This is a genomic window from Nonomuraea guangzhouensis (assembly GCF_019396345.1).
Taxonomy (GTDB): domain Bacteria; phylum Actinomycetota; class Actinomycetes; order Streptosporangiales; family Streptosporangiaceae; genus Nonomuraea; species Nonomuraea guangzhouensis.
In genome coordinates this window covers 1-228380 of record NZ_JAHKRM010000009.1, presented here as the reverse complement: position 1 = coordinate 228380, position 228380 = coordinate 1, and the positions used below count along the sequence as shown (strand labels likewise).

Sequence of the window (228380 nt, the reverse complement as noted above, 5' to 3'; positions counted from 1 at the left end):
AACGCCAACGCCCAGCGGCTCGGCGCACTGCTGTTCGGCCAGTTCCCCATGCCGCTCTAGCCGCATCACGCCCGATCCGTACCAGCGCACCGGAAGGAAGAACTGTCATGACAAGCACGCCCACGGGGGGCCGGGCGCTGGTGGTGGGCCTCGGGATCGCGGGCATCGCCACCGCGCTGCGGCTCCGCCAGATCGGGTGGGAGCCGGTGCTGGTGGAACGGGCTCCCGCCCGCCGCACCGGCGGGTACTTCATCATGCTGTTCGGCACCGGCGTCGCCTCCGCCCGGCGGCTGGGCGTCCTGGACGCCATCGGCGATCGCGGCGGCCCCGAAGCCGTCACCTACAACGTGAGCCGGGCGGGACGCCGGCGTCCCGGCATCAGCCCGGCAGGCATCGGTGGCCCCGTCGGCCCCCGCGCGCTGCTGCGCGGCGACGTGGAGCAGGGACTGTTCTCGGCGCTGCCGGACGACGTGGAGATCCGCTACTCCACCGTCCCCACCCGCATCACGCAGAACGATTCCGGCGTGGAGGTGACCCTGAACGACAAGGTCACCGAGCGCTTCGACCTGGTCGTCGGTGCCGACGGCATGCGCTCCACCGTGCGCGGGCTGGCCTTCGGCCCAGGGCCGTACCTGCACCCGCTGAAGTACATGATCGGGGCCACCGTCCTGGACCGGCCCATCGACGGCTTCGGCCCCGCCGAGGGGCTGACCCTGGCCGAACCCGGCCGTTCCGCGTGGGCCTTCCCCTTCACCGACCACGCCCCCAGCCTGCTGTTCTCCTACCGCACCAACGACGTCGACGCCGAATTCGCCCGCCCGCCGGTCGACTCCATCCGCGCCGCCTTCGGCCCTCGGCCCGCGGGCGCCATCCTGGAGAACCTGTTCACCCGCTACGAGCAGGCCACTGACGCGCTGTTCGACTCGGTCCAGCAGGTCAAGATGCCGTCCTGGCACCAGGGGCGGGTGGTCCTGATCGGCGATGCCGCCTGGTGTCTGACCCTGTATTCCGGCATGGGCGCCTCCACCGGCATCGCCGGTGCCGAGCTGCTGGGCACCATGCTGCAGCGGTACGACGTGCCCGGCGCCCTGCGTGCCTGGGAGGAGCAGATGCGTCCCTTCATCGAAGGCCAACAGGCCGCCGCCCTGACCGAACGGCTCATCTTCACCCCGCACAACCGCAAGGAGCAGCTCCTGCGCGCCGGGATGATGCGCCTGATGAGCTCACCGATCATCCGCAAGGCCATGGGCAAGGTCATGGGCGGGGCGCCGATCGGCGGCAAAGGCATGCAGGCCAAGAACGTCGACATCGCGCTGATCAACGATGCCGTACTCCCCATTACCAGAAAGAACAGCCCGTGACGATCAAAGTCGTGCTGGCCGACGACCAGGCGCTGGTCCGCGCCGGTTTCCGGGTGCTGCTTGACGCCGCGCCTGACCTGGAGGTGGTCGGCGAGGCCGCCGACGGTCACGATGCCGTACGGCTGGCGCGGGAGACCATGGCCGACGTGGTGCTGATGGACATCCGCATGCCCGGCATGGACGGACTCGCCGCGACACGTGAGATCACCTCCGACGAGGCCATGGCCGGCGTCCGGGTGCTGGTCCTGACCACGTTCGAGATCGACGAGTACGTCTTCGCCGCGCTGCGGGCGGGCGCCAGCGGGTTCCTCGGCAAGAGCGTGGAGGCCGGGGAACTGCAGGAGGCGATCAGGGTGGTGGCCAGGGGCGAGGCGCTGCTGTCACCGTCGGCGACCAGAGGACTGATCACCCGCTTCCTGGCCGGCCACGGCGCCTCGGTCGAAGACATGCCCGCGGACCTGGCCGTGCTCACCGAACGCGAAAGGGAGGTGATGATCCTGGTGGCCTGCGGGCGTACCAACGACGAGATCGCCGACCTGCTGGGCATCAGCCGGATGACCGCCAAGACGCACGTCAACCGGGCCATGACCAAGCTGAAGGCGCACGACCGCGCCCAACTGGTGATCATCGCCTACGAGACCGGCCTGATCCGCCCCAGGCCCACCGACCGGCCGGACACCGCGCACACAGGAGACCCCGCCCACGCCTACCACGATCGCCGCGGCTCAGAACCCTCCTTGTGATGGACGTCAGCCCGGGAGAAGTTCCTGTACATCTTCGTGGTCCCGCCCGTGGCAGCCATCGTCTTCGTCGTCAAGCACCGCGGCCGACGCCGGAAGAAAGAAACCGCGACCATCTCTGAGAGGACGTCCGATGCCTGGTGACATCAATGGCAAACCCATTCCGCGTAGCATTCTCATTTTCGGCGCCACCGGTCACATCGGCGGGCCGCTGGCAGGCTTTCTCCACCGTGAGGCGCCACAGATCCAGCTGCGCCTGGCCAGCAGCAAGCCGGAAGGCGTCGAGGACCTCCGCCGCGATTTCCCCTACGCCGAAGCGGTCCACGCGGACTACTTCGATCTGCCCTCCCTCGAGTCCGCCGTGCGGGGAATGGAGGGGGTCTTCGTCATCACCACCAACGGAACGGACGAGCGTCCCGCCATGACGAACCTGGTGGCCGCCCTCAAGGAGGCGGACACCGCCCTCCATGTCCTGCGCCTCGTCGGCCTGCAGCCGGAGGCCAACCAGCGGCGCATCCCGCAGTCCATCCGCGACGTGGGTTTCCTGCTCCCCACTCAGCATCCCATCGCGAAACAGATCCTCGACGAGAGCGACCTGCCGGTGACCTATCTCAACATCGGCGCCACATTCATGGACAATTTCTTCCTGATGAAGGAAGGCCTGCGCCGCGAGCGGAAGCTCATCTGGCACAACCGCCTCATTCCCTTCATCGACCCGAGGGACATATCCGAAGTCGCGGGACGCTTGTTCCTCTCGGACAATCATCGGCATATCGGCCAGTTCCACACGTTGAACAACGGCCAAGACCTCATGCGCTTCAGTGAGGTCGCCGAGCTCATGAGCGAGGTCTTCGATGAGAAGATCACTCACGACGGGAGCAGGGAGGGCTTCTTCCAGGCGTATGCCCAGATCGGCCCGCTCCGCTCGGCCCTCTGGGAGTTCTTCGAATACGAGAAGGAGAACGAAGTCGTCTGGGCCAGAAACGATTTCGTCGAACGCATGCTCGGGCGTAAACCACTTACCGTGCGGGAGTGGTTGCAGGAACACCAGCACCTGCTGCTGACGTAAGCAGTCACCGACACCGAGACGCCTTTCTGGACACCTTTGCGACCACTCGATGGCAGACTTACGGCCCATGCCCGCACAAAGTCCGCGCATCCACCTGCAGCAGGCCGGCCGGTCGCTCGCCGAATGCGAGTTCCTGCTTCGGCAGTTCAGCGGCGAAGGGGCGGTCCCTGACCTGATCGCCCAGGCTCGCCACCACTGCGACCAGGCCGAGCAGGAACCGCACGAAGACACCGAGACCGCCGCCACCCTCGCGATCCTGCGTGCGATGGCCTCGACCTTCGCCCTTCGGCACGTGGTGCTGTCCGACGTGTGCTGCGATTTCGACGATAGCGACGGAACGCTGCTCAACGGGCTGGGAAAGTATGACAGCAAGGGCGTGAGCCGTCCGCTCGCCGAGGAAGCCGTCCTTACCGCGGAGGCGGCCCTTGTCGCAGACCCCCACGACGCCCTCATACCGCTCTACCTGGGCCATGCCCTCACCTGGACGGGCGACCAGGACGGCGCGATCGCCGCCTACCAGGAAGCCCTACGCCGCGCGCCCGACGACCATTGCGCCCGTTCCGCCCTCTCCTACCTGCATGCTCGGCCCGCCAAAAGGCCTCAGAGCGAGACGAGCCACCCCCGCCACGCCTTCGCGCTGCTGCGCTGCGCCTACTGGATCAACAACAACGAATGGGAGGACGCCCTCGTCCTGTTCACCTCTGTCGCCGATGTTCGCACGCACCTGGCCGCCGTCCTCGGCCCCCGCCCCGACAGCGGCTCCCGATCCAACTACCTGATCGGTGAAGACCTGGACGATGAGGGGGCAGAGCTGGCCTTGCACATCCACCACCCCGGCCGCCCCATTACCAGGTACGACCTGAACGCCCGCCTCCGCGAGGACATCGACTGGACCGGCGTCCCAGTGGACGAGCCGCTGGAACCGCCTCTTCCACCCGGCCGTCCCCTTCGCCTCTACTCCAGAGTCTGCTTCCCTCACGACTGAACCAGAGCCGCCGGGAGGCGAAGGACGCCGCGCTCCCGGGGTGCCACGAGCGGCACCCCGGGAGCGCTCCGTCAGACGAGCTTGTGGTAGATCCGCGACGGGACCGCCTGGGCCGCGCCCTCCCGGCCGAACTCCTGGTAGACCCGCGACGTGATCTCCATGGCCTTGGGGGAGTAGGCGGGGTAGAAGGCCTTACCGCACTCCAGGTCCTTCAGCGCCGCCTTGATCTCCTTGTCCAGGTACGGCCTGGCCTCGGCGGGCTTCAGGTTCGGCAGGAAGATGGCGGTCTCGATGTTGCCCTTGGGCAGTTCGCCCTTCCACGCCTTCTTGGCGACGTCCGAAGCCTGCCGCACGATCTTCGTGTGGCTCAGCCCGTCCAGCGCGGTCGGCTCGGTCCGGCTGACGCCCAGGCACGCGGCGAACTGCTTGCCCAGCTGGACGAGCTGCTTGTCCTGGTCGAGGACGCTCAACGACTTCCGCACCGCCGCTTGGAGCTGGTCGTGGTAGTCCTCCTGGGAGGTGACGGTCTTGCCCAGCACCTGCTTGACCGCCTGGGAGAAGCAGGCCTCGTCGGCGGTGCGCCACTTCTTCAGCCGGTCGGCCGACAGCGACATCAGCATCTTGTTGTTCGGGCTCTCGTGCTGGACGGGGTTGACGACCTTGTCCTTCGGAAAGACGTTCGGGGACCAGACGCCGAAGCCGTACTTGGCCCGGTAGGCCCGCAGCGCCTCCAGGTCACCCGCGAGCCGCTCCTTCTCCCCGGGCTGCCAGGTGTAGTGAGGATCCGGCGAGGCCACGTACTCCAGGCCCCGCTCCATCATGCAGGCGACGCGCTTGGCCTCCAGTTGCGTCTGCTTCTCGTACGCGGCGGCGTCCCCCGACGGCGGCGAGGTGAGGCCGCCGAACGAGCCGGCGAGCAGGGTGGCCGCGACCGCCTTGGCGATGAACATGGATGTGCTCCTTCTTCCTTGAGGGCATGCCGGATCGATCTGAGGGCATGCGAAACAGAACTCACGGCCGGAAAGGCCGGATCAGGGGGAAAGTCTCAGCAGGGGATCTTCATGCGGGACGCCTTGGGCGACACCTCGGGCAAGCCGCGGGCCAGATCGACGGCGAGCACGGCGGTGCCGGTCACCGTGCCCTTCTTCTCGGTGTACTCGTTGCCGGGGGACGCTTTCACCTTGCGGTCCCTGGTGTTCACCGTGCGCTCGCCCAGGTAGCGGTAGGTCGTCCGATCGAAGATCAGCTCGGACCGGGTGCCGTTGCCCTCGTCCATGGCGACGGCCAGGCCGGGGCGGCCGCCGGCGTCCACGGCGTCGTGGACGAGCACGATGCCCTCCAGCCCAGCGGCGACCTGGTACAGCGCGGCGCTCAGGCTGGGCCGTATGACGGACTCGCGGACCAGGTTCTGCAGGGAGCGCCAGATGCGCAGCGGCTTCTCGCCCGCCTCGGCCACGATCTTCGCGCGTACCTGGGCGGGATCCGTCGGCCAGGCGCCCAGCCGCGCGTACGCCGGCTGGCCGGGACAGGCTCCCGGCTCGGACACGATGTCCACGACGCCGCGGTCCCAGTACGCGCGGGGCGCCGGTCCCGTGGCCGACAGGTTCTGGCTGCGGCTCAGCCAGGGCTTGCCCACATCGGCGGCCTCCCAGCGCTCCTCGCTGACCAGCACCTTGGTGTACTGCATCGCGCCCGACTTGTCCTTGGTGTACAGGCTGTGCTGGGCCAGCATCTTGGTGTGGACGTACTGGCCGAGGGACGGCACTGTGCCGGGCCGGCCGGTGGCGGCCCGCGCGGCGAGAGTGAGCAGCGCCTGGGCGTCGGCCGGCGGGGCCGCGATCAGAGAGCCGGGGGTACGCGGGTCGGAGCCACCCAGGCCCACCTGGGTGGCGATGATGGCGCCCGTGAGCATCACCGCCATGGCGCCGACCAGGGCGACGCGCCGGACCGGCGGCACGGACGGCCACCTGCGGCGCGGACGGCGAAACCGTGATGCCCGTGCGGTGCGCAGGAGGCGCTCACGCCCCTTCGCCGCCGCCTCCGGCGTGGGCTCGGGCTCCGCGAACACGGCCTCGATCAGCTTCAGCTCGTCCATCACCATTCCCCGATCGGGTTGACGTCGCCCAGTGTCTTGCGCAGCTTCTTGCGTGCCCTGTTGATCCGGGACCCGACGGTCCCCACCGGTATATCCAGGGCGGTGGCGATCTCCTCGTAACCCAGCCCGCCGAACACCAGCAGGAACACCACGTCGCGATCGCCCTTCGCCAGGCCCTTCAGCCCCCGTACGAGCTCCGGCCGGCTGGCCCGCGCCGCGAGCTGCGAGGTCACCCGGTCCTCGTGCCCGTCGGCCATGTCCTCGGCCGCGATCTTGCTGAGCGCGTTCAGGCGGCGGCCCTCCCTGCGGCGGTGCCGGGCCACCACATTCGTGGCGATGCCGAATAACCACGACCGCACGGTGCCCAGCTGCGGGTCGAAGCCGTGCCTGCCGTTGAACGCGAGCAGGAAGGCGTCCGCGACCAGGTCCTCGACCTGCTCGCTGCCGAGCCGGGCGGCCAGATAGCGGTAGACCTCCTTGAAGTACCGGTCGTACAGGAGGGCGAAGAGCTCGGGGTCGTCCAACGACTGCTCGACCACGGTGACGTCTTCCATCACATCGCCGGCGTCAGGTGGTGCAGTCATGGCGTCCTTCCGAAGGCAACTGTCGCTCAGTGTTCGCCGCTCGGCAGGTTTTCTTCACGCTGATTTCCAGACAGAATTCTCTACTATTTAGGTAGGTTATACTGGCTTTGACATCGACTCCGAAGGCTGACCAGTGACAGAACCACAGCTCGACCACCTCGTTTACGCGGTGCCCGACCTCGCCGCGGGAGTCGCCGAGTTCGCCGAGCGGACCGGAGTCCGCCCGGTGCCCGGCGGCCGCCATCCTGGCGGCACCGCCAATCACCTCGTCCGCTTCGGTCCCTTCTCCTACCTGGAGATCATCGGGCCCGATCCTGAGGCGTCCGTACGGCCGCGGGCCTTCGGCCTGGAAACCCTCACCGAGCCGCGGCTCGCCGCCTGGGCTGTACATCCGGGCGACCTCGACAAGGCGGTGCGGCAGGCCCGCGAGCAGGGCTACGACCCCGGCGACATTCAACCCCTGTCCAGGCACACCCCGGCAGGCGAGCTGCTGGAATGGCGGCTCACCCGGCGCGCGGACCCGGCGGCGGTCAGGCCGGTGCCGTTCCTCATCGACTGGGGCACCACCCGCCACCCCGCGGACTCCGACCTGCCCCTGGTGAGCCTGACCTCCTTCTCCGCCGTGCACCCGGCCCCGGACGCGCTGCGGCGCGACCTGGCCGCCCTCGGCGTCCGGCTCGACATCTCCCAAGGACCCGAAGCGGCGCTGCGCGCCGTGATCGACACCCCACTCGGCCCCGTGACCCTGCGCTGACCAGGAAGAGAAGACCATGAGCACCCTACGCGAGTACCTGTCGCACAAGCGCACGGCCCTGCTGGCCCGCCGGGAGGCGCCCGCCGCCGGGCCGGTCCCGCTGCACGCCCACGTCACCGCCGAGGGCCGTAGCGGAATCCGGCGCGTCAGGATCCGGGACTTCCAGATCATCAGCGACAGCGGCCCCGACTTCGCCGGCTACGACCTCGGCCCCACCTCGCCCGAGCTCCAGACCGGTGTGCTCGGCAGCTGCGTCACCCACATCTTCCTCATCAAGGCGGCCGAACTGGCGGTGCCGATCGACGCGCTCGAGGTGGACGTACACGCCGACTACGATCCTCGAGCCCAGCAGCCGGGCGACAGCGGCATTCCGGTCTACCCGCACAACTTCCGCTACGAGGTGCTGATCGACTCGCCTGCCACGGATGAGGAGCTGGCCAGGCTGCATGCCGAGGTGGAGCGGGTGTGCCCGATACTCAACCTGATCCGCAACCCACAGCCGGTCAGCGGAACGGTGGTCCGCACCCGGCGAGACTCGGCAGCCGTCGGCTGACGTCCTCGCGGTCAGCTCCGGCGCAACCGTGGCACGCTCGCTGTCCTTCACCAGGGAGCTAATTTCATGTATATCCAGTAGGTAATAAAGATTATGTGGTAGCTTCATGATCGATCCGGGGCCGGGCCCCGGTGCGCGCTCTTTCCGGCGTCCGACGGCCGGAGTGGCGGCGGGAAGCGACATATGCGGGGAGGACGCGCATGAGCGCGGTCGTGGTGGTCGGCGCGGGGCCGACCGGAACGTGCCTGATGGAGCGGATCTGCGCCAACGCCGCGCGAATCGGCCGGGGAGGCGGGCTGGACCTGCACATCGTGGATCCGTACCCGCCGGGTGCGGGCCGGTTCTGGCGGATCGGGCAGCCCGACGCGCTGAAAGCCGACTCGGCGACCGAGGAGCTCACCGTCTTCCCCGTTGGCGCGGGCCCCTCGCTGGCGGACCGGCTCGGCGGCGGGTTCGGGCGCTCTGCCTCGCGGTCGCAGGTGGGCGAGTATCTGGCGGCCGCGTTCGAGCGCACGGTACGCCTCGCGCCCGGCGGCGTCCGGGTACGCGTGCACAAGGCCAGGGCGGTCGGTCTCACCGAGTCGGCGGGCAGGCAACAGGTGGCGCTGTCCACCGGCGGGTCGCTGGAGGCCGACGCGGTGGTGCTGGCGCACGGGCAGCCCGAGGCGCCGCACACGACGGCGGACGCGGCGGAGATCGCCTTCGCGGCCAGGCACGGGCTGGCCTACCTGCCCGCCGGGCACGCCGCCGACCTCGATCTGGACGTCGTCCCGGCCGGTCAGCGGGTGCTGGCGCGCGGCACGGGACGGGCGTTCGCCGACCTGGTGGCGCTGCTCACCGTCGGACGCGGCGGACGGTTCACCGAGGGAGAGCGGGGCGAGCCGGTCTACCTGCCGAGCGGGGCGGAGCCGCTGCTGTACGTGGGTTCGCGACGCGGCGTGCCGCACCACGCGCGGCCCGCCTACCGCCTCGCGGGCCCGCCTCCTGGCGTGGACCGGTTCGCGACCAGTAGCGGGCAGGACGCGGCCGGCGGTGGGCGGGACGCGGCCAAGAGGCTGGCGTACGCGTACTATCACGAGCTGTTCACCCGGCATCCAGACCGTACCCGGACGACGTGGACCGCGTTCGAGAGCAGTTTCGAGGCGGCCGAGTGGGGTGGCAAGGAGATGCGCGCCCTGGTCACCAGGTCCGTGCCGCGCTTCGCCGACCGCCTGCGCCTCGACCGGCTGGAACGCCCGCTGCACGGCATGCGCTTCGGCGACCTCGCCGGTCTGCAGCGGTGGATGCACGGCTATCTCGCGGCCGACCTGGAGCGGAGCGCCGACCCGGCCTTCAGCGCCGACCTGGCGGTGATCCACTGGCTGCTGTCCGCGCGAACCACCCTGGCGGACGACCCCTGGCTCCAGGGGCTGGTCGGCCTGCTCGCCGATGGCCCGTCGCTCGCCCGCCAGGCCGAACTACGCGCGCTCGCCCGCGCGGGCGTCGTCACGTTCCTGGGCGCCGACCTGCGCATCCACCAGGATGAAGAGTCCGGAACGTGGCGCGCGACCAGCTCGACCGTTCCAGGCTTCACGGCGGCGCGAACCCTCGTCGAGGCCCGGCGGCCCGTGGCCGGCGTGCGCCGCGGCTCCGACCCCCTGATCGCCGGGCTGTACGCCACGGGCGAGTGCCGGGAGACGGGCGGCCTGCTGGACGTGCGCCTCCCGGACCGCAGGCTGGTGACCCGGACCGGCGCCGCGCACGACCGCCGGTTCGCCCTCGGCTCCTGGACCGTCGGCGGCGCCCCCGGTTTCGACCGCCCCGGCGGTCCGGGGGAACTGCTGCGGCAGGCCGACGCGCTGGCCCGCACCGTGCTGGCCCAGGTCGCCGGATCCTGGCTGCACGCCGCGGCATGAGCAACCTCTGCTGCTGGGGGTGTGCGCGATGATCGTCTCGCTCCTCGGGACTCGGGGAAGGTGACACCCGCCTTCTAGGGCCGGGGCCGCCAGCCCAGCTCAGGGCCGAGGCGGGTGGCGATGTCGGTGAGGATCTGCACGTAGTCCTCATGCTCGAACGTGAACGGCAGCGCGAACGCCACCTCGTCGACCTCCTGGAAGGCGGCATGGGCGTAGAGCCGTTCGGCGATCTCGGCGGAGTCGCCGACGAGATCGGGCGCGAACATCATCCGCGCCGGCCCCTGGGGCGCGGCGGTCCTGGGCGTGCGCTTCTCGGCGTACTCCTTGTACCTGGCACGCTGCTCGGACGAGGCGGAGTCGGTGGGGATGACCACGAGTCCCTGGGAGACACGGGCGCGCTCGCCGTCGGGGTGGTGCGCGCGGAACTCCCGTACGTGGGAGAGCTGGATCTCGGCGAACTGCTCAGACGTCTCCGCCTTCACCACGCTGCTGGTCAGGAAGTTCATGGCGTGCTCGCCCGCCCACCGGGCCGAGCGCAGGCTGCCGCCGCCGTACCACATCCGGCTGCCGAGGCCGGGGGAGTGGGGTTGGACCCGATGGGAGAAGACCTCGAAGCCCTCGACCCCGCTGAAGTCGGTGGCCGGCTCGCCGCGTACGAAGCTCAGCAGCCGTCGCACGCGTTCGTAGCCGAAGTCCTCGAGGTCGCCGGTGCTGGGATAGAGCGCGTCCTTGACCTGGTCGTAGTGCATCGGCGGGCCGACGCTGACGCCCGGATTGAGCCGGCCTGCGGACAGGACGTCCACCGTCGCCAGGTCCTCGGCCAGCCGCAGTGGATTCTCCCAGCCCACGGGGATGACCGCGGTGCCCAGCTCGATGCGGCTGGTCCGCTGCGAGGCCGCCGCCAGAACGGCGACCGGGGAGGAGATGCCGTACTGCAGATGGCGGTGCCGCACCCACGCGCTGTCGAACCCCAGCCGCTCACCCAGCTCGATGACACCGAGCGTCGACTCGTGGCCGCGGCCGGGATCGGCCTCGTCGAACAGCCCGATCGTCAGGAAACCCAGCTTGCGCAACGGTTGCGAGGGCAGCGGCATCTGCATTACTCCTTCGGCTACGTTCCAGGACACCACATGAAAACCTACTAAACAAGTAGGCCTTGACGGTTTTAGGGCGGGCGTGTCGGCCGCGTCCTCGGCCGAGCCGATCAGCCAGGTGGCACCCGCGCCTCGTCCAGCAAAATCCCTATCAAATTAATAGGAAAGGCATGAAATCGGATACGGGATGTGCCATAGTCCCGGCCATGAGCTTGGACGAGATCCGCCCGAAGAGCGCGCGGGCCGCCTCTCCGCTGACCGCCGCCGTCTCGACGGCGCGCTGGATCAGATCCGCCGGGATCGATGGCGAGCACGGCCGCCACTGGGTGGCCAACCCCGACCCGCACGGCAGATCGGCGGTCGGATCGCAGCCTCGGTCCCTGTACTCGGGTGCGGCCGGAGTCGTGCTGTTCTTCCTGGAGCTGGCCGGCGCCACCGGGCAGGAGGCGTACCTGGAGGACGCGCGGGGCGGGGCCGAGTGGCTCGCGGCCACCTGGCGGCGCGACGACGATCTGTCGCTGTACCACGGGCTGACCGGCACGATGATCGCGCTGATGGAGGCCGGGTGGGTGCTCGGCGACGACCGGCTCACCGCGGAGGCGGCGGCCATCGCCGAGTTGATCGTCAGCAGAGGACGCACCGGCGCGGACGGCTTCGGCTGGACGCACGACCCGACGCAGCGCGGCGACGGCGGCATCATCCTGGGCCTGCTGAGAGCCGCCACCCAGCTGGGGATGCCCGCCTACGAGGCGGCGGCGGTGGAGGCGGGCCTGCGCATCGCCCGATTGCCCGTGCCCGGCCGCCGGCTCGGCGACGTCGACGGCGCGCCGCCGGACGCGATCACGCCCGGATTCCTGGCCGGCACCGCCGGTACGGTGTTCCTCCTCGCCCGCTTGTACGGAGTGACCGGCGACGAGCGCTTCCTGGGTGCCGCGCGCAGCGGGGCCGGCTTCGTCCGCGAGGTCAGCGTGGTCGGCGACCGATGGGCGATGGTCCCGCATCACGTGCCGCAGGCGCGCGAACTGCACTACGCCGGCTTCTGCTCGGGCGCGGCCGGGGTGGCCAGGATGTTCTACGAGCTGTACCGGGTGACAGGCGACCCCGGCGACCTGGACTGGCTGGAGCGGCTGGCGCACGGCGTGGTCGACAGCGCCGCCCCGCCGCGAAGGACGAACGGCTACTGGAACGTGGCCTGCCAGTGTTGCGGCACGGCCGGACTGGTGGAGCTGTTCGTCGGGCTGTGGGCGGTCACCGGGAGGGCCTCCTGCCTGGAGTTCGCCCGTACCCTCGCCGCGGACCTGGTCGCCCGCGCCACCGACCACGAGGGACGCGGCTACCGCTGGTACCAGGCGTACCGGCGGTTGCGGCCCGGCGAGGTGAGCGCGGACACCGGCTACATGGTGGGCGCGGCGGGCATCGGCGCGGCCCTGCTCCACCTGGACGCGGCCGGGCAGCCGGACCGGCCGCGCCGGGTCCTGCTCCTGCCCGACAACCCCTTCCCCGCGATCCCCGTACCGCCGACCGCGCTGCTCCAGACCCCGTAACCCGAGTCGGTCCGTGCGGCTGGTGGGCTAAAGGAGCACCTGGGTGCGCCGGGACACGCCGGGATAGACGATGACGAGGAACGCCTGCCGGGCGTCTCCGTCCTCGGCCAGGGCCGCTTTCGCCCCCCGCATGTGCACCCGTACCCGGTAGCGACCGGCGCCGTGGATGGCGAGATCGGGTAGTTCCTCCACCACTTCGCCCTCGTCGTCGGTGAACACCATTTCTCCGGTGGTGCTCTGGTATCCGACCTCGACGACCTTCTCCCAGCCTTCGACCTCCACCGGCGGGCGCTTGTTGTACGCCTCGACGGCGACGCAGATGTGTTTGTCGGTGTCGGCGGTGAGAATGGTGAGATCACCGGGTGTGGCCCCGACCACCTTGTTGGCGGTCGCCCGGTCCAGAGCGGACGGATGGACGGTGGCCGGTTCGTCCTCCTAGAGATTGAGCATGCCCGTGTACGCCACCCACAACGTGGCCCTGGCCCGCAGCGAGGGGCGCACGCGCGGCTGGTGCTCGGGAACAGCGGCGCACCGCCGCTCGGCCGTCGCGATGACGTCGTGCTCCCGCTTCCGCTGCGCCTCCTCCTCAGCGGACCGGCGTCGGTTGAGCGCCGGACACAGATAGCCGAGCGCCGTGGTGTTCGCCTCCGTGTCGACCACGAAACCGCGGGTCTCCATGACGGTGTGCATCTCCCGTGTGCCCTTGCGCAAGGACACCGCGCACAGACTCCGGCCGAACTTGAGCAGGTGCGCATCGGGGATGTGGGCGAAGCGGCCGTTGAAGGTCCTTGGCGGTAGCGACGAGGAGGAGCACCGCGACCGCGACCACTGTCACCGCGCGGACCGCACGGTACACCCGGGCCCCGGCGGCCGGGGCGGGAGCCGGCAGTGATGATCGAGGTGATGTGGACACGGGTGATTCCGATCGGGGGAGGAGGAAGGCTGTTCCTCCCTATCTGATCTTGCACCCGATGTCCAGGCAAACGCTTGCTTCACAGGCGTCGCCTGGATCACGATGGGCCTTCGGTGGGGAGCTGGACGCGGCGGAAGATCCGCCACAGGGTCAGGTCGTAGAGGCTCTTGGCGGTCCCGGCGATCAGGAACGGCCAGGCCAGACCGAGGGGCAGCAGCAGCCCGGCCAGCGCGGGACCGGCCGGGCGCGTCAGGTAGCGGGCGGTGTTGGTGACGGCGGCCGTGGTGGTGCGTTCGGTGGGCGGGACCATGGCCATGACGTACGCCTGGCGGGTGGGCACGTCCATCGAGGACAGGCAGGCGCGGGCCAGCAGCAGCCCCGCCGCCACGGGGAACCCCGGGGCGAAGGCGACGCCGACGAGCAGCAGGTTGCTCGGCAGGTGGGTGAAGACCATCGTGTTCAGCAGCCCGATCCTGGCCGCGATGACCGGCGCGAGCAGGAAGGAGGCGGTCTGCAGGACGGCACAGCCCGCGAACAGCAGCCCGATGCTCGCCGTGTCGGCCCGGTAGCTGACGCCCAGCCAGTAGGCCAGGTAGGCCTGCACGACGAAACCCCCGGCCAGGCTGTCCACGGCGAACAGCGCCGCCAGCCGGACCACGACCGGGCGGGGCCGGACCGGCGCGGAGACCTGCACCGAGGCCACCTCGAGCGAGGCGGGCAGCCGCAGGGCCAGCAGCGCACCAGCCACACCCACGGCCAGCAACACCCCGCCGAGCAGCGACCGCGAGGGCGGGAGCGCGCCCAGCAGCGCACCGGCGGCCCCGGCGATGGCGGCGACGGCGTTGTAGAGGCCGAAGCCGCGCACGGCCACGCCGCTGCCGTCCAGCATGACCTGTTCCACGGTGGTGAACGGCCCGGACTCGACCACCTCGACCGACAGCGCACCGGACAGGGCGGCCAGGCTCAGCAGCCACACCGGAGCCCCGACCGCGATCAGCGACCCGCACAGGGCCAGGGCCAGGTACAACACGGCGTAGGAGCGGCGACGGCCGAACCGGTCGCCCCAGCGGGCCAGGGCGATGCTGGCCAGCGCGCCCCCGGCCATCACGGCGGCCAGCACGAGACCGACCCCGGCGGCCCGCAGCCCCTCGGCCCGCAGCAGCGTGGCGAACTGGACGGCGGCCAGTCCGTACGCCAGACCGCGCAGGGCCTGCGCTGCGAAGATCAACGGTGCGGCGCTCATGAGGGCTCCCCTTCCAAGGTCGCCACCATGGCAAGGGGAAACCGGTCGACCTCAAGACAGAGCGCGACGTCATCGGGATGGACTCCTTGACGCACCTCCTCCGCCAGTTCGGCGGCGGCACGCGACTCGGCCGCAACGGTCCGCCCGCCAAGGTCGATGGACCGCAGCAGGCCCGGCGAGTTGACGGTGTCGAACCCGGGCGCGGGCGGACCGTCTTTGGAGGAGGTAGCCATGATCAGAGTGGGTCGTTCCCGCCTGCGTCGCGGACGAGCAGCGCGATCTGCACCCGGTTGGCCAGGCCCAGCTTGGCCAGCGAACGGCTGACGTGCGCCTTGACCGTGGTCTCGGTCATGTCCAGCTCGCGGGCGATCTCGGTATTGGACAGCCCTCGAGCCACGACTCGCGCGACTTGGCGCTCGCGCTCGGTGAGCCTGGACAGACGCTTCCTGGCGGCGGCCGAGTCCGGGGTCTCCCACCTGGCGAAGGCATCGAGCATGCGCTTGGTAACCGTCGGTGAGAGCATGGCGTTGCCCTGAGCCACCGCGCGCACGGCGGCGATCAGGTCGCGGGGCGCGGTGTCCTTCAGCAGGAAGCCCGCCGCCCTGGCCCGCAGGGCGCTGTAGACGTACTCGTCGCGGTCGAAGGTGGTGAGCATGACCACCTTGGGCGGCTGGAGGGAGCGGTTGATCTCCCTGAGCGCTGTCACGCCGTCCATGACGGGCATCCGCACATCCATGAGGACGACGTGCGGCCGGTAGCGGGCGGCCTCGGTCACCGCCTCGGACCCGTTCTGGGCCTCGGCGATCACCTCGATGTCGTCGGCGGCCTCCAAGATCGCGCGCAGGCCCGCGCGTACCAGCGCCTCGTCGTCCGCGATGAGTACTTTGATCATGTCGGTAGCCTGACGCTGACCAGGAATCCGCCGTCGGGTTCCGCCCCGGCCGCGAACTCTCCCCCCAGCAGTTCCACGCGCTCGCGCAGCCCCAGCAGCCCGGACCCGCCGCCGGGTAGGTCCAGGGCCGGATGCGGCGGGGCGGCGTTGCGTACCTCGATCTGCAGCCCGGCGGGCCGGTGCCGCAGGACGACCTGGGTCGCGGCCCGGCCCGCGTGTTTGTGGATGTTCGTCAGAGCCTCCTGGACGACGCGGTACGCGGTGTGCTGGACCATGACGGGCAGCGCGCCAGGATCGCCCTCCTCATGCCGTTCCACCGGCACGCCGGCCGAGCGGGACTGCTCCAGAAGCCAGTCGAGATCGGCCAGTGTCGGCCGCGGGTGGTAATCTCCGCCCTCCTCGTCAAGGACCCCCAGCACCGCTCTGAGCTCGGTGAGCGCGTCCTTGCCCGTTGCGCGAATCAGCTCCGCCTCCGCCGCGGTCTTTTCGTCAGTGGCGTTGATCTCCAGCGCTCCCGCCCGCAGGACCATGAGCGAGACCCGGTGCGTCACCACGTCGTGCATCTCGCGCGCGATCCGGGTGCGCTCCTGTGCACGTGCCTGCTCGGTTCGCGCCGACTGCTCGCGCTCCAGCCGCTGGGCGCGCTCGCGCAGCCCCGCGACCACCTGCCGGCGGGCGTCGGCCCACAGTCCGAGCGCCAGTGGGAGCCAGACGAACAGGGGCGCGCCGCCGAGCGCGGAGACCAGTCCGGCGCCGGGCTGCGGGATGACCGCGACCAGACTGGCCGGCACCGCGTACAGCGCGAGCGGGGCTGGACGCCGCAAGGTGGTCGCGGCGACGTACGAGGCCACGGCCAGCAGCAGCCCCGGCGTGCGAAGCACCGCGTCCACCAGCGCGAGCACCAGCAACAGCCACGGCCGGCCGAACGCCGTCCTGGCCGCCGCCGCGGCCAGGAGCCCCACTACGGCGGCAGGAACGTAGGCGGTCAGCCCACCGACGGCCGGTAGGTGCGCGGGCAGCCCAGCCAGCGTGGCCGCGTACCCGAACGCCTGCGCGCCGGAGAGCGCCGCCGGCACGAAGGCCCCGCAGAAGGCGGCCGCGGGCAGCACCCACGACAAGCCCCTGGCCCGCACACCCTTCACCCACCACAGCGTAGACACCGTCAAGGAGCGGCGTGTCACCAGCTGAGCACCCGCAATGAAGCCCTGTCCCCGGCAGGCTGAGCTTGCGTGCGCAGCTCCGGCATGGCATCGCGCAGCACCTTGATCCCGAGTGGTACGAGCACCAGGCACAGGGCGGCACCCGACAGGACCCCGTCGACCAGCTCACTTCTCTTCAGCACGCCGGTCCACAGCCATCCCGAGAACAGGAACAGCACCAGCCGCCCGGTGCCGAACGTGCCCGAGCGGAAGGCGGCCAGACCGAGGATCAGTGTCCCGATATAGAGACCGAAGGCCGCCGAAACCGGCACCCGCCAGGGCCCGTAGGAAATGTCCACGTACAGAGCCATCACGATCTCGGTCGTCCGCTCCAGCCCAAGTTTCCCGATGAGCTGCAGGGCCGTCTCGTCCACACCCGCCCAGTACAGGCGCGAGAACAACCCCACGACCACCATCGCGCCGCCCAGGCGGGCCGGCCAGGGTGAGCGCGTGGCAGCCACCCGGGCCAGGGCGACGATGGCCAGGCACAGCACGATGACTCCCGCCGTGTAACAGGCATGGCCGGCCGTGGCCAGCCCCGGGTTCACGGTGTAAGCGGCCAGTTGCTCGGGCACGGCGAACGGCTGCGCGGCGAAGTACGCCCGCTGCTCCGGTGTGAACTCCGCGGTGCTCGCCGCCAGGTGACGCAGCGTCAGCCCGGCGAACCACAGGAGCGGCCCGACCACCAGGGCGCCGCCTCCGAGGAAGCGCCCGGGAAACCAGGCGTTGTGGTGAACCGACGCGGGAGCGATGTTGGTCAGTAACATGCCATCACCCTGACGTGCGGGAGAAGGCCGCCACAGCTGCCGTTCGGCACGTACGGATGTCTCTTTAGTTGGTCACGGAGCTGTCGGGCCGGCGCTGCGGGACCTACGCCCGGATGAACCCGTGGCTCCGCTCCACTTTCGCCACATGCAGCGTGTAGCTCTGGTACCACTCGGCCTGCCCGCGCTTCTGCGCCGCGCGGTGCTCGGCGTTGCGCCGCCACTCCGTGAGGGCGTCGGCGTCGCGGAAGTACCCGACGGTGATGGCCAGCCCGCCAGGAGTCTGCGCCAGGTCCATCCCCAGGAACCCTGGGACGTCCTTCACCAGGTCTTCCATGCGTGCGGCGGTCTCGCTGTAGCCGCTCTGGTCCTGGGTTCGCACCGCCGTGAAGACAGCCATGTAGTAGGGGGGTTCAAAGGCCTCGACGGGCGTGACAGGCGCTTCGGGGTGATCGCTCATGGCGCCACTGTAAGGCAGGATGCGCGACTAGGTGAACCGTTTGGTTCAATATAGTCGGAACCCTCACCCCCCGAGAGGACAGCGATGTCGAACGAACACACGCCCGAGTTTGACCTGGTCGTCCGCCATGGACACATCCTGACCATGAACGCGGCCCGCGCCGCCTTCCCAGACGGTTTCCTGGGGATCAAGGATGGACGGATCACCGCCGTCGAGGATGACCGTGAGTGCCTCCGCTACCAGACCGCCCACGAGATCGATGCGACCGGCTGCGCGGTGCTTCCCGGGATGATCAACGCCCACACCCATCTGGCGATGACGCTGTTCCGCGGGATGGCCGATGATGTGGCGCTGGAGGAGTTCGTTTCCCGGCTCACCACCGAAGAGGCGAACGTCCTGACGCCGGACACCGTCCGCCGGGGCGCGGCGTCAGCGGCGGCCGAGTCCATGCTGGCGGGGACCGCCGCGGCCCTGGACATGTACTGGTTCAGCGAGGCGACGGTGGCCGCATCGGCGGATTACGGGCTTCGTGTCGTCAGCGGACCCACCTTCGCCAACTTCGCCAACCCGGATCCGCGGTCCTTCGCCGAGACGCTCCGGGACGCGGAGGAGCAGCTGGCCGGCTTCCCGGCTGGAGACCCTGCGGCGCCGGCGCTGATGCCGCACAGCACGTACGCCCTGACCAGGAAACAGCTGGAAGAGGTGGCCGGACTCGCACGACGCCATGGCTGCCGGGTGCACGTCCACGCCGGCGAGAGCAAGCGGGAAGTGGCGGAAGTCCGCCGGCTGCACGGCGCCACCCCCATCCAGGTCTTGGATCAAACGGGCCTTCTAGGGCCCAAGACCGTGATCGCGCACGCCGTCGAACTCGATGACGGCGACATCGAGACGCTGGCGGCCACGCGCACTTCGGTCGCGCACTGTCCGTGGTCCAATCTCAAACTCGCCTGCGGGGTCGCTCCCGTGGGCGAGCTCCTCGAGGCCGGCGTCACGGTGGCTCTTGGCACGGACGGCGCGGTGAGCAGCAACGGGCTGGACGTGTGGTCGGCGGTCAAACTCGTCGCCACCCTCCACAAGGGAGTCTCCGGCGACCCCGCTCTGATCACGGCGGAGCAGGCCATCGACATGGCCACCGTTCACGGCGCCCGAGCCCTGGGTCTGGCCGGGGAACTCGGGACGCTCGAGGTCGGCAAGCGCGCCACGCTGCAGGTGGTCGACCTGTCACGGCCGCATTTCGAGGGCTGCCGAGATGTCTGGTCCGCCTTGGCCTACTCCGCGCGGCCGTCCGACGTACGTGACGTCATCGTCGACGGTGTTCAACGTGTCTCCTCCGGCGCTCTTGTCGGAAAATGACTATGTACGTGTGCGCAAGGGCTCGGCCCGGTTGGCGATCGCCTCTGCCGCGATGTCGTGCACGGCGGTCACCTCTTCCATGTCCCCGGTGGTGAGCAGATCCAGTTGCAGCCCACGCCACAGCGCCACGATCTCTTTGGCCAGCCGTCTCGCCGGGCCGTCCGGCAGACCGTCCTTGATCAGGGCGTCGGTCGCGGTGTCCACCCAGTCGTGGCCGAAGTGCCGCAGCAGCCCCGGTATGCGTTCGGGCTGGTGTACGGCCAGCCCCACGGACTCGAAGAGCAGCCGCAGGTAGGGCAGATTCTCCTCGCGGCAGAGGGCGCGCCAGGTCTCGTCCAGCCGCGCCTTCAGCGGAATGTCCAAGCGCGCGATATGGCGATCGGCATCCTTCAACAGCGGATACCGCAGCAACGCTACGTCGAGGGCCTCACGGACCAGATCCTCCTTGGAGCCGAAGTAGTACAGCATCATGCGGTTGTTCGACCCCGCCGCCCGTGAGAGATCACGCAACGTCGCCGCCGCGGACCCTTGCTCCAGCATGTAGTTGACGACCGAGTTCAACAGCTCCATCTTGCGTCCGTCGTTCTTGTCCGGAGGTGCCTGGCGAGCCGGTGCACGCTCCGCCACGTCATCCACGTGGACCTCCCGCCCTTTCGCCGCGGCGGCACGCCAGAGCGCCTGGAACACGGCCGTCTGCCGGTCCGGGTCGAGCGGGGGGTTGTTCCACGCCGCGAGCACGCGCACCACCGGCTCCAGCTTCGACCAGCGCGACAGCCCGTTCCCGCGCAGCATCGCGGCGACCTTTTCATGGCTGATCGTGTCGAGGAAGTCGCCGTCCATGACCGCGCCGGCGATCCGCCGCACTCCTGGCATTCCAGCACCTTGGTAGAGCTCGTGCAGAGCCTCGACCAGGTCTCGTGCCGGACCGGAAGGCAACTGCTCAAGTCCAGGTAGCGCTATGCCGACCACAGTGTTCGCATCCCATCGCCGTCAAGGAACGTCAATAAACGTCAGAATACGCGGCCGCCCGGCGCTCCGCCTGCACTTTTACTCCGTCAACTAACGTCAAGTAGCGTCAATTGCGCCGGGAGGCGGGCTCGGGGCATCACGACATCGGCGCTTCCAGGGTCGGATGGCCCGTCTGATGTCGGCTTTCTTCCCTTTCGATGCCACATCTTCCGTTTCGGGGGACCGCTCGCTATGGTGAACCAAATGGTTCAGCCATGCCGGCGGCCTTCGCTCCGGAAGCGCGCGATGCGCCCTGTCCGGCTCACCTTTCTCGTTGGATCAGGAGGCGCACATGCGTCATGCATTGGCACGGCTTCTTCCGCTGCTCGCGGTGGCCGCGATGGTCACCGGGTGTGGCGCGGAACCGGCCCCGGTGGCCCGCGAGGGGCTGCGGGTGGGGCTCGCGTACGACATCGGCGGGCGTGGCGACCAGTCGTTCAACGACGCCGCCGCCAAGGGCCTGGACAGGGCGGCCAAGGAGCTGAAGATCGCCAAGGCGCAGGAGCTGGAGGCCACCGCAGGGGAGTCCGACCAGGCCAAGGAGCAGCGGCTGCGGCTGCTGGCCCAGCAGGACTTCGACCCGGTCATCGCCGTCGGCTTCGCCTACGCCAAGCCGCTGCAGAAGGTGGCCGGAGAGTTCCCCGGAACCCGCTTCGCCCTCATCGACAGCTCCGAGGCCACCGGCGCCAACATCGCCAACCTGGTCTTCGCCGAGAACGAAGGCTCCTACCTCGTCGGTGCCGCCGCCGCGCTGAAAAGCAGGAGCGACTCGGTCGGCTTCATCGGCGGCACCAACACCCCTCTCATCCAGAAGTTCCAGGCCGGCTACGAGGCCGGCGTGGCACGGATCGACCCGAACAAGAAGGTGCTGGTCCAGTATCTGAGCCAGGCGCCGGACTTCTCCGGCTTCAGCTCGCCCGACAAGGGCCAGGTCGCGGCCAAGGGCCTGTACCAGCGCGGCGCGGACGTCGTCTTCGTCGCCGCCGGAGCATCCAGCATCGGTGTCTTCCAGGCCGCGCACGACCTCGGCGAACGGGCCATCGGCGTCGACTCCGACCAGTACCTCCAACCGGCTCTGAGCGCGGTCAAGGACGTCATCCTCACCTCGATGATCAAGCGCGTGGACACGGCCGTCTTCGAGTTCATCCGTGACGCGGGGCGGAACGCGTTCAAGCCCGGCGAGCAGAGCTACGACCTCAAGCGCGACGGCGTCGCCTACGCCACCTCCGGCGGATTCGTCGACGACATCGGCCCCCGCCTGGCGGAGCTGCGCCGCGGCATCGCGAACAAGGAGATCACCGTGCCCACCACCCCGAAGGCAGGAACATGAGCGCGCCACCGGCCCTGCGGGTCCGGCACCTGCGCAAGCAGTTCCCCGGCGTCGTCGCGAACGAGGACGTCAGCCTCACGCTGCGAGCCGGCACCGTACACGCGGTCGTGGGCGAGAACGGCGCGGGCAAGTCCACGCTGATGAAGCTCCTCTACGGGATGCACCGGCCGGACTCCGGCGAGATCCACCTGGACGGCGAGCCGGTCCGCTTCACCTCGCCGCGCGACGCGATCGCCGCTGGCCTCGGCATGGTCCACCAGCACTTCATGCTGGCCGACAACCTGTCCGTGCTGGAGAACGTCGTCCTTGGCGCCGAACCTGGCCGGGCGGGCGTGCTCGACCTCCCGGCCGCGACACGCAGGGTCGAGGAGGTCTGCGCGGACCTCGGCGTGACGGTCGACCCGCACGCTGAGACCGGCGCCCTGAGCGTGGCCGACCGCCAGCGGGTCGAGATCGTCAAGTCGCTCTACCGGGGCGCGCGGATCCTCATCCTCGACGAGCCGACCGCCGTCCTGGTGCCCCAGGAGGTCGAGCGGCTGTTCGCGAGCCTCGACCGGCTCAGGACACGCGGGCTGTCGATCCTGTTCATCTCGCACAAGCTGGACGAGGTGCTGGCGGTGGCCGACGACGTGACCGTCATCCGGCGCGGGGTCACGGTGGCCGACTCGCTTCCCGCGAACGAGGTCTCCTCTCGCGAGCTGGCCCACCTCATGATCGGTGCCGAGCTGGTGAGGACAGAACGGCCCGCGCGCCCGGCTGGGCGGCTCGCGCTCCGCCTCGAGGAGGTGTCCCTGCGCCTGGCCGACGGCAGGCAGGCCCTCGACTCGGTCTCGCTCGACGTGCGAGAGGGCGAGGTCGTGGGTATCGCCGGGGTCGAGGGGAACGGGCAGACCGAGCTCATCGAATGCGCCGCCGGAGTACGCCGCCCCGACCGTGGCAGGCTGACGCTGTTCGGTCAGGACGTCACGGGCACCAACCTCAGGTGGCGGCGAGCCGCCGGCGTCGCGGTCGTCCCCGAGGACCGCCACCGCCAGGCCCTGCTCCTGGAGGCTCCGCTGTGGGAGAACCGGATGCTCGGCCGGCAGTCGGCGCCGCCGAACAGCAGGCGCGGGTGGCTCACCCGCAGGGCCGCCCGCCGCGACACCGAGCGCCTGATGCGCGACTACGACGTTCGGGTGCGCGACGCCGGGGTCGCCGCCGCGTCGCTGTCCGGCGGTAACCAGCAGAAGTTCGTCATCGGACGCGAGCTCGCCGGCGGGCCGAAGGTGCTGCTCGCCGCGCATCCGACGCGGGGCGTCGACATCGCGGCCCAGCAGCAGATCTGGCGGCGGATCGAGGACGCGGTCGCGGCAGGGGCGGGTGTGCTGCTCGTCTCGGCCGACCTCGACGAGCTGCTGACCAGGTCGGACCGGCTGCTGGTGATGCTGCGCGGCGGGCTCGTCGCGCGGGTCGATCCCCGGCGGACCAGCGCCGAGCAGCTCGGCATGGCCATGTCCGGAGCGAGAGAGGTCGCGGGATGAGCCGGTCGTCCAATCCGCGCGGCCTCTCCCTCGGGCTTTTGACCTCGTTGCGCGGCGTGGCCGCCGGCCTCCTGGCGCCGGCGGCGGCGCTCGTCCTCGCCGCCGGCGCGGCCTCCCTCATCCTCGCCGCGACCGGCGCCTCCCCGCTCGCCGCGGCCGAGGCCATGGTGACGAACGCGCTCGGCGGTTCGAGCGCCGCCATCATGCTGAACTCCGCCGCCGCCTACTACATCTCAGCGGTCGCCGTCGCCTTCACCTTCCGGCTCAACCTGTTCAACATCGGCGCCGAAGGCCAGTACCGGATCGCGGCCCTGTGCGCAGCGGCCGTCGGGGCCGAGCTGACGCTGCCGCCCATCGCCGGGCACGCGGTCGTGCTCCTGACGGCCATGGCCGCCGGGGCGATCTGGGCCGGCATCGCGGCGGCGCTCAAGGTGATCAAGGGCGTCAACGAGGTGATCTCCACGATCGCGCTGAACTTCATCGCGATCGGCCTCATCTCCTACCTGCTCGTGCCAGGCAGGCTGGGCGCTGGCGGCGGGGGCAGCAACAACCTCGGCACGGCCCCCCTGCCCCCGAGTCTGCGCGACCCCGGATTCACCACTGTCGCGCACGGCGCCACTCTCTACTGGTCGTCGCTGCTCGCGCTCGCCGCCGGGATCGCCTTCTACGTCCTCCTGGAGCGTACGGTCTTCGGCTTCGACCTGCGTGCCATCGGGCGCTCGCCGGACGCGGCCCGCTTCGGCGGGACCTCGACGGCGCGCGTCACCGTGATCACCATGCTGCTGTCCGGGGCGACGGCCGGGCTGGCCGGCATGCCCGCCCTGCTGGGCGATGCGGGCGGCTTCTCGCTCAGTTTCCCTTCCGGGCTCGGCTTCATCGGCATCGCGGTCGCCCTCATCGGGCGCAACCGCGCGGCGGGGATGGCCTTCGGCGCGCTGCTGTTCTCCTTCCTCGACAACTCCTCCAACGTGCTCCAGCTACTCGACATCAGTAACGAGGTCGTCCGCATCATGGAAGGTCTGATCGTCCTGGCGGTGGTCATCGCGTACGAGCTGAGCGCCCGCTGGCGCGCCCGCCGCGAACGGCAACAGACGCCCGGCCTGGCAGCGCCGCCGGCCGTCGCGCGGCCCGCCCGCGGAAAGGCGGCGACATGATCGTCATGGCGGGTTCCCCGCTTCCCCTGGGGCGGCTCTGGCCGCTGCTCGCCATGGCCGGCGGGTTGCTGGTCACGGTGCTGACCCTGCCCGAGGGCATCGGGCTGATATCCGGCGGCACCCTGTCGGCGGCCCTCGCGCTGACCTCGCCGGTGGCCCTGGCCGCCCTCGGCGGCGTCTGGGCCGAGCGCGCGGGCGTGGTCAACATCGGCCTCGAGGGCATGATGATCCTCGGCACCTGGGGCGCGGCCTACGGAGCTCTGCGGTGGGGACCCGCCGCCGGCCTCGTCCTCGGCGCCGCCTGCGGCGCGCTCGGCGGGGCCCTGCACGCGGTCACGACGGTCACCTTCGGGGTGGACCACATCGTCGCCGGCGTGGCCATCAACCTTCTCGCCCCGGGAGTGGCCAAGTACCTGTCCTCGATCACGTTCACGAGCATGCCGGGCGGCGGCGCCACCCAGTCGCCGCCCGCGCCCCGGCTGCCCGACGTGCCGCTGCCGTTCGGGCTCGGCGGGCTGTCATCGGGCGTCGTGCTCACGCTCGTCCTGGTCCCGCTGTCGTGGTGGCTGCTCTGGCGCACCTCGTACGGGCTGCGCCTGCGCTTCTGCGGCGAGAACCCGGCCGCGGCGGCGAGCATGGGTGTGCGGGTCACCGCGCTGCGCTACGGGGCCGTCGTCTCCTCCGGCGCGCTGGCCGGTCTCGGCGGCGCGATCCTCGTGCTGGTCGGCGCGGGGCTCTACCGGGACGGGCAGACCGGCGGCCGGGGCTACATGGGCCTGGCCGCGATGGTGTTCGGCAACTGGCGGCCCTCCGGTGCGCTCGCGGGGTCGTTCCTGTACGGGTACATGGACGCGCTGCAGCTTCGGGGAGGCAGCGCGGCCGTCCACGCGTTGCTGCTCGTCGCGGCCGTGGCCTGTGGGCTGATGCTGCTGCGGGCCCCGGCTGCGGCGGCGCGGACCCGGCGGCGTGGGATCGCCGTTCTCGCGCTCGCCGCCGCGGCACTCGGCACCGCCTTCGCCGTGACCGACACGCTGCCCGAGCAGGTGGCGTTCGTCGTGCCGTACGTGGCGGTGCTGGTCGCGCTCTTGGTGTCCGGCCGGCGGCTGAGACCGCCCGCGGCCGTCGGCAGGCGCTGATGCTTTTAGACACGAAAGAGGTGGATGGTCAATTGCGTGTCCTGGCAGACATGGATACCGGAATGGACGACGCGCTCGCCCTCATCTACCTGACGAGCCGGCCGGACGTCGAACTGTCGGCGGTGACCTGCGTGAACGGGTGCGTCGACGTGGACGCGGTCGCCCGCAACACGACCGGGGTGCTCGCCGCGCTGGACCGCCGCGACATCCTGGTGGGCAAGGGGAGCGATCGGCCCCTCACCTCCGGCGGCCCCGGGGCGCAGTGGGTCTTCGGCCCGACGGGCCTCGGCGACGTCAGGCTCCCCGAGGCAGCCGTCCCGGGGGACCTGCCTCCGGCGCTCGACGTCATGCGCCGTGTCCTCGCGCGGCCCGGCCCGCGCACCACGCTCGTGTGCACGGGACCGCTGACCAACGTGGCGCTGCTGCTGCGCGCCCATCCCGAGGCCGCCCGGCAGGTGGCGGCCGTCTACGTGATGGGCGGCTCGGCCGCGGCGGGCGGCAACGAGACGCCCGCCGCCGAGTTCAACATCCTGCAGGACCCGGAGGCGGCCGACATCGTGCTGCGCAGCGGATTGCCCGTCGTGATGTACGGCCTCGACGTCTTCACCCGCGTGACCGCGACCGACGCGGACATCGCCGCCCTCGACGCATCCGGCCGGCCGGGCGCGGTGCTGGCCGGCCGGATCCTGCGGGAACTGGCCGCCCGCTTCGCCACGCGTGGCGCCTTCCTCGGGGACGCCGGCGTCGCCGTGGTCGCCACCGAACGACGACTGGCCGAGCTGCGCAGGCTCAAGGTCGCCGTGGAACTGCGCGGCGGCTACACCCGCGGAGCGACCGTCGTGGACCGCCGCGTGACCAGGCCGCCACATGGTGACCATGCCGACGACTGGCCCTACGCGGAGATCGTATGGGACCTGGATGCCACGGGGGTCGCCGCGCAGTTCGTCCGATCTGTGATCACCAAGGAGTCATGAAATGAACAAACTCGGAGTGCACGCCGCCGTCTTCGCCGGTGGCTGGTCGCCCTCGGACTGCGACAGTACGGTCCGCAGGGCCCGGGCGTGCGGGTTCGACGTCGTCGAGATCCCGGTGTTCGAGCCGGACACGCTCTCGCCCGCCGCCACCAGGCAGGCGCTCGAACGGCACGGCATGGAGGCCACGTGCTCCGTCGGCCTGCCGTTCGACGCCGATCTGGCCAGCGACGACGGCGCCGTCTCGGCGGCGGGCGAACGCTACCTCCTCGCGGCGCTGGACTTCGCCGCGGCCGTCGGAAGCACCTATCTGGGTGGCGTCATCTATGGCGCGTTCGGCAAGCACAGCGGCCCGCCCACCGCCGCGGGCCGGGACAACGCCGCCGGCGCGCTGCGTCGGGTGGCCCGGCGCGCGCTCGACCACGGGATCACGCTCGGCCTGGAGACGGTCAACCGGTACGAGTCCAACCTCCTCAACACCGCGGCGCAGACGAGGGCGTTCATCGCCGAGATCGGGGCCGCGAACATCGCCGTGCACCTGGACACGTACCACATGAACATCGAGGAGGACGACCTGGCCCGCGCGGTCGCCGACAGCGCGGGCGTCCTCGGTTACGTCCACATCGGCGAGAGCCACCGCGGCGCTCTGGGCACCGGGACGGTCGACTTCGCCGCCGTCTTCGGCGCCCTGCGCGAGATCGGCTACGACGGTGTGATGACGTTCGAGAGCTTCTCTTCGCGGGTGGTCTCCCCTGGACTCTCCAGCACGCTGGCCGTCTGGCGCGACACCTGGGACGACCCGGATGCGACGGCGGCGTCGGCCCGGCGCTTCATCGCGTCGGCGCTCGCCGGGGGAGGAGCCTGACCAGGTCGTGGGCGACGCGCGTCAGCAGGGGCGTTCCAGGCGTCCCTCCGCGTCGTAGGTGTGCCGCACGCTGATCAGCGTGTCACGGTGTTCGCGCAGATGATCCTCGAACGACCAGGCTCGCGGGCCGTACGGGCCGCCGTGGATCTCCCACTGGATCACCTGGCCGCGGCTTCCGTTGGGTGCGGGCGCGAGGTCGACGCAGAGCAGGTTGCCACCGCTGTCTTCGGCGAACGGCAGCCAGCCAGGATGCCACCACACGCACCGCACACAGCCGTTGGCCGGGTCGAGTTCGTGGGGGACCCGGTCGTCGAAGATCCCCTGATCGTGCGTGTCCTTGAGGCTCTGCCACCGGCTCAGCATCCGCTCGACCGACATCCCCGCGTACTCGTAGTGGTCCAACCCGCCACAGCCGCCAAATAGCCGCAGGTACGCACGGAAGTCGCTGGGCAGCGGCTCCCCGATCGCGGCCTCGAGCCCGGCCACCGCCGCCGGGTCCGCGGCGCCGCGAGCCCTGACCAGCGACGTGTGGTCGGGACGCGCGTGCTCGGCGAGCCACGCGGAGATCTCCGACACCAGAAGGGTCAGCCGCGCGGCGCACAGGTCGACCGGGTCGGCCGCGCCCAGCTCGCGCAGCACGCGTACGGCATCGCCGTGCCCCCATCCTTCGGCGACGCTGACCGGCGTGACCTTCCCGTCGTCCTTGGACGCGAGCACGTCGGCCCCGGCCGCCACCAGAGCCTGGATCACCTCCACGTCCCCCTCGTAGGCGGCCAGCATCAGCGGCGTCCAGCCGTCCGGCCGGGACAGGTTCGGGTCGGCGCCCGCGCGCAGCAGCACCGACACGATCGCCAGCGGCTCCGCGAGCTCCAGGGCCAAGGTCAGCACCGTGCCCGACTCCGTCCCGCGCCCGATCCGGTTGACGTCCGCACCTGCGCTGATCAGGAACTCCACCAGCGGCAGGCGGCCGACGCCGACCGCGCACATGAGCGGCGTCCATCCCATCAACACGTCCTCGGTGTCGACCGACAGACCTGCGTCGAGGAACGGCCGCACCAGATCGACCTCGCCGGTGTCCGCCGCGTCATGGACCACGGGATGGCCGTCGCTGCTCACGGCGGGATCGACACCTTCTGCGAACAGTCTGACGAGAGCGGCTGAGTCACCCCTGGAGACGGCGTCGAGCACCGCACAGACCGCATCATTCATGATCGAATGATAGGCACTTGGTTCTCTCAGGTTGCCTGGACGGCTGCGACGCCGGCGGCGTACACCCGGTGCGCCTTGCCAGAACCGGGCGCTTCTCAGGCTCCGTGCGGTGAGTTCGATGAGCGTTGTTCTTCTTGCGGGGGAGCCTCCCAGGTGGCGGTGATGTCGCGGGCGACGTCACGTAGGAGGTCGATGAGCGTGTCTGCGAGTGGTGTGAGGCCGGCGTCGGTTTTGGTCACGGCGTAGAGCCGGCGGTAGGGCCTGGGGTGGGCCAGTTCGCGATGGGTGGTGCCAGGCGCATGGGTCAGGGCCAGGCGCGAGACCAGGGCCACTGCGATGCCTGTGCCGACGAGGGCCTGGGCGACGTCGTAGGACTCGGTCTCGAACCGTACCGTGGGAGTGAAGCCGGCCTCGCGGGCAGCGTCGTGGAACTGTCCGCGGGCGGCGTGGCCGGCCAGGATGGAGACCCACGATTCGTCGCGCAGTTGTTCCAGGTGAAGTTCGCTGTCCGCGGGCTGCCCGGTGGCCAGTGGATGGTCATCGGGGAGAACCACGACCATCGGGTCCAGCAGGAGCGAGTGGGCCCGTACGTGTGAGGGCGGCGCGAGCGGCCTGCCCCAGGACGCGACGATGGCCACGTCCAGGCGCCCCGCGCTGATCTCGTCCGCTCCACGTCCGGACACCACGTCTACGACGGAGACGTCGGCGTCCGGGTGGCGGTGGCGCAGCGCCGTCAGGGCCGGTGGCAGCAGGTGCAGGGCAGCCGCCTGGAACGTCCCGATCCGCAGACGGAGCGAGAGGTGACCGAGCAGTGCGGCCAGTTCCGCCTCGGCCCTGTCCGATGCCTCCTCCACAGTTCGGCCGTGGGAGGCCAGCAGCGCACCGGCCGTGGTGAGCGTTGCCCCGCGAGGACCACGGATGACCAGCGGCACCTGCCAGTCGCGCTCGGCCTTGACCACCTGCTGGGTGACCGCCGCGGGCGTGAGCCGGAGTGCGTGAGCCGCCGCCGTCAGGGAGCCGTGCCGCTCGATCAACGCGAGAAGCCGCAGCTGTCCCGGATCCACCACCATTCACTAATGCTAATGCTGCACCCTCCTGTTTTAACTTCTCTTAGGGGCGCGGGACGGGAAGGCTGGTGGGACACCCATCGGCCGCGATCCCCGGAAGGGGTTCTTTCCCATGCCCACGCATGTGCCCGTTTTCATCGCCACCACCTTGCTGCTGGCGATGCTGCCAGGCGCGAGTCAAGCCCTGATGATCCGGCAGGTTCTGGAAGGCGGCCAACGTACGCTCCAAGGCACGCTCGCGGGCAATGCCAGCGGCTTCCTGCTGTGGTCCACGGCCGCCGCGGCCGGGCTGTCCGCCGTCCTGCTGGCCAGCCCCACCGCGTACGCGGTGCTCCGGATCGCGGGCGGCATCGTACTGATGATCCTCGGGGTGAACACGCTGCGGACCGCGCTCACCACCGTCTCCACCCGCCCTTCCCGCGAGGGCGGGCGGCGCACCGGCTTCGCGGCCGGATATCTCACCGGCCTGAGCACCAACCTCGGCAACCCCAAGGCGGGCGTGTTCGCCGTTTCGGTGCTACCCCAGTTCGTGACCGCCGAAGGCCCGGTGTTCCTGTCGACCGTCGCCCTGGGAGCTCTGTGGGCGCTCGTCAGCGCCTCTTGGTACATGTTGCTCACCTGGGCCGTCGGCCGAGGGCGCGCCCTGGTATCGCAGCCGACCGTCCTGCGGGGACTCAGCGTGACCACCGGCGTCGTCCTGCTGGGGCTGGGCGCCGCGGTGGCAGCAGGCTTCTGATCTTCCAGCGCGCGCGACCGCCGAATGCGGCACGCTGAAGGTGCCCATCGACTGGGACACCCCCGGCGGCGCCACCGTCGACTTGGCGCTGGCCCGGCGCAAGGCCGCCGACCCGGCCGCCCGGGTCGGCTCCTTGGTCGACTTCGTGGTGCACGGCAGCAGCTTCTTCAGCGCCGAGCTTCGCGGCCGCTTCGACATCGTCGGGTTCGACCCGCGCGGGGTGGGACCTTCCAAGAGGGTCGGCCGGATGGTGGCCGGTGGGTTTCTGCGACCCCCCTGGGGGCGAAAAGGCCATCGCCTGGCTGATCCGCGAACCCCGCTGCGGACCAGCAGCCCCGACGGCGACATGGCCACCGGCAGCGTGCGACATCGTCGACCTGCCGGCTCTCTCCGTTGCGGGGCAGGCACGAGACGATCCGGGCTGCCGGACGGTGATCGTGTTGGCATCGACGTCGAGGCCGGCCGATAGGGTGATCCAGTGAAACTCACGCATTTCGGGCACGCCTGTGTGCGCGTCCAGGACGGCGATCAGGTGCTGGTGATCGATCCTGGCACCTTCTCCGACGCGGAGGCGGCACTGCGCGGAGCCTCCGCCGTACTCATCTCCCACGAACACCCCGACCACGTCGACGTCGAGGCACTCAAGGCCGCCCGGGCGGGCAACCCCGCGCTGACCGTCCACACCCATGCGGCGCTGGCCGCCGAACTCGGCGAGGGAGCGGTCGCGGTCGCCACGGACGAAACCTTCACCGCCGCCGGCTTCACCGTGAAGGCCGTGGGCGGCGTACACGCTGAGGTCATCGACGGACTGCCCGGCTGCCCGAACCTCGGATTCATCGTGGACGGCCTCTACCACCCGGGAGACTCCCTGTTCGTCCCCACCGACGAGGTCGACACCCTGCTGGTCCCGGCGGCCGGCCCCTGGGTGAAGATCGGCGAGGCCATCACCTTCGTCCGAAGCGTCCGGCCGGCCCGCGCGTTCCCGATCCACGACATCCAGCTCAGCGAGGTCGGTCTGGAGTACTTCGACGCGTGGCTTGAGGAGGAGACCGAATACGCCCGCATCCCGGTGGGCGATTCAGTCGATCTCTAGACCAACGCGGTCGCCGGGGTCGATCATGCGGCTTGGCGAACACGTCGAGGTCTCCGCGCTGGCCCTTCACCTGGTCCAGGCCGCGATCGTCTACCGGAACGCCAGGATGCAAGCCGACATCCCTGAGTGGGGAATGTCCGGTAAATGTCCGGCTTCAGCCCTCGACCGGGCTTCAGTTGTATTCGACACTTAACCCTGCGGTGCCGCCTGAATGCGCGGCGCCTCGTGTTCGGTCCGGCGGGAAGGGCACGATGAAGCATCTGAGAAGGCTGGCGGCGCTGGTCCTGCCAACGCTCGCCGAACAGCCCAACCCCCGAGGTACGGATACCACGGGTAGCCCCTGATCACCGATATCGGCATTGAGTGACCTGGCCCGCGAACTTCGGGAAGATCACAAAGTACTTGGAGGTGCAACGATGGACACATCCGCGTATTTGACGGCCGTTGTCGAGCAGACGAGCACGTTTGCCGATTGGGTGCACGGCAGGGATGCGGCGGCCCCGGTGCCGACATGTCCGAAGTGGACGCTGACCGATCTTGTCGACCATGTCGGCGGGACACAGCGTATGGTGGCGATGCTCGTGGGTGCGCAGATGACCGAGCCGAGCAGGGCGTACGCCGGCTACGTTCCGGGTCCGACCGATTCGGGCCAGTGGCGCGCCTGGCTGAGCGACGGCGCGGCCGAGGCGCGACAGGCGTTCGCATCGGTTGCGGATGACACGCCGGTGTGGGATCCGTCGGGCGGCGGCGCAGGCGTGCCGTTCTGGTCACGTCGGCTGTTCGGCGAGGTTTGCGTGCATCGCGCGGACGCGGCCGCGGCGCTCGGCATGCGGTACGAGCTGGCACCGGAGCTTGCCGTTGCGGCCCTCGAGGACTGGCTGGACACGATGACTTCCCGCGGCTATTGGGAGAACAAGCCGGGCTTCGCCGATGCGATGCGCGGGGACGGTCAGACTCTGCATTTCCACGCGACCGACGCGCCCGGGGAGTGGGTGGCCCGCCGGGAACCGGACATGGTCGTGCTGGAGCGCACGCACACCAAGGCGGACGTCGTGGTACGCGGCCCAGCGGTCGAGCTCCTGCTCGTGATCAGCAGGCGTCGCCCACTGGAGGCGGCTCCCACGCTGGAACTGCAGGGGGATCGGGCGCTGCTCGAGCACTGGATCGGACACATGGACTGGGTCACCGATGGCTGATCCGCGCTTGGATGCAACCTCGCGCCGGTGGTGTGGCCAGGGTGTGCGGGACGCACCTGCAACGCCGCTTCGTACGGCAAGCGCCTTCCCGCAGGCCAGGGCGGACACCTGACGGGGGCCCGCAGGGGCCGTCAGCGTACGTTCCCGTTCCAGCGCAGCTCGCCTGTGACCGCGAACTGCCTGCTGGCGACGAACGGCGTCCCAGAATCGGTCCCGAAAGACCCCTCTTGCCGGGCGATGGGCGATGGTGTCAGGCGGCCCGTTCCGAGACCTCAGCGTCTCTGTCTCAATGATCAACCTGCGCACGGAGCACGAGCCAGCGGCGACCGTCGAAAGATCAGGTGGAGGTTCGAGGTCCGGACCATCCAGCCGATCATTGTTGTAGGCGCCGACGTGGAGGGACTGCAGCGCTGGGCCGAGTGTGCCGCAAGGAATGATCCTCCCGTCCGCAGCCAGGTGCACGCATCCGCTGCTTGGCCGGTCAGCCCAGCAACGTGTGCAGCTGGTCCAGCGCCTGCGTGGCGCGGGTGTAGCCAATCCACCGATCCGCCCGAACCCGGCCAGCCGCTCGGCGGCCGGGAGCTGTGCCACCGGCCGGGCGCTTTTATGCAGATGCGACAGATCCGCTGCTGGCTCCGGCTCGCTGCTCACCACTGCTCGATCACCTCGAACGGCTGCACCGGCGTGTCATCCGCGCATTCCTCTGCCGGCGGCGGGGGCGTCGGTGCAGCTGATCGCGGGGCGGGGGTCGCCGAGCGGCGCTCGACCTCCCGGCGAGCCCGACGAGTCTTGGCCGCCGCGTTCTCGGTGATTTGCCGCATCTGCTCCACCATGGCGAACAGGGCGTTCTCATCGACCTGGGCGCGGCCGCTCTCGCGCAGCCGGGCGATCGCGGCGCGTTGCTCCCACACGCTGATCGGCGGGCGCGACAGCGTCCGGTACGGCACCGGCAGGTAGGCGTGCCCGTCGGGGTCCAGCACCCAGATCCGGGAGATGTTGCGCGGGTCGCGGCGGAGCACGAACTTCTCCAGCCGGTCCCGGCGGGCGATCCAGGGCTTGAGCATGTCGCTGTGGTACTGCACGTGGTCGACCGTGAAGCCGGTCCGCCTCAGTGTCCGGCGGATCACCGGCAACCCCGAACGGCCCGGCGGGAGCACCGGCACGGTCATCGACAAGAAGTGTGACCAGCTGTTCCCGCCGAACAAGCCCCAGTTCGCCATTCGCAACGTCGCGTGCCACCAGATGTACGGCTCAGGCTGACTCGGGAGCCCAGGTGGGGTCAGGGTCACTCGGCGGCCATCAGGCCGCCGGCCCGCGGCGGGCGACGCGAACGTCGCGCGGTGCTGACCACCTGGGCGCGCGGCCTCCTGGATGACCATGCCACGGCGGTGGTCTGGGCCCGGGTGCAGCCCTCGACACTACGGCCGCCGCCGGGCGAAGATCAGAAGAGTTCGGTTTGCCTTTCTATCGGGAGGAAGAAGTGAGCGAGTACCCCCAGGATCGCCTGTACGCCGGTGAGCTGCACATGTGGGGCAACGGGGAGTGGTTCAAGCGCAACAGGAAGCTGGACACGCCTGGCGACCGGGTGAGGATCGGCTTCACCACCTTCTTCATAGGTCAGATCCCCGACAGAGGGCTGCGGGTGCGGTTGCCAGAGGTAGGTAGCTACGTCGAGTTGGGTGACTACATCGGTCGGGTCAGCTGGAGTGAGGCGGGGGATGCTGATTCTGCCGAGGACTGGGAGGAGGGGAATGCTGATTCTTACGAGGAGGGGAGCGATTTCTGCGCGCCAGTCGACGCGAAAATCGTCGCCGTCAACACCGAGCTCGCCAACACTCCGGAGCTACTCATCAGGGACCCCTACGGCGAGGGCTGGCTGTTTGAGATGGAGATCCATGACCACAAACCGAAGTCCGATTTCAATTGGGACGCGGACGGTTACGCCGAGTTCATCGCCCAGGTCATCGACTAGATCGGCAATCTCCAGGGGTACCCCACGTATATGAGCCTCCAGGAGGGGGCTCCTGTCCCATGATCGCGTTCGCGCCCTCGCTGCGATACCGCGCCGTCGCCCCCAGCCTGCTTGACCGCGTCGGCTCGTCCACCAGCCAGCGCATCATCGCCATCACCTGGGGGAGGCTCGGGCTCGACTACTGCGAGGCCAGCCCCCTCTCCCACCCCGCCATGCTAACGGCTGTTGATCATCACAGGGCCTGGGACTTCCAGAGCCGACGTCCGCTCGGAAGAATTGTCGTCAGGCCCTGGGGGGGGCTTCGGTGACGTTCATGGGCGTGCGGCCCGCAACGGTGCTCAGCACGGTACGCCGATACTCGTCCCGCCGGAGGGTGCCAGATCCGCGGTTGAACCTGTTCTTCCGGGTGAGCCCGATGAAGGATCGGAAGCCGAGGACGTGGCGGCGGTGCGCGAGGTCCCTGGTGTGTGGCTGGACTTCCTCAACGTTGTCGGGACGACATCGCGTCGCAGTCCGCTCTCGGTGATCAGCTCGGTGCCGGTGAGCTTCTCACCCAGTACTCCCAAGGGTGGCCGCAACGATGATCGACGTGAGGGCCGAGACCGAGCGGGAAGCGATTCGCGAGGCGACGCTGGAAGGCTGGACGCCGCAGCCCGCAAGGGCAACCACGGCGGCCGTCCCGCTGTCATCACCGACGACATGATCCATACCGTCCTGCGGCGCCGCGCGGCCGGCGAACCCGTCGACAAGATCCGCAAGGATCTGATCATCCCTACGGGCAAGCGGCGGACTGGACCGAATCCAGTGAACCTCACCGGTTGTAGAGCCTGCGTGCCCACAGATAACTGACCAGGGCGATGCCCGCGCTCCACACAGCCGCCTCCAGAAAGCTGGACCCGGCCGGACGCCCGGCCAGCAGCGCGCGCAGCGTCTCGATGACAGGGGTGGCCGGTTGGTGCTCGGCGAACCACCGCAGACCAGCCGGCATCGACTCGGTCGGGACGAAGCCGCTGCCGAGGAACGGCAGCAGCATCAGCGGCATCGGCAGGTTGCTGGCCGTGGCCACGTTCTTGGTGACCATGGCGAGCGCGACCGACAGCCAGGTGATCGCGAAGGTGAACATGGCCAGCACACCGACCACGCCGAGCCAGTCCAGCACCGAGGCGGACGGGCGGAACCCGATCAGCAACGCCACCACGCTCACCATGGCGATCGCGAGGAACGTCTGCACCATCGCCCCGAGTACGTGCCCGGTGAGCACCGAGACGCGGGCGATGGCCATGGTCTTGAACCTGGCGATGATGCCCTCGGTCATGTCGGTCGCCACCGAGATCGCGGTCCCCTGCGCGGCCCCGACGATCGTCGTGATCATGATGCCGGGGGTGAGGTAACCGACGTAGGCGGCGCGGTCGGCGCCGATGCCCGCGCCCATGGTGCCGCCGAAGACGTAGACGAACAGCAGCAGGAACACCACGGGCACGGACGCGAACGTGAGGATCAGCGTGGGGTAGCGCCAGATGTGTTTGACCTGGCGCCGCAGCATCGTCGCCGAGTCGGTGATCGCTCTCATCGGGAGGGCTCCTTGGTCGATGGCTTCTTGGTCGAGGGCTCCTGGGTCAGGGTGAGGAAGACGTCGTCCAGGTCGGGGGTGTGCACCGACAGCTCGGCGACGTCGATGGCATGCGTGTCCAGCCATTCCAGGAGCTTCCTCAGCGTCCTGACTCCGCCGGAGTCGGGGATCTGGACGGTGAGCGCCGCGTCGTTGCTGGAGATGGCGCCGACGTGGCCGGCCGCCCTGCGGTACCCGTCGGGGTCGGCGAAGCGTACGACGATGTGGCCGCCGGGGACCATTCGCTTGAGCTCCTCAGGGGTGCCTTCGGCCACCAGCCGGCCCTGGCTGAGCAGCGCGATGCGGTCGGCGAGTTCGTCGGCCTCCTCCAGGTATTGGGTGGTCAGGAAGATGGTCACGCCGTCCTGCTGGACGAGGTCCCGGACGATCTGCCACATGGTGCGACGGCTGCGCGGGTCCAGGCCTGCGGTCGGTTCGTCGAGGAAGATGAGCTTGGGCGTACCGACCATGGTCATGGCGAGGTCGAGCCGGCGGCGCATGCCGCCCGAGTAGGTGACCGCGGGCTTGCGCGCGGCGTCGGTGAGGTCGAAGCGCTCCAGCAGTTCGCGGACGCGCCCGCGGCCTTTGGCGCGGCCGAGGTGGAGCAGGTCGGCCATGAGCCGCAGGTTCTCCTCGCCGGTGAGGAAGCTGTCGACCGCGGAGAACTGGCAGGTGACGCCGATCGCGGCACGCACGTTGTCGGGTTCCTTGGCCAGGTCGTACCCGGCGACCTGGATCTCGCCCGCGTCGGCCTTGATCAGGGTGGACAGGATCTGCACTGTGGTGGTCTTGCCCGCGCCGTTGGGGCCGAGCAGCGAGAAGACGGTGCCCTGCGGGATGGTGAGATCGATGCCGTCCAGGACGCGGTGGGCGCCGTAGGACTTACGCAGCCCCGTCACCGAGACGAAGGTTCGCATCGCGTTCAGCCCTGATCCCAGGTGACGGGCAGGCTGTGCACGCCGTACACCTGCGAGGGGTCGGTGCGCAGCGACAGCTCCTCAGCCGGTACGGCGAGCCGCAGCGTCGGGAAGCGGATGAGCAGCGCGGGAAACGCGACCCGCATCTCGATGCGGGCAAGCTGCTGACCGAGGCACTGATGGACGCCGTGGCCGAAGGCCAGATGCCCGGCGGCCGAGCGGCGCAGATCGAGCACGTCGGGGCCTGCGAACCTGGCCGGGTCCCTGTTGGCGGCGTTGATCGCGATGACGACCGTGTCGCCCGCCCTGAGCTGCCTGCCGCCGAGCTCCACGTCCTCCAGTACGCCGCGCATACCGGTGGCGGCGACGGACAGGTAACGCAGCAACTCCTCCACGGCTCCGACGGCCAGGTCGGGGTCGCCGCGCAGGGCGGTGAGCTGGGCCGGGTTGCGCAGCAGGGCGAAGGTGCCGAGCGCGAGCATGTTGGCGGTGGTGTCGAGCCCGGCGCCGAGCAGGAGCGCGGCCACGCCGCCGAGCTCCTCGTCGGTCAGGTCTCCGCCGGTGGCCAGGTCGCTGAGCAGGTCGTCGGTCGGCTTGGCCCGCTTGGCGAGCGCGAGCTCCCGCAGGTACGTGCCGAGCTCGACGAAGGCGGCGTACTGCGCCTCAGCGGTCCCGGCCTCCGGCAGGGCCCGGGTGGAGCTCTGGAACTGGTCGCGGTCCTCGTACGGTACGCCGAGCAGCTCACAGATCATCAGCGCTGGAACCGGCTGCGTGAAGACCTCGACGAGGTCGGCGGGCGGCCCCTGCCGCTCCATCGCGTCGAGCCGCTCACGGGTGATCTCGGTGACCCGCTCGGTGAGCAGGTTCATCCTGCGGACGGTGAACTTGCCTGCCAGCAGCTTGCGGAACCGGGTGTGCTGGGGTGCGTCCATGCCGGTCAGGTCGCCGGCGGGTGCGGGCGGCAGGTGCCCGCCCGCCAGGGGGTGGTAATGGGTTTCGTTGCGGGAGCTGAACCGCGGGTCGGCGAGGATCTGGCGGACCAGGTCGTATCCGGTGATCATCCAGACGCCGGGGGCGCCCTCGGGCGCGGCCAGGCGGGCGATTGGCTGCTCTGCGCGCGGGGCGGTGAGCGAAGGGGCGGGATCGAAGGGACAGGCGGGTGCGCGGTCGAGGGACGGAGTGACCGGCTCATCGCGATAGTACGTATTCATCACGATTGAAAGCTACGTTGCTTTCAGAAATTATGTCAATCAATCGATGCACATAGGTGCAGGTAAAAGTGGATAAATTGATGCGTTGGCGCTGAAGCTGAATGCAATGAAACGTTGCATTGTGTGGCGTCGAACGCAATCATGGTGTCATGTCAGAAGGAAGGTTGACCCAGCAGGACCGCCGGCGCATCGCGACCGGCCTCGCCGAAGGCCGCTCCTACGCCGAGATCGCCAGGCGGCTGGACCGGCCGACCTCGACGATCAGCCGCGAGGTCGGCCGCAACGGCGGCCCCAGCGACTACCGCCCCGAGCGGGCGCACCAGGCGGCAGCGCGGCGGGCGCGGCGCGGCACCCCGGCACGTTCGCCCGAGGCCGAACCCCAGGACCGCAAGGTCTTCGAGATAGAAGAGGGAGCCGTCGAGATGGCGGTCGGGATGGGCCTGCCGAAAATGATGGCGCGCGTGCTCATCGGGCTGTGGCTGAGCGAGGACGGCAGGCTCACCGCGGCCGAGCTGTCGCGCGGGCTGAAAGTCAGCCCCGCCTCGATCTCCACGGCGGTGGGCTACCTGACCCAGCAGGGGCTGATCAGGCGCGAACGCGATCCGCGGCGGCGGCGCGACATCTACGTGGTCGACGACGACGCCTGGTACCACTCGACGGTGATCAGCTCGCGGCAGACGCTCGCGGCGGCGGAGATCGCGAAGGCGGCGGGGCAGACGCTCGGGCTCGACACGCCTGTGGGACGCCGCCTGGCCAGGGGCGGTGCGTTCCTGGAGCGGATCAGCCTGGACGCTCTGGCGTCGGCCGAACGCTGGCGCGACCTCCCGCCATGATCAGACCGCCCGAATGCGGGCTGCAGCTTTGTCCAGGCCCGCAAGCTACGGCCGATCAGGTTCTGCGCGAGATGACCATGATGTATTCGCAGGGGGCGTTCGTTCGGTTGGCGAAGCCGTGGTCCGCGTCGGCCTGGAAGAACAGGGAGTCGCCTGTGTTCAGGGTCTCGCTGATCCCGCCGATCGCGACGGTGAGGGTGCCTCCGAGCACCACGAGTTGTTTCTCCGTACCCGGCGGATACGCGGGCAGCAGCCCGGTAGAGACCTGCGCGGGGAGGTAGTGGACGACCATCTCGGCTCTTCCCGCGCCCGGGGCCGCTGACACCATGTGCCGCTCGAAGCCGGTTTCCGGGTCGCGGAAAACGGGGCGATCGTTCTTGCGCATGGCAATGGCCACACCGGACGCGGCAGCAGCCGGCGCACCGATCAGGTCCGAGAGCGACGCGTCGAGGGCGTGGGCGATCCTGGATGCGACGCCGATCGTCGGGCTCTTCTCGCCGCGTTCGACCTTGGACAGCATCGCCCGGCTGACCGACGACTGTGTGGACAGCTGCTCCAGCGTCAGGCCCGCCTCCTCGCGGCGTCGCCGCACGTTACCGCCGAACGCGCCGGCCAGGTCGTCACCGTGCTCAGGTTCGGCCGCGTTTCCGTCTTGCTCGACCACCGTGCTCCTCGATCGATGGGTACCTTGCTGCCCACAGTGTAGGGTTTCTTCTAAAGAAGATAGAGTCTTCTATCGGAGACGCGCGATGTGCGCCCAACACGATGGAGGTTCCATGCGTTTGATCTCGAGTGGCCGGCACCATGCCACGTTCGAATTCGGCGATCTGCAGGTGATCTCGTTGCGAGACGGGTACATCGACATGCCGCCGACACGGCTCCGCGACGAGGATGGGCGCACGCTCGATGAGCTGCCGGCCGCCGTCCCGCTGGCCGGCGACAACCTGCGGCTGTCGGTCAACGCCTTCTTCGTCACCGACGGCACGCGGTCGGTTCTCATCGACACCGGCGCGTCCAACGCCTGGCACGACCCCACCATGGGATTGATCTACGACGCGCTCGACGAAGCGGGAGTCGACCGCGCGCATGTCACCGATGTGGCCATCACCCACAAGCACGAAGACCACGTGAGCGGCCTGATCGCGCCGGACGGTTCAGAGGCGTTCACCAAACTCGAGCGCGTGTGGATCGGCGCGGGCGACACCTCGGTGTTCACGGGGCGGCTCGAGCCGATCCGCGGCCGGGTCGTACCCGTGTCGGAGAAGGTCGCGATCAACGACTGGACCACCGCAATCCCGACACCGGGCCACACACCCGGTCACACCGTCTACGACGTCAGGAGCGGCACCGGCCACCTTCTCGTCTGGGGCGACACCGTTCACGTTCCCACGCTCCAGTTCGATCAGCCGAACGTGTCCTGGGAGCTCGACGGCAACCAGTCCCAGGCCCGCGCCGCGCGAGCGGCCCTCCTCGAACAACTGACCCAACCACACCACTTCGTAGCCGGCGCCCACCTCGACTCACCCGGCATCGCCCGCGTAACCCCCTCCGGCGAGGGTTATGCGCTGGAATACCTCGCACCACCGATCGGCTGATCGAGCCTGCCGGCTCCGGGCCGCGCTCGCGACGGTGGCCAAGGAGGGCAGGCTCGTCTGGCCCGGCTCCATCTCCTATCCGGCGCTGCTGTGATGAAGAGTCCCGTCCTCGCTGGTCAGACGTCGGCGGCAGGCAGTTGACGTGATTGGTCGATTGCCTGGCCTGATCGGGCAGCAAAGGAGAGCTGTGCTGATGCCGCGTGAGAATCTGACAGACCTGATGCGGGCAGCTGGGATCGTTCAGGAGGGTGATCCCATGTTGCTGGAAGCCGCTCGCCCGTTCGTGTTCCCGGCCGAGGTAGAGGAGGCATCCAGAGTCATCCGCGAGCTCACCGCGGCCGCCGACCGCGTAGCGGCCGTCCACGACTTCACGAAAGGCCTGGGCATCGCTGCTCCCCAGATCGGCGAGGGACGGGCCGCCGCCATCGTCCGGCCACCAGGGCGGGAGCCTCTGGTGCTCCTCAATCCCGTGGTGCTTGAGAAGTCGACGGAGACCGACGAGCAGTTCGAGGGGTGCCTCAGCTTCTTCGACGTCCGCGGGCTCGTGCCGCGTCCATTGGCCCTTCAGGTCGCGTACGACACCCTTGAGAGTGTCCGTTGTGTCTCCGTGTTCGAGCGGGGACTTGCCCGCCTGGTAGCGCACGAAGTCGATCACCTCGGGGGGACGCTGTATCGGGCCAGAATGCGCCCTGGTGTATATCCGATCTCGGTCATGGAGTATCGCGGTTCCGGGGCGGCCTGGAACTATGACACCTGATCGCCGCGAAGTCGGGGTTGATAGCAGCTCGCCTCTGATCTTGATGTCGAGTGCGGGGTAGGCGTCAGCGGCGTGCACCCGTTCTGGGATGTCACTGGATCCAGGAACAGGCCCTCAACGCGGCGGACACCGACGATACCGACGACGATGAGGACGACTTGGAGCCGCTGTACTGATCGGCAGTGGTAGGACCGAACGGTCACTGATCGCGGCCGCGGTCGACGACCATGCTGGTGCTGTCGGATATGGTGGCGCCATGGGTTGCTTCGCCGCTATGAACATCCGCGCCGCCGCTTAGCGGCGGTATCGCGGTTGTCGTGAACCGCGGCCTCATTGCCTGCCCCCGCTGGGGTCAGTGCCGGGGCGTACCGCCGGATCAGTGTCCCGCCGGCAGCCCGATCGCGTGTCTCGCTGTGCTGCCGGATCGTCCTGCGTGAACCGGGGAGCACATCCATGTCGCAGCAGTTCCATCAGACGCACCAAGATCCTTTCCCTCGTACGTCCGAGGCATTCCTCGCCGTCGCCGACGAGCTGGCCGCAGCCACCGCGAAGGCGAAGCCGAACCATGACGTGCAGACCGAACCCGCCAAACTTCTCCTGATGGTCGGGCTCCCCGGCGCTGGAAAGACCACCCGGGCCGAAGAACTCGCCGCGGCGCACCGCGCGCTGCGGCTGACCCCGGACGAGTGGATGATCTCCCTGTTCGACGGGTCGCAGCCCGACGGCAAGCGCGACATCCTGGAAGGACGGCTCATCGCACTAGCGCTGAAAGCGCTGCGACTGGGCACCAACGTCGTGCTCGACTTCGGGCTCTGGAGCCGCGACGAACGGTCGGCACTGCGCTGGCTGGCAACATCGGCCGGGGCAGCCTGCCACGTCATCTACCTGCCCATCGACAAGGACGTCCAACGCGCCCGGATCGCACACCGCCAGGCAACCGCACCGCACACGACATTTCCGATGAGCGAGGCGGACATCGACGAATGGTGGAAGCAGTTCCAGGCACCAGATGCCGCCGAACTCGGCGGCGGCGACATCCCCGGTCCGCCACCGGGGTGGCTGGGCTGGCCGGAGTGGGCCGCGGACCGATGGCCCTCGCTCGCGCACGGCAACGCCTCCGAGACACGGAGGTGACATCGACCGGCGGCCGAGTGACGGATCCGTCGGGTGTGTTCGCCGGCGAGATCGGGGGCATGCGCCCAGGATTTGGTCTCAAGAAAAAGCTGAGGCTAGAGACTCGCTATTTATTGGTCGAGGTCTGGATAGTGCCAGTTGAACTTCGTGTTTGTGTCTGGCACCACATCCCGGGCCGCTGCAGCAACTTGCTCCTCAAATTCGGAACGCCACAGATGAGCACGCGTGATACTCAGCGGCGAGCTGGTCTCTCCAGTGACCACTATCTCGTCGTCCAGCATGGCGCTTCCGAACCCCACGCCTTGATCGTGGATGAGTTCGTCGCGCATCACTTCAGCGATTGCTTCGACCACTAGGTTCGCTTGGTCAAAGTCGGTGAAACCGGTGATGATGAAATCAAACCCGAGATTAACTGACATGGCGTGCAGCTTACAATTGGCCACCGGCTCACCCGCCGCGCCGCCTGGATCGCCCACGACGGCGAGCTGCCAATCATCGAGGGAACGCTCATCCGGCTGACCGTCGAGTACCTGCCCGGCGACGCCCGCCCCAAGCCGACCCGGCTGACTTTCAGTAGTCAGCCATGTGCGATAAGTAGGATTGGCGCGTACTTGCCACACAGATATACAGGGTCTTCAGTCATGTCAGGTGCACTGCCTAGGTACTTCCGGCCTGAGTGGGTGGTGGTCTTCGATGAGGACCTCGGGTTGAATGTCGAGGCGTGCGCGTACCTGGCGGGGCTGCACGCGGCGGGCCGGGCGTTCAACACCGTGAAGACGTACGCGGGCCGGATCGCCTTGTAGATGGAGTACTACCTGGGGTACGGCGTGGACTGGTCGAGCCCGAATCTGGCGCAGTTGATGGCGATTGATGCGCTGGCTGGTGGACGAGCCGATGCGGACGCGCTCGCGCAGGCCGAGGGCGACCGCAGCGAGGGCATCGCGAACGCGATCATGGGGACGGTCGGAGAGTTCCTGTCGTGGTGCCGCCTGCAGGGGTGGGTGCCGCCGGCGCTGGTCAACGCATTGAGCCAGCCGAAGTATCTGCGCTACCTGCCCGGGGGATTCGACACGGGCGAGGACGGCCAGAACCGGACGGTGATGGTCCGCACGAGCAAGTTCCGGGTCGCGGTCCCGGGCTATGAGGGGCTGTCGGATGAGGGGATCGGTGTGCTGCTCGGCCTGGCACGCCCGTGACGTCTTCCTGATTCAACTGCTTGCGGAGACCGATACCTTCTCCGGGGGTTGCTACGCTCGCCGGAGATTTGATCCTCACGTTTGTGCAGCTCAGAGGCTGTTGGGGAAGACAGTAGCGACTGCGACACGTGTGGTGCGATGACCTTGCTGCGTGTCGGAAGCGAGGCGCGGGAGCAACGGCGATGGCGCAGGCATGGTGGTTACATTGAGGCGGTCTCGGTCGTGATGAAGTCGACGTAACCGACGGGAGGCGTCACCCCGCGCGACAGCATCCAATGGATGCGACCGGCTCCGGTCAGTGCGAGCGTCCCCCGGTAGCCCAGCTCAACGTCGCTGGCATCGAAGCAGCCGGCCAACCCGTCGAGGTAGTCGGCCATATGGCGCCCGAGCGTGGTCAGCGCCAGTGATGCGAGATCGGCGCCCACCGGGCCCACCCCGAACGTCGCCCAGTCCAGCACCACGGTGTCGCCACCGTCGTTGGCGGCGATGAGGTTGCCGCAGGAGAAGTCGCCGTGCACGAGCACTCGAGGGACCTGGTCCAGCCGCTTCAACAGTTCCCGGCGTCGCTGCCACAACGCCGGGAAGTGTGGATGCACGTCCATGCCGGTCCAGCTCAGCTCACTGACCGCGATCCGCTGGACGAGTTGGTGCCCTGACAGCCACGGCACGTCGGGCACGGTGGCGTAGGCCTGCCAGCGGCCGAGCCGGTGCGCAGCCACGTGTGGGGATTGCGGGGTGGTGCCGACGTCGGCGAGATAGACGATGTCGTCAATAACGCCATAGCAGCGTGCGGCGGCCAGACCTGGTCCCCTCGGTAGCAGTCCGCTGGCATAGGCGAGAGGTTCCCGCCGCCAGTAGGCCCAGTGCCGGGGGTCGACGGCACCGGCGGCGTGGCGTCCGGTGGTCACTGGTCGGCAGGCTTTGCGGATCATGGTGAAGGAGACCTGGTCATGATCGAGCTGTGCCAAGCCCGACAGTCTGGACACAGCGCCGGTGGCGGCCCCGGAACTGCCGATGATCGGTTCGCTTCGGCACCACACGAGCGAGCCTCCGGGGCGGCCCAGTACCGCATCCAGAACTGCTTGGGGAATGTGATCCTTCACTCACGGCACGGTAGGTCACCAACCCGCTCGCGAGCCTTGCATTTTCCGCATGGCAGGCGGCACCTGGTGCTGCACCCTGTCCGATGTTCCGACCATCAGAGTCGCCCTTCGTCCTCGAGGTCCTCAGTGCGCTGACTCACAGGCGACGTTCAGGAGTTCGCCCAACGACCGGGTGAATACAGCGATTGTCCTGTCACTGGCGTGCGTCCGATTGGTTGAGCTGGGCCATGAGTTCACGGTTGGTGGCGCGAGCGGCGACGAGGTCGTCGTCGCGTTCTTCGAGTTGGAGGCGCAGTTCTATGGCCTGCTGCTCCAGATGAGTGACCTGTTGGTTGAGGGCGTCGATGTCGGTGGGCGCGCCGAGCCCGGACTCGCGCCAGACATGCTCGCCGAGCAGCTCGGACAGGCGTTTCTCAAGCTGTTGGACGCGGACGTTGAGTCGGACGGCGCGTTCGTGGGCGGCAAGTAGGTCGACTTGCAGCGATGCTCGGGTGACGGCCGCCAAACACGGCTGGACCGCCCGAGATGAACCCCGCTGACCTGCGGCTCAGCGCTTATCGAGAAGTCTCGTTGGAATATGACCACGATCCCAACACTGGGCTGGCGCGCGAGGGTGATCTCGATATAGTGTTCGATCTAGTGGCAGCATAGATCCTCAAGTCCATAAATCTCGCGTCTATCTATGAAGATGTGTTCGATACTTATATCGACCACTCCGCCCAACGGGTCGCCATTCTGAGAAGGCGTGAACGATCAAGGATCTTGTCGCCTCCATCGAATCTGTCCGCTACGAAGATCACGAGAAAGGAATCCCTTTGGGTTTATCGACTTCGGCACGACGTCGCCTGGGAGGGCTGGTAGCCGTCGTGGCCCTGGCTCTCGGCCTCCTCGCTACGGGGGCGCAGGCCGCCGCGACGAACGCGGTAAGCAAGCTGGACATCGTCTTCGAGCGCACCACCGCGTCGAAGTGCCCGGTCACCTTCGACGTTCACGGCTACTTCGAGGGGCTGCCCGCGGGCGCGCAGACGATCGAGTACCGCCTCGTGGGCACCCAGGAGTGGAAGACACTCACCGTGCCCGCCGAACGCGGCCTCGTCTACCAGGCCGTACTGGAGACAGTCTCGTGGGAATGGACGCCGGACTCGCGGGACTACGCGGTCCAAATCGAGGTCAACCAGCCCGACGGCCTGCGGTCCAACGTCCTCTACTACTTCAAGTGCGGCACTCCGCCACCCGGTGAGACGTTCGGCGTCGCCGCCGAGGACATCACCCGCACGGCGAGCGGCGGCCCGCTGGCCGAACTGGCGGCCGATGCGCAGCTCGCGTCGGTGCGGGCCCGGTCCGGCGCGCAGGTCGCGCTCGTCAACAGGTACGACGTCAGGGCGGACCTGCCGGCCGGACCGATCGGCTTCGAGCAGCTGTCGAACGCGCAGCCCGCGGGGCTGGCCATCAACGTGCAGACAATGACCGGCGGCCAGCTCAAGAAGCTGCTGGCCACACCAAACCCGGCCGGTTGGGTGCTGACCCCGTCGGCCGGGCTGCGCTACACCCTCGGCAGCGGGAAAGTCCTGTCGATGACGCTCGACGGGGCTCCGGTGACCGACACACAGGAGATCAGGGTCGCGGGCGGCTGGAGCCTTATCGCCGGATTCGACGGCTGGCCGCGCTGGGAGGGGACGACCACGTACACGAGCGGTCCCGACGACACCGGGGCGCTCGCGACGTACCTGGTCGCCCACTCGCCGGTGTCGGCGCCGCCGGGCGACCGCGTCACCGTCCGCTAGCCAGGGCCCGGCCGGTGCGCCAGTGGGGCGCACCGGCCGGGCTGTGCGGCTGACCCAGGCTGGTCAACACCGAGACCGCCTGGAACACAACCAGCAGCCATCCCACCGCGGCCGCACTTACCCCACTGTCCTGGGAAACCTGGCCTTCACGTGTGTGCCGCGACTCCCGACGTCAAGGAGACGGCATGGTGATCGAGGAACAGCCGGGCGATCAGGTCGCCGCGTGAACCGGTGCCCGACTTGGCGAAGATCGACTTCAGGTGGTCCTGCACGGTGTACGACGACACGTGCAGCCGACCGGCGATCTGCTTGGTGGACAAGCCCTTGGCCACCAGCTCGGTGACCCGGCGCTCGCTGTCGGTGAAGCCGTAGGCATCGACCATCAGGGGCGCCATCTCGGCGGGGCGAGCGACTTCCAGCATCACCGCGACCTGCGGTTCCGGACCGTCACTCAGCAGCGAGCCTCGGACGATCAGCCACTGACCGGCCCGGGTGCGCGCTCGGGCCCTGGCCGGCCGGAGATCGGTCGGCGCAGGTGCCGTACTCGTTGCCGGGCCGCAGAGGGAACGGGCCTGGCGGGCGACAGCGGAGACCACCAGCGGCAGCCGAGCGCCCGCTCTGTCACCGGTGCCAAGCTCGTCCAGCCAACGATCCGCTGCCTTGTTGGACATGCGCACGCCGTCATCGGCGTCGAGAACCAGCAGACCGACGTCGTCGTCGGCGGCCTGTGCGTCACCGAGCAACAGGCCGCGCCGTAGTCCATCGGTGATCAGGGGGGCGATCGACGATACGAACTCCACCTCGGCCAAGGAGAAGTACGGGCGCTTCGCCTCCCGGAACACGGTCAGCTGCCCCCATGTCCCCGTGCTGCCGGCGAGCACCACCCGCAACTCGTCGGAGAATCCTCCGGGGCGACGGATCTCCCGCTGGCGCAGGCTACGGTCGAGGTCACCGGCGGTGGCTTCGCTCAGACTGCCGGCCGGGCGGTCGGCCTGGGCGAGCTGTACCCACGTGTTGAAGTCCGGCTCACGCACCTCGATCTCCACGAGCCGGAGCAGCTCTGCCGCGGGCAGGCCGTTCTCCACGAACTCGGCGGTCGGGAGCATGGTCGCCGGGTCGGTCGTCATCAGGCAGGTGCCTTCGGCGGGCACGGCCCGGCCCAAGGCGTCGCCGACGGCCCGCGAGAACTCCGGCACGGACAACCCTCGGTGAGCCAGCCTGACGATTTCTTCGCGGACGCGCGCATGCGCCGCCATCGCGTTGACCATGGTCGGGATTTTATGACGGTCGGCGGCATCATCCCAGAAATCTGGGATTCAACCCCGCTGGACAATCTCGCATGCTGGGCGCATATCAGTATTCGCCCGGGCAGGCCGGGCCGTACAAAGGGAGTCCAACGCCATGATCACCGTCGATAGCACCCTCACCGCCGGCACCTGGGTCGGCGATCCCGTTCATTCCGACATCTCGTTCAAGGTCCGCCACATGGGCGTCGGCAAGATCAGGGGGAAGTTCGCGCTCGCCTCGGCGGCGCTGACCGTCGGCGAGGGCGGCGGCCGGGTGACCGCCCTCATCGACCCCGCCTCGGTGCACACCGGGAACGAACAGCGCGACCAGCACATCCGGTCGGCTGATTTCCTGGACGTGGAGAAGTACCCGCAGATCGAGTTCACCTCGACCGAGGTCCGCGGCTTCGACGGCGAGACCTTCATCCTGGTGGGCGAGTTGACCCTGCACGGTGTCACCAGGACCGTCGAGATGGAGGCCGAGTTCCTCGGCGTCGTCGACGACCCGTCCGGCGCGGAGCGGACCGGGTTCTCGGCGACCACCACCATCAGCCGCGCCGCGTTCGGCGTCGACATTCAGCTCGCCTTCGGCGCCGGCAACGTCGTGGTCGCCGACACCATCGAGATCGCCATCGAGATCGAGTTCACGACCACCGAATCGGACCCGCGATGACTCCCGTGGCACCCCGTTGGACGTACTGAAAGGACCGGAAACGTGAGTAAGGCCGTGCTGTACATGTCGATGTCGGTGGACGGGTTCATCGCCGGGCCGAACGTGGCGCCGGGCAACGGGCTCGGTGACAAAGGGCATCGGTTGCATGAGTGGTTTCTGCCGGATGCCGACGCCGATCACAGGAGAGACCTCGACCAGCTGGCGGGCGTGAACCGTGAGGTCATGGACGAGGTCATGGCCACCGGGGCGGTCGTCGTCGGCCGGCGGACGTTCGAGCTCGCCGACGGCTGGGGCGGCGACCATCACGATGGCGTGCCGATCTTCGTTCTGAGCCGTCATCAGCCCGATCCCGAGCTGCGATGGCCCGGGGTCACCTATGTGAGCGATGTAACGGCCGCGATGAACATGGCCAAGGACGTGGCCGGCGACAAGGACGTACTGGTCCACGGAGCCCGCACCGCTCAACTGGCACTTGCCGCCGGCGTCCTCGACGAACTGCAGATTCACCTGGTCCCGGTCCTGATCGGACAGGGTGAACCGCTCTTCGAGGACATGCCGCCCGACCACATCGAGCTCGAACTGCTCCGTGCCGCGGACGGTCCGGGCGTGGCGCACCTGCGCTACCGCGTGAGGACGGGGGGCTGACGCGATGGCGCTCATCCGGCTGTACATGACCATGTCCCTGGACGGTTACGTCACCGGGCCGCAGGACAGCCCGGACGCCCCGATGGGAGTCGGCGGGTTCCGGCTCTTCAACTGGCTTGACCGGCGCAACGCCCCGGGACCCAGCGGACAGGTCTACACCGAGGTGCTGGCCACCCGCGCCGTCATCGCCGGCCGCCGCACCTACGAGCACGCCGACCGCTGGCAGGGCGACCATCACGACGGCGTCCCCGTCTTCGTCCTGACCCACGACGTCCCGGACGACCCGCCGCCGGGCAGCGTCCGCTACGTCACCGACGTCCACGAGTGCGCCGCACAGGCCCGCGCGGCGGCCGGGGACGGCGACGTGATGGTGCACGGTGCCGGGGCGGCGCAGGCGCTGCTGCGGGCAGGGCAGCTCGACGAGCTGGAACTACACGTTGTACCGGTCCTGCTCGGGCAGGGCCGGCGGCTGTTCGACGACCTGCCGGCCGAGCACATCGAACTCGACCCGGTCCGCGTGTTGACCACGCCGCAGGTCGAGGACCTCACGCAGCACGTCACGCACCTGCGCTACCGCATCCGCCGCCCGTGACCCGCGACCTCCCACTGACGCGGAGTCCCGGTCGAGATCAGGGGTTGTCGAGAAACGATCACATCAGGCGTACGGGCCGATGACACTCGCGACGAAGTATCGCAGCCATGACCAACAGCGCGCGGGACCATCGCGTCCCTCCACGAGCACTCGCCTCCTGCCTCGCGCGGGGAGGGCGATGACATGGACTCGGATTCCGTCCGTGGTGTCGAGCGGCGGCGGCTGCTCGGATGGAGCGGGCTGGCCGCCGCCGGTGTGGTGGCGGTCGGCACCCCGCTGTTAGGCGCCGGCACCGCCCCCGCCGCCGCGTCCGAGACGGCCGGGCAGGACCGGATCCCGCCGGACACCCTGCCCGGCGGGGCCTACGACCGGTTCGTGACGAAGCTTGCCGCACAGGACAAGTTCTCCGGCGTGGTGCTGCTGTCGTACCGGGGCCGGACGGTGCTGTCGCGCAGCTACGGCATGGCCGACAAGGAAAGAGGGATCCGCAACCACGAGAACGTCGCATTCCATCTTTCCTCGGCGGGCGGGCCGTTCCTGCCTGTGGCGGTCCTGCAGTTGGTGCAGCGCGGCGAGGTGAAGCTGTCGGACACGGTGGGCACCTACCTGGACGGCATCGCCACGGACATCGCCGAGAAGGTGACCATCCACCACCTGATCATCGGCACGTCCTGGATGGACGCGCCGGAGCTGGACGTGCATCGCGTCTTCAACAGCCGGGAAGAGGTGCACGAGTACAACCGGCAGTGGGCCCGGCAGGCGAGGCTGGTGGGGGTCCCCGGCGCGGGTTCCAGCGGCCACACCGCCGGCGGCGCCGTCGCCGGCGCCATCGCCGCGCAGATCGTGGAGGCCGTGACCGGCACGACGTACTGGGACTACATGCACGAGCACGTCTTCGGACGCGCCGGCATGCGCGGCTCGGCGTACTACACCAGGACGCAGTGGCTCACCGACGAGCACATCGCGCATCCGTACATGCGGCAGCCCGACGGCAGCCGGGTGGACGCCGTCCGCAACCTGGACAAGGACAGCCTTAGCCAGCAGGGACCGAACGAGAATCCGGGCCGCGGCTTCATCCACGATGTCTTCGCCACCGCTCCGGACCTGGCCCGGTTCGCGCACGCGCTGAGCTCCGGCACGGTGCTGGACCGGCCCTACGCCGACCTGTACACCGGGGCCAAGCTCCCCGGCCCCGGTGACCGACTCGGCGCCCCGGCGTTCAAGGCGTACGTGGGTCCGCTCCACATCGTCAACGGCCAGTGGGTGTTCAACCGCGGCGGCGGCAGCGGCGGTGTCAGCGCCAGCTGGACCATCTACCTGGACTCCGGTTGGGTCGGCGTCGTCCTCAGCAACTACGACGACCTCCAGGAGTTCGGGGCGATCCTCCAGCGGCAGGATCAGGCCATCACCGGCCGGCCGATCGACTCACCAGGCGGGGGCTGACGCGCGGCCACGATGCTCCCGCCGCCGTCACAACGGGCGCAGGTGCTCGATCGTGACGTGGTGCTGCTCGGTCAGCCGCTGGGCGATCAACGAGCGGTGGCAGGCCTCGGGGTCGCGCTCGACACAGAGCAGCGCCGCGGTCCCGCTGCTCGGCAGCTCCGACACGATCGGCGTGAGGTCGGCGCGGTCGAGGATCTCGGTGGTGTAGCGGCGGGCGAACTCGGCGGCGAGTTCGCGGCGCGTGCGCTTGCCGACCCCTTGGCGGTCATCCTCGGCGTACTGGAGCTGGCGTAGCTCGGTGGTCGGGGCGAGCTCGGGGTGGTGTTCGTAGGCGATCCGGGCATGGGCGAGGGCCGCCTGCAGCCGGCGTGAGTTCGCCCAGGCGTACTCGGGTCCGCGGACACCGCGGCGCTGGCGTACGTCGAGCAGCAGACGAACGTCCGCGTGCCGCAGTCGTCGCAGGAAGGACTCGTCGTCGAAGCCATAGACGCCGATTGTCACCACCCGGAGCACCGGAAATCACCTACCCGCCTACTGCTCGTGCCGCCTCCGGCAGGCCTGCCGGAGGCGGCGAGGTCACATCACGCGACGGCGGTTCCCTCGAGCTCCACCATCAGGTCGGGGATCGCCAGCCGGGTCACCCCGAGCATCGTGGTGGACGGTGTCACCCCGGCCGCGCCCAACCGCGACGCCAGCACCCCGTAGTGCTCGAAGAGCCGATCGACGTCGGTGGTGTAGACGTTGAGCCGGACGAGGTTCGCGAAGGACATGCCGGCCTCGCCGAGCACGGCCTCCAGGTTGTCAAGGCTCAGCGCCAACTGCGCCGCCATGTCGTCGGCATGCTGCGGCTTGCCGTCGCCACTCATCGCGGTCTGCCCGGAGCAGTACAGGGTCCGGGTGTTCCCGGAGACGATCTCACCCTGGTTGTACCCCATCTCCACCGACCATGCCCACGGGTTGACCGCGGTTCGCTCTATTGCCACATTCGCTCCATTCGGTTCGGTCGTGCAGCTGAGAGCCTCCCAACAAATCACGACATCCTGTGTCGTGTATTTCTGTAGGGTTTTCGTATGCGCGCCGACCGGTTGGTCTCACTGGTGCTGCTGCTGCGGCAGCACGGTCGGCTGTCCGCGGCCGCGCTGGCCCGCGAGCTGGAGGTGTCCACGCGCACCGTGCTGCGCGACATCGAGGCGCTGTCCGCGGCGGGCGTCCCGGTCTACGCCGAACGCGGCCGGCACGGCGGTTTCGCGCTGTTGCCCGGCTTCCGGACCGAGCTCACCGGACTGAACCCCGACGAGGCCCTCGCTCTGCTGGTCGCCGGATCGCGGCGCGGCGCGCAGGCATTCGGCCTCGGCTCGGCGCTCGCTTCGGCGATGCTCAAGGTGGTTGACGCGCTGCCCGAAAGCTATCGGGACACCGCGGCCGGGGCGGCCGAGCGATTGCTCATCGACCCGGAGACCGACCTTCTTTCGCGTCGGCTGGTCGATGAGGAGGTGCCTGACGCCATCGCGGCCGAGGTCCTGCGCGCGGTGTTCGCCGGGCACAAGCTGCAGATCCACTACGCGGCTGCGGACCAGACCCCGGAGTGGCGCACTGTGGACCCGATCGGCCTGGTCACCGTACGCGACCGGGGCTACTTGCTGGCCACGAGGGCCGGCGAGGACCGCACCTACCGGCTGTCCCGGGTCCTGGCCGCCAAGGAGCTCGCCGAACCCGCACAGCGACCAGACCGGGTCGATCTGGACCGGACCTGGCAGGAACGCAGCACGCGGTTTCGGGCCGGCGGCGACCAGGTCACCGTGCTCGTACGGATGAACCCGGCGCGGCGGGAGGACCTGGTGGGCACCGCGCTGGCCGTCCTCGCCGAAGAAGCCGACTCAGACGGCTGGCTGCGGCTGGAGGTGACCTTCCAAGATCCGAGACATGCCGAATGGGCGCTGTGGCAGCTCAGCACGAACGCCGAAGCCCTGGGCCCGCAGTGGTTGCGCGACTCCCTGCGCCGCCGCGCCGCCGCGGTCGCCACCCGCTACGGAGTGTCACCCTGAAGACCGCGGAACCCGTCAGAGGGCCCGGTAGCTGATGACAAGGCCGACGTTGAGCAGCGCGGCGGGGTCGCCGTCGGCCACCAGGGTCAGCGGGCCGGCCCGGAGCCCTGGGGTGCGCAGCGGTCTGCCGTCCTCCAGCGGCAGTCGCTGGTCGCCGCCGAGCAGCAAGCGGACCTCCTCGTCGCCGTCCAGCTCGTATGTCGCGTAGAGGCCGGCGATCTGGCTGCCGGTGATCCGCGGGAGCTTCTCCGCCGTGATCGGCAAGGTGAGCTCGCCCTCCTCTCCCGTGAGGAACGCCGCCCATGCGCCGGGGAACTCGGCGGCGACGTCGATGTACCGGGACGCCTGGTACGGCATCCGCATCCCCTTGACCGCGTTGGCGAACACCGCGCCACCCTGCTCGGCGACGTACTTGATGACGATCGTCACGTCGGCCAGGTCGTCGGCGGGCAGGTCGGTGGTCTCCAGCCGCCAGGTGGACACCGCGCCCGTGCCCTCGAACGGAAGGTACCGGTCGTCGTCGTAACGCAGCTCGAACAGGCCGCGGTTGTCGCGGCCCACCTCCAGGCCGGACAGGGCGATCTGCTGGCCGGCGCGCCAGTCGAACCGTACGGAGCCGGGCGGCTCGCCCTTGCCGTCCATCAGGTAGCGCACGGCCTTGAGGTCGGGGGAGAGGATCGTGAGTTCGGCGGGTACCAGGCTCAGCCGCAGTTTCTCGGCTTCAGGGACTTGGACCAGGCCGGGAGTGCGTCGGTGATCTGCGGACGGGTGATGGACCAGACTTCACGCCCTCGTCCCGGCACGAGTTCCTGGCCGCCCAGGAAGACGTAGGAGGTCTTGTCGAAGATGAAGGATTCGCGGGAGATGGCACCCCCGCCGCCCAGGTTGTCCACCCGGGTCACGGCGATGCCCGTTTTGCCGGTGGCGTCCTTGAGCTCTTCCGTCTCGATGCCCGGCAGGGTCGCGGCGATCTTGAAGATGGCCGCCTGCAGCTTGGGCGGCATCGGGCGGCCGAGGACGCCGGTGCCGGCGCGCCAGATCTGGGTCGCGGTGTCCTTTTTGAGGACCATCTTCCTACCGTATTCGGCCAGTTTGTGCCGGAGCTGCTCCTGGTCGGTCGGCCACCCACGCAGGTCGGCGTAGGTGGGGCCGCCGAAGCCGGAGCACCGGGTCTCGAGTTCCTTGTACGCGCCGCGGCCGGGAAGGGGGTTGGACTTCTCCGGCTTGCCCCAGCTGAGTCTTGGGCGGGAGCCGTCCACGGAATCCCAGAACTCGCCGTTGATGCGGCGCGTACCGGGGTCGGGAACCCCCTTCTCGGGGCGCGACTCCGCGATCTGCTCGTAGTGGAGGTACTGGTCGTCGCGGGGTTCCGGCCACGGGGTGGCGCTCGCGGCCTCGGCCGCCAGCCTCAGGACCTCGGCGGCGCTGGCGGGCGCGGCGGGCTTGAACGTCTGGACGGCGATCATTCCTGCGGTCATCGCCGCGACCAGGCCGCCTGCCAGTACCAAGCGCCGCAGGCCGACTGCCCGGGCCCGGGGCCGGCGCTTCGTGCGGGCTTCGGTCAGGAGGGCGGTACGGGCGGGGGAGAGGCGGTCCGCCGTGGGGCGCGCCTTGTCGGCGAACAGGTCGCGAAGTTCCGTCAGGTCGGTCAGTTCGTTCATGAGGTCTGCTCCGTCGTGGGGTCGGTGCTGCCGAGGGTGTCGCGGACGATGGCCCGCGCGCGGTTGAGGCGGGAGCGGACTGTTCCGATCGGGATGGACAGGGCGTTGGCGACCTCCTCGTAAGTGAGGTCGGCCCAGGCCACGAGTAAGAGGACGTCTCGGTCACGGGCCTTCAACGAGGCGAGCGCCTGGGTGAGAGGGCGGCGTACGGCATGCGCGCTCGCCCGCTCAAGAGCTTGTTCCGCGGCGTCGTCGGCGTCGGGAAGCACGCCCACTTTCGAGTACGCCTTGTAGCGGTGTATCTCGGCGCGCTGATGCCGCCGGATGAAGTTGGTCGCGAAGCCGTACAACCAGGGGAGGGCCTCCGGCCGGGCGGTGTCGTAGTCGCGACGCTGCCTGAACGCGGCGAGGAACGTCTCGGAGACGACGTCATCGGCCGTGTCGTCGCCGAGCCTGCGGGCCACATAACGGTGGATGTCTCCCGCGTGCCTGTCGAACAGCAAGGCGAAATCCTCGGGATCTCGCCACGACCGTTCGATCAGGTCGGCGTCACACAGGGTCGTACTGAGCGGCATGTGGTTGGGCCTTCCCAAGGAAGAAGTGTCGCCCGTCTTTCACCCGAGTCAGGAAACGAGTTCACGGGACGCTGCCGACCGCGCTGGAGACCGTCTAACTCGGCGTCGATCACCTCGACACGACGCAGTTCTAGGCCCGGCGCTTGGGTCGCCGTCCTCAGGGTCCCAGTAGCAACGGAGCAGAATCCAAGGAACCCGCGGCGTCGTACTACGCGTCCTGTCCAACTTCCACGACCTGGCAGCCGACGACGACGCTAACGCCCTGATCATCAACGTCATCACCGCCGTCGGCCAGTTCCAGCGCGACCTCCAGAACGAGCTCACCGCGGAAGGGATCGCCGCCGCCGAAGCCGAAGGCCGCTACCCCCGCTGGGCCGGGTCGAAATGATCGCGAGCCAGGCCAGGCGGCCTACCTCAGCTCGGCGATCGCGTCGTCATCTCCGGGGTTGCCGAACCAGGTGGAGAGTGCTTCGCGTAGCGAGGGTGCGGCGGTGTCGGCGGGTTCGTCGATGGTCGCGGCCCAGGCGATGTGGGCGTCCGGGCGGATCAGCAGGGCGTCGGCCGGTCGATCATCGGTTTTGGCGGTGTGGATGTCGACGCGATGCCGCCAGTCTTGGGCGGTTTCGCGGAGGTCCGGGCGGTCGGCGAGGACGAGGAGGATGGGCCGGGCGGGGTGCAGGAGGTCGGCGACGCTGGTCATGCCCTGGTCGGTGTGCAGGGTGAGGTCGGGGGCGAAGGTGCCGGCCAGCGGGTGATGGTCGGAGCCGGGCATCGGGTAGCGGATGTCGGAGCCGGCGACCAGCGCGCCCATGCGGCGCAGCGGCTGCTCATCGGTGAGCAGTTCGGAGAAGACTTCCCGCAGTGCTTCGGCGGCTGCGTCGTGCCCGCGCCGCAGGGCCACCTGGGCTCGGGTGTGCAGCATGGTACGGGCGCCGGCGAGGTGGCGTTCGTCATGGTAGGTGTCCAGCAGGCCGGCCGGGGCGTGGCCGAGGAGGTCGGCGGCCAGCTTCCAGGCCAGGTTGACCGCGTCCAGCATGCCGGCGTTGATGGCCACCCCGGTGGCCGGGAACAGATGCGCCGCATCACCGGCCAGCAGGATCCGCTCGTGCCGGTAGCGTTCGGCCTGGCGGGCCTTGAAGGTGAACCGCGACAGGCGGATCGCCTCGGCCACCGGCAGGTGCGCGCCGAGCACACGGCGGAGGCTGTCCTGGAGTTCGGCGACGGTCATCGGGGTGTCGTCGTCGTATTCGGTGGTTTCGTCTTCGATGGTGTAGAGGGAGACGACCGGGGAGGTGGGCGAGGCGCCGATGCCGAACAGGCCGTGGTCGGTCCGGGTGAAGCCCGCGTGGATCGTGCCGAAGCCGGGGACGTCAAGGCCGCCGTTGCCGAGCACGGTCACCGTGTCGGGCAGGGTGACCTGCGCCAGCCGGTTGACCTCCGGATAGACGGTGCCGGGAAAGCCGATGCCGGCCTGGTCGCGGATTCGGCTGCGGGCGCCGTCGCAGCCCACCAGGTAGCGGGCGCTCACCTGGTACGGCCCGTCCGGGCCCCGCACGTCCACGGTCACCGCGGCATCGTCCTGGCTCACCGCGGTCACCTCATGTCCGCGGCGGAGGTCGACATCCAGTTCGCCGGCGCGTTCATCCAGCAGCCGCTCCAGCAGCTGTTGCGGCAGCGGCAGGGCGTGCAGCGGCGGGTCGGCCAGCTGGGTGAAGTCCAGGTGCACGCCGCCGAACGGGAACCGGGGCGGCGGGATCGGGTCGGTGCAGGCCGCTTCGAAGCGTTCCCGCAAGCCCCGGTAGCGCAGCAGCTCCAAGATCTGCCCGCCCAGACCACCGGCCTTCGGGGTTTGCCGGCGTTGCGGCTGCCGCTCCAGCACCAGCGGCCGTACCCCGGCCAGCCGTAGTTCGGCGGCCAGCATGAGACCGGTCGGGCCGGCTCCCACAATGATCACGTCGGCGTTCGTCACTGGTCACTCTCCTCGTAGGTTTTCGTCGCGTCCTTGCGCGATCTGATCGTCAACAACATGTCCGACCGGTGACCGTGCGGCGCGACCGGACGTGTCGGCCACGGTGGAGGTCGGGGTGCTGAGGACGGCGTCGAACGCCTCCAGCACGGGAGTGCGCAGATAGGCGCTCTGGATCCGATAGCGGTCGGGGCCGGGGATCTCGCGAGGCGCCTGGCGGAGATCGGCGATGCTCAGCCCGAGCCCAGCGTCGGCGAAGGCGGCCTCGATACTGCCCGGCTCGGGCGGCTGCAGCGCGGTGTCGTCGATGGCGAAGCCGAAGCGCGCGGTCTCGTCGGGGCGCATGTCGGCGGTGTACCCGCCGACGCTGGACAGGGCGAGGGCGACGTAATCGTCGCCGAGGGCGTTGTGCAGGTGCTGTCCCATAGGGAGCCCGGTGAGGTGGCCGTTGAAGGAGACCGGTGTTTTCTGGATGTGGGCGTTGTGGGCCGCCAGGACGATGCGGGTTCCGGGTTCGAAGCGCTCCAGGTGCCACAAGACCGACCCGGCCATGTAGACGTCGCGGGCCGAGGTGTCGGCGGTCAGGCCGTTTCCGGCGTACAGACCGGCCATGGCGCGGAAGCCGTAGTCGGCGTGGCAGGCGGCTTCGAGGCGACGCAGGGCGATGTCATAGCTGTGCCGGTCGGCGCGGGAGACGTACAGCACCTCGACGGCACGGAACCGGATGAGCAGGCGCATCAGGATCGCCGTGAGAGCGTCCTGCTCGGCGGCGGCCAGGCGGGCCCAGGCCGGTGCGGCCGAGGCCGCGGAGGCGCCGGCGAACGATTCCGCGATCTGCATCGCCTGCTGGATCGCCGGCAGGACTTCGGGGTCGACCTGACGCAGGTAGTCGGCAACAGGAGCCAGGGCGGGAAGTAAGGACCCACCGGCCGCCGGGATGTCGATCCCGGCGAAACGCACCGGCTGGGCGGCTGTGGCGTTGTGCCGGCGCATCCAGCGCAGCGGCTCATCGACCCCCACCGGGATCGCCGCGGAGAGATGGGCCGACAGATCGTCGTCGGTGCCTTCCCCCTGGGCCCAGGTGTCCAGGGAGAAGCCTTCGCTGAAGCCGTACTCGAAGGCCAGGACGGTGAAACCACAGCGTTCGACCAGGAAGCGCAGGATACGTCGGCGCATGAGCGAGAACTCGGTGATGAAGTGGGAGCTCTCACCGATCGCGACGACGCGCGCCGCGCCGATGAGCTCGCGCAGCGGCTCCAGATCGTCGAGCGGCGCCTCAGGGTCGAGGTGGGTGAGCGGCGCGGCGTGGGCGCCAAGCCAGCCGGCGAACGGGCTGGGGTGGGACGAAACAGACATGCTGATGGCTCGATTCCGAAGCGCTGGAACGTTGAAACGGGAGTCAGGTCCGGCTCGAGTGGTCTCACACCGTGTAGACCAGCGTGAGCACTTGGAACTCGCGCTCCATCGCGCGACCGGCGATCCCGGCGAGTTCTCCCGTCCCGGAGTTCGGGACGATGCTTCCTTCGCTGCTCTGGTCGGCTCCATCGGCCAGCCCCCAGTGCTGGATGACGAAGGTGCCCTGGCGGCCGTCGAGCGTGCCTTCGATTCGCTCCGAGGCGACGTAGCCACCGCCGGCGCTGCCTTGGGCCGTGAGCACCTCGGCGACACCCGTTCCTTCGATCACGCCCTGGTAGCGCTTTCGGATCGTGACCCTGGTTAGCTTGGGCCCCTCGGCGTGCTCGTCATACACGCTCTCGTCGAACTCGACGATCTCGAACTTCACCTTGACGGTGCTCGGGCCACTCATGATGACTCGATTCCCACGTGCTGACGCATCGGAGCAGGCGCCGCGTTCTCCAGGTCGTCGATGCTTCCGGACATGATCGTGCGGACGTGGTCGGTGATGTCCTGGAGCGGCCAGTCCCACCAGGCCACAGCGAGAAGGCGGTCGATGTCGGCGTCGCTGTAGCGGCGGCGGATGAGCCGGGCGGGGTTGCCGCCGACGATGCCGTAGTCCGGGACGTCGTCCACGACGACCGAGCCGGAGGCGATGATCGCGCCGTGCCCGATGCGGACGCCGGGCATCACCATGGACCGGTATCCGAACCAGACGTCGTGGCCCACCACGGTGTCACCCCGTCCGGCCAGGCCGGTGATGAGGCCGAAGTGGTCGGCCCAGGACCCGCCCATGATCGGGAAGGGGAACGTCGAGGGGCCGTCCATGCGGTGGTTGGCGCCGTTCATGATGAACCGCACCCCCTCGCCCAGGGCGCAGAACTTCCCGATGACCAGCTTCTCCGGCCCGTAGTGGTACAGCACGTTGCGGGTCTCGAAGGCGGTCGGGTCGTCCGGATCGTCGTAGTAGGAGAACTCCCCGGCCTCGATCAGCGGCGACGTGATCAGCGGCTTCAACAGCACCAGACGCGGCTGCCCGGGCATCGGATGTACCACGGTCGGGTCGGCAGGAATGGGCATTACAAATCGCCTTCTTTCGGAGAAATGGGGTTAGAGAACGTCAGGTCTCGTCGCCTCGACATCGTGCACGTTGAGGCAGAACACGCCGCCCTTGGTGGGTGTCGCCCTCTCCATCACATCGGCACGGACCGTGCCGATGTGATGATGCCCAAACAGGCTTTCACTGTCAAGTACGGCACGTGCCGTACCGATAAGGTGTCGGCATGACCCACACGCCCCATCGTCGCGGCGCCGACCGGACCGAAGCCATCATGCGGACCACGCTGGAGCTGGGCCAGGAGATCGGCTACGCCAAACTGAGCATTGAAGCGGTCGCGGCCCGCGCCGGTGCCGGCAAGCACACCATCTACCGTCGATGGTCATCCAAAGGAGCCCTGCTGCTCGACTCGCTGCTGTCGCTGAACGAGCCTGGCCTGGACTATCCCAACAGCGGCGACATCGTCGCCGACCTGCGCGCGCAGATCTACACGGCCGTCGACCTGCTGGCCAGGCCACCCTTCGGTCCCTTGTTCCAGGCCCTGATAGGCGAGGCCCAGCACGATCCCCAGGTCGCCGCCGCGCTCAACGAGCGCTTCATCACCCCGCAGGCGGACAAGACCGTCGCCCGGCTGAAGGCGGCCCGCGACCAGGGCCAGCTGTCATCTGGCTTCGACCTCGACCTGGCGATGGCGATCCTGTCCGGCCCGCTGTACTTTCAGCTCCTGATCACTCAGGAACCACTGACCCATGAGTATGTCGACCGGATCCTCCACGCCCTCTTCGCCGGCATGGGACCTCAACCACAACCCTGAGATACGAGTGCTTGCCAGGGCCTGCCGAGTGGCTTGGCCGGCCACCGCAAGTCCCAGCCGTGCTTGGCCACGAGAGGGCCGAGCACGGCGCGCGGTCTGGCGTCGAGGTCACGTCCGTGCCGGCGCAGGCGAGGGCGCGCAGTCTCGGCGCCCAGGCCGGAGGAGGCCCCGGACAGCGACACAGCAAGCAGACGAAGAGACAAAGGACAAGGACGATGGCAACAGATACTCAGACCTCGCGGACTGTGGCCGAGAAGTTCGTGGAGCGCCTCGGCAGGCAGAACCCCGACGGCATCCAGGAACTGTTCGCCGAGGAGATCGACTGGCACGTCCCCGGCAGTGACGCGCTGCCCTGGACCGGGCGACGTACCCGCCGGGAGGAGGTCGCGCCGTACTTCACCACGATGTGGCCGTACTTCGCGCAGGGCAGGAGCAAGGTCGTGCTGGAGCGCTTCATCGTCGACGGTGCTGACGTGGTGCTGCTGGCGGTCTTCACGCACACCGTCGCGGCCAGCGGCAAGGAGTTCACCACACCGGTGGCCATGCACCTGGCGGTCGAGGGCGGCCGGATCGTTCGCATGCACCTGTACGAGGACACGCTGACCGTCGCCGAGGCGTTCAACGCCGGCTGAGCGGAGGATGCTCAGGGGCCCGCGACCACGGCGTCAGCCGTACCGCCGTCGCCGACCTCCTGCCCGAGTACACAGCCGCCGACCCGGACGCCCCGGCCCTGGAAGCGCCGGTCGCCCTCGACATGCCCGGCAAGGTCGCCGACTTCCTCCGCACCGCCGACCTGGGACCCGCCGAGCGCGCCACGCTCGACCAGGGCGTGACCGTACGGCGCGGCCAGGGCTACACCCTGCGCGTCACCGCCGACTCCTCGACCTCTGCCAGTCTCTCGACGGCACCCCCGGGGAACACGGCGGTCCCGGCACAGCGCAAGGCCCGCCGCGAGTACGCGCACCGCATCAGCACCCTCGATCAGTAACCGGGTTTCTGGCGTATCCGGGTCATGCCCCTTGCCCTTCGCTTGGTCGGTGATCAGAGGCTGGCGGGGAGGGCGGCGCCGGTCAGGCGCTCGGCCTCGGCCCACAATCGGGCGGCGACGACGCGGTCGAGGCCCTTCTTCGTGGGCCGCGCGATGGCCGGGGCACCGACCAGCCCCCAGCGAGGGCCGTAGTAGCCGCCCTGGGCCACGCCGGGCGCGGTCGCGGCGTACAGCATCGGGTCGGCGCCGGCCTCCGCGCTGTGCTGCGGGGTGATCTTCAACGCGATGCGGAACAGCAGGCTCGGCTCACCCCCGAGCCTTGGGCCGGAGGCGGCGATATTGGTGGCCGCGGCACCGGGATGCGCCCCGGCTGACAGCAGCGGCCAACCACGCTCGGCCGCGAGCCGGGCCAGGTGTTGGCTCAGCAGCAGGTCCGCCAGCTTTGAACGCCCGTACGCCCCGGTCGGGTCATAGCTCTTCTCCCAGTTCAGATCGTCGAAGTCGATCTTGCCGCGGGCGGCCATGCCGCTGCTCATGGTCACCACGCGCGGGGCGGGCGCTTTCAGCAGCAGCGGCAGCAGCCGCACGGTCAGGGCGAGCGGGCCGAGGAAGTTGCTGCCCAGCTGCAGCTCGAACCCGTCGACGGTCTCGTGCCGCACCGGGGGGAACATCACCCCGGCGTTGTTGAGAAGGATGTCGACCGGGCGCCCGTCGGCGATGAGGCCGTGGGCGAACTCCTTGACCGAGGCCAGGTCGGCCAAGTCGATCCGCCGCACCTCCACCTCTGCTGCCGGGTGGGCACTGAGGATCTCGGCCCGCGCCTGTTCGCCCTTGGCGACCGTGCGCACCGCCATGATCACCCGCGCGCCGGCCGCGGCCAGCTTGGTCGCGGCCGCCTTGCCGGTTCCGCTGTTCGCGCCGGTCACCACGGCGAGCTTTCCCTGCTGGCTCGGAACCTGGTACATGAGACACCTCTTAAGTACTGCCGGTATTTTGTCTCTTGCCACGCTAACGCACCACCGGTATCTTTGCAAAATACCAGCGGTATGTAAGATGGGCTCGTGAACTTCAAGCGCGCCCGCAACGAGGAGCAGCGGACCGAACGACGCCGGCAGATCTTGAAGACCGCGGCCGCGATGCTGGCCGAGATGCCGGTCGCGAAGCTGAGCCTGAACGAACTGAGTCGGCGCGTCGGCCTGGCCAAGGTCAATGTGCTGCGCTACTTCGACTCGCGCGAGGCGGTCCTGCTCCAACTACTGGACGCCGAGGTCCAGGACTGGATCGCTGAGCTGGAGCGGTCGTTTCAGCCCAGCGAGGGCGCGCCGCGAGAGCGCGGTGACCGGCTGGCCGAGATTCTGGCCGAGTCGATGGCGCGGCGGCCGGTGCTGTGCGACCTGATCAGCGCGCAGGCCGCAGTGCTGGAGCACAACATCTCCACCGAGGTCGCCATCCGGCACAAGTACGCCGCCAAGCACTCCATGCAGGCGCTGGTCCAGCTGGTCCTGCGGCACGTGCCCGAACTCGGCGCCCACGGCGCGCCCCGGGTGGTGGAAGCGACCCTGCTGATGGCCACCGCGGCCTGGCCCTGCGACCGGCCATCAGAGGCGATGCTGGCCGCCTACGCCTCCGAACCGGCACTGGCCGCCATGCGACTCGACTTCACCGAGGTGATGCGCAGGACGGTAGAGGTGACCATCTCCGGGCTCCTCGCCCGCCAAAAAGAGCCGACGAGCGCGAGCCCGCGTCCCTGAGCGCCGGCAGACGTCACGACGGGATGCGTCGGGCTGGACGCAGGCCGAAGATCAAGCTCCAGGGCCGAGAGGCTCCACCGCCGCCATCATCTTCGGGATCGACGTCGGCGCGGCCTCATCGCCGGGGCGCTCCCGCAGCACCACCGCCCAGGACGCCGCCATCCGCGCGGCCGCCGTCTTCAGGGAAACACCGCTGGTGTCGGCACGGTGCGCTGATCGTTCCGCGAGGATGTGCGCGGTGAGTTCGTCCGGAGCCGTTCCGCCAGGGCTGCGGCGGCCCCCTGTGAGATCGTCCCGGGTTATGGCGGTGCTGCGAGTTGTCGACCGTGCAGGCTGGTGTACGCCCTCGTCAGTCGCCCAGCACCGCCAGGGCGTCGACCTCCACGAGCAGTCCCGGCGGAAGCTGCATGTAGACGGTGGTGCGGGCGGGGAAGGGCTCACCGACCGCCGCCGCGTACGCCTCGTTCATCTCGGCCAGGTGGGCGGGATCGGTGAGATACACGCGGAGCATCACGACGTCCGCCAAGCCCGCCCCGCCCGCCTTGAATACGGCGGTGACGTTGCGCAGGGTCTGCGTGGTCTGCTCGGCGACCGTGGTGCCGACGACCTCGCCGGTGTCCGGATCGAGCGGGAGCTGCCCGGAGACCTGCAAGAGGGGACCCTTGCGGATGCCTTGGGACAGCGGGGCGGCCAGGGCGGGGGCGTTCTCGGTGGTGATGACGGTTCTGGTCATGGTGTGTCCTTCAAGGGTGAGCTCCACGCCTGTCGTTCCTGGCCGCGGGGGTCCTCGACCTGGGTCCATTCGGCGTCTATGCGCATCGTGGCCCGGCGCTCGTCGTCGTACGGGTCCCAGCCGGGGTCGCCGGTCCTGGCGAACCGGACCCAGGTCTCGTGCATGCGGGCGGCGAGATCGGCGGGCGGCTGGTCGGGGCCGAGCAGGGCGGCGGATCCGTGCAGCTGGGGGAGGTGCGCGAGGTCGAAGACGAAGGGCAGCTCGACCGCGTGGGTGGCGCCGAGCTCTCCGTCCAGGGCATGGGAGCGCCAGGCGAACTCATAGGCGTACGTGGCGGACTCGGGGTGGGCGGCATGCGCGCCGGCCAGCGCCCAGCTGCCCGCGCCGAACAGCGCGTCGCCCATGATGGCGGAGCGCAGCTCGCCGAAGGACGCTTCGGGGAGTGCCTTCCGGTACGTCTCGACGAGGTGCGCCGGCTTCGGATGCGAACGCGCCGCCGCGTCGTCGACGTCCCTGGCCGTCGAGGTGGCGTACTTGCCCACGGGGACCAGGTAGAGGTTCCCCTCTTCGGTGTTGGTCCCGATGAGCAGGTCGATGTCGGCGCTGAGGCCGGCGGCGACCGATTCGGCGGGCTGCGTGTCGAGGACGATGCTGAAGGGGCTGAGTCCGATCAGCGGGTCGCCGTGGGTCTCGGTCCGCAGGTCGATGCCCCCGAGCCGGGCGGCGGCCTCGACCAGGCGCTCGTCGGAGATGTCCGCGAAAGCGTCCACGTGGGGCTCGATGCCCAGGGCTTGGGCGGCCGCCTTGGTGACGCGGGTGGCCTGCTCGGTGGTGAACGCGCCCAGGCCGCTGCCGCGTCTCTACAGCCGCCGCAACCCGGCGCCCCCAACCCTGCGCCGTTGCTCGGCGAGAAGGGTCGGCGTCTGAACATGTCCATAGCGCAGCGTCCGGCCTCGCCTTTCATAGTGCGGTCCTCAAACGCGGGCGCTACCGCAGTTGGTCGCGGCGGCGGGTGAGGTAGGCGGTCTCGCCGGTGTTGCCTGCCAGCTCGATGGCCCGGTCGTAGGCCGCGCGTGACTGCTGACTGTGGCCCAGCCGGCGCAGCAGGTCGGCGCGGGTGGCGTGGTAGGCGTGATAGCCGGCCAACGCTTCGGCGAGACGGTCAACGATGGCCAGCGCCACCTCCGGGCCGTCGAGCTCGGCCACGGCGATGGCCCGGTTGAGGGCGATGATCGGCGAGGGGTCGAGGCGGACGAGCTGGTCGTAGAGGGCGAGGACCTGTGACCAGTCGGTGTCGCGGATGTCGCGGGCGGAGGTGTGCACGGCGTTGATCGCGGCGAGGATCTGGTAGCGGCCCGGGGCCACCCCGGCGGCGGCAGCGGCCAGGCGCTCGCGCACCAGCCGGTGACCTTCGGCGATCAGCGCCGCGTCCCAGGCCCCACGGTCCTGCTCGTCGAGAGCGACCAGCTCGCCGCCGGCCGAGACCCGGGCGGGGCGGCGGGCCTCGATGAGGAGCATCAGCGCCAGCAGGCCGGCCACTTCTCCGTCGTTCGGCAGGAGGACACGGATCAGGCGGGTGAGCCGGATCGCCTCGGTGGTCAGGTCGTGTCGTAGGGGATCGGTGTCGGGGCTGGTGGCCAGGTAGCCCTCGTTGAAGACGAGGTAGAGCACGGCGAGGACGCCGGAGACGCGTGCCGGCAGATCGTCGGCGGACGGCATCCGATAGGGGATGCGCGCCGCCTTGATCTTGGCCTTCGCGCGGGTGATGCGCTGCCCCATAGTGCTCTCGGCCACCAGGAAGGCGCGGGCGATCTCGGGCATGGTCAGGCCGGCGACCATGCGCAGCGTCAGCGCCACGCGCGCTTCCATCGCCAGTGCCGGGTGACAGCAGGTGAAGATCAGCCGGAGCCGGTCGTCGTCGATGGCGCTCAGTGGCTCGGGTGGGGTGGTGTCGTGCAGCATCTGAGCCTCCTTGTGCTTGTCGTCGCGTTTGTTCTCGCGCCGGATCCGGTCGATGGCCTTGCGGTTGGCGGTGGTGGTCAGCCACGCGCCCGGGTTGGGCGGCAGGCCGTCGGCCCGCCACCGCTCCACGGCGGTCGCGAACGCCTCGGCAGCCGCCTCCTCGGCGATGCCGAGGTCACCGAAACGCCTGGTCAGGGCGGCCACCACCCGCGCCCACTCGTCGTGGTGGGCTCGGGTGATCGCCTCTTCGACGTCGCTCACAGGAACGGCCGCACCTCGATCTTCCGATCGCAGACCTTCGACGCCTCGGCGGCGAGCTTGAGCGCCACGTCGAGGTCGGGGGCCTCCCACACCCAGACGCCGGCGAGGTACTCCTTCGACTCCACGAACGGCCCGTCGCTGAACACCGCCTGCTCGCCCCGGTTGTCGATGACCGTGGCCGTGTCGGTGTCCGCGAGTCCGCCGGCGAAAACCCAGTAGCCCTCGGCGATCAGTCGTTCGTTGAACGCGCTGATGGCAGGCCGCCTGTCCGTGCTGCCGGGATTGTTCTTGTCGTCGATCACGGAAACCAGATACCGCATCTGAAGATCATCTCCTGTGGTGTCAAGTCGGTGGTCAGGGACTTCAGGCCGTTGCATACCGCGGACGCCCGGCCGGCCGATAGGCCTGGATCGTCAGCTTCATGATCGCGGTTCCTCTGCCTCGGCGCCGCCCCCTTGCGGGCGGCCTCACCCCTGCTACGAACACCACCGCCCCGATCCGACACCTCTTCCCGGACTACTTTGCGGAATTTTCCGGGACGCCGCTCGTCAGCGATCCGACCGCGCTCCACCTCCTCACGCGCGCCCCAGGTAGGGGTCGAGTTGGAGGTCAGCGTGATTCTAGAGGGCGAGGGTATCCAGGTTTACGGCGTTGGCCATGGCTTGGGCGCCTTTGTCGTTGAGGTGCATGCCGTCGCCGCTGTCCAGGTCGGGGTGGATGTGGTCGGGGGCTTCGGGGTTCTCGACGGCTCGGGCCACGTCGAAGACGGCGTCGAACGTGTCGGTGGTACGGATCCAGTCGTTCACCTCGCGTCGGGCGGCGAGGCCCTCGGGGGTACTGATCCCGGGGTAGACGGCGCCCGCGAAGGGGCCGATGGTGGCGGCGAGGATCTTCAGGGCGGCCTCGTGGGCGCGGCGGGCCAGGGCCTCGAAGCCCTCGATGAGGGCGTCGGAGGTGGCGGGAGGCTCGCCGGACATGCCGGGGAGGCCGAGGTCGTTGATGCCGAAGTGCACCAGGACGTGGGTCAGGCCGGGAATCGAGAGAACGTCATGGTCGAAGCGCGCCAGCCCGTGCTCGCCGACCTCGTCCCGCAGGAGGCGGTTTCCGGCGATGCCCTGGTTGACGACCCATCCCCGCTTGAGGCGCCGGTTGAGGAAGTCCACGGAGCGGTTGTTCGCGCCGGTCGTGGAGCCGACCCCTTCGAACCAGGAGTCGCCGAACGCCACGGCGATCGCGGTGGCGTCCGGGGCGAGCACGTCGACGCCCGAGACGTAGAACCTGGCTTCTACCTGCTCAGCATCAGGGAGTGAGTGAGACGCGACGTGGTTACCGCCGACTATGTGCGCGGTCTCCATGGGCATGTGGGAATAGGTGGCCAAGCCTGTCTCCTCAGGGAGATAGAGGCTGAGGAACAGGTCGGCGCCCGGAGCGACGGGCAGATCGATCGGGTCACCGGCGGCCTCCTCTCCCGGCGGGATGACGAGCCGCTCGGCGCCGTCGAAGGTGAGGGCGGCCTGCCCGTGCTCGGTGGCGACCCTTGCGGCGGCGATGGTCAAGGGGGTGCGGCCGTAACGGTTCGTCAGGCGTACGCGGAGGCGTTCTCCGCCACCGGCCATGTGCAGCACCTGACGCACCGTCTGGTCGGCGAAGCCGCGCGGTTCGGTGAGCTGGATCTGCTCGTAGGGATTGATCACTGCGGTGCGGAACCCGGCTGTCCAGATCATGCTCGCTCCATTCGTTGCTTTGGGATTGGTCGGCGCCTCGTGGCTTGTGTGCGACGGCTGGCCTGCATCACTATGGGTCGGTAGCTCTCCAGCGGGAAGTACGCACCCAGAAGTGCGTAAGTCACCGCCCGGTAGGAAGGAATGGTCGATGCCGACGACGACGGCGGCCCAGAAGCGAGCAGAAGCGAAGGGCGACTACGACGCCTTCCTGGCGATGTGCCCAAGCCGCCAGTTGCTCGACCAGATCTCCGACAAGTGGGTCGCGCTGATCCTGGCCGCGCTCGGCGGCGACGGCCCGCACCAACCCGGAGGAGACCGCGCCGGCGAGTCACGGCCGATGCGCTACTCCGAGCTGTCCCGCAGGCTGGCCGGGGTCAGCCAGAAGATGCTCACCCAGACACTGCGCTCCCTTGAGCGCGACGGGCTGGTCACCCGCACCGTGACGCCGACGGTGCCGGTCACGGTGACGTACGAGCTGACCGACCTCGGTCACTCGCTCCAGCACATGATGCGCGGCATCAAGATGTGGGCCGAGACGCACATGGCCGAGGTGCTCGCCAATCGCGAGGAGTACGACACCCACATCGTCTGAACGCTCACCATCAGCGCGACTCGGGCGTCTTACGCGGACTGATGTGACCGCTCTGTGGTCCGCTCGCTGGTTGCGCAGCTTTCCTACGACAGTCAGCCGCTGCCCGCGCGTTGGGATCCAGCTCACCGGTGCGACTCATTTGGTCGCGGGCCATATCTCGATGGGGCTCATCCGCGCGGGATCGCGATCGTTGGCGTCAGGTTCCCTGGCCGTCGTCGGTGAGGAGTTTCCGGATGAGATCGACGGCCTTGCCGAAGAACAGGTGCTCGGGCGGACGGGTGAGGAAATCGGCGAGGGCGAACAGATCAAGGGCCTGGCTGATCTGGCGCCAGTTGTCCGACAGGTCACCTCCGGCCCTGACATATCCGGTGATGAAACCATCGGCGAACGCCGGTGGCAGCTCGGCGGGGAAGCGGAGCATGTTGCCGATGTCGAACAGCGGAGAGCTGCTGAAGGCGAACTCCCAGTCCAGGACGGCGGTGACGGTCCAGTTCCCGTTATGCCGCGCGGCGAGCAGGTTCTTGGGGTTGAAGTCGGCATGGATCAGTTGATGGGCGCCGCGCACGGTATGCAGAGCGGGTGCTGACGCGGCCGCGTGCCGGCATAGGGCGTCCTGCTCGGCAGGAGTGAGTGCATGATGGGCGTTGCCGGTTCGCAGGCAGCGGTCGACGAAGCTGGGCAGGTCGGCGGTGGGCTCCATGCCATCTGGCCCGGGGACCAGGTCGGGGCCGTCGAAGAAGCCCGGACGGGGGAAGGTGACGGTGCCGATCGCGGCAAGGACAGCGCCGACCGAGCGGCCGAGGGCTCCGGCCTGGCCCGGCTCAAGTTCGGGGAGGATCGTGCTGACCATGTCGCCTGGCATGAACCGGGACACCATGACCGGCTGGCCCGCCACCGAGCCGTCGGTGTCGGCGGCGATGACGTCGGCGACTGGCACGATGCCGGCGAGGCGTCCGACCAGGGCGGCTTCGACAGCGCAGGTGTTGTGGTCGAGGTAGCGGCGCAGGACGTACTGATGGCCGGTGTCGGTGATGAGCAGGGTGTTGGCATTGCTGTACCCGCCGGCAAGGGCCTTGGCGTGCTGGATCTTATGGCCGGGAAGGGCATCCCGGGACAGCCATCTGCGGATCGGCTCCTCGACGTGTTCACCACCGGTCATGCCCGGGTGGGTGTTCACGGCGTCCTCCATGATTGACAGTAATGATCAAGAATCATCGTCGACGGCGTCGATGTGGATGCCGAGACGAGACGTTCCTGATCAATGCTTCATCGTGCTCGTGTTCGGGGTTCCCTGGCCTGCCTTCTGTCGTTCGCGGTATGCGCGCATGGTCACCTGGCTGCTGCAACTGGGGCTGCAGTACAGGCCTGAGGAGTTGCGCGTCTTGTCGAAGAAGCCGACGTGGCAGGGGAGGTTGCGGCACATCTTCATGCGTGACCACATGTTCCGCTGGGCGATGTCAGCGATCGCAGCGAAGATCGTCCCGAACATCCCTGGTACGCCCTGCTGTGCGGAGACGAACTCGCATCCATCAGCGGTGATCACCGGCTGGAGAGGGTGCAGTGCGGCCGCCTGGCGAAGGCGCTGTTCCGCCTCGGACAGCGCCCCCCCGGATTCCCGCACGTCGACATGGGCGAGCAGGATGGTGACGAGCGCCTGTCGAAGGTCGCGTGCGGATGCCGCGTCCGCGTCGGAGAGCACCCAGTCACCCAGGTCGATGACGGCCTCTTCGGCCCAGGCTCGCAGGGCGTGGGCGTCACCCAGCCGCTCGGGATCCCCGTTGCCTGTCGCGCGCGTGTTGACGAACCCCAGCACCAGGCCGGCGGTGTTCGGCGCAGTCAAAGGGCCACGGGTTGCCGTTGTCTCCTGCACTGCCCATCCACCTCCTACTGCCGTAGCAGCTTACTTCGGCTCCGATCTGCCTGCGGTGAGTGAACAGAGATCACGCATAACGAATTCCCCCAGGCTCAGGAAATCGTTAGCAGCTAAGCACTAACGCCATCGGAGCAAACCGACTCCAAGGTTGTTGCTGCGGACAACTACCAGTCGGTCGCCACGTAAGTGGTTTCCAGATAGGCGTCGATGCCGTCGTAGCCGCCTTCTCGTCCCAGTCCGGACTCCTTCACGCCCCCGAAGGGTGCTGCCGCGTCGGACACGAGACCACGGTTGAGGCCGACCATGCCGGCTTCGAGACGTTCGGCGACGCGCAGTCCGCGGGCGAGTGAGCCGTAGACGTACGAGGTGAGGCCGAACTCCGTGGCGTTGGCGAGTTGGACGGCGTCCTCGTCGTCCTTGACGGGGATGATCGGTGCGACGGGGCCGAAGATCTCCTCGGTTGCCACGGCGGAGTCCCGGGGGACGTCGGTGAGGACCGTCGCCGGGTAGAAGAAGCCGCTGCGGTCGAGGCGTGCCGCACCGATGACGGCTCGGGCGCCCACGGCCACGGACCGGTCGACCTTGTCCGCGATCCCGTCCACGGCTCGCGCGTTGATCATCGGACCGAGTTCGGTGGCCGGGTCGGTGCCGGGCCCGATCCGCAGGGCGCCCATGCGCGCGGCAAGTCGCCGGGCGAACTCGTCGGCCACGGTCTGGTGTACGAGGAAGCGGTTCGCCGCGGTGCAGGCCTGGCCTCCGTTGCGGGTCTTGGCGAGCATCGCGCCCTCCACTGCGGCATCCAGGTCCGCGTCCTCCAGGACGATGAAGGGCCCGTTGCCGCCGAGCTCCATGGAGGTGTTCACGACATGGTCGGCGGCCTGCTTGAGCAGGGTCCGGCCGACCCCGGTGGAGCCCGTGAACGACAGTTTGCGCACGCGGCTGTCGCTCAGGGCTGTGGTGACGAATTCGCCGGCCTTGTCCGTCGTCAGGACGTTCACCACGCCGGGTGGGGCGCCGGCGTCCTGCAGCAGCTTGGCGATCAGCAGCGCCGTCAGCGGGGTGTCGGAGGCCGGCTTGAGTACCACCGCGCACCCGGCGGCGAGAGCTGGGGCGATCTTGCGGGTCGCCATGGCGGCGGGGAAGTTCCACGGCGTGAGGAGCAGGGCGACGCCGATCGGCTTGCGGAAGGTCAGGATGCGATTGGTGCCCGCCGGGGTCCGGCGCAGTTCGCCGCCGATGCGGACGGCTTCCTCGGAGAACCAGCGGAAGAACTCGGCGGCGTAGGCGGCCTCGCTGTGGGCGTCCTTGAGGGTCTTGCCCATCTCCAGGGCCATGACGAGGGCGAGTTCGTCCTGGTGTGCGACCGTCAGTTCGAAGGCGCGGCGCAGTACCTCGGCGCGCTCGCGGGGTGGGCGGGCGGCCCATTCGGCCTGGGCCCGCGCGGCCGCGTCAACAGCGCGGGCGACGTCATCGGGGGAGGCGCGCGGCACGTGGGTGATCGGTTCGCCGGTTGAGGGGTTGAGGACGGGGAAGGTGCCGGCGCCGCCGGTCCACTCTCCGTCCAGCAGCATCCGGGTCGGTGCGGCTTCGGGCAGGTTCATCGTTGGCTCCCAGGTGATGGTGGGGCTGACGTCCACCGCCGCGGCGCCGGACGCCCGTGCAGGTCACGTCGCTCTGGGTGGCGACGCGGTGGGTGCGCGGGGCGGCGTTGGGCGGTGTGCTGAGGGCCGGCCTCTGTGTGGTCGTCCGGCCCTCAGGCTTGGTCACAGGCCGGTGGTGAGGACCATCCGGAAGCGGGCGTCTCCGGCCAGCATCTTGCTGAAGGCCTGCGGGGCGTCATCCAGCGGTACGAGTTCGACCATCGCGCGGACGCCGGACTGTGCGGCGAAGCGCAAGGTCTCCTCGACTTCCCGGGAGGTGCCCGATGCGTGGCCCCGGAGCGTCTTTTGGCCTGAGATGAGCTGGTAGGGGCTGACTTCGAGCTTCTCCGGAGACGCGCCGACGACGACGAACTCGCCGCGTGCCCGCAGTCCGTCGATGGCCGGACTCATGGCCGAGGGCTCGGTGATGGTGGCCAGCACGACCTTCGCGCCGCCGAGGGCCTGCAGGGCCTCCGCGACGTTCTGCGCGGTGCTGTCGATGTAGTGGTCTGCGCCGAGTTCCCTGGCCAGGGACTCCTTGCCGGGGCCGCGGGCGATCGCGGCGGTGTTGAAGCCCATCTTGTGGGCGAACTGCACGGCCAGGTGCCCGAGGCCGCCGAGGCCGAGGATGGCGACCAGATCCCCGGGCCGGGCGGAGGTACGGCGCAAAGCGTTGAAGACCGTTACGCCCGCGCAGCCCATCGGCGCGGCGTCGACGGCGGACAGCCCGTCGGGGATGCGCGCCAGAGCGCTGACCGGGACGACCAGGGCTTCGGCGTAGCCGCCCTGGTAGGAGACGCCCGGGACCTGCCCGTTGACGCAGTTGATCTGGTCCCCCTCCCGGCAGGCGAGGCAGTCACCGCAGTTGCCGCCGAACCAACCCACGGCGACGCGGTCGCCGCGCTCCCAGCCGTCAACGCCCGTGCCGACGGCGTCGATGCGGCCCGCGATCTCGTGGCCGGGAGTCAGCGGGAACGGTCCATCGCCGAAGTCACCTCGGGCGATGTTGTGGTCGGTGTGGCAGATCCCGCAGGCCTCCACGGTGATCCGCACCTGACCAGCCCCAGGCTCAGGCCTGGTCAGGTCGGTGAGGCCGAGTGGGCCGTTGATCTCGGGAATCCGTACCGCGCGGATGGTGCTGGACATGGCTCTCCTCATGACGGACAGGCGCCGACGGCGCCGCGCTGCACGGAAACGCTGCAGCGATTTGCGTTATGACAATACCAGGTTAGCAACTAACATCCATGGTGCGCACCCGCATGGAAATCGCATGTAGCAGGGTACGCTTGCCGATGGATGTTATCTGTGTCTACGGTTAAGACATAACGCCGGGCTTCCGGATCTCAAGAAAGAGGATCACCATGACATCAGTCCTGTTGGTCGTGTCGGCCGCATCCAAGTGGACTCTCAAGGACGGCAGCGCCCACCCCACCGGGTTCTGGGCCGGCGAGTTCATCCACCCGCACCAGGTGTTCACCCAGGCCGGCTACGACATCACCATCGCGACGCCCGGAGGCGTGACCCCCACGGTCGACGAGGCCAGCCTGTCGCTGCCGATGAACAACAACGACGAGTCCGCGATCCAGAACCAGCGCGACTACCTCGCCGGCCTCGCCGACGCTCTCGCCTCACCCGCCCGACTGGAGGATGTGGACCCCGACCGCTTCGACGCGGTCTACGTCTCCGGCGGCCACGGCCCCATGGAGGACCTCGCCGACAACCCCACCATCGGCGCGATCTACGCTGCGCTGACCCCGAACCCGCACAAGGTCGTCGCTGCCGTCTGCCACGGCGTCGGCGCGCTCCTGCCGGCCAAGAAGGCCGACGGCAGCTGGATCTTCGCCGGCCGTAGGCTCACCGGCTTCACCGACGAGGAGGAGACGGCCCTCGGCTTCGGCGACAAGGCACCCTGGCTGCTGGAGAGCCGACTGCGCGAGGCCGGCGCGCTCTTCGACGGCGGACCTGCCTTCGCCCCCCAGGTCGTCGTCGACGGCAACCTCGTCACCGGCCAGAACCCGGCCTCGGCCCAGCCCTCGGCCGAAGCTGTCGTCCAGTTGCTGACGGCCCGGACGGCCTGACCACTCCTGACCGGCCGGGTACGCGCCCACCCCCGAGCGCGCACCCGGCCACGACTCGGCTGGAGCTCCTGCGCGGCTGCCGCGACCGAGGGTGTGTCAGTCGGCCAGCGCGAAGCCGGCCGCTGCCTCCGCGTGCAGCCGGGCGCTCGGCAGCACCGGGATGGCGGTGTCCTTCTCACTGATCAGGAGCTCGATCTCCGTGCAGCCGAGGATGACGCCTTCAGCGCCGTCGTCCGCGAGATCGGCGACTATCCGGGCGTACGCGTCCCTGGACGATTCCCGGATCACCCCGCGCACCAGCTCCTCGAAGATCACGCGATGAACCAGTTCCCGCTGCTCCCGCCGCGGGACGATCACGTCGAAGCCGTGGGCGGCCAGCCGATCCCGGTAGAAGGGCTGCTCCATGGTGAAGCGCGTGCCCAGCAGACCGACCTTGCGCATCCCCCTGGCGCGGACCTCCGTGCCCACGGCGTCGGCGATGTGCAGCACGGGCACGCTCGTGGCCCGCGCCACGTCGTCGCTCACCCGGCTGAAGGTGTTGCTGCCGATGAGCAGGATCTCGGCGCCGAGATCCTCCAGTTTCCGGCCCGCATCAGCCAGCAACGTACTCACCTCGTCCCAGCGGTCGGCGAAGATGAGGTCCTCGACGGTCGTGTAGTCGACCGACCAGATGAGACTGTTGGCGGAATGGCTGCCGCCGAGTCGCTCGCGTACGCGCTGGTTGATGATCTGGTAGTAGATCACCGTCGATTCCCAGCTCAGCCCGCCGATGATACCGATAGCGCGCGTCGAACTCCGTTTCGCCGGCCGGCGCCCCCAGGCCCCGCCGGGCGGGATGTCCGGCGGGATCCGGTCCACCAGCCGCCGCCGGTCGATATCACGTACGGAATCCGAGTCCATGATCACGGTCCTTTCCTGAGTGATGGGCTGTCGCGATCACCAGCGGCGATGCGCCAACGGTCAGGCGTCGGCCAGCGCACGGGCGCAGACACCGAGCCCGATCTCGCTGGAGGCCTTGACGAACACCACGTCTCCCGGTTCGACAAGGTCGGTGGCCAGCCTGAGGGCCCCGGCCACGTCCTCGACGGTATGGACGGTCACGCCCTGGTTCGAGGACGCCGCTGCCCACGCCATCGCGAGGGGATCCCCTGCTCCGACCGCGATCAGCACGTCGAAGCGGAGGTCGGCGACGAGCCGGCCCATCTCCGCGTGCCGGGCGCGGGAGGCGTCCGCCTGCTGCCCCATCGCGCCGAGCACGGCGACGGTACGACGGGTACCGGCCAGGGCCTTCACCGCCCGCAGCCCGGCCCGCATGGATTCGGGGCTGGCGTTGTAGGCGTCGTTGACGATGGTGATGCCGTCAGGTCGTTCGACGATCTCCAGCCGGCCCGCGGAGCGCCGCCGTGCGGCGTTCAGCCCATCGGCGATCTCGGCGACGCCCAGGCCGAGTACGGTGGCCACGGCGGCGGCGGCCAGGGCGTTGCTCACCTGGTGCTCACCTATGAGGTCGAGCTCGACCGGGGCGCGGCCGGCGGGCGTCACCAGCTCGAACGCGGTTCGCGCGCGGTCGCCCATCCGCACGTCTTCGGCCCGCACCTGCGCCTCCGCCGACCGGCCGTACAACAGGATCTGGGATTTGGCGCGGCCGGCCATGCCCATGACGTACGGGTCGTCGGCGTTGAGCAGGGCGAACCCCGCCGCCGGAAGTGCCTCGACCAGTTCGCCTTTGGCCTCGGCTATGTCGGCCGGCCCGCTTCCCATGCGCTCCACGTGCGCGGTGCCGACATTGAGCACCAGCCCGACCTGTGGCGGCGCGATTCCGGTCAGGTATGTCAGGTCGCCCTTCCGGCCCGCACCCATTTCCAGCACCAGGTATCGGGTGGTGGCATCGGCACGCAGCACGGTGAGCGGCAGCCCGAGCTCGTTGTTGAACGACTTGTCGGTGGCGACCGTCGCGGCGTGCCGTTCGAGCACCTGGGCCAGCAGGTCCTTGGTCGTGGTCTTGCCCACGGAGCCGGTCAGGCCGATCACGGTCGGGCTGATGCGTTCGAGCAGGTGCCTGGCCAGCAGGCCGATCGCGAGCTGGACGTCCTCGACCACGAGTGCGGGCACGCCGACGGGCCTCGAGCCCAGCACGGCGACAGCACCGGACGCGATGGCACCGGCCGCGTAGTCGTGACCGTCAACGCGGGCGCCGACCGTCGCGGCGAACAGGCCGCCAGGCACCACTTCGCGGGAGTCGACCGCCGAGGGCGCCGTCACCAGCGCCTGCGGGTCGCGTACGTCATACAGGCTTGCGCCGACGACCTGCGCGATCTCGTTCAGCGTCATGGGGATCATGAGCCGCTCCTGGCGAACGCGAGGTCGATGAGGCGGCGCAGCAGGTCCGGGTACGGGACACCGCTTGCGCCCCAGGCCCTGGCGTAGACGGAACGGGAGGTGAACCCCGGCATGGTGTTGATCTCCAGCACGTAGAGGCGTCCCGTGTCCTCCTCATAGAGGAAGTCGACACGGGACAGGCCGTAGCCACCGATCGCCCGGAAGGCGCGCAGGGCCAGCTCGCGTACGTCCTCGGCCACCCGTTCCGGCAGCACGGCAGGGATGATGGCGATCTCGGCCTGGCTGAGGTACTTGGCCTCATAGTCGAGCCAGTCGCCGGGCACGATGAGCTCGCCGGGCACGGAGGCATCCGGGGTGTCGTAGCCGCCGAGCACGCCGCAGATGACCTCGCGCGCGGTCACGCCCTGCTCGACGAGGACGACCCGGTCGTGGGCGAGTGCCAGCTCGACGCCCGCGCGCAGTTCCTCGATGGAGGTGACACGTGAGATGCCGATGGAGGAGCCCATGCCGGCCGGTTTGACGTACATCGGCCAGTCGAGCGACTTCACCAGACCCCAGTAGTCGGTGGTGGTGCGCCATTCGTGCTCGGTGAACCACACATGCGGGGTGACCGGAATGTCCTCCGCCAGGAACGCGCGCCGCATCGCGACCTTGTTCATGGCCACGGCGGAGGGCAGGACGCCGCAGCCCACGTACGGGATGCCCAGCGTCTCCAGGTGCCCCTGGACGACGCCGTCCTCGCCGAACGGCCCGTGCAGCACGGGGAAGACCACGTCCGCCAGATCGCGTCGCAGCTCCACCGGCCACCTGCCCTGCCGGTCGATGATGACGGCGACGGGCTCGTACAGATCCCTCGGCAGAGCATCGAGCACAGCCTGCGCCGACTGCAACGACACCTCATGCTCGGCGGACGGCCCACCCGCCAGCACAGCCACGCGTACGCGTTCAGCCACGATCAATCAGCCTTCCTCAGCGGCACGGAGACAGCCGGACACCGCCAGGGAACAGGCGCCGGTCAACCCATCTACTGTCGGGCGACCGTGTCCCCGCCTCGTCAGCGCCGTGTCATGGTTGTGTCATGGCCGCGCCGAGCCGCACGATCGTGATCGACTGGGCGACGCCCACCCGGCAGGTTGCTCGGGAACGTCTGTGGGTGCGAGGGCCTGTCCGCTTGTGGCCACCCGGCCATTCCGGCAAGCGCCCGGCGTGAGGCGCGGCCGTCCATTGTCCAGAGCAACCCGCTATTGAGTACGAGGTACTCAGGCCATGCCGGCCCCACGCCCGCACGCTGGGTCACATGAAGTCCCACATGCTTCGCACAGCAGCCGTCATCGTTCCCCTTCTCGCCCTAGGCGCGACCACCGCCACCCCGGCATCCGCCGCGCCGTCGTCCACGGCCGTCTGGGCCGCGTCGAACGTCCAGCTCGTGAACTGGCAGACCGGCAAGTGCCTGACCATCGCCGGCGGCGTCAGCACCGAGAACAACGTCCACGCCGTCCAGTACACCTGCGACAGCCACCCCTCCCGCCGCTGGGACGTCTGGGGCTACTCCAGCGCGTACCTGCAGGTCAAGAACCGCCAGACCGGCAAGTGCCTCACCATCGCCGGCGGCGTCAGCACCGAGAACAACGTCGTCGCCCTCCAGTACACCTGCGACACCCACCCCTCGCGCTACTGGGCGCTTGGCACTCAGGTCGGCCAACACTTCGAATTCCGCAACGTCCAGACGGGCAAATGCCTCACCATCGCCGGCGGCGTCAGCACCCAGAACAACATCGAGGCCGTCCAGTACACCTGCGACGGCCACCCTTCCCGCTTCTGGGAAATCCGCGACTACAACGGCTGAGCCCCCATTTCCGGACCTGTGCTGCGCTGTGACCTTGTCCGCTTGAGGACGGGTTCTTGGCCGATATCCGGGCGTGTACGTCGCCGGGCGACCGCCGCGTTTCTGCCGTGGATGACCGTCCGGTGCGTGGGACCGGGTCGCCGACATGGCAGGCTCCCCGCTCGGGTCCGCGCCACCAGCCCCGAAGCAGCTCTGCGTAACCATCGCTACTGTTAGTGCACGCAGAAATGGTCAGTTCTGCGACATGACTGAGCTCGCTTCATGTTGGTACCCCAGCTGCGCACCGAGTTGGAGGTACGTACTCCCGCCGACCGCGGGCCCGGGCGCGCCTGGCAGGCGGGCCCGGTGGTGGAGGCGATGGCTCCGGCGGCCGCGGTCAAACCGACTCGGGTCGGCTACGCCCGCTGCAGCACCGCGCAGCAGGAGCTGGACAGCCAGCTCGACGCCTTGAAGGCGGATGGATTATGCCCGAACCATCAAGCGGGCCGTCCCGCATCAGCGGGTGATCGTCACGGTGCATGAGATGAAGCGTCTGGGCCGGGGCGCCGCCGAACTGCTCGCCATCGTCGAGGAGCTACGCCGTTACGACATCGAGCTGGAGCTGCTGAGCGGCCCGCTGCAGGGCATCTACGATCCGTCGGGGCACGGGCGGCGTTGTTCGCCTTCTTCGCCGGTATGGCCGAGTCTGAGCGGGAGTACATCCGGGAGAAGTCGTTGGAAGGCCAGGCCTCGGCGCGCGAGCGCGGCCGCCACGGCGGCCGGCCGAAGGTGTTCGACGACGACATGATCGCCTACGCCCAGTCGCTGCGTGCGCGCGGGGTGGCCGTGCCCGACATCGCCCGCAAGCTGGTCATCCCGTCCGGCAAGAACAGGGCGAGCACCCCTCGGTGGCCAGCGTGTACCGGGCGCTCGCCGACGGCGAGAGCTGCGACGATCGCGACGTCAGTGCCCCCTCCACCGTGCGATAAGTGGGTATTCCGCCAGTCGTGACGCGCCCGGGAGACGAGCTGAGCCCTCGCGAGGGGATCCTGGTGGTGGCGACAGCTGTTCACCGTCCAGGGCTACGCCGCCACCACGACGATAAGAGCACTGGCGGACGCTGGGTGCGGCGGGTGGGTCGACGCGGGCTTGCGCCTTCCGATCAGCGAATGCCATCGTGGCCGAATTCGATGATTATCTTGGCTCTTTTCCTCTTCTCGGAGGTCAGAGTGCGACCGGGTGGTAGTCCGGGAGTGGCCAGGTGCCACCACGGTCTTCTTTGGCGAACCGGGCCGCGATCTCAGGGAGCTTGAGGAAGCTGGCTGCCGCGCCGAACGCGTGCAGGGCACTGATCCCGAGTCGTCCTTGCGGGAAGCCGACGCGCAGCAGCTTCGGGTTGACCTCGCCTTGGACAGTGTCGATGAACGGACGCAGCGTGGCGTGGTAGTTCGCGAACGCGGCGGGGATGTCCTCGGCGTTGCGGTTGATCTCTCCGGCCAGGACATACGCGCCCACCAGGCCGGCTGAGGTTCCCATGCCGCTGTACGGGGAGGAGCAGTAGCCCGCGTCTCCGACGAGGGCGACCCGGCCCTTGCTCCAGGTGCCGGTACGGACCTGCGTAACCTCTTGGGAGTAGAAGAAGTCGGTGTCGCGCATGCCGGTGAGGAATCGTTCGACCTGCCAGCCCGCGTCGCGGTACCGGTCGGTCCAGAACTGTTTCTGGCGCTCTACCGGCCGGCGGTGGATGGCGGTGGCTTCCTCGGAGGTTTCCCACAGCGCGAAGTAGACCTGGGTGTCGGTGCGGTTGTGGCTGCGGCGCATGATCATCCGGCCGCCGGGGGCGCTGTAGGTCTCGCGGATGTCGCTGTCGGTCTCGTCACGCGGGATGAACCAGTACGCCATGTGGATGCCCACCGGCCAGTACGGGTCGGGTTCCCCCTCGGGCAGGATGTCCCGGCGGATGCGTGAGCCCTGGCCGTCCGCTCCGATCAGCAGGTCGAACTCCTCCGAGGTGCCGTCGGCGAAGTGGGCGAGCACGCGGTGTTCGTCCTGCTCGAAGCCGTCCACGCTGGTGCCGAAGACGTACCGTACGTCCTGCCGGGTCGCCTCGTGCAGGATGCGCACCAGGTCCCCGCGCATGAGCTCGTACTCCGAGGTCATGGTCTGGCGCCCTTTGCCCGAGGTGTTGGCCATGACCGTTCCCCATCGTCTGCCCTTGGAGTCCACGAACGCCACGCCAGGCTCGTGCACGAGGTTGTTGCGTACGGTGTCGAGCAGGCCCATCCGCTCGATCGCCTCGATACCCTGTCCGCGCAGGTCGATCTGCGCGCCGGTCGCGCGCAGCGCCGGGAATCGTTCGGCCACCGTCACCTGGTGGCCGCCGCGGGCCAGCCAGAAGGCTGTTGCCGGGCCGGCGATGCCGCCGCCGCAGATGAGGATCTTCAACGATGTGGCGTTCATGGTGATGCACTTCCTGTCAGCGATAAAAGAGGTTGAAAAGGGTCGATGTGTGGTCACGATGGCTGGCGCACGGGCCGGTCGGGGACGGCCAGCATGTGGTCGAGGCCGTGTTTGAGCCTGGCCGCGATGGCGTTGGCGCGAGGGAGCATCGTGGCCTCGTAGCTCCGGACGGCCTCGCCGGTGGTGGCGTGGCCGACGATCGCCAGGGCGAGTTCGCTGGCGTCGAGCATGGCGAGATTGACGTCGGCGCCCAGGGGAGGCATGAGGTGGGCGGCATCGCCCAGAAGCGTCGCGCTGGGTGAGTACCGCCAGGTGTGGGGCACCGGCAGGGCGAACAGCGGCCGGTTCACGTAGGCGCCGTCGTTGTCAGTGATCATGCGCATCATGGATGTCGACCAGCCGGCGAACTCCCGCACCGGTATACCGGGGTGTGGCTGCCGAGAGCGCGGGACGGACGCGAGAGAAGGCGCCGTCCGCGCCGATCACGAGATCGGCTTCGACGGCAGGGCCATGGGTGAAGGTCAGCCTGCGGCGTCCGCCCTCCGATCCGCTCTCAGGCCCGCTCACCGACGCCAGCGCGTGCCCCCAGCGGACGGTTCCCCGCTCCAGCGAGCGCAGCAACAGACCGCGCAGCTGCCCGCGGTCGATCTCCGGGCTGTCCTTGTCCCGGGCTGCGGGCAGGTGGTGGGTGAGCAGGCGCCCAGCGGGGTCGAGCCCGCGCATCTCCTGTCCCTCGAACCTGGCCAGGGCGAAAAACTCCGTCAGCAGCCCGGCTCGTCGCAGGGCGATCTGTCCGTCGTCTTCGTGCAGGTCCAGCGAGCCGCCCTGATCGCGGGCGTCCGGACCTGAATCGCGTTCGTAGACCGTCACCCGGACGCCGTGCTGCTGCAGAATCCGCGCACAGGTCAGCCCGCCTGGACCGGCGCCGATGACGGCGACGCTGGGGATCGTGGGGAGCACTCGAACCTCTCTTCTCCGAACGTTGTTCGCAGTACGTTGTTGGTACGCTACTACCTCGAACGTTGTTCGCACAAGCGAGGTGGGAACGGTGAGCAACGACCAGCCAGAGGACACGCCGGGGGCGCACACCGTGATCTGGGCCCGGCCGGAGCGGGCGGCCAAGGGGCCCGCGCCCTCACGCAGCCGCTCCCAGATCGCCGCCGCCGCAGTCGCGCTGGCCGACGCCGAGGGCCTGGAAGCGGTGTCGATGCGCAGGGTCGCCGCGGAGCTGGGGATCGGCGCGGCAAGCCTGTACCGCTACGTCGAGCGCAAGGACGAGCTCTACGACCTGATGGTCGACCACGCCGAGGGCGAGGACGGTGCTCCGCCGCCGCTGACCGGCGACTGGCGTGCCGACCTGACCGCCATCGCCCACCGCACCCGCGGCATGATCCACCGCCATCCCTGGATGGCCACCCTCGCCCCGGGACGCCTCCCGTACGGGCCCAACTCCCTCAAGTGGGCCGAGCACAACCTCGCCGCCGTGGACGGGATCGGCCTACGGATCGACGAGATGCTCATGGCGGGCGAGATCCTGCAGGCCTTCGTACGCGGCTTCGTCATCGGAGAACTCGCCGAGCAGCAGGCCTTGCAGCGCGTGGGCCTGAGCATGGACGAATGGCTCGACGCGCTGACCCCGTACATGACCACGCTCATGGGCACCGGCGAGTACCCGCTCCTGATCCGGGCCAGCGCCGAAGCCGACAGCCCGCACGCCGAGAATCGCGGCGACCTGGTGTTCACCGCAGGGCTCAACCAGATCCTCAACGGACTTCTGCCCGAGCGGCAAGAGCCGGACCAGGGCTGAGCGTGGTCATCGGAATTTTGACGATCAGCGACAACTCATCCCCGGCTGCTAGGCGCGGGCGGGGACGTGTGGTTCTCTTCTGTGGGCCGATCTCGGCTGCCCGAGTCCCTTCCCTGCCGCGTTCATGCCGAGCTATTCAAGATCGCCCTAACACCACTTACCGATGGACCGGAATCCGACGGCAACCACGTCTGGAAGAGCGTGCCCCACCTGATGCTCGATCCACCCCAGATCTCATGCGAGCCACGCCGAGTCAATCAGCTCAGCCAGCTTGCGTCGTGTGCTGGGCACCCCGCAGGTACTCGCGCGGGGAATGCCCATAGGTGGCCTTGAACAGGCGGGCGAAGTACGAGGCGTTGAGCAGCCCCCAGCGGGCGGCCACCGCGCTGACCGGCAGCGTTGCGAGTTTCGGGTCGGCGAGGTCGAGCCGCCGGGTCCGGATCCAGCCGCTGACGGTGTCGCCCTCGCTCTCGAACAGCTTTTGCAGGTACCGCACGGCTTCGCGCGGCAGGCGCCTCCCGTCGCCTGGGGCTCGGTGGAGATCCGCCCCGGCGCGGTCCACGTCGTCGACGACGCCTGGCAGCGTTCCCGGCCGCCCGGGCACTTGGTTGGGGGGCGCGGGCGGTCGCGCGGGATAATCGAGGGATGGACGAGGCTGCGCGGCTGCGCATCGACCTTCTGGGCGGGTTCGCGGTCTCCCGTGGTGGCGAGGCCCTGAGCGTTCCCGGTGCGCGGTTGCGGTGCCTGGCCGCCCGGCTGGCGCTGGCCGGCGGCCGGACCGTCGGCGCCGGCGTCCTGGTCGAGGCGATCTGGGGCGCCGAGCCGCCGGCCGAGCCCGTGCACGCTCTGCAGACGCTGGTGTGGCGGCTGCGGAAGGTCCTCGGCTCGGCCGACGCGGTCACGCAGGTGGCCGACGGGTACCGGCTGGCCGTCCGGGACGCCGACGTCGACGTGCTGCGGTTCGAACGGCAGGCCGCCGCTGGCCGCGAGTCCCTGCAGGCCGGCGACCCGCGGGCCGCGGTGGACGTGCTGGGTGCGGCGGTCACGCTGCCCGGGCTCCGTCCCGGTGCCGAGCCGGCGCTGCTGGCCGCGGTGGCCCCGGCGGTGGCGGCCGGGCTGGCCCATGCGTCGGTGGACGCCGTCACCGATCTGGCCGAGGCCGAGATCGCGGTCGGGCACGCCGGCGCGGCCGCCGCCCGCCTGACCGCCCTGCTGGCCGGGCAACCGGTCCACGAGCGGGCGGTCGCGCTGCTCATGGACGCGTTCGCCGCCCAGGGCCGCACGGCCGAGGCCTTGGCCGTGTACGAGCGCTTCCGCGGCACCCTGGCCGAGGCGTTGGGTGCCGACCCCGGTTCCATGCTGCGTGACCGTCACCTGCGACTGCTCCGCGCGCAGCCGTCCGGCCCGGTGCCGGCCACCCCGGCCGAACGGCTCGGACCGGGCAATCTGCCGGCGCCGCTGACCAGTTTCATCGGCCGCGACGACGAGCTCGCCCGGATCGCCGCGCGCCTGCGGACCGACCGCCTGATCACCTTGCTCGGTCCCGGTGGCGCCGGCAAGACCCGCCTCGCCGTCGAGGCCGCCCGCCGCCACCAGCGGGACTTCCGCGACGGTGCGTGGCTGATCGATCTCGCCTCGATCGCCGAACCGGCCAAGATCGGCGCGGCGGTGCTCGCGGGCATCGGATCGCGGTCCGGGACCCTGCTCGACCGCCGCGAGCATCGCGGTGCCGGCGACGTCGACGTCCTCGTCGACCAGCTCGGCGGCCGGGAGATCCTGCTGGTCGTCGACAACTGCGAGCACCTCGTCGATGCCGCCTCCCACCTGCTCACGGCCCTGCTGACCCGCTGCTCCGGGCTGCGGGTGGTGGCGACGAGCCGCGAACCGCTGGCGGTCGACGGGGAGGCCCTGGTGCCGCTGGGTCCGCTCGCGCTGCCGACCGGTGACCTCGACCTGGGCCGGGCCCGGGCGGTGCCGTCGGTGCGCCTGTTCACCGAGCGCGCGGCCGCGGTACGACCGGGATTCGACGTCGACCCGGCCACCTGGCCGGACATCCGGCGGGTGGTGTGCGACCTGGACGGGATGCCGCTGGCGCTCGAACTGGCCGCCGCGCGGCTGCGTACCCTCTCCCTGCCGGAGCTGGCCGACGGGCTGACCGACCGGTTCCGGTTGCTCACCACCGGCAACCGCACCGCGCTGCCCCGGCATCGCTCGCTGAGCGCGGTCATCGCGTGGAGCTGGGACCTGCTGACCGAGGACGAGCGCACGCTGGCCGAGCGGATCTCGGTGCTGCCCGGCGGCGTCACCCGTGCCTCGGCCACGGCGGTGTGCGCCGGCTCGTCGATACCGGCCGGTGCCGTCCCCGGCCTGCTCGCGGGCCTCGTCGACCGGTCGTTGCTGCAGCTGGGACCGGCACCGGGCCGCTATCGCATGCTGGATACCATCCGCGAGTACGGCGCCGGGCGCCTCGCGGCCGGCGGCGACCTCGACGCCGTCCGCGACCGGGCCACCGGCCATTTCGCTGAGCTGGTCGCCGGCCAGGACCCGGGCTTGCGCGGCCCTGGTCAGCTGGCGGCCATGGAGGTCATCGGGGCCGAGTACGACAACCTGCAGGCCGCCCTGCGCCACCTCTGCGCGACCGGCGACAGCACCGGCGCGGTCGGGCTGGCTCTGGCGCTGAGCTGGTACTGGCAGATGTCCGGCCGGCGCTCCGACGCCACGTACTGGCTGGGCGAGGCGCTGGCGACGCCGGGCGGGCCGGCCCCCGGCCGCGACCGCGCCCTCGTTATCCACCTGTTCAGCCAGGCCGGCATCTGGTCACGGGTGCCGGGCGCGCCGGCCGGCGAGGACCACCGGGCGATCTGTGAGCTGAGCGACCGGCTGCTCGCCGGCCCCGCGGTGCCGGGCCCGCAAGCCGCGCTGGTTCTGCTGCCGCTGGCCTTCCTCCGCGACGAGAAGGCGGTGACGGCGGTCGTCGAGGAGCTGACCGCCGGCGACGACGTATGGCTGTCCGGCTACGCCTACCTGTTACGCGCGCAGTTTCTCGAGAACGTCAGCCGGATCGGTCAGATGTGCAGCGATGTGGAAGCGGCCTTGGACTGCTTCCGGCGGGCGGGCGACCGGTGGAGCCAGGCCTGCGCGTTGTCGTTGCGGGCGCAGTTGCGTCTGTACGACGACCTCGACGGCGCGCTGGCCGACCTGCGCGAGTCCCGGTCACTGGCTGCGAACTTCGGATCGCCGACGCTGGGCGATCGGATGGACGTCGACCTGCGGTGGATCGAGCTGCATCTGCGCAGTGGCGACACCGACCGGGCCATCGCGACCATCGAGGCGGCCCGGGACCGAGCCGTGCGGGTGGCGTCGAGCTGGACGCTGGCCGTGCTCGACGTGCGCGAGGCCGGCATCCGGGTCCGGCGCGGCGAGCTGTCCCGGGCGGCGGAGCTGCTCGACGCCGTGCCGCCGGGACTGTCCGGCGTGACGGCGACCCCCGGTGACCTGGTGCGCGCGCTGGCCGGATGTGCCCGGGCCGGCCTGTGCCTGCGCCTGGGCGACGGTGCCGGTGCGGCGACGGCGTTGACCGGGGCCTTCGCGGCGGCCCGGCGGAGCGGGGACCTGCCGATTCTGTCGGCGGTGACGGTGCACGCGGCGGAGCTGGCCGCCGCGCGCGGACGGCCGGGGGAGTCGGCGGTTCTGCTCGGCGCGGCCGCCGGGCTGCGTGGAACCGACGACGACACCGATCCGCTGATCCGCGAACTCGCCGGTCAGGTGCGGGCCGAGCTGGGCCGGGAGGAGTTCGCGGAGGCGTACGCGGAAGGTCGGGCGCTGGACCGGGACACCGCGGTCCGGCTCGGCGACCCGGGGTCGTAGCCCGCACCTCTCACGCGACTCACGCGACACGCACACGCCGCTCACCGGGCCCGGCCGGGGCGCGGTCCCGTGCGAGCGCCGTGTGCGTCCCGTGAGAGGCGTTCACGCGAGTCTGGATCCACCGTACGAACGAGGGGATCTGTGTCGTGGATGACGTGCTGATCGTTGGTGGCGGGCCGGTCGGCCTGCTCCTTGCCGGTGAGCTGGCCCGGGCCGGCTGCACCGTCCAGGTGCTGGAGCGGGAACCGGGTCCGGACGCCGCGTGGAAGTCATTGCCGCTGGGGATGCGGACGCTGTCGGCGGGTTCGGTCGAGGCGTTCCACCGCCGGGGGATGCTGGCCGAGATCCTGACCGCGTCGGGCTACGGCGAGAATGTGATCTTGCCGCGCAGCCTTCACTTCGCCGGCATCCTGGTCGACCCGGACGCCATCGACGTCGGCACCCTGCCCTTCCGGCTGCCCAGCCCGGCCCCGGAACGCATCGTGACCAGTCTCGAGGCGGTCGAGTCGGTGCTGGGCGAGCGCGCCGCCAAGCTCGGCGTCACCATCCGCCGCGGTGTCGCGGTCTCCGGCGTCGAGCCGCACGACGACCATGTCGTGGTCCGGGCCGGCGCGGACGAGCACGTGGCCCGCTGGGTCGTCGGCTGCGACGGCGGGCGCAGCACCGTACGCGTCGCGGCGGGTTTCGGCTTCGAGGGCACCGATCCGACCTTCACCGGCTACACCACGCACGTCACCATGGACGACCCGGAGAAGCTGCGCCCTGGGTTCAATCTGACGCCCGAGGGCATGTACCTGCGGACCCATCATGAGGGACACGTCGGTATCAACGACTTCGACGGCGGAGCCTTCGACCGCTCCCAGGCGTTGACGCTTGAGCACCTGCAGGAGGTGCTGCGCCGGGTGTCCGGCACCGACGTGACGCTGACCGGCGTCCGGGTGGCGTCCACGTTCACCGACCGGGCGCGGCAGGCGACGACGTACCGGCGCGGGCGGGTGTTGCTGGCCGGGGACGCCGCGCACATCCACTCGCCGCTGGGCGGGCAGGGGCTCAGCCTCGGCATCGGCGACGCCCTGAACCTGGGCTGGAAGCTGGCCGCGACGGTCCACGGGCAGGCGCCGGCCGGGCTGCTGGACACGTACACCGAGGAGCGGCACCCGATCGCCGCGCGGGTGCTCGACTGGTCCCGCGCCCAGGTGGCGATCATGCGGCCGGGCCCGCTCTCGCAGGCGGTTCAGGGAGTGATTCGGGAGCTGATCCGGACCCCGGACGTGGCGACCTACATCTACGACCGGCTCTCCGGGCTGGCTCTGCACTACGACCTCGGCAGTGACCAGCCGCTCGTCGGCCGCAACGCGCCGGCCTTCCGGCTGGCCGACGGCACCGCGCTGGCCGACCTCCTGCCGGACGGGAAGGGCGTGATCCTCGATTTCGCCGGTTCCCTGCGGGACGTGGCCGCACCCTGGCACGACCGCGTCCGGTACGTGAGCGGCCCGGCCGAGAACGACCTGGGTTTCGACGCCGTGCTGATCCGGCCGGACGGCATCGTCGCGTGGGCCGGCGGTGACGTGCCGTCGTTCACGGAAGCGATGAACCGGTGGTTCACCGCCGGGGTCCGATAGTCAGTACGGCGCGGATGGGCTGCTCGGCCACGGCGGCCGTGCCGAGGGCGTCGACCGCGAGCAGCGCCGCGCCGACGGGCCTGCAGAACCCCGCCGCCCAGCACCAGGGCGTGCGGGGCGGCGAGCAGGTCGAGCCGCCCGGCCGCGACCCGGTGCTGGCCCAGGATCTCCCCGGCCTGCCGCCGGATCAGGTCGCCGGAAGTGCGCCGCCACGGCCGCGGACAGGACGGTCGGGGTGCCCCGGCCGTCCTCGCCCCGGGCGGCCAGCCGCAGCGTGTGCTCGGCCAGGTCGTGGCCGCCGCCCCAGTCGCCGGAGATCGGGCCGGGGGCGGGGGAAGCGGGCGGTCCGGCCGTCCGCCGCCCGGCCCACGCAGTTGGTGCCGGCGCCGCAGACCACAGCGACGGCGTCGGGCCGTGAGGTGCCCGCCCGCAGCAGCGCGAAGCAGCCGTTGTCGACCAGGGCGCGCTCGCCCGTCGACGGCGAGGAAGAGGCCGGTCACCGCACCCAGGCCAGGTGCTGGGCACCGGCGGCGATGAGCTGGTCGGTGAGCGCGTCGGCCTTCTCGTGCTGGGCGAGCAGGGGGTGGGCGAGCAGGGCCCGGTAGACCCGCTGACGGCCGTCGTGCAGGGCCGCCTGCAGCGCGAGTTCCTCGTACCCGGAGACGTGCCCGATGAGCCCGGCCATCTCCGGCGGGACGGGGGCGGTGGGCAGGCCGACCGCCGCCTCCGAATAGTAGGCGCCACCGCGCTCGCCGAGCAGGGCCGGCTTCTCCACCAGGGCCGGGTCGCGGTACAGGTCGAGCAGCGTCGCCTCGAGCTCGGCCACCCGCTGGCCGCGCGTCGGCTCGCCCCGGGACGCGCGCACCACCCGGTCGTCGTGATAGCAGCTCTTTAACGGTCGTCTCAGGTTCGCCCGGTAGGAAGTAGGTATCCAGATAAGCGATGCAACCCGCATGTAGGAGGCTAGTGATGGCTGACCTGAAGTCCATGGGACGCCGCGGCTTTCTAACCGCCGCCACGGCACTTGGCATTGGTGCCGGCTTGTCCACGCATGCCATTGTCTCAGCAGCGAACGAGAACGAGACTTCGGACAAGACTTCTGACATTTCACTGCGAGACCAGGACCTGCCCTTCATCGGCACGGAAGAGACCTTTTCCACCCGTGAGTTGATGGTGCTGAACGACAGGCTGTTCCTCGAGGATACTGGTCTTGCCGAGCTCGGCCCGCGCCGCATCGGTGCAATGGATGAGGCGGGGATCAACGTTCAAATCCTCTCCGCACATACGCCAGGTGTGCAGAATGTCAAAGGTCAGAAGGGCATCGATTTTGCGTATCGTCTCAACAAGTTGCTCGTCGATGGACCGATGGCCACCTATCCGGGGCGGTTCAAGGCATTTGCAACCTTGCCTCTGCAGAATCCAGAGGCCTCGGCAGACGAACTGGAACGCACAGTTCGGGAAGATGGCTTCCTGGGATGCTTGACCAATGGAATCATCGGGAAGAAATTCCTCGACCATCCCGACTTTGAGCCCCTGCTGGCGCGCGCCGAAGCCCTTGATGTGCCGATATACATCCATCCGGGCCTGCCGCCTGACGAGGTTTTCGAAATCTACTACAGCAATATGCGGCCGAAATATCAGAAGGAGTTTCAGGACCAGGTTCTCAGCATCTCTGCATATGGATGGCACCAGGAAGTCGTTACTCAGTGCCTCCGAATGATCACCTCAGGAGTATTCGACAGGCATCCCAAGCTTCAGATTATCATCGGCCATATGGGAGAGGGTCTTCCGTTCTTCTACAAACGCATCGTGGAGAAGATGGGCGAAGTGACCGAGAAAAGCCTGGAGAAGCCGTTCGAGCAGTATTTCCATAACAATTTCTGGTTCACAACCAGCGCATTCCCCCAGACTGAACTGCTCGATCTCCTGCTGAAGTACATAAGTGTGGATCGAGTGATGTTTGCAACCGACTATCCGTTTGCAAATATGAAAACTCAAACCGACTGGTTCCGGGCAGTCGATTTGCCACGCGAAGCCAAGGAAAAAATTGCGTTCCGAAATGCGGAAAAACTGTTCGGAATAAAAGCGCTCGTGAAGTGACGCGCCAGCGTCGGCAGAAGTGAGAATGCTTTGGCTGTAAGGCGAGAGTACAGCCAAAGTATGCGATGCGCGGCTGCCACATCACGAGTGTCGCGCGCCGGCGCTCGCCAAGGCACTCAATGTCCCCACCCCGGCCCTCCGCAAGCCGGGCACGGCCTGGATCGAGCTACCCCGCCCGGGCGCGGTCGGCGCCGATCCGGTCGGGCACGCGCGGATCGGCTACGCCCGCGCCTCCACCCGCCCTGAACTCGACAAGACCGTCACCCTGGCCCGGGAGCGCATCGTGGTGGCGGTGAACTCCCGCTCGAACAGTGCCTCGGCCGCGCCGGCCAGTCGCTCGATCTGCTTGGGCGTGGGAGGCTCAGTGCGATCCTCCCGGCAGCGGGTCAGCAGCGCGGCGCGCAGCCGCTCCCGCGAGGTCTCCACTGGGCAGATCTTGTCGGCCAGCCAGAACGTCAGCTTGTCCTCATCGGCGACCGTCGGCTCGCGAAAGCCATGGAACCGGCGGATCTGCGCCCGGTGATACTCGATCGTGCTGCCCGACCAGCGGTACTCGGCGAACAGCGCCGCATCGACCTTCACCTGCCCCGCCACGTAGTCCACCGCTGCCTTCGGCACGTCCTCCCGGCGCGGAAAGCGGCCCTCCAGCTCGAAGAACTTCAGCATCAGTGCGAATCCGAGACGGGTGGCACCGCTCTTGTTCGCCAGTAACTCCGCCTCGGCCTCATCCAGTGTCCAGCACTCGATGAGGTCCTCCAGCTCCCACTCTCTGCGCATCGGCAGGGATCCTTTCTCCCCCGATCGCTATAGATGCGCAAAGCGCTCTGCTCCGCACAGATGCCGCTACGGTCCGGTACCGCCCATCTGTGACCACTACGTAGCGCTTCTGGGAAATTACAGAGAGATATTTTGGGGCTGGTCGCGTCGACCCGAGTGGTGGGCCTGGTACGTCGAGTCGCCGCTCCGCTGAGGACAGCCTTCCCCCGAAGGCGTGAACGTGAAGCACAACACAGGCGAGGCCGCCGGGCAGGATGTCTTCCACTGCCACGTGCATGTGGTCCCGCGCCGGCATGGCGAGGGCCTGCGTCTGTCGTGGAGTTCCCCGCTGGCCTCGTCCCGTGACCTGGAGCGGGTCTTGGAGCAGGTCGCTGAGGGTGGGAGCGCTGAACAGCTGGTTCTCCCCTGAGAGCGGTGGAGGATCTAGGGTGCCTGCATGAAGATCCGCGCCGCCGCAGCAGAGGACGCCAGAATCCTGGCCGTGCTGAACCCTCACGTTCATGCGATCCACGCCGCTCACCGGCCCGACTTATACTGCGTCGACCCGCCCGAAGAGGAGTTGACCGACTACTTCGCGTCTCTCCTGACCAAAGACGTCACGCGTGCGTTCATCGCCGAGATTGATCGTCCAGTCGGGTATGCCGTGGCTGTCATCGTGCGTCGCGAGGAAAACCCGTTCCTCCAAGCCGAATCCTTCATCGTTCTCGATCAGCTGGCGGTGGATCCCGAAGCCGCCAGACGCGGGGTTGCGAGTCAGCTGATCGAGGCCGTGCGGGATGCAGGCAGGCTGGAGGGCTGCCGGAGGCTGCTAACCGACGTGCTGGACTTCAACGAGGGCGCCAAGGCCTTCTATGCGGCGGCCGGATTCGCTGAGTTGAAACACGTGCTGGAGCAGCCGCTTTGATGCTTGCGTGGATTTGCTCCGCCCCAGGTGAACAGCGATTCAGCCGACCTGTCCACTGACGGGCGTCGAAACTCATCGACACGTCCGAGACGACGATCATCCAGGAGTACACCGAGCATTCGCAGCCCTCGGCCCGTTACTCCATACCGCATATCTGCTCACCAGGGACTGGGCCTTGGCCGAGGACCTCGTGCAAACGGCGTTGCTGAAGGCGTGGGTGGCCTGGGTCGCCCTGCGCGGACCCGCCCTCGGAGCGCGGTGTCAGCTTCAGTTGCCTGGGCACGGTCAAGCCCGGAGCCGACGGCAAGGTGACCATCCGCATGAGGGTCTCTACCGCCAGGATCACCGAGTACGAACGCCGCCCGGGCGCGCTTACCCTCGCCGTCTACCACTGAGATGAGCGCGGGTCTCAGGGTCAAGTGCGGGGCCTAGACTTCACCGTATGATCCGGCCGCAGCGGGGGACGTCGCGTGACGTGCGGCGTACCAACAAGGCCGTGCTGCTGCGGACGCTCTTCTTCGACGGCGAGCGCAGCAGGTTCGAGCTCGCCAAGGCGACCGGACTGAGCCCCGCCACGGTGAGCAACGTCGTCACCGGCCTGCTGTCCGACGGGATCGCCGTCGAGGTGGGCAGGGTCGAGTCGGACGGCGGCCGGCCACGCGTCCAGCTCCGCGTCAACGCCGACCACGCGTACGCGGTCGGCGTCGAGGTGGGGGAGACCCGCGTCGGCGTGGAGCTGTTCGACCTGTCCATGACGCCACGGGCCAAGGCCGAGACCCCGCTGCGCCCGGGACAGCACGCTCCCGACCTGGTGGCCGGCCACATCCGCGAAGGCGTCGCCGCGGTGATCGCGCAGGCGGGGGTGGACGCCGGCCGCGTCCTCGGCGTCGGCGTCGGTGTCCCCGGCATGGTGCGGGGCTCGGTCGTCGACTCGCCGACGTTCGGCTGGAGTGGGGTACGGCTGGCCGAGATGCTTCCCGGCCTGCCCGTGTTCGTCGACAACGGCGCCATGACGCTGGGCCTGGCCGAGCACTGGTTCGGCGCGGGACGGGACAGCGACTACATGATCATGGTGTTGATCGGCAGCGGGGTCGGCGCCTGCATCATCACCGACGGCATCACCGTCCGCGGCGTGTCCGGTGGGGCGGGGGAGTGGGGCCATACCACGGTGGTCGTCGACGGCCGCCCCTGCCGCTGCGGTGCGCGCGGTTGCCTGGAGGCCTACGTCGGCGCCGAGTCGGTCCTCGCCAGGGCAGGGATCGACCTGGCGGGCACCGAGGAGGAGAGCGCCTTCGCGGCGCTGCTGGCCGACCCGGGCGCGCGTCCACTGTTCGACGAGGCCGTCGGCCACCTGGGCGCGGGGCTGGCGAGCCTGATCAACCTGCTCAATCCCGAGCGCATCGTGCTGGGCGGCTGGGCGGGCCTGCTGCTCGCCCGCGACCACCTGCCCGCGATCCTGGCGGCCACGGAGCGCTCCGCCCTGCGCTGTTCCTACGACCGCGTCGCGATCGAGGCTGCTCACCTGGGGTCGGAGGGCGTCAAGCTCGGCGCCGCCATCCTGGTGGTGGATCAGTTCCTGGGCGGCTGAGGGCCCACTCTTCAAGGTCTTACGTAAACCCTTGAATTAAGTATTGACGCTCTTATGGGGCGACCGTAAGGTCACCGTAAGGTCACGACCGCGAATTTCTCTCAGCCATGGTGCTCACTTACGCCCGGCGGCCGGCCACCGGCGTACACCCCCCACAGAAAGTGACACCCCCATGAAAAGACGAGGAATCATCCTTGCCTCCGTGACGGCTTTAGCCGTGGCGGGCCTCGCCGTCCCGGCCTCGGCCGCCACCGGCCGGATCACCGGCTACGGCGGCAAGTGCGTCGACGTCGCCGGCGCCAACAGCGCCAACGGCACCCAGGTCCAGCTCTGGACCTGCAACGGCTCCACCGCCCAGTCGTGGACCACGCAGTCCGACGGTACGATCCGCGCACTCGGCAAGTGCCTGGACGTGGCGGGCGCGAGCAGCGCCGACGGCACCAAGGTGCAGATCTACGACTGCAACGGCACCGCCGCGCAGCAGTGGACGGCCGCCTCCGACGGCACCCTGCGAGCGCTCGGCAAGTGCCTGGACGCCACCAACGTCAGCTCGGCCGACGGCACGCCCCTGCAGATCTGGAGCTGCGGCACCGGCGCCAACCAGAAGTGGACCCTGCCCTCCGGCGACGGCACCCCCACTCCCGGCAAGCTGCCCGGCGCCCCGTACCTCTACATGGGGTGGGGGAGCCCGCCCAACCCGGGCACGGTCATGGACGCGACCGGCGTCAAGTCGTTCACGATGGCCTTCATCCTGTCCGGCGGCGGCTGCACGCCCCGCTGGGACGGCTCGCGTGCGCTGACCGGCGGCGCCGACCAGCAGGCGATCAACACGATCAAGTCCAAGGGCGGCAGCGTCCAGATCTCCTTCGGCGGCTGGTCGGGCAACAAGCTCGGCCCCAACTGCGCTACGCCTGAGGCGTACGCGGGCGCCGTGCAGCAGGTCATCAACGCACTGGGGCCCGCGGCCGTCGACTTCGACATCGAGAACACCGACGAGTACGAGAACTACACCGTCCAGGACCGCATACTCAACGGCCTCAAGATCGTCAAGGCGAACAACCCGAACGTCAAGGTGGTCGTCACCTTCGGCACCTCCACCAGCGGCCCGGCCGGCGCGGGCACCCGGCTGATCAACCGGTCGAGGGAGCTCGGCGTCCCGATCGACAACTACACGATCATGCCGTTCGACTTCGGCGGCGGGTCCAACATGTACCAGAGCACGGTCAACGCGGCCGAAGGGCTGAAGAACGCTCTGAAGTCGGCGTTCGGCTGGTCGGACGCCACGGCGTACGCGCACATGGGCATCTCCGGCATGAACGGCCTGTCCGACCAGTCGGAGGTCACCTCGGTCGCCACCTGGACCCAGATCCGCGACTACGCCAACTCCCATGGCCTGACCAGGCTCGCCTTCTGGTCGGTCAACCGCGACCGCCCCTGCTCCGGAGGGCTGTCCGAAACCTGCAGCGGCGTCTCCCAGAACGCCTGGGACTTCACCCGACTGACGGCGGGGTTCTGATGCGTACGCTGGTCGTCCTCATGCTGATCGCGGCCGGGTTCGTCCTCATGCCGGTCGCGCAGGCAGCCGTCCCCACCGGCCTGACCACCGTGGTCGCCAAGAACAGCGGCAAGTGCGTCGACGCCCGCTCCGCCGCCACCGCCAACGGCACCGTCGTCCAGCAGTACGCGTGCAACGGCAGCGGCGCGCAGCTCTGGCAGTTCCAGGCCACCAGCGGCGGCTACTACCGGGTCAACAGTTCGCTCAACGCCGCGCAGGCCTGGGACGTGACCGGTGTCTCGACCGCCGACAGCGCGCCGGTCCAGCTGTGGGCCTACGGCGGCGGCAACAACCAGCAGTGGCTGCCGGTGGAGGAATCCGGCGGCACGTACCACCTGGTCAACAGGAACAGCGGCAAGTGCCTCGACGTGCCGGGCGCCTCCACGGCCGACAGCGTGCAACTGGTGCAGTACGCCTGCAACGGCACGGCGGCGCAGTCGTTCACCCTGTCGGGCGGCGGCGGTGGCCCCGATCCCGACCTGGGGCCGAACGTGCGTGTCTTCGACCCGTCGATGCCCGCGTCCACGATCCAGTCGCAGCTCAACTCGGTGTTCAGCCAGCAGCAGTCCAACCAGTTCGGGGCCGACCGGTACGCGCTGCTGTTCAAGCCGGGCACCTACAACGTGGACGTCAACGTGGGCTTCTACACCCAGGTCCTTGGCCTGGGACAGACGCCGGACGCGGTGACGGTCAACGGGGCCGTGCACGCCGAGGCCGACTGGTTCGGCGGCAACGCCACGCAGAACTTCTGGCGTTCCGCCGAGAACCTCTCGGTCACCCCGGCGGGCGGCACGGATCGGTGGGCGGTCTCGCAGGCGGCGCCGTACCGGCGCATGCATGTGCGCGGAAACCTGCAGTTGGACGACGGCGGCTGGTCGAGCGGCGGGTGGATCTCCGACTCGCGGATCGACGGTCAGGTCAGGTCCGGGTCGCAACAGCAGTGGATCTCCCGCAACTCGGCCTTCGGGTCCTGGAGCGGGTCGAACTGGAACATGGTCTTCGTCGGGGTGTCCGGCGCGCCGGGCAACGCCTTCCCCAGCCCGCCGTACACGACGGTGGGGCAGACACCGGTGGTACGGGAGAAGCCGTTCCTCTACATCGACGCGGCGGGGGCCTACCAGGTGTTCGTGCCCGCGCTGAAGTCGAACTCCACCGGAGTGTCGTGGCCGGGCGCGGGCACGTCGCTGCCGATCAGTCAGTTCTTCGTCGTCAAGCCGGGCAACACCGCTGGTGACATCAACGCGGCACTGGCCGCGGGCAAGGACCTGCTGGTCACGCCGGGCGTCTACCACCTGAACGACACGATCAGGGTTACCAGGGCCGACACCGTGGTGCTCGGTCTCGGGTTGGCGACGTTCGTACCCGACAACGGCATCACGGCGATGACCGTCGCCGACGTGGACGGCGTCAAGATCGCCGGGCTGCTGATCGACGCCGGGACCGTGAACTCGGCGACGCTCATGCAGGTCGGCCCGGCGGGCTCGGCGGCCTCACACGCGGCCGACCCCACCTCACTGCACGATGTCTTCTTCCGCGTCGGCGGCGCCGGGGTGGGCAAGGCGTCACAGAGCCTGGTGATCAACAGCGATGACGTGATCGGCGATCACACCTGGATCTGGCGGGCCGACCACGGCAGTGGCGTCGGGTGGAACACCAACACGACCGTCAACGGGCTCGTCGTCAACGGCGACAACGTGACGTTCTACGGGCTGTTCGTCGAGCACTTCCACCAGTACCAGGTCATCTGGAACGGCAACGGCGGGCGGACCTACTTCTTCCAGAACGAGATGCCCTACGATCCGCCCAACCAGGCGTCCTGGATGAACGGCTCCACCCGGGGCTGGGCTGCCTACAAGGTTGCCGGTTCGGTCACCTCGCATGAGGCCTGGGGGCTGGGCAGCTACTGCTACTTCAGCGCCAACCCCGCGGTGGTGGCCGAGCGGGCCTTCGAGGCGCCGAACACGCCGGGGGTCCGCTTCCACCACATGGTGACGGTCTCCCTGGGCGGCACCGGAACCATCGCTCACGTCATCAATTCCACGGGAGGCCCAAGCAACTCCTCCACGAACGTCGCCAACCTCACCGAGTACCCGTAACCCAGCAACGTGTCCTCCCCTTTACCGAAAGGGGAGGACGCGCCCGCGTCGGCTGACGTACAGGGCGGCCAAGACGCTCAGCCTGGCAGCAGAAGCTGACCGACGCCGACAAACGCGACCTTTCGTGGTGTTGTCGGTCAGGATGGCTGGACTTCGTCGAAGACGGCGAGGGCTTGAGTGGGGTCCGGGCTCACGAGGCGTTCCAGACCGGCCGTCGTGATTTTCGCCCATCTGCCGGCCCGTTCCCACATCTGCTCCTCGAAGGCGCGGACGGCCTCGTCCAGATCTCCAGGGCCGGAGGCGGCGGCGATGGACTCGGCGAGTTCGGCGCCTTCCAGCATCGCGAGGTTCGCACCCGCCCCCAAGGGGGGCATCAGGTGGGCGGCGTCGCCCAGCAGCGTCACCCCGGGGACGTGGGCCCAGGTGTGGGACACGGGCAGGACGTAGAGGGGGCGGTGGACGAAAGCGGTGCCGTGGCGGAGGAGGTCGAGGACGGGAGCGGCCCAACCGTCGAAGAGAGCCAGCAGGCTTGATCGCATGGCGTCGGCGTCGGCCAGAGCCAGGTCCAGGTCCAGGTCCGTGTGCCAGTCCAGCGGCGCGCGGAACTGGGCGCCCACCTTGACGTGGCCGCCGCTGTTGCGCTGGGCGACGAGGTTGCGGTTCACGCCGTACACGGCCACGGAACCGTCGCCGATCAACCGGGCGAGGTCAGGGTGGCGGGTGTCGATGTCGTCCAGGGAGGTCTCGACCCGGGTGACACCGGTGTAGTGCGGCGTCGCGGACGAGATTGCCGGGCGGACTCTGGACCAGGCGCCGTCCGCGCCGATCACGAGGTCGAACGTCTCCTGCCGCCCGTCCGCGAAATGGACGAGCACGCCCGCATGGGCCTGCGGCACCACCTCCGTCACGCGCCGCCCCCATTGGATGTCGAGGGGGCCGAGCAGCAGGTCGCGGAGTTGCCCGCGGTCGATCTCGGGATTGGCCCGTTCATCCGGACGGGGTTTCCAGTCGCGAAGGACGGTCCCGTTCGTGTCCAGGATGCGCATGGCCTGCCCCTCGGGACGGGAGAGCTCTTCGAACTCCGCCAGTAGCCCCGCCTTCTCCAGTGCGAGCTGACCCATCCCTTCGTGCAGGTCCAGGGTGCCGCCCGGGGGGCGGGCGTCGGGGGCGGGATCGCGTTCGAGGACGGTGACGGGGTGACCATGGTGGTGCAGGACGCGGGCGAAGGTAAGGCCGCCGGGACCGCCCCCGATCACGGCGATACGGTGTCTCATGTCGATACACTGTATTTTATTGTGACGATGTAACGCAACAGCACGATGTATGAGACCGGCCAGACGCCGGGCAGCTGTTTCGCAGGTGAGGGTCTATGAAACGGCGACGATGTCGGCTTGCCGTGTTGGGCGGCTCGGGGCGCCCGTGCCGGGGCTCACTCGCCTGAGGAGCCGCCGACCAGTCAGGACGTGGGGCCAGGCTGCGCCGCGGGACCATGGATGATCTGTTCCAGGCAGTCGCGGAACAGATCATCGACGGTGCGGCCGGACTGGAAGTACTCTGTCACGCCGGCCATCACGGTGGGGTGCGCCGCGGCGTACGCGGCCATGTCGAAGCCGTCCAGGGCGTCCGCGTCGGGGCGGCCGGCCTGTTCCTCCAGGACGTAGCCGACGGTGAAGCGCAGCACCGCCAACACGATCAGGCGAGCCTGCCGCAAGGGAATGCCCCGCCCGACCAGTGTGCTCATCGCCAGTTCGGAGATGGCGGCCATCTTGAGGGACAGCTGGGAGGCCGCGATGATCCGGGCTCCGTCCGGGTGGGCCAGCAACGCGCGCCGCAGCCGCTCGGCCAGGCCGATCAGCCAGTCCTGCCAGCGCTCCTCCGGCGCGGGCGACACCGGCTCGGGGAACTGCTGCTCAAGAATCGCCTCGGCGATCGCGGTGACCAGCGCCGCCTTGTTCGGGATGTGCCAGTAGAGGGTCGGCGACTGTACGCCGAGCCGGGCGGCCAGTTTGCGCGTGGTCACGCCGTCGAGACCCTCGGCGTCCAGTAGTGCGACGGCCTCGGTGATGATCCGCTGCTTGTCCAGAGCCAATTCCAGCACCTCCCTTCCGCACTCTATCACCGATAGAGTACTCTATCGGTGATAGAGACTTGTACGCGCCAGAGGAGGCAACGATGAGCCACCGGCACTCACTCCGCGACCTGCTGCACTGGACGACCCATCGCATTCCGGGGGTTCCCGCGCACACCGAGCGGCCGACCGGCCACCAGGGCCAGGCCCGCCACGGCCATGAGCAGCGGCACTCGCTCACGCACCACCACGGGTTCAACCACTCTCCGGCCCGCCCGCCTCGCGTCCTGGCGGCGTGGCAGACACGGATCGCCCGCCTGTTCGGTCAGGAACCGGCATGAAGGCAGCGGTGCTCCACGAGGTCGGCGGCATCCCGCGGTATGAGGACTTCCCCGATCCGGTGGCCGGCGACGGCGAGGTGACCATCGACGTCAAGGCGGTCGCCGTCGAGAACGTCGACAAGGCGATCGCGGCCGGCACGCACTACGCCGGCGAGAAGTACCTCGGCCAGTTCCCGGCGATCCCCGCCTTCGACGGCATCGGCGCCCTCCCGGACGGCACGCTCGTCGGGTTCGGCAACATCCGCCTGCCCTACGGCGCGCTCGCCGAGAAGGCCGTGGTGCCCCAGGGCTCCTACGTGCCGATCCCCGACGGCATCGACCCGGCCGTGGCGACCGTGATGGCCTCGGCTATCACCGCGATGTCGATGAAAGCGGCCGCAGGGTTCGTTCCCGGGGAGACGGTGCTGGTGCAGGGTGCCACCGGGGTCGCCGGGCGGCTCGCGGTCAAGGTGGCCCGGCTGCTGGGCGCCGGTCGGATCGTCGCCACCGGCCGCGACGACGACCAGTTGCGCGAGGTACGGGCCATCGGGGCCGACACAGTGATCAACACCGCGGTCTCCGACGAGGCGCTGGCGCAGGCGTACCTCGACGCCAGGGGGGACGGCTACGACGTCGTGGTGGACTACCTGTGGGGAAGGCCCAGCGAGATCCTGCTGCGCGCGCTGGTGCCGCGGTCGTTCGCGTTCGGCAAGCCGACCCGGGTGGTCCAGATCGGCGAGTCGGCCGGCACTGAGCTCGCCCTCGCCGGGTCGAGCCTGCGCACCTCCGGCGTGGAGATCTACGGCGCGGCCAAGGGCCTCGACCCGCAGACCATGGACGAGGCGTTCCAGCAGATCGTGACGTGGACGCGGTCCGGCGAGCTCACCTTCGACGTGGAGAAGGTCCCGCTGAGCGCCATCGAGACCGCCTGGCAGCGAACCGACCTCAAAGGCAGGCGACTCGTCGTGCTGCCATGACCGGCCCGCGCCGGCCAGCCCCGCGGTGCAGGCGAGATCGACCTCGATCGCCCGCGCACTCCCTTCTGCGGCACGGTCCGCAGCGTTGACCGGTGATGGCGATCAACGCTGCGGATCGCTTTCAGCTCGGCTGAAGGTCGTTCCTGGTGAGCCAGGTCAGGCAGGCGTCGGCGACCTCACGCCAGCCGTGGTCGATGGTCAGGGAGTGGCCGCGGTCGGGGAACTCCTGGAAGTCGGTGATCGCGGTGGAGTCCCGGTACTGCTTGAGGGTCGCCTTGGTGACGGTCTCGGGGACGGTGTGGTCCTTGCCGCCGGCGATCAGGAGCAGCGGTCCCCGGGCGTTGTTGCCGGTGTCGACCTTGGCGGGTGAGTGGGGGGAGAAGTTGGCGGCGGCGGCCTCGAACAGCGGCTTGCCCGGCGCGGGGATGGTCCAGCGTTCGTACAGTTCGGCGCCCTCCTGAGCCGGGATGGCGTTGCAGAACGAGTAGGCGAACTGGTCGAGGGTGAGGGAGACGGCCCGGTGTTTGTTGGCCGGGTTCTTGAACACCGGCAGGGTCGAGCGCAGCGCCGACAGCGGCAACGGCAGCACCCCCTTGATCTGGGCGGCGTCGATCGCGATCGCGGCTCTGGCCAGGTCCTGCCCGAGCAGCTTCTCCGCGATCATGCCGCCGAAGGAGTGGCCGATCAGGATCGGCTTGACGTCCAGAGCGTTGATGATCTCCGTGTAGTGGGCGACGACGTCGTCGATGCCATGGTCGGCGATGCTGTCGGGGTTCTTGCGGGACAGTTCGACGCTTTCGCTGTCTCCCGGCCAGCCAGGGGCCGTCGCGTTGTAGCCGGCGGTCGTGAACAGCTCGATCCAGGAGGACCAGGAGGTGGCGTGCAGCCACAGGCCATGGATGAAGATGACGGGAATGGTCGATGCGGTCATCGGTTGCTCCTCAGGAACACGGCTGTCATGCCGGATGGGTGTGCGTGACCGCCTGGGTCGCGGTCGCGGCAGTGCGGATGTGGCCGGCCACGGCTGCCGGCTGCGACAACGCGATCGCGTGTGAGGCGTCGACTTCGATGGTGTCGGCCCCGGCGCGCTGGGCCATGAAACGCTGTGCGGCGGGATGGATCGCCCGGTCGGCGGTCGCCACGACGTACCAGGACGGCAGGCTCTTCCAGCTCGCGCTGGGAGATCCGTCCTCGAACGCCACAGCGGCGATGGGCCGCTGCGCGACGGCCGCCACCGAGGTGAGGCGCTTGGGCAGGTCGGCGGCGAACACCGCGGGGAACTGGTCGTCCTTGAGGTACAGCTCCACGGCCTCCTCTCCATCGCCCGTACGGAAGACGGCCGGCCGCAGCGCCGGGCCCAGCAGGCTGTCGGGGAAGCGGCCGGTGACGTCCAGCACGCTTTCCCCTGTCTCCAGGGCGAAAGCGGTCACGTAGACCAGCCCGACCACGTTGCCCGACTGGGCTCCTGCCCGGGTGATGACCACCCCACCGTAGGAGTGACCCACCAGCAGGACCGGACCGTCGATCGCGGCGACGACGCCGGCGAGGTAGGCGGCGTCGGTGGCCGGTCCGCGCAGCGGGTTGGCCACCGCGATCACGGGGATCCCGGAATCCTGGAGCTCGGCGATCACGCCCGCCCAGCTCGACGCGTCCGTGAAGGCACCGTGGACCAGCACGACGGTCGGCGTACTGCCGTTCTTGAAGGAGCTCGCTGTGCTCATGGCCTCACCGTAGGAAGCCCTCGGCGCGCCTCGCGAGCGTCACATGACTGCGTCACCGAGCGTCACCCAAGCGAAGCGGTGAGGTCAGGATGACACGCGCAGGGCTGTGCTCAACGCCGATCGCGAGGTGATCCCCAGCTTGGGGAAGATCCTGTAGAGGTGGGAGCTGACGGTTCGATGAGACAGATAGAGCTTCTCGCCGATCTCCCGGTTCGTCAGGCCATCGGCCGCCATCTGGGCGATCTGGAGCTCCTGCGCGGTCAGCACGTCGCGCGCTTCACTGCTGCGCCTGCGGCTGCTCTCGCCGGAGGCCCGCAGCTCCTGGCGCGCTCGCTCGCTCCAGGGGATCACCCCCAAGGCGTCGAACGTCTCGCGAGCCGTACGCAAGGGTGCCCGCGACTCGGCCGTACGCCGCTGGCGCCGCAGCCATTCACCGTACGCCAGCTGCACCCGAGCCCGTACGAAGGGCCATCGCCGCAGGTCGGTCCCGAGCGCGGCATCGAAGAAGGGCTCTGCCGCCGTCTCATCGGCCAGAACAGCCCGGGCGTAGCGCAGGTCGGCGTCCAAGGACGGCGACGGCGTGGTGAGCGCCACCGTCTCCAGTTCCTCGATGATGCCGGCGACCGCGCGGCTTTGACCGCTGTGCACCGCGGCGTCTGCGAGTTCGGCGATGGAGAAGCAGCGTAACGCCAGGTGGAAGGCCGGATCGGCGGGGTCGTGCATCCGTCGCAGATGGTCGAAGGCGTCGGCGTACCGTCCCTCGCCCAGCGCGGCGAGCCCGCGCGCGAGCTGTACCGTGGCCAGCACGGGGCGGGCTCCGATGGGCAGGGCCACCTGCTCGGCCGCCACCGCGAGGCTCTCCACGCGATCCTGCTCGCCGCGTAGCGCGGCGAGCACCGCGCCCGAGGCCTGAGCGATGGCGTGCATCAGCGGCTGGGATGTCTCGTGCGCCAGACGGGCGGCCTCCTCGGCCGCGGGGATCGCCACGCTCAGGTCGGCCAACCGGGCCGCGCTCCACGCCTGTGCCCCGAGGTCTCGTGCCAGGAGGCTGAGCCGGCCCTGCGCGCGCAGGGCCGGCAGCGACGCGGCGCAGAATTCCTCCGACAGGTCGAACGCCCCCACCATCAACGCCGAACTGCCGAGCAGGCGGGCCGCCGGCCGACCGCCGGTCGGGTGGGCGGCCAGATGGCGTAGTCGCTCGATCACGACCTTGCCACGCTCGATCGGAGCCGCGAACGCCAAGACCGTCAGCAACCGCCCGTCCAGATCGTCGACGGGCAGACCCTCGGCCACGGTGACGACGCGTTGCCGCGACCGCTCGTCAGCATGAGCCCAGAAACATCGCAAGGACGCACTGGACAGGAGTTTCAGCGCGAGATCGACGTCCCCCTGCGCCGCCATCGTCTCGGCGAGATCGGCCAGAGAGTGCGCTGCCGCGCTGTCGTCACGGATGCCGTCCTCGAAGCTCTCGCGGATCCACACGATACGGGCCCGCTGTTGGGCCGACAGCCGCAACCGCTCGCCTTCGCCCAGCAGCCGCACGACGATATCGCGCCGTCCCATCTCAGCCGCGTACTCGGCGGCCCGCACCAGCCGTTCACACCGGTGAGCGGGATTCTCGCTGAGCCTGACCGCGTGCTCCAGCGCCGCGACGGCCGACAGCAGGTCGCCCCGACGTCGCACGCTTTGGGCCGTGGTCTCCAGTTCGGCGGCGATGCTCTCATCCGGCCTGGGGGTGGATGCCGCGCGGTGCCACAGGCGACGGTCGGGCTGGGCGGTGATGACGGCGGCCAGGGCGGCGTGCACGGCGTGTCTCTGGGAGATGCTCGCCCCCTGGTAGATCGCCGAGCGCATGAGCGGGTGCCGGAACGACACTCCGGCTTCGTGCACGTCGACCAGCCGTACGGTGACAGCGGGAGCCAGTTCTTCTGCCGTGACCGGTACACCGGTGATCAGCGCAGTGGCGTCGAGGGTCTCGGAAAGGGCGGTGCTGTCGTTGAGCGCGGCCACCAGCAGCATGGCCCGAAGGGTTGACGGCAGCCCCGACATGCGGGCGGTGAAAGTCTGTTCCAGCCGGGTGGTCAGCGGGAGCCACCCCGGCGGCAGAGGCCCCTTCCCACCTTGCGTATGTGCGGCGATCGGCAGCTCGACGAGGGCCAAGGGGTTTCCCGCGGCCTCCCGCAGCAACCGTGTGCGCACCGCCGGCGTCAGGGTGGGGCTGCAGGCGTCCAGCAAGGCGGTCGCGGCGGTGTCATCGAGCCGATCAAGAAGCAACTCCCGCAGCCCTGCCCCGTCAAGAGGACTCGGGAAACCATCGCGTATCGCGGCCAGCAGCACGATCGGTTCGGAGTCCAGCCGCCGCGCGACGAACGCGAGCACGTCGGCGCTGGCGCGGTCCAGCCAGTGAGCGTCCTCGACAAGGAGCAGGACAGGGGAGCGGGCCGCGGCCTCGCCGAGGAGGTTCAGCGCAGCCAGGGCGATGAGGAACGGGTCCGGCACCAGGGCGTCGGTCAAGCCGAACGCCGCTCCCAGCGCGTCGCGCTGCGGGGCGGGCAGTTCCCCGATCTCGGTACGAAGCGGCAGCAGCACCTGATGCAGACCGGCGAAGGGCATGTGCGTCTCTGATTCCACACCAGCCGTCCGCAAGATGCGCATGCCACGCGCGGCCGCGATCCCCGCCGCATCGAGCAACAGGGCCGACTTTCCGATCCCCGCCTCGCCGCGCACCAGCATCGCCCCGCCGCTCTTGCGGACGCCGTCCACGAACTCACCGAGACGCCGCTGTTCGGACTCCCGCCCGAAAAGTGCTATTGCTTGCTGCTTCGCTGGCATATGAAGTCATGGTCGCGTGCACTCGGGGTCCCGTCCAGGGACGTTGGCCTCCGGGTAGGAGCGGACCGGTGAGCCGACGGTGCCGCCGGAGGTCGGCGGCCACCTCGGCCCGCGACCGGGCGATCACGTCCCGGTCGAACGTTCCAACCGCCCGCGACGACATACCGGTGCCGGAAGCCTCCCAGCAGCCCACTTGGACGCCCTCGCCGCAGCAGTCCGCCAAGCCGAGGGCGGCTTGCGCGCCCTCGAAGCAGAGGCCGGTGCCCTTCGCGTTTACGCTCGTGCCGGTCGTGACGCCTGGAACAAGGTCACTTGGCGACGGTCTTGGGGTTGGGCGTTTTGATCGACGCCTTGGTGCCCCAGCCGGTGTAGCGGGTGTCCACGACGACGGTGCTGTCCTCGAAGTTTTCGTAGCCCTTCGAGACGCCCTTGGCCGTGTAGGAGCTCCACAGTTTGCTGACCAGGCCGGCCGTGTTGAGCGTCAGCTTGTAGGAGACCTCTGTGTCCGAGGCCCAGGAGCGGAGGTCCGAGCGGGAGAACCAGGCGGACGCCTTGCGCAGGTCCTTGAAGGTGATCGTGCCGGTGACCGTGTTCCCGCTCTTACTGCCCTTCTCGAGCAATGCCGACAACGTGGTGGGCTCGGTGGGGTTGAGGACCTGGTCGTACTCGCTGGGCATGCCGCCGCCGCCGGACGCCTTGAGCCAGGTCTTGCCCTTGGGCAGGTCTCCGGCGAGGGCGCCGGAGTAGTACGTGGCCTTGCCGTTGTAGATGACGCGGTCCTTCTCGTCGTCATACGCGGTGCTGGCGATGTCGTACGCGGCCAGCCCCTTCTTTCCGAACTGCAGGACGCCCTTTGTGTTGTATGCCTGTGAAGTCTCGGTGCCGTCGGACCAGTTGGCGATCTCGGTGTACCGGACACCGTGACCGGGGATGAGTTTGCTCTTCAGCGCGCGCACCGGGTCCTTGGGCGCGGTCTGGGCCTGGGCGGGGGCCGCGCCCACCAGGAAGGCGCCGCAGACGACTAAGACAGAGATCGTTTTCCTCATGCGGGAAGATCATGCCGCAATCGGATCACGGTGAGGCTACGACCGTACGGAAAGAGACAACAACCCAAGATAACGATCGGCGCACCGTCCCATCGTCGCCGCCGACCAGCAGAGCGCGGGGCAATGGGGGCACTACCTTAAATAGGGGAGACGCATATCCAATTTATGGCGGGGCGTATCGCGGCTTTTCCCGAAACGCGCAGTATGCATTTCTCGGAGGCAGATGCTCAGTAATGATGGCTGACCGCCATCGTCGTCGCGGCGGCCACCGTCATGTGTCTTTCTCCCTCCCCGGCAGGGGCATCGACGCAGATGCTCGGCCCCATCCCCACCAGCTCGATGCCGACGGCCTACTTCGACTGGTACCAGTGTGGCCAACCCGGCACCATCTACTACAACACGAGAACCATCCAGGTCATCAGCGACACCTCCGCCGGCGGCACGGTGACCACCTGCATCACACCTCCGGCCGCACACTCATCATCTGCGGCGTCCAGTCGGCGCCACCCGGCTGGACCGTCGTCGCCGTCGTACAGACCTACCTGTGCGTGTACGCCCGAGGCGGCGGGATCGGCGACAACGCCGTATCGATCCGCAAGCTCTGAGACCGACACGGTCACCGAGCTGACAGCCTAAAGAGGAACGCGGCTTCGGCCAGGCCGGCGTGCACGGCCCGATAATGGCGTGTGCCCTTCACTGTGAGCCATATTGCAGCGATCTTGCCGGTGCGGCGATGGCTGCCGTCGTCGGCGCTGGCCATCGGGGCCGTGCTGCCCGACGCGCCGTACTATCTGCCGCTACCGTTCTCGTCGGCGAGCACGCACGCGTGGTGGGGACCGCTTGTCCTGGGCCTGCCGGCAGGTGTGGTGCTGCTGGTGGTGTTCCACCAGGTGCTGCGGGCGCCGCTGACCGCGCTGGCTCCCGCCGGGCTGCGTGCCCGGCTGCCGGAGCCGACGCGGCCGACGCCCGCGGCGGTGGTGGCCGCGCTGCTCGCCGGGATGGCCACGCATCTGCTCTGGGACGCATTCACGCAGGTCGGCGGGTTCGCGGTGCAGCACTGGCAGGCCTTGCGGCAGCCGGTCATCGGCGCGCACCGGGTGTTCAACATCCTGATGTACGTCAGCTCGGCAGGCGGCCTGGTGATCCTCGCCGGATGGCTCGTGCTGTGGTACCGGCGCGCGCCGGTCTGGCCTGGGCGGGCCCCGGGGGTGGTGCTGGGCCGGGCGCGCGGCGTGGTGCTGGCTGCGGCCGTGCTGGCCATGGCAGCGGGCGCCGCTCGCGGGGCGGCCTCGGATCGTGCCGCGGTGAGCGACTACGACCTGGTACGAAGCACGATCTTGGGTGGGGTCGACGGAGCAGCGTTGATACTTGCCTGCTACGTGCTCGCCTGGCACGGCTGGACGGCGTTGCGAGGCCGGAGGTTGTCGCGTGGTGAGGCGGTGACCGCCGACCAGCCCGGCAGCGGCCGGTGAGGCCGTCGTCGGCTCGCCCTGCCGGTCTCGGCTCATGGTCGCGGTGAGCCATGTCCCTGTTCGAATAGGCGAGACCGCTGCCATCGCCTATTCGAACAGGGACGTGTCTCCCGCGCCCCGGCGGAGAATCTCGGGTTCCTCCTGCGAGAAGTCGATGACGGTCGTCGGAGTGGCGCCGCATTCGCCGGAGTCGATGACCGCGTCCACCATGTGGTCGAGCCGCTCCTTGATCTCCCAGCCCTGCGTCGAAGGTTCGGTCTCGCCGGGCAGCAGCAGGGTGCTGGACACCAGCGGCTCGCCGAGCTCGGCCAGCAGCGCCTGGGTGACGACGTGATCAGGGATGCGAACGCCGACCGTCTTCTTCCGGGGATGCAGCAGCCGCCGCGGCACCTCCTTCGTCGCGGGCAGAATGAACGTGTAACCGCCGGGAGTCGCCGCCTTGACCTGGCGGAACAGCGCATTGCTCAGATGAACGAACTGCCCGAATTGGGCGAAGTCCCGGCATACCAGGGTGAAGTGGTGGTCGCTGCCAAGGCCGCGGATCTCCCTGATCCGGTCAAGGCCCTCCTTGTTGCCCGGTCGGCATCCAAGGGCATAGCACGAGTCGGTGGGGTAGGCGATGAGCCCGTCCGTCCGCAGGATCTCGGCGATCTGGCTGATCAGGCGAGGCTGGGGATTGTCCGGATGAAGATCGAAGTATCTGGCCACGTCTCGGATCCTAGGGTCCAGCACCATGGCATGACAGGCGGCCCCCTGGCGATACGGTCTCGCCGTAACGATGAGTGGTCGTCGATGACAGCCCAGGCGGCCAGATTCTGCCCGGCCGAGGCCGCCCCGTTGGAGCCGACGGGGCGGGTGCCGTCGAGGTGACCGGCGAGCTCGGAGCCGGAATGAACTGCTCGCACGAGTCGTGGTCGCCGGGGGAGTAGCGGCTTCAGGGGCTTCCGGCCGCGGTGGTGAGCCGGGGGCGATGTCTCCGTCGCACGGACTCGGCCGAGTTGGCACGTGCGAGATACTGGGTCCATGGCGACCGGAGTAGGTGGCGCGCAGAAACGTCGAGCGGGCAGCGGCACGGGCCGGCTCCCGACGATGAAAGATGTCGCGGACCATCTAGGGGTTTCGCGGCAGTTGGTCTCGCTCGTGATGAGAGGCGTTCCGGGGCCGAGTGAAGAGTCGAGAGAGCGGATCCTGGCTGCGGCTGATGAGCTTGGCTACCGGCCGAATGCGTCAGCGCGGCTGCTGCGCCAGAACCGTACGCGGCTGATCGGTGCGCTGTTCTGGATGCGCAATCCGTTCCAGGTACGCGTTATCGAGCGCTTGTTCATTCGTGCCGCGGAACGAGGTTTCGGGCTGGTGCTGGGGCCGGCGACGTCGGACCGGCCGACCGACGTGGTGGTCGCGGAGCTGATGGAGGAGCGGGTCGAGGCGCTGGTCGCGTTCAATCCAGATCCGACGTCGCGCGTCCTCGCGGATGCGCGCGAGCTTGTGCCTGTGGTGTGGCTCGGGGAGTGGGTGGACGAGCTCGATGTCGACAACGTCCATGTCGATGAGATCGAGGGGCTTCGTCTGGCGGTCGAGCACCTCGTGGAGCTCGGGCATCGCGACATCGTCTATGTCGGCGGACGAGGTGGAACTGTGGGCCATGTTCGTGCGGAGGCCTACCGGAGTGCGATGGCCGCAGTTGGGCTCACGGAGCGCGCCGAGGTGCTCGAGAGCGACTTCTCCGAGGAAGACGGTGCCACTGCCGCGCGGCATATCTTGGGACGAAGCCACCGGCCGACTGCTGTGGTGTGCTGCGGTGACCAGTGTGCGGCGGGTGTGCTGGCGGTGTTCGCGCGGGCGAACGTCAATGTGCCCGGCGAAATCTCGGTGGTCGGGTTCGATGACAGCTATGTGGCATCGCTGTCGTATCACCAGCTGACGTCCGTGCATCAGGATGTCGAGGCGACAGTCGAGGCGACCTTGTCGTCGGTACTGGATCGGCTGGAGGGTCATGACAGGCCGCGCCGTGTCAGCGCGACGCCGACGAGGTTAGTGGTACGGGAGTCGACGGGCAGAGCCCGGACCGGCCCGTAGCCGGGTCGGTGGGCGCTTCGCTCACGCTGGGAGCGATCTGTGGTTCTGGGCGGCGGTGTCACGCAGGAGAAAAGTGATTGCCCCGGGACCAGGGCTCATGTTGGCTGGGCGGCATGTCTGAACTGCGTACCGATCGCCTCATCTTGCGCCGATGGCGTGACTCCGACCTCGAACCGTGGGCGGCGATGAATGCCGATCCCGAAGTCCGGGAGCACTTGGGCGACCTGCTCACCCGCGAACAGAGCGATGCCTCGGTGTCGCGATTTCAGGCCGAGTTCGACCAGCGAGGCTACGGGTGGTGGGCGGTCGAGGTGGAGGCCACGGGCGAGTTCATCGGCTTCGCAGGCTTGGATGCAGTGGACGACTACATGCCGTTCACGGGAGTGGAGATCGGCTGGCGGCTCGCCCGCTCGGCCTGGGGCCAGGGCTACGCTACCGAGGCCGCGCTGACAGTCCTGGCCCACGGCTTCGACGCTCTTGAGCTTCCTGAGATCCTCGCTGTCACAACGGCCACCAACCTTCGTTCCCAGGCGGTGATGCGCCGGATCGGCATGACCCGGGACCCGGCCGACGACTTCGACGACCCCACCGAGCCCGAAGGGCCGCTGCGTCCGAACGTGCTGTACCGCATCGCCCGTAGTGCGAGGATCTGACGTTCTCCGCTGGGATCGTTTGATCAGGCTACGGCGGCGACAGGCGTCCGCCCCAGCGGACGACCGCCACCACGGCGAAGCCATGCGGTCAGAGCGCTAGCGAACGCCTCGGATGGGGATGACGACGAGCGCGCCGACGAGCGACACGATCCCGGCGCCCCACAGGAGCGCCGGGTAGTTGTCGCCGCCGCCGATGCCGAGCAGGAGGAGCCCGCATGCGGGCGCGAGGGATTGCGGCAGGGAGTTGGCGATGTTCATGACGCCGAGATCCTTACCTGGATTGTCGGCGTCGGGAAGGACATCGACGACGAGGGCGGTGTCGACCGCGGCATAGATGCCGAACGCGAGGCCCATGACCACCTCGGCCATGTAGAACCCGCCGACGCTGTCCACGAAGGCGAGCATGACCAGGCCGACGCCGAACACGAAGGTGGAGCCGGCGACGAAGATCTTCCGGTGGCGCAGCCTGTCCGAGAGCCACCCCGAGACGGCGGTGCCGATCATGAGTGCGATCGTGTAGAAGAGCACGCCGTTCGCGACCGCGGGGACGGCCTCCTCCGCCTTGAGGCCGAGGTGGTCCTGCATGTAGAGGAGCCGGTAGGTGGCGAACAGCATCGAGGCGAAGATGATCAGGAACCTTGACCACCACGCGAGCCCAAAGTCGGGGTGCTTGATGGGGTTCGTCCAGAACATGCCGATGATCCGCGCGAACGAGAACGGGCGGGGCGGCGTGTCAGGGATGCGATCCGGCGAGACGAGTACGTAGACGACGACGCAGACGACACCGACGATGCCGGGGACGACGAACAGGACCGGCAGATTGTGGACGAGCAGGACAGCGCCGTAACTGCCGACGAGGATCGACACGTTCTGAGCGAGTGCGAACACGCTTGAGGCGCGTCCTCGCTGCGCCTCGGGGACGTTGTCGGCGAAGCTCGCGATCAAGGCCGCCGAAGCGGCGTTGGAGGCGAGCTGGCACACCAGCCAAGCGAGGGTCAGCATCAGCACGCTCGTGCTGGCCGATACCCACGCCAGGCCGGCCAGAAGTGCGCTGATGCCGCCGACGAGCCACGGCTTGCGCCGTCCCCATCGAGTCTTCGTCGCATCGCTGAGGGCCCCGAAGACCGGATTGGCGATGAGAGCACCGAGCGCGCCGATGGGCAGGACCGTGCCGACCACCGATGCGGGGTCGGCCGGGTTCATCTCCTGCGCTTTGAGCTGCATGCTGATGAACACGGGTGAGAGGATCGCCACGAAGATCCCGAACTGCGCGAGCCCGAGAACGCCGAGATACCAGGTGCGTACCGGCTCCGCTGGGATCGGGGTCGTGGACGGGTGAGCCGGCAGATCTGTAGCCACCGACGCCTCCTTGAGAAGGACTGGAGCCCTCAGCGACGCAGTCAACCATGACCGATTTAGCTCGTTTAGCTCGTGCTAACCTGAAGGCCGTCCTTACGTTAGCTCGTGCTAACTCCTTTTTCTATAGTGTGGTGAATTGGAGCGTGGGCATGCTGCCTTCCCATCTGCCCGACCCAGATCTCTACCTTCCCGGCAGCGGCGAGCCGTCGCTGCGGTGGGGCATCGTCGGGCCGGGTTGGATCGCGGGCGAGTTCGCCAAGGCTCTGCGCGCTCACACGGCGCAGCGGCTGGTGGCGGTGTCGTCGCGCTCGGTCGAGCGGGCGCAGGCGTTCGCGACCGAGCACGGAATCGAGTACGTGCTGGGTTCCACCGAGCAGCTCGTACGCCATCCGGAGGTGGATGTCGTCTACGTGGCGACCCCGCAGAGCGCGCATCTCGCGGTCGGGCTGGCGGCGATCGCGGCGGGCAAACACGTGCTCATCGAGAAGCCGATCACCGTCACCGCGGCGGAGGCGCGCACCCTCGCGGAAGCGGCGCAGACTGCCGGCGTGCTGGTGATGGAGGCGATGTGGAGCCGGTACCTGCCGCAGACCTCGGTGATCCGCAAGCTCCTCGCCGACGGAGTGCTCGGGAACGTGCGGGCGGTACTGGCCGACCACGGGCAGGCGATCACCGCGGATCCGCAGCACCGGCTCTACCGTCCCGAGCAAGGTGGCGGGGCGCTGCTGGATCTGGGCGTCTACCCGGTGCAGCTCTCCTCGATGGTCCTCGGCGCCCCCACGCGGGTCGTCGCGGTCGGCGGGATGACGGATACCGGAGTGGACGCGTACTCGACGCTCGTGCTCACGCACGAGCGGGGTGCGCTGTCGACGCTGTACTCGTCCCTCCAGGCGCGCACCGCGATGACCGGAGTGATCGCCGGGACCGAGGCGACGATCAGCATCGACGGCGCCTTCTACACGCCGACCTCGTTCACCCTGTCCGGTGCTGACCACTTCTCGCCGACGCTGCGGTGGAGCGACCCGACCGGGCTGCGCGGCTTCGCCGGACTCTCCTGGGAGGCGACCGCCCTGGCCCGATTCGTCGGCGAGGGCCGCACCGAGTCGCCCGTGCACACACTGGAGGAGACCGTCTCGATCATCGCCACCATCGACCAGGCCCGAGCCCAGCTCGCCGGGTCCTGAAACCATCCGCGACCCGAGGGAGAGCCTGCCCATGACGAATCTGATCACCGCGCTGGAGCAGCAGGAACAGGAGCTGGCTTTCGACGCGTTCGACCACGCCGACGCCTGGCGGCTCGGCTCCCGCATCACCGCGATCGCCCAGGAGGCCGGGCACAAGGTCGGCATCGACATCCGCCGGCCCGGTCTGATCCTGTTCCGCGCCGCACTGCCGGGCATCACCCCTGACCAGGACGTATGGATCGCCCGCAAGGCCGCGGTGGTGCTGCGCATGGAGAACAGCAGCGCCCTGGTCGACGCTCGCCTGTCCGCTGCCGGTGTGGACCCCACAGCGGTCGGATGGCTGGGTGCGGACTACGCGGTCACCGGCGGATCCTTCCCCATCCGTGTCCGTGGCGTCGGTGTCGTCGCCGCCGCGACCGCGTCCGGCCTGTCATCGATGGAGGACCATGACCTCATCGTCGCCGGGATCCGGGCTCACCTGGCGGAGGAGGCCGGCAAGTGAGTGAGGAAGAGATCCCGCAGCGTGTGCTGCGGCCTGGTCAGTCCGCGCGCATCCGCGTCTGGGACCGCGCGACCCGTACCGTGCGCACCGTGTTCGAGTCCCGCGACCGGCTCTACGAGGCGCCGAACTGGACCACGGACGGGCAGTTGCTCGTCAACGGTGACGGCAAGCTCTGGCTCGTGCCCGCCAACGGCCCCGCTGACTGCCCCGCCCCGCCACGTCAGATCCATGCGACGGGCCTGCCCTACGTCAACAACGACCACGTGCTCTCCCCTGACGGCGCCACAGTGTTCGCATCCGCGAACGACTGGCACATCTGGGAGGCCCCTCTCGCCGGTGGGGAGGCTCGCCGAGTGACCGTCGAGGACGGAGGGATGCACTTCCTGCACGGCCTCAGCCCTGACGGGCAGCGCCTCGGCTACGTGCGCCTGGAACCGGAAGGCGACAACTGGTGGGCGTCGGCCACCATCCACACTGTCGGGCTGGATGGGCAGGACGACGTCGCGGTCACCACCGACCCGGGCCCGGCGGACGGGTGCGAGTGGACGCCCGAGGGGGAGTGGATCGTGTTCAACACCGAACAGTTCTCCACCACCCCAGGGCACGCGCAACTGGCCCGGGTACGGCCGGACGGGACCGGGCTGGAGCAGCTCACCTTCGACGAGCGGGTGAACTGGTTTCCGCACGTCGCGCCCACCGGCGATGTCGCCGTGTACCTCAGCTACCCGCCCGGCACGACCGGGCACCCCGCTGACCTCCCCGTCGAGCTGCGGCTCGTGTCCGTCGACGCCTGGCAGGAGCCGACGACGCTGGTGGCGCTGCACGGTGGGCAGGGCACGATCAACGTCCCCAGCTGGGCGCCGGACGGGTCGGCGTTCGCTTTCGTGGACTACCCCCACGACCTGGTGGCGGAATGAACGACAAGGAGAACCTGTGAGCACCACCCTGAAGCATCGAACCGCGATCAACCCCCTGCCGTGGATCCTCGGCGACGGCGGCTACCGCTTCGACCGCAGCATCCTTCAGGAGGCGATGACCGCCCTCTCCCAGGTCGGGTTCACCCATCTCACCATCGAACTGCCGCCGGACATGACCCCCGCGGAATACGGTGCGCTCCTGTCGGAGCATTCGCTCGCCGCGGCACCGGGGTACTTCTCCGCGCCCTTCCATGACCGGCAACGGCATGCCCAGGCTGTCGAGGACATCAAGCGGCACGCGCACGCGCACCTGGAGCTCGGCGCCGACAGCGCCTTCATCGCCGCCGACCTGATCCCTGACCGCATCGCGCACCCCGCCATCGGGCTCGCCCCGGACGCCGACCGCACGCTCGTGATCGCCGAGGGGCTCGCGGCGGCCGCAGAGGCCGCCGCCGCCGAGGGTGTCCGGTACGGGCTGCACCCGCACGTCGGTTCCACCATCGAGGTCGAGGAAGAGGCGCGGGCCGTGCTGGACGCCACCGCGGGCAGCGCGCTGTGGTTCGGCCCCGACACCGGCCATCTGCGCTGGGCCGGCGCCACCCCGGAGAAGGTCATCGCCGACTACGCCGACCGGGTCCTGAACGTCCACCTCAAGGACGTCGACGCGACCGCCGCCGCCGGGGCCCGGCAGCGCGACGAGGACTACATGACCGCCACCGGCCGGTCCAAGGTGTGGATCGAACCGGGCCGCGGCGTCATCGACTTCGACGCCGTCCTCACCGCGCTCCCAGAGGGCTTCGACGGCTGGTTCGTCATCGAAGTGGACGTGCCCAACCTCCCGACCCCCGTTGAGAGCAGCGCCGCGTCCCTGTCGTTCCTGCGCCGGCACCCTTACTTCGCCACGGCCACCGGCGGTGCCGTATGACCGCCGCCGACGACGGCTTCGTCCCGCTCTTCGACGGGAGCACGCTGAAGGGCTGGCATGCGGCGCCGCGTGTGTACGGGAGCCTCTACCCGGGCGGACCGCACGTGCACGAGGTCTTCGCTGAGCGCGGTATCGAGCCTCCGTACGAGCCGGAGAAGCACCCTGCCGTATGGACGGTGGAGGACGGCGCAATTGTCGGACGGCAGGACGAACCCGGCAGCGGCTACGGCGGCTACCTCGTCAGCGACCGCGCGTTCGGCGACTTCGAGCTCTCCCTCGAAGCCAAACCCGACTGGCCCGCCGACACGGGCATCATGATCCGGCGCCGGCCGGACACCTGGGAAGGCTTCCAGGTCCTGCTCGACCACCGGGAGTCCGGCGGCATCGGCGGGTTCTTCGGCAACGGCCTGGCCAGCTTCTCCGCCGTCCCCTTCGCGGTCCGCTCCCGGCGCGACGCGAACGGGGATGTCGTCGGGCTCCAGGCGGACGATCCCGCCACCAGCACAGAGCCCGTCACGCCCGACAAGATCGGCAGGCTGGGCCATGCGGCCGATGTCGAGGACTTCCTGAGCGTGTGGCGATGGGGCGACTGGAACGAGCTGCGTATCCGGGCCGTCGGCGCCCTACCCGTGATCACCACCTGGGTCAACGGGCTCAAGATCGCCGAGCTGGACACGGCCACCCTCGAGTCTCCCCACTACGACCCCGAAGCGGTGCTCGCCACTCTCGGCAGCAGCGGCCACATCGCGTTCGAGGTGCACGACAACGACGCCGTGTTCGGCGAGGCCCGCTGGGGACACGGTGCGGCGTGCAGATGGCGAAACATTCGGATCAAGGAACTCGGCTAGCGGCCTTCCGGTCAGGCGTCGCCGGGCTCTGCGGTTCGCTCCCACAGCGACTTCATCTCGGCATACCCCTGTTCCAGGGTCTCCACCATGGCCTCCCGGGCCCGCTCTCCGTCGCGGCGCTGGATCGCCTGGGCCACGTCGATGTGCAACTGCAGCGCGTGCTCGTCCGGATGATGAGGCATCAGGTGGTGGTGATGCCGACCGGCCAGCACCTCGGTGACGATCAGTTGCAGTTTCGCGAACATCTCGTTGCCGGAAGCGACCAGCACCCGCCGGTGGAACTCGATGTCCAGCTCGACGAAGCGGGCCACGTCGCCGGCCTTCCCGGCGGCCCACATCTTGGCCGCGAGCCCGACCAACTCGCTCGCCTCGTCGTCGTCGACCCGCTCGGCGGCCAGCCAGGCGGCGTACGGCTCGACCGCGGTCCGTAGCTCGGTGATCGAGCGCATCTGCGCCATCCGCCCGTCCGAGGCGAGCCGCCAGCGGATCACCTGCGGATCGAAGACGCTCCAGACCCCGGGGGGCTGGATCATGATCCCGACCCGTCGCCGGGTCTCGATGAGCCCCATGGACGCGAGCACCCGCAGCACCTCGCGGATCACCGAGCGGGAGACCTGGAAGCGGTCGACCAGGTCTTCGATGCTCAGGACCGAACCAGCGGCCACGTCGCCGCTGCATATGGCGGTGCCGAGGTGGTCGAGGACGCGCGCGTGCAACCCAGCCTCCGCAGGAGCGGGCCGAGCGGGGGCGGTCCCCAGGGCGGACTGATTCACGGGAAAGAGCATATCAGTTGAAGACTGACTCTTGAATAAGTCTGCTTTTTTGGCCTAGCATCCCGACATTAAGCAGATGTTAAGAGAGTGTGGCGCTCTTCCGGGGGAGGTGGCGGCCATGACAGAAAGGTGGGATGACGTGCGACGTCGATCGATACTCGGTACATCTCTGGCCATGATCGCCGCCATGGGCCTGACCGCCTGTGGCGGTGGCGGCGACAGCGGCGCGTCCAAGACGGTCCGCATCACGCTGACCAACCACGTGTGGACCGAGAACATCAAGCGGGCCCTGCCCGAGTTCGAGAAGCAGACCGGGCTCAAGGCCGAGGTCACCCAGCTCGGCGAGGACCAGCTCTCCGACCAGTACAACGTCAAGCTGAACGCCGGCTCGTCCGACATCGACGTGATGATGTACCGCCCCCTTCAGGAGGGCAGGCTCTTCGCCAAGAACAAGTACCTGGCCGACCTGTCGGAGCAGGTGAAGGCCAACAAGGACTGGGACTTCGGCGACTTCCAGGCCGGCCCGGTGGAGGCCACCACGTACGAGGGCAAGCCGGTCGGCGTCCCGATCATCACCGAGCAGGAGGTCCTCTACTACCGCAAGGACCTGCTCGAGAAGGCCGGCCTGAGCGCCCCGCCGAAGACCCTCGACGAGCTCAAGGCCGCCGCCGCCAAGATCAAGGCGGCCGAGCCGGACGTCGCCGGTTTCGTCGCCCGTACCGGCAAGTCGGCGGCGGTCACCCAGTTCTCCAGCTTCCTGTACAGCTTCGGCGGCGACTTCGTCGACGGCGGCGGCAAGGCCGCGGTCAACAGCGAAGCGGCCAAGCAGGCGTACGCCTACTACGGCGGGCTGATCAAGGACTCCGGCCCGGCGAACGTCAGCACCGACATGAGCTGGTCCGAGGCGATGGCCATCTTCACCCAGGGCAAGGCCGCCTTCTACACCGAGGCCAACTCGCTCTACAAGAACGCCACCGACCCGGCCAAATCCAAGGTCTCGGACAAGGTCGGCTTCGCGCCGTTCCCGGCCGGCCCGAGCGGTTCCAAGCCGTACAACATCCCGGCGTGGGCACTGGGCATCAACGCCAACTCGGAGAACACGGGCAACGCCTGGAAGTTCATCGAATGGGCCACCAGCAAGGCGCAGACGCTCGCCCAGCAGAAGTCCGGCGTGCCGGGCGCCCGCAGCTCGGTCTGGACCAGCCCGGACGGCACCTCGACCTTCCCGAAGGACATGGTGGAGGCCATCGCGGCCAGTACCAAGGACGGGGTGGGTCATGACCGGCCGCAGGTCGTGAAGGTCGCCGAGTCCCGGGAGATCGTGGGCCAGCCGATCGTCGACGCGATCACCGGCAAGGACGCCGCCGCGGCCGCCGACACGGCCAATGCCGCGTTCCAGAAGTTCCTGGACGAAGAGGCCAAGTAAGCGGCATCCGCCGACCCCTGGAGTCCCCATGGCAACGATCACCACAGCCACCACCGAGGCGCCGCGAGGCGCCCCCGCCGCCCCCGACACGCCCGGCTGGCTGCGCTGGGCCGACGACCACCGCAAATGGCTCTTCGCCGCGCCCGCGATGGTCTTCGTCGCCGCGCTGCTCGTGTTCCCGCTGGCCTGGACCGGCTATCTCAGCCTGACCGACGCCGAGGGATCCGTCCGCGCGGAGAGCGAGTTCGTCGGCTTCCAGAACTACCTCGACGTCCTGTCGGACACCGACCGGTTCTGGCCCGCGGTCGGGCGTACCGCCACGTTCACCGTCGTCGCGCTGCTGTTCGAGGTGGTCCTCGGGATGGCGATCGCGCTGCTGCTCTGGCGGCCGTTCAAAGGGCAGCGGTGGGTCCGGGTCGCCATCCTCATGCCGCTCGTCGCCACCCCGGTGGCGGTGGGCATGATGTGGCGGCTCATCTTCGACCCGAACATCGGCCTGGCCAACCAGCTCCTCGGCTGGTTCGGCATCGGGCCGCAGCCGTGGCTCGCCGGCCAGCACTCGGCCCTGCCCACCACGATCTTCATCGACGTGTGGCAGTGGACGCCGATGGTGGTGCTGATCCTGCTCGCCGGGCTCACCTCGCTGTCGGAGGAGCCGCAGGAGGCGGCGCGCATCGACGGCGCCAGCACCTGGCAGCGGTTCCGGCACGTCACCCTGCCGCTGCTGATGCCCACGCTGACCGTGGCGGTGCTGCTGCGCGGCATCGACGCGCTGAAGACCTTCGACATCCTCTACGCCACGAAGGGCCGCGGCGGCGGTTCGTTCCACGAGGTGGAGACGCTGAACGTGTACGCGTACGGCCTCAGCTTCGACTACAACGAGTACGGCGTCTCCTCCACCGTCCTCATCCTCTTCTTCCTCATCATCGTCGGGGCGATGTGGGCCCTGACCACCCGGCGCAAGGAGGCGCAGCGATGAAGCCCCGGTCCGCGTACCAGGTGTTCCGGGTGGTGGCGCTCACCTTCGTGGTGCTCGCACTGGTCGCGCCGCTGCTCTGGATGATCACCGCGTCGTTCAAGACCAACGTCGACATCTACGACACGGGCAAGGCGCTGGCCTTCTCGCCCACCGCGGACAACTACGCCAAGGTGCTCCAGCAGGCGAACTACGTCGAGTTCATCGTCAACAGCCTCTGGGTGGCGTTCGCCGCCACCGTGGCGTCGCTGATCCTCGGCGTGCCGGCCGCGTACTCGATGAGCCGGTTCAACATGCGGAAGTCCGCGCTGGTGGTGCTGATGGCCCGGGTCATCCCAGGCGTCTCGCTGCTGGTGCCCTGGTACTACGTCTTCTCCAACCTGAAGATGGTCGGCGGCTTCGGGGTGCTGATCATCAGCCACATGTTCGTCTCGATGCCGCTGGTGGTCTACATCATGATGGGCTACTTCGACAGCCTGCCCGAAGAGCTGGAGGAGGCGGCACTGGTCGACGGGCTGACCCACGTCGGCGCGTTCCGCCGCATCACCCTGCCGCTGTCCGTGCCGGGCATCGCCACCGCCGGGATCCTGTCCTTCATCTTCTCCTGGAACAACTTCATGTTCGCGCTCGTACTCTCCGACGCCGACACCAAGACCCTGCCCGTGGCGATCTTCGACTTCGTCGGCTACGCCAGCATCGACTGGGGCGGCCTGATGGCCGCGGCCACCGTGGTCACCGTGCCGATCATGGTGATCGCCCTGTTCGTGCAGAAGTACGTGGTCTCCGGCCTCACCGCCGGTGCGACGAAGGGCTGACCGGCATGACGACCATCACGCGCATAGAGACGTTCCTCGTCGCCCCCCGCTGGCTGTTCGTCCGGGTGGAGACCGACTGCGGGATCGTCGGCTGGGGCGAGGCCACCTGTGAGGGGCGCTCCGAGACCGTACGCGCCGCCGTCGACCAGCTCGCGGAGCTGCTGATCGGCCGGGACGCGCTGCGCATCGAGGACCACTGGCAGGTACTGACCAAGGGCTCGTTCTACCGGGGCGGCCCGATCCTGGCCAGTGCCGTGGCGGGCCTCGACCAGGCCCTCTGGGACATCGCCGGCAAGCACTTCGGCGCCCCGGTGCACCAACTGCTCGGCGGGCCGGTCCGGGACCGGATCCGGGTGTACGGCTGGGTCGGCGGCGACGAGCCCAGCGAGGTCCGCGACCACGTCGCCGCCCAGGTCGAGGCCGGGCTCACCGCGGTCAAGATGAACGCCTCCGGCAGGATGAGCCCGGTCGCGTCGGTCGCCGAGCTGGACGGCGTGGTCGCCCGGGTGGCCGCCGCCCGCGAGGTGCTCGGCGACGACCGTGACGTCGCGGTCGACTTTCACGGGCGGTTCACGCTGGCCAACGCCCGCCGGGTGGCGCCGCTGCTGGAGCCGTACCGGCCGCTGTTCCTGGAGGAGCCGATCGTCCCGGAGAACTCGCACCTCATCGGCGAGCTCGTCCGCTCGACGACCATCCCGGTCTCGACCGGGGAGCGGCTCTACAGCCGGCAGGAGTTCCTGCCCGTCCTCCAGGCCGGCATCGCGGTCGCCCAGCCTGACCTCTCGCACGCCGGCGGCATCACCGAGGTACGCAAGATCGCCTCGCTCGCCGAGGTGTACGACGTGCAGCTCGCCCCGCACTGCCCGCTCGGTCCGATCGCCCTCGCGGCCTGCCTGCAGGTCGGCTTCGCCACGCCGAACTACCTGATCCAGGAGCAGAGCATCGGCATCCACTACAACCTCAGCGCGGAGGTGCTCGACTACTGCCTCGACAAGACCCCGCTGACCTTCGTGGCCGGGCACGTCGAGCGGCTCACCGCGCCCGGCCTGGGCATCGAGATCGACGAGCAAGCGGTCCGCTCGGCCGACAAGAGAGGGCACGCCTGGCGCGGCCCCATCTGGCGGCACCCGGACGGCTCCTTCGCGGAATGGTGACCATGACCTGCGACCTCACCGAGACCCTCGCCTTTATCCGGCTCCTGGCGATCATCCGGGGCACCGGCACCGCGCTGCTCGGCGAGGGCGCGTCCTGGAGGTGGCCCTGACCACGCCCGGCGCGCTCGACGCCATCGCGGCGAGCCGGCCGGACACCCCGGCCGGCTCGCTGGTCGGCGCCGGCACCGAGGCCGACGTCGCCGATGTGGTCGCGGCCGGTGGGCAGTTCGTCGTCACCCCCGGCGTCATGGACTCCATCGGTGCGGTGATCCTCCGGGGCTCGCGTTGCCCGCCGAGTCGCCCGGCTACCTCGCCGCCGGCGCGATCGCCGTCGGCGTCGGGGGGCCGCTGATCGGCGACGGGGCGGCGTAGTGTGGCCAGTTCGGCGGGGCCGATGACGCGCGGCCGGCCGGTCTTCTTCTTGCCGGGCAGCATGGCACCGGTGGCTTCGCGGCGCTTGGCGGCGGCGATCCCCTCGGCCTGGCGCTCGGCTCGCAGCTCCAGCTCGTACTCCGCGCCGGTCGTGCGACACCGCGCTTGCCCGATTCCTTCTCCGTGACCAGCTCGTCGTAGCCGCCGGCCGCCAGGGCGTCGAGCTGGAGCTGCGGGTTCTGGTCACGCGTCGAGACTCGTCCGTACGCCTCTCGGCGGGCCTCAGGGCGGTCCGACCACGTCCGGGGTGATCAGGGCGCAGGCGGCGGCGGCGAAATACTCCCCAGGGGCAGCGTCAGCGAGGCCAAGGATGACACCCTGGCTCAGGCCGACCAGGAGCGCACGCAGCGCCGTGGCCAGGCGTTGCGCCTGCCGCGATGTGAGGGCGTTCCCGTTGTGGGATCTGCCGGACAGAAGGGTGGTCAGGCGCTCCTCGTGCGCTCGTACGGAGGCGGCGAGTTTGGGCCGTAGTTCGGGGTCGCGTAGCGCCAGGTCCTGCAGGCTGATCTCGAACGACAGGTGGCGCAGCGCGTCGGGGTCGTCGCACAGGCGGCGGTAGTGGCGGGCGAAGACCTCCACCGCCTCGACCAGTTCGAGACCGGGGGAGACCGCCTGTTCGATGCCGTCGTAGTGCGGGCCGAGATAGTCGGTGACCAGGGCGATCAGCAGGCCGTTCTTGCTGCCGAACAGCGAGTAGACGGCGCCGGTGGTCAGCCCGGCCTGCTCGGCGATCTCCTCCAGCCTGGCCCGGTGGCCGTCGCGGGCGACGATCCGACGCGCGGCCTCCAGCAGGGCCTGCCGGTTCCGGTCCTTGGCCTCCGCCCTTGTCATTCTCATAATCTCATTATTACAGTAACCCCGTTATGAATGTTGCAGAGTACATGAGCCGGGTTCCCGGCTATGCCGCGTTCCCATCGGTCGACGCCATGCAGGCCGAGCTGGAGGAGATCGCCGCCGCGCATCCCGATCTGGTACGGCGGCGCCGCATCGGCGCCTCGCGGCTCGGCGAGCCGCTGTGGGCCCTGACCATCGGCGACGGCCCGGCGGACGCGGTGATCATCGCCGGGCCGCATCCCAACGAGCCGGTCGGCGCGCTGACCGTCCTCACGCTGATCAGGCTGCTGTGCCAGGACCCGTTCTCGCTGGGCTTTCGCTGGCACATCGTGGCGTGCGCGGATCCGGACGGCGCACGGCTGAACGAAGGCTGGTACGCCAACCCGGGCGACCGGCGCGCCTACGCCGAGCACTTCTACCGCCCGGACCTGGCCGACCAGGTCGAGTGGACCTTCCCGCTGGTCAGCGGCGACTACCGGTTCGACCGGCCGCTGCCCGAGACGGCCGCGCTCATGCGGCTGATGGACGAGGTTCGGCCGTCGCTGGTCTGCTCGCTGCACAACGGTGAGTATCAGGGCGCGTTCTTCTACCTCAACCGCCGCGATGCCGTCCTGGCCGAGCGGCTGGCCGACCTGCCAGGCGTGGAGGGCCTTCCGCTGCACCACGGCGAGCCGGAACTGCCCGGCGCCGAGCCGATCGCGCCCGCTGTCTTCCTGACGCCGGACGGGGCGCGGGTGGGCGCGGCCTTCGGCGCCGGCGGCAGCAGCGCCGACTACGCCGCCAGGTTCGGCGCGCTCCACCTGGTGACTGAGGTGCCCTCGTGGGCTGATGAGCGGGTGGCCGACCAGAGCGCGGCCGGCCGTACCTATCGAGAAGTGGTCGCCGAAGGGGCGGCGGCCCGGCGAGAGCTGATCGAGACGCTGCAGGCGGGCATGCGGGCCGTCGCCGGCGACCTGACCGTGCGCTCGCCGTTCCGCCGCTCGACCGAGAGCACGCTGGAGACCTTCCGCAAGCTCGCCGAGCTCGAAGAAGAGGCAATGCCCGCGCTCGATCGGCCGGCCACGGTCGCCGAGGAGTTCTCCCACCGCCAGACGCTGCACCTGCTGCGGCTGCGCCTGCTGGGGGTGTTCCTGCGCATGCTGGACGCCGAGCTGGCCACGGGCAACCTCACACCGGCCATCCGGCAGCAACACCACCTGCTCGCCGAACGCTTCGACCAGTGGTACGGACAGGCCGAGGCCGACGGCCCCGGCCCGCCGATCGAGCCGCGCAGGATGGTCGCGGTGCAGCTGGGCGCCATCCTGACCGCCGCTTCCCGCCTGACAGAACGAGTGGCGTCCTGATGAACGGACTCCCGTGCCTGTCGATCGGCGCTGATCGTCCTGCCCTTCACCCCCGAGGCCGCCATCCCGACCGGCTTCGGCCGCCGCTAACAGCCGCCGTCACCATGCTCAACGCGGAAGACGGCTTCGACCTGCGCCCCCGCCTACGCGACGTTCCCGCACCCACGCTGCTGATCCAGGGCGAAAAGGGACGTGGCCTACCCGCTGGAGCTGGCCCGCCAGACCGGATCCACCCATCTGACAAGAAAGAACACCGCATGGACATCACCTCCGCCATCGCCGCCGAACGCACAGAACTGGCGGCGCTACTGGACGACCTAGCGCCCGCCCAGTGGGACGCGCCGACCCTGTGCGCCGGATGGCGCGTACGGGAGGTCGCGGCGCACATGTCGATGGGATTCCGATACTCGCTGCCCAGGATGGTGCTGGAGCTGGTCAAGGCAGGAGGCGACATCAACCGGATGGCCGACCGGCGGGCCCGCCAGGACGCGGCCACCCTGTCCACGGCCGAGCTGGTCAGCGCGATCCGCGACAACGTCCTCCATCCCTGGAAACCTCCGGTCGGCGGCATCACGGCGGCGCTGGGCCACGACCTGATCCACGGCCTGGACATCACCGTCGCCCTCGGCCTCGGCCGCCGTGTCCCCGAAGACCGCGTGCGCGTCCTCTTGGAGCACGTCACCCCCCGGACCCTCAAATTCTTCGGCGCCAACCTCGACGGTGTCGAATTGCGCGCCGACGACCTTGACTGGTCCTTCGGCACCGGCGCCCCCCTGATCGGCTCAGCACAGGATCTCCTCCTGCTCGCCTACGGCCGGAAGTTGCCGCCCGGGCATCTGCGCGGGAAGGCGAGCGATCGCTATGTCGCCGTATGAGCAGACCAGCCGATCACGGCACACCGGAGGAACGGCGAGCCCGGATGTCGGCGTCTGGAGTGTCTTGACCCGGGCCATGACCTGTGTCCGGTCTGCCGCAAGCTGATCTACCCCGGTGAACTCTCGATGCGCTGGTCGTCGAGGGCGTCGTGGATGGCTGACACTTGCCGGTCTTGCGGTGCGCGTAGGTTGTCGCGGCGCTGTCGTTCGGCGGGGGTGAGGTGGACGCTGCAATGTACCGAGCCGATGCCGGTGACGATGGTTTTGGCGCCGCGTTCCTTTTTTTGAGGGGGTGCTGGCTTTGAGGGGGGTGCCGGCGCACTGGGCGTTGGGGTCGGGGTCGTCGCGCATGGCGGTGTCCACGTCGTGGATGAATTGGGGGTCGATGGGTGGGTGCACCATGACCCGATCTTGGTGGTGCTTCCCCGCAGGTCGACGCCGGTTTCTGGTCAGGTAATGCTGCGCGGGTGAGAAGCTCAGGGACTGATAGCCAGGAACTACAGTTTCGTGTTCGCGGCCTCATGAACCTCAGGTGCCAGGGGATCGGCAGTCAACTCCTGCAGATGCGAGCGGACTGCGGCCGTATCTGGCGCTGCCTCACACGCGCGCTGCTGAACCGTTGGCTCGCAATCGTCAAGTGCCTCGACCCTGACGGCTTCGGCTTCATGCGGCGCACATCCCTGAAGCCCGTCCAGGAACGCTTCCCGGGCAAGTGAATGAACCGTGCCTACCCACGCGGCCATGAGCTCGCCCGCGGCTTCATGGATCCCCAACCGGCCCAGGCCTCGTGCTGGAACCTCGGCAGCGCACCATTCCCCAGCGACGACTGTGCGGTGCAACGCGGCCAGCAACACCGGCGCATCGCCCCGGTCACCGACCTCTGCCACCACACGCTCCCCGAACGCGACCAGTGTGTCGTCGCCGCTGCCGATCCACGTGCGGGCGCGTGGCAGCGCGTCTGGCCCAAGGTGGTGGAGCGCCTGTGGGATACCCGGCAGCCACCCGGCCGCGTTGCGTAGGCCGGGGTCTTCGGCGAAGTCGAAGACGATGCGATCGCCGCGCCTACCCAGTTCCTCCAGCGCCCGCCGCCGCTCGGAGCCGCCGGCAGCGACAAGCCCGATCAGGTCTTCGTTGTCGATGGCGACGATTTCGGGTCGTAGCCGAGTGTCTGCATCACATCGTGTGGCAGGCCGGGGCAGGCCGCCACCTTCTCCCGCGTCTCCACCAGAGGATCGGCAGCGAGAAGTCTCGCCCACTCCGGCCTGCCGGAACGTTCTTCGAGGAGGGCGAGTGCGACACGTGGCTGGGCTGCCGGATCGACGTCGTCGGCTGTGAGCCGCCCTTCGTGGGCGAGTCGTATGGCGGCTCCCTCGAAGCGTGACAGCGCGGCTAACTGCACGCGGCTGAGATCCGACCGGCAGGCCACGGCCTCGGCGACGTCCGCGTCCGCAGTCGCGATGAGCTGATCGATCAGTTCGGGCGGTAGCGCCGTGTTCTCGGCCAGCCCGAGGAGAGCATGTTGCACAGGAGGAATCCTGCCCGAGCAGGAATCGAACGGCCATCCGAATACGACGCTTGCGCGGACGTTCCGCACTGCGAGCTCCCGTGTCCGGGCGTCCAGGTAGTCCGGTAGGAATTTCCGTCGGATATGGCCCTGAGCTGGGGTTAGGTAGGGGTCGGTGATCGTCTCTGGAGGCACTGCCGCTACGTTCGGACCGTCTGTCCTGGTTCGTGCGTGGAGTGGGGTCTCGTGTCGCAGAAGATGTTCACGGCCGAGCAACTGGAGCAGTTGCCGTCATTCCCGGAGATGTCACGCTCCACGCCTCGAAATCCGGGCGGGGCTCGACGTTGAGGTGCAGGCCGCTGTCGAAGACCAGCCGCAGTCCGCCGGTCTTGAACGGGGGCAGACCAAGTACGGGAGAAGGGGACAGCGGGGCTGCTGAACGGCTAGTCAGAGGGGGTGTTCCTCGGATGATGTGGCCCTCTGCTTGGGCTTGATTGCGGTTTGGTGAACAAGGCATCTGCTGGAGTTGGTCGTCGCTACGGTTTCGGCGTCTGGACGCCGGGATCGAGGCGAGGGACGGCCTTGGATGACGTGGATCGAGCGGACCGCCTATCCGCAGTTCAAGCGGCTGACGTCGGCGCGGGTGCTGCATGTGTTCTTCACGCCGTCGCCGGAAGAGGTGGATTGGGCTGAAAAACGGACCGGCAGCCCGGAGTCGTGCTTCGCGCTGGTGCTGGCGTTGAAGTGCTTCCAGAAGATGGCGCGCTTCCCGTCCCCGGACGAGATCCCCGAGGTGGTGATCGACCACGTTCGGCGCTGCCTGGAGTTGGCCGACGATGTCTGGCCGGACCATGGCTCCTCCGGCAGCGCAAAGGCGCAGCGCAAGCTGGTGCGCCAGCGTCAGGGCGTGAAGTACGACGCGGGCCGGGCCCGGGCGATTGCCGCAGTGGCGATCCGGCAGGCGGCCCAAGCCAAGAACAACCCGGCAGACCTGATCAACGTCGCGATCGAGGAATTACTCCGGCTCCGGCTGGAACTACTCGGATACACGACGCTGGAGGACCTGGCCACCAGCATTCGGGCCGAGGTGAACACCACCATCTTCGCCACGATCCTGCAGCGGATGGGCGAGGCCGGCCGGGCCCGGATGGAAGGTCTGCTCGTCGTCGGGCCAGATGGCAAATCGACGTTCAACCGGCTCAAGAAGCCCGCCCAGCGGGCCACCTGGTCGCGATTCCGCGAGCAGGTGAGATGGCTGGACCAGGTGGACGCGCTCGGCGACACCGACGCCTGGCTGGACGGCATCGCGCCGTCGAAGATCGCCGACTTCGCTGGTGAGGCCGACGCCCAGGACGCCGATACCTTGTCGCGCTACGACCCGGTCAAGCAGGTGGCGTTGCTGGCGTGCCTGACGCACACCGCCCGGATGCGGGCCCGCGACGACCTGGCCGAGATGCTGTGCAAGCGGATGGCCTCCCACGTCAAGCGGGCCAAGGCGGAGCTGGAGGAGATCCGCGCGCGGCAGCGCGCGACCAGCGAGCGGCTGATCGGCACCTACCGTCAGGTGCTGGAACGTCTCGACCCCGGTAGCGAGACTTCGGCCGCCGGACGCGAGGCGGTGGCGCGGGCCATGGAGGCGGTGACCTCGTGCGCCGGTAATGCCGGGCAGGTCTAGGCGCTGGGTGAGATGCTGTCGGCGCTCGTGGTGCAGACCCACAGCGTGCAGGCGGTGCGGGCGGCGGTGGAGCAGGCCGGCGGGTTCGCCGCCCAGCTGGCCGACATCGAGGAGGTCGCCGCCTTCCACGGCGACGCCCACGAGCTGCTGGTGTACCGGTTCTACAAGAAGGACCGGCCAGCGTTGTTCGAGCTGGCGGGCAAGCTGCGGCTGAAGGCCACCTCCAACGACGATTCGGTGCTGGCCGCGCTGGCGCACGCCCGCGAGCACTCACCCAAGCGCCGCGACTTCATCCCGCTGCCGCCACCGGTGGAGGAGGATGAGCCGGAGTCGGGCATCGCGTTCGCCTCGGGCAACTGGCGACGCGCGGTGACCGACCGGCGCCGTCCCGGCATGGTGGCGCGCCGGCACTTCGAGGCGATGGTGTTCTGCTACCTGGCCGAGGAGCTGCGCACCGGGGACGTGGCCGTGCTTGGCTCGAACGAGTACGCCGACTGGGGCGCCCACCTGCTTCCCTGGGAAGAGTGCCAGCCACGGCTGGCGGCGTTCTGCGAGAAGGTCGGGCTGCCTGACACCCCCGCCGGTTTCGTCGCTCACCTCAAGGATGCCCACCTGAGTGCGGCCGCGCATCTGGATGCCGGCTACCTCGACAACGCCGACCTGATCATCGACGACAATGGCGTGCCCACCCTCAAACGCCGCCGCGGTAAGGGCAGCGATGCCGAGGCCGAACGGCTGGCGGCCGAGATCGAGCGGCGCATGCCCGAACGCTCACTGCTGTCGATCGTCGCGCGCACCGCCCACTGGCTGAGCTGGTATCGCCACTTCGGCCCCGCCTCCGGCTCCGACCCCAAGATCAAAGACAAGCTGGGCCGGTACTCGCTGGCGGTGTTCACCGGCGGCATCAACATCGGCCCGTACGAGGCGGCCAAGCACATCGCCGGCGTCACCGCCCGCGAGCTGTCCATGGTCCGCAACCGGCACATCACCCTGAAGAAGCTGAACGCGGCGATCGCCGACGTGGTCAACGCCTTCGCCGAGCTGGACGTGGTCAAGGCATGGGGGGATGGCAGCACGGTGGCCGCCGACGGCACCCAGGTGGACACCTACATCGATAATCTGCTGGCCGAGACCAGTATTCGGTACGGAGGGTTCGGCGGCATCGCCTACCACTACATCTCCGACACCTACGTTGCGCTGTTCTCCCGGTTCATCCCGTGCGGGGTGTGGGAGGCGGTGCACCTGATCGAGGGGCTGCTGGCGAATGCCTCAGACATCCAGCCCTCCACCGTGCATGCCGACACCCAGGGTCAGAACTTCCCGGTCTTCACCCTGGCCACGTTGTTCGGGTTCGACCTGATGCCGCGTATCCGCAATTTCAAGGACCTGATCTTTTTCCGCGCCTCTGAGAAGATCGCCTATCCGCACATCGATCAGCTGTTCGGGGAGAGCGGCCGCAACGTCATCGACTGGAAGCTGATCGACAAGCACTGGATCGACCTGATGCAGGTGGCGATCTCCATCAGTGAGGGCCGCCTCAGCTCGGCCACGCTGATGCGGCGGCTGCGGTCCAACTCCCGTAAGAACCGCATCTACAAGGCCTTCCGTGAGGTCGGCCGCAGCGTGCGCACAGTGGCGTTGTTGCGGTATCTGGCCGACCCGGCGTTGCGGGCGCGGGTGACCGCGGCGACCAACAAGGTCGAGTCCTACAACGGATTCTCCAAGTGGCTCGGGTTCGGCGGGGTGCTGGCCGACAATGACCCCGAAGAGCAGGAGAAACTGATCAAGTTCAACACCCTGCTGGCCAACCTGGTCGTCTTCCACAACGCCTTGGACATCTCCGACGTCGTGCGGCAGCTTGTCGCCGAGGGCTGGAGCATCACCGCCGACCACCTCGGCCAGATCGCCCCCTACCTGCGTGCGCACATCAGCCGCTTCGGTGCGTACGCGACCGATGAGCTTCGTCACCGGCCCGATCCATTCGATCCGCTGCTGAAGGAGGTCGACTTCAGCGACGTCGAGCTGGCCGCTTGATCATGGAGGCGTTTGGTGCTGGCTGGCCGCCCCGCGATGACAGCCCGGACATGACAGGCACCGCCCGCCTAGCACTTGCCGCGAAGAGTCCAGGCATGTACGTGATAACAGCCTATTCTCCGGTACATGACCCTCCCGGCCATCCCCGCGACCTGCGTCCGAGCATTCGTTCGACGAAGTTGCGGGGCCAGACGACCTCGTTCTCCCGCTCGTATTCGAGGAACTCCACTCACGCTGCAGCGGCGGCGATATCCAGACTTTTCATCCGCGCCCTGTTGGTCATCATCTTGGCGAGCAGCCGGCCGGCGATCGGCAGCCGGGCGAGGCGGATCATCACGGACCGAAGCAGCAACTCGGCGCGGTTGCCTGGGGTGAAGAAACCGCGCATGCTCACACCGCTGCCGAGGTGGTGGTCGATGAACGGGCGCAGGTGGTCCTCCCAGTCCTGCAGCGCTCGTGGCACGTCGTGCGGGTGGCGTTCCAGCATGGTGCCGAGCAGGTCCGCCCCGGCCAGGCCGGTGGATGCCCCCATGCCGGAGTAAACGGTCAGGCACCACGCGGCGTCGCCGACGAGCACGACTCGGCCGCGGTGCCAGTGGTCGAGGTGCACCTGCTCGGCGGAGTCGAACAGGTGGTCCGGGGCCTTCTCGAACTGGTCGAGCAGCCAACCGAGCGTGGAGCCGGTGGGCTCGGGGCCGTAGGCGGCGCGCAGCGAGTCGATGGCCGGCCGGGTGAACTCGGCGTCCACGTCGTCGGTGCGGTAGGAGAACAGCACCGACGGCGGACGGTCGGCGAACGAGAACACCCACACCGATCGGCCCGCCTCGGCCATGTACAGCCCGTCCTGTAGGCGGTAGCCGGGTACCGGCTCGGGCAGGCTGTACACGGCGATCATGTAGTTCAGCCGACGGATCGGGCTCTGCTCGGGCTCGAACGCAAGCCGGCGCACCGTCGAGCGCAGTCCGTCTGCCCCGACCACCAGGTCGAACCGTTCGACGGTCGTCGTCTCCGTCGTCAGGTCGCGGATCTCGACGTCCACCCCGTCGAGGTACTGGTCCAGCGCGATCGGCACGCTCGAGTACCGGATCTCGACCTCGTCGGGCAGGGCGGTGAAGGCCGCGTCTTCGATGTCGCCCCGCATCACCATTCGAGACCCGCCGAACACATCGGCGTAGCCCACACCGCGACGGCGCCGGCCCGTGCGGTCGACGTCGTAGCTCACGCCTTCCGAAGCGAAGCGATTCGGCACCGCATCGGCGATGCCCAGCCGTTCGGCGGCGGCGAGCCCGGTCCCGAACAGCGCGATGAAGTATCCGCCGCGGCGCCGCTCGGGGGCCTTCTCCAGCACCACCACGTCCCAGCCCGCGCGATGCAGTCGCAGCGCGGAGGCGATCCCGCTGATCCCAAGGCCGACCACCAGGGCCCGCTGTCGCGATGTCGTGTTCTTGTCCACGGGATTGCGCTCCGTCATTGTCGTGTCTTTCATCTGATTGGGATGGGTCGGCCGTTGGGGAAGCCGAGGATGTGGAGACGTCGAGGCGGGCGAGGAAGCCGAGGAGTGTGGCGTTGACCTCGGCGGGACGCTCCTGCTGCTTGCTTGCTGGGCATGGCTGAAAACCGTCTGGAAACTGATCGGTTTCCACCTGGGAAAACAGATCGGTTCCTCGCCAACGAAGGTGAGGCGAGCGGGTGACGGGCTGAGATCTCAGGGCTTCAAGATCATCCCGTGGCCCCTTTTGGGCCTACCTCGACGATCCCCTGCAGGGCCGCGTCGGTGTCCGCGATGGCCAGCACCTTGTTGATGTCGGCGCCGGCCAGCGCGCCGGCCGCTGCGGAGGCTCCGACCTGGGCGACCGGATCGGTGGCGTTGCCGGCCACCCACACACCCGGCACCTCGGTGATGCCGGCCGCGCCGGAGGCGAAACCGCGGGCCATGTTCGGCAGGTCCTGCACCGGCAGGCCCAGACCTTCCAGGCCCTGGGTGCGGGCCTGCATCCGCGGGCCGACCGCGAGGACGCGGCGGGCCACGACCTGACCATCGACCAGGCGCACCCCGGCGAGGGCACCGCCGGTGTCGTTGACGACCTCGGTGACCGGGGTGTCGATGACGCGGATGCCACGGGCGGCGAAACGGGCGCGGCTGTCTTCGTCCAGGTCGGTGCCGTGGGTGAAGTAGGTCAGGTCCTCGGTCAGCTGACGGAACAGCAATGCGTGGCCGATGGAGGCCGGGCCGGTGGCGAGGACACCGATGGGTTCATCGCGCACCTCCCAGCCGTGGCAGAACGGGCAGTGCACCACGCTGTGCCCCCAGTGCTCGGCGAGCCCGGGCACCTCCGGCAGCACATCCGTGAGGCCGGTGGCCACCAGGATGCGGCGAGCGGTGACGCTGCGGCCGTCGGCCAGGGTGACGGTGAACCGCAGGTCCCCGTCCGCCGACGGAGCGGCAGGCTCGGCCGAGACCACCTCGCCCTGGACGACGCGTCCGCCGTACTGGCGCACCTGCTCGCGGCCCCGTCGAAGGATCTCCGACGGCGGAGTGCCGTCGAAGACGATGAAGCCGTGCACGGCCTCCGCGGGCGCGTTGCGCGGGGAGCCACTGTCGATCACGACGACCGAGCGGCGGGAACGGGCGAGGATCAGCGCACCGTTCAGCCCCGCGGCGCCCCCGCCGATCACCACCACGTCGACGGTCCCCTCGGCCAGCGCATCGCTCGCGGAGTCCTCGCCGAAGAGCGGCTGGGCCACCTGTGTCATGAGTTCAACCTCCAAGCCGCCTTCGCGGCATCACGGTCCCGCAAGCCCGGACCAAGCCGGTCCGGCGAGCCCAGGACGGTTGTGTACTGAACTGTCAGAAACCTATGCGGTTCTGTACTGACTTGTCAAAGTACGGCAGGTCGGCCATACGATCAGACTGGTCAGGTCCACGAAGGACGCTCGCTGTGGTGGTTGGGCACGGCGGCGATGGCCGTGGCGAGAGTTGAGCCCAGGGAAACGGAAGTCGGGGCCGACGCCGGCAAAACGAGCGGAGAAGAATCGTGACCGGAGTGATTCGCCTGCCAGACAAGGGAGAAGCATGAGCATCATCCCCGTGCCGGACGAGCTGACCCATTACTCGTCCCGTCGGCTGGGCGAGGTCGATGAGGTGGCCTGGCCGGTGTTGAGCCAACAAGCCCTGGACCTGTTGCGGTCATCCGGTGAGGAACTGCACCCCGCGCCCGGCGAGTTGCTGTGGGACGCCGGTGATCCCACCGACTTGCACCTCGTGCTGACCGGTGGCGTGCTCCTCGTGGACCGCCGGGAGGACCGGGTCGTCTTCGTGATCGAGGCCGGTGACTTCGTCGGCGAGCTGGGCATGCTGATGGGACAACGCGCCGTCTTCCAGGGCGTGGCCATGGAAGACACCGCGGTCCTGCGGGTTCGGGTGGAGGAACTGCGCCGGCTGGTGGAGATCTCGGGGGAGCTGAGCGATGTCCTGCTGTCCGCTTTGGACGCCCGGCGGCGCTTCCTGAGCAGGAAGGGCGAGGGTGGTCTGGTACTGGCCGGAGACGACGACCGCGACCTGCACCGCCTCCAGGACTTCGCTGAACGCAACCAGATTCCCTACCGGACGGTGCTGCGCTCGAACCCGTCGGCGTGGTCGGAGCTGGCGCAGACCTGTGCCTTGCCCGAGACCGGTACGGCCGTTGTCACGGCACAGCGCCGCGTCATGACGGCGCCTACCACGCGTGACCTGGCAACCGCGCTGGGAATCGACCTGTGGGGCATCGCCGACGATTCCCGGTGTGACCTGCTGGTGGTGGGCGCCGGACCGGCGGGGCTGGCCGCTGCCGTGTACGGGGCGTCGGAGGGACTGGACGTGGTCGTCGTCGAGGACGTCGCCATCGGCGGCCAGGCCGGCAGCTCGTCGCGGATCGAGAACTACCTCGGCTTCTACCGCGGCGTGTCCGGGGTTGAACTGGCACGGGCCGCGATGCTGCAGGCGGTCAAGTTCGGGACCAGGCTTCTATCACCCCGCTCAGTCACTGGGCTGTCGGAGGTGCCCGACGGGTTTCGGGTGCGGCTCGACGACGAGCACGACGTCCTCGCCTCAGCGGTGATCATCGCCAGCGGCGTGCGCTACCGGCGCCTGGACCTGCCTGGCCTGGCCGACCTGGAGGGCCGTGGCGTCTACTACGCCGCAAGCCAACTGGAGGCCAACCAGGTCTCCGGGCGGAACGCCGTCGTGGTCGGGGGCGCCAACTCCGCCGGCCAGGCGGCCCTGTTTCTCGCGCGGAACGCCGGCCACGTCCACGTCCTGATCCGCCGCGATGACCTGCGCGACACCATGTCGAACTACCTGGCGCAGCGCCTGACCCACCACGAGCGGATCACCGTGCACCCTCGCTGCGAACTGACCTCCGTCCATGGCAGCAGCCGGCTCAGCGGGCTGACCTGGCACGACCGCGCCCGCGACCGGGACGTACGACTCGACGCGGCCGCACTGTTCCTGATGATCGGCGCGGACCCCTGCACGCCCTGGCTGCACGACATCGGCGTCGACCTCGACGCCAAGGGTTTCGTGCTCACCCACGACAGCTTCGCCACCTCGATACCCGGGCTGTTCGCCGTCGGTGACGTACGCGCAGACTCCGTCAAGCGGGTGGCATCGGCCGTCGGCGAGGGATCCGTGGTCATCTCCGCAGTCCACGCCTACCTCGCTAGCAGAAGGACGTTCTGACCCGAGCCTTACGGCGAGCCATGGTTGAACAGCTCCGGATGCCGGGTCAGCTCGACCCCGGTCCGGCGGATGCGACCGGAGCGCAATCGCGCTCGACGTCCACCGGGCCCCAGCGCCGGATCGCATCCAGGAGCAGTCGATGCTCCTCGCGGGGCCTTGCCGGTTTGATGCCGCATTCTTTCTGAGTTGGAAGGGATGCATGTCATGCCGAAGCGGTTGGATCCCGAGCTGGGGCCCGAGCTGTCCGGCTGGTGCTGTAGCACCGTGCCGAGTACCCGACCACATACCGTGGCGGTGCTGGCGGTGTCCAAGAAGGTCGCGGTAGGCAGAAGTCGTTGTGGCGCTGGGTCGCCCAGGCCGAGATTGACGGCGGCGAGGCGCCCGGTGTCACGATCGAGGAGAACGAGGAGAACCGTCGGCTGCGTGAGGACGCGATTCTGAAGGCGGCCACAACTTTCTTCGGGGAGCTCGACCTCTGCAACGGCGGATGGTCGCCGTCATCGACGAGCAGCGTTTACCTGACGGTTCTGACCGAGCGGGTTGAAGGTTGCATCGCTGGTCATCGGGCGGAGATCCGCCCCCTCCCGCCGTCGGCAGCAACGCCATGTCAGAGTCCGCCGCGCGCCACCGATCCCGGTGGTCTCGCCGCGAGGGTCGAGTGATCCGCTACTGGGCCCATGCCGCGATCCGTTCCGCGATCGCCTCGGGGGCCTCGATGTGCAGGAAGTGACCGACGTCGGGGACGACCTCCAGCGCGTGCGGGGCGGCGAACCGATGTCGGTCGTCGACCTGCGGGGGGAGGATGCAGCCGTCGTCGGCACCGTGGAGCTGCAGCAGGGGCACCGTGATCGGCTGAGACAGGCGGCGCGTCGCCCCAAGCATGCCGGGTCGCAGCATCGCCCGGTAGTACTTGATGGGCGCGGGCATGCTCGCCCGCAGGTGCTCGTGTAGCTCCGCCTGCAGAGCCGGATCGAGCGAGAGGCCGGGCGACCACTGACGCCAGAGGCGGTCGATGAGGGCGAGATCGCGGGCGGCGACCATCAAGCCGCTTCCCGGCAGTTGAAAGAGCCCCATGTACCAGCTTCGGCGTAGCTGAGCGGGGCGCGGCCAGCTCAGGAACGTGAGTGGGTGGGGGAATGCGAGCGTGACCGCGCGTTCGATCCGCTCCGGCGCGGTGACGCAGGTATGGTATGTGATCGCGGCGCCCCAGTCGTGACCGATCAACTCCACGGCTCGCCCGGGAGACCAGCGGTCGATCAGCGCGAGCACGTCGCTGGTGAGGGCTGCGAGGTCGAACGGCCCCGCGGTTGGGGACGGCGCGTAACCGCGAAGCCAGGGTGCGACGACGTGACGTCCGCGGCGGCCGAGCTCGGCGAGGAAGGGCGTCGCGGTCGGCGGATGGTCCGGGAAGCCGTGCAAGACGAGCGTCGGTTGACCATCGGGATCACCACCCTGCAGCGCGTGAAAGGTGCCGTGTGGCAGGTCGAAGGCGACGCGTTCGAACTCCATGTGTGTCAGCCTTCTCCACGAGCGGTCGGACGACAGATGCTGATGCTGGCTTCGGTGTCTCTGGTTTTGGACATGGGCGTCTGCTCAGGCGCCGGGTGTCCTGCGCGGTCAGCCGGCCAGCCGGTTGAGCTTGCGGATTTGGTTGTCGAAGGCGCGCGAGGGCACGATCCGGCGCAGGAGGCTGACGCGTGCGGCCATCGAGCCGGCGGTGTAGCGGAGCTTGGGCTTGGAGTCGGTGGAGGCCGCGACGATCACCTTCGCGACAACGTCCGGGTCGTCGGCGGTGCGCACGGCGGTGGCCAGCACGTCTCGGGCGATCTCCCGCTGCGCGGCGTAGACCGGCAGGGGCGAGTCGGGTGCCATGCTGCTCGCCTCGAAACTCGTGCTTGTGTAGGCCGGCTCGATCAGCAGCATCCGGACGCCGTGCTCGCGAAGCTCGTGGTCGACGGACTCGGAGTAGCCCTCGACCGCATGCTTGGCGGCGGCGTAGACGGCCATGAAGGGCGCTGGGATCAGACCGAGTACCGAAGAGACGTTGACCACGCGGCCACTGCCCTGGGCGCGCATGTGGGGCAGCACTGCGTTGGTCATCCGCATCAGACCGAAGACGTTGATGTCGAAGACCTCCTTGGCCTGGGTGATCGAGCTCTCCTCGCCGGCGCCGACCGCGCCCACGCCTGCGTTGTTGACCAGGACGTCGATCCGACCGAACCGCTCGATCACCTCCTCGACCAGGGAGCGGACCGACTCGTCGCTGGCCACGTCGAGATCGAGGAACGTCACCCCGGCCTGCGGCCCGGCGTTCGCCGCGTTGCGGCTCGTGCCGACCACCGCGAAGCCGGCGTCCACGAGGGCGAGCGCTGCCGCCCGCCCGATTCCGGAGGAGGCGCCTGTCACAAGGGCCACTGGGGGAGCTGTCTGCATGGTGGTTCCTTCGGTTGCGGCATGACTTCGTCGTGCCCAGTGCGGGGTCGCCAGGACGATTGTGTACTGAACAGTCAGAAACCTAGGCGGTTCTGTACTGAGTTGTCAAGTACGGCGGGTCGGCATTACCTTCGGTGTATGGCGAGACCACGAAGCTTCGACCGCGACCACGTCCTGCATGCCGCCGAGCGGCAGTTCCGCGCCTCTGGCTACAACGGCACGAGTGTCGACGACATCAGCTCTGCTACCGGCCTGGGCCGCGGCAGCCTCTACGCCGCGTTCGACGGCAAGCACGGCGTGCTGCTGGAGGCGATGACCGGCTACTTCGCCCGGCTGAGCCAGGGGCCGCGGAAGATGCTCGCCGGACCGGACGAGGGTGCCCTGGAACGACTGCACCAGTACTTGCTCCGCGCCGTCCATGGGGTGCCACTCGCCGCCGACGTACCCCCCGCCCCTGACCGGGCGGGGGCGGCCTGCTTCGCCGCTAAGATGGCCTTGGAGGTCGGCGCCTCCGACCCCGAGGTGAAACGCCTGGCCAAGGAGTGCTTCTCCGTGGTCCGGACGGCGGTGGCCGAGTGTGTGCGAGCGGCCCAGCGCAACGGCGACATCGACCCCGACGCGGATCCCGACGACCTCGCCTACCTTCTGCTGACCATCATCCGCGGGACCGATGTCGTCGGCGCGTACGGCCACAGCCCCGCCCGCCTGACCTCGATAGCGGAGAGCGCGTTCGCCTTGTTGCCCCGCCCGCACCACCGCTGAGAAGGGCACGGCCGGCCTCGCCGCACAGGCACCTGATCCGGTCGGCCCCCTTCGACGCCGCGGCGGCACAGCCCGTAGGTTCACGCGCCGCCGGGCGGTCGTCTGGGCGGTTGGCGAGGAACTGCGCCCGCCTCCAGTCGAGTTGCTCCACCGCATGCGCGGGGTCGCCGGGCTTGAACTGCGCGGTCAGTCGCCGAACGCCTCGCAGCAGCAGACGGTGGTACTTCGGCCGCCGCTCCGCCAACTCGGACCGCGTTTGCAGGAAGGAGCAGAACCTGCTGGACATCGACATACAGGTCCACCGCGTCGACCAGCTCGTCCGGGTAAGGCTCACTCATAGCCACGATCTTTATTCCCGCGCGACCAGGGCGGGGCCGACTTCGCGACGAGATCTACGCACGACCACGTGACCTGCGGATCGGCACCTTCGCCGAGTCGATCGCGATCGACGCCGACGACGTCGCGATCAAGCCCTCCTCGCTCTCCTTCGCCGAGGCCGCCGCCGTACCCCTGGTGGCGCTCGCCGCTCAGCAGAGCCTCGTCGACCTCGCCGACGTCCGCCCCGGACAGAAGATGCTGGTGCACGCCGGCGCCGGCGGCCTCGGCTCGACCGCCATCCAACTCGCCAAGCACCTCGGCGCGTACGTCGCCACCACCGCCCACACCCGCGACATCGACAAGGTCCGAGACCTCGGCGCCGACGAAGCCATCGACTACACCACGACCGACTTCGCCGACGTCCTCAACGGCTACGACGTCGTCCTCGACTCGCTTGGGCCCGGCCAGCCTGAAGAAGTCGCTGACGGTCCTGAAGCCCGGCGGACTGGCCATTAGCGTGGTCGGCCCACCCGACCCGGCCTTCGCCGCGCAGCTCGGCCAGCCGCTCCTCAAGCCGGTCATGGCCGTGCTGAGCCGCAAGCTCCGCAGCCGGGCGAAGCGACTGGGCATCCGGTACTCGTTCTTCTTCATGCGCGCCGACGGTGCCCAGCTCAAGGCCTTGGCAGCCCTGTATGACGCCGGCACGCTGCGCCCCGTGCTCGACCGCACCTTCGACTTCGACGAAACCTCGACGCCCTCGCCTACGTCGAGCAGGGCAAGGCCAACGGCAAGATCGTGATCACCCATTGACCAAGACGACGGTGGACCCCCGTTGCCTTTTGACCGTCCCCAGCCGGGACGGCTCGGTGGGCACCAGGTTCCCGAACGTCGTTGCCCCGGTGCGGTGTAAGGCGCGGGTGGCGCTCTGTGTCGGGTCTGGGGGTAACCATCTGCCAGGCGCTGGCGCCGGTGGCCAACGTGCTGGCGAGCCATGCGGCACGCTGGGTGGGGCCGTGTGATCGCCCTGGTCAGCGACATGACTATCCCTTTCTCTCGTACTTGGTCTGCCCCCCTTGAAAGCGACCGAGGACAACACTCGGGTTCCGAACAACTCCAACGCCGCGGCGACGTCCTGCTGCTCTGATCCTGTCTCTTACCGTCCAGCCGGCCTACCGCCCCGACCCGGCACGTCGACCGGCGGTGCTGCGCAGGAGCGCCCGCGAGGCGCCGGGGCTGACGAGCTTCCTGTGACCTGCGAAGATGACACTCGTCTGCCCGCACGCGGTGCCCACCGGCGTCGTGGGCGCGAGGATGCCGTGGTCGAGAGGGCCGGAGCAGGTGGTCGCGCTGACCGGCTGGGCTGGGGTGTCCGGCGCCATCGCGCTCGGCACCGGACTCAACCTGGTCGCCGGGCACGGCACCGACCTGGCGGTCAGCGGTGTCCTCGCAGGGCTCGCGGCCGTCCTGGCGCTGGCCCTGCGCCAGGGGAGACCCGACCAACTGAGGGGCGCGGGGCCGAGCGGTGACACCGGGACCGCCGCGTCGGGACCAGCCTCCTGACCCGATCCGTCACCGCCCGTGGGTTGGCGGTGTCCGCCGGCATCAGCCACCCCCCGATCGGGCGGATCCTCGACGGTGAGATGCTCCCCGGCCTCGGCGCCATCGCCCGCCTTAAGCGAGTCCGCAACACCGATTCACCCGGCGGTCCTGCACCGGCAACTTCCACTCGCCGAAGGGCTTTACACGGATACCTACTGTCGAAGGTCCTGTCGAAGGTCGGTCGTCGCGGGACCGGCTGGGACGGCGGGGGTTCGAGGCCATGTCCAGGCGGAGCGCAAGATGAAGGCCAGGAGCAGCACCTCGATTCCGATGGAGAGGCCGTAGAAGGAGGCCCAGTCCCAGGACTCCCCTACCGCGTTGAAAACCGAGTAGGGGATGTAGAGCGATGCAACGACGAGGTTCGTGGCGCGGTTCACCCGGGCGGGCAGCGTCATGGAGAGCATCACCATCAGGGCCGGGATCGCCACGGACGCGAGCATCATGGTCAACAACGTCGGGCTGATGTCGAACTCGAAGACGACGCCGGCGCGGAGGTTGTCGATGACGCCGGGCTTGTGGAGGTGGAAGTAGTCGACGTAGATGTAGAGGAACATGAAGCTGGTCCATGCGGCGGTGATCTTGACCTGCACGGGGATCGGCGGGTTGTCGAGCAGGTTCAGGGTTTTCGTTCGGATAGTCATCGATTCCTCTTTCTCGAGGAGCGGGCTCTCCGCCAGAGTGGCGGCAGGTCTGGGCGTACGCACGGGTTGGGTCGTTCTCGTCGGTCCGGTCGTCAGATGGTCACGACGACCTTCCCTCTGGTGTGGCCGGCCGCGATGTAGCGGAGGGCGTCGGCTGCTTCGTTGAGGGGGTACGTGCGGTCGATGGCGGGCGTGACCTGCCCGCTCGTGAGCAGGTCGGCCAGGGTGAGCAGGTCCTGACGCTTCCCGACCGACGTGAAGGGCTTCAGCTGCTGACGGGTGAACCCGGACAGCACGCGCGCTTTGACGATCCGACCGAGGGGGCCGAGCCAGCGGCCGCCGCGTCCGCTGTTGGGGATGAGGGTGCCGGTGGGCGTCAGCGCTCGGCGGACAGCCGCCAGGGGCTGGACTTCCACGTTGTCGAGGATGACGTCGTAGCGCTTCTCGGTGCCGGTGAAGTCGGTCTCCGTGTAGTCAACGACGTGGTCGGCACCGAGCGACCGGACCAAGTCGACGTTGCGGGTGCTGCACACACCTGTCACCTCGGCGCCGAACGCCTTGGCGATCTGGACCGCGAACGAGCCCACACCGCCCGACGCGCCCGTGACCAGCACCGTCTGGCCCGGTCGAACGTTCGCGATCTCACGCAATGCCTGCAACGCCGTCATACCCGACGTGGGCACCGCTGCCGCGTCCACGACCGACACGTTGGCAGGCACGGACACGAGGTGGTCCGCCGGGACGCAGGCGTACTCCGCGAGCGTTCCAGCGGTGCTCCAGCCGAACACCTCGTCGCCGGGGCGGAGAGTGGTGACATCGTTCCCGACCGCTGCCACCACGCCAGCGAGGTCCCTGCCGGGGATGCCGTGGCGCGGCCGGCGGAGCCCGAACACCAGGCGCACCACGTACGGCTCACCGGTCATGACGAAGTAGTCGCCAGGATGCACCGAGGCTGCGCCGACCTGGACGAGTACATCGCCTCGACCGGGCAGCGGTAGCCCGACCTCGGACGACTCAAGCACTGAGGGCGGGCCGTAGCGGCGCTGGACGGCGGCCCGCATCATCGCCGCCTCGGCCCGACTCGCTCCCCGCACCAGGCCTGCTCCGGCATTCGATCGCTGTTTTCTTCCCACAGAAGCCCCCTCATCCGAACCGCGTCTCTCGGCAGTTCGTACACCGTACGTCGTACGCTGTACTATGGTCGTACGGTGTACGATTGTCAAGCCGTTCGAGCGAGCGAGGAGAACCGTGTCTGTGAGAGAGCAACGCCAGATCGCGTCAGACGCGGGGCTGAGCAAGCAGCGGGTGGTGGTCGAGGCGATCCGGCTGGCCGACAGCGAGGGGGTCGACGGACTGAGCATGCGCCGGCTGGCTGGCACGCTCGGCGCGGGCGCGATGTCGCTCTATCACTACGTGGCGAGCAAGGAGGAGTTGCTGGACGCCATGGTCGACATCGTGTTCGAGGAGATCGAACTCCCGCCCGAAGGGACCGACTGGCAGTCGGCGATGCGACGGCGTGCGGTATCCGCCCGACAGGTTCTCGCACGCCACCCGTGGGCGAACGGCCTGATGGAGTCGCGGACATCGCCGGGGCCCGCGAACCTCCGGCACCACGAAGCGGTCACCGCTTGCCTGCGGCAGGCTGGCTTCTCGGTCTTGATGGCGACGCACGCCAACTGGTTGCTCGACAGCTATGTCTACGGTTTCGCCCTGCAGGAAGCCGGCCTGCCGTTCGACACCGCCGATGAGTTCGCGGACGTGATCGAGGACGCCTACCTGCCCCAGCTTCCTCCTGACGAGTTCCCCTACCTCAACGAGTCCGCCGCGGCGCTCGTCGCTGCCGGCTTCGACCCGGCGGAGGAGTTCGTCTTCGGCCTTGACCTCATCCTGACCGCCCTCGAGCCCCTGAGGGCCTCCGCATAGCGACGCTCACGGACCGTCGCGCGGCCCTCCGCACCGCAGCTCCGATCCATAACCGCCGTGTTGTAGTGGGGCTCGTAGCGGCCGTGCGCCTGTGGTGCCTACGTGAATTCGTCGATTGCCTCTGCTGCACTGAACAGCAGCCACAGCCAGTTGTCCGCATCCAACAACACCCGCTGCCGAACTCAGCAGCGGGTGAGATCGTGCGGCTCGCTGCGACGGCAGGGCCGGGCGTCGGAGGCCAGATGGGCTTCCCTCCGGATGACCCTGTGCTGGCGCGCCGCCGACCACGAACCCGAAGTAACGCGGGCCCGCGCTCGCGACCAGGCCGGGCTCGGCCGCGGCGACCAGGTCCGTCAGCACCTGCTCCGGTGGGGAAGAAGCTGAGGGCAGCGGGCCGCCGAACGCCTCCAGCGACGCGACCTGGTCGATCCACGCCCCGACCGGCCGGTCCGCCAGCGACCGTCGGTAGGCGGCCGCGTTGTCGGCGGCCATGCGGAACAGGTGGCTCAGTTCCTCCATCGACTCACCCTTCACCCGTACTCACCTGTACGTTTCGAGTCGGCTACCCGAGGCGCCCGGCAATGCTGACGTGACCGGGAGCCGCAGTGCCCGGTCGACGGCCGTCTCGACATGGATGCTGGTGGAATCGAACATCGGCAACAGGCTGTCTCCTGGCCTGATCAGCAAGGTGATCTCGGTGCATCCAAGGATCACCGCCTGAGCGCCTCGTGCCGCGAGCTCGGCGATGATGCGCCGATACTCCTCGCGAGAGGCGCCTTCGATCCGGTTCTGCGTGAGCTCCTGATAGATCACGTCGTGGACGAGCGTGCGGTCCGGTTCGTCCGGCACCACGATCTCCACACCATGCTGTCGCATCCGCGAGCGGTAGAAGTCCATCTCCATCGTGAAACGGGTGGCCAGCAGCCCCACCGTGGTGAGGCCCGCGGCGGCGACGCGGCGCGCCGTGGCGTCGACGATATGCACGAAAGGTACGTTGATCGCCGCCTCGATCTGGTCGGCCACCTGGTGCATGGTGTTCGTGCACAGCAGCACCATGTCCGCGCCCGCCCGCTCCAGGCTCTTGGCCGACTCGGCCAGGAGCAGCCCGGCCCGTTCCCACTCCCCGCTGCGCTGCAGGGCCTCGATCTCGGCGAAGTCGACGGTCAACAGCACGCTCCTGGCGCAGTGGTGCCCGCCCCGTCGCCGCCGCACCTCCTCGTTCAGCAGCCGATAGTACTCGGCGGAAGATTCCCAGCTCATTCCGCCGATCAGCCCGATGGTTCGCGTCATGGCCCCAGCGTGCCGGGCCGCCCAGCTCATAGGTAGTCCTGGCTTTCTTGGCCGACCGCCAAGCAATACTTATGGCATGGACGTCCAGCGGCTGCTGATCTTCCGGGAAATCGCCCGTACCAAGTCGATCGGCGGCGCCGCCCGGTCGCTCGGCTGGACCCAGCCGGCGGTCAGCCAGCATCTACGCCACCTCGAACGTCAGGCGGGCACCCCCCTGGTGCTGCGCCGGCCACGCGGTGTCCAGCTCACGGAGGCGGGACAGGCGCTGCTCCGTCACGCCGACGCCATCGCCGCTCGCATGCAGGCCGCGACCGAAGAGCTCGAAGCGCTCGTCCATCTGCGCGCGGGCACCGTGCGGCTGGCCGCGTTCCCCTCGGCGGGCGCGACCCTGGTCCCCGCCGCGATGAGCCTGCTCGCCCAGCGGCATCCTCATCTCGACGTACGGCTGCGCGAAGCCGAACCCCCGCAGGCCCTCGGCCTGCTCGCCGTCGGCGACGTGGACATCGCCCTGACATTCACTCATGCCGGAGAAAGACCGGTCGACACCGACGAAATAGAGCGGATACCGATCGGCGAGGACCCGCTACGGCTCGTACTGCCCCGTTCGCATCCATGCGCACAACCATCGGCCATACCACTGGACCTGCGGGAATTGGCCCAGGACAAATGGACCGGAGGCTGCGAACGGTGCACAGACCACCTTCGACAGGCGTGCGAGGCAGCCGGTTTCACGCCGGACATCCGCCACGGCACGGACGACTACGTGCTGACGCAGGCGCTCATCGCCCGTGGGCTGGCCGTCGGGCTGCTCCCGCAACTGGCGCTCGACGCGGCCCGCGACCCGGGCGTCGCGGTGCGCCCGGCCGCAGGGGTACGACCGAGAGTCGTGTACCTCCTTCACCATCGCGAGGCCGACCAGATCCCCGCCGTCCGCAGCGCCGTCCAGGCCCTGGCCGACATCGCCGCCCGCGCTTCCCAAGGCGACCATGGGGGTTCGAGTCCCGCCACCGTTCCAGGAATCAACCTCGTGGGATAGATCATCTGGTCAGAGCCGGCCGCTTCGACGCCGGCCTGGAAGCGGCTCGTCGCGTCCACCTGTGCGGTGAGAGCGGTCATGACGCGTTGCACGCTGCGCGTGGAGATCGCGAGCCGGCGGCCCGCCGGCTCGTCGGTGTGGCCGTCCGCCAGCAGGCGCTCGTCGCCGTGGTGCGGCTCTGCCCGCCCTGTCCCGCCATCCGCCGGGCGTGAGCCAGCGTCGCGGGATCGTTGTGGTAGCTCTCCAAGTAGACGTCGCGGATGACCACGCCGCGGCGGATCGCTGGTGTACGACGCCGACCGTCACCGGAGCGGCTGCGTCGTTGCCAACTTTCGTGCGGCGTGTTCGGCTCGTTGGGCGATCAGGCTCCTCATGATGCAGTCGATGTGCTGGCGTCCGTGCTGTGGCGCTCGGGTAGCCAATCGCGGGTGGGATCGTGTTCCAGCCACCGGTTGTGCTCGGCCTCCGTCACGAAGGCGCTTGTCAAGGTGTCCAGCAGTGAGTGGCCGCCGTTGCCGCGCCAGAGCAGTGACCAGGCGTACAGCGGTGTGGGGTCGATCAACGGGACCGAGCGGATCGCCGGGTGCGGCGGGAGGGGTATGTCCGCGGGCAGCAGGCTGAAGCGGTGCGGGTCGGCTGCCAGGTCGTCCAGGAAGTGGTCCAGTCCCAGGTTCGCGCCTTCGGCGTGCTGATGGATCCCGAAGGCCATGGCGAAGCGGTGCAGGAAGTTCAGCCGGTGGAGCGCGCCGGGCGTCCACAGTACGCTGTCGCGCAACTGCGCCGGACGGATCGCGGGCGCGTTCGCCAGCGGATGATCAGCGTGGAGGATCGCGTCCACGGGTTCCAGCCGTACCAGGCGATGGGTCAACCCGGTGGGCGGCGGCGCGTGGACGCGACCGAAGGCCGCGTCGATGTCGCCGTGCAGCAGCGCGGTGATCACCGAGGGCAGGTCACGGCCGTGCCCGAGTTCCAGTCGCAGCGACTCGCCGGCCGCCACCTGGGCCAGGGTGCGCATGGGCGCGTACAGGTGGCCCCACACGTCGATCCGCAGCGGGCGGTGCGTGTCCAGCACAGCCGCCACGGCCAGGTCGGCAGCGGCCAGCGCCTGCCGGGCGGGCTCCAGGAAACGGTGTCCGGCCTCGGTGAGCCGCACCCCCTGGCCGCCGCGGTCGAGCAGGCGCCTGCCGAGCGTGGACTCCAACCGGGCGATCCGCTTGGACAGCGCCTGCTGGGAGATCGACAGTTCCTCGGCCGCGTGGCCGAAGTGCAGTTCGTCAGCCGCCCGTACGAACGCGCGCACCTGCGCCAGATCCAAGTCCACGCCCGTCACCATAGGCGACAACCAATAGTTGTCGGCCTGTCGCAGTCGTTGTTGGATCATGCGATCCGCTCGCCGGTTTCATAGCCGCATGCGTAGATTGATCCCAACGGGAGATGCCTCGCGGCCGGTGGAGTTCGCCGAGGCCGCTCAGCCCGTGCCCGCCGCGGACGAGGTGCTGATCAAGGTTGAGGCGTTCTCGCCGAATCGCGGGGAGACGTTCCTGCTGGAAACGCCGGAACAGGGCCTGCTGCCGGGGAAGGACGTCGCCGGCCTGGTCGTGCAGGCCGCCGCCGACGGCTCGGGGCCGCAGGTCGGCACCCGCGTGGTGGGCCATCCGCCGATGGGCGGCTGGGCCGAGTACGCGGCGGTGCCCACCCACTCGATCGCCGTCCTGCCCGACGAGCTCAGCACCGTTCAGGCGGCCGCTCTGCCATTGGCCGGGATCACCGCGCTCCGGCTGCTCCGCGTGGCCGGCGCCGTGACGGGCAGGCGGGTGCTGCTGACCGGCGCCTCCGGCGGTGTGGGGCACTACCTGACCGAGCTCGCCGCGGCGGCCGGGGCGGAGGTGACCGCGGTGACCGCCACGGCGGAGCGCGGTGCGCGCCTGCGTGAGCTGGGCGCCGAGGCCATCGTGCACGACGTGGGCGAGGCGGACGGGCCGTTCGACGTGGTGCTGGAGTCGACCGGCGGCAGCGCACTGGCGGCCGCGCTGGCCAGGTTGGTCCCGGAGGGCATGCTGGTGTGGTTCGGGCAGGCCAGCCGTACGCCGGCGACGGTGAACTTCTTCGACCTGCTCGCCGGGCCCGAGAATGCTGTGATCCGGCACTTCCACTACGCGGGCGCGCCGTACGGTCGCGACCTGGCCACTTTGGTACGTCTGGTGGCCGGCGGACGGCTGCACCCGGAGATCGGCCGTACCGCTGGCTGGAGCCAGACCGCCGACATCCTCGTTGACCTGCGGGAACGCCGGATCCGCGGCAAGGCCGTCCTGACGATCGGAGCATCACGATGAGCGCCGCGGAATTCGCCGCCGCCAACCTGTCGCGCGCCACCGGAGCCGGGCTGGACCCGCACGAGTACCTGCGCGTCACCGGCGAGCTCGCCGACCTGAACCAATGGGGCGAGGCCTTCATGCGCGCCGCGGATGGGCATCTGACGCGCGCCGAACAAGCGGCCACGGCGATCTCAGCAGGCGAGCACCTGCGGGTGGCGGCGCGCTGGTTCCACTTCGCCACACTGGGGCCGAACCGTGAGAGCGCGCTCGCGTCGGCCGAGGCGGACACCGCCATGGGCCGTGCGCTGGGCCTGCTGGAGCCGCAGGCGCGACGGATCGAAGGGCCGGGTTTCACCGGCTGGCTACGCGGCCCGGACGATGCCGCGACGGCGGTGGTGGTGCCCGGGCTGGACTCCAGCAAGGAGGAATTCCACGACGTCGTGGCCGCCCTGCTGCGCCGGGGCATGGCCGTGTTCGCCATGGACGGGCCGGGCCAGGGCGTGCTCGCGGCCACCACCACGGTCCGCGCTGACTATCACCATGTGATCGGCCAGGTCATCGACGCACTCGGCGCGGGGAGGGTGGGACTTGTCGGGCTCAGTCTCGGCGGCTACTACGTCGCCGAAAGCGCCGCCAGGGAAACCCGCGTCGCGGCCGCCGTCACCGTCAGCGGTCCCTTCCGGCTCGATTGGGAGATCCTGCCGGCTCCCGTACAGGACCTCCTCATCCAGCGTGCCGGCGGCGAGGAAGCTGCCCGCCGCTTCGCCGGCCAGGTGGACCTGTCCGCCCTCAGCCCGCAGATCACCTGCCCACTGCTGGTGATCGACGGCGGCCAGGACGTCATTCCCGGCGTGACCAACGGTGCGGCGCTGGCCCGCCTGGCAGCACACGGGCGCTACCTGTCCCTGCCGCATGGCGACCACCTGCTCGGCAACGCCCGCCCCGACTGGCTGGCCACAGCCGCCGACTGGATCTCTGGAGCACTCGCATGACACGCTTCACCGACAAGCTACGCCGGGCTCGATCTGCACCAGCTGCGCCACAACGCCGAGATCTCGCTGCAGCTCATCATGGGCAAGACCCGCCACAAGAGCCCTCGCACCGCCATGCGCTACGTCAAACCCGGCCCTGAGGCCATCGCCAAGGTCACCGAGGTCCTGGCACCCCGTCGCCGTACCCATTGACGGTCGTGGCGCACTGACGGCGTTACCTCCTCTACCTGCGCCAACACCACTCTGCTGATGGCCGAGCGGGTTGAGGCAGCGGCCCGTGGCGGAGCTGGTCACGAAGGTGCTGAAGCCGCTGCCCCGTCCTGTGACTGAGGAAGCATCAGCCGGGGAGCGGCTGCTGAGCGGCCAAGATATCGGCGCAGGGCCTCTCGCCCACCTGGAACGAATGGCCCTCGATTGACCACCTTCCGCAGTTCGAGCTCCGTGAGCCAGGCATGCCACGCGATCTCGGACGGATCTGGAGCCAATGGCTCGGCGATCAAGGCCTCGTGCACCCCGAACCAGACAGGGCTGATCCCGTCCTGGCACAGGAACTTGAACAGAAAGCCGACCGGGACGCCGGCGCCCAGTTCCTCGACCAGTTCGCGGGCCGCCGCGTCCTCATACGATTCGCCTACGCCCACGGCGCCGCCGACCATCACGTCATAGTGGCCGGGAAAGCGAACATGCCCCTCGGCTCGGCGCAGCACGAGGATCCGCCCCATCGGATCGCGGCAGATCGTCGTCGCGATCCGATGCATCCACCGCCGACGCTCCGCTTCTGCGCGCTCCACGACTTCCAGCACGCGGTCCTGTTCATCCACCCGCTCGATCAGCTCACCCATGCGGTACACGGTCGCAGACGCCACTGACAACCTGGCTTGGGATCACCCCACTACGTGGAGCGGTTGCGACGGCGCTCACCGCTTGATCATGTCCGCGCTCCTGCAGCGTCTTGAGCGTGGACCCCGATCCCGGATCACGGATGCCGCGCCCCTCCAGCAGCACCTGCGGCCGGCCCCGGTCCGCCGCAGGGTTGCCGACCGGCCCATAGTCCAGCCATCTCCACACGCCGTCGCCGCGCTCCCATGAACGCGGTGGAACGCGGTGGAACGCCTTCCTAGGTAAGGCGGCTCTCATGCCATCGCGGAGCCGCTGGGGGTTCATGCCGGCCGCCGGGGTTCGTGGTCGGTGTCGGCTCGTCCACTCCAAGGAGGATGCAGTGATCGACCGTGTCCAAGACCGGTCCGGCCGAGGCTCATGGATCGAGTCCGCGGCCGGAGAGCGGGATGAGCGATGACGGGGGAGCCCGTCCCGGGTGTGCGGGATTTCCGGCTGATGGTGGCGCCGGAGCCGTTCGACCCTGCGGCAGTGGAGCCGTCCTATCAGGAACTGTCCCCCAGTGAGCCGTCCCACCGCGAGCGGCCCGCCGCGGCGGGCGCGGCGCGGGCGACGGTCGTGCAGTTCGCGGCGTTGCTGAGCGAGCCCGACATCGCCCGCCTCAAGGCGTCGTACGGCCTGCGCCTGGACAAGTTCATCCCGAACCTGGCCTACCTGGAACGTCTGGACACCGCGACCGCCGACCGGGTACGCGCGGACTTCCTGGTCCGGGCGGTCATCCCGTTCCCGCAGGCGTCGAAGCTGTCGCCCACGATCCCCGCCACGGGGCCGCTCGACCTGACGATGGTGCTGTTCGAGGACTCGGACCCCGTCGCCGTCACGGCGAGTCTGACCGCGCTCGGCGCGCGTGACGTCGCCACGACCGATGACCGGGAGAGCGGCGGGCGGCTGCGGTTGCACCTCACGCTCGACGATCCGTCCAGGGTCGCCCAGGCCGCGGCGCTCGACGACGTCATCTGGATCGAGCCCGAGCCCGAGTTCACCCTCATGGACGCCGGGGCGGCACGGGTGATCCAGTCGGGCGACCCGTCCAGCGGCCCGGTCTGGATCCACAACCTGCACGGCGAGGACCAGGTGATCGGGATGATCGACGCGGGCGGCGTCGACCTGAACCACTGCTTCTTCGCCGACAACCCGCCGAACAAGCCCGGTCCGAACCATCGCAAGGTGGTCCGGGCATTCAACGAAGGCGTCGTCGGCACCCACTTCATGTGGATGGCCGGCATCATCGCCGGTGACCAGCTCGGCTTCTCCGGCAATCACCCGAACCGTGGCGGCGCGTGGGCCGCCAAACTCGTCACCCGCAGCCTCGGGGACCTGAAGCGAGAGAAGATCAATACGGGTTTCGCGGTCTTCAGCCTCGAGACCCTGCTGAATGCGGCGAGGAAGGAAGGCGCGAGCGTCCACAACCTGAGCTGGGGGATCGGCAAGGCGGCCTCCTACGACGTGCTCACCCAGGACGCGGACAAGTTCAGCTTCGACCACGAGGATCAGTTGCTGGTCGCGGCCGGCCAGAACGTGCAGCAGGGGAGGGAGAACCTGCCGCCCGGGATCGCGTTCAACACGCTCTGCGTCGCGGCCACGAAAGCCTTCCCCGACCACATGTCGCGGGGCAACGGGGTGGACGGGCCGACGCCCGACGGCCGCCGCAAGCCGGACCTCATGGCGGTCGGCTGCGGCATCACCACGGCGGCGCTCTCCAGCAAGCCTCCCGACGTGCCGTTCTGCGACGTGGAAACGATCGCGTGCGGCTGCAGCAACGCGACGGCGAACACGTCGGCCGCGGCCGCGCTGGTGCGCCAGTACTTCCAGAGGGGCTTCTACCCGGCCGGCGAACCGCAGCAGGACAAGGTCATCAAGCAGCCGTCAGGAGCGCTGATCAAGGCGGTGCTGCTCAACTCGACCGTCCGCATGACCGATCATCCCGGCTACCCGAACGACAGCACGGGCTGGGGGATCATCCAGCTCGACCGGACGCTGTTCTTCAAGGACTCCTCCACCCGCAGGCTGATCGTCAAGGATGTCCCGAAGAGCGCCGGCCTGCGGATGGACGAGACGCGCACGTCCCAGTTCTTCGTCAACAGCGGCACGGAGCCGCTGAAGATCACCCTGGTGTGGGTCAACCGGCCGTCGTCCGACCAGAACATGCCGCATCCCCGGGTGGACGCCATCAGGTTCGAGGTGGAGGACTCCCAAGGCAACTTCTACATGGGCAACGACTTCGACGGGATCGCCGGGGTCTCGCGGAAGCTGGCGACGACCCCGGCCAACCCGCCGGACGCGATCAACAACGTCCAGATGGTCATCGTGAATCAGCCCACTCCAGGGACCTGGAGGATTCGGCTGCGCCAGTCCGGGCACCGGGAGAAACAGCGCTACGCGCTCGTGATCTCCGGTGACGTCCTCGTGGACGAGCTATGACGAACCGGAGCCCCGACTTCCGGCTGATGGTGGGGCCGGAGCCGTTCGATCCCGTGGAGCTCGTACAAGAGACTGCCGCGGCGGCGGGCCCGCAGGCGACGGTCGTGCAGTTCGCGGCGTCGCTGAGCGATCCGGACACCGCCCGGCTCAAGGCGGCGTACGGGCTGCGGCTGGACCGGTTCGTCCCGAATCTGGCCTATCTCGAACGGCTGGACACCGCGACGGCCGACCGGGTACGTGCGGACTTCCTGGTCCGGGCGGTCACCCCGTTCCCGCAGGCGTCCAAGCTCTCGCCCGACATCCCGGCCACCGGGCCGCTCGCTCTGACGGCGGTGCTGTTCGACGACTCGGACGCCGCCGCCGTCACGGCGAGTCTGACCGCCATCGGCGCGCACGACGTCGCGACGAGCGACGCCCGCGAGTTCGGCGGCAGGCTGCGCCTGGTCTTCGGGCTCGACGACGCGACCAGGCTCGCCCAGGTCGCGGCGCTGGACGACGTCACGTGGCTCGAACCGGTGCCCGCGATCGAGAACCAGGACGTGCAGTCCGCCCAGACGATCCAGTCCGGCGACCCGGCACGGGGCACGGTCTGGGATCAGCACCTGCACGGCGAGGACCAGGTGATCCAGATCGTCGAAGAGGGCACGCTCGACCTGAACCACTGCTTCTTCGCCGACGCCGCCCCGAACAGGCCAGGCCCGGGTCATCGCAAGGTACGCGCGCTGTTCAAAAGGGCCAACACCGCGCTCGACAGCCACTTCATGAAGGTCGCGGGCATCGCGGCCGGGGACGAGCTGGGCAACTCCGGCCAGCACCAGGACCGCGGCGGCGCCTGGGCCGCGAAGATCGTCGGCAACGACAGCGCCGCGCTGCGCGACCTGGGCCCGAATCACCGCAGCGTCCACCAGTTCCTGGAGGACGGGAGGGGCGTCGGCGCGACCATCCACAACTTCAGCTGGGCCAACGCCATCACCGTCCGCTACGAGTCCACCGCCCGGGACGTGGACGCGTTCTGTTTCGCCCGCGAGGAGCAGGTGGTGGTCGCGGCCGGCCAGAACACGCGGCCGAACGCGAAGAACCTGCCGCCCGGCATCGCGCTCAACGCGATCTGCGTCGCGGCGGCCAGGGCTCACCCCGGCCACATGTCGCGGGGCAGCGGCGTGGACGGGCCGTCGTTCGACAGCCGCCGCAAGCCGGACCTGATGGCCGTCGGCTGCGGTATCAGGACCTCCGTCCTGCCGCCCGCGCCGTCCCAAGGCTTGTACTGCGACACCGCCCTCCAGACGTGCGGCACCAGCTTCGCGACGCCGAACGCGGCGGCCGCGGCCGCCCTCGTACGCCAGTACTTCACGCAGGGCTTCTACCCGAACGGCAAGCCCGAGCAGGACAAGGCCGTCAAGCAGCCGTCAGGCGCGCTGATCAAGGCGGTGCTGCTGAACGCGACCGTCGACATGACCGGCCACCCGGGCTACCCGACCGACACCGAGGGCTGGGGGTTGATCCAGCTCGACCGGGCCCTGTTCTTCGAGAACGGCACGCGCAAGCTGATCGTGCACGACGTCCGGCGCACCGCCGCCCTGGGGACGTCCACGACACGCTCGTACGGCTTCACCGTCGACAACGCGGGCGAGCAGTTGAAGATCACCTTCGTCTGGACGAGCAAGGCGATGACCGAGGTGGCGCCGTTCACCCCGGACCCCATCCGGTTCGAGGTGGAGGACCCCGCCGGGGGCTTCTACATGGGCAACGACTTCGACGTGCCCAACGGGGTCTCGCGGAAGCTGGCGGCGCCGCCGAAAGCGCCGCCCGACATCGCGAACAACGTCCAGATGGTCGTCGTGAACAACCCCGCTCCCGGCGCCTGGACGATCCGGCTCCGCCCCGTGCTCACGCGGGCGCCGCAGGGCTTCGCGCTGGTGATCACGGGGGGTGTGCGATGAGAAGTGAGGGACAGGACTTCCGGCTGCTCGTGGGGCCGGAGCCGTTCGATCCCGTAGACCTCGCACCAGAGAGCGCGGCGGCGGGGCCGCAGGCGACGGTCGTGCAGTTCACGGCGTTGCTCAGCGGGCCGGACATCGCCCGTCTCCGGGCGGCGTACGGGCTGCGGCTGGATCGGTTCGTCCCGAATCTGGCCTATCTCGAACGGCTCGACGCGGCGACGGCCGACCGGGTGCGCGCGGACTTCCTGGTCAGGGCGGTCACGCCGTTCCCGCAGGCGTCGAAACTCGCCCCGGACATTCCGGCGACCGGGCCGCTCGACCTGACGGCGGTGCTGTTCGACGACTCCGACGCCGCCGCCGTCACGGCGGCGCTGACGACGCTCGGCGCGCGCGACGTCGCGACGAGCGACGCCCGGGCGTTCGGCGGCCGGTTGCGCCTGCGCCTCAGCCTTGACGTCACGACCAAGCTCGCCCAGGTCGTGGCGATCGAGGACATCACCTGGATCGAACCGGTGCCCACGATCGTGGACGCGGATGTGCCGTCCGCCCAGACGACCCAGTCCGGCGACCCGGTACGGGGCACGATCTGGGCCCGCGACCTGCACGGCGAGGGCCAGGTGATCCAGATCATCGAGCGGGGCACGCTCGACCTCAACCACTGCTTCTTCGCCGGCACCGCTCCCAACAAGCCCGGCCCGGGTCACCGCAAGGTGCGTGAGCTGTTCAATCCGACGAGCGCCCCACCCCGCGACCACTTCATGAAGGTCGCGGGCATCGCGGCCGGGGACGAGCTGGGCAACTCCGGCGGTCACCAGGACCGCGGCGGCGCCTGGGCCGCGAAGATCGCCGGCAACGACGCCAACCTGTTCCTCGCGCCGCCGGACCGGAATCGGGGCACGCGAACCCTCCACGACCTGCTGGAGGATGGGAGGGGCGTCGGCGCGACCATCCACAACATGAGCTGGAGCACCAATCTCCGCTACGACATCGCCGCCCGGGACGTGGACGCGTTCTGCATCGCCCGCGAGGAGCAGGTGGTGGTCGCCGCCGGTGAGAACACGGGTGTCCATCCGAAGAACGCCTCCCCGAGCGTCGCGTTCAACACGATCTGCGTCGCGGCGGCCAAGGCCCATCCCGACCACATGTCGCGGGGCAGCGGGGTGGACGGGCCGTCGTTCGACGGCCGCCGCAAGCCGGACCTGATGGCCGTCGGCTGCGGCATCAGGACCTCCGTCCTGCCTCCTGCGCCGTCCACGGGCCTGTACTGCGACACCGCCCTCCAGCCCCGGTGCAGCACCAGCTTCGCGGCGCCCAATGTGTCGGCCGCGGCCGCCCTCGTACGCCAGTACTTCACGCAGGGCTTCTACCCCCTGGGCCGGCCGGTGGAGGGGAACCGCGTCCTCAGCCCGTCAGGGGCGCTGATCAAGGCGGTGCTGCTGAACGCGACCGTCGACATGACCGGCCATCCCGGCTATCCGACCGACACCGAGGGCTGGGGGCTCATCCAGCTCGACCGCACGCTCGTCTTCGACGGCCCCGGCACCCGCTCGCTGATCACGATCGACATCCCGAGCCGGGCCGGTCTGCGCCTGGCCGAGACCCGCTCGTACCGCTTCGGCGTCAGAGACTCGGCCGAGCCGTTGAAGATCACCTTCGTGTGGGCGAACCGGCCGCCGTCCGAGCACGTGGTGTCTCCCACCGTGCAGGCGATCAGGTTCGAGGTCGAGGATCCCGCCGGGAACCTCTACTCGGGCAACGACTTCGACGTGCCCAGCGGTGTCTCCCGGCAACGGAAGGCCAGCCCGCCCGTTCCGCCGGACATCACGAACAACGTCCAGATGGTCGTCCTGCCGAGCCCCGTCGTCGGCCCATGGACGATCCGGCTCCGCCCGTATTTGAACCTGGAAACCCAGGGCTACGCGCTGGTCATATCCGGCGGCGTGACCTAGACCGGAGGTATCCGCGATGGCATTGTCCGTCGAATCTTTGCTGCTCGAGGTGGGCAAGGCGTTCGCCCCTCTGGAGCAGCGGCTGCGCGGTGACGAGATCCCGCTGCTGTTCGCCGAGATCGGCCTGCCGGCGCCCGGCGTCGTGCTGGCCGCGCAACCCGTACGCACCGCCGTGGAAGGCGCCGCCACGGCGCTGAGCGGGCTGCCCCGCTCGCTGTCCGACCTGGCCGCGGCGATCGAGGCCGAGGACGCGGACCGGATCGCGGAGAGCGTGGCCGCGATCGGCAAGCTGGTCACGACCGTGGCCGACGCGGTCGGCGTGGTGGCCGGCGCGATCCGGGCGGCCGCGGCGGCGGCCGGGCCGAACCGGGCCGAGGTGGAGGCGTTCGCCGGTGAGCTGGCGGAGCGGCTGTTCGGCTTCGCGCTGATCACCTACCTCCAGGACAGGAAGCCGATCGTGGCGAACGTGCTGGAGCTGATCGGCGTCCTGGAGTCGACCCCGATCGCCGCGACCCCCGCGGCGCCCACGCACGTGCGCCGGGTGCTGCGCCTGGACCGGCTGAGCGGCTTCCTGCGCGACCCCGTCGGCACCCTGACCGAGCTCTACCGCTGGGGCGGCCCGGACTTCGACTGGGACCTGCTGCTCCAGCGCCTGTCGATCTTCCTCACCACGGTGTCGCACTTCGCCTTCCCGCAGCCGGGGCCGCCGCCGTTCCTGCGGGTCGTCGGCGTGGACATCGGCAGGACCGATGACCAGATCCCCGGCGTGGCGGCCACCCTGCGGCTCGACGCCAAGGACCATCTCGAGCTCGTCGTGCCGGTCAACGACTCCGTGGCGCTGGTCGCGACGTCCGACGCGGCGATGGAGGCCGGGGCGGCCGTCGAGCTGCTGCCGCCCGCCGACCTGCGGGTCGTGCCGCCGTCCGGAGAGGTGCGCGGCTCGGTGCGGTTCGGCGTCCAGGCGCCGCCCGCCGCCGGCGGCCCGCCGCTGGTCATCCTCGGCACCGCGGGCAGTTCCCGCGTCGAGGCGCGCTCCCTGCGCATCACGGGCGGGGCGGACCTCGACTGGAACGCCGCCGCCGGCCGCGCCGAGGGCGAGCTGGTGCTGGAGGCCGCCGTCGACGGCGGCAAGATCGTGCTGAACCTGGCGGACGCGGACGGCTTCCTCGGGACGATCCTGCCGTTCGGCTCCATCGAGCTCGACGCCGACGTGGGACTGTCCTGGTCGAGCGCGACCGGGCTGCGCTTCCGCGGCACGGGCGGGGTCGAGGCCGACATTCCGGTCGACCTCCAGGTCGGCCCGGCGGAGATCCGCTCGCTCCACCTCGGCCTGCGCCTGACCGACGACGGGGTCGCCCTGGAGGTGTCCGGCACGGTCGGCGCCCGGCTCGGCCCGATCGCGGCCGTGGCCGACAGGATGGGAGCGGTGATCAAGCTGTCGCGCGAGGACGGCGCCCTCGATCTCGACGTCGGCTTCAAGCCGCCCACCGGGGTCGGGCTGAAGATCAGCGCGAACGGCGTGTCCGGCGGCGGGTTCCTGTCCTTCGACCCCGACCGCGGCGAGTACGCCGGCGCGATGGAACTGGAGATCGCCGACTTCCTCGCGGTCAGGGGCATCGGGCTCATCACCACCCGCCAGCCGGACGGCTCGCCGGGCTTCTCGCTGCTCATCGTGCTCACCGCGGAGTTCCCTTCCGGCATCCAGCTCGGCGCCGGATTCACGCTGCTGGCCGTCGGCGGGCTCCTGGGACTCAACCGCAGGATGGACCTGCAGGCGCTCATCGAGGGCGTGCGGACCGGGGCGATCGACTCGGTCGCGTTCCCGAAGGACGTGGTCGCGAACGCGCCGCGGATCCTGTCCGACCTCGGCCGCTTCTTCCCCGCCCAGCAGGGAACGTTCCTCATCGGCCCGATGGCCAAGATCGGGTGGGGCACGCCGCCCCTCATCACCGCCTCGGTCGGACTGATCATCGAGGTGCCGGGCAACATCGCGATCCTCGGCGTCGTACGGGCCGCGCTGCCCTCTCCCGAGGACCCGCTGCTGCTCCTGCAGGCCCAGTTCCTCGGCGCGCTGGAGCGGGACAAGGGACGGCTGTGGTTCTTCGCCAAGCTCGTCGAGTCGCGCATCGTGGGGATGACCGTCGAGGGCGGGATGGGCCTGCTGGTGGCCTGGAGCGGCGACCGCGAGCTGATCGTGACCATCGGCGGCTTCCATCCCGGTTTCCGGCCGCCGCCGCTGCCCTTCCCCACGCCGGCCCGGCTCGCGGTGGACCTGCTCAACCGGGGCAGGCAGCTCATCCGGGTGACCGGCTACTTCGCGCTCACCCCCAACACCGTGCAGTTCGGCGGCGGTGTCGAGGTGCGGCTGGGGTTCAGCTCGTTCGGGGTCGAGGGCCATCTCACCCTCGACGGGCTGATCAACCGCGACCCGTTCCGGTACAAGGCGCACAGCTCGGGGCACGTCTCGCTCAAGGCGTTCGGGGTCGGCGTGTTCAGCCTCAGCCTGGACCTCACGCTGGAGGGCCCGGCGCCGTGGCGGGTGCACGGGCGCGGCTCGATCGGCTTCCTGTTCTTCTCCATCTCCGCCGACTTCGACTTCTCCTTCGGCGAGGAGCTGGCGCTGTTCGTGCCGACGGTTCTCGGGCTGCCGCTGCTGGTCTCGGAGATCGCCAAGAACGAGAGCTGGGAGACCAGGCTGCCGGGAGGCGGCGTCCGTACGCTGGTATCCCTGCGCAGCCTCCCGGCGGGCGACGACCTGGTGCTGCACCCGCTCGGCACGCTCGTCGTGCGGCAGCGGGCGCTGCCGCTGGGCGTCCGGGTGGACCAGGTCGGCGGGCAGCCGATCACCGACGGGCGGCGCTTCAGCCTCACCACGCCGGAGAACGGCGGGTTCGCCGAGAAATCGGTAACCGGCGAGAAGTTCGCGATGGCCCAGTTCCAGAAGATGTCCGACGCGGCCAAGCTGTCGCGGCCCTCGTTCGAGACGCAGGACGCCGGGCTGGAACTCACCTCCGACCAGGGCAATCTCGCGACCGCCCGGGTCGTGCGGCGCGCGGTCCGGTTCGAGCTGCACCTGATCGACAGCGCCGCCGCGCAACCGGCCGGAGTAGCGCTCGCGGCCGCCACCGGCGCGCCGGTGCAGCGCTTCCACAGCGTCAGCGAGCCGGTGTTCGACGAACTGCTGCGCGGTTCGAGCACCAGCCGGTCGGGGCTCTCGGCCCGGCAGGCCAGGCAGCGGCAGCCGTTCCTGGCCGAGGACACCGTGCGGGTCGACGAGCAGCGGTTCGTGGTCGCGTACGTGAAGAGCAACCGCCAGGCCTTCCCCCCGAGCCGCCCGGGCACGACCACGCGCCGGGTGCCCTCGACGTTCCGCAGCCGCGCGACGGCCGAGGACGCGCTCGCCGGATTCGTGACGCTCGACCCGAACCTCGCCGGGCAACTGCACGTGATTCCCGCGGCCGAGGCGGCCGTCACGCCGGGCGTGCCCGGCACTTGGTCGCCCGCGGGCGTGCTTCCCACACCGGTGTCCGAGGTGGATCTCGTGCCGCTGCAGAACGGCCGCGTCCTGATCGCCGGGGGCACCGCCCCCGACGGCTCGCCCATCCAGGTCACCCAGTTGTTCGACCCGGCGGGCGACTCGTGGGCCACCGGGCCCGCGCTCGGGGCCGCGCGCCGCAGGCACGCCACCACGCGCCTGCAAGACGGCCGCGTGCTCGTCACCGGCGGGCAGGGCGGCGGGCACGCGCCGCTCGCGTCCGCCGAGCTGTTCGACCCGGCCGCGGGCCGGTGGACCCCGGCTGCCGGCATGGCCGTCGCCCGCCACGGGCACTCGGCCACGGTGCTGGGCGACGGCCGGGTGCTGGTGGCCGGCGGCAGCGGTGCGCGGGACGGGCAGGAGGACGGCGCGCTCGCGTCCGCCGAACTGTACGACCCGGCGACCGCCACGTGGAGCACCACGGGCACGCTGAGCAGCGCCCGCACCGGCCACCAGGCGGTCCTGCTGGACGACGGCCGGGTCCTGGTCACCGGCGGCCTGCTCCCCACCGGCGCGGACCGCGCCGAGCCGCTGGCCTACTGCGAGGTGTTCGACCCGGCCGACGGGGAGTGGAGCACCACCGGCAGCCTCGGCACGGCGCGGGCCGGGCACCAGGCCGTCCTGCTGGCCGACCACCGGGTGCTGGTGACCGGCGGCGACCCGGTCGTGGCCGCCGACGGCACGCTGGACCCGCACAGCCTCGCGAGCGCCGAGCTGTACGACCCGGTCAGCGAGGTCTGGAGCCCGGCGCGGCCGATGCCAGACGGCGGCCGCTCCGGCCACCGCGCGATCTCGCTGCGCTCCGGCGAGGTGCTGGTGACCGGCGGCACCGGCGCGCCCGAGCGGAGCGCGGGCTTCCGGTCCGTCATCTCCTACGACCCCCGGTCCGGGACCTGGCGCACGCTGGGCGGCCTGCTCCTGGGCCGTAGTGCCCACGCCGTCGCCGAACTGCCCGACGACCGGGTGCTGGCCGCCGCGGGCGTGGCCGGCACCGACCCCACAGGCACCGGCGAGGTGCTGATTCCATGACTGACGAAGGACTGACCATCATGCCAAAAGCCACCGAGCCACCCGCCGGAACCTGGAAAACCGCAGGCGACCTGCCTACCCCCGCCGCCTGGCACGGCCAGCACGACGGGCCGGTGCTACTCGCCGACGGCACCGTGCTGGTGGCCGGCGGCGCCGACGCGGCGGGCGGCTCGCTCGCCGACGCGGCCCTGTTCGGCAAGAAGCAGGGAACCGATCACGACACTTGGGACCGGGCCGACCCGATGGGCACGCCACGGCGGCTGCACTCGCTCACCCGCCTGGCCGACGGCCGCGTGCTCGCCGTCGGCGGCCTGAACGGCAGCACGGAACAGGGCTCCGCCGAGCTGTACAACCCGGCGACGGGACACTGGACCCCGACCGGCGGCCTCATCGCCCCCCGATGGGGACACAGCGCGACCCTGCTGGACGACGGCAGCGTCCTGATCGCCGGCGGCAGCGCGTCGCGCCCCTCGGGCGGCACGGTCGCGCTGCGCTCGGCCGAGCGGTTCGACCCCGGCAAGGAGAAGTGGCGCTCCGCGGGCTCCATGAGCGACGCGCGCACTGCCCACACGGCCGTACCGCTGCACGGCGGAATCGTCCTGGTCGCGGGCGGCACCGCGCCGGTCGGCGCCCCCGACGACCCGGCGCTGGCGTTCTGCGAGCTGTACGACCAGGCACGCGACAGGTGGACGCCCACAGGCAGCCTGATCAGCGCCCGCAGACACCACCGCGCGGTCCGGCTGTCGGACACCAGCGTGCTCATCACCGGCGGCACCGCGCCGGGCTCGCCGGGCACCGCGCCGTACGACCCGTTCAGCCGGCGCACGGCCGAGGTGTTCGACCTGGACACCGGCAAGTGGACGGAGGTGACCGCGATGCCCTCAGGGCGCGCGCTGCACCGCGCCGTCCTGCTGCCCGGCGGCCAGGTCATGGTCGCGGGCGGCGCGTCGGGCGACCGCGACGAGTCAGGTTTCCGCAGCGTGCTGGCCTACGACGTCACGGGTGACGCGTGGGCGTCCGTGCCGGGCCTGGTGACGGGCCGCTGGTCGTTCGCGGCCGTCGTGCTGGACGACGACAGGGTGCTGGTCGCGGGCGGCGTCGCCCGCGCCGGGCTGGCCGCCGCCGACCCGGCCGCCGTCGAGCTCACCGCGACCTCCGAGGTGTTCGGGGAGACCTCGTGACCGCCAACGCCTACACCTTCCTGCCGTGGTTGCGTGCCGGGATCAACACCCGGATCACGGCGGACCCGGGCACGGCCGCGCGGGCCAGCGTCCAGATCCCGCTCACCGTCTCCGGCGAGGGGCTCGACGGCGGCACGATCACCCACGACGCCGGGCGTCCCGTGCAGTTGTACGGGCCGGGCGACGTGGTCGGCGTGGACCCGCGGGCGATCTCGCGGACCGAGCCGCGGCCCGGCACCGCCAACGTGGAGCCGAACTTCCTCGCGCACATCGAGTTCGTGGAGGAGGACTTCGCCTGGCGCTACAGCCCCGCGCCGTCCGGCCCGTCGACCGCGCGCCTCACCCCGTGGCTCGCCCTGGTGGTGCTGGCCGCCGGCACCGAGTTCGCCGACGGCCCCGGCACGGACCCGCTGCCCGCCATCGACATCATCGACCCGGTCCGTACGATGCCGCCCGCCGACCAGCTCGGCGCCTGGGCGCACGTCCACGTGAACGGCTCGCTCGCGGGTCCGGTCGTCACCGACAGCACGGCCGGCCCGCTCACCGCCCTGGACACGGTGCTGACCGCCGACCCGGACAGCGCCTGCTCGCGGCTGATCTGCCCGCGCCACCTGCGGCCTGAGACCGCGTACGAGGCGTTCCTGGTGCCGGCCTTCGAGACCGGGCGGCTGGCCGGACTCGGCTTCGACCCGGCCGGAGCGCCGGGCGCGCTGTACTCGAGCTGGGGCCCGCCGTACGCCAACCGCCCGGTCGGCAACCGCATGCCGTACTACCACCGGTGGGCGTTCCGCACCGGTACGGCCGGAGACTTCGAGTTCCTCGTACGTCAGTTGCAGCCCCGCCGAGCCGACGCCCGGGTGGGCATCCGGGAGATCGACGTGCACGCCGACCCCGGCTTCGACCTGGGTGGCATCCCCGACCAGGGCGGCGTGCTGCCGCTCGGCGGCGCGTTACGCGTGCCGGAGAGCGTCGACCCGAGGGAGAACTGGGACCACTTCGCCGACCCGCCGTCGCCGTCCCCGCTCTACCCGCACCCGTTCGAGCAGAAGCTGGCCCGGCTCATCAACCTGGCCGACGACTTCCAGCACCGCACGTCGGGACCGGACCCGATCGTCACCCCGCCCCTGTACGGCCGGTGGCACGCGCTCACCCCGCGCCTGCTGTTCGGCAGGGACGACACACCGGTGTCCACGGAGGAGAGCCACAACTGGATACACCGGCTGAACCTGGACCCGCGCTTCCGCGTCGCCGCCAACCTCGGCGCGCAGGTGGTGAAGGACCACGACGAGGAGCTGATGGCGGCCGCCTGGGCGCAGGTCGGCGACGTGCTGGCGGCCAACGGCCGGATCCGGGCCGCCCAGCTCGCCCGCGAGGTCGGCCACGCGCTCCAGACCCGCCACCTCGAACTGCCGGCGGGCACGGCGCGGACCGCGGCGGCCGCCGCCCCTTCGGGACGCGCGCTCACCCTCACCGCCCCGGCCCACTCCCGGGTCACCACCCCCGTCACCGCCGCGAACTCGCTGGTGGCGGGGCAGGACAGCGAGGTCGCCGTCGGGTTCCACGTGGCCGGCAGCCGGATCGCCGCCGCGCCCGTCTCGCCCGCCATGCGGCGGATCATCCGCCCCGGCTCGCGGCTGATGCGCTCGCTGGACTTCCCGGAGGGGCGGCGGGCGGACGGCCTGCTGTTCCGCATGGACGACCCGGTCACGCCGGTCGTCGCCGCCCCGGTCAAGATCACTCCAGGCGCGCTGGTCACCCCGGCCGACGTCAACGCCGCGCTCCACCCCGAGCGGCCGCCCGGCACGGACCCGGTGGACGTCCTCGCGCACAGCCCCGACTTCGTGCTCCGCGCGCCCGGCGACCCGGTCACCCCGCACCCCGGCACCGCCGACAGCACCGAGGCGACCCGGTTCAAGACCGCGCTGCGCGAGCTGCACCAGGCGATCGACGCCGGTGTGGCGGTCGGCCGGACCCCGCCGCCGAACGCGCTCGACCTGACCACCACCACGACGGCCACGCTCACCGGCCTGCGCTCCGACACGACCGTGCCGCGCGCGCTGCTGGACGGCTCCGTCAGCCTCCCGGAGCGCCTGCGGCCGTTCGCGGAGGCGTTCACCGAGGCCATGGCGTACCCGGTGTTCGACACGCCGATGTTCCGGGCGCTGCTCGACAGCTCGCTCGACGCGTTCGTGCCGAACCTGAACCTGCTGCCGCAGAACACGCTGACGCTCCTGGACAACAACCACGAGTTCATCGAGTCGTACATGGCCGGGCTCAACCACGAGATGGCCCGCGAGATGCTGTGGCGGGAGTTCCCGACCGACCAGCGCGGCACCCCGTTCCGCCAGTTCTGGGATCCGGTCACCGCCCTGCCGGAGCCCGGGGTGTCGCCCGCGGACCGCCGGGAGCGCGACTACGACATCCCGCCGATGCACCGCTGGCCGCTGACGGCCAGGCTCGGGGAGAACGCCAACCCGCACGACGGGATCGTCCTGGTCGTCAGGGGCGAACTGCTCAAGAAGTACCCGACCACCGCCATCTACGCGCACCGGGCCGAATGGCCGCCCGGCCCTGACGGCCTGCCCGACAAGTCGCAGCAGCGCCGCCTGGTCACGATCACCGGTCAGCCGATGACCGAGCAGATCCAGCTTCCCCGCTTCGAGGCCACCGTGGACCCGGACATCTACCTGATCGGGTTCGCCCTCACCGCCGACCAGGCGATCGGCGGTCCCGACGACCCCGGCTGGTTCTTCGTGCTGAAGGAACGTCCGGGCGACCCCCGCTTCGGCCTGGACGACCGGGACCCCGGCGCGCCCGCCGGGCCCATCGAGGTCTGGAACGACCTGACCTGGAGCGACGTCGACCCCGCGGGACACGGGTTCCTCACGCTCGACCCCGCCGTCACCGTGCCGCTGGCCGGGCTGGACGGATCCGACGACGCGGGCAAGCTCGAACAGCACGACGAGGACGAGAACCTGCCGTTGTGGTTCAGCGGCCTGGGTTCGGCCGACCTCGCCTACATCCTCCTCCAGGTGCCCGTCATGGTCGCCGTCCACGCTCAGGAAATGGTGCCGCGATGACCGCGCTCAGCGACGCGTTCCCGGTTCTGCTCGCGCCGGTGCGGGTCGAGACCCGGTTCACCGCCACGGAACTGCTGGTCCGGATCTTCCCGGACGAGTGGGCCGTGGACAAGTTCGAGTCCAAGCCCACCGACGCCGAGATCACCGCGATCGACGCGTACTGGACGGCCCGCTGGGCGGCCGGCGGCCGGGCCGCGCGGCTTCAGGCCGCCTGGCAGGAACTGGCCACCCGGATACCGCCGGGCCGCGCGGCGTGGCTGCTGCGCGGCCGTACCCCGGCGAACCCGGCCGAAGAGCCCACCGGGGCGGCCGACGACGCCGTGGTGCTGGTCATCCGGTCCGCCGCGGCCCCGGCCGCCAACAACCGGCAGCCGTCGATCGTCTACTGGAGCGCGGTGTGGCGGGCGCACGGCGACCGGCTGCGGCTGCGCCAGGCCGACGCCGCGCTGGTCGCCGCAGTCGGAACCGCCCGGGCGAACACCATCCGCGCCAACCGGCCGTTCGGGCTGGACGGCGCGCTGACGAGCCCGACCGACAACGTGATCGTCGCGTTCCTGGTGATGAAGCCGCCCGACACCGGTACGACGGCGACGGACGCCTGGACGCAGGGCGCCAAGGCCGGCCTGCTGCCCGGCCGGTTCCAGGTGCTCGGGTTCAACGGCACCCGCCAGGTGGCGTCGGTGACCGGCGCCACGGTGCCGGCCACGCTCGCGGTGAGCCCGGACCCGGGCTCCGGCGACCAGATCTCCGTCAACGAGCAGACCGGCGTCCTGCACGTGCCGGACGCGCTGCGCTGGCTCGTCGACTTCGACCGGGCCGTGGCCGTCGGCATGGGCGTGCGGATCCCGCTCACCGACGAGATCCGCGGGGGAGTGGAACGGCTCGTCGTGCTGGGCCTGCGCGAGCAGGCGGCGCCCACGCAGACGGCCGCCGACCTCACCGAGCTGATCAAGCGCCACCTGCGCGGCCCGGACGGGTTCGCCCTGCTGCCGCAGGGCACGCCGACCAACAACTCCGATGTCCGGCCGGCCGGTCAGGACGAGGAGGACGAGGCCGCCGCCGCGCTGCGCTCCTCCCTGGGGATCGCCGCCGCGGCGGCGCAGGACTGGACGACGAGGACCGACGGCAGGCAGCTCACCGACCTGCTCGGCATCGACCCCGGCGTCCTGTCCGGCATGCCGAACGCGGACGGAACGGACCAGCGCGACGCCCGCGCGGCCAACACCGCGCTGTGGCCGGCGACGTGGGGCTCCTTCCTGCAGACGGCTCTGCACCCGCTGCTCGGCCCGGACGCCGTCGCCAAGACCCGCGACTTCTTCCAGAAGTACGTCTCCGGCCGTGGCCCGCTGCCCGTGGTGAAGATCGGGCGGCAGCCGTACGGGATCCTGCCCACCACAGCCTTCTCCCGGCTCGCCTTCCCGGACTCCGCGGGGCACCGGCGGGCGCTCAACCGCGTCCTCACCGAGGCGGGCAAGGACTGGGCCGCCGCCGCCGCTCAGGTGCCGCACCTGGCCGACGGCGCGAGCGACGCGCACCAGCAACTGCTCGACCTGGTCGCGCTGCACCCGACGTCGGCCGAGTACCACCAGCGGTACGCGCAGAGCCTCGAGGACCTGTTCAACCGGGAGAACCTCGCCGGGCTCGGCGCCACCGTCGTGTCCACGGTGGAGCAGCTCGGGCTGGCCGCCCCCGTGCGCGCCCTGCTCAGCCGGTTCGGGGCAAACACCGGCCCCGGCCGGGACCCTGACCTGCTGCGGCGGCTGTTCACCGACTTCCACCAGCCGATGCTGGCGCCGCTGGTGGACGACCGGCCGCTGTCGGAGACCGCCCGCATCCGGCCGTACACCACCGACGGGCGCGACTATCTGACGTGGCTGGCCGCGCTGGCCCGGACCAGCCTGAACGGCATCCGGCTGGAGTCGGGCTTCGCGGAGGGGCAGCGTCCGGCGACGCTGCTGTACCTGCTGCTGCGGCACGCGATCCTGCTCGGCTGGGACGAGGCCGCCCGCGCGCTCACCACCGCGGCCGGCCAGCCGACCGGGCCGCCTGTCGATCCGCCGTTCATCCACGTGCACCTGCCCGGGCCCGGAGAGGACGCCACCAGCGAGAGCCGCTTCCGGCTGCTGTACTCGCCCGCCCCGCTGGTCACGGGCAGCCCCGACCAGCTCCTGGTCAACTTCATCCCGTCGGCGCTGAGCAAGCAGGCGCCGGACCAGCCGGGCCCGACGGCGGCGCTCGCCGACCAGGCCCGCGCGCTGGACGTCCTGGCCACCCTGCCGACCGCCCGCCTGGAACGGCTGCTGGCCGAGCACCTCGACCTGGCCACGTACCGGCTGGACGCGTGGCGGCTGGGCCTGGCCACCGAACGGCTCGCCGAACTGCGGTTCGCGCCCGACGGCACCGCCCGGCCGGGGCTGCACCTGGGGGCGTACGGCTACCTGGAGAACGTACGGCCGCACGCCGCCGACCTGGAGCCCGTCACGCTCACCGGCCCGCTCGCCCAGGTCTTCACCGGTGCCCAGCCGCTGCTGCACGACCCGGAGAACGAGGGCTTCGTGCACGCGCCGTCGCCCGGCCACGCCCGTACGGCGGCCGTCCTGCGGGCCGGGTACGTCGCCAACGCCGACCGGCAGAACCCGGGCCCCTTCGCGGTCAATCTCAGCGCGGACCGGGTCAGGCTCGCGCTGTCGATCCTCGACGGGATGCGGCGCGGCCAGTCGCTGGGCGCGATGCTGGGCTACCGGTTCGAGCGTGGCCTGCACGACCGGAGCAGCCAGGCCGAGGTGGACAAGTTCATCGGAGGGCTCAGGCTGGCCTTCCCGCTGCGGTCGGGCAAGATCCCGCAGTCTGTGGATGCCGATCAGGACAAGCCTGACGAGATCGGGCAGGTCGAGGCGCGCAACGTGATCGACGGCCTGGCCCTAGCCCGCCATCTGACCAGGAACGGCGCGTCGCGCACGTACCCGTTCGGCCTCAGGGGTCTGCCGGAGGCGGACCCCGATCAGACCAACGCGATCAGCGAGGAGGCCGACCGGCTGCTGGCCGCCAACGACGCGGTCGCCGACCTCGCCGTCGCCGAGGCCACGCACCAGGCGCTGGGCGGCAACCCCGAGCGCGCCTCCGCGACCCTCGACGCCTACGCCAAGGAAGGGCTGCCGCCCGAGCCCGAGGTGGTCAGGTCGCCGCGCAGCGGCACCACGCTCACCCACCGGTTCGGGCTGCGGCTGAAGGCAGGGCTGCACCCCGGGAACGGCGACACTCCCCGCGCGCAGGCGGAACCGGCCGTGGACGACTGGCTGCCGAGCCTGCTGCCGCGGGACGAATCCGTCGCCGCGCGCGTCACCTGGACCGACCCGGTCAACGGCCGTGCTCACGAGAGCGTGGTCACCCAGGACGACGTCGACCTCGCGCCGATCGACCTGCTGTGGACGGTACGGCCGACCGACCAGGCGGCGATGACCGACCTGGACGACCGGATCATCGGCGTCGTCGTGAACAGGGAGGACCCGCGCCCGGACGCCGAGCTCACCATCCGCTACACCGACCGTGTCAACGGCAAGGTCACCTTCTTCGAGCTGTCGCCGCTGATCGCCGCGCTGCGCACGCTGCTGACCACGGGTCGGCCGCTCAAGCCGACCGACCTGGTGCCCGCCTCCGGTCCCGTCACGCTCGACCGTACGCTGGACGACGCCGTGTCGGTGCCCAGGCAGCGCCCGGTCGCGGTCCGCGAGTCGCTCGACGACCTCGGCGACGACGTGGACGACCTGCTGCGCGACCTCGTCCGGCTGTACCCGCCCGCTCCCGCGCAGCCGCGGCGCGGCGACATCGTGGAGGACATCGACACGCTGCTGACCCGCTACGCCCGGCTGGTCACCACCGCGGCGGGGTTCGGCATGGTGCGCAGCGGCTGGGGCGAGGTGACCGCCTGGCGGCGCGGCGTGTTCTCCGAGGTGCTGGCGGCCGTCGCCGTGACGGCGGCCCGGATGGGACGCACGCTCGCGAAGGCCGACGCGCTGCTGGCCGCCTACGACGCACTGCCCAGGCGCACCCCGGACGACGAGCGTTTCCGCAGGTTGCACGAGGTGGAGCCGCTGCTCACGACCACGCCCGACCCCGACCCGCCGGACCGGCCCGACCGGTTCCGCGACGCCATCGGGCGCCGGCGCGACATCTTCGCCCGGCGCCAGGACGATCTGGAGGACGTCGCCAGGACCGACCGTACGAAGCTGAGCGAGCTGCTGGAGGAGGTCGGCGACCTGCTGCCGCTGAGCGGACTCGACCCGGCAGGGCTGGACCTGACCCCGGCGCTGGACAAGGTCGTCGCGTTCGGCGCGGAGCTGCTGTCCAGGACGCGGGCGCTGTGCGAGGAGATCACCGCCCGCCTCGCCGCCGCCACCGCCGCGCTGACCAGCGCCGACAACGCCGTCACCGCGCCCGACCGCGCGAAGGCGACCATCGAGGCGCTGCGGGCGCTGCTCGGCCCGGACGCGCTGGTCGTACCGGAGTACACGCTGCCGAAGGGTCTCGGCGACGACCTGCATGACGCGTTCGACGACAGCGACGACCTGGTCAGGCACCTCACCCGGGCGCCGATCTCGCGGGACTTCCCCGTCGACGACTGGCTGCACGGCCTGGCCCGCGTACGGGAGATGCCGCGGTTGTGGGAGCGGGTGACGCTGCTCAGCGACGCGCTCAGGAACGACGACCTCGAGGACATCGAGGACCGGGAGCCGCGGCTGCGGCCGATCCAGTTGCCGCTCGTGAACGGCGACCACTGGCTGGCCATGGAGCTCGCGTCGGGCGCCACGATCGACCAGGACCGGCTGCTGTTCACCGCGCACTACGCCGACGACCCGCCCGACGGGTCTGGGCCCGCCAGCGGCCTGCTGTTCGACGAGTGGACCGAGGTGCTGCCCACCGACCGGGAGACGACCGGCATCGCCGTGCACGCCGACAGCCCCGACTCCGAGCCGCCGCAGAGCATGCTGCTGGTCGTGCCGCCCGTGACCACCGGGTCGTGGCGGGCCGAGGACCTCGTCGCGGCGGTCACCGAGACGTTCGACCTGGCGCGTACGCGGCTGGTGGAGCCCTCGCAGCTCGACGGCACCGGGTACGCCCAACTGCTGCCCGCGACCCTCCTGTCCGCCACCCGCCAGCCCATCACCATCAGCACCGATCTCGCCGTCGCCAACGCACGATGGAAGGCCGACCATGAGTGAGCCCCGAATCGCCGACCTCCCCGCGGCGCTGGCCCATCGGGACTTCCCGACGGTGGGCCTGTGGAACCGCCTGGAGGGGCGTCCCCGTACCACCGACTTCGGCAGGGCGCTGCGTGCCGAGGTCCGTGACCCGCTGTGGCTGCTGGCGCGGCAGTGGCAGCTCGGCGAGTTCCGCGCCACCGACGGCGGCTCGCCGGTGACGGCCACGTACTCGGTGGTGGCCAGCCCGCTGACCCGCTTCCGCCCCGACACAGACCCGGTGAGCCCGCCGGGCGCGTTACCCGCCGGGCGTCCCTTGGAGACGGTGGCGGAGCGGCGGCCGCTGCCGTTCGCGTTCGGGGCCGAGCCGATCTCGTTCGACCTGCGGCTGTCGCTGGGCCGCCGCTGGCTGAAGCTCGTGGCGCGGGCCTCGCTCCAGCACAACCGCGAGGTCGCCAAACAGTACGTCGCCCGCTACCGCATCACCCTCCCCGACCCGGACGCCGAGGCCGACGCCCAGCGCGTGGCCCACCCGGAGGTCTGGGCGGGCACGCAGGCCGTGGCCGGCCGCCGGATGGACGGCTACCTGCTGTACCAGCACGTCAAGGGTGGCGGAACGGCCGCAGACGGGATCACCGGGCTGCGGCGGCAGGACCGCGACGCGCTCAACGCCCTCGGCCCCCGCCTGATCGCCTGGTTCGACCAGCTCATCGACCAGCCGGGCGCGGTCAGCCCCTGGGACCCGCGACGGCTGGAGCACCGCTTCTCGGTCGCCGCGGCCGGGCCCGGCGGTGAGACGGTGCTGTCCGCGCCCGAGTACCCGGGCGGCGAGCTGGACTGGCACGCGTTCTCGACGGCCCACGACGACACGCTCGGCGGCGCGGGCGCCACTCCCGCCGCGCTGAACCGCACCGTGTTCCCCACGCCCGCCCGGTTCACCGGCATGCCGCTGCCACGCTGGTGGGCGGTCGAGGACGGCCGTACGAACTTCGCCGCCGTCACCCCCGACAGCACCGACCTGGCCCGGCTGATCTTCCTCGAGTTCGCGCTGGTCTACAGCAACGACTGGTACATCCTGCCGTGCGACGTCCCGACCGGCACGTTCGCGGCCATACAGGGGCTCGCGGTGACCGACGTGTTCGGCGCCCGCCGCTGGATCACCCCCGCCGGCGCGGGCGCCGCGCACGACTGGCAGCAATGGTCGATGTACGTCCACGGCGACGCGCCCGGCCTCCTGCTGCCGCCCGGGACGCCGAAGGTGACCGACGGCCCGGCGCTGGAAGAGGTCCTGCTGGCCCGGGACGAGAACGCCAACATGGTGTGGGGCATCGAGCAGACCGTCCGCATGCCCACCGGCGACCCGCGCCCCGGCGCGGAGGCCGCCGCCGAAACCCTCGCCTTCCGCCGCCGGCTGCGCCCGCCGACGCGGCCCGACGACCCTCGGGCAGCGCTCGCGTACCGGGTGATGAGCTCGGTCCCTGAGCACTGGATCCCGTTCGTCCCGGTCCACGTCCCCGGCGACAGCCGCAGCGTGCAACTGCAGCGCGCCACGATGCCCAGCGAGGTGGACGGCAGTCCCGTACCGGCCAGGACCGCCCTGCTCCGCGAGGGGTTCGACGCCGGGAACTCGTACTTCGTCAACGAGGAGGAGGTCCCTCTCACGGGCACCCGCCTGACCGCCGCGTACAACCGCACCCGCACCCGGACCGGCCAGGTGATCGTCTGGCTCACCGTGCGACGGGACACCGGCCGCGGCGGGCGCTCCAGCGGGCTGGCCTTCGACCTGCTGACCGACACCGCACCCCAGTGACGTACGGGCCGCGGACGGTCGCGCCGGAATCAGCGGATCCTTCTCCTTGGGAGCGACGTTGAGCTGAGAGTTCACTGAACAACTCATCGCGGGCACCATGCGGGAAAGCGATCGGGCGGTTGGGAGAAGTTCAGGTGAGTATCGCCGATCCCGAGAGGTGCCCGCATGACGGAGACCCGCACGTGACCCCTGGACCCGGCGCGGTCGAGGACGTCATAGATGCCCAGCTTGCCGCCCAGGCCGGTCGTGATCCCGCCGCTTTCTCGGCCGTCTACGACCGGCACTTCCGAGACATCTACCGGTACATCGCCGGACGGCTGGACGTACAGGCCGCCGACGACCTGGCCGCCGAGACCTTCCTCATCGCCCTTCGCGGAAGAGAGAAGTTCGACCCCAAGCGTGGCGGCCTGCGGCCCTGGCTGTTCGGGATCGCCACCAACCTCGTGGCGCGACACCGCAGCAAGGAGGCCCGCCACTACCGAGCCCTGGCTCGCACCGGGACCGAGCCGGACGCCGACAGCCACGAGACCCGGGTGGTCGACGCGGTCAGCGCCCAACGGCTGCAGCCTCAACTGGCCAAGGCACTGATGAAGCTGACCCGAGGCGAACGGGACGTGCTGCTGCTCATGGCGCTCGGCCAGCTCAGCCACGAGGAGATCGCGCAGACCCTGCGGATCTCGTACGGCACCGTCGGCTCCCGGCTCAGCCGGGCCCGAAAGAAGCTCCGCACCGAACTGAAGGACATCGAACCATGAACGAACTGGAGATGATCAGCAAGTTGCTGCACAAGCCTGATCCCTCCGACACCGTCGTACGCGAAGGACGGCGCCGGCTCCAGAACGCCCAGGCACGACCGAGGCGCAGGAGCTTCGTTTGGCTGACCGGAGGTATGGGCCTCACGGCGGCCGCGGCTGTGGCCGTGGCCGTGGTGGTCACCACCAGCGGAACGCCTGTGACGGTGACCACCGGATCGCCGAACGGAACGCCCCACAGCGCGTCGGCGGTGCCGACGCGACTGTCCAGCACTCAGATCCTGCTCGCGGCCGCCTCCACCGCGCAGAACAGGTCTGACTCAGGGACCTACTGGCATATCAAGGCCGACCACAGCGTGCGCGCCGGCAAGAAGACACTTCCCACGAAGTCCTCCGAAAGCTGGGTCAGGCGCGACGGGCAGGCATGGGTGCCCTCCGACGAGGGCGACACCGTCTACGAGGCCAAGGGCCCCAAAACCTTCTCCCTGGCCGACAGCCACGTCAGCTTCTCCCAGATTGAGCGACTGCCGACCGATCCGGAGGCGCTGAAGGCGTGGATCGCCGACAAGGTCGACAACGGTGACGGCGATGCGGACCCCACCGCACACGAATGGTTCGTGGCCAACTCCCTGGTCAACCTGCTGGGCGACTTGCCGGCTCCACCGGAGGTTCGCGCCGCGGCCTTCCGGGCGCTGGCCACGATTCCCATCGTGAAGAGCATCGGCACCGTGAAGGACGGCCTGGGCCGTACCGGCGACGGCCTGGAGATCTCCGACCTCGGCGTGGACCTGAAGGTCATCATCGACCCCGAAACCTCGCTCGTCGTCAGCCGCAGCTACCGCAGTGGCAAGGACGGCAAGATCTACAAGGAGGGGACGACCACGGTCCGAGTTTCCGAGTGGACCGACACGCTGCCTCCCGTGGTCCCCGAACCAGAGCGAACCGGCCCCGCCCGCGGCTGAAACTCGTGCGGTCAGCTACGTAGTGACATTTCCCCGATGATCGGATAATTGAGTGCGAAGAACGACAAGGTGGGCTGGTGTTGCCGTGCTCGCTGCGGCCATGACCGTCCAGCCGACCGCCCCGCCACAGGCCGTCGCGCAGGCCGGAGGACAGACCGAAGAGCAGGCCGGCGCGCGTACGGTCACGCTGATCACCGGCGACAAGGTGACCGTGACCGGCCCCACGAGCGCGGCGGTCGAGCCGGGCGAGGGCAGGGAGCGGGTCACCTTCCTCACCGACGTGGCGCGGGGACGGCTGCGTGTCTTACCCGACGACGCCGCGCCGCTGGTGCGGGCCGGACGGTTGGATCCTCGGCTGTTCGACGTGACCGGGCTGCTGGAGCTCGGGTACGACGACAGCCGCAAGGAGCTCCCGCTGCTCGTGACCGGGGCCTCCGGTCCCGCGACGGCCGTCCGCGCGATGAGCGGGTACCGGTCGCTGGCCGCGGTGCGCGGCTTCGCCGTACGGCAGCGCAGGGGTGAGGCCGTACGGACGTGGCAGACGCTCGCCGGCGGGACGGGCAAGATCTGGCTCGACGGGCGCCGGCGGATCACGCTCGACGTGAGCGTCAAGCAGGTCGGGGCGCCGCAGGCATGGGAGCGCGGGCACACCGGCGCCGACGTCAAGGTGGCGGTGCTCGACACCGGGATCGACGCGACCCATCCCGACCTCGCCGGGCGGGTCGCGGCGCGGGCCGATTTCACCGAGATCCAGGACGAGCGCGACGTGATCGGGCACGGCACGCACGTGGCCTCCACCATCGCGGGCAGCGGCGCCGCCTCGGACGGCAGGTACCGTGGCGTCGCGCCCGGCGTGACGCTGCTGGACGGCAAGGTGTGCGAGTCGACCTACTGCGCGGACTCGGCCATCCTCGCGGGCATGCAGTGGGCGGCCGAGCAAGGCGCGAGAGTCGTCAACATGAGCCTCGGCGGGCCCGACACCCCCGGAACCGACCCGCTGGAGGAGGCCGTACAGACGCTCAGCGACCGTTACGGCACCCTGTTCGTGACCCCCGCCGGCAACTACGGGGCCGATCGCACGCTCATCTCTCCCGGCACCGCCGACGCCGCGCTGCAGGTCGGCGCCGTCAGCAAGACGGGCGAGCAGGCGGAGTTCGCCAGCCGCGGGCCGCGCGCCGGCGACGACGGCCTCAAGCCGGACATCACCGCCCCCGGCGTCGACATCACCGCCGCCCATGGCAAGGACAGCCCCGGCGACGGCTCCTACGTCGCCATGTCCGGCACCTCCATGGCCACCCCGCACGTCACCGGCGTCGCGGCGCTGCTGGCGGGGGAGCACCCCGACTGGAAGGGCGACACGCTCAAGGCGGCCCTCATGAGCGCCGCCCGGCCGCTGCCCGGGATCGGGGTGTTCGCGCAGGGCGCGGGACTCGTGGACGCCGACCGCGGCACGCGCCAGGCCGTGACGGCCGAGCCGCCCTCGCTGAGCTTCGGAAAGCAGGCGTGGCCGCACGACGACGACCAGCCGGTCAGCAAGACGATCGTCTACCGCAACCAGCAGCAGCAGCCGGTGACCCTCCGTCTGGAGGTGCCTGGCGACAGGGCCTTCAGCGTCGCGCCCGCCACGCTGACCGTCCCCGCGGGCGGGCAGGCCGAGGCCGTCGTCACCGCCGATACCGGCACCGGAGGGCCCGACGGTCTCCTCGGCGGGCACGTCGTCGCGACCGGCGACGGTGACCTGGCCCTCAGCACGCCGGTCGGGGTCGACAAGGAGGAGGAGAGCTACGACCTCACCCTCAGGTTCACCGGCAGGAACGGCGGGCCGGCCACCGAGGCCTACACGACGCTGTTCCGCCTGGACGTCGACCAGACGCCGATCGACGTGGAGAACCCCGGGGGACCGGTCACTCTGCGGCTGCCCAAGGGCCGATGGCTGATCAGGACCACCATCCGTGACGGCCAGAGCAGGACGCTCCTGGTCCACCCGGGCCTCGACCTGGACCGGTCGCAGAGCGTGGATGCCGACGCACGGCTGGGCAAGCCGATCACGCTGACGCTTCCCCGCGCGGACGCCGTCCCTGTGCAGGCCGAGATCGTCTACCAGTACCAGAAAGCGGACGGAACAACGCGTCACTGGGGCTGGCTGGGTGACTCCTACGAGGAGACGTTCACCGCCCAGCTCGGCCCCGCCCGCGCCTATGCCGGCGTACGTACCAAGGTCGCTGGGCGATGGGCCGCCGCCCAAGTCGGCAGCCCGTACGCCTACAGCCTGGCCTGGTTCCACTCCGGGGGCATGGTCAACGGATTCGAACGGCGCGTGGCCCAGCGCGACCTGGCCGCCATCCACACCGACTACGCCCGTCACCTGCCCGAGGCGGAAGCCCGCGCATACAGCCGCGCCTGGCCGCGCGACGGCGCCGTCTTCGGCTTCCTGGCTCCCACCGCGTTCGGCACGCCGTTCAAACAGGTCGAGTACGTCAACACCGATGGCGGCATCCGCTGGCAACGCTTCCTGTTCGAGTACGGCTCCGACGGCCGGCTCAACCGGTTCGACTCGCCCTTCACGGTCTACCAGTCCGGGCGGGCGTACACGGAGGCCTGGAACCGCGGCGTCTTCTCGCCCGCGCTGCCCTGGGCGGGCGCGGAGAAAGCCGACGGCGTCAGCCGCACCGGCGACGTCATCTCGACCGACCTGCTCATGTACGGCGACGGCCGAGGGGCGCTCGGCTACTCCACCCGGGCCACGCAACGGACCGCCCTCTACCGCGACGGCACCCTCGTCGGCGAGCAGCCGGAGACGAGGACGAGCTTCACCGTGCCCGGGAAGGAGGCCGCCTATCGGCTCGTCGTCGAGAGCGAGCGCGGAGCACCCGCGACGCTGTCCACCCGTGTGTCCGGGGTGTGGACGTTCCGGTCCGGGCACGTCGCGAGCGACATGCCCGCGCGGCTGCCCGTGTCGGTCGTGCGCTTCAGCCCCGCTCTCGATGCCGAGAACTCCGCCCCGTCCGGGCGGCGTTTCACGGTGCCGGTGACCGTTCAGCCGTTGGAGGGCAGCGCCGCCCGTCCCGTCAGGCGGCTGTCGGTGGAGGTCTCCTACGACGACGGCGCCACCTGGACCAGGGCCGAGGTCCACGGGTCGGCGGCCGTCCTGCGCCACCCGGCCGGCGACGGATTCGTGTCGCTGCGCGCCCGGGCGGTGGACGGGGCGGGCAACACGGTGGAGCAGACGGTCATCCGGGCCTACCGCGTCCGGTGACCCTGAAGCCGCAACTCCCGCCATGAAGACGGGCCCGCAGGACCGGGTGGGTCCTGCGGGCCCTGTCTGTCAGGAGGGCTTGGATCTGACAGTCCGCGCTGGTCAGGCGATGCTCAGGACGATGCGGCCACCCGCTGTGCCTGCCGCCTGCCGTTGCCACGCCTCTCCGGCCGCTTCCAGGGGCACCACCTCGTGAGCCACCGTCAGCCGTCCCAGCGCCGCCTGTTCCGCGATCATGGTGATGGCCGCGGCCCGCTGTTCCAGGGTCAGCTCGTTGTTGGTGTAGCCGAGCACCCGCAGCGACCGGCTGCGTAGCGTGGCGGAGTCGAGCGGGCACGTCTCCGACGCCGAGCCGCCGAGGTTCACGAGCCTGCCGCCCTTGCCCAGTGTGCGGGCCGCCGCGGCCGCGGGGACGCCGAAGAGTGGGTCGAGCACCAGGTCCACCGGCCCGTCGCAGGCGGCGGAGAAGCGGGCGGCCAGCTCGGCCACGTCTTCGGTGCCGCGATCCGTGCCGAGCGACACCACGGCGTCCGCCCCCGCCCGCGTCGCCCGTTCCCGGCCACCCGGGGATCGGGCGCCCGCGACGACCCGGCGAGCGCCATTGAGTCGGGCGAGCTGGATGGCCGCCTGCCCCACCACGCCACCGCCACCGAGCACCAGCACCTGCTCTCCGGCCACGAGCTCACCCCGCCAGGTCAGCGCCAGGTAAGCGGCGACGGCCGACAGGCCGAGGGCGGCGACCGCGATCGGCGAGGCGCCGGCGGGCAGCTTCACCAGGTCCTCATCGCGCACCAGGGCCAACTCCGCCATGCTGCCGTCCCCGGGCGCCATTCCCGCCGTTGTCGCGAACCACACGGGCGTGCCTCCGGCGGTCCCGACACCCTGGACGCCAGGTACATAGGGGACGGCAGGCATGCCGAAGTAGGAGGTGCCGCCCGCGCAGAGCAGGTCCAGCGGGGTGATGGGGGCGGCGCTGACCCGCACCACCTCAGTGCCGGGCCCCGGCACGGGTGCGGGCCGGTCGGCCACCACGGGCGGCCGGCCGCAGGTCTCGATCCAGGCCGCGCGCATCAGGTCGCGATGTCCGGGTACGGCAGCCGCATGTGCGCCAGCCGCCGCGCGTACTCGGTCTGGAAGCCCAGCGGCGGATGGTCGCGCTCGAACATCGCGATGAACAGCGTCAGCGTGAGGAACGGGTGCGCGCCCAGCTCGAACAGCTTCGGATAGTCGTGGGCCGCCAGCGCCTCGCGCTCGACGTCGTCGAAGCGCAGCCACGTGGACGACTCACCGGAGTGGCAGCCGAGGATGCGGTTGGCGTATTCGGACTCCCACCAATCGACGGTGGCGCGCGGCTCCTCGCGGTAGCGCTCGACCAGCTCGGCATCGCGGTCGACGGTGAAGAGGAACTTGTTCAGCAGGTATTTGCTCACGATCGACCGCCTCCGCTCGGATACCAGGTGAAGTACGCCTCCATGGTGTGGAACAGGTCGTACGTGTCCACGTAGTCGGCCTTCTGGCCCTCGCCCGCCACGCCCATCATCAGCATGAAGTCCATGAAGCCGTGCGTGGCGTTGCCCGGCAGGTGGAGGCTGTCGAGGGTGACCTCGGCCAGGCAGCCCTCGATGTCGCCGGAGGAGATCCATTCGACGGCGCGCCGGTCGAACTCGGGGTCGGGCCCGTGCGGCCCGAACTGGCGTGGCCCGCCCAGCTCCAGCGACAGATGCCCGGTGCCGATGACCGCGACCCGGCGGCCGGACGGCCACGACTCGACGAGCTGCCGGATGGTCTGCCCGAGCTGCACGAACCGCTTCGGTCGCGGTAAGGGAGGGGCGAAGATGTTGGTGTAGACGGGCACGATCGGCAGGTCGTTCTGCGGGCGCAGGGTGATGATCGGGCACGTGATCGAGTGGTCGATCCGCAGCTCGTTGGAGAAGGCCAGGTCGAAGCCGGCGTCCAGCCCTTCACGCAGGATGTGGGAGGACAGGTCCTCCTGCCCCGTGAACAGCATCCTGGGCAGCCCGAACTCTCGCTCCTCGTTGTAGAAGTTCGCGTCGTAGAAGGGCGCCTTCCCGACCAGGAACTGCGGCATGTTGTCCAGCCACAGCTGGTGGAAGTGGTCGGAGCCGACCATGACCAGCACGTCCGGCCTGGCTCTGGTCAGCGTCTCCCTGAACGCCTCCACCTTGCGCACCCACTCGTCGGCGAACGGCGGTCGCTCCTCGCCGGTAGCGGTGCTGGCTCGGTAGTAGAAGGGGTGGTGGGTGGATGCGATGACCGCGACGAGTTCAGCCATGCGGACCTCCGTCAGCGAAGGGCTCGGGCGGGATGGACAGGTTGTTCAGGTCCACCGAGAGGAAGATGTCGTTGGCCACGGGGCGCCGCAGTTCCTCGGCGAGCTGCCCGATCAGCCCGGCGGTCCTGGCCAGCAGCGCGAACCCGCGCAGCAACTCCAGCGGCAGCCCCAGATCGGCCAGCACCGCTCCGCAGGCGCCCGCGCCGTTGAGCGGCAGTGTCCTGCCCAGGACCTGCGGGTGCACGCGGCCGACGGCGGCGAACAGCGACAGGTGCGGCCCGAACAGGCCCTCCTCGGCGGCGATCTCGAACAGCCGGGGCGTGCGAGGGTCGCCCTCCTTGTGCACGTGGTGGCCGAGCCCGGGGAACAGCTGCCGAGCCTCCCGCCGGGCCCGCACGGCCTCCAGGGCGAGATCGTCCCAGCCGGCGTCGTCGGCGGGGAGCTCCTCCCGCGCGGCCAGCACGTCGTGGAGGTATCGGCCGCAGTCCTCGGTGACGCCGAGGAAGCGGGAGCCGCCGCCGAGCAGCCCAGCGGCCAGCGCCCCCTGCACGGAGTCCGGCGCCGACAGGTACGTCAGCCGGGTCACGATCGCGGTCGGCGTGAACCCGTGGTCCGCCAGCGCGGCCAGCACGGCCTCGAACAGGCGTACCTCTCCCCGGGAGGGACGGCGCTGGGTGGCGAGCCAGAAGGCCAGCTCGCCGAAGCCCACCTCGCCCATCACCTCCGAGGCCAGGTCCCGGCCGAGCAGGGTGATCGACGTCGGCGACGACGCCCCGAGCGCGGTGGGGTACTCCCGCTCCCGCGTCACGTCCGCTCGCCTTCCCTGGGGCCGGTGAGCCACTTGCGCAGCTCCGCGCCGTGCTCGTCCAGCTCCGGTGGCGGCAGCGTGTAGGCGGCCGGCGTCTCGGAGAACCGGATCGGGTGCCGCGTCGTCGGCATCGCCCGCTCGCCCTCGCCCACCACCACGACGGGATCGAGCCCGAACCGCTCCGCCGCGGCGAACCCGCCGTCGATGGTGTTGATCGGCCCGCTCGGCACCCCGGCCTCCACCAGCAGCTCGAACCACTCGTCCGCGGAGCGCCGGACGAGCCGCTCGACCAGGATCGGCCGCAGCTCCTCGCGGTTGGCGGTGCGGCCGGCGTTCCTGGCGAAGCGCGGGTCCTCGGCCACCTCCGGGATGCCGAGCACCTCGCACAACTTCCTGAACTGACCGTCGTTCGCGGCCGCGACGATCAGCTCGTGGTCGGCCGTGGGCAGCGGCTCGTACGGGAACACGCTCGGATGCGCGTTCCCCATCCGGTACGGCACCACGCCCCCGGCCACGTACGCGGAGCTCTGGTTGACCAGCCCGGTCAGCGCCGACGACATCAGGTTCACCTCGACGTGCTGCCCGCTCCCCGTGGCCTCGCGGTGGCGCAGCGCGGCGAGGATGCCGATGACGGCGTGGTTACCCGCCATCACGTCGAACACCGAGATCCCGGCCCGGTACGGCGGCCCGTCCGGGTCACCGGTGAGACTCATCAGCCCCGACATGGCCTGCACCATCAGGTCGTAGCCCGGCACCCGCGCCCCGGCCCCGGGGCCGAACCCGCTGATGGAGGCGTACACGACCCCCGGGTTCGCGGCCCGCACCGAGGCATAGTCGAGCCCGTACTTGCCCAGCCCGCCCGGCCGGAAGTTCTCCACCAGCACGTCCGCACGCCCGGCCAGCTCCCTGGCCACCCCGGCGTCGGCCTCGTCGCGCAGATCGAGCGCGATCGACCGCTTCCCCCGGTTGATCCCGAGGTAGTACGTGGACACCTCGCCGCGCGAGGGTGGTGTCCACGTCCGGGTGTCGTCCCCGCCCGGGCCTTCGACCTTGACGACGTCGGCGCCCAGGTCCGCCAGCAGCATCGTGGCGTACGGGCCGGCCAGGATCCTGGAGAAGTCGGCCACCAGCACGCCGGACAGCGGCCCTGGCACGGTGTCTGTCATCAAGCTCCATCCCTACGTCCGTACAACGGACGGCTGTCCGCTAACGCGATCCCAGCATCTTCATGAGCTCGCGTCAACACTCTTGACACGGCCGTAGACGCTCATCACAGTGGCGTTGACCGTATGGCGGACACATGTTCGCAGGCGAGGAGCATGCCATGAACGACTTCGAGGCTGGACGGCCCGTGGTGCTGCGCGGCGGCACGGTGCTGCCCATGGACGAGCGGCAAGGGGAGGGCAGGCGGATGCTGCCCCGCACGGACGTCCTCGTCATCGGGGACAGGATCGCCGCCGTCGGCCCCGGGTTGGCGGCGCCGCCGGACGCCGTGGAGATCGACGCCTCCGGCGGCATCGTCATGCCCGGCATGATCGACACCCACCGGCACATGTGGCAGACCGCCCTGCGCGGCTACGGCGCCGACTGGACCCTCACCCAGTACTTCGTCTGGTTCTACCTGGAGCACGGCAAGCTGTTCCGGCCCGAGGACGTGCACGCGGGCAACACGCTGGCCGCGATCGAGGCGCTCGACGCGGGAGTCACGACCGTCGTCGACTGGTCGCACGGGCTCCAGACCGTCGACCACGCCGACGCCGCCGCCGACGCGCTCCAGTCCGTGCCCGGACGGTACGTGCTCGCGTACGGCAACCTCCAGCAAGCGCCCGCCGAGTGGACGGCCGCGCCGGAGTTCAGGGACTTCGTGCGCAGACGCGTCACCGGCGACGACCTGCTCGGCTTCCAGCTCGCCTTCGACGTGCTCGGCGACCCCGCCTTCCCGGAGAAGCCCGCCTTCGAGGCCGCCCGCGAACTCGGCGCCGCGGTCACCACGCACGCCGGCGTGTGGGGCGCCACCGGCGACGACGGCATCAAGCTGATGTACGAGCACGGCTTCATGACCCCCGGCACGATCTACGTGCACGCCGCCTCGCTGTCGGCCGACTCCTATCACCGCATCGCGGCCACCGGCGGCTCCATCTCGGTCTCCACGGAGAGCGAGCAGAGCGCGGGCCAGGGCTACCCGCCCACCTGGTCGATCCGCGCCCACGGCATCCCGGTGTCGTTGTCCATGGACACCAGCGTGTGGTGGAGCGGCGACCTGTTCTCCGCCATGCGCGCCACCCTCGGCGCCGACCGGTCGCGCGAGCACCTGGAGGCGCACGCCAAGGGCGACACCGTCACGCACTGCGGCCTGCGCGCCGACCAGGTCGTCGAGTGGGCCACCCGCGGCGGCGCCCGCGCGCTCGGCCGCGACGACCTCGGCAGCCTGGAGCCGGGTAAGAAGGCCGACCTCGTGCTCATCAAGAACGACCTGTCGCCGGTCTCGTTCCCGCTGCTCAACCCGTTCGGGCACGTGGCGTTCCAGGCGCAGCGCGGCGACGTGCACACCGTCCTGGTCAACGGCCGCGTGGTCAAGCACGAGCACCGCCTGCTCGGGATCGACCTCGCCGCGGCCCGCCGCGAGGTCGAGGGGACGGTCGAGTACCTGCGGTCGGAGATGGGGGAGGAGGCCTGGGAGCAGGGCATGAACCCGGACATCCCTGCGACAAAGCTCCTTGATAACCCGTACACGTACACCGACTATCGCAGTGACTCCACCCACCGCCTGTGATCGGCCGCTGTGCGGACGTACGACCGCGCCGACCGTCTAAAGTCGGATCAACGGATCCGAGCGAGTGAGGGCGTTCATGACACGTGGCGACACCGGACCTGACTTCATCGAGGCGCTGGCCCGCGGCCTCGATGTGATCAGGGTCTTCCGGCCGGGGCGCCCGGTCATGTCCCTGACGGAGGTGGCGGCCGCGGCCGGCCTGGCCAGGCCGACGGCCCGCCGCATCCTGCTCACCCTTCAGGAGCTGGGCTACGCCAGGACCGAGCAGGGCGGCTTCGCCCTCACGCCCCGGGTGCTGGAGCTGGGCGTCTCCTACATCCGTTCCATGGGGTTGTGGGAGGTGGCCAGGCCGCACCTGGAGCGGCTGGTCACGCAGACGCACGAGTCGTGCTCGATCGCCCAGCTCGACGGCTCCGACATCGTCTACGTCGCCAGGGTCGCCGTACCGAAGATCGTCGCCCTCTCCGTGCAGATCGGCACCCGCTTCCCCGCGCTCCAGACGTCGCTGGGCAAGGTGCTGCTGGCCGCGCTGTCGCCCGCCGAGGTGGATCGGGTCCTGGCCGAGCCGAGCCGCTCGGGCATCGAGCCGCGCTGGCAGCCGGACGCCAAGGAGCGCGAGGCGGTGCTGCGCGCGGTGCGCGCCAAGGGGTGGGCGATGACGGACGAGCAGCTCGCCTTGGGGATCCGGTCGGTCGCGGCACCGCTCAGGGACGGGCTGGGCAACGTCATCGCGGCCGTCAACGTCAACGCCCACGCCGCCGAGACCTCCATCGAGAAGCTGACCGAGGAGCACCTGCCGCTGCTGCTGAAGACGGCGAGCGCGATCAGCGCCGACTGGGCCCTGTACGAAGCCGTACCGCACGTCACGGCTTCCTGATCCGGTCTTGTTTCAGGACTTTGACCTGGCCGGTGTTGGATCTGCGAGGCCCAGGCGCCACACGCCCTCATCTCGTTGGCGTTGCCCCACGGCAGCAGGCCCGCGCGGCAGGAGGGGCTGCCGGGGCGAGCTTCGCGCCAGCCCTGCGGGCGATCGTGGCCCCGCCAGGGCTAGCCTTTCCCCGGTCTCCCTCCGCGCTGGTCCGGCTCCATAACCTGGATTCATGACCTTCGCCGCCAACGAGATCGAATATCTGAACAGCCGACCGCTCGGGCGCCTGGCCACGGTCAGCCCCGAGGGCCGGCCACACATAGCCCCCGATGTCGCGTTCGCCGTCGACGACCTGGCCTCTGTCGATCCCTCGACGCCGCGCGGCAACGACACAAGGGACATCACGTGATGCGCTATCGGCTGCTCGGCTCGACCGGGTTGCGGGTCTCGGAGCTGTTCCTGGGCGCCATGACCTTCGCCGGGCCGGACGAGGCACGCAGGATGGTCGAGCTGTACGCCGACGTAGGCGGCAACGTCATCGACACCGCCTCCGCCTACGGCGACAGCGAGGAGGTGCTCGGCGGTCTCCTTCAGCAGCGCCGTGACCAATTCGTCCTGGCCACCAAGTACACACTGACCCGGAACTCCTCGGACCCGAACGCGGGCGGCAGCCACCGCAAGAACCTCGCCCTGTCCCTGGAGGCGAGCCTGCGACGGCTGCGCACCGACTACATCGACCTGTTGTGGGTGCACGACTGGGACCCGCACACGCCGATCGAGGAGACCATGCGGGCGCTCGACGACGCCGTCCGCGCAGGGAAGGTCCTCTACGTGGGCGCGTCCAACCTTCCCGCGTGGCTCGTCTCCCGTGCCAACACCCTTGCCGAATGGCGCGACTGGACCCCGTTCGCAGGCATCCAGGTGCCCTACAGCCTGCTCGAGCGCGACATCGAGCGGGAACTGCTCCCCATGGCCGAGGCTTACGGAATGAGCGTGGCCACATACGGAGCACTCGCCGGCGGCGTGCTGTCAGGCAAGTTCACCGGCCCCGGCGATGCCCCGACCGGCACCAGGATCAACCCCGCGTCCCTCACCCCGCGCGACCATCACGCCGCGCGCGCCGTGCGGCAGGTCGCCGACGAACTGGGGGTGCCCGCATCCCAAGTCGCGATCGCCTGGACGCGCACCCGATCGCCCGCGGTGCACCCGATCATCGGCTCGCGCAACGCCGAACAACTCCACGACAATCTCGGCGCCCTCGACGTCACCCTGCCCGCGGACGTCGTAGGCCGCCTGGATTCGGCGGTGGAGTTCGACCCGGGCTACCCGACCAACATCAGCACCGGGCCCCGCCCCTGGCTCTTCGGAGACACCCAATCCCGGCTGGACAGCCGAGGCCTTTCCCAGCCACTCAGCTGATCAGTGGGTACGGCCGCTCGTTTGGGCCGTGTGGCGCGATTCCTACCAGCAGGCCATCTAGCCAGGTGGGCTCAGCGGTCGGTTCGGAGTTCGGGGAGCAGCGGCCAGAGTCTGGCGGGGTGTGCGGCGGGAGAGTCTGTTGCCGGCAGGAGCCAGCACATTCTCATCGGACGTTCATCACGCTCCCAATAAGGGACAAGAATCCGCTATGTACGTTCTGCCACATGAAACACGACGACGCTCTCCTCAGCAGGCGATCTTTCATGAACCGGGTTCTGCTGTCCGGCGGGGTGACCGCGGTCGCCCTCATGACCGGCGGCTGCGCATCCGGCACGACCTCCTCGGGAGCCGCGTCCGGTACGTCGACGGGCCCGCCGAGCGGGGGACCCGCAGGCGGCCCTAGCGGCAATATGGTGAAATATGCGGATTTCAAGGGTGTCACTACGGATGGAACAGTGATCCCCGACCTGTTCGCCGTGCACTCCACCGGCGTCAGCACCGCCGGTGTGATCTCGGCGGGCGCCGCCTTCCTGGCCGCGCTGTCCACGGAACAGAAGCAGCAGGTTCTGTACGAGGTCGAATCCGATCAGTGGCTGAACTGGAGCAACATCCACAGCTTCCAACGCAAGGGCATGCAGCTCAAGGGCATGACCGCCGCACAGCAAAAGGCCGCGCTGGCGATGCTGGCCGCCGGGCTGAGCGCCAGGGGCCTCACACTGACCGAGAACATCCGCAAGCTCAACCACGTGGCCGGCCGGCTGCTGGGCAAGCTCGAGGAGTTCGACGAGACCCTCTACTACTTCACCGTCATGGGCACACCCTCGGACAGCGCGCCATGGGGGTTCCAGTTCCAGGGCCATCACCTGGTCGTCAACTACTTCGTCCTGGGCGATCAGGTCGTCATGACCCCCAGCTTCTGGGGATCGGAGCCGACCAAGGGCTACTACGACGACGGCACCGAGATCGAACTGTTCACCACCGAGATCGAGACCGCGCTCGGCCTGGTCAACGCCCTGGACGACGCCCAGAAGGCCAAGGCGATCACCTCGGACACCAAGGAGGGCAGCAACGAGCAGGCCGGGGCAGGCCAGGACAACGTCGAGGTGCCCTACACCGGGATCCAGGCCACCGCGCTGAACGCGGCGCAGCAGGCCAAGCTGCTCGCGCTGGCTGAGGTCTTCGTCGGCAACATGGCCGAGGGGCACGCGAAGGCGAAGCTGGCCGAGGTCGAAAAGCATCTGGACGACACCTACTTCGCATGGGTCGGCCCCACGGACGCCGACGCCGTCTTCTACTTCAAGCTGCAGAGCCCTGTCATCCTCATCGAGTTCGACTGCCAGGGCGGCGGCCCGGCCTCCGGCGCGGTCGAGCCCGCCCTGGTCGCCGCCAACGCCACCGCCACCGCGGTCGCCAGCCGCGGGGGCGGCCAGGGCGGTGCGTCCCGCAACCACATCCACTGCGTCGTGCGTACGCCCAACGGCAACGACTATGGCTTCGATCTTCTCAAGGAGCACCTGGCCACCGCGCACGCCACTTCCTCCACCGGCTGATAGACGTTGAAGTACAACCGGTCGATGGACTCGATTGAACTGGACGCCGCCTGGAAAGGTTCATGCCCACCCCGCCCAGCACCAGGGTCTGGGTCACCCGCTACATGCGCTGCGGACACGGCGATGAGTTCGGCGCCCGCGACGCCATGTCCGCCGCACGAGCGGCGATGACGGCGGCGCAGGACATGCACCGCGCCACCACCTTCGAGGCCGGCAACCCCCATCCGATCGCGCGCAAGAAGTACACAACGATGGCCCAAGCCGCCGATGAGCGCATCACGAAGGTCGCCGGCATCGATAAACTCGGCCCGCAGGCGGTCCGCTACAAGAACTGGATGCCCGGCTCACCGAGCCGGCGGCAGGCCGACCAGATCGCTCTTGGGCTGAGAACACAACTCACTCCGAGCTCGCAGCTCGCAGCATGCGAAGCTGGCCAATTTCGCTGACATTCTTCATCAGCTCGGAATTGACCCAGGCGATCGTGTGGGCGACGGTGTGCTCGGAGTCCTGCGGCCAGGGGAAGGGGGCCGCCGGGGCGTCCAGGTCGGCGTCGGTGAGGCGAGCCAGCACGGTCAGCCAAGTGGTGCGGAGGCCACGCAACCACTCGACGGCGCTCGTTCCATCGCCCGGCCAGGTGATCTCGGTCCTGTCCCGAGGTTCGCGTCCCTGAGCGTGATCGATGGTCACGCTCCACCACCAACCGATATGCCAGCTCAACCAGCCGATGGTGGGAACCGGGACGGGATCGGGCTCGGTCTCCGCCCAGTCGGGCACCCATGTTCCCGTGGCGTCAAGGCGCACAGTCCAGCAAAGACTGGCGGGTTCCCACAGAAAGTCCGCAGGTTGCAGTCGTTCCAGGTGGTAATCGAACAACGACCAGGTGAAGTCGAACTGCCAGCGCAGCAAATCACATCGAGATCCATGCATCCGGACATGTTGCCAGACCCCGCCAGCTTCAGCGAAGATCACGGGTCGATGCCGAAGCACCGGGTGAAGCGGTTGATGACGTCGTCGGCGTGGATCCTTCGGCCTGGTGGGTCAGCGCGGAGTGCCGCAAGTGCTGCTCGAGTTCGCCGGGGTCGGTGAGGCCGGGTGAGCGTCTCGAACAGTTCCGCCGCGCGCCCACCGGGCTGATCGAGCCCACGGACCTGAACGAGGCCGGCCACCGAATGTACAACATCCACGCACGCCGTCACCCGGCAGGGCCCCGACGCTCTCACGATCGATGCGAAAACGCTCGCTAGCGTTCGATTCCAGCCGGATGGTCCCAGCAATCCTTCTTGACGCACAGCCGACTTGTAAAGATATGCTTTACAAGTGCAAGAAACATTGACGGAGGCGCTGCAGGCCTTGAAAGCGCGTATGGAGGCGTTCCTCGCCGCACGTGTCCTGACGAGGAGCGACGACTGGGCCGACTCGATAGGGCGCGCCGTGAGCATGCAGGCGGCCGCCGATGACGTCGTGCGTGCTGTCGTGCAGCAGGCACGACAGCACGGCGCTACGTGGCAGGTCATCGGTGATGCGCTCGGCGTGAGCCGGCAGGCGGCGTTCCAGCGCTATGGCAAACCGATCGATCCAAGAACAGGAGAACCGATGAACACCACGCCGCTACCCGGCGTCGCCGAACTGGCCGCCTCGGTGATCGAGGACCTCGCATCCGGGCAATGGACGCGTGTCACCGAGCAGTTCGATCCGAGCATGCGCGATGGCTTGTCGGAGGATGCGCTCGCGGCCGCGTGGGCGCAGATCGTCGGCCTGTCGGGAGCTTTCGAGGGGCTTGGAGAGCCTGAGATCACCCGGGCCGGCGACCTGACGATCACGAACACGCCGCTCGCGTTGGAGGCGGGCGACTACACGGCACGGATCGCGTTCCGCGACGACCGCACCATCGCCGGTCTGCACATCCTCGAAAGGCAGACGTCGTGACCATCGAGTCTCCGGGCGGATCGAAGACGGCCACGACCCAAGGCGGACCCCGCATGAGCAGTCGTGATCTGCGATCCATCGGCGTGTTCACCACCTTGGCGTTCGGGCTCGCCTGGCTTGTCGCGCTTCCGCTCTGGTTCGGTGACGGACTCGCCAGCTCCTGGTTCACCGTCGTGGCCGCCGCCACGATGATGACCCCCGCGATCGCCGCCCTTGTCGTCGTGTTCTTCGTGGAGCGGCCGCAGCAGAAGGTGTGGACGCTCGGGCTGTGGCCGTTACGACCGGTCCGGAGACTGCTCGGCTACGGGGCGGTGGGGATCATCGTGTCCATCGCGCTCGTCCTGGTGGCGCTCCCGGTCGGTGCGCTGCTGGGTGTCTTTCCGGCCGATTTTGTGAACTTCTCCGCGTTCCATCAGGTTCTCGACGAGCAAGCGGGCGCCGCAGGAGTGGCCGAAGTCCCGATACCGATCGGCGCGCTCATCGCCATCCAGCTCGCCGCACTCCCTTTGGCGGCGTTCATCAACCTCATCCCGGCGCTGGGGGAGGAACTCGGGTGGCGAGGGTGGCTGCTGCCGAAACTGATGCCGCTCGGTACACTCCCAGCCCTCCTGATCTCGGGCGTGATCTGGGGCCTTTGGCACGCTCCGCTCATCCTCCTCGGGTATAACTACCCGGATGCGCCGGGCTGGCTAGGCGTGACTGCGATGGTCGGCATGTGCATCCTGGTCGGCGCGGTCTTCGGTTGGCTGCGGCTCCGATCGGGGTCCGTGTGGCCCGCGGCCCTCGCGCATGCCGCGTTCAACGGCGCGGGCGGGACCTACCTCCTGTTCGCCAAGGCCGGCGAGCACGTCGACACCACGCAGGCGACGATCCTCGGCTGGAGCGGGTGGATCGTGCCGCTCGCGCTCGTCGTGATCCTGATCGCCACGGGACAGTTCGCTTCCGCGAAGCACCCATGACCGTGAAGCTCGTCTCACCGAAACCACAGGCTGACCAGGAAACCCTTGGCCCCCTGCCCCACGGGACCCTGACTCCCGGGCAGTGATCTTTCCCTGGTCACGAATCTCCTGCAGCGCGGGGAGCATGATCCCGCGCGCGGGCGTCGACCGCGATGACATCCATCTGGGCAAGGCCAGTGGTGCCAAGCGAGCTGATCGTGGCCAACGCAATGGACGGCCTGGCCTCCGCCCGTGCCCGCGGCCGGGTCGGCGGACGTCGGCCCAAGCTCACCGCCGACCAGGCCGCCCTCGCCCGGGAGCCGTACGACACGCGGGACAAGACCGTCCAGACTTGTTCGGGGTGCCGCGCTCAACGGTGTACGGGCATCTGAAGGGCGACAGCGTAGGGCCCGGTATGGGTGTCGGCCAGGTTGTCCGCCCCGGCCCGCAGCAGGTCGGCCAGGTGGTTAGCCACCAGCATTGCGGGCTGGAGGACCATCGTGACGTCCGTCCGCTCAGCCGGGGTCGGCGCAGAGTTGGGAGGTCAAGGTGGTGCGGGCCCACTCTTCCCACGTGTCCGGTGACCAGTCGCGGTCGCGGACGAAGATCAGGTAGAGCTGCGGGCTGAGCAGGCCGAACAGCAGGTCCGCCGCCATCTCGACGGAGAGGCCGGGACGGGTGTCGGGCTTGCGGGCCAGGGCTTCGGCCGCTGCGTACTGCACGGTGTAACGCGGGTCGGGGCCGTCCGGCCACTGTGCGGCGATCTCAGGGTCGGTGGCCGCGGCAGCCGCGATCAGCGGCATGATCGGTGCGACCCGGCCCAGGATCTCGCGGGTGCCGTGGACGTGCGCGCGCAATTGCCCGGCTGCGGTGGGCTCGGCGCACGCGGCGCGAAACCACTCGCGATCCATGGTGGCGACCGGCTCGGTGTCCCCGGCGATGGATGTGTCGACGACGTCCTTGAACAGCGTGCGCTTGTTGCGGAAGACGAAGTAGACCGTCTGGACGGCCACGCCCGCCCGGTCCGCGACCTCCTGCAGGTTCGTCGCCCCGTAACCCTGCGCGACGAACAGCTCGCGAGCCGCCTCGACGACCTTTTCACGGGTGCGGCGTGAGCGCTCGGCTCGCTTGTCCGGCCGTTTGACTTTGTCCATATTGCGAGTATATCTCTAGAGTATGTCACTAGAGTTCAACTCTAGATTCTTGGAGGAGACGATGGACCAGCCCAGCACCACCCAGAAGCCGGAACCGGACCTGGGCTCAACGCAGCGAGACCCGGAGGAGGAGTCTGTCCACCGCGCGCTGGAGGGCTACTACCGCGCCGGTAAGCCGCCGTGGGACACCGGCGTGACGCCGCCCGAGCTGGTCGCCCTGGTAGAGGGGCACGGCGCGCTGCCGCCCGGCCGCGCCCTCGAACTCGGCTGCGGCACGGGGACCAACGCCACCTACCTCGCACGGCACGGCTGGGAGGTGGCGGCCGTCGACCTGATCGACCGCGCCGTCGACCAGGCCAGGGAGAAGGCCGCTGCGGCGGGAGTGGCGGTACGGCTGCTGCACGGAGACGCCACCCGCCTCGACGAGTTGGACGTGCCGGGCCCCTTCGACCTGTTCTTCGACCTGAGCTGCTACTGCGGGGTCCCGCTGCACCGCCGCGACGCCTACGCCGCCGGGCTCACCCACCGCGCCGCTCCCGGAGCACGGTTGCTGATGTTCGGGTACGGCCCCGAGCCGCTCGGCAATCCGATCCCCGAGGTCACGTCGTGGGCGGCGGGCGTCACAGCCGACGAGCTCCGCGCCAGGTTCGCCGGCTGGGAACTACTCGACGTCACACCGGGCACCAACTCGGTGCCGACCTTCTGGTTCACGCTGCGCCGCGACGCCTAGGAATCTCCGGTCGCGGGCTTCTGTAGGTCTGTGGCAAGTTTCACGCCGCCCGAGCAAGTCGAGCTTGGGCGGCGTAGCGGTCGACGTGCCGGGTGATGGCCCTGAGCGCCGCTCGTAGTCCAGGTGGCGTTTGAGGCTGATCGGTCGCGGTGAGTGGCGCCGGTCAGCGCCACGGCCAGACGTCGTCGCCGTGCTCACCGGCCTCCCGTCCGGTCTGTGCCTCAGCTGCCGCACGCGTAGCCGGCGGCGGCCTTCGCCTCGGCCAGGCTCTGGGCCGGGTCGAGGGCTTCCTCGTCCGGGGTGCAGCAGGCGGTGGTACCACAGCAGGCGCTGTCGGTGCTCTTTTCTCCGCGGTGGTGAGGGTCCGCCCGCGATGGCGGCGGTGAAACTCGATGTCCGATTGTCGGAAAAGCAGTGATAGAGATTCAGGGTGACAATGACACTCGAGTTCCCCGTTCTGCTGCGACTGATCGACGAACGGTCGACCGCCTTCCGCGCCGCGGTCGCCTCCGCGCCCAGCCTCGACGTACAGGTGCCGACCTGCCCCGAGTGGACGCTGTTCGATCTGGCGCAGCACATCGGCGAGGGTCGTCGCGACTGGGCCGCCACCGTCGCCGCAGGGCCTGCTCCAGCCAAGTCCGCAGCGGAGGGCGCCCCGGCTGTGCCTCGGGAGCGCGAGGCCCTGCTGGCCTGGTTGGCGGAGTCCACGGAGCAACTGCTGGACGCATTGCGGAAGGCCGGCCCGGATCGCGGTTGCTGGACGTGGTGGGGGACGTCGCAGTCGCCGCCGACCTCCGGTGCGGTAGCTCGGCACCAGCTCCAGCAGATGGCAGTGCACACGTACGACGCCCAGATCACCGTAGGTGCCCCGCAGCCGCTGCCGGACGAGGTGGCGCTCGACGGTGTCGACGAGTTCCTGTCCACCTGCGTCGCAACGACAAGTGCCTGGCCGCACAAGCCCGCTGCCATCGACTTCCACGCCTCCGAGGGCCGCTCCTGGCGCCTCTCGCTCTCCGCCGACGGCGCACGGACCGCCCGCCTCCCCGAGCCCGGCACCATGCCGGCCACCGCTGCCGGCCAGGACCCGAACGCGGCCGCCGCCTTCTTCTCCGCCTGGGGCACGGCCAGCGAGCTGGTCCTCATCCTGCACAACCGTATCCCGATCAACTCCCTGAAGCTCGACGGCGACCGACGTCTCTTCGAGCAGCTCAGCGCCTGGGACCCGGATGAGTAGGACGTGACGATGCGCCACCTCGTACGCCCCGGGGCATGCCTCCCGCCAACGGCTACAACCACGCCGTGGTGGCCTCGGGGCCGCGGGGGGCAGGCGCAGCCGGGCCACGTCCTCGTCACGGATCTCATGACTCTCCGCGCGAAGCTGGACGGCGGCGGCGTCGATGTAGCGGGTCGTCCAGAGCACCACGGCGTTCAGGACCAGGCCGAGTGACCCGAGCGGGGCTGCACATGACTCCCGAAAGCGCCATCACCACTGGAGAAGCCGTCGCCGCCGTCGAACCGCGAAGGCCGTGCGGGCTTGGGCGGCCGGCGCCTCCCGCTCGCGGCGCTGGGCGTCGTCGTATCTGCTTTGCCGCTGCCTGGTGCGGCGGCATCGGCGGAGGTCTGGCGGACGTCGAACTCCTGCGAGGACCTGTCGCGCCTCCTCCACGGCATCGAGCTCGGTGGATTCCTGCGGCCACATGACGATCAGGGCTATTCGGCGCCGGCAAGGATGCCGGTCAGCGCGGCGATCGCGTCGTGGGCGTCGGGACCGGTGGCTCGTATGGTCACCGTGCTTCCGGCTCTGGCTCCCAGCCCCATGACGCTGAGAACTCCGGTGGGATTGATCGTCTTGCCGTTGTAATCCAGCTCGATGGTGCTGGAGAACTGATGTGCGGCGCGCGCGAGGTGGCCCGCGGGGCGGGCGTGGAGATTGGCGGGAAGCACCACGGTTGCTTCGTGGCGAATGGTGGGGGCGTCAGAGCTTGCGGACATTGCGGGCCTCCTCCGCGGAGTTGGCGACGGTTCGCAGGTCGGCACCGGATGCGGCGGCCACCACCGCGGCGACGGCGCCCTCGACGAAGGGAGCGTCGACGATGACGACGTCGGGGCGGGGGTGGTCGTCCAGGACGGTGCGGGTGGTCAGAACGGAGCTGCCGAGGTCGGGAAGGATCAGGACCCCGGCGCCCCGGTCGGCGTCCTTGATCGCGTTGAGAACGAGGTCGTAGCTGGTGCCGAGCCTGCCGTCGTCGGTTCCGGCCGCGGTGACGACAGGAACGGCGTCGGAGCCGATCTGCTCGACCAGCAGGCGCAGGCCTGCGGCAAGCTCGGCGCTATGGGACACGAGTACGATGCCGACGGGTGTGCTCATGAACTGCAACATTAATTGTCGGAACGCTGTTCAGCAATACTGAATCGGAGATCTCATGGTCCAGTCCGTGCACAGAGCAGTGCAGATCCTGCGGGAGCTCGCCTCAGGCGGTCCCCGGCTGGGCGTGACTGAGCTGGCCGACCGGTTGGGCGTCGCAAAGCCCACGGTGCACGCACTGCTGCGCACGCTGGAGATCGAGGGTTTGGTCGCACAGGACCGGGAGAGCTTGAAGTACCAGCTGGGGCCGAATCTCGTGCAGTTGGGCAACGCCTATCTGGACACACACGAGCTGCGGACGCGGTCGTTGACCTGGGCGGACGGGCTGGCCGGCCGAACCAAAGAGGCCGTGTGGGTGGGAGTCCTCATAGGCGACCACGTACTGATCGTGCACCACGCGTTCCGCCCCGAGGGCGCGGTGCAGATTCTCGAGGTGGGCGCGAGCATCCCGTGGAACACCTGCGCCCTGGGCAAGGCCATCGCGGCGTCGTCGCCGGCGGCCGTGCGGGAACGCCTGCTCGCCGGGGAACTGGCGGTGCTCACCGGCGCCAGTATGACCGACCGGAAGGAACTGGGGGACCACCTGCGGGAAGTCCTCAAGGCCGGTTACGCGATCGAGGACCAGGAGTCGGCCATCGGGGATGCGGGCATCGCCTCGCCGGTGTTCGACCGTTCCGGCGAGGTGGCGGGTGCCATCGGCATCGTCGGCCCGGTGGAGCGCATGCTGGGCGAATCGACGCGCCAGGAAATCGCCGTGGCGGTGCGGGAAACCGCCCGCAACCTCTCCCGGGACCTGGGAGCCCCGCGCCGGGCCGCCTACACCCCGGGCGCGTAGGCGCGCAGCCTCGCATCGCGGGCTCGTCCCGGCGCGGCATGCGGCCGACCGAGTGGCGAACCTCTTGACAGGCATGAAACGTGGGCTTAACTTCCGAAACAACGTTCATCAATGATGAACGGCTGCCGGAGGGTGGATCGTCCGGTTCCCACATGGCCGCCGGATTCCGCCCGAGCAGGACGACCCGGCGACCCCTCCCTTCACTGCCCGCCCCACACGGAGGAGGTGAAGCGCCCGTGCCGGCGTCGGCACCGGGCGCCGTCAGATGGAAGAGAACTCCTACCCACAAAAGCTCCTCGCCGAGACGCTGGGCACTGCCGTGCTGGTGTTCATAGGCGTCGGGTCCGTCCCCGCGGCCGCGATCATCGGCGGCGACGCCCCGTTCACGATGGCGCAACTGGGCATGATTTCGCTCGCGTTCGCCACCGCGGTCATCGCGATGGTCTATGCCATCGGCCATGTCTCCGGCTGCCACATCAACCCGGCCATCACGCTGGCGCTGGCGGCCACGCGGAACATGCCCTGGCGGGATGTTCCCGGCTACATCGCGGCTCAGGTCGTCGGGGCCGTGCTCGGTTCACTCGCGATCGTGGGGGTGCTGGGGCACAAAGCGGTCGACGTGGGCCTTGGCATCGCCGCCTACGGTGGGGGAGTCGGGGCCGGTCAGGCCTTCTTCGCCGAAGCGGTGGGGACGTTCATCCTTGCCCTGGTCGTCTTCGGCGCTGTTGACCGTCGCGCGGCCGGTGGCTTCGCGGGCCTGGCCATCGGTCTCGGCGTGTTCGCCATCATCATTCCGGTGGCCCCTGCCACCGGGGCCTCCATCAACCCGGCCAGGACGCTCGGCCCGATGATCACCGGCGAGCTGTTCGGCGGCACGGTCGACTGGGCGCAGTTGCCCGTCTATCTGGTCGCCGAGGTGGTGGGTGCTGTTGCGGTCGGCGTCGTCTACACCGCTCTCAAGGCCCGTCCCGTAGCAGCCGCGACCCCGGCGGCCGCACCTGTCGTTTCCGAAGGAGTGCCGTCGTGAAGAAACTCATCAACACGCCCGAGTCCGTTCTCGACGACGCTCTGGCCGGAATCGCGGCCGCACACCCCGAGCTGGCCGTCGATGTCGAAGGCAGGGTGATCGCTCGAGCGGGCGGCCCGAGACCGGGCAAGGTCGCCGTCATCTCCGGCGGCGGCTCGGGACATGAGCCCCTGCACGGCGGTTTCGTCGGACCGGGCATGCTGAACGCCGCATGTCCTGGGGAGGTGTTCACCTCACCCGTGCCGGACCAGATGCTCTCCGCGGCCAAGGCCGTCGACAGCGGCGCCGGGGTGCTGTTCATCGTGAAGAACTACACCGGTGACCGCCTCAACTTCCAGATGGCAGCGGAACTCGCCGAGGACGAAGACATCACGGTGGAGACCGTCCTGGTCGACGACGATGTCGCGGTGCGGGACTCCACGTGGACCGCGGGCCGACGCGGCACGGGGGCCACGGTCTTTGTCGAGAAGATCGTCGGTGCTCTGGCCGAACAGGGCGCTGATCTCACGACTGTGGCGGAGATGGCCAAGCGGGTGAACGCCGCGTCGCGATCGTTCGCCGTGGCGCTGACCGCCTGCACCGCTCCCGCCGCCGGAAAGCCCGGCTTCGACCTGCCGGACGACGAGATAGAAGTCGGCGTCGGCATCCACGGCGAACCTGGCCGTAGCCGCGAGAAAATCCGCTCCGCCAAGGACATCGTCGCCAGCTGCATGGACGCTCTCCTCGACGACCAGCCTCTGGCCGCCGGTGAGGAGACCATCGTCATGGTCAACGGTCTGGGCGCGACCCCGCTCATCGAGTTGTACGTGGTGTTCAACGAGGTGGCAGCCGTACTCGCCGCGAAGGACGTGACCATCGCCCGCAGCCTGGTGGGCAACTATGTCACCAGTCTGGACATGGCGGGTGTCTCCATCACGGTGTGCAGGGCGGATGCCGACATGCTGTCTCTGTGGGACGCGCCCGTGAACACCTCAGCCCTACGCTGGGGGGCTTGAACCGGGTCGGGGGCGGGGCCACGCATGAGGCGCGACCCGGGGGAGGCAGCCGTCGTGAACCGCGCCCCGCCTCCGACCCTTCCAGCCACCGACCCCGTACGCACCGATCATTGAACGGAGACTCCCCATGGATATCGACCTCGCCCGTGCGTGGGTGCAGGCCATCGCCGTTGCCGTGGGCCGGCACAAGGATCACCTCACCCAGCTCGACTCGGCGATCGGCGACGCCGACCACGGGACCAACCTGGATCGCGGCTTCACCGCCGCTGCCGCCGCCGTATCGGACCTCACCCCCGACACGGTCGGAGCCGTCCTCACCAAGACCGGCACCACCCTCATCTCCAGCATCGGGGGTGCCTCGGGACCGCTGTACGGGGGCGCGTTCCGCGCACTGGGCAAGGCCCTGGACACCTCTCTCGCCGACCCGCTCGCGTTCGCTGAGGCACTCGCCGCCGGCCTGGCAAGCATCCAGAAGCTGGGAACGGCCGCACCCGGCGACAAGACGATGATCGACGCCTACGCACCCGCCCTGGCCGCCTTCGAGGAGCAGGCTCGCCAAGGAACCGACTTCGCCGGCGCAGCCGCGGCCGCCGCCGACGCCGCCGAAGAGGGCATGCGCGCCACCACTCCCTTGCAGGCCCGCAAGGGCCGCGCCTCCTACCTCGGGGCACGCAGCATCGGCCACCAGGACCCGGGGGCCACCTCGACTGCCCTGATCTTCCGTGCCCTCGCCGACACGACGGCGAAGCCGTGACCGACCGCCGCACCTACACAGGGCATCAAGCGGCTCCCGGTATCGGCCTGGGATTCCTGCATCGCACCGACCGCCCCGTGCTGGAGGCTCTGCCCAGTCAGCCGGACGACGCCCCCGACCGGCAGATCACCGATGCCTTCGACGCGGTGGCGGACGGCCTTCTGGCACTGTCGGCCTCGCTGCGGGAGCAAGGCAAGCGCGATGAAGCCGACATCATGGAAGTCAATGCCTACATCGCGCAGGACGGCGATCTGCGCAAGCAGGCCATCGCTCGCGCTCAACACGGTGCACCCGTCTCGATCGCGATCCACCAGTCCGTCGAGACCTACGCCCGCACCATCGCCGAGCTGGACGACCCCACCCTCGCGGAACGCGCCGCCGACGTGCGGCAGGTCGGCCGACGCGTGTTGGCCCACCTTCACGGAGACACCGGTCCCGCGCCCGACCAGCCCCTCATCCTGGTCGCCCACGAAATCGGCGCAGCCGACCTGCTGGAACCCGGACGGACTGTCATGGGCGCCGTCTCCGTCACCGGCGGGCCCAATTCCCACGCCGCTATCGTGGCCCGCGCGCAGAACATCCCGTTCCTGCTCGCCGTCGATGCCGATCTGCTCGACCAGGCCGACGGTCAGGAGATTCTCCTGGACGGCGAACAGGAGCAGGTCGTCGTCCACCCCGTGGAGGGAGAACGTGCCAGTGCCCTGGCGGCAATGAACAGCGCGCGGATCCGCCGCGAGGCTCTGGCGGCCGAACGCGATCTGCCCGCTGAGACCTTGGACCGTCACGGTGTCGGTCTGCAGGCGAACGTGGCTACCGCGGCCGACGCCCGCGCGGCCGTGTCGGCGGGAGCCGACGGCATCGGCCTGCTCCGCACCGAGCTGCCCTTCCTGAGTCATTCGGCCTGGCCCACCCAAGAACAGCACACGGCTGTCCTGGTTCCCGTCATGCGCGCGCTGGTCGGCCGGACCGTGACGGCCCGGACGCTCGACTTCGCCGACGACAAGCTCCCGCCCTTCCTGCTGCCGGGCGCTGAGCACGGACGCATCGGCCGCGGCCTACCGCTCATGCTCGCCCAACCCGATGCCTTCGCCGATCAACTTCGCAGCCTGCTGCGCGCCGGAGCAGAGACGGACCTGCGCATCATGATTCCCATGGTCGCCGACCTGCAGGAGCTGCGAGCCTGCCGCCGGCTTCTGCACCGGGCCGCCGACGACACAGGTGTCGCCGCCCCGCCCCTGGGCATCATGGTGGAACTGTCCGAAGCCGTGGCCGCAGCCGACGACCTCGCTCGCGAGGCCGACTTCTTCTCCATCGGCAGCAATGACCTCACCTGCCAGATCCTGCGTCTGGACCGTCGCAGCCCCGACGCCACACCGGCGATGGCCGCCCATCCCGCCGTTCTGAACGCGATCGCCACTACCGTGGCAGCCGCTCACCGGCACGGTAAGCGGGTCTCGGTATGCGGGGACGCCGCCGCTCACCCCCTTGTTGTTCCTCTTCTCCTCGGCCTCGGCTGCGACAGCCTTTCCGTCGCGCCCTCTGCCCTTGACGAGGTGCGGGCCCGCATACGCCGTCTCAGCTCCGCCGCCTGCAGCGAGCTGGTCGGCAACGCCCTCAGCCGCGAAACGGCGCTGGACGTCTGGCAACTCGTACGGGATCAGTGCATGCCCTCACTGCCCTGACCCTCCCTTGCCCGGCGCCCACTGCGGCCTCCATGCCCCACCGCCTGAAGGTCACTGATCCATCAACCCTCGTTTGCCGACGGAGCTTTCCTCGATGACGTACTTCCTCCCGCGAACCGACACGGTTCTGCGCGCCGCACGCGGTCTCGCCCTGGCTCATCCCGGCCTGATCGAAGTGAACAGCAACCCTGTGTACCTGCGGGCCCGCACCAGCAACCCCAACCGCACCGTCGCGTTGGTCTCAGGAGGCGGCTCTGGACATGGCCGGCTTCTCCATCACCCTCACCCAGATGAAGGCGGAGTGGGCCGACTTGTGGACGGCACCCACCGACACGCCGCTTCTCCTTCCTTCCCGCACCCTGGCCCCGGACACCGCGACAACCGTCGTTGCCGAACCCGCCGCCACCCAAGTACACGTGAGTGCTGCCCCGGCCAGCCGAGCCGTTCTCGACCGCTATGCGATGATCGTCTCCCAGGTCCGTGACAACCTCACCGCCCTCGACCAGCTCGTCGGCGACGGCGACTTCGGCGACAACCTTGCCGGCGGCGTGCGCCGGGCGGTCAGGCTGAACGAATCGGGGACCGACGGCGTGGCTGCCTTGGCCCGGGCCTTCCTCAACGACGTCGGCGGCACCAGCGGTCCGCTCTTCGGGCTCCTCTTCCAGCATCTGGCCACCGTGTCCTGGTCCGACGACCAAGCGCCTGACGCGCTGGCCGTCGCCGACGCAGCCAAATCGAGCCTCGCCGCCATCCACCGAGCCGGCGGAGCCGAGGTCGGCGACTGCACCCTCGTGGACGCACTCGCTCCCGCCATCGATGCGTTGGCCGCGGCCGCCCGCGATGCCGCCGGCAGTCCTTTCACCGCTGCCGCCGAGGCTGCCATCCAGGGCGCCCTGAGCACCGCGTCCCTCACCCCCCGGCGGGGCCGCGCCAGCTACGTGGGAGAGCACGCCATCGGCGTCCCCGACCCCGGAGCTTTCGGCGTGGCGCTGCTGTTCACCGCGCTCTCCAGCGTCTACGAACCGGCCACCGCCACGGGCCTACCCGACCCCCAGCACATCACCTCGCGCTGACCCGAACCGGCGGGTCGCCAGGCTCCGGGCCGAGGGGCACGACATCACGGACGAGGACGTCGCCCGGCTCTCCCCGCGACCCGAACGTGCCTGAGGACTGCGACGAGGGCGGTGAGTGAGCCGCCCCAGGCTTACCGCCGGGCCCGGGTCGGTGGCGCGCTCATCGCTGCCGTCAGGAACGTGATTGCCCAGCGCCGGGCCTCCTCGCCTGCCATCGCCGGCGGGCAGGCAGGGGAGGGCCGGTTGTGGACCTCGACGCGGTCCACGGCCGTCACGGCGAGGATCCCCCGCATCCGGAACCACAGCTCCTGTGGGGCAAGGCCGGGCAGTGCGCGCCCGAAAGCCGCCAGGTAGCGCTCGCGGACCGTGTCCTCGTCCGGGCCGGTCCAGCTACGCGCCTCCTCGGCCGGGTCGCTGAGGATCGTCATGATCAGCCGGGACGTCCGGGCTCCGCTCTCATTGCCTCCGGGCATCTCGTCGAAGAGCGGCCCTGCGAATGCTTCCACCAGTTCGGCGACCGGCGGGTCCGGGGTCCGGGCGAGCAGTTTGTCGAGCCCGGCGTACTGGGCGGCGGTGATGGGCCCGATCACGCGGCGGGCGACCGCGGCCAGGAGCTCCGCCTTCGAGCCGAAGTGATAGCCGACGGCGGCCAGGTTCGCTCCGGCGAGGTCGGTGATCGCGCGGACCGAGGTGCCGCGGTAGCCGTGCTCGGCGAAGAGGTGTTCGGCCGCGTCGAGGATCTTGGTCCGGGTATCGGGTAGCGCCATGTGCCATACTATACAGACGTTCGATTAAAACGAACGTTTGACTCACGCGAGAGAGGTTGTCATGAAACTGCTCGTGTACGGCGCCGGGGTCTGCGGCAGCCTGTTCTCCGCCCGCCTGCATGAGGCCGGGCTCGACGTCTCGCTCCTCGCCCGGGGCGAGCGCCTGGCTTCCCTGCGCCGGCACGGTGTGCAGCTCGCCGAGGAAGACAGCCCGGCCGTCAGGCGGGTACCAGTGCCGGTGGTCGAGCACCCGGCCGACGGGTACGACCTGACCGCCGTCCTCGTCCGCACCCATCAAGTTGACGCGGTGCTGGCGTCGCTCGCCGACCTCGAAGGCGACGTGCTGTTCTTGCACAACTGGGCGGCCGGCGCGGAGCCGCTGGGCGCGGCGATCGGCCACGAGCGAGTACTGCTCGGCTTCCCCCCGGCACAGGCCGGCGGCACGATGGACGGCGACGTGGTCCGCTACCGCGCGACCAACTTCATGACCGGCCGGGTCCCGATGCCGATCGGCGAACCCGACGGCCGAACCACCCCGCGACTGGAACGGATCGTCCGGGAGTTCCGCACCGCCGGGATCAACGCCAAGGCCGAGCCGCGGATGGACGCCTGGCTCAAGACACACGCCGCGTTCGCGCTGCCACTCGGGCAGGCGGTGCACGCGGCGGGCGGCCCGGTAGCGCTGGCCGGCGATCCCGACGCGGTCCGCGGCATGCTCCACCTCATGCGGCAGTACCTGGCCGCCATGCCGACGCCGCCAGTTCCCCACGCGTTCGCTGCACTGCGGACCCTGCCGGAAGGGCTGCTCGTGACCCTGCTGAGGCGCTTCCTGCGCAGCCCGACGGCCGTACACAGCGGGCTCAGCGACGTCTCCCCTGCGACGGCGGCCGAACTCGGGCGGCTGGCCGAACAGATGCGTGCCCATGCGAAGGTCCGGTAGGCCATCGGCGGCTGTGACTCCTCGGCCGCACTTAGCGGAAACCTTGCGTCTGGAGTTCCTCCTCATCGAGGCCCTGCACGACGAAGCGGAGTGGCTGCACGCGCGGTCTCACCCGGTTCCAGCCGGGTCAAAGTCACAGGCGCCAGTAACCACCGCCTCCTGCACCTGGGCCGCGAACTTTCCCTGGAAGGTGTTGCAAAGGATGAGGTCTACGGTGCCTGAGTGGCTCCTGTGGATGTCTCGTCCGAGGCCGTCTCCGACGCGTACCGAGGTCAGTGGGATCTGTACTGGACCTCTCGCGGCACTGTGATCCCGCGTGGGTTCCTGCCGTTGCTGGATGAGTGGCAGGACATCGACGCGCGTGAGCGCCGGTTGAGCATCGAGAGCCAGACGCCGATCCTGATCGACCCGCGAAGCAGGATCGGCCCGCGGCTGGCCGCCTTCTTCCGCCGATCCCGCTTCGCCCGGCTGGCGACCGGGCAGGTAAGGCACGATGCCGAGCCGGGCAGCCATAAGCGCGAGGTTCGCGGCCCGGTCCCTCAAGCGCGGTGAGCACCAGGAGATGGTCGGCGTTCCCCGGCAACGGCAGCCGTGGCGCCGATCACCTCGTCGGGGATGTAGCGGCCGGCGGGGCTGTGCTCGTCTTTGACGCTGCGGGCGCGCTGGTAGCCCTCTCAGGTGATGCCGCCCAGCCGCCAGGATTCCTCCAGGACGCGGCGCAGGGCGCTCAGATGCTTGTCGACGTAACTACCGAAATACGGCAGAAACGGGCCGCGCGGTGGTTGCTGGTCAGCGTCGTTGGCGTTGGGCGGCGCGGGAGTGGTCAGGTGCCGAGCGGCGTGTGTTGTCGGGCGGCTGTGATGCGGCGCGGTGGAGCGGGAGCGGGGCGGTGATGGGACCAAGTGGCCCTGGCCGCGGTTGGGGAGTAGGACGCCAAGCCGCCCGAGCTAGCTCGGCCGTGGTGCCAGGGTGCAGGACCAGCGGCCGTCGTGCCAGCCGCAGGTCTGCTCGTAGCCGGAGCGGAACGACCCGAGCCAGGGGATGTCGTCCTCATAGCGCGTGGGCGGCGGTGTCGGTGCGAAGTTCGCCGCGTCGTCGATGCTGCCGTTCCCGTCGTAGCGTGCGACGGTCGGATAGGGGTAGACCGGCCGGGTCCGTACGACGGTGTCGTCCTGGCGCTTGGTGGCGATGAGCCGGTCGGGTGCGACGCCGTTCTCGACCCAGGCGACGGTGGGGGTGAGCGCGTCGATCGCGTCCGGTCCCTGACCGTCTCCGCAGTGGGCGACGCCCGGCAGCATGAACAGGCGGGCGAACTGCTGCGTGGCGTCCGTCCCGCCCATGCGCTCGGTGAGGGCGTGGTAGTAGGCGATCGTTCCGTACGGCGAGATTGCCTGGTCTGCCCAGCCGTGCCAGAGGAGGAGTTTCCCGCCCGCGGCGCGGAAGGCCGTCAGGTCGGGGTTGCTCGCGTCGTAGATGCCGGCCTGCCGGTGGATATCGCGGAACGTCGCCGAGTCGTAGTGCAGGTTGTGCAGTGTCGCCGTCGGCCGGGCGGACGGGTAGGCGAGGTACTTCAGCGCGTTCGTCCCGTTGCCCTCGGCGACGGCCGGGGCGCCGGTGGCGGTCGGGGTGACCCAGCGGGCCCAGTTCGCTTCCGAGCCCACGGGCTCGCCCCCCGGGTACATCCGCCGGCCCCGCTCGTCGCGTGGCCCGTCGTACAGCTTGCGTACGGCATCGACCTGCGCGTCGGTGAGGCAGTCCGCGCTGTCGGATCCTGTCGCGCAGCGCAGGCTCCGAGGATCGAACGTGCAGGCACGCGGGTCGTCGATCTGGCCGTCGGCCAGGCCGTCTCGTGCGTCGCACTCGCGCATAACGGCGGCGTGCAGCGCGGGAAGCTTGGCAGCGGTCATGATGGGCCGGCCCCGCGCGTCGGTGTTGGCCGTGGCGTGCCAGCCCGTGGACCACACGATGAGCGAGGTGAGCAACGACGCCGGGGCGCCGGCGACGATGCCGTCGAAGTCACGCGGGTAGCGCTGCGCCTCGGTCATCCCCTCGTGGCCGCCCTGCGAGCAGCCGTCGAAGTAGGAGTAGCGCGGGCCTTGCCCGTAGTAGAGCGCGATGAGCCGCTTGGCGACGAGCGCGACGACGTGGTCGGACCGGTAGCCGAAGTCGACCCGGAGTTGCGGATCGGCACCGAACGTGCCGTCGAAGCCGGAAACGCCGACGTGCCCCCCGTTGCCGGTGGCTATGGCGAAGTCGCCGCGGGTCAGCGGCACGCACCCATCCGTCGCGTCGGCGAAGATGTCGACGCTCCCGCAGAACGCCCCGCACCCGGTCTGCAGATACCGCTGCCGCCACGTCGTGGTCGGGAGGAGCACGTCGAACTGGATCTGCGGCGCCGCGGTTCCCTTGACTTCGCAGGCCGCCCAGCCGACCGGCGAGATCGTCTCGGTCGCGGACCCGATGACCGCCGGAGCGCCGGGCGTCCCCGACAGGTCCTGCCCGGCGAGGGCCGCGCAGTCCATCCTCGGCAGCACCACGGGAGGGCCGGAGGACGAATCGCGCGCCTCGGCGGGCACCCCGGCCACGGCCGTACGGGACGCGGCCTGGCCACCGCCGGCCATCACGAAGACGGCGAGGACAGCGAGCACAACCGGTAGCGCCCGGACTCCAACGGTACGGGCGGCGCGGCCCGGCATCCGGCCCCGTACACAAGCGAGCAGTTCTTGCGTCATCGCCATACTTGATCATGACGGAAGGCGGGGATCGGCGTAAAGGCTTTTGGGCCCGCTTCAGGTTGAGTTCGGTCGACCCGCATTATCCGCGCGCGGTTTGATCATGCCAAAGAGATAACCGCAATCGTCTTACTCCGCTATCTGGCGGCTGGGGACGCTGGTGGTAGGTAAGCCGGTCCCTTGCCGCGCCGCCAGGCACGACATTGCGGTTGTATCCGATGAAGAATTCGCGCATCGGATACGAAGGGTTTCGGCGCAGGGCCGTGACACGGCGTCCGAGACCGAATCAGCATCGGCGGCTGTGTCATGACGTTGACCTGGCACGATGCGCTACGCCTGACAGGACGGTATGGAGATTCTGTCGGCGTCGGCCCGTACAAAGGTGCCGCCGTAGGGTGAAGGCGCGGCGTCTCTCGACGACCGCGCCTTCACCTGGGCCGAATGCCGGCCACACGCGGCCGACGGGTTCAGTCCAGCCAGCGGCCGACGCCGCGTACGGTGACCTCAAGCAGTTCCGCCGGATTGTCCGGGTCGGGGTAGTAGATGATCATGGTCGTGCCTGCCGGGAGCAGCAGTTTGATGGCCTGGATACACCCTGCCACGACCTGTCGCTCCGCATCGGGTCCTGTGCCCTTGATCGGCACCGCGTCGCAGACGCCGCCACGGTTGTTCATGACAAGCCGGAGCGTGTTGTCGCGGAGCGCCACTTCCCGTGTGGCGACGCGAAGAGCGAGCTGCGTCTCGAGGTGCCACGCCGGGGGCGCCATGGGCACCCCGAACGTCTGCCTGTACAGCAGCGCGAGGCGGTCTTCGAGGGCCGCCAGGTCGTCGTGCAGGCCACTCTCGACCGTGTATTTCGCCCATGCGTCGAGGTTGTCGATCGGTGGCAGATTCGCGATCGGCAGTCCGTTCGCGTCGAGCACCCGTCCGGACGCGTCGACCAGATAGCCCTGGTTGTTCTCGGGCTTGATCGACTCGCTCAGGTTCCTGAGCTGTTCCGCGGCATCCTCGTAGGGGCATTGCCCGCCCTGAACGCATTCGATCGGAAGAATGCGCAGCAGTGATGTCGCGAGATCGCTCTCATAGATGGCCCAGATGATGGTCCGGTCAGCCTGGTGATGCATCAGGTACATCGGCCCCCAGATCGAGTTGTATTCGGCGAACCGGAGTTCTTCTGGGACGAGCGAATCGACGAAGGTTCCCCTCCACTCCTTCGAGTATTTGTTCCAGTCGGGGTCTTCGCTCAGGTCCAGCGCTCCGCTGATGCAATCCGAGAACGCCTGCCCCGCGTCCAGGATGTTTCCCTTGAGGGCGCCCCTGCAGTCATTGACCAGCGAATACTGGGAGCCGGCGTTGATCAGGTCCAGTGCGAACAGGCTCATGTACTCCTCGGCGAGACGATGGGTATCGCTCTCCCGGTCGGCGATCCCCCTCGCCGCGAAGGTGAAAAGCGGGCTCATGACGAGGGACATGCAGGCGTCCTGAGCCTTGCCGACGAACTGGCTCCTGCAGTGCTCGATTCGGTCCTTGGCGTAGCCGTCCGGGTCGTGAAGAGGCCCCTTGGGATCGTTGAGAATCTTCTCCGCGTAAGCGTCGCAGTCGTGGTACCCAGGCAGACCGTCCTCGGGCCCCCACTTGCAGTGTTCTTTCCACACGCTCTTGAGCTCGCGCAGACGGATCTCGGCATCCTCCCGATAGTCTTCGAATATCTGGGCAGCGATGAGAGCCGCGTTCGACGCGCTGTTGCCGGCCCGGATCTGCGCGGCGTACGCGGTGTCGTAGGCGGCGAAGGCGCTGGCCGCGTCCTGTGCCGCCGAGACGGCCGAGGCGCGGGCCCAACGAGCCGAGAGGGACGCCTTCCTGGCTGACTGCTGGGCCTGCTGGGTCGCGGCGGCGGCAGTGCGGACGGCCGCCGCGGCTCGTTCCGCGGACGTGGCGGCTGACTGTGCGGCGGCGAGGGCTTCCTTGGCGAACCCCTTCGCCTGGTCGGCTGCCTTGCCGGCGGCGTTCGCGTAACCGATGGCCTCCTCCGCCGCGCCGCGGGCCCGTGCCGCCGCCGCCTGCGCGGTGCGCGCGAAGTCGACGGCGCGCTGCGCGATCTGCGAGGTCTCGATCATCAAGGATGAGGCGATGTAGTTGTGCGTCGCGGTCGCGTAGTCGCGTTCGGCCGCACGGTGCCGTTCCACCTCCAAGAAGTTGACCTGCATGGCCGTCGTGCCGGCGAGAGCGACCTGGGCGCCGTTCCGCACCTCGGTGCCGTTCGATGCATCGCCGGCGATCGCGCCGACCTTCGCCCGAATGTCGATCGTGTGCGCGGTGTTGTACGTCGAGTCCAAAAACTCATCGAGGGCGTCCGGATCGTCCGAGCGCAGGGCGTTGTTCGCCGCTTTTTCGATCTCCGCGTTGCCGGCGCTGCGGGCATCGGCGAGGATCCGCCCGATCCGCTCTCGTAGTTCGGCGGCCCGCTCGGGGTAGGCCGGGTTTTCGAGAAACTCGACGACGTCTTGCCGCCCGCGGTCGAGGGCGCCCTGAGCGGCGGCTCTCATGGCCGGGGAGCCGGTGACCAGGAGTCCGGTCAGCGTTGTGCGGTCGTCCTGCTCCTCCGCGGCCGCGAGCCCACGCTTGACGAAATCGAGGACAAGAAGGTCCGCCTCCTCGCCGAGAGCGGACACGGCCGCCGAACTGGTCCACGTACCGGGCGAGGTCGCGAAGTATCGAGCCACTTGGCGCGCCTTGCTGACCGCCAGTGCCGGATCAGTCTGCGTATTCGCGGCCTCGGCGATCAGCGCGTCGATCTGCGGCGTGTGATACTGACGCATCGGCGCGCCGAAACTGCGAGCGTCCCCCAATTTGGCCTGGGCGGCTTCCGCACTGACGTGCCGGGCGAAGGACAGCTCGAGTTCGAACTCATCCCGCAGTCGTTCGGCGTCCGCCTCACGCGCCGATTTGTAGACGATTTGGGCCGTTTCGGCAGCCTGAATCGCGTCCTCCGCCGCACGGAAGGAATTGTTCGCGTGCTCTGTCGCCAGCTCGGCCGCGTTGACAGCAGAGCCTGCGTGCTCGGCCGCGCTCGCCGCCGCACTCGCCGCCGCCTCCGCGTACGACACCGCGCGCGTTGCGGCGTCTCGCGCCTTGCCGGCCGCGTCTTTGGCGATGTCCGCGTGACGCACCGTTTCCGCGGTGGCGCGCTTGGCCTCTTGCGCGCTTGCTCCCGCACGCGCGGCCGCCGCGAACGCGGCCTTGGCCTCGGCGCTCGCAGCCCCCGCATAGCGGCCGGCGGCCTCGGCCGCGCGCCCGGCCGCCTCGGTGTTGGCCCGCGCCGAATCGGCGGCGGCGACCGCGGCGAACGCCTGCTGGTTCACGGCGATGATCTGGTTGATGGGCGAGATCCAGGCGGAGATCTGCGGACCGATCTGTTGCATGACCCGGTTGTGATTCTCCGCCGCGGCGGCGGCATCCGCATTCAACTCTGCCGCCGATGCGGCCGCCCACGCCTCGTCGGACTTCGTATGCGCCCGCGCCGCCGCGGTCGCCGCGCGAGCGGCGGCCCCGGCCGAAGCGCGCGCCGCGTCCGCCGCTGCCCGCGCGGCCCGTACGGCGACACGGGACGCCGCCTCGGCGCGGTCGGCAGCCTGAGCCGCACGTAGTGCCTGCGCCTTGGCGACCGCCGACTCCTGCCCGGCCGCCGCGGCAAGGCGTTCCGCCTCCTGCGCGTCGTTCTTGGCCGCCAGGGCCTCGGCCTCGGCGCGGTCGGCCTGTGCGACCGCGGAGGTCGTCTCGAGTGCCGCACGCACAGTCGCCTCGGTGGCGCTCGTCCGAAGATCGTTCAAGGTCTGGTTCTCGTTGTCGCGAGCCTGGGCCACACCCCAGTCGATCTGAACAAAACGCTCCTGCATCTCCTGACTGCCGTCCTGAAGCGCCCGGTTCGCCGCGGCCTGCACCTGCGGGCCGCCTTCCGCCATCGCACGATTGACGACGGCCCGCAGGTCCATCCTGTACGGCACCCGCCATCCGGACTCGATGAACCGCCCCATGGCTTCACGGGTCCCGTTGCGCAGCACCAGGTTCGCGGCGGCCTTGACCTCCGGTCCGCCGGCGGCCTTCATCTGGTTCACGCTGGCGCGCAGATCGATCTCCCGAGCGGTCTCCCAGCCACCGTCGAGGAACTTCGTCACGGCAGCGGAGTCGTCCGAGGTCAGGGCGGCGTTGGCGGCGGCGGCCACCTCGGGGCCGCCACGAGTCTTGATACGGCCGACCTGTTCACGGTCGTCTTGCGCCGCGAGCCGGGGAAGCCTGCCGAGGAAGGCGCAGACCGCCGCTCTGTCTCCGAGCAGAGCCGCCTCCGCGGCCGGACGGACGTTCACGCCGCCCGTGACCCATGCGTCCAGAACCGTCTGGCGTTCACACGCCGGGGCGGCGGGTGGATCCGCCACCGTCGCCGCGGCCCGTGCCCCACCCATCGGGCTGCCCACGAGAAGCAACAAAAGCACGGTGCCGATGACACTTGCCTTCTGCCATGGACCTCTGCCGCGTAACGCGCGCATCACATTCATCGCCGTCACTCCCATAATTTCGGCCGATGCTTGAAAAATGAATCGGCAGAACGGCCGGCCGGCTCTCATATACCGGCCGGCCGTTCTGTCCTCAGTTGACGACCCGCAGTTCCAGCAGGGTCTCTCTGCAGTTGTCGGGGTAATCCGGGTGGCTCTCGTCGCACGTGACATCCGTACGTCCGAACTGCTCGCTCTCGTCCCGCTCGACGAGCTTGGTCCGCTCCACGCCGGACGACATGTTCACAACTTTCGCGTCCACGTCGTGGCCGGCCCCCGGTGAGCGGCCGTCGCCCTGGACCTCGTAGACGTTCGGGATCCGGAGCTTCACCATTCCCGTCGGTCCGAGCACCTTGAAACACACCGCCGTCACGCCGAGGTGCGGCTCGCCGACCTCGGTGTCTCCGTTCAACAAGCCCGGGAACACCTTGATCACGCCGACCCCGTTCTCCGCGGACACCGTGCACGAGACCCAGATGATCCCGCCGTTCCCGGAGATCAGTTCGAAGTTCTTCGCCTCGGCCTCGTCCGTACCCCAATCGGCCTGACCGGAGGTGCCCGCGAATTCGTGCCGGAAGTTCAAGGGATAGACGAATCTCTCCACGAGGGAATCCGGGCCGATGACGGGCGACACGGTGACCGGAACCACCCGTACAGGCGGAAGAGCCCGTCCCGCGAAATAGGTGATCCGGTCGCCTGGCCGGTAGAGGAACAGACTGCTCTGCCCGCCTGTGCTCCTGTAGTCGAAGGCGATGATGCGGTCCTTCGCCAGCTTCAGGTCATAACCACCGATGCCGGTCGAGCTGTGGAAGACCGCTGTGAACGCATTGCCCGCGCCGTGTTGCAGAATCCAGGCCGTCTGCCCGCCAGGACGGTAAAGCAGCAGGTGATCCAGCCTCCCCGACTGCTCGTAGTCGAAGGCGATGATCCGATCCGCCGTGCTCTTCAGGTCATAACCACCGATGCCGGCCGAACTGTGGAACACCGCTGTGAACGCATTGCCCGCGCCGTGCTGGAGAACCCAGGCCGTCTGCCCGCCAGGACGGTAGAGCACCAGGTGATCCTGCTTACCCGAACTCGTGTAGTCGAAGGCGATGATGCGGTCCCCGGCATCTTTCAGGTCGTAGCCACCGATCCCACCGTCGGCCGTGGCGAAGACCTGCGTGAACGTGGCGCCGCCGCTGCGCCGGAGAATGTGGGCCATCCCGGTCCCCGGCCGGTACAACAGCAGATGATCCAGCTTCCCCGAATGCTCGTAGTCGAAGGCGATGATCTGGTCCTCGGCGCTGTTCAGGTCATAGCCGCCGATGCCGGCCGAGCTGTGGAACACGGCTCTGAACGAATTGCCCGCGCCGTGCTCGAGAATCCAGGCCGTCTGCGCGCCCGGACGGTAAAGCAGCAGATGGTCCAGTTTCCCAGAACCCGTGTAATCGAAGGCGATGATGCGGTCCCGGCTGTCTTTCAGGTCGTAGCCACCGATACCGGAGGTCGAGGAATAGACCGGAGCGTAGGTGCCGTCCGTATTCCGCTTGACGATGAAGACGATCTCCGAGCCCGGACGGTAGAGCAGCAGATGATCAAGCTTGCCCGAATGCTCGTAGTCAAACGCCACCACCTGATCACGGTTGTCAGCCAGGTCATAACCACCGATCCCGCTCAGACTGGACCCGTACTGAGTGAAGGACGTGGTGGGCTCGATCGCGACCGGGCTGATCCAGCTCGCCAGGTCGTCCACCCGCACCGCGTCGCCGCCGCGCGCCCCGTCGTCGGCCGCACCGAGGCAGCCCCCCTGCCCTGCGCGGGAGCTGAGCCCGACGAGCTCCGGGCGGCTCCCGCTCGTGCGGAGCACCGGCGCGCCCGCGTCACCCTGGCAGGCGCTCACGTCGCTGCCGTTCGCTCCGGTCCAGTTGAACGAGCCTGCGGCCACGGCTCCGGCCACGACCGGCGCGGCATGCAGCCGGTTGGGCGCCCACTGATCAGCGGTCCGGCCATAGCCGGTGACCTGCAGCGCATCTCCCGTGGCAGGAACGGCGGAGCCGACCGCGACAGGCGTGATGCCGACGGCCCGCAATGACAGCTTGACCAGCACGACATCCCGGTCGCGGTGCGGGTGGATCCACTCCACGGGCAGCACCCGCCCGCCCGAACCGGACAGGTCCGTCCTGCCGACCGTCACCGTCGTCGCGATCTTCGGCGCCCCGCTCGTGAGGGACTGCCCCTGAGAGGCGAAACAACTGGCGGCAGTGAGCACCCACTGCGGGCTGACCAAGGCTCCGGTACAGCCGTGAGTCTCGCCCACGTTCACCTTCGCCACGAAGCCCCATGTGCCATCGGCCACCGGGCTTCCGCTTTTCACCGCTTGAGCCGGCGTCGCTCCTGCCCAGAGCAGCACCGAGGAGACAACCATCAATAACGAGACGGTTGCGATTTTTAATGACCGGATGATTCGTTGAAGGTTCACGGACTGATTGTGAGGATCACGCATTCTGCGAACCAGGGCGTTGGCCGGACATAAGGCGGACATATGTTCGCCGAAGTCACCTGCCGGCAACTCGCCGAGATAACGTGCGCCGGCTCACCACGTCGCCCGGTCACTGCGGCACAAACAGTGGCGATGCCGGTCCAGCCGAGCAGGCGGGCCAGGCCGGCGGCCAGGTGACGGAGGTCGGCGCCCCGCCGACGTCGGCGCGCTCCGTGATTTCGGATGCGGAACAGAACCCGAACGCCGATCTCTCGCTTTTCAGCGGCGATTGAACCCGGGCACGCAGCGAATTGTCATGTCTCATACGCGTACAGGTTTTCGCTCACCTCGGCATTCCCACCGCTCCGCCGTATCGCGGCCAACGCCATCGCGTTCAAGTGTGCTGTACGAGCGCCGTACCGGCCGCAGCGACCGTTCGACCGAATTCAGGACGTTGGCCGCTGGTTCGCCCCCAGTAAAGTCATCGATCGGGGCCGATGGCGCGCGGCCGGCCGGTCTTCTTGCCGGGCTGCATGGCACCGGTGGCTTCGCGGCGCTTGGCGCGATTCCCTCGGCCCACTTGGGCGGCGCCAGGAGCGCCTCCCACGCCGTCCGCGCGACACCGTGTTTGCCCGACTCCTCTTCCATGACCAGTTCGTCGTAGCCGCTGACACGCGTGGGCACGCCGTACAGACGAGGCCTGTTAATCACGACATAGCATGACCTGATGGGCATTTCCTGGCTCTCCACAAATGCGCGGCAGCGGCGCAGTTCCGAGATGCGCGCATTCCTCCGGTCGCGGCGAGCCCGGGTGACGCCCGCTGACGTGGGCATGCCGGCAGGCGAGGGCCGCCGTACGCCCGGGCTGCGGCGGGAGGAGGTGGCGGTGCTCGCCGGCGTAGGAGTGTCCTGGTACACCTGGCTCGAGCAGGGACGCGACATCAACGTCTCCGCCGACGTCCTGGACGCCATCGCCAGGGTGCTGCGCCTGGAGCCCGCCGAGCGCGAGCATCTCTACCTCCTGGCCGGCCTCAATCCGCCGCAGGCGGCGCCGTCCGAAAGCCGGGTCCCCGATGCCGTGCGGCGACTCCTGGAGGGCTGGCTGCCGCGGCCCGCGTACGTCATCGACCGGCACTGGAACGTCCTCGCGGTCAACCGCGCGGCGGAGATCGTGTTCCAGTGCAACGAGTACGACCACAACTGCCTGGTCAGCTTCTTCACCAACGCCCGCTACCGTGCGGCAGTCGTGGACTGGCACGACGCGGCGCGAGCGATGATCGGCCTGTTCCGGGCGGACGCCGCCCGCTACCCGGACGATCCCGAATTCGGCCGCCTGTCCGCGGACATGTGCGCCGCGAGCCCCGCCTTCGCCGAGATCTGGGCGGAGCTCCCCGTGGGCGGCCCCACTCACGGCACCAAGGCCCTGGAGATTCCCGGCCTGGGGACGCTGACCTTCGAGACCACCACCCTGCCGCTGCCCGAACTGCCCGGCCACCGCCTGTCGCTGCACACCCCCGCGCCCGGGACGGGAACGGAGGCCCTGCTGGAGCGCTTGGTGGTGGTGTCAGACCCAGGTTCAGCCAACACTGCCGCGTAGGCTCGCACCGCTCGAGGATCGTCGGCATGAAGCGATTCACGAACAGAACAGTTTTGATCACCGGCGGCACCAGCGGCATCGGCTTCGCGACCGCGCGCAGACTCCTCGACGAGGGTGCGTACGTCGTCATCACCGGCCGCGACCAGGCCCGCCTCGACACCGCGGCAGAACGCCTGGGCTCCGAGCGGGTCCTGCCCGTCCGCGCGGACGTCAGCATTGACGCCGACCTCGACCTCCTCGTGCGACGCGTCGAGACCTGGCGCGGCGCCCTCGACGCGGTCTTCGCCAATGCCGGAATTGCGGACTTCAGGCCAGAGTTCACCCCGAAGGACTTCGACTACACCGTCGGAATCAACTTCAAGGGAGTGTTCTTCACGATCCAAAAGGCGCTGCCGCTGATGGGCGACGGAGGCGCCGTCGTCATCAACGCCTCCTGGACCCTGCACCGCGGCCTCCCGGTGGCCTCGATCTACGCCGCCAGCAAGGCGGCCGTGCACAATCTCGCCCGCACGCTCGGCACCGACCTCGCGCCGCGTGGCATCCGCGTCAACTCCGTCAGCCCCGGCTACATCGAGACCGAGATGTACCGGTCCGCCATCGACCCCGACGCGGAGACCCGCATCACGGCGGAGGTGCCGCTCGGCTCGCTCGGCCACCCGGACGATGTCGCCGCTGCCGTCGCCTTCCTGGTCTCGGACGACGCGTCGTACATCACCGGTCAGGACCTCGTCATCGACGGCGGCCTCGTGGCAGCGGCGCCCCTCGGGCTACGCCTTTGACCGCCATGCAACAGCCGTAGCAGGCCCACCGCTACGCCACCTCGGGCAGGTCGGGGTCGAAGTCGTCGGGACGCAGACATAGCACGTGAGTCGCGTACAGGCCGAACCGGCTGATGCGCGCGATCAGGTAGGGCGACAGCTGTGCGACGTCCTCGGCTCGGCCGGGTCGTTGTCGGCGATGACGCCGTCGTTGCCGAAGCGAAGCCAGGCGGAGAAGCCGTTGGAGCCTTCGACCTTGTTGGTGACCGCGGTGATGCGCCACCGCAGGGCCGGGTCGGCGAGGAAAGGCAGGAGCGCCACGGTACCTACACTGCGGCCGACCTCCCGAAAGGCCCGGTAGATCTCGTTCTTGCGGGAGAGGGAGCGGGAGCCCAGCCGGCGCAGCAGGGTGACGGAGTTGAGCCTGCCCTCGCGGATGGAGATTGGAGTTGGCCGTTCGCCAGCCGGTCCACGGCCTCTTCCATGGCGGTCATCGCTCGCCCACCGCGGTGGCGACGGCGAAGCCCGCGATCCATTCGGGGATGGCGCGGTAAAAGCGCGAGGTCATCTGGTACTTGCCGGTCGCGGCCAGTGAGGCGAACGCGGCGATCCACGTCCGCACCTCGTGCGCCGAGCCACCGCCTTCGGCGCCCATCCACTCCACACTCCAGTCGTCCACATCCTCCGGCCGGCCGCTCGCGAGGGTATCGAGCACGAGGTTGTCCCAGGTCGGATTGATGGGAATCATCGCGGTCGAACCGGCGGCGTAGTCACGCCCGGCCTGGACCACCCGCTGCTCCCCCCGCGCCCGCTGCTCCGGCGTGGGCGGATGGCCCTCGATGAGGGCGTCGGCGACGCGGGGCGGCGCGCCCTCCAGCACCGGGACGGGCGGGTCGTGCGACAGCCCGCCGGAGCCGAGGAACAGCACCCGCCGGTCCAGCGCGGCGGCGGCCTCGCCGATCGCGGTGCCGAGCGCGCGGATGCGGCTGACCGGGCCGAGCGGGGTGGCCACGCCGTTGACGAAGACGGGTACGACGGGGACCTGGTCGATGCCGCCGAACAGGATCTCCAACGGCTGCACGAATCCGTGGTCCACGGTCATTCGCGCCGAGATCGTCAGATCGATGCCCCGGTCGAGCACACCGAGGGCGATGGCGCGGGCGGCCTCGGTGTCCACTGACAGGGGTCCGGCGGCCGAGCCGAAGTCGCCGACCGCGTTGGCCTCGGTGGCCAGGCAGAAGGGCGGCATCTCCTTGTAGAAGAAGCCGTTGTAGTGGTCGGGTGCGTACAGCACGACCAGCTCGGGGTCGAAGGAGCGGATGAAGGCGCGGGCCTCGTCCACGGCGGTGTCCACGGCCGCGATCACGTCGGGCGCAGGGTCGTTCTTGCCGATGAGCGGGGAGTGGGACAGGCCGACGGCGACGGCACTCATGAGGTGATCTCCTTAATGACGAGCTTGCCGGTGAGCCGCCCGTCGATCATGAGCTGGAAGCCCTTGTGGATCTCGTCCAGTGGGAGCGTGCGGTCGATCACCGGGCGCAGGCCCGTGGCATCCATCATGTTCAGCAGCGCGACCAGCTCGCCGCGGGTGCAGCCGGTGGAGCCGAGGATGCGCTGCTGCAGGTAGAAGATGCGGCCGAGGTCGGCGGGTGGGTTGGTGCCGCTGGTCGCGCCGGCGATGACGACGGTGCCGCCGGGGCGCAGCGACCTCAGCGAGTGCGACCAGGTAGCCTCGCCGACAGTCTCGATCACGACGTCCACACGTTCGGGCAGCCGCTCGCCGGGTGCCACAGCGGCCCGCGCGCCCCAGGAGAGCGCCTGGGCACGCTTGTCCTCACTGCGGCTGGTGGTGTACACCACGGCGCCCGCGGCCAGCGCCAGCTTGATCGCAGCAGAGGCGACGCCGCCGCCCGCGCCCTGCACCAGCACCCGGTCCCCGGCCTTGATCCGCGCCTGGGTGAACAACATCCGGTACGCCGTCGTCCAGGCGACCGGCAGGCACGCGGCCTCGTCGAAGGACAACCACGACGGCTTGGGGATCAGGTTGCGGGTCGGGACGGTCAGGTACTCGGCGAACGCGCCGTCGTGCTGCTCGGACAGCAGGGCCCGGTTCGGGTCCAGGGTCTCGTCGCCCCGCCCGGCGTCCGGGTCCGCTATGACGGGGTGCACAATGACCTCGTTGCCGTCCTCGTCGTAGCCGGCGGCGTCGCAGCCGAGGATGATCGGCAGCCGCTCGGGCGGGTGGCCGACGCCACGCAGCGTCCACAGGTCGTGCATGTTGAGGGAGGACGAGACGACCCGGACGGTCGACCAGCCGAGCCTGGGCTCGGGCTTGGGGACGTCGCCCAGGACGAGACCGGACAGCGGGTCGGTCGCGCTCTGAGAGACGGCGGTGGCGGCAAGCATGCTCCAACGCTGACCGATGAACGCCGATCTCCGACAGCTCGTGTGCCGCCGTACGGAACGACCGTTGGAAGCTGGCGTATCCATGGCTGTTACCTGGGCACATGACCATCGAAACCCCGCGTGGGGCCTTGCGGCGCCCGGCCGAGCTGGCGCCGACCATCGACGTCCGCGGCCTCGTCGACAGCGAGGGCGGGCTGGTGGATCGCGCCGTCTTCACCGACCAGCAGATCTACCGACAGGAACTGCGCCGCGTGTTCGCGCCGAGTTGGCTGTTCCTGGCGCACACCGACCAGTTCCACAAGCCCGGCGACTTCTTCACCACGTACATGGGCGAGGACCCGGTCATCGTCACCCTGGACCGCAACCGCCGCGTGCGCGCGTACTTGAACTCCTGCCGGCACCGCGGCGCCCGCGTCTGCCGTGCCGACTACGGCGCCACTCGCAACTTCACCTGCACCTACCACGGCTGGTCCTATGACCTGGAAGGCAAGCTCGTCAGCGTCCCGAACAAGGCGGGCTACCCAGAGTCGTTCGACACGGGGGAGTGGGGCCTGGTCGAGGTGCCCAACGTCGACAGCTATCTCGGCCTGATCTTCGGCACCTGGAACCCGGCCCCGGTGCCGCTGCGCGAGTCGCTGGGCGACATGGCCTGGTACATGGACGCGATGCTCGATCACGACGACCAGGGCACGGTCGTGGTGGGCGGCGTGCACAAGTGGGTGCTGGAGGGCAACTGGAAGCTGGCCGCCGAGCAGTTCGCCACCGACTGGTACCACGTCAACATGAGCCACGCCTCGGCGCTCATGCTGCTCTCGCCCACCGGCAAGGGCCCCAAGGACGAGATCGTGCACCGCACCGGCCGCCAGTACGCCAGCCCAAACGGCCACGGCGCCGGATTCCCCGTGCACCCCAAGAACCGTTTCGACGCCAAAACTGTCCACCAGTGGACGGACTACGCGGCGCTCCGCGAACGTCTCGGCGACGCCCGAGTCGAGGGCCCGCTCACCAACGGGCACGCCACCGTCTTCCCGAACTTCTCCTACTTGCCGGTCAACGGCTCCATCCGGATCTGGCACCCCAAAGGCCCGGACCGGATGGAGGTGTGGGCCTGGACCATCGTCGACAAGTCCATGCCGCCCCAGGTGCGCGAGGCGCAGCGGCTGTACAACCTGCGCACGTTCGGCCCCAGCGGCATCTTCGAGCAGGACGACGGCGAGAACTGGAGCGAGGTGCAGGCCGTCTCGCACGGCTTCGTCACCAACAGCGTGCCGCTCAACTACCAGATGGGCCTCGGCTCCGAACGCGACGACGGCCGCCATCCCGGTTCCACCAGTGAGCTCTACAGCGACGCCGCCGGCCGGACCTTCTACGCCCGCTGGCGTGAGCTCATGACCACCCCCGCCTGGCACGAGGAGGGCAAATGACCGACGGCATCAGGGTCGCGGCGCTGGACGACATCACCGAGGGCGAGGGCATCGCCATCGCCAAGGCGATCACCGGCACCGACGACGACATCGCGCTGCTGCGCGACACCGACGGCAGCGTGTGGGCGCTGGACGACACCTGCACCCATGAGGACGCCTCTCTGGCCGACGGCTGGGTCGAGGACGGCTACGTCGAATGCCCGCTCCACTCCAGCAAGTTCTGCCTCAAGAACGGCGAGGTCCAGGGCCTGCCCGCCACCCGCAGCACCTGCCCGCACCGGGTTGAGGTCCGCGACGGCGAGGTCTACCTCTTCCCGAACCAGGCACCATGAACGTCGTGATCGTCGGCGGCGGCATCGCCGGCGTCAGCACCGCCGCGGCCCTGCGCTCGGGCGGCTTCGACGGCGACCTCACCCTGATCGACGCGGGCGAGTTCCCCTACGACCGGCCGCCGCTGTCGAAGGACTACCTGACCGGGGCCAAGGACCTCATGCAGATCGCCCTCCAGCCCTCACAGTGGTACGACGAACAGTCCATCCGGCTGATCAACCAGACCCGCGTGACCGCGCTGCGCTCAGGGCGCGTCGAACTGCAGGACGGCACCCTGCTGCCCGCCGACCGCGTGGTCCTGGCCACCGGCGGCGGAGCGGCACGCCCGCCCATTCCGGGCTGCGAGCGCGCGCATGTGCTCCGGACGGCCGAGGACGCCGACCGGCTGCGTGCCGCTCTGAGACCGGGTGTCCGGGTGCTGGTGGTCGGCGGGGGCCTGATCGGCGCAGAGGTGGCGTCGAGTGCCGTCGATCTCGGCTGCGAGGTCGTGCTCACGGATCCGGTGGCCACGCCGCTGGCCGCTGCGGTTGGCGCCGAGCTGGCTGCCTGGCTCCACCGACAGCACACGACCCGCGGTATCAGCACCGTTCAGGCCGGAGTGGAGTCCCTCGACGGAGCCGAGGCAACGCTCGCCGGTGCACGCCGGGTGTTCGACGTCGTGGTGCTCGGCGTCGGCATGGTGCCCGAGACCGCGCTCGCCGAGGCGGCCGGGCTGAAGGTCGGTCGCGGCATCGTCGTGGACGGCGGACAGGTCACCTCGAATCAGGCGATCCTCGCCGTCGGCGACTCCGCGCGCAGCCGCGACGGGCACTGGGAGGCCGCCCAGCACGACGGCGCGCGGGCGGCGGCCACCATTCTCGGCGCGCCACCTCCCGCGCCCACCGCCCCCTGGTTCTGGACTGACCGGCACGGCCGCCACGTCGAGGCAGTCGGCCACATGGCGGCGGCCAGCTTGATGGTGGTCCGCGGATCCTTCGACGACCCCGCGTTCTCGGTGTTCGGCCTGCGCGACGGGCTGGTCGTGGCCGCCGCCGCCGTGGACGACTCCAATGCCGTACGGGCCGCCCGGCGCATGATCGACCGCCGGGGCCCGGTTGACGCGGCACGCCTGTCAGACCCGTCCGTGAACCTGCGCTCGTTGCTGCGCGGCTGACGTGCCGTCCTGCGGCACAGCCCGTTCCACTCGACCCTGAGGAGGGATCCAATGACGTCCGTGAGCATGCGTGCCGATCGTGACACCCACTTCGAGGTCGAGCAGTTCTACTACGAGGAGGCCGACCTCCTCGACGCCGGCCGCTACGCCGACTGGCTCGATCTGCTCGCCGACGACCTCGACTACTGGATGCCCACCCGCACCAACCGGCTGCGCCGCCAGCAGGCCCTGTCGGTCGCCGCCCGGGGCGAGGCCGCCTTCTACGACGAGAGCAAGGAGAGCCTCGCCTGGCGCATCCGGCGCTTCGACTCCGGCATGGCCTGGGCCGAGGATCCGCCCTCACGTACCCGGCACCTGGTCAGCAACGTGATGGTGCGGCATGTCGATCCCGCTGAGCACCCCGGCTTCACCGCCGACGATCTGCTCGTCCGCTCGGCGTTCCTGGTCTATCGCAACCGCCTGGAGCGCGAGGAGAACGTCTTCGCCGGCACCCGCACCGACGTTCTGCGCCGCACCGCCACCGGCCTGCAGGTCGCCCGCCGGACCATCCTGCTCGACCAGAACATCCTGCTGGCCAAGAACATCTCCACTTTCTTCTGATCGGAGCCCCTGTGAAGCACCACAGCGTGACCACCACGCTCGGCGAGATCGCCGTCGCCGAGGCAGGCGAGGGCCCCGTTCTGGTGATGCTGCACGGCGGCGGCCCCGGCGCCTCCGGAGTCAGCAACTACCGCCAGAACCTGCCCGCGCTGACCCGCCACTTCCGCGTCGTCCTGCCGGACCAGCCCGGTTTCGGCGGCAGCTACCGCCCCACCGACGAGGATCTGGACAAGCGGTCCATCACCGAGATCACCGTGGACGCCGTCTTCCAGGCGCTCGACGCCCTCGGCATTGAGACCTTCCACCTGCTCGGCAACAGCCTCGGCGGCGCCGCCGCGATCGCGATGGCCCAAGAACGCCCCGACCGTGTGGCCAAGCTCGTGCTCATGGCGCCCGGCGGCGGCTGGCTGCCGTTCGGTCCCACCCCGACCGAGGGGCAGAAGGAGATGTTCCGCTACTACAACGGCACCGGCCCCAGCGAGAAGAAGATGGCCGCGTTCATCCGCACCATGGTCTTCGACCACAAGCAGTTCGGCGAGGACGTCGTCAAGGCCCGCTACGAGGCCTCGCTCGACGAGAGCCACATCGCCTTCTACCACCGCTACAACGCCGCCTTCGCCAGGCGTGGCGGCATGGACCCGATGTGGAGGGACCTGCACAAGATCAAGGCGCCGACCCTGCTGCTGTGGGGGCGCGACGACCGCACGATCACCCTCGACGGCGCGCAGCTCATGCTCAAGCAGATCCGCGACGTGCAACTCCACGTCTTCGGCCGGTGCGGCCACTGGGTGCAGCTGGAGCGGCAGCGCGAGTTCGAGGACCTCGTCACGGGGTTTCTGGCATGAGCGGCTGGCTCGACGGCCACGCCGCGCTGATCACCGGAGGCGGCTCCGGCATCGGCCGCGCCGTCGCCGAGCGTTTCCTCGCCGAGGGAGCGTCTGTGACCGTCCTCGGCCGCGACCCGGCCCAGCTCGACCAGGTCGCCGGGGACCCGTCCAGAGTGCACAAGGTGACCGCCGACGTCCGCGACTCCGGCGCGCTGCACGCCGCCGTCGCCGAGACCGTCGAACGCTTCGGCAAGCTCGACACCCTGGTCGCCAACGCCGGCGTGTGGGACTATCAGCGCCAGCTCACCCGCCTGTCCGGCAAGGAGATCGACACGGCCTTCGACGAGGTCTTCTCCATCAACGTCAAGGGCTATCTGCTGGCCGCCGAGGCGGCCTGGCCGGAGCTGGTCAGGACGCGCGGCAGCATCGTCATGACGCTGTCCAACTCCTCCTTCTACGTCAACGGCGGCGGCCCCCTCTACACCGCCAGCAAGCACGCCTGCCTCGGCCTCATGCGCGAGCTCGCCTACGAGCTGGCCCCCAAGGTCCGCGTGAACGGCGTCGCCTGTGGCGGCATGAACACCGACCTGCGCGGCCCCGAGGCGCTCGCGCTGGGCGATCGCTCGATCGCGGCCTCCTTCGCCAAGCGGCAGGGCGCCCCGCCCATCCCGCTGCACGACTCCGGCACCGACCCGCGCGACTTCACCGCGCCCTATGTGCTGCTCGCCGCCCGCGAGCAGAGCGGCACCATCACCGGACACGCCATCTCGGCCGACGGCGGCATCGGGGTTCGGGGGTTCGCCCGCGCCGCCGGCGGCGACCACCTCTGAGGAGCTGACCGATGACTCACCCTCACACCCCGAACTCGGGCTTCAACGTCGACGTCAACCCCGCCGCCGCGGTCGTGCGCAACGCCCGCCATTTCGGCGAGGCCGTCCCCGTCCGCTACGCGGGCGGCGACCTCACCTACACCCAGCTCGACCTGAAGGCGGCGCGGCTGGCGACGGTCCTCGCCGAGGGCGGCATCCGTGACGGCGACCGGGTCGCCTACCTGGGACTCAACAGCGTGTCCTTCCTGCTGACGATGCTGGCCTCGTTCCGGCTGGGCGCCGTCTTCGTCCCCATCAACTTCCGGCTCGCCGAACCGGAGCTGCAGAGCGTGCTCCAGCGGAGCGGTGCCGCCGCGCTCGTCTGCGAGGAAGGACATCGGGCGAGCGCGGAGCACGTGCGTGCGGCGACCTCGCTCACGCGCTTCCTCCTGGTGGATGACGACCCGGAGGTGCCGGCCACCGAGGGCGTCGCGGGCTGGGAACCGTGGTCCGGCTTGATCGCCGCGGCCCGGCCGTTCCCGTCGGTGGCCGCGAAGACCTTCGACGACGCGGCGATCCTGATGTTCACCTCGGGCACCACCGGCCTGCCCAAGGGCGTGGTCCTGACCTACGGCAACGCCTGGTGGAACTCGGTCAACGTGGACACCATGCTCGACGCCCGCCGAGGGGACGTGACGTACGCCGCCGCCCCGCTCTTCCACATCGGCGCGCTCAACAGCTTCGTGCTGCGGACGCTGGTGCGCGGCGGCACAGTGCTGGTGCGCCGCTCGTTCGATCCGGTCCGGTTCCTCGACGACCTGGTCACCTACCGGGTCAACTCGATGTTCGCCGTACCCGCCATGCTCGCCGCCCTGAGCCGCGTGCCCGGCGCCTTCGACGCCGACCTGTCTCACCTGCGCTCGATCGTCGTGGCGGGCGCGCCCGTGCCGCCGTCCCTGATCGAGCTGTACGCCTCCCACGGCATGCTGCTGCAGCAGGCGTGGGGGCTCACCGAGACCGCGCCGTTCGCCACCCACTTGCCCGCCGAGCACACCCTGTGCAAGCTCGGCTCCGCCGGCATCCCCATGCCCTACACGCAGGTCCGCGTCGTGGATTCAATGACCAACCAGCCGCTCAAGCCCGGCGAAGCCGGTGAGATCGTGGTGCGCGGCCCCAACGTCACCCCCGGCTACTGGGAGAACCCCGAGGCGACCGCGGCCGCGTTCGACGAGGAGGGCTGGTTCCACTCCGGCGACGTCGGTTATCTGGACGAGGACGGCTGCCTGTTCATCGTCGACCGGCTCAAAGACATGATCATCAGCGGTGGCGAGAACGTCTACCCGGCCGAGGTCGAACGGGCTCTGGCCGCCATGCCCGGCGTCGTGGACGTCGCGGTCGTCGGCAGCCCCGACGAGCAGTGGGGCGAGACGGTCATGGCCGTGGTGTCCCTGGCCGAGGGGACCACGGCCACCCTCGACGACGTCCGCGAGTACGCCGCCACCCAGCTTGCCCGCTACAAGCTGCCCCGCAAACTGAAGATCGTCCAGGACGTGCCCAGGAATGCCTCCGGCAAGCTGGACAAGGTCGTCATCCGCCGCCTGGCGGACGAGGAGGGCTGAGATGTTGCCGGTGATCGACGGCGTCCGGTTGGCGCGGTGCGTGACCGGCCGCCTGCGCGAGGCGTACCCGGCGGGCGCGCACGACGTGGAGGTCATGGTCTCTCCGGCCTTCACGGGAGAGGCCATGACCCGGCTGCTCCGGGACATCGCCGACGCCGTGATCACGGCCGATCCCCGTTGCCGCCGCCTGGTGTGCGCGGTGCCGGAAGGCGACCTCGACCGGGTGGCGGCGGCGGAGTCCGCCGGGTACCGCTACGTCGTCGACGTCGACCTGCCCGGCGAGCAGCTCAGCCTGCTGGTGCACGAGCCCGGCTGGGTGACCAGGACCGACATGGACCTCGACCACGTGCCGGGGAGCTGATCGGGTCACGCGGTGGCGCGCAGGCGGTGGCCGCGCGCCAGTGCCAGGGCCGCTGCGGCGCTCACCCGTCGCAGCGCCGGCGCCTGCGCCCGGGTGTCCAGGCGGCCGGTGGGACCCGAAACCGACATCGCGGCCACAGCCTTGCCGCTACGGCCCATGACGGGGACGGCGACGCAGTGCAGTCCTACGGTCGACTCCTCGTCGTCGAAGGCGACCCCGGTGCGGCGGATCTCGGCGATCGAGGCCGCCAGCCTGCCGGGGTCGGTGATGGTGTGCGGCGTGAACGCCCGCAGGCCGGAGGCAAGCACGCGCTCCAGGGCGTCATGGTCGTAGGCCAGCAGCACCTTGCCGACCGCGGTGCAGTGGGCGGGGACCCGGCCGCCGATGCGCGAGGGCGAGCGGACCTGGCGGTGGCCGTAGAGCTTGGACAGGTAGACCACGTCGGTGTCGTGCAGGGCGGCGAGGTGGACCGTCTCGCGCGTCAGCTCGTACAGGTCGGTGAGGAAGGGGATGAGCAGGTCGCGGATGTGGTCGTGGGCGGGGACGTAGACGTGCCGGCCGAGCTCGTGCAGCCGCTGACCCAGCCGGTACTTGCCCGCGATCTTTTCCACGACGCCGTTGCGCTCCAGCATGCCGAGCACGCGGAACGCGGTGCTCTTGCTCAGCTCGGCGCGGCGGGCCAGTTCGCTGACGCCGAGCCCGGTCCCGGCCTGGTCGCCGAACGAGATCAGGAGACTGACCGCCTTGTCGATGGCAGCGCGGTCATCGCGGATGGCGGCCGTACCCATGGTTGACCTCCTTTGTCACTTATGAGTGACGATTCGGACCTTGCAGTGGACAGGATGCAAGAGCGGATATCGGTCTGTCAAGATGGACGAGGAGTCATTTATAACTGACAGGGGACATGATGGATTACAACGAGCTGGTCGCGCGCAACGTTCGCAGATTTCGGCGGGAGCGCGGCCTGTCACTCGGCGAGCTGTCACGCCGCTCGGGCCTGTCCAAACAGACGCTCTCCAAGGTCGAGCAGGGAATCGGCAACCCCACGGTCGAGACGCTGTCCGCGCTGGGCAACGCGATCGACGTCTCGCCCAGGCGCCTGCTGACCGAGTGGGGGAGCGCCGTCTACGTTCAGCGCGACGCCGCCGGGACCTGGCAGCGGCAGGACGGCCTGGCCGAGCGCGTCCTCGACCAGGTCTACGGCTCCGGCTACGTGCACACGAGCCTCCTGACCTTGGACGAGGAGGGCTGTGTGCGCTCCTTCCCCGGCCACTCGCTCGGCACCCTCATCCACCTGTACGTCATCGCCGGCGCGTTGCGGACCGGCCCGCTTGAAGAGCAGGTGGACCTCGCGACCGGCGACTTCGTCCGCTTCCCCGGCGACATCCCCTACCGGCACACCTGCCTGTCCGACCAGATGCTCGCCCACGTCGTCATGACGATCCCGCAGGCCGGGCAGTTCGGCCCACCCGCGCGCTGACCTCGAGCAGCAAGCAGGACCTGACCACCGGTCAAGGTTACGGTGACGTGCCGCTGTGCGGCACAGGAGCGTGCCCTCCGCCTCCGGCGGCTCTTCCATGCTCTTGTACCCCAGTCCTCAGCGGAGGAGTCCTTCCATGTCCGAGACCGCCGTACCAGCCGGGACAGCCACGGGCGCACCAAGCCGCAGCGTCTCGCGCGTCGCCGCCGCCAGCCTCATCGGCACCACCATCGAGTACTACGACTTCGCCGTCTATGGCACCGCCGCCGCCCTGGTGCTGGGCCCCGCCTTCTTCCCGGCCGGAACCCCGGCGGCGCAGACCCTGGCCGCCTTCCTCACCTTCGCCGGCGCGTTCCTGGCCAGGCCCATCGGCGTGGTGCTGTTCGGCACCATCGGGGACCGGCTGGGCCGCAAGCCCGCGCTGGTCATCTCACTGCTGCTGATGGGCGCGGCGACGGTCGGCGTCGGCCTGCTGCCGACCCATGCCAGTGCCGGGCTGCTGGCGCCGGTACTCCTGGTGGCGCTCCGCCTGCTCCAGGGCGTGAGCATGGGCGGCGAGTGGGGCGGCGCGGTGCTGCTCGCGGCCGAGCACGCGCCTCCTCGGCGGCGGGCGATGTACGCCTCCATCCCGCAGGCCGGTCCGCCGCTGGGCTTCCTGCTGTCCAGCGCGGTGATCCTGCCCACCCTGGCCATCGCCGGACGTGATGGCTTCGCCGCCGGAGCGTGGCGCATCCCGTTCCTGCTCAGTGCCGTGCTCATCGTCATCGGCATCTGGGTGCGCAGCCGGGTGGAGGAGTCGCCGGTCTTCGCCACCAGGCCGCGCCAGGCCGCCGCCCGCTTCCCGCTCGGCACGCTGCTCAAGGAGCACCCAGGCCGGCTGTTCCTCGGCGTCGGCGCAGCGGTCGGCGGTTCGTCCGTCTACTACCTGACCACCGTCTACAGCCTGCAGTACGGCCCCGCGGCGCTCGGCATCCCGCAGAACACCATGCTCGCCGCCGCCAGCATCGCCGCGACCGCAGGCGCCCTGGCCACCGTGCCCTTCGCCCGTCTGGCCGACCGGATGGGCCGGCGTCCGGTGATGCTGGCCGGTCTCATCGGCTGCGTGCTGTGGGCACTGCCCATGTTCGGCTCCCTGCAGACCGGGAACGGCCTGCTGATCACCGGTGCGCTCGCCATCGGGCTGCTGCTGTTCACACTGAGCTTCGCGCCGATCGCCGCGTTCCTGCCGGAACTGTTTCCCGCCCGGCTGCGCTACACCGGAGCCTCGACCACCTTCATCCTGGCCAACACCCTGGGCGGAGGCTTCGCGCCGGTCGTCGCCACCTGGCTGAACACGCAATGGGCCTCGCCCTTGGTGCTCGGCGTCTACACGGGCACACTCTGCCTGGTGAGCATCGTCTGCGTGCTCGTCCTGCCTGAGACCCGTGAGCGGGAGTTCTCGTCCTGACGGTGTCGTTCGGTAAGGCGTTTATGTGGACAAATGGTCTTTATGGTGGACTCGCGTCCAATGTAGATAGTGGAGACCTCCATGGCCACGCCCTACCGCGACCCCGGTCCCAGCGCGCGCGAAGCGGGGCTGTACCGGCCAGACCAAGTCCACGACGTTCCGGATCGCAGCCTGGGCTACCCGCGCGCACCGACCACACCCTGAGTGACCCCGGGCCCTTCCGGGCCGCCCCCCGAGCCGCACCCGCCAGGAGGGCATCGCCTACGATCGGCAGGAGGCAACCCGGGCTGTGCGGCGGGTGTGAACCAGCGGCTCAGAGGGCGCGCTCACCATGGGTGCGGGACACCCGCATGGCCCCGGTGCCCGGCTGCACACGCGGGACGCTGACCACGACGTGCACCACGCTCTCACAGTCCAGCGACTCGTACACGTGGGGACGGTCGCCCGGATAGCGCACGAAGTCGCCGGTGCTCAGCTCCACCGCGGAGTCGATCGGGCCCACCCGCACGCGGCCGCTGATGACGTACAGGTGCTCCAGCGTGCCGACCGGATGGGGAGCGGAAGGCTCGGTCGGGCCGTCACCGGCCGCAGGCGCGATGCGCAGCAGATAGTTCTCGATCACGCCGGAGCCGTAGATGTGGTCGAGTGAGCGGGACTCATAACCGCCGTGCCGCTGCCACACCACCTCGTCGCGGCGCTGCACCACCATCACCTGCTCCCGCTCGGCCACCAGCCGGGTGACCGGCACCCCCAGCGCGTCCGCGACGGAGAACAGCGTGTCCACCGTCGGATTGCCCACCCCCTGCTCGATCGTGGACAGGGTCTGTTTGGCCAGCCCCGCCTGCCTGGCCAGCTCGGCCAGTGACATGCCCCGCTGCTCCCTGAGCAGGCGCATATTGCGCGCCACAACGGCGTTTCCCGACGACACGGCACCACTGTAGGTCCAACGCGCCACTCACGGCATACCCGCGATCTTGTGCCCGTGTCTGCGGGTCGACCCGTAGCGTCATCCTAAAGCGATCGACGGGCGTCGAGTATATGGAACATTTGATCGTCATAAAGGCTGCTGAAGTTGGTTTCCATGCATGCCAGTCGCAAGCTTGATGAGTGATAATCTGTTAGACGTTTTAAGCTGCGATGAGTGGGGGCCAAGCCGCGTGAAGCCTCGGTCGATCGTATTCGATCTCTACGGTGACTACTTGCGCTATGACGACGGCGCGGCCCCGTTGCAGACTCTGACCGATCTGCTGGTCGGCTTCGACGTCCCCGAGGCGACGACTCGGGTGGTGATGACGCGGCTGCGCAAGGAGGGGTGGTTCGACACCGAGAAACGGGGGCGAACCACCGTCTACCGGCTGACCGACAAGAGCTGGCGCCTGCTCGACGAGGGCCGCAAGCGCATCTTCCAGCGCGAGCGTGAGCCCTGGGACCGGCAGTGGCGCGTCGTCATCTACCACGTTCCCGAGACCGATCGCGCGGCTCGGGAGCGGGTCCGCAAGAAGCTCAGATGGCTCGGCTTCGGGCCGCTGGCGCCTTCCACCTGGGTCTCTCCGCACGAGCGGCTGCAGGAGGCCGCGGAGGGGCTGGCCGAGGAGCCCTCGGTCCGGCTCGACCTGCTGATCAGCCGGTCGATGGGCGCCGCCAGCGACATCGATATGGCGGGCAGATGCTGGGAGCTGAAGGAGCTCCACCGCGCCCTGCTCGCCAAGCGTGACTCCTACCGGGCGCTGCTGGCCCGTTTCGGCTCGGCCCCGCCGCGCGGGCGCGACGCCCTGGTCGAGCGCACCCGCCTCGTCCACGACTATCGCATGCTGCCCTTCGACGACCCCGACCTGCCGATGGAACTGGTGCCGGCGGGATGGGTCGGTCGTGACGTGCACGACCTCTTCCTCGACCTGCACGAGCGGCTCGCCCCTGAGGCCGAGGGATTCTGCTCCTCCTTGGGCATCGGCCCGTTGAACAAGACGTCCGTGCACGCCTGACGTGCCCAGTCTCGTCGAAGTTGAGTGACAAATTATTGACGGTCGTTTGATGAATGTGTAGCGTCGGCGGCATCTGCCCGGCCGTATGCCGGGTTTTCGGATCTCGCTCTGTGGAGTGACCATGGACGCCACCGCCCAACGCCCGTCCGCCCCCCGAGGGAACAGCCTCCCCGTCGTCGCCATCTGCTTCGCCTCGATCGTCTTCGACGGTTACGACCTGATCGTCTACGGCTCCGTGGTGCCGAGCCTGCTCGCCGAGCCGTCATGGAATCTCACTCCCGCGCAGGCCGGCGCCATCGGCAGCTACGCGCTCATGGGCATGCTCATCGGTGCCCTGGCCGCGGGCGTGATCACCGACATCGTCGGCCGCCGCAAGATCGTGATCGCCAGCGTCGCCTGGTTCTCGATCGCCATGGTCCTGTGCGCCCTCGCGCCCTCACCGGAACTGCTGGGTCTGTTCCGGTTCGTGGCCGGGCTCGGCCTCGGCGGCGTCGTGCCCACCGCCATCGCGCTCACCGTCGAGTACGCGCCCGCACACCGGCGCAACCTGTACAACGCCCTGATGTACTCGGGCTACTCGG

General features: G+C 69.6%; 220 protein-coding genes and 4 pseudogenes (1 of these 224 running past the window's edge). 131 read left to right on the top strand and 93 right to left on the bottom strand.

The features are described from left to right. From KME78_RS20315 to KME78_RS20295, 5 genes are all read left to right on the top strand, one after another. A protein-coding gene (locus tag KME78_RS20315; protein ID WP_219530661.1) for an acyl-CoA dehydrogenase family protein crosses the window boundary here: on the top strand, positions 1–60 show its final stretch. 1152 nt of this gene lie to the left of the window's left edge; the window shows 60 of its 1212 coding nt (coding positions 1153–1212); the start codon falls outside the window, past its left edge; it ends in the stop codon at positions 58–60. A 47-nt stretch (positions 61–107) separates the two neighbouring features. Beyond that, positions 108–1361 (top strand): FAD-dependent monooxygenase, encoded by a 1254-nt coding sequence (locus KME78_RS20310; RefSeq protein WP_219530660.1) that lies wholly within the window; start codon positions 108–110, stop codon positions 1359–1361. Beyond that, positions 1358–2104: a response regulator transcription factor gene (locus KME78_RS20305; protein ID WP_219530659.1), complete on the top strand. Its 747-nt coding sequence runs from the start codon at positions 1358–1360 to the stop codon at positions 2102–2104. The genes KME78_RS20310 and KME78_RS20305 overlap by 4 nt, the downstream gene beginning before the upstream one ends. Positions 2105–2234: 130 nt before the next feature. Continuing rightward, positions 2235–3170 carry an NmrA family NAD(P)-binding protein gene (locus KME78_RS20300; RefSeq protein WP_219530658.1) on the top strand — a complete coding sequence of 312 codons (936 nt, stop codon included), beginning with the start codon at positions 2235–2237 and terminating at the stop codon, positions 3168–3170. 67 nt (positions 3171–3237) lie between these two features. Continuing rightward, positions 3238–4155, top strand: a complete 918-nt coding sequence (locus KME78_RS20295) for a hypothetical protein (RefSeq protein WP_219530657.1) — start codon at positions 3238–3240, stop codon at positions 4153–4155. A 71-nt stretch (positions 4156–4226) separates the two neighbouring features. Here the strand turns inward: KME78_RS20295 and KME78_RS20290 are convergent, their stop codons facing one another. The 3 genes from KME78_RS20290 to KME78_RS20280 all read right to left on the bottom strand — a co-directional run bounded on the left by KME78_RS20290 (position 4227) and on the right by KME78_RS20280 (position 6834). Next, positions 4227–5105, bottom strand: coding sequence for a hypothetical protein (locus KME78_RS20290; RefSeq protein ID WP_219530656.1), 879 nt, complete (start codon positions 5103–5105; stop codon positions 4227–4229). A gap of 95 nt (positions 5106–5200) precedes the next feature. Continuing rightward, positions 5201–6250: a CU044_5270 family protein gene (locus tag KME78_RS20285; RefSeq protein WP_219530655.1), complete on the bottom strand. Its 1050-nt coding sequence runs from the start codon at positions 6248–6250 to the stop codon at positions 5201–5203. Further along, positions 6250–6834, bottom strand: coding sequence for an RNA polymerase sigma factor (locus KME78_RS20280; RefSeq protein ID WP_246651465.1), 585 nt, complete (start codon positions 6832–6834; stop codon positions 6250–6252). Before KME78_RS20280 ends, KME78_RS20285 begins: the two co-directional genes overlap by 1 nt. A 133-nt stretch (positions 6835–6967) precedes the next feature. Here KME78_RS20280 and KME78_RS20275 point away from each other — a divergent pair, with 133 nt between their 5' ends. The 3 genes from KME78_RS20275 to KME78_RS20265 all read left to right on the top strand — a co-directional run bounded on the left by KME78_RS20275 (position 6968) and on the right by KME78_RS20265 (position 10036). Continuing rightward, positions 6968–7588: a VOC family protein gene (locus KME78_RS20275; RefSeq protein WP_219530654.1), complete on the top strand. Its 621-nt coding sequence runs from the start codon at positions 6968–6970 to the stop codon at positions 7586–7588. A gap of 16 nt (positions 7589–7604) precedes the next feature. After that, positions 7605–8141: an OsmC family protein gene (locus KME78_RS20270; protein ID WP_219530653.1), complete on the top strand. Its 537-nt coding sequence runs from the start codon at positions 7605–7607 to the stop codon at positions 8139–8141. Positions 8142–8341: 200 nt separating this feature from the next. After that, entirely contained in the window at positions 8342–10036 is a 1695-nt protein-coding gene (locus tag KME78_RS20265; protein ID WP_219530652.1) for an FAD/NAD(P)-binding protein, read from the top strand. Between the two features lie 74 nt (positions 10037–10110). On the opposite strand, the gene KME78_RS20260 is transcribed toward KME78_RS20265, so the two are convergent. Further along, the gene (locus KME78_RS20260; RefSeq protein ID WP_219530651.1) at positions 10111–11130 is read right to left on the bottom strand and encodes an LLM class flavin-dependent oxidoreductase; all 1020 of its coding nucleotides are present in this window, start codon (positions 11128–11130) and stop codon (positions 10111–10113) included. Between the two features lie 206 nt (positions 11131–11336). On the opposite strand from KME78_RS20260, the gene KME78_RS20255 reads away from it, so the two are divergent. Then, on the top strand, positions 11337–12674 hold the full coding sequence (locus KME78_RS20255; protein WP_219530650.1) for a lanthionine synthetase LanC family protein: 1338 nt from the start codon (positions 11337–11339) through the stop codon (positions 12672–12674). Between the two features lie 27 nt (positions 12675–12701). Here KME78_RS20255 and KME78_RS20250 read toward each other — a convergent pair whose 3' ends face one another. The 8 genes from KME78_RS20250 to KME78_RS20215 form a co-directional block, all read right to left on the bottom strand. Next, positions 12702–13052 carry a hypothetical protein gene (locus tag KME78_RS20250; RefSeq protein ID WP_219530649.1) on the bottom strand — a complete coding sequence of 117 codons (351 nt, stop codon included), beginning with the start codon at positions 13050–13052 and terminating at the stop codon, positions 12702–12704. Positions 13053–13109: 57 nt separating this feature from the next. Beyond that, positions 13110–13391 carry a hypothetical protein gene (locus KME78_RS20245; RefSeq protein ID WP_219530648.1) on the bottom strand — a complete coding sequence of 94 codons (282 nt, stop codon included), beginning with the start codon at positions 13389–13391 and terminating at the stop codon, positions 13110–13112. A 293-nt stretch (positions 13392–13684) separates the two neighbouring features. Next, on the bottom strand, positions 13685–14830 hold the full coding sequence (locus tag KME78_RS20240) for an MFS transporter (protein WP_219530647.1): 1146 nt from the start codon (positions 14828–14830) through the stop codon (positions 13685–13687). Continuing rightward, on the bottom strand, positions 14827–15063 hold the full coding sequence (locus KME78_RS20235) for a hypothetical protein (protein WP_219530646.1): 237 nt from the start codon (positions 15061–15063) through the stop codon (positions 14827–14829). Before KME78_RS20235 ends, KME78_RS20240 begins: the two co-directional genes overlap by 4 nt. A gap of 2 nt (positions 15064–15065) precedes the next feature. Then, complete coding sequence (locus KME78_RS20230) at positions 15066–15722, bottom strand: response regulator (RefSeq protein ID WP_219530645.1); 657 nt, start codon at positions 15720–15722, stop codon at positions 15066–15068. Beyond that, a complete protein-coding gene (locus KME78_RS20225) occupies positions 15719–16864 on the bottom strand; it encodes a sensor histidine kinase (RefSeq protein WP_308127044.1) in 1146 nt (381 codons plus the stop codon). Before KME78_RS20225 ends, KME78_RS20230 begins: the two co-directional genes overlap by 4 nt. A 35-nt stretch (positions 16865–16899) precedes the next feature. After that, complete coding sequence (locus tag KME78_RS20220) at positions 16900–17688, bottom strand: hypothetical protein (protein WP_219530644.1); 789 nt, start codon at positions 17686–17688, stop codon at positions 16900–16902. A 103-nt stretch (positions 17689–17791) separates the two neighbouring features. Continuing rightward, complete coding sequence (locus KME78_RS20215; protein ID WP_219530643.1) at positions 17792–18145, bottom strand: antibiotic biosynthesis monooxygenase family protein; 354 nt, start codon at positions 18143–18145, stop codon at positions 17792–17794. 84 nt (positions 18146–18229) lie between these two features. On the opposite strand from KME78_RS20215, the gene KME78_RS20210 reads away from it, so the two are divergent. After that, entirely contained in the window at positions 18230–19498 is a 1269-nt protein-coding gene (locus KME78_RS20210; protein WP_219530642.1) for an amidohydrolase family protein, read from the top strand. On the opposite strand, the gene KME78_RS20205 is transcribed toward KME78_RS20210, so the two are convergent. Next, entirely contained in the window at positions 19499–20371 is an 873-nt protein-coding gene (locus tag KME78_RS20205) for a TetR/AcrR family transcriptional regulator (protein ID WP_219530641.1), read from the bottom strand. A 427-nt stretch (positions 20372–20798) separates the two neighbouring features. Here KME78_RS20205 and KME78_RS20200 point away from each other — a divergent pair, with 427 nt between their 5' ends. From KME78_RS20200 to KME78_RS20175, 6 genes are read left to right on the top strand one after another with little or no spacing between them, the layout of a single operon-like run. Next, complete coding sequence (locus KME78_RS20200; RefSeq protein ID WP_219530640.1) at positions 20799–21836, top strand: BMP family lipoprotein; 1038 nt, start codon at positions 20799–20801, stop codon at positions 21834–21836. After that, on the top strand, positions 21833–23356 hold the full coding sequence (locus KME78_RS20195; protein WP_219530639.1) for an ABC transporter ATP-binding protein: 1524 nt from the start codon (positions 21833–21835) through the stop codon (positions 23354–23356). The genes KME78_RS20200 and KME78_RS20195 overlap by 4 nt, the downstream gene beginning before the upstream one ends. Further along, entirely contained in the window at positions 23353–24510 is a 1158-nt protein-coding gene (locus tag KME78_RS20190; protein WP_219530638.1) for an ABC transporter permease, read from the top strand. Before KME78_RS20195 ends, KME78_RS20190 begins: the two co-directional genes overlap by 4 nt. Continuing rightward, entirely contained in the window at positions 24507–25646 is a 1140-nt protein-coding gene (locus tag KME78_RS20185; protein ID WP_246651464.1) for an ABC transporter permease, read from the top strand. Before KME78_RS20190 ends, KME78_RS20185 begins: the two co-directional genes overlap by 4 nt. 50 nt (positions 25647–25696) lie before the next feature. Then, on the top strand, positions 25697–26620 hold the full coding sequence (locus KME78_RS20180) for a nucleoside hydrolase (RefSeq protein ID WP_219530637.1): 924 nt from the start codon (positions 25697–25699) through the stop codon (positions 26618–26620). A 1-nt stretch (position 26621) separates the two neighbouring features. Then, positions 26622–27482, top strand: a complete 861-nt coding sequence (locus KME78_RS20175; protein ID WP_219530636.1) for a sugar phosphate isomerase/epimerase family protein — start codon at positions 26622–26624, stop codon at positions 27480–27482. A 21-nt stretch (positions 27483–27503) separates the two neighbouring features. Here the strand turns inward: KME78_RS20175 and KME78_RS20170 are convergent, their stop codons facing one another. After that, positions 27504–28691 carry an ankyrin repeat domain-containing protein gene (locus tag KME78_RS20170; RefSeq protein ID WP_219530635.1) on the bottom strand — a complete coding sequence of 396 codons (1188 nt, stop codon included), beginning with the start codon at positions 28689–28691 and terminating at the stop codon, positions 27504–27506. 95 nt (positions 28692–28786) lie between these two features. After that, positions 28787–29761: a LysR family transcriptional regulator gene (locus tag KME78_RS20165; protein WP_219530634.1), complete on the bottom strand. Its 975-nt coding sequence runs from the start codon at positions 29759–29761 to the stop codon at positions 28787–28789. Between the two features lie 109 nt (positions 29762–29870). Here KME78_RS20165 and KME78_RS20160 point away from each other — a divergent pair, with 109 nt between their 5' ends. From KME78_RS20160 to KME78_RS20145, 4 genes are all read left to right on the top strand, one after another. Continuing rightward, positions 29871–30494, top strand: coding sequence for a LysE family translocator (locus tag KME78_RS20160; RefSeq protein WP_219530633.1), 624 nt, complete (start codon positions 29871–29873; stop codon positions 30492–30494). Between the two features lie 40 nt (positions 30495–30534). Continuing rightward, on the top strand, positions 30535–30963 hold the full coding sequence (locus KME78_RS20155) for a hypothetical protein (protein ID WP_219530632.1): 429 nt from the start codon (positions 30535–30537) through the stop codon (positions 30961–30963). A 9-nt stretch (positions 30964–30972) separates the two neighbouring features. Next, entirely contained in the window at positions 30973–31587 is a 615-nt protein-coding gene (locus KME78_RS20150) for an MBL fold metallo-hydrolase (RefSeq protein WP_219530631.1), read from the top strand. Positions 31588–32003: 416 nt separating this feature from the next. Further along, complete coding sequence (locus KME78_RS20145) at positions 32004–32783, top strand: maleylpyruvate isomerase family mycothiol-dependent enzyme (RefSeq protein ID WP_219530630.1); 780 nt, start codon at positions 32004–32006, stop codon at positions 32781–32783. 647 nt (positions 32784–33430) lie between these two features. Here KME78_RS20145 and KME78_RS20140 read toward each other — a convergent pair. Then, the gene (locus KME78_RS20140) at positions 33431–33865 is read right to left on the bottom strand and encodes a Mu transposase C-terminal domain-containing protein (RefSeq protein ID WP_308127043.1); all 435 of its coding nucleotides are present in this window, start codon (positions 33863–33865) and stop codon (positions 33431–33433) included. Between the two features lie 10 nt (positions 33866–33875). Here KME78_RS20140 and KME78_RS20135 point away from each other — a divergent pair, with 10 nt between their 5' ends. From KME78_RS20135 to KME78_RS20125, 3 genes are all read left to right on the top strand, one after another. Then, positions 33876–34043, top strand: coding sequence for a hypothetical protein (locus tag KME78_RS20135; RefSeq protein WP_219530880.1), 168 nt, complete (start codon positions 33876–33878; stop codon positions 34041–34043). A 220-nt stretch (positions 34044–34263) separates the two neighbouring features. Next, positions 34264–34755 carry a biotin/lipoyl attachment domain-containing protein gene (locus KME78_RS20130; protein WP_219530628.1) on the top strand — a complete coding sequence of 164 codons (492 nt, stop codon included), beginning with the start codon at positions 34264–34266 and terminating at the stop codon, positions 34753–34755. Between the two features lie 438 nt (positions 34756–35193). After that, positions 35194–35604 carry a hypothetical protein gene (locus KME78_RS20125; RefSeq protein WP_219530627.1) on the top strand — a complete coding sequence of 137 codons (411 nt, stop codon included), beginning with the start codon at positions 35194–35196 and terminating at the stop codon, positions 35602–35604. Here the strand turns inward: KME78_RS20125 and KME78_RS20120 are convergent. From KME78_RS20120 to KME78_RS20110, 3 genes are read right to left on the bottom strand one after another with little or no spacing between them, the layout of a single operon-like run. Further along, the gene (locus KME78_RS20120) at positions 35567–36325 is read right to left on the bottom strand and encodes an ABC transporter permease (RefSeq protein WP_219530626.1); all 759 of its coding nucleotides are present in this window, start codon (positions 36323–36325) and stop codon (positions 35567–35569) included. The two genes, KME78_RS20125 and KME78_RS20120, sit on opposite strands and share 38 nt — an antisense overlap. After that, complete coding sequence (locus tag KME78_RS20115) at positions 36322–37281, bottom strand: ATP-binding cassette domain-containing protein (protein WP_219530625.1); 960 nt, start codon at positions 37279–37281, stop codon at positions 36322–36324. The genes KME78_RS20120 and KME78_RS20115 overlap by 4 nt, the downstream gene beginning before the upstream one ends. 5 nt (positions 37282–37286) lie before the next feature. Further along, positions 37287–38492: a cytochrome P450 gene (locus KME78_RS20110; RefSeq protein WP_219530859.1), complete on the bottom strand. Its 1206-nt coding sequence runs from the start codon at positions 38490–38492 to the stop codon at positions 37287–37289. A 149-nt stretch (positions 38493–38641) separates the two neighbouring features. On the opposite strand from KME78_RS20110, the gene KME78_RS20105 reads away from it, so the two are divergent. Next, a complete protein-coding gene (locus KME78_RS20105) occupies positions 38642–39325 on the top strand; it encodes a helix-turn-helix domain-containing protein (RefSeq protein WP_246651463.1) in 684 nt (227 codons plus the stop codon). A 55-nt stretch (positions 39326–39380) separates the two neighbouring features. Here the strand turns inward: KME78_RS20105 and KME78_RS20100 are convergent, their stop codons facing one another. After that, a complete protein-coding gene (locus KME78_RS20100) occupies positions 39381–39989 on the bottom strand; it encodes a helix-turn-helix domain-containing protein (protein WP_219530624.1) in 609 nt (202 codons plus the stop codon). Between the two features lie 112 nt (positions 39990–40101). Here KME78_RS20100 and KME78_RS20095 point away from each other — a divergent pair, with 112 nt between their 5' ends. From KME78_RS20095 to KME78_RS20085, 3 genes are all read left to right on the top strand, one after another. Then, positions 40102–40920 carry an MBL fold metallo-hydrolase gene (locus KME78_RS20095; protein ID WP_219530623.1) on the top strand — a complete coding sequence of 273 codons (819 nt, stop codon included), beginning with the start codon at positions 40102–40104 and terminating at the stop codon, positions 40918–40920. Between the two features lie 193 nt (positions 40921–41113). Further along, a complete protein-coding gene (locus KME78_RS20090) occupies positions 41114–41677 on the top strand; it encodes a peptide deformylase (protein WP_219530622.1) in 564 nt (187 codons plus the stop codon). A gap of 453 nt (positions 41678–42130) precedes the next feature. Continuing rightward, positions 42131–42811: a P-loop nucleotide/nucleoside kinase family protein gene (locus KME78_RS20085; protein WP_246651462.1), complete on the top strand. Its 681-nt coding sequence runs from the start codon at positions 42131–42133 to the stop codon at positions 42809–42811. A 110-nt stretch (positions 42812–42921) separates the two neighbouring features. Here KME78_RS20085 and KME78_RS20080 read toward each other — a convergent pair whose 3' ends face one another. Beyond that, the gene (locus KME78_RS20080) at positions 42922–43431 is read right to left on the bottom strand and encodes a hypothetical protein (RefSeq protein ID WP_219530621.1); all 510 of its coding nucleotides are present in this window, start codon (positions 43429–43431) and stop codon (positions 42922–42924) included. A gap of 21 nt (positions 43432–43452) precedes the next feature. Between KME78_RS20080 and KME78_RS20075 the strand changes: the two genes are divergently transcribed. Together KME78_RS20075 and KME78_RS20070 are read left to right on the top strand one after the other, a co-directional pair. Continuing rightward, positions 43453–43614 (top strand): hypothetical protein, encoded by a 162-nt coding sequence (locus KME78_RS20075; RefSeq protein ID WP_219530620.1) that lies wholly within the window; start codon positions 43453–43455, stop codon positions 43612–43614. Continuing rightward, positions 43615–44007, top strand: a complete 393-nt coding sequence (locus KME78_RS20070) for a hypothetical protein (RefSeq protein ID WP_219530619.1) — start codon at positions 43615–43617, stop codon at positions 44005–44007. It begins immediately after the preceding gene. A gap of 200 nt (positions 44008–44207) precedes the next feature. Here the strand turns inward: KME78_RS20070 and KME78_RS66230 are convergent, their stop codons facing one another. Then, entirely contained in the window at positions 44208–45110 is a 903-nt protein-coding gene (locus KME78_RS66230) for a phosphotransferase (protein WP_219530618.1), read from the bottom strand. Between the two features lie 211 nt (positions 45111–45321). Between KME78_RS66230 and KME78_RS20060 the strand changes: the two genes are divergently transcribed. Then, the gene (locus KME78_RS20060) at positions 45322–45579 is read left to right on the top strand and encodes a hypothetical protein (protein ID WP_219530617.1); all 258 of its coding nucleotides are present in this window, start codon (positions 45322–45324) and stop codon (positions 45577–45579) included. 397 nt (positions 45580–45976) lie between these two features. Continuing rightward, on the top strand, positions 45977–46894 hold the full coding sequence (locus KME78_RS20055; RefSeq protein WP_219530616.1) for a 5'-nucleotidase C-terminal domain-containing protein: 918 nt from the start codon (positions 45977–45979) through the stop codon (positions 46892–46894). Between the two features lie 146 nt (positions 46895–47040). Here the strand turns inward: KME78_RS20055 and KME78_RS64430 are convergent, their stop codons facing one another. Further along, a complete protein-coding gene (locus KME78_RS64430; RefSeq protein ID WP_246651461.1) occupies positions 47041–48162 on the bottom strand; it encodes a helix-turn-helix transcriptional regulator in 1122 nt (373 codons plus the stop codon). 133 nt (positions 48163–48295) lie between these two features. Here KME78_RS64430 and KME78_RS20045 point away from each other — a divergent pair, with 133 nt between their 5' ends. From KME78_RS20045 to KME78_RS20030, 4 genes are all read left to right on the top strand, one after another. Further along, complete coding sequence (locus tag KME78_RS20045; RefSeq protein ID WP_219530615.1) at positions 48296–48853, top strand: YceI family protein; 558 nt, start codon at positions 48296–48298, stop codon at positions 48851–48853. A 42-nt stretch (positions 48854–48895) separates the two neighbouring features. Further along, entirely contained in the window at positions 48896–49498 is a 603-nt protein-coding gene (locus tag KME78_RS20040; RefSeq protein WP_219530614.1) for a dihydrofolate reductase family protein, read from the top strand. Positions 49499–49502: 4 nt separating this feature from the next. Then, positions 49503–50090, top strand: a complete 588-nt coding sequence (locus KME78_RS20035; protein ID WP_219530613.1) for a dihydrofolate reductase family protein — start codon at positions 49503–49505, stop codon at positions 50088–50090. A gap of 183 nt (positions 50091–50273) precedes the next feature. Then, positions 50274–51533, top strand: a complete 1260-nt coding sequence (locus tag KME78_RS20030; protein ID WP_219530612.1) for a serine hydrolase domain-containing protein — start codon at positions 50274–50276, stop codon at positions 51531–51533. A gap of 27 nt (positions 51534–51560) precedes the next feature. Here KME78_RS20030 and KME78_RS20025 read toward each other — a convergent pair whose 3' ends face one another. Both KME78_RS20025 and KME78_RS20020 read right to left on the bottom strand, forming a co-directional pair. Then, a complete protein-coding gene (locus KME78_RS20025; RefSeq protein WP_219530611.1) occupies positions 51561–52046 on the bottom strand; it encodes a DUF488 domain-containing protein in 486 nt (161 codons plus the stop codon). Positions 52047–52114: 68 nt separating this feature from the next. Beyond that, positions 52115–52510 carry a RidA family protein gene (locus KME78_RS20020; RefSeq protein WP_219530855.1) on the bottom strand — a complete coding sequence of 132 codons (396 nt, stop codon included), beginning with the start codon at positions 52508–52510 and terminating at the stop codon, positions 52115–52117. A 93-nt stretch (positions 52511–52603) separates the two neighbouring features. Between KME78_RS20020 and KME78_RS20015 the strand changes: the two genes are divergently transcribed. Beyond that, positions 52604–53578 carry a helix-turn-helix transcriptional regulator gene (locus tag KME78_RS20015; RefSeq protein ID WP_219530610.1) on the top strand — a complete coding sequence of 325 codons (975 nt, stop codon included), beginning with the start codon at positions 52604–52606 and terminating at the stop codon, positions 53576–53578. 15 nt (positions 53579–53593) lie between these two features. On the opposite strand, the gene KME78_RS20010 is transcribed toward KME78_RS20015, so the two are convergent. Genes KME78_RS20010 through KME78_RS20000 form a run of 3 tightly spaced genes read right to left on the bottom strand, consistent with a single transcriptional unit; the run spans position 53594 to position 55814 of the window. Continuing rightward, positions 53594–54256 carry a Tc toxin subunit A-related protein gene (locus KME78_RS20010; protein WP_308127055.1) on the bottom strand — a complete coding sequence of 221 codons (663 nt, stop codon included), beginning with the start codon at positions 54254–54256 and terminating at the stop codon, positions 53594–53596. A 23-nt stretch (positions 54257–54279) separates the two neighbouring features. Next, a complete protein-coding gene (locus tag KME78_RS20005) occupies positions 54280–55239 on the bottom strand; it encodes a CU044_5270 family protein (RefSeq protein WP_219530608.1) in 960 nt (319 codons plus the stop codon). Then, the gene (locus tag KME78_RS20000; protein ID WP_219530607.1) at positions 55236–55814 is read right to left on the bottom strand and encodes an RNA polymerase sigma factor; all 579 of its coding nucleotides are present in this window, start codon (positions 55812–55814) and stop codon (positions 55236–55238) included. The genes KME78_RS20005 and KME78_RS20000 overlap by 4 nt, the downstream gene beginning before the upstream one ends. A gap of 184 nt (positions 55815–55998) precedes the next feature. Here KME78_RS20000 and KME78_RS67995 point away from each other — a divergent pair, with 184 nt between their 5' ends. Beyond that, positions 55999–56202: a recombinase family protein gene (locus KME78_RS67995; RefSeq protein ID WP_219530854.1), complete on the top strand. Its 204-nt coding sequence runs from the start codon at positions 55999–56001 to the stop codon at positions 56200–56202. A gap of 21 nt (positions 56203–56223) precedes the next feature. Here the strand turns inward: KME78_RS67995 and KME78_RS19990 are convergent, their stop codons facing one another. The 4 genes from KME78_RS19990 to KME78_RS19975 all read right to left on the bottom strand — a co-directional run bounded on the left by KME78_RS19990 (position 56224) and on the right by KME78_RS19975 (position 60255). Next, positions 56224–57783, bottom strand: coding sequence for an FAD-dependent monooxygenase (locus tag KME78_RS19990; RefSeq protein ID WP_308127042.1), 1560 nt, complete (start codon positions 57781–57783; stop codon positions 56224–56226). 3 nt (positions 57784–57786) lie between these two features. Beyond that, complete coding sequence (locus KME78_RS19985; protein ID WP_219530606.1) at positions 57787–59136, bottom strand: erythromycin esterase family protein; 1350 nt, start codon at positions 59134–59136, stop codon at positions 57787–57789. 64 nt (positions 59137–59200) lie between these two features. Beyond that, the gene (locus tag KME78_RS19980; RefSeq protein WP_219530605.1) at positions 59201–59587 is read right to left on the bottom strand and encodes a DUF3224 domain-containing protein; all 387 of its coding nucleotides are present in this window, start codon (positions 59585–59587) and stop codon (positions 59201–59203) included. Next, positions 59584–60255: a CatB-related O-acetyltransferase gene (locus KME78_RS19975; protein ID WP_219530604.1), complete on the bottom strand. Its 672-nt coding sequence runs from the start codon at positions 60253–60255 to the stop codon at positions 59584–59586. The genes KME78_RS19980 and KME78_RS19975 overlap by 4 nt, the downstream gene beginning before the upstream one ends. A gap of 203 nt (positions 60256–60458) precedes the next feature. Between KME78_RS19975 and KME78_RS19970 the strand changes: the two genes are divergently transcribed. The 3 genes from KME78_RS19970 to KME78_RS19960 all read left to right on the top strand — a co-directional run bounded on the left by KME78_RS19970 (position 60459) and on the right by KME78_RS19960 (position 62034). Further along, positions 60459–61046 carry a TetR/AcrR family transcriptional regulator gene (locus KME78_RS19970; protein WP_246651460.1) on the top strand — a complete coding sequence of 196 codons (588 nt, stop codon included), beginning with the start codon at positions 60459–60461 and terminating at the stop codon, positions 61044–61046. A 215-nt stretch (positions 61047–61261) separates the two neighbouring features. Beyond that, entirely contained in the window at positions 61262–61678 is a 417-nt protein-coding gene (locus tag KME78_RS19965) for a nuclear transport factor 2 family protein (RefSeq protein WP_219530603.1), read from the top strand. Between the two features lie 122 nt (positions 61679–61800). Continuing rightward, positions 61801–62034 carry a hypothetical protein gene (locus KME78_RS19960; RefSeq protein ID WP_219530602.1) on the top strand — a complete coding sequence of 78 codons (234 nt, stop codon included), beginning with the start codon at positions 61801–61803 and terminating at the stop codon, positions 62032–62034. Positions 62035–62087: 53 nt separating this feature from the next. On the opposite strand, the gene KME78_RS19955 is transcribed toward KME78_RS19960, so the two are convergent. After that, positions 62088–62999, bottom strand: coding sequence for an SDR family oxidoreductase (locus KME78_RS19955; protein WP_219530601.1), 912 nt, complete (start codon positions 62997–62999; stop codon positions 62088–62090). 96 nt (positions 63000–63095) lie between these two features. Between KME78_RS19955 and KME78_RS19950 the strand changes: the two genes are divergently transcribed. Further along, positions 63096–63785, top strand: a complete 690-nt coding sequence (locus tag KME78_RS19950) for a TetR/AcrR family transcriptional regulator (RefSeq protein ID WP_219530600.1) — start codon at positions 63096–63098, stop codon at positions 63783–63785. 349 nt (positions 63786–64134) lie between these two features. On the opposite strand, the gene KME78_RS19945 is transcribed toward KME78_RS19950, so the two are convergent. The 5 genes from KME78_RS19945 to KME78_RS19925 form a co-directional block, all read right to left on the bottom strand. Beyond that, positions 64135–64518: a RidA family protein gene (locus KME78_RS19945; RefSeq protein ID WP_219530599.1), complete on the bottom strand. Its 384-nt coding sequence runs from the start codon at positions 64516–64518 to the stop codon at positions 64135–64137. Beyond that, entirely contained in the window at positions 64515–65363 is an 849-nt protein-coding gene (locus tag KME78_RS19940) for a carboxylesterase family protein (protein WP_219530851.1), read from the bottom strand. Before KME78_RS19940 ends, KME78_RS19945 begins: the two co-directional genes overlap by 4 nt. 142 nt (positions 65364–65505) lie before the next feature. Further along, positions 65506–66741: an RNA polymerase sigma factor gene (locus KME78_RS19935; protein ID WP_219530598.1), complete on the bottom strand. Its 1236-nt coding sequence runs from the start codon at positions 66739–66741 to the stop codon at positions 65506–65508. After that, the gene (locus tag KME78_RS19930; protein WP_219530597.1) at positions 66738–67061 is read right to left on the bottom strand and encodes a YciI family protein; all 324 of its coding nucleotides are present in this window, start codon (positions 67059–67061) and stop codon (positions 66738–66740) included. Before KME78_RS19930 ends, KME78_RS19935 begins: the two co-directional genes overlap by 4 nt. A gap of 300 nt (positions 67062–67361) precedes the next feature. After that, positions 67362–68465, bottom strand: a complete 1104-nt coding sequence (locus KME78_RS19925) for a GDSL-type esterase/lipase family protein (protein WP_219530596.1) — start codon at positions 68463–68465, stop codon at positions 67362–67364. A gap of 148 nt (positions 68466–68613) precedes the next feature. Between KME78_RS19925 and KME78_RS19920 the strand changes: the two genes are divergently transcribed. Next, positions 68614–69057: a winged helix-turn-helix transcriptional regulator gene (locus tag KME78_RS19920; RefSeq protein ID WP_219530595.1), complete on the top strand. Its 444-nt coding sequence runs from the start codon at positions 68614–68616 to the stop codon at positions 69055–69057. Positions 69058–69253: 196 nt separating this feature from the next. On the opposite strand, the gene KME78_RS19915 is transcribed toward KME78_RS19920, so the two are convergent. From KME78_RS19915 to KME78_RS19900, 4 genes are all read right to left on the bottom strand, one after another. Next, complete coding sequence (locus tag KME78_RS19915) at positions 69254–70216, bottom strand: phosphotransferase family protein (protein WP_246651508.1); 963 nt, start codon at positions 70214–70216, stop codon at positions 69254–69256. Between the two features lie 99 nt (positions 70217–70315). Next, complete coding sequence (locus KME78_RS19910; RefSeq protein ID WP_219530593.1) at positions 70316–70927, bottom strand: CGNR zinc finger domain-containing protein; 612 nt, start codon at positions 70925–70927, stop codon at positions 70316–70318. Positions 70928–71094: 167 nt separating this feature from the next. Next, positions 71095–72531 (bottom strand): NAD-dependent succinate-semialdehyde dehydrogenase, encoded by a 1437-nt coding sequence (locus KME78_RS19905; RefSeq protein ID WP_246651459.1) that lies wholly within the window; start codon positions 72529–72531, stop codon positions 71095–71097. A 162-nt stretch (positions 72532–72693) separates the two neighbouring features. Then, the gene (locus KME78_RS19900) at positions 72694–73716 is read right to left on the bottom strand and encodes an alcohol dehydrogenase catalytic domain-containing protein (RefSeq protein WP_219530592.1); all 1023 of its coding nucleotides are present in this window, start codon (positions 73714–73716) and stop codon (positions 72694–72696) included. A gap of 215 nt (positions 73717–73931) precedes the next feature. On the opposite strand from KME78_RS19900, the gene KME78_RS19895 reads away from it, so the two are divergent. Then, entirely contained in the window at positions 73932–74648 is a 717-nt protein-coding gene (locus tag KME78_RS19895; RefSeq protein WP_219530591.1) for a type 1 glutamine amidotransferase domain-containing protein, read from the top strand. Positions 74649–74744: 96 nt separating this feature from the next. Here KME78_RS19895 and KME78_RS19890 read toward each other — a convergent pair whose 3' ends face one another. The 3 genes from KME78_RS19890 to KME78_RS19880 are packed head-to-tail and all read right to left on the bottom strand — an operon-like array spanning position 74745 to position 77941. After that, positions 74745–75548 carry an aspartate/glutamate racemase family protein gene (locus tag KME78_RS19890; protein ID WP_219530590.1) on the bottom strand — a complete coding sequence of 268 codons (804 nt, stop codon included), beginning with the start codon at positions 75546–75548 and terminating at the stop codon, positions 74745–74747. Between the two features lie 60 nt (positions 75549–75608). Next, positions 75609–76988, bottom strand: a complete 1380-nt coding sequence (locus tag KME78_RS19885) for a UDP-N-acetylmuramoyl-tripeptide--D-alanyl-D-alanine ligase (RefSeq protein WP_219530589.1) — start codon at positions 76986–76988, stop codon at positions 75609–75611. Beyond that, complete coding sequence (locus tag KME78_RS19880; RefSeq protein ID WP_219530849.1) at positions 76985–77941, bottom strand: D-alanine--D-alanine ligase family protein; 957 nt, start codon at positions 77939–77941, stop codon at positions 76985–76987. Before KME78_RS19880 ends, KME78_RS19885 begins: the two co-directional genes overlap by 4 nt. Positions 77942–78297: 356 nt before the next feature. On the opposite strand from KME78_RS19880, the gene KME78_RS19875 reads away from it, so the two are divergent. The 4 genes from KME78_RS19875 (at position 78298) to KME78_RS19860 (ending at position 79824) form a co-directional block, all read left to right on the top strand. Beyond that, a complete protein-coding gene (locus KME78_RS19875) occupies positions 78298–78834 on the top strand; it encodes an RICIN domain-containing protein (protein ID WP_219530588.1) in 537 nt (178 codons plus the stop codon). A 261-nt stretch (positions 78835–79095) separates the two neighbouring features. Next, positions 79096–79356, top strand: coding sequence for a recombinase family protein (locus KME78_RS19870; protein ID WP_219530879.1), 261 nt, complete (start codon positions 79096–79098; stop codon positions 79354–79356). Beyond that, positions 79292–79621 carry a recombinase family protein gene (locus KME78_RS67990; RefSeq protein ID WP_219530587.1) on the top strand — a complete coding sequence of 110 codons (330 nt, stop codon included), beginning with the start codon at positions 79292–79294 and terminating at the stop codon, positions 79619–79621. The genes KME78_RS19870 and KME78_RS67990 overlap by 65 nt, the downstream gene beginning before the upstream one ends. Then, complete coding sequence (locus KME78_RS19860) at positions 79510–79824, top strand: recombinase family protein (RefSeq protein ID WP_219530878.1); 315 nt, start codon at positions 79510–79512, stop codon at positions 79822–79824. The genes KME78_RS67990 and KME78_RS19860 overlap by 112 nt, the downstream gene beginning before the upstream one ends. A gap of 213 nt (positions 79825–80037) precedes the next feature. Here KME78_RS19860 and KME78_RS19855 read toward each other — a convergent pair whose 3' ends face one another. Genes KME78_RS19855 through KME78_RS64420 form a run of 3 tightly spaced genes read right to left on the bottom strand, consistent with a single transcriptional unit; the run spans position 80038 to position 82233 of the window. Then, complete coding sequence (locus tag KME78_RS19855) at positions 80038–81273, bottom strand: FAD-dependent monooxygenase (protein ID WP_219530586.1); 1236 nt, start codon at positions 81271–81273, stop codon at positions 80038–80040. A 53-nt stretch (positions 81274–81326) separates the two neighbouring features. Then, positions 81327–81650 (bottom strand): FAD-dependent monooxygenase, encoded by a 324-nt coding sequence (locus KME78_RS64425; protein ID WP_246651457.1) that lies wholly within the window; start codon positions 81648–81650, stop codon positions 81327–81329. Next, positions 81640–82233, bottom strand: coding sequence for an FAD-dependent oxidoreductase (locus KME78_RS64420; protein ID WP_308127041.1), 594 nt, complete (start codon positions 82231–82233; stop codon positions 81640–81642). Before KME78_RS64420 ends, KME78_RS64425 begins: the two co-directional genes overlap by 11 nt. 88 nt (positions 82234–82321) lie before the next feature. On the opposite strand from KME78_RS64420, the gene KME78_RS19845 reads away from it, so the two are divergent. Beyond that, positions 82322–83080: a TetR/AcrR family transcriptional regulator gene (locus KME78_RS19845; RefSeq protein ID WP_219530585.1), complete on the top strand. Its 759-nt coding sequence runs from the start codon at positions 82322–82324 to the stop codon at positions 83078–83080. Between the two features lie 262 nt (positions 83081–83342). Here the strand turns inward: KME78_RS19845 and KME78_RS19840 are convergent, their stop codons facing one another. Next, entirely contained in the window at positions 83343–83576 is a 234-nt protein-coding gene (locus KME78_RS19840; RefSeq protein WP_308127040.1) for a helix-turn-helix domain-containing protein, read from the bottom strand. 149 nt (positions 83577–83725) lie between these two features. Here KME78_RS19840 and KME78_RS19835 point away from each other — a divergent pair, with 149 nt between their 5' ends. Together KME78_RS19835 and KME78_RS19830 are read left to right on the top strand one after the other, a co-directional pair. Further along, positions 83726–86947: an ATP-binding protein gene (locus tag KME78_RS19835; protein ID WP_219530583.1), complete on the top strand. Its 3222-nt coding sequence runs from the start codon at positions 83726–83728 to the stop codon at positions 86945–86947. Positions 86948–87093: 146 nt separating this feature from the next. Further along, positions 87094–88569, top strand: a complete 1476-nt coding sequence (locus tag KME78_RS19830; RefSeq protein WP_308127039.1) for an FAD-dependent oxidoreductase — start codon at positions 87094–87096, stop codon at positions 88567–88569. Between the two features lie 496 nt (positions 88570–89065). Here KME78_RS19830 and KME78_RS66225 read toward each other — a convergent pair whose 3' ends face one another. After that, on the bottom strand, positions 89066–89434 hold the full coding sequence (locus KME78_RS66225) for a family 4 glycosyl hydrolase (protein WP_219530582.1): 369 nt from the start codon (positions 89432–89434) through the stop codon (positions 89066–89068). A 104-nt stretch (positions 89435–89538) separates the two neighbouring features. Between KME78_RS66225 and KME78_RS19820 the strand changes: the two genes are divergently transcribed. Continuing rightward, positions 89539–90669, top strand: a complete 1131-nt coding sequence (locus KME78_RS19820) for an amidohydrolase family protein (protein WP_219530581.1) — start codon at positions 89539–89541, stop codon at positions 90667–90669. A gap of 219 nt (positions 90670–90888) precedes the next feature. On the opposite strand, the gene KME78_RS19815 is transcribed toward KME78_RS19820, so the two are convergent. Beyond that, positions 90889–91446: a DUF4158 domain-containing protein gene (locus KME78_RS19815; protein WP_219530580.1), complete on the bottom strand. Its 558-nt coding sequence runs from the start codon at positions 91444–91446 to the stop codon at positions 90889–90891. Positions 91447–91660: 214 nt separating this feature from the next. Here KME78_RS19815 and KME78_RS19810 point away from each other — a divergent pair, with 214 nt between their 5' ends. The 6 genes from KME78_RS19810 to KME78_RS19785 all read left to right on the top strand — a co-directional run bounded on the left by KME78_RS19810 (position 91661) and on the right by KME78_RS19785 (position 97589). Next, a complete protein-coding gene (locus KME78_RS19810; RefSeq protein WP_219530579.1) occupies positions 91661–91855 on the top strand; it encodes an HIT family protein in 195 nt (64 codons plus the stop codon). A gap of 27 nt (positions 91856–91882) precedes the next feature. Then, the gene (locus KME78_RS19805) at positions 91883–92350 is read left to right on the top strand and encodes a GNAT family N-acetyltransferase (RefSeq protein ID WP_219530578.1); all 468 of its coding nucleotides are present in this window, start codon (positions 91883–91885) and stop codon (positions 92348–92350) included. Positions 92351–92387: 37 nt separating this feature from the next. Then, entirely contained in the window at positions 92388–92750 is a 363-nt protein-coding gene (locus KME78_RS67985) for a sigma factor (protein ID WP_372454918.1), read from the top strand. Between the two features lie 42 nt (positions 92751–92792). Further along, positions 92793–93938 (top strand): ROK family transcriptional regulator, encoded by a 1146-nt coding sequence (locus tag KME78_RS19795; protein ID WP_219530577.1) that lies wholly within the window; start codon positions 92793–92795, stop codon positions 93936–93938. 202 nt (positions 93939–94140) lie between these two features. Next, a complete protein-coding gene (locus tag KME78_RS19790) occupies positions 94141–95454 on the top strand; it encodes a ricin-type beta-trefoil lectin domain protein (protein WP_308127038.1) in 1314 nt (437 codons plus the stop codon). Continuing rightward, the gene (locus KME78_RS19785; RefSeq protein WP_219530575.1) at positions 95454–97589 is read left to right on the top strand and encodes an RICIN domain-containing protein; all 2136 of its coding nucleotides are present in this window, start codon (positions 95454–95456) and stop codon (positions 97587–97589) included. Before KME78_RS19790 ends, KME78_RS19785 begins: the two co-directional genes overlap by 1 nt. A gap of 137 nt (positions 97590–97726) precedes the next feature. Here KME78_RS19785 and KME78_RS19780 read toward each other — a convergent pair whose 3' ends face one another. Together KME78_RS19780 and KME78_RS19775 are read right to left on the bottom strand one after the other, a co-directional pair. Then, entirely contained in the window at positions 97727–98863 is a 1137-nt protein-coding gene (locus KME78_RS19780) for an FAD-dependent oxidoreductase (RefSeq protein WP_219530574.1), read from the bottom strand. Between the two features lie 182 nt (positions 98864–99045). Next, positions 99046–99687 (bottom strand): TetR/AcrR family transcriptional regulator C-terminal domain-containing protein, encoded by a 642-nt coding sequence (locus KME78_RS19775; protein ID WP_219530573.1) that lies wholly within the window; start codon positions 99685–99687, stop codon positions 99046–99048. 74 nt (positions 99688–99761) lie between these two features. Between KME78_RS19775 and KME78_RS19770 the strand changes: the two genes are divergently transcribed. Both KME78_RS19770 and KME78_RS19765 read left to right on the top strand, forming a co-directional pair. Continuing rightward, a complete protein-coding gene (locus KME78_RS19770; protein ID WP_219530572.1) occupies positions 99762–99998 on the top strand; it encodes a hypothetical protein in 237 nt (78 codons plus the stop codon). Next, complete coding sequence (locus KME78_RS19765; protein WP_219530571.1) at positions 99995–100954, top strand: quinone oxidoreductase family protein; 960 nt, start codon at positions 99995–99997, stop codon at positions 100952–100954. Before KME78_RS19770 ends, KME78_RS19765 begins: the two co-directional genes overlap by 4 nt. A 121-nt stretch (positions 100955–101075) precedes the next feature. Here KME78_RS19765 and KME78_RS19760 read toward each other — a convergent pair whose 3' ends face one another. From KME78_RS19760 to KME78_RS19745, 4 genes are all read right to left on the bottom strand, one after another. Continuing rightward, positions 101076–101885 carry an alpha/beta hydrolase gene (locus KME78_RS19760; RefSeq protein WP_219530570.1) on the bottom strand — a complete coding sequence of 270 codons (810 nt, stop codon included), beginning with the start codon at positions 101883–101885 and terminating at the stop codon, positions 101076–101078. Positions 101886–101910: 25 nt separating this feature from the next. Further along, positions 101911–102675: an alpha/beta fold hydrolase gene (locus KME78_RS19755; protein WP_219530569.1), complete on the bottom strand. Its 765-nt coding sequence runs from the start codon at positions 102673–102675 to the stop codon at positions 101911–101913. A gap of 84 nt (positions 102676–102759) precedes the next feature. Beyond that, positions 102760–105507 (bottom strand): helix-turn-helix transcriptional regulator, encoded by a 2748-nt coding sequence (locus tag KME78_RS19750; protein ID WP_219530568.1) that lies wholly within the window; start codon positions 105505–105507, stop codon positions 102760–102762. Positions 105508–105815: 308 nt separating this feature from the next. After that, on the bottom strand, positions 105816–106553 hold the full coding sequence (locus KME78_RS19745; protein WP_219530567.1) for a hypothetical protein: 738 nt from the start codon (positions 106551–106553) through the stop codon (positions 105816–105818). Between the two features lie 368 nt (positions 106554–106921). Here KME78_RS19745 and KME78_RS19740 point away from each other — a divergent pair, with 368 nt between their 5' ends. Both KME78_RS19740 and KME78_RS19735 read left to right on the top strand, forming a co-directional pair. Further along, positions 106922–107158 (top strand): hypothetical protein, encoded by a 237-nt coding sequence (locus KME78_RS19740; protein WP_219530566.1) that lies wholly within the window; start codon positions 106922–106924, stop codon positions 107156–107158. 81 nt (positions 107159–107239) lie between these two features. After that, a complete protein-coding gene (locus KME78_RS19735) occupies positions 107240–108025 on the top strand; it encodes a DUF4184 family protein (RefSeq protein WP_308127037.1) in 786 nt (261 codons plus the stop codon). A gap of 87 nt (positions 108026–108112) precedes the next feature. On the opposite strand, the gene KME78_RS19730 is transcribed toward KME78_RS19735, so the two are convergent. Continuing rightward, positions 108113–108733 carry an L-threonylcarbamoyladenylate synthase gene (locus KME78_RS19730; RefSeq protein WP_219530564.1) on the bottom strand — a complete coding sequence of 207 codons (621 nt, stop codon included), beginning with the start codon at positions 108731–108733 and terminating at the stop codon, positions 108113–108115. Positions 108734–109048: 315 nt separating this feature from the next. On the opposite strand from KME78_RS19730, the gene KME78_RS19725 reads away from it, so the two are divergent. Both KME78_RS19725 and KME78_RS19720 read left to right on the top strand, forming a co-directional pair. Further along, entirely contained in the window at positions 109049–110101 is a 1053-nt protein-coding gene (locus tag KME78_RS19725) for a LacI family DNA-binding transcriptional regulator (protein ID WP_219530563.1), read from the top strand. 77 nt (positions 110102–110178) lie between these two features. After that, positions 110179–110754, top strand: a complete 576-nt coding sequence (locus KME78_RS19720) for a GNAT family N-acetyltransferase (RefSeq protein ID WP_246651452.1) — start codon at positions 110179–110181, stop codon at positions 110752–110754. 96 nt (positions 110755–110850) lie between these two features. On the opposite strand, the gene KME78_RS19715 is transcribed toward KME78_RS19720, so the two are convergent. Continuing rightward, complete coding sequence (locus KME78_RS19715) at positions 110851–112113, bottom strand: MFS transporter (protein WP_219530562.1); 1263 nt, start codon at positions 112111–112113, stop codon at positions 110851–110853. A gap of 149 nt (positions 112114–112262) precedes the next feature. On the opposite strand from KME78_RS19715, the gene KME78_RS19710 reads away from it, so the two are divergent. Genes KME78_RS19710 through KME78_RS19690 form a run of 5 tightly spaced genes read left to right on the top strand, consistent with a single transcriptional unit; the run spans position 112263 to position 116489 of the window. Then, on the top strand, positions 112263–113297 hold the full coding sequence (locus KME78_RS19710) for a Gfo/Idh/MocA family protein (RefSeq protein ID WP_219530561.1): 1035 nt from the start codon (positions 112263–112265) through the stop codon (positions 113295–113297). 31 nt (positions 113298–113328) lie between these two features. Continuing rightward, entirely contained in the window at positions 113329–113799 is a 471-nt protein-coding gene (locus tag KME78_RS19705; protein WP_219530560.1) for a heme-degrading domain-containing protein, read from the top strand. Further along, positions 113796–114716 (top strand): TolB family protein, encoded by a 921-nt coding sequence (locus KME78_RS19700; RefSeq protein WP_219530559.1) that lies wholly within the window; start codon positions 113796–113798, stop codon positions 114714–114716. Before KME78_RS19705 ends, KME78_RS19700 begins: the two co-directional genes overlap by 4 nt. Positions 114717–114732: 16 nt before the next feature. After that, positions 114733–115641 carry a sugar phosphate isomerase/epimerase family protein gene (locus KME78_RS19695; protein WP_219530558.1) on the top strand — a complete coding sequence of 303 codons (909 nt, stop codon included), beginning with the start codon at positions 114733–114735 and terminating at the stop codon, positions 115639–115641. Then, a complete protein-coding gene (locus KME78_RS19690) occupies positions 115638–116489 on the top strand; it encodes a 3-keto-disaccharide hydrolase (protein WP_219530557.1) in 852 nt (283 codons plus the stop codon). Before KME78_RS19695 ends, KME78_RS19690 begins: the two co-directional genes overlap by 4 nt. A gap of 11 nt (positions 116490–116500) precedes the next feature. Here the strand turns inward: KME78_RS19690 and KME78_RS19685 are convergent, their stop codons facing one another. Further along, positions 116501–117262, bottom strand: a complete 762-nt coding sequence (locus KME78_RS19685) for a FadR/GntR family transcriptional regulator (RefSeq protein ID WP_219530556.1) — start codon at positions 117260–117262, stop codon at positions 116501–116503. Positions 117263–117401: 139 nt separating this feature from the next. On the opposite strand from KME78_RS19685, the gene KME78_RS19680 reads away from it, so the two are divergent. The 5 genes from KME78_RS19680 (at position 117402) to KME78_RS19660 (ending at position 121985) form a co-directional block, all read left to right on the top strand. Beyond that, entirely contained in the window at positions 117402–118688 is a 1287-nt protein-coding gene (locus tag KME78_RS19680) for an ABC transporter substrate-binding protein (RefSeq protein WP_219530555.1), read from the top strand. A 28-nt stretch (positions 118689–118716) separates the two neighbouring features. Next, the gene (locus tag KME78_RS19675; protein WP_219530554.1) at positions 118717–119667 is read left to right on the top strand and encodes a carbohydrate ABC transporter permease; all 951 of its coding nucleotides are present in this window, start codon (positions 118717–118719) and stop codon (positions 119665–119667) included. After that, positions 119664–120479: a carbohydrate ABC transporter permease gene (locus KME78_RS19670; RefSeq protein WP_219530553.1), complete on the top strand. Its 816-nt coding sequence runs from the start codon at positions 119664–119666 to the stop codon at positions 120477–120479. The genes KME78_RS19675 and KME78_RS19670 overlap by 4 nt, the downstream gene beginning before the upstream one ends. A gap of 5 nt (positions 120480–120484) precedes the next feature. After that, positions 120485–121633: a galactonate dehydratase gene (gene dgoD / locus KME78_RS19665; protein ID WP_219530552.1), complete on the top strand. Its 1149-nt coding sequence runs from the start codon at positions 120485–120487 to the stop codon at positions 121631–121633. A 100-nt stretch (positions 121634–121733) separates the two neighbouring features. After that, the gene (locus KME78_RS19660; RefSeq protein ID WP_219530551.1) at positions 121734–121985 is read left to right on the top strand and encodes a beta/alpha barrel domain-containing protein; all 252 of its coding nucleotides are present in this window, start codon (positions 121734–121736) and stop codon (positions 121983–121985) included. Positions 121986–122287: 302 nt separating this feature from the next. Here the strand turns inward: KME78_RS19660 and KME78_RS19655 are convergent, their stop codons facing one another. Further along, positions 122288–122902 (bottom strand): TetR/AcrR family transcriptional regulator, encoded by a 615-nt coding sequence (locus tag KME78_RS19655; protein WP_246651450.1) that lies wholly within the window; start codon positions 122900–122902, stop codon positions 122288–122290. 26 nt (positions 122903–122928) lie between these two features. Between KME78_RS19655 and KME78_RS19650 the strand changes: the two genes are divergently transcribed. Next, positions 122929–124242, top strand: a complete 1314-nt coding sequence (locus tag KME78_RS19650) for a M14 family zinc carboxypeptidase (protein ID WP_219530550.1) — start codon at positions 122929–122931, stop codon at positions 124240–124242. A gap of 257 nt (positions 124243–124499) precedes the next feature. Continuing rightward, positions 124500–125117 (top strand): maleylpyruvate isomerase family mycothiol-dependent enzyme, encoded by a 618-nt coding sequence (locus KME78_RS19645; protein ID WP_219530549.1) that lies wholly within the window; start codon positions 124500–124502, stop codon positions 125115–125117. Positions 125118–125614: 497 nt separating this feature from the next. Here the strand turns inward: KME78_RS19645 and KME78_RS19640 are convergent, their stop codons facing one another. The 3 genes from KME78_RS19640 to KME78_RS67980 form a co-directional block, all read right to left on the bottom strand. Beyond that, positions 125615–126004, bottom strand: a complete 390-nt coding sequence (locus tag KME78_RS19640) for a hypothetical protein (protein ID WP_219530548.1) — start codon at positions 126002–126004, stop codon at positions 125615–125617. 233 nt (positions 126005–126237) lie between these two features. Then, positions 126238–126816 (bottom strand): hypothetical protein, encoded by a 579-nt coding sequence (locus tag KME78_RS19635; protein WP_219530547.1) that lies wholly within the window; start codon positions 126814–126816, stop codon positions 126238–126240. 67 nt (positions 126817–126883) lie between these two features. Next, a complete protein-coding gene (locus KME78_RS67980) occupies positions 126884–127138 on the bottom strand; it encodes a DUF6188 family protein (RefSeq protein ID WP_219530546.1) in 255 nt (84 codons plus the stop codon). Positions 127139–127207: 69 nt separating this feature from the next. Between KME78_RS67980 and KME78_RS67975 the strand changes: the two are divergent. Further along, positions 127208–130330: pseudogene (locus tag KME78_RS67975) on the top strand (Tn3 family transposase). A gap of 229 nt (positions 130331–130559) precedes the next feature. Here KME78_RS67975 and KME78_RS19620 read toward each other — a convergent pair. After that, a complete protein-coding gene (locus KME78_RS19620) occupies positions 130560–131816 on the bottom strand; it encodes an FAD-dependent monooxygenase (protein ID WP_246651447.1) in 1257 nt (418 codons plus the stop codon). 233 nt (positions 131817–132049) lie between these two features. After that, positions 132050–133084, bottom strand: coding sequence for an NAD(P)/FAD-dependent oxidoreductase (locus tag KME78_RS19615; protein ID WP_219530545.1), 1035 nt, complete (start codon positions 133082–133084; stop codon positions 132050–132052). Positions 133085–133403: 319 nt separating this feature from the next. On the opposite strand from KME78_RS19615, the gene KME78_RS19610 reads away from it, so the two are divergent. Both KME78_RS19610 and KME78_RS19605 read left to right on the top strand, forming a co-directional pair. Next, complete coding sequence (locus KME78_RS19610; RefSeq protein WP_219530544.1) at positions 133404–135047, top strand: FAD-dependent oxidoreductase; 1644 nt, start codon at positions 133404–133406, stop codon at positions 135045–135047. A gap of 335 nt (positions 135048–135382) precedes the next feature. Beyond that, positions 135383–135709 carry a hypothetical protein gene (locus KME78_RS19605; RefSeq protein ID WP_219530543.1) on the top strand — a complete coding sequence of 109 codons (327 nt, stop codon included), beginning with the start codon at positions 135383–135385 and terminating at the stop codon, positions 135707–135709. 4 nt (positions 135710–135713) lie between these two features. Here the strand turns inward: KME78_RS19605 and KME78_RS19600 are convergent, their stop codons facing one another. Both KME78_RS19600 and KME78_RS19595 read right to left on the bottom strand, forming a co-directional pair. Then, positions 135714–136556, bottom strand: a complete 843-nt coding sequence (locus KME78_RS19600; protein WP_219530542.1) for an alpha/beta fold hydrolase — start codon at positions 136554–136556, stop codon at positions 135714–135716. Between the two features lie 108 nt (positions 136557–136664). Continuing rightward, positions 136665–137480, bottom strand: a complete 816-nt coding sequence (locus tag KME78_RS19595; RefSeq protein ID WP_219530541.1) for an oxidoreductase — start codon at positions 137478–137480, stop codon at positions 136665–136667. 138 nt (positions 137481–137618) lie between these two features. On the opposite strand from KME78_RS19595, the gene KME78_RS19590 reads away from it, so the two are divergent. From KME78_RS19590 to KME78_RS19575, 3 genes and pseudogenes are all read left to right on the top strand, one after another. Continuing rightward, a complete protein-coding gene (locus tag KME78_RS19590) occupies positions 137619–138242 on the top strand; it encodes a TetR/AcrR family transcriptional regulator (protein WP_219530540.1) in 624 nt (207 codons plus the stop codon). A gap of 573 nt (positions 138243–138815) precedes the next feature. Further along, positions 138816–139359, top strand: a pseudogene (locus KME78_RS67970) (zinc-binding dehydrogenase). Positions 139360–139820: 461 nt separating this feature from the next. Continuing rightward, positions 139821–140120, top strand: a complete 300-nt coding sequence (locus KME78_RS19575) for a hypothetical protein (protein WP_219530537.1) — start codon at positions 139821–139823, stop codon at positions 140118–140120. A 191-nt stretch (positions 140121–140311) separates the two neighbouring features. Here the strand turns inward: KME78_RS19575 and KME78_RS19570 are convergent, their stop codons facing one another. Then, positions 140312–140800, bottom strand: a complete 489-nt coding sequence (locus tag KME78_RS19570; protein ID WP_219530536.1) for a DUF6326 family protein — start codon at positions 140798–140800, stop codon at positions 140312–140314. Between the two features lie 92 nt (positions 140801–140892). After that, positions 140893–141894 carry an NAD(P)-dependent alcohol dehydrogenase gene (locus KME78_RS19565; protein ID WP_308127035.1) on the bottom strand — a complete coding sequence of 334 codons (1002 nt, stop codon included), beginning with the start codon at positions 141892–141894 and terminating at the stop codon, positions 140893–140895. 160 nt (positions 141895–142054) lie between these two features. Here KME78_RS19565 and KME78_RS19560 point away from each other — a divergent pair, with 160 nt between their 5' ends. Then, positions 142055–142723, top strand: a complete 669-nt coding sequence (locus KME78_RS19560; protein WP_308127034.1) for a TetR/AcrR family transcriptional regulator — start codon at positions 142055–142057, stop codon at positions 142721–142723. 540 nt (positions 142724–143263) lie between these two features. Here KME78_RS19560 and KME78_RS19555 read toward each other — a convergent pair. After that, positions 143264–144013, bottom strand: coding sequence for an aspartate/glutamate racemase family protein (locus KME78_RS19555; RefSeq protein WP_219530534.1), 750 nt, complete (start codon positions 144011–144013; stop codon positions 143264–143266). A gap of 76 nt (positions 144014–144089) precedes the next feature. On the opposite strand from KME78_RS19555, the gene KME78_RS19550 reads away from it, so the two are divergent. Together KME78_RS19550 and KME78_RS66220 are read left to right on the top strand one after the other, a co-directional pair. Then, positions 144090–145049: a LysR family transcriptional regulator gene (locus KME78_RS19550; protein WP_219530533.1), complete on the top strand. Its 960-nt coding sequence runs from the start codon at positions 144090–144092 to the stop codon at positions 145047–145049. An 86-nt stretch (positions 145050–145135) separates the two neighbouring features. Then, the gene (locus KME78_RS66220) at positions 145136–145261 is read left to right on the top strand and encodes a hypothetical protein (protein ID WP_281428788.1); all 126 of its coding nucleotides are present in this window, start codon (positions 145136–145138) and stop codon (positions 145259–145261) included. A 158-nt stretch (positions 145262–145419) separates the two neighbouring features. On the opposite strand, the gene KME78_RS19545 is transcribed toward KME78_RS66220, so the two are convergent. Next, positions 145420–146370 carry a LysR family transcriptional regulator gene (locus KME78_RS19545; protein WP_219530532.1) on the bottom strand — a complete coding sequence of 317 codons (951 nt, stop codon included), beginning with the start codon at positions 146368–146370 and terminating at the stop codon, positions 145420–145422. A gap of 88 nt (positions 146371–146458) precedes the next feature. Here KME78_RS19545 and KME78_RS19540 point away from each other — a divergent pair, with 88 nt between their 5' ends. Both KME78_RS19540 and KME78_RS19535 read left to right on the top strand, forming a co-directional pair. Beyond that, complete coding sequence (locus KME78_RS19540) at positions 146459–147382, top strand: zinc-binding dehydrogenase (RefSeq protein ID WP_219530531.1); 924 nt, start codon at positions 146459–146461, stop codon at positions 147380–147382. Continuing rightward, the gene (locus KME78_RS19535) at positions 147379–148356 is read left to right on the top strand and encodes an alpha/beta hydrolase family protein (RefSeq protein ID WP_219530530.1); all 978 of its coding nucleotides are present in this window, start codon (positions 147379–147381) and stop codon (positions 148354–148356) included. The genes KME78_RS19540 and KME78_RS19535 overlap by 4 nt, the downstream gene beginning before the upstream one ends. Positions 148357–148646: 290 nt before the next feature. On the opposite strand, the gene KME78_RS19530 is transcribed toward KME78_RS19535, so the two are convergent. Beyond that, entirely contained in the window at positions 148647–149198 is a 552-nt protein-coding gene (locus tag KME78_RS19530) for an NUDIX hydrolase (RefSeq protein ID WP_219530529.1), read from the bottom strand. 451 nt (positions 149199–149649) lie between these two features. On the opposite strand from KME78_RS19530, the gene KME78_RS19525 reads away from it, so the two are divergent. From KME78_RS19525 to KME78_RS19475, 11 genes are all read left to right on the top strand, one after another. Continuing rightward, positions 149650–151674, top strand: a complete 2025-nt coding sequence (locus KME78_RS19525; protein WP_219530528.1) for a S8 family serine peptidase — start codon at positions 149650–149652, stop codon at positions 151672–151674. Further along, a complete protein-coding gene (locus KME78_RS19520; protein ID WP_219530527.1) occupies positions 151671–153614 on the top strand; it encodes a S8 family serine peptidase in 1944 nt (647 codons plus the stop codon). Before KME78_RS19525 ends, KME78_RS19520 begins: the two co-directional genes overlap by 4 nt. Continuing rightward, a complete protein-coding gene (locus KME78_RS19515) occupies positions 153611–155563 on the top strand; it encodes a S8 family serine peptidase (protein WP_219530526.1) in 1953 nt (650 codons plus the stop codon). Before KME78_RS19520 ends, KME78_RS19515 begins: the two co-directional genes overlap by 4 nt. Before the next feature lie 16 nt (positions 155564–155579). Further along, positions 155580–160127 carry a kelch repeat-containing protein gene (locus tag KME78_RS19510; RefSeq protein WP_219530525.1) on the top strand — a complete coding sequence of 1516 codons (4548 nt, stop codon included), beginning with the start codon at positions 155580–155582 and terminating at the stop codon, positions 160125–160127. Further along, positions 160124–161308, top strand: a complete 1185-nt coding sequence (locus KME78_RS19505; RefSeq protein ID WP_219530524.1) for a Kelch repeat-containing protein — start codon at positions 160124–160126, stop codon at positions 161306–161308. Before KME78_RS19510 ends, KME78_RS19505 begins: the two co-directional genes overlap by 4 nt. Continuing rightward, the gene (locus tag KME78_RS19500) at positions 161305–164388 is read left to right on the top strand and encodes a hypothetical protein (RefSeq protein WP_219530523.1); all 3084 of its coding nucleotides are present in this window, start codon (positions 161305–161307) and stop codon (positions 164386–164388) included. The genes KME78_RS19505 and KME78_RS19500 overlap by 4 nt, the downstream gene beginning before the upstream one ends. Then, complete coding sequence (locus tag KME78_RS19495) at positions 164385–169607, top strand: hypothetical protein (protein ID WP_219530522.1); 5223 nt, start codon at positions 164385–164387, stop codon at positions 169605–169607. The genes KME78_RS19500 and KME78_RS19495 overlap by 4 nt, the downstream gene beginning before the upstream one ends. After that, the gene (locus KME78_RS19490) at positions 169600–171396 is read left to right on the top strand and encodes a hypothetical protein (RefSeq protein WP_219530521.1); all 1797 of its coding nucleotides are present in this window, start codon (positions 169600–169602) and stop codon (positions 171394–171396) included. Before KME78_RS19495 ends, KME78_RS19490 begins: the two co-directional genes overlap by 8 nt. Positions 171397–171578: 182 nt before the next feature. Then, positions 171579–172151, top strand: coding sequence for an RNA polymerase sigma factor (locus KME78_RS19485; protein WP_219530520.1), 573 nt, complete (start codon positions 171579–171581; stop codon positions 172149–172151). Further along, positions 172148–173110: a CU044_5270 family protein gene (locus KME78_RS19480; protein ID WP_219530519.1), complete on the top strand. Its 963-nt coding sequence runs from the start codon at positions 172148–172150 to the stop codon at positions 173108–173110. Before KME78_RS19485 ends, KME78_RS19480 begins: the two co-directional genes overlap by 4 nt. An 85-nt stretch (positions 173111–173195) precedes the next feature. Beyond that, positions 173196–176366 carry a S8 family serine peptidase gene (locus KME78_RS19475; RefSeq protein WP_219530518.1) on the top strand — a complete coding sequence of 1057 codons (3171 nt, stop codon included), beginning with the start codon at positions 173196–173198 and terminating at the stop codon, positions 176364–176366. Positions 176367–176468: 102 nt separating this feature from the next. Here KME78_RS19475 and KME78_RS19470 read toward each other — a convergent pair whose 3' ends face one another. The 5 genes from KME78_RS19470 to KME78_RS19450 are packed head-to-tail and all read right to left on the bottom strand — an operon-like array spanning position 176469 to position 180633. Further along, positions 176469–177437 (bottom strand): quinone oxidoreductase family protein, encoded by a 969-nt coding sequence (locus KME78_RS19470; RefSeq protein ID WP_219530517.1) that lies wholly within the window; start codon positions 177435–177437, stop codon positions 176469–176471. Then, positions 177437–177796 (bottom strand): hypothetical protein, encoded by a 360-nt coding sequence (locus tag KME78_RS19465; RefSeq protein WP_219530516.1) that lies wholly within the window; start codon positions 177794–177796, stop codon positions 177437–177439. Before KME78_RS19465 ends, KME78_RS19470 begins: the two co-directional genes overlap by 1 nt. Next, positions 177793–178659 (bottom strand): DODA-type extradiol aromatic ring-opening family dioxygenase, encoded by an 867-nt coding sequence (locus KME78_RS19460; protein WP_219530515.1) that lies wholly within the window; start codon positions 178657–178659, stop codon positions 177793–177795. The genes KME78_RS19465 and KME78_RS19460 overlap by 4 nt, the downstream gene beginning before the upstream one ends. Next, positions 178652–179467 carry a citryl-CoA lyase gene (locus tag KME78_RS19455; RefSeq protein WP_219530514.1) on the bottom strand — a complete coding sequence of 272 codons (816 nt, stop codon included), beginning with the start codon at positions 179465–179467 and terminating at the stop codon, positions 178652–178654. Before KME78_RS19455 ends, KME78_RS19460 begins: the two co-directional genes overlap by 8 nt. Further along, positions 179464–180633, bottom strand: a complete 1170-nt coding sequence (locus KME78_RS19450; protein ID WP_219530513.1) for a CaiB/BaiF CoA transferase family protein — start codon at positions 180631–180633, stop codon at positions 179464–179466. The genes KME78_RS19455 and KME78_RS19450 overlap by 4 nt, the downstream gene beginning before the upstream one ends. 158 nt (positions 180634–180791) lie before the next feature. On the opposite strand from KME78_RS19450, the gene KME78_RS19445 reads away from it, so the two are divergent. The 6 genes from KME78_RS19445 to KME78_RS19420 all read left to right on the top strand — a co-directional run bounded on the left by KME78_RS19445 (position 180792) and on the right by KME78_RS19420 (position 186523). Continuing rightward, a complete protein-coding gene (locus KME78_RS19445; protein WP_219530512.1) occupies positions 180792–182240 on the top strand; it encodes an amidohydrolase family protein in 1449 nt (482 codons plus the stop codon). A gap of 76 nt (positions 182241–182316) precedes the next feature. After that, positions 182317–183117: an IclR family transcriptional regulator domain-containing protein gene (locus KME78_RS19440; RefSeq protein WP_219530511.1), complete on the top strand. Its 801-nt coding sequence runs from the start codon at positions 182317–182319 to the stop codon at positions 183115–183117. Positions 183118–183340: 223 nt separating this feature from the next. Beyond that, positions 183341–183517: a PNPOx family protein gene (locus KME78_RS19435; RefSeq protein ID WP_219530510.1), complete on the top strand. Its 177-nt coding sequence runs from the start codon at positions 183341–183343 to the stop codon at positions 183515–183517. Next, complete coding sequence (locus KME78_RS19430; RefSeq protein ID WP_219530843.1) at positions 183517–184527, top strand: aldo/keto reductase; 1011 nt, start codon at positions 183517–183519, stop codon at positions 184525–184527. The genes KME78_RS19435 and KME78_RS19430 overlap by 1 nt, the downstream gene beginning before the upstream one ends. A gap of 224 nt (positions 184528–184751) precedes the next feature. Beyond that, entirely contained in the window at positions 184752–186077 is a 1326-nt protein-coding gene (locus tag KME78_RS19425) for a DUF3500 domain-containing protein (protein ID WP_219530509.1), read from the top strand. A gap of 62 nt (positions 186078–186139) precedes the next feature. Then, entirely contained in the window at positions 186140–186523 is a 384-nt protein-coding gene (locus tag KME78_RS19420; RefSeq protein WP_219530508.1) for a hypothetical protein, read from the top strand. On the opposite strand, the gene KME78_RS19415 is transcribed toward KME78_RS19420, so the two are convergent. Continuing rightward, complete coding sequence (locus KME78_RS19415) at positions 186474–187004, bottom strand: DinB family protein (RefSeq protein ID WP_219530842.1); 531 nt, start codon at positions 187002–187004, stop codon at positions 186474–186476. The two genes, KME78_RS19420 and KME78_RS19415, sit on opposite strands and share 50 nt — an antisense overlap. A 435-nt stretch (positions 187005–187439) precedes the next feature. On the opposite strand from KME78_RS19415, the gene KME78_RS19410 reads away from it, so the two are divergent. From KME78_RS19410 to KME78_RS19400, 3 genes are all read left to right on the top strand, one after another. Next, positions 187440–188003: a DUF3887 domain-containing protein gene (locus KME78_RS19410; protein WP_219530841.1), complete on the top strand. Its 564-nt coding sequence runs from the start codon at positions 187440–187442 to the stop codon at positions 188001–188003. A gap of 53 nt (positions 188004–188056) precedes the next feature. Further along, positions 188057–188962 (top strand): CPBP family intramembrane glutamic endopeptidase, encoded by a 906-nt coding sequence (locus tag KME78_RS19405; protein WP_219530507.1) that lies wholly within the window; start codon positions 188057–188059, stop codon positions 188960–188962. A gap of 197 nt (positions 188963–189159) precedes the next feature. After that, positions 189160–189333 (top strand): hypothetical protein, encoded by a 174-nt coding sequence (locus KME78_RS19400; protein WP_219530506.1) that lies wholly within the window; start codon positions 189160–189162, stop codon positions 189331–189333. Between the two features lie 123 nt (positions 189334–189456). Here KME78_RS19400 and KME78_RS19395 read toward each other — a convergent pair whose 3' ends face one another. Then, complete coding sequence (locus KME78_RS19395; protein ID WP_219530505.1) at positions 189457–190095, bottom strand: TetR/AcrR family transcriptional regulator; 639 nt, start codon at positions 190093–190095, stop codon at positions 189457–189459. A 61-nt stretch (positions 190096–190156) separates the two neighbouring features. On the opposite strand from KME78_RS19395, the gene KME78_RS19390 reads away from it, so the two are divergent. Then, positions 190157–190825 carry a class I SAM-dependent methyltransferase gene (locus KME78_RS19390; RefSeq protein ID WP_219530504.1) on the top strand — a complete coding sequence of 223 codons (669 nt, stop codon included), beginning with the start codon at positions 190157–190159 and terminating at the stop codon, positions 190823–190825. A gap of 436 nt (positions 190826–191261) precedes the next feature. After that, positions 191262–192059: a maleylpyruvate isomerase family mycothiol-dependent enzyme gene (locus KME78_RS19385; RefSeq protein WP_246651490.1), complete on the top strand. Its 798-nt coding sequence runs from the start codon at positions 191262–191264 to the stop codon at positions 192057–192059. 108 nt (positions 192060–192167) lie between these two features. On the opposite strand, the pseudogene KME78_RS67965 reads toward KME78_RS19385, so the two are convergent. The 3 genes and pseudogenes from KME78_RS67965 to dhaM all read right to left on the bottom strand — a co-directional run. Next, positions 192168–192284, bottom strand: a pseudogene (locus tag KME78_RS67965) (Tn3 family transposase); the annotation flags it as partial. A 251-nt stretch (positions 192285–192535) separates the two neighbouring features. Then, positions 192536–192817: an HPr family phosphocarrier protein gene (locus tag KME78_RS19375; protein WP_219530502.1), complete on the bottom strand. Its 282-nt coding sequence runs from the start codon at positions 192815–192817 to the stop codon at positions 192536–192538. Then, complete coding sequence (gene dhaM, locus KME78_RS19370; protein ID WP_219530501.1) at positions 192801–193193, bottom strand: dihydroxyacetone kinase phosphoryl donor subunit DhaM; 393 nt, start codon at positions 193191–193193, stop codon at positions 192801–192803. Before dhaM ends, KME78_RS19375 begins: the two co-directional genes overlap by 17 nt. 67 nt (positions 193194–193260) lie before the next feature. Here dhaM and KME78_RS19365 point away from each other — a divergent pair, with 67 nt between their 5' ends. The 6 genes from KME78_RS19365 to KME78_RS19340 all read left to right on the top strand — a co-directional run bounded on the left by KME78_RS19365 (position 193261) and on the right by KME78_RS19340 (position 199556). Continuing rightward, positions 193261–194025 carry an IclR family transcriptional regulator gene (locus KME78_RS19365; RefSeq protein WP_219530500.1) on the top strand — a complete coding sequence of 255 codons (765 nt, stop codon included), beginning with the start codon at positions 193261–193263 and terminating at the stop codon, positions 194023–194025. Between the two features lie 265 nt (positions 194026–194290). Then, positions 194291–195052 carry an MIP/aquaporin family protein gene (locus KME78_RS19360; RefSeq protein ID WP_219530499.1) on the top strand — a complete coding sequence of 254 codons (762 nt, stop codon included), beginning with the start codon at positions 194291–194293 and terminating at the stop codon, positions 195050–195052. Then, positions 195049–196047, top strand: a complete 999-nt coding sequence (dhaK, locus tag KME78_RS19355) for a dihydroxyacetone kinase subunit DhaK (RefSeq protein WP_219530498.1) — start codon at positions 195049–195051, stop codon at positions 196045–196047. Before KME78_RS19360 ends, dhaK begins: the two co-directional genes overlap by 4 nt. A gap of 127 nt (positions 196048–196174) precedes the next feature. Beyond that, positions 196175–196801 (top strand): dihydroxyacetone kinase subunit DhaL, encoded by a 627-nt coding sequence (gene dhaL, locus KME78_RS19350; RefSeq protein WP_219530497.1) that lies wholly within the window; start codon positions 196175–196177, stop codon positions 196799–196801. Further along, positions 196798–198483: a putative PEP-binding protein gene (locus tag KME78_RS67195; protein ID WP_219530496.1), complete on the top strand. Its 1686-nt coding sequence runs from the start codon at positions 196798–196800 to the stop codon at positions 198481–198483. Before dhaL ends, KME78_RS67195 begins: the two co-directional genes overlap by 4 nt. Before the next feature lie 260 nt (positions 198484–198743). After that, positions 198744–199556 (top strand): DAK2 domain-containing protein, encoded by an 813-nt coding sequence (locus KME78_RS19340; protein ID WP_219530495.1) that lies wholly within the window; start codon positions 198744–198746, stop codon positions 199554–199556. A gap of 131 nt (positions 199557–199687) precedes the next feature. Here KME78_RS19340 and KME78_RS19335 read toward each other — a convergent pair whose 3' ends face one another. Then, a complete protein-coding gene (locus KME78_RS19335; RefSeq protein ID WP_219530494.1) occupies positions 199688–200323 on the bottom strand; it encodes a TetR/AcrR family transcriptional regulator in 636 nt (211 codons plus the stop codon). A 61-nt stretch (positions 200324–200384) separates the two neighbouring features. Here KME78_RS19335 and KME78_RS19330 point away from each other — a divergent pair, with 61 nt between their 5' ends. Together KME78_RS19330 and KME78_RS19325 are read left to right on the top strand one after the other, a co-directional pair. Further along, the gene (locus KME78_RS19330) at positions 200385–201263 is read left to right on the top strand and encodes a ketopantoate reductase family protein (RefSeq protein ID WP_219530493.1); all 879 of its coding nucleotides are present in this window, start codon (positions 200385–200387) and stop codon (positions 201261–201263) included. 222 nt (positions 201264–201485) lie between these two features. Beyond that, on the top strand, positions 201486–201815 hold the full coding sequence (locus KME78_RS19325; RefSeq protein ID WP_219530492.1) for a hypothetical protein: 330 nt from the start codon (positions 201486–201488) through the stop codon (positions 201813–201815). Between the two features lie 122 nt (positions 201816–201937). Here the strand turns inward: KME78_RS19325 and KME78_RS19320 are convergent, their stop codons facing one another. The 4 genes from KME78_RS19320 to KME78_RS19305 form a co-directional block, all read right to left on the bottom strand. After that, positions 201938–202165 (bottom strand): hypothetical protein, encoded by a 228-nt coding sequence (locus KME78_RS19320; protein WP_219530491.1) that lies wholly within the window; start codon positions 202163–202165, stop codon positions 201938–201940. Between the two features lie 45 nt (positions 202166–202210). Beyond that, positions 202211–203995 carry a tannase/feruloyl esterase family alpha/beta hydrolase gene (locus tag KME78_RS19315; RefSeq protein WP_219530490.1) on the bottom strand — a complete coding sequence of 595 codons (1785 nt, stop codon included), beginning with the start codon at positions 203993–203995 and terminating at the stop codon, positions 202211–202213. 467 nt (positions 203996–204462) lie between these two features. Continuing rightward, the gene (locus tag KME78_RS66205) at positions 204463–208548 is read right to left on the bottom strand and encodes a DddA-like double-stranded DNA deaminase toxin (protein WP_219530489.1); all 4086 of its coding nucleotides are present in this window, start codon (positions 208546–208548) and stop codon (positions 204463–204465) included. A gap of 91 nt (positions 208549–208639) precedes the next feature. Then, positions 208640–211006 (bottom strand): S1 family peptidase, encoded by a 2367-nt coding sequence (locus tag KME78_RS19305; protein WP_219530488.1) that lies wholly within the window; start codon positions 211004–211006, stop codon positions 208640–208642. Positions 211007–211110: 104 nt separating this feature from the next. Between KME78_RS19305 and KME78_RS19300 the strand changes: the two genes are divergently transcribed. From KME78_RS19300 to KME78_RS19290, 3 genes are all read left to right on the top strand, one after another. Then, positions 211111–211299 (top strand): hypothetical protein, encoded by a 189-nt coding sequence (locus tag KME78_RS19300; protein WP_219530487.1) that lies wholly within the window; start codon positions 211111–211113, stop codon positions 211297–211299. Positions 211300–211733: 434 nt separating this feature from the next. Then, complete coding sequence (locus tag KME78_RS19295) at positions 211734–212603, top strand: helix-turn-helix transcriptional regulator (protein WP_219530486.1); 870 nt, start codon at positions 211734–211736, stop codon at positions 212601–212603. A gap of 26 nt (positions 212604–212629) precedes the next feature. Beyond that, positions 212630–213382: an SDR family NAD(P)-dependent oxidoreductase gene (locus KME78_RS19290; RefSeq protein ID WP_219530485.1), complete on the top strand. Its 753-nt coding sequence runs from the start codon at positions 212630–212632 to the stop codon at positions 213380–213382. A gap of 31 nt (positions 213383–213413) precedes the next feature. Here the strand turns inward: KME78_RS19290 and KME78_RS68435 are convergent. The 3 genes and pseudogenes from KME78_RS68435 to KME78_RS19275 form a co-directional block, all read right to left on the bottom strand. Continuing rightward, positions 213414–213805, bottom strand: a pseudogene (locus KME78_RS68435) (Tn3 family transposase); the annotation flags it as partial. Between the two features lie 46 nt (positions 213806–213851). After that, the gene (locus KME78_RS19280; RefSeq protein WP_219530484.1) at positions 213852–214793 is read right to left on the bottom strand and encodes a 3-carboxyethylcatechol 2,3-dioxygenase; all 942 of its coding nucleotides are present in this window, start codon (positions 214791–214793) and stop codon (positions 213852–213854) included. Continuing rightward, positions 214790–215767, bottom strand: a complete 978-nt coding sequence (locus tag KME78_RS19275; protein ID WP_219530483.1) for a zinc-binding dehydrogenase — start codon at positions 215765–215767, stop codon at positions 214790–214792. Before KME78_RS19275 ends, KME78_RS19280 begins: the two co-directional genes overlap by 4 nt. 101 nt (positions 215768–215868) lie before the next feature. On the opposite strand from KME78_RS19275, the gene KME78_RS19270 reads away from it, so the two are divergent. From KME78_RS19270 to KME78_RS19235, 8 genes are read left to right on the top strand one after another with little or no spacing between them, the layout of a single operon-like run. After that, on the top strand, positions 215869–217191 hold the full coding sequence (locus tag KME78_RS19270) for an aromatic ring-hydroxylating dioxygenase subunit alpha (protein ID WP_219530482.1): 1323 nt from the start codon (positions 215869–215871) through the stop codon (positions 217189–217191). Continuing rightward, complete coding sequence (locus KME78_RS19265; protein ID WP_219530481.1) at positions 217188–217523, top strand: non-heme iron oxygenase ferredoxin subunit; 336 nt, start codon at positions 217188–217190, stop codon at positions 217521–217523. The genes KME78_RS19270 and KME78_RS19265 overlap by 4 nt, the downstream gene beginning before the upstream one ends. Further along, positions 217520–218674 carry an NAD(P)/FAD-dependent oxidoreductase gene (locus tag KME78_RS19260; RefSeq protein ID WP_219530480.1) on the top strand — a complete coding sequence of 385 codons (1155 nt, stop codon included), beginning with the start codon at positions 217520–217522 and terminating at the stop codon, positions 218672–218674. The genes KME78_RS19265 and KME78_RS19260 overlap by 4 nt, the downstream gene beginning before the upstream one ends. A 51-nt stretch (positions 218675–218725) precedes the next feature. Further along, positions 218726–219274: a 3-phenylpropionate/cinnamic acid dioxygenase subunit beta gene (locus KME78_RS19255; RefSeq protein ID WP_219530479.1), complete on the top strand. Its 549-nt coding sequence runs from the start codon at positions 218726–218728 to the stop codon at positions 219272–219274. 11 nt (positions 219275–219285) lie between these two features. After that, entirely contained in the window at positions 219286–220119 is an 834-nt protein-coding gene (locus KME78_RS19250; protein ID WP_219530478.1) for an alpha/beta fold hydrolase, read from the top strand. Continuing rightward, complete coding sequence (hcaB, locus tag KME78_RS19245; protein ID WP_219530477.1) at positions 220116–220931, top strand: 3-(cis-5,6-dihydroxycyclohexa-1,3-dien-1-yl)propanoate dehydrogenase; 816 nt, start codon at positions 220116–220118, stop codon at positions 220929–220931. Before KME78_RS19250 ends, hcaB begins: the two co-directional genes overlap by 4 nt. A gap of 11 nt (positions 220932–220942) precedes the next feature. Next, positions 220943–222529: an acyl-CoA synthetase gene (locus KME78_RS19240; RefSeq protein WP_219530476.1), complete on the top strand. Its 1587-nt coding sequence runs from the start codon at positions 220943–220945 to the stop codon at positions 222527–222529. 1 nt (position 222530) lies between these two features. Beyond that, a complete protein-coding gene (locus KME78_RS19235) occupies positions 222531–222890 on the top strand; it encodes an aminopeptidase (protein ID WP_219530475.1) in 360 nt (119 codons plus the stop codon). A gap of 5 nt (positions 222891–222895) precedes the next feature. On the opposite strand, the gene KME78_RS19230 is transcribed toward KME78_RS19235, so the two are convergent. After that, complete coding sequence (locus KME78_RS19230) at positions 222896–223678, bottom strand: IclR family transcriptional regulator (RefSeq protein ID WP_219530474.1); 783 nt, start codon at positions 223676–223678, stop codon at positions 222896–222898. Between the two features lie 116 nt (positions 223679–223794). On the opposite strand from KME78_RS19230, the gene KME78_RS19225 reads away from it, so the two are divergent. Both KME78_RS19225 and KME78_RS19220 read left to right on the top strand, forming a co-directional pair. Beyond that, positions 223795–224370, top strand: coding sequence for a helix-turn-helix domain-containing protein (locus KME78_RS19225; protein WP_219530473.1), 576 nt, complete (start codon positions 223795–223797; stop codon positions 224368–224370). Positions 224371–224506: 136 nt separating this feature from the next. Continuing rightward, a complete protein-coding gene (locus KME78_RS19220; protein WP_219530472.1) occupies positions 224507–225817 on the top strand; it encodes an MFS transporter in 1311 nt (436 codons plus the stop codon). 313 nt (positions 225818–226130) lie between these two features. Here the strand turns inward: KME78_RS19220 and KME78_RS19215 are convergent, their stop codons facing one another. Continuing rightward, entirely contained in the window at positions 226131–226745 is a 615-nt protein-coding gene (locus tag KME78_RS19215; protein ID WP_219530471.1) for a helix-turn-helix domain-containing protein, read from the bottom strand. 157 nt (positions 226746–226902) lie between these two features. Here KME78_RS19215 and KME78_RS19210 point away from each other — a divergent pair, with 157 nt between their 5' ends. Further along, complete coding sequence (locus tag KME78_RS19210; RefSeq protein WP_308127033.1) at positions 226903–227799, top strand: PaaX family transcriptional regulator; 897 nt, start codon at positions 226903–226905, stop codon at positions 227797–227799. Between the two features lie 121 nt (positions 227800–227920). Beyond that, positions 227921–228380 (top strand): MFS transporter (locus tag KME78_RS19205; protein ID WP_219530469.1); only part of this gene is annotated, 460 nt, incomplete at its 3' end.

Coding starts and splice junctions, on each gene's coding strand:
- KME78_RS20310 (WP_219530660.1), top strand. CDS start 108: ATGACAAGCACGCCCACGGGGGGCCGGGCGCTGGTGGTGGGCCTCGGG.
- KME78_RS20300 (WP_219530658.1), top strand. CDS start 2,235: ATGCCTGGTGACATCAATGGCAAACCCATTCCGCGTAGCATTCTCATT.
- KME78_RS20295 (WP_219530657.1), top strand. CDS start 3,238: ATGCCCGCACAAAGTCCGCGCATCCACCTGCAGCAGGCCGGCCGGTCG.
- KME78_RS20290 (WP_219530656.1), bottom strand. CDS start 5,105: ATGTTCATCGCCAAGGCGGTCGCGGCCACCCTGCTCGCCGGCTCGTTC.
- KME78_RS20285 (WP_219530655.1), bottom strand. CDS start 6,250: ATGGACGAGCTGAAGCTGATCGAGGCCGTGTTCGCGGAGCCCGAGCCC.
- KME78_RS20280 (WP_246651465.1), bottom strand. CDS start 6,834: ATGACTGCACCACCTGACGCCGGCGATGTGATGGAAGACGTCACCGTG.
- KME78_RS20270 (WP_219530653.1), top strand. CDS start 7,605: ATGAGCACCCTACGCGAGTACCTGTCGCACAAGCGCACGGCCCTGCTG.
- KME78_RS20265 (WP_219530652.1), top strand. CDS start 8,342: ATGAGCGCGGTCGTGGTGGTCGGCGCGGGGCCGACCGGAACGTGCCTG.
- KME78_RS20260 (WP_219530651.1), bottom strand. CDS start 11,130: ATGCCGCTGCCCTCGCAACCGTTGCGCAAGCTGGGTTTCCTGACGATC.
- KME78_RS20255 (WP_219530650.1), top strand. CDS start 11,337: ATGAGCTTGGACGAGATCCGCCCGAAGAGCGCGCGGGCCGCCTCTCCG.
- KME78_RS20240 (WP_219530647.1), bottom strand. CDS start 14,830: ATGAGCGCCGCACCGTTGATCTTCGCAGCGCAGGCCCTGCGCGGTCTG.
- KME78_RS20235 (WP_219530646.1), bottom strand. CDS start 15,063: ATGGCTACCTCCTCCAAAGACGGTCCGCCCGCGCCCGGGTTCGACACC.
- KME78_RS20230 (WP_219530645.1), bottom strand. CDS start 15,722: ATGATCAAAGTACTCATCGCGGACGACGAGGCGCTGGTACGCGCGGGC.
- KME78_RS20220 (WP_219530644.1), bottom strand. CDS start 17,688: ATGTTACTGACCAACATCGCTCCCGCGTCGGTTCACCACAACGCCTGG.
- KME78_RS20215 (WP_219530643.1), bottom strand. CDS start 18,145: ATGAGCGATCACCCCGAAGCGCCTGTCACGCCCGTCGAGGCCTTTGAA.
- KME78_RS20210 (WP_219530642.1), top strand. CDS start 18,230: ATGTCGAACGAACACACGCCCGAGTTTGACCTGGTCGTCCGCCATGGA.
- KME78_RS20205 (WP_219530641.1), bottom strand. CDS start 20,371: ATGCCAGGAGTGCGGCGGATCGCCGGCGCGGTCATGGACGGCGACTTC.
- KME78_RS20200 (WP_219530640.1), top strand. CDS start 20,799: ATGCGTCATGCATTGGCACGGCTTCTTCCGCTGCTCGCGGTGGCCGCG.
- KME78_RS20195 (WP_219530639.1), top strand. CDS start 21,833: ATGAGCGCGCCACCGGCCCTGCGGGTCCGGCACCTGCGCAAGCAGTTC.
- KME78_RS20190 (WP_219530638.1), top strand. CDS start 23,353: ATGAGCCGGTCGTCCAATCCGCGCGGCCTCTCCCTCGGGCTTTTGACC.
- KME78_RS20185 (WP_246651464.1), top strand. CDS start 24,507: ATGATCGTCATGGCGGGTTCCCCGCTTCCCCTGGGGCGGCTCTGGCCG.
- KME78_RS20180 (WP_219530637.1), top strand. CDS start 25,697: ATGGATACCGGAATGGACGACGCGCTCGCCCTCATCTACCTGACGAGC.
- KME78_RS20175 (WP_219530636.1), top strand. CDS start 26,622: ATGAACAAACTCGGAGTGCACGCCGCCGTCTTCGCCGGTGGCTGGTCG.
- KME78_RS20170 (WP_219530635.1), bottom strand. CDS start 28,691: ATGAATGATGCGGTCTGTGCGGTGCTCGACGCCGTCTCCAGGGGTGAC.
- KME78_RS20165 (WP_219530634.1), bottom strand. CDS start 29,761: ATGGTGGTGGATCCGGGACAGCTGCGGCTTCTCGCGTTGATCGAGCGG.
- KME78_RS20160 (WP_219530633.1), top strand. CDS start 29,871: ATGCCCACGCATGTGCCCGTTTTCATCGCCACCACCTTGCTGCTGGCG.
- KME78_RS20145 (WP_219530630.1), top strand. CDS start 32,004: ATGGACACATCCGCGTATTTGACGGCCGTTGTCGAGCAGACGAGCACG.
- KME78_RS20120 (WP_219530626.1), bottom strand. CDS start 36,325: ATGAGAGCGATCACCGACTCGGCGACGATGCTGCGGCGCCAGGTCAAA.
- KME78_RS20115 (WP_219530625.1), bottom strand. CDS start 37,281: ATGCGAACCTTCGTCTCGGTGACGGGGCTGCGTAAGTCCTACGGCGCC.
- KME78_RS20110 (WP_219530859.1), bottom strand. CDS start 38,492: ATGAATACGTACTATCGCGATGAGCCGGTCACTCCGTCCCTCGACCGC.
- KME78_RS20105 (WP_246651463.1), top strand. CDS start 38,642: ATGTCAGAAGGAAGGTTGACCCAGCAGGACCGCCGGCGCATCGCGACC.
- KME78_RS20095 (WP_219530623.1), top strand. CDS start 40,102: ATGCGTTTGATCTCGAGTGGCCGGCACCATGCCACGTTCGAATTCGGC.
- KME78_RS20090 (WP_219530622.1), top strand. CDS start 41,114: ATGCCGCGTGAGAATCTGACAGACCTGATGCGGGCAGCTGGGATCGTT.
- KME78_RS20085 (WP_246651462.1), top strand. CDS start 42,131: ATGTCGCAGCAGTTCCATCAGACGCACCAAGATCCTTTCCCTCGTACG.
- KME78_RS20075 (WP_219530620.1), top strand. CDS start 43,453: ATGTCAGGTGCACTGCCTAGGTACTTCCGGCCTGAGTGGGTGGTGGTC.
- KME78_RS20070 (WP_219530619.1), top strand. CDS start 43,615: ATGGAGTACTACCTGGGGTACGGCGTGGACTGGTCGAGCCCGAATCTG.
- KME78_RS64430 (WP_246651461.1), bottom strand. CDS start 48,162: ATGGTCAACGCGATGGCGGCGCATGCGCGCGTCCGCGAAGAAATCGTC.
- KME78_RS20045 (WP_219530615.1), top strand. CDS start 48,296: ATGATCACCGTCGATAGCACCCTCACCGCCGGCACCTGGGTCGGCGAT.
- KME78_RS20035 (WP_219530613.1), top strand. CDS start 49,503: ATGGCGCTCATCCGGCTGTACATGACCATGTCCCTGGACGGTTACGTC.
- KME78_RS20030 (WP_219530612.1), top strand. CDS start 50,274: ATGGACTCGGATTCCGTCCGTGGTGTCGAGCGGCGGCGGCTGCTCGGA.
- KME78_RS20015 (WP_219530610.1), top strand. CDS start 52,604: ATGCGCGCCGACCGGTTGGTCTCACTGGTGCTGCTGCTGCGGCAGCAC.
- KME78_RS20005 (WP_219530608.1), bottom strand. CDS start 55,239: ATGAACGAACTGACCGACCTGACGGAACTTCGCGACCTGTTCGCCGAC.
- KME78_RS20000 (WP_219530607.1), bottom strand. CDS start 55,814: ATGCCGCTCAGTACGACCCTGTGTGACGCCGACCTGATCGAACGGTCG.
- KME78_RS19985 (WP_219530606.1), bottom strand. CDS start 59,136: ATGTCTGTTTCGTCCCACCCCAGCCCGTTCGCCGGCTGGCTTGGCGCC.
- KME78_RS19980 (WP_219530605.1), bottom strand. CDS start 59,587: ATGAGTGGCCCGAGCACCGTCAAGGTGAAGTTCGAGATCGTCGAGTTC.
- KME78_RS19975 (WP_219530604.1), bottom strand. CDS start 60,255: ATGCCCATTCCTGCCGACCCGACCGTGGTACATCCGATGCCCGGGCAG.
- KME78_RS19970 (WP_246651460.1), top strand. CDS start 60,459: ATGACCCACACGCCCCATCGTCGCGGCGCCGACCGGACCGAAGCCATC.
- KME78_RS19965 (WP_219530603.1), top strand. CDS start 61,262: ATGGCAACAGATACTCAGACCTCGCGGACTGTGGCCGAGAAGTTCGTG.
- KME78_RS19960 (WP_219530602.1), top strand. CDS start 61,801: ATGCCCGGCAAGGTCGCCGACTTCCTCCGCACCGCCGACCTGGGACCC.
- KME78_RS19955 (WP_219530601.1), bottom strand. CDS start 62,999: ATGTACCAGGTTCCGAGCCAGCAGGGAAAGCTCGCCGTGGTGACCGGC.
- KME78_RS19945 (WP_219530599.1), bottom strand. CDS start 64,518: ATGACCAGAACCGTCATCACCACCGAGAACGCCCCCGCCCTGGCCGCC.
- KME78_RS19930 (WP_219530597.1), bottom strand. CDS start 67,061: ATGCGGTATCTGGTTTCCGTGATCGACGACAAGAACAATCCCGGCAGC.
- KME78_RS19925 (WP_219530596.1), bottom strand. CDS start 68,465: ATGATCTGGACAGCCGGGTTCCGCACCGCAGTGATCAATCCCTACGAG.
- KME78_RS19920 (WP_219530595.1), top strand. CDS start 68,614: ATGCCGACGACGACGGCGGCCCAGAAGCGAGCAGAAGCGAAGGGCGAC.
- KME78_RS19915 (WP_246651508.1), bottom strand. CDS start 70,216: ATGACCGGTGGTGAACACGTCGAGGAGCCGATCCGCAGATGGCTGTCC.
- KME78_RS19905 (WP_246651459.1), bottom strand. CDS start 72,531: ATGAACCTGCCCGAAGCCGCACCGACCCGGATGCTGCTGGACGGAGAG.
- KME78_RS19900 (WP_219530592.1), bottom strand. CDS start 73,716: ATGTCCAGCACCATCCGCGCGGTACGGATTCCCGAGATCAACGGCCCA.
- KME78_RS19895 (WP_219530591.1), top strand. CDS start 73,932: ATGACATCAGTCCTGTTGGTCGTGTCGGCCGCATCCAAGTGGACTCTC.
- KME78_RS19890 (WP_219530590.1), bottom strand. CDS start 75,548: ATGGACTCGGATTCCGTACGTGATATCGACCGGCGGCGGCTGGTGGAC.
- KME78_RS19885 (WP_219530589.1), bottom strand. CDS start 76,988: ATGATCCCCATGACGCTGAACGAGATCGCGCAGGTCGTCGGCGCAAGC.
- KME78_RS19875 (WP_219530588.1), top strand. CDS start 78,298: ATGCTTCGCACAGCAGCCGTCATCGTTCCCCTTCTCGCCCTAGGCGCG.
- KME78_RS19870 (WP_219530879.1), top strand. CDS start 79,096: ATGTTGGTACCCCAGCTGCGCACCGAGTTGGAGGTACGTACTCCCGCC.
- KME78_RS67990 (WP_219530587.1), top strand. CDS start 79,292: ATGGATTATGCCCGAACCATCAAGCGGGCCGTCCCGCATCAGCGGGTG.
- KME78_RS19860 (WP_219530878.1), top strand. CDS start 79,510: ATGGCCGAGTCTGAGCGGGAGTACATCCGGGAGAAGTCGTTGGAAGGC.
- KME78_RS19855 (WP_219530586.1), bottom strand. CDS start 81,273: ATGAACGCCACATCGTTGAAGATCCTCATCTGCGGCGGCGGCATCGCC.
- KME78_RS64425 (WP_246651457.1), bottom strand. CDS start 81,650: ATGATCACTGACAACGACGGCGCCTACGTGAACCGGCCGCTGTTCGCC.
- KME78_RS19835 (WP_219530583.1), top strand. CDS start 83,726: ATGGACGAGGCTGCGCGGCTGCGCATCGACCTTCTGGGCGGGTTCGCG.
- KME78_RS19820 (WP_219530581.1), top strand. CDS start 89,539: ATGGCTGACCTGAAGTCCATGGGACGCCGCGGCTTTCTAACCGCCGCC.
- KME78_RS19815 (WP_219530580.1), bottom strand. CDS start 91,446: ATGCGCAGAGAGTGGGAGCTGGAGGACCTCATCGAGTGCTGGACACTG.
- KME78_RS19805 (WP_219530578.1), top strand. CDS start 91,883: ATGAAGATCCGCGCCGCCGCAGCAGAGGACGCCAGAATCCTGGCCGTG.
- KME78_RS19795 (WP_219530577.1), top strand. CDS start 92,793: ATGATCCGGCCGCAGCGGGGGACGTCGCGTGACGTGCGGCGTACCAAC.
- KME78_RS19785 (WP_219530575.1), top strand. CDS start 95,454: ATGCGTACGCTGGTCGTCCTCATGCTGATCGCGGCCGGGTTCGTCCTC.
- KME78_RS19780 (WP_219530574.1), bottom strand. CDS start 98,863: ATGAGACACCGTATCGCCGTGATCGGGGGCGGTCCCGGCGGCCTTACC.
- KME78_RS19770 (WP_219530572.1), top strand. CDS start 99,762: ATGAGCCACCGGCACTCACTCCGCGACCTGCTGCACTGGACGACCCAT.
- KME78_RS19765 (WP_219530571.1), top strand. CDS start 99,995: ATGAAGGCAGCGGTGCTCCACGAGGTCGGCGGCATCCCGCGGTATGAG.
- KME78_RS19760 (WP_219530570.1), bottom strand. CDS start 101,885: ATGACCGCATCGACCATTCCCGTCATCTTCATCCATGGCCTGTGGCTG.
- KME78_RS19755 (WP_219530569.1), bottom strand. CDS start 102,675: ATGAGCACAGCGAGCTCCTTCAAGAACGGCAGTACGCCGACCGTCGTG.
- KME78_RS19750 (WP_219530568.1), bottom strand. CDS start 105,507: ATGCCAGCGAAGCAGCAAGCAATAGCACTTTTCGGGCGGGAGTCCGAA.
- KME78_RS19745 (WP_219530567.1), bottom strand. CDS start 106,553: ATGAGGAAAACGATCTCTGTCTTAGTCGTCTGCGGCGCCTTCCTGGTG.
- KME78_RS19725 (WP_219530563.1), top strand. CDS start 109,049: ATGGCGACCGGAGTAGGTGGCGCGCAGAAACGTCGAGCGGGCAGCGGC.
- KME78_RS19710 (WP_219530561.1), top strand. CDS start 112,263: ATGCTGCCTTCCCATCTGCCCGACCCAGATCTCTACCTTCCCGGCAGC.
- KME78_RS19705 (WP_219530560.1), top strand. CDS start 113,329: ATGACGAATCTGATCACCGCGCTGGAGCAGCAGGAACAGGAGCTGGCT.
- KME78_RS19690 (WP_219530557.1), top strand. CDS start 115,638: ATGACCGCCGCCGACGACGGCTTCGTCCCGCTCTTCGACGGGAGCACG.
- KME78_RS19675 (WP_219530554.1), top strand. CDS start 118,717: ATGGCAACGATCACCACAGCCACCACCGAGGCGCCGCGAGGCGCCCCC.
- KME78_RS19670 (WP_219530553.1), top strand. CDS start 119,664: ATGAAGCCCCGGTCCGCGTACCAGGTGTTCCGGGTGGTGGCGCTCACC.
- dgoD (WP_219530552.1), top strand. CDS start 120,485: ATGACGACCATCACGCGCATAGAGACGTTCCTCGTCGCCCCCCGCTGG.
- KME78_RS19655 (WP_246651450.1), bottom strand. CDS start 122,902: ATGAGAATGACAAGGGCGGAGGCCAAGGACCGGAACCGGCAGGCCCTG.
- KME78_RS19650 (WP_219530550.1), top strand. CDS start 122,929: ATGAATGTTGCAGAGTACATGAGCCGGGTTCCCGGCTATGCCGCGTTC.
- KME78_RS19645 (WP_219530549.1), top strand. CDS start 124,500: ATGGACATCACCTCCGCCATCGCCGCCGAACGCACAGAACTGGCGGCG.
- KME78_RS67980 (WP_219530546.1), bottom strand. CDS start 127,138: ATGCCTTGTTCACCAAACCGCAATCAAGCCCAAGCAGAGGGCCACATC.
- KME78_RS19620 (WP_246651447.1), bottom strand. CDS start 131,816: ATGAAAGACACGACAATGACGGAGCGCAATCCCGTGGACAAGAACACG.
- KME78_RS19615 (WP_219530545.1), bottom strand. CDS start 133,084: ATGACACAGGTGGCCCAGCCGCTCTTCGGCGAGGACTCCGCGAGCGAT.
- KME78_RS19610 (WP_219530544.1), top strand. CDS start 133,404: ATGAGCATCATCCCCGTGCCGGACGAGCTGACCCATTACTCGTCCCGT.
- KME78_RS19600 (WP_219530542.1), bottom strand. CDS start 136,556: ATGGAGTTCGAACGCGTCGCCTTCGACCTGCCACACGGCACCTTTCAC.
- KME78_RS19595 (WP_219530541.1), bottom strand. CDS start 137,480: ATGCAGACAGCTCCCCCAGTGGCCCTTGTGACAGGCGCCTCCTCCGGA.
- KME78_RS19590 (WP_219530540.1), top strand. CDS start 137,619: ATGGCGAGACCACGAAGCTTCGACCGCGACCACGTCCTGCATGCCGCC.
- KME78_RS19575 (WP_219530537.1), top strand. CDS start 139,821: ATGACACTCGTCTGCCCGCACGCGGTGCCCACCGGCGTCGTGGGCGCG.
- KME78_RS19570 (WP_219530536.1), bottom strand. CDS start 140,800: ATGACTATCCGAACGAAAACCCTGAACCTGCTCGACAACCCGCCGATC.
- KME78_RS19555 (WP_219530534.1), bottom strand. CDS start 144,013: ATGACGCGAACCATCGGGCTGATCGGCGGAATGAGCTGGGAATCTTCC.
- KME78_RS19550 (WP_219530533.1), top strand. CDS start 144,090: ATGGACGTCCAGCGGCTGCTGATCTTCCGGGAAATCGCCCGTACCAAG.
- KME78_RS19540 (WP_219530531.1), top strand. CDS start 146,459: ATGCGTAGATTGATCCCAACGGGAGATGCCTCGCGGCCGGTGGAGTTC.
- KME78_RS19535 (WP_219530530.1), top strand. CDS start 147,379: ATGAGCGCCGCGGAATTCGCCGCCGCCAACCTGTCGCGCGCCACCGGA.
- KME78_RS19530 (WP_219530529.1), bottom strand. CDS start 149,198: ATGGGTGAGCTGATCGAGCGGGTGGATGAACAGGACCGCGTGCTGGAA.
- KME78_RS19525 (WP_219530528.1), top strand. CDS start 149,650: ATGACGGGGGAGCCCGTCCCGGGTGTGCGGGATTTCCGGCTGATGGTG.
- KME78_RS19520 (WP_219530527.1), top strand. CDS start 151,671: ATGACGAACCGGAGCCCCGACTTCCGGCTGATGGTGGGGCCGGAGCCG.
- KME78_RS19515 (WP_219530526.1), top strand. CDS start 153,611: ATGAGAAGTGAGGGACAGGACTTCCGGCTGCTCGTGGGGCCGGAGCCG.
- KME78_RS19510 (WP_219530525.1), top strand. CDS start 155,580: ATGGCATTGTCCGTCGAATCTTTGCTGCTCGAGGTGGGCAAGGCGTTC.
- KME78_RS19505 (WP_219530524.1), top strand. CDS start 160,124: ATGACTGACGAAGGACTGACCATCATGCCAAAAGCCACCGAGCCACCC.
- KME78_RS19495 (WP_219530522.1), top strand. CDS start 164,385: ATGACCGCGCTCAGCGACGCGTTCCCGGTTCTGCTCGCGCCGGTGCGG.
- KME78_RS19490 (WP_219530521.1), top strand. CDS start 169,600: ATGAGTGAGCCCCGAATCGCCGACCTCCCCGCGGCGCTGGCCCATCGG.
- KME78_RS19480 (WP_219530519.1), top strand. CDS start 172,148: ATGAACGAACTGGAGATGATCAGCAAGTTGCTGCACAAGCCTGATCCC.
- KME78_RS19470 (WP_219530517.1), bottom strand. CDS start 177,437: ATGCGCGCGGCCTGGATCGAGACCTGCGGCCGGCCGCCCGTGGTGGCC.
- KME78_RS19460 (WP_219530515.1), bottom strand. CDS start 178,659: ATGGCTGAACTCGTCGCGGTCATCGCATCCACCCACCACCCCTTCTAC.
- KME78_RS19450 (WP_219530513.1), bottom strand. CDS start 180,633: ATGACAGACACCGTGCCAGGGCCGCTGTCCGGCGTGCTGGTGGCCGAC.
- KME78_RS19445 (WP_219530512.1), top strand. CDS start 180,792: ATGAACGACTTCGAGGCTGGACGGCCCGTGGTGCTGCGCGGCGGCACG.
- KME78_RS19440 (WP_219530511.1), top strand. CDS start 182,317: ATGACACGTGGCGACACCGGACCTGACTTCATCGAGGCGCTGGCCCGC.
- KME78_RS19435 (WP_219530510.1), top strand. CDS start 183,341: ATGACCTTCGCCGCCAACGAGATCGAATATCTGAACAGCCGACCGCTC.
- KME78_RS19430 (WP_219530843.1), top strand. CDS start 183,517: ATGCGCTATCGGCTGCTCGGCTCGACCGGGTTGCGGGTCTCGGAGCTG.
- KME78_RS19425 (WP_219530509.1), top strand. CDS start 184,752: ATGAAACACGACGACGCTCTCCTCAGCAGGCGATCTTTCATGAACCGG.
- KME78_RS19420 (WP_219530508.1), top strand. CDS start 186,140: ATGCCCACCCCGCCCAGCACCAGGGTCTGGGTCACCCGCTACATGCGC.
- KME78_RS19415 (WP_219530842.1), bottom strand. CDS start 187,004: ATGCATGGATCTCGATGTGATTTGCTGCGCTGGCAGTTCGACTTCACC.
- KME78_RS19410 (WP_219530841.1), top strand. CDS start 187,440: ATGGAGGCGTTCCTCGCCGCACGTGTCCTGACGAGGAGCGACGACTGG.
- KME78_RS19405 (WP_219530507.1), top strand. CDS start 188,057: ATGAGCAGTCGTGATCTGCGATCCATCGGCGTGTTCACCACCTTGGCG.
- KME78_RS19395 (WP_219530505.1), bottom strand. CDS start 190,095: ATGGACAAAGTCAAACGGCCGGACAAGCGAGCCGAGCGCTCACGCCGC.
- KME78_RS19390 (WP_219530504.1), top strand. CDS start 190,157: ATGGACCAGCCCAGCACCACCCAGAAGCCGGAACCGGACCTGGGCTCA.
- KME78_RS19385 (WP_246651490.1), top strand. CDS start 191,262: ATGACACTCGAGTTCCCCGTTCTGCTGCGACTGATCGACGAACGGTCG.
- KME78_RS19375 (WP_219530502.1), bottom strand. CDS start 192,817: ATGTCCGCAAGCTCTGACGCCCCCACCATTCGCCACGAAGCAACCGTG.
- dhaM (WP_219530501.1), bottom strand. CDS start 193,193: ATGAGCACACCCGTCGGCATCGTACTCGTGTCCCATAGCGCCGAGCTT.
- KME78_RS19360 (WP_219530499.1), top strand. CDS start 194,291: ATGGAAGAGAACTCCTACCCACAAAAGCTCCTCGCCGAGACGCTGGGC.
- dhaL (WP_219530497.1), top strand. CDS start 196,175: ATGGATATCGACCTCGCCCGTGCGTGGGTGCAGGCCATCGCCGTTGCC.
- KME78_RS19340 (WP_219530495.1), top strand. CDS start 198,744: ATGGCCGGCTTCTCCATCACCCTCACCCAGATGAAGGCGGAGTGGGCC.
- KME78_RS19335 (WP_219530494.1), bottom strand. CDS start 200,323: ATGGCGCTACCCGATACCCGGACCAAGATCCTCGACGCGGCCGAACAC.
- KME78_RS19330 (WP_219530493.1), top strand. CDS start 200,385: ATGAAACTGCTCGTGTACGGCGCCGGGGTCTGCGGCAGCCTGTTCTCC.
- KME78_RS19315 (WP_219530490.1), bottom strand. CDS start 203,995: ATGACGCAAGAACTGCTCGCTTGTGTACGGGGCCGGATGCCGGGCCGC.
- KME78_RS66205 (WP_219530489.1), bottom strand. CDS start 208,548: ATGAATGTGATGCGCGCGTTACGCGGCAGAGGTCCATGGCAGAAGGCA.
- KME78_RS19295 (WP_219530486.1), top strand. CDS start 211,734: ATGGGCATTTCCTGGCTCTCCACAAATGCGCGGCAGCGGCGCAGTTCC.
- KME78_RS19290 (WP_219530485.1), top strand. CDS start 212,630: ATGAAGCGATTCACGAACAGAACAGTTTTGATCACCGGCGGCACCAGC.
- KME78_RS19280 (WP_219530484.1), bottom strand. CDS start 214,793: ATGAGTGCCGTCGCCGTCGGCCTGTCCCACTCCCCGCTCATCGGCAAG.
- KME78_RS19275 (WP_219530483.1), bottom strand. CDS start 215,767: ATGCTTGCCGCCACCGCCGTCTCTCAGAGCGCGACCGACCCGCTGTCC.
- KME78_RS19270 (WP_219530482.1), top strand. CDS start 215,869: ATGACCATCGAAACCCCGCGTGGGGCCTTGCGGCGCCCGGCCGAGCTG.
- KME78_RS19265 (WP_219530481.1), top strand. CDS start 217,188: ATGACCGACGGCATCAGGGTCGCGGCGCTGGACGACATCACCGAGGGC.
- KME78_RS19260 (WP_219530480.1), top strand. CDS start 217,520: ATGAACGTCGTGATCGTCGGCGGCGGCATCGCCGGCGTCAGCACCGCC.
- KME78_RS19255 (WP_219530479.1), top strand. CDS start 218,726: ATGACGTCCGTGAGCATGCGTGCCGATCGTGACACCCACTTCGAGGTC.
- hcaB (WP_219530477.1), top strand. CDS start 220,116: ATGAGCGGCTGGCTCGACGGCCACGCCGCGCTGATCACCGGAGGCGGC.
- KME78_RS19240 (WP_219530476.1), top strand. CDS start 220,943: ATGACTCACCCTCACACCCCGAACTCGGGCTTCAACGTCGACGTCAAC.
- KME78_RS19235 (WP_219530475.1), top strand. CDS start 222,531: ATGTTGCCGGTGATCGACGGCGTCCGGTTGGCGCGGTGCGTGACCGGC.
- KME78_RS19230 (WP_219530474.1), bottom strand. CDS start 223,678: ATGGGTACGGCCGCCATCCGCGATGACCGCGCTGCCATCGACAAGGCG.
- KME78_RS19225 (WP_219530473.1), top strand. CDS start 223,795: ATGATGGATTACAACGAGCTGGTCGCGCGCAACGTTCGCAGATTTCGG.
- KME78_RS19220 (WP_219530472.1), top strand. CDS start 224,507: ATGTCCGAGACCGCCGTACCAGCCGGGACAGCCACGGGCGCACCAAGC.
- KME78_RS19210 (WP_308127033.1), top strand. CDS start 226,903: ATGCCAGTCGCAAGCTTGATGAGTGATAATCTGTTAGACGTTTTAAGC.